Origin of the sequence: Microbacterium sp. 2216-1, assembly GCF_046507855.1 — a bacterium.
In the GTDB taxonomy this organism is placed as follows: Bacteria; Actinomycetota; Actinomycetes; order Actinomycetales; family Microbacteriaceae; genus Microbacterium; species Microbacterium esteraromaticum_C.
Genome location: NZ_JBKFTM010000001.1, coordinates 55,705 through 286,390, shown reverse-complemented (window position 1 = coordinate 286,390; position 230,686 = coordinate 55,705). Strand labels below are relative to the sequence as shown.

Genomic DNA, 230,686 nt, shown 5'->3' with positions numbered 1-230,686 from the left:
GGTAGAAGTCGGCGGGCATGACGTAGATGGCCTCGTTCTCGATGGCGGGCACGGGTGCCAGCGCGGTCGACGAGGTGATCAGTTCGAGCGCCGGGGTGGACTCGCTGTCGGAGAACGCCGCCTCACGGTCGAGCACGAGCAGGAAGTCGGGGTTCGACTCGGCGATCGCCTCGATCGAGATGTCATCACCCTTGTCGTTGCTCGAGCCCTCGGATTCGAGCGCGGGGGTCAGGCCGACGAGGCTGAAGAAGATGCTCGAACCGCGGCCGTCGAGCGGGTTGGAGTAGCGGATCTCGTTGGCGCTGGTGACCAGGCCCATCACGGTGACCTCGGGGTCGTAGGCCTGCTGTGCCTCGTCGACCGCCGCGTGGAAGTCGTCGATCAGGTCCTTGGCCTCGTCCTGCTTGCCGAAGATCTCGCCGAGCAGGGTGACGCTCTCGACGAGGTACTCGTCGACGCTCAGCTCTTCGTTGGTCATGTCGACGAAGGCGGCGTCGGGCGCGGCCTTCTGCATGTCTTCGGCGTGGCCGCTGTAGCGGTAGCCGTTGACGATCAGGTCGGGGTCGACCTCGACGACCTTCTCGAAGTCGGGCTCGGCGTGCGTGCCGAGGTCGACGATGCCCTCGTCGGTGGCGAGCGGGTTCTCGCTGCTCATCAGGGCGCGCGGGGCTGCGGAGAGCTCAATGCCCCAGTCGGCGACGAGGCGGAACAGGCGGTTGTCGGTGACGATGACGCTGTCGGCGCTCTCGATCGTGACCTCGTTGCCGGCCATGTCGGTGACGGTCACCGGGAATTGCTGCCCCTCGGCGGCTGCCGGTGCTTTCGCGTCGCCTTCCTCGGCTGCGCCGACGGTGCTGCAGCCGGTCAGTGCGAGAAGGGCGACGGCGCCGAGCGCGGCGGTCGTGGTGATTCTGGACACGGACATGGAGGGACTCCTGTTCTGCGGGGGCGATGCGGCGGTGCTCTGCAGGGATACTGCGAACCTGCGCCGCGAAGTGAGGTTAGGACAACCTTGCCTGACGTGATTAGGTTAGCCTTACTTTATGACCGATGTGAAATCCGCGTTCTCGATCGAACGCCAGGGACTCGACCTGCGCTTCCGCTCTGTGACCCTCGAGAGCCGGGAATGGCTGGCGCCGAACTATGTGCGAGTACGGCTGACCGGTCAGGATCTGGCGGGCTTCGACTCGCCCGGCGCCGACGATCACATGCGCCTGTTCTTCGCCTCCGCCCCGACCGCCTCGGTCGAGGAGATGCGTGCGGCACCCAGCCGCGAGTACACGCCGCTCGCGTGGGGCGACGGCTGGCTGGACGTCGAGTTCGCGATCCATGGCGATGCGGGCGTCGCGGCCCCCTGGGCCGCCTCGGCACCGCTGGGATCGTTCGTCGGTGTCGGCGGTCCGCGCGGTTCGGCGGTCATCACCGGCACGCCGGGGTCGTGGCTGCTGGTAGGTGACGAGACCGCGATCCCTGCGATCCGCCGTTTCGCCGCGATGATCCCCGCAGACACCCCCGCGCGCATCGTCATCGAGGTCGTCTCGGCCGCCGACGAAGTCGAGATCGACGCACCCGCGACGGTCGAGTGGCTGCACCGCGGCGAGGCACCGGCGGGTGCGGCACTGATCGCCTTCCTCGACGGTCTGGGACCGGCGGATACTGTCGGCGATGACCCGTTCTGCTTCATCGCTGCAGAGCAGTCCATCGTCAAGTCCGGCCGTGCGCTGCTCGAACGCTGGGGCGTCGACACGTCCAAGGCCGTCGTGAAGGGTTACTGGAAGCGCGGCGAGGACGAGTACCACGCGCCGCACTGAGCCGGCATCAACCAACCGCACCGCGCCCATCACCGCGCCATCGTAGGTTGGTGGGGTGAGCTACATCAGCACTTCCGACCGACACGATGCGGTTCCGACTGCGCCGGTCGGGACGGCTGTGCTGCTTCTGGCCGGTTCAAGCGGGCGGATCGAGACCGAACGGGCTGATCTGCTCGCGGCCCATGGGGCGCGAGTGCGAGCCATCCGATGGTTCGGCGGACGCGACCAGCGTCCGGCACCGCACGAGGTGCCGGTCGAGGTCTTCCTCGGCCAACTCGCCGAGCTGCGGCACGACAGCGACCGCGTCGCGGTGTTCGGCACGTCCTTCGGAGCTGAAGCCGCACTGGTCACGGCATCTCTGACGCCCGTCGATGCTGTGATCGCCGCCGCGCCCACTCCGGTGATCTGGTCCGGGTGGCATGACGGCGTCTGGTCATCGCACTGGACGCGCCACGGCCTCGCCCTGCCTGCTGTTCCCTTCGACGCGGGCTGGACCCCGACGACCGATCCGCCCGAGTACCGGGGGTTGTACGCCTCCAGCCTCGACCGGCACCCCGCCGAGGCAGCAGCGGCGCGCATCCCCGTGGAGCACATCGCCGGCGAGGTCGTGCTGATTGCCGGCGGCGACGACCGCGTCTGGCCAAGCAAGGCGTTCGCCGCGCGCATCCGCTCGGCCCGTGATGCTGCGGCTCTGCGCACCACGACGGTGCACCATCCCGATGCGGGCCATCGAATGGTGCTCCCCGGCGAGACCGCCACCGTCGGGGGTGTGCGCATGGCGCGAGGCGGCTCACCCGCCGCGGATGCTGCCTTGGGCGCTATGGCGTGGCCCGAGATCCGGCGAGTGCTGTCCCTGCACGAAGCCGCTGCTACACGATAGGCGACCGCGGTCTTGACGGACGATCAGCGCTGCCATACTGTCGAGAGGCTGCGCCAACCGGCCCAGCCATCAGCCGAGGAGACGACGGAATGACCGCTATGCGGACCCTTCCCACGGTCCTTGCCTTCCTCAAGGAAAGCAATGACCGCAAGCAGTCGTACCCTCCGGCGCGAGCCGTGTGACAGCACCCGCTGCACGCAGGCCCCGCACCGTCAGGTTCGGGGCCTTTTTGTTCTTCCCGACCTGTGGCTGACACCGCATGAAGGAAAGGAACCATGGAGAGGCTCTCCGCACGGCTGGTGTCGTGGGCGTCGCTGATCGACGAGAAGACGTTGGATCAGGCGCACACCACGGCACGTCTGCCGTTCATTCACCCCCACCTGGCGCTGATGCCGGATGCGCACCTGGGCAAGGGCGCGACCGTCGGATCGGTCATCCCCACGCTCGGAGCGATCATCCCCGCGGCCGTCGGCGTCGACATCGGTTGCGGCATGATCGCCGTACGCACCCAGTTCACGGCTGCCGACCTCGCCGGGCGCGCGCTGGCACCGCTGCGCGAGGCGATCGAACGCGCCATCCCACTCTCGGCCGGGCACTACAACCGCAAGGTTGTCGCGACCGCCGAGCCGCGGATCGCTGAGTTGGAGGAGCTCGCACAGAAGAAGCGTTTCGACCCCGAGACGTACGCCGGCAACTGGCGGCTTCAGCTCGGATCGCTCGGTTCGGGAAACCACTTCATCGAGGTGTCGCTGGACGAGTCCGCCCGGGTCTGGCTCTTCTTGCACTCCGGTTCGCGCGGCGTGGGCAACAAGATCGCGACACACCACATCGCCGTCGCGCAGCGTCTGGCGCGGCAGTGGTGGATCGACCTGCCCGACCCCGACCTCGCCTATCTCGCCGAAGGCACCGAGCAGTTCACGCAGTACATCCGAGAGCTGCGCTGGGCCCAGCACTTCGCCCTGCTGAACAGGGAGGAGATGATGGATCGCGTCTCGCGGCAGGTGTCAGAGTTCGTCGGCACGGCAGTGCAGGAGCAGGAGCGGATCAACTGCCATCACAACTTCACCGAATCGGAGCGTCATTTCGGCAAACAGGTGTGGGTGTCGCGCAAGGGGGCGATCGCTGCCGATGCGGGGCGCCTCGGGCTGATCCCCGGATCTATGGGCACCGCCTCGTACATCGTCGAAGGACTCGGCAACCCGGTATCGCTGAACTCGTCCCCTCATGGCGCGGGGCGGGAGTACTCACGGTCAGCAGCTCGGCGGGCTTTCACCCGCGAGCAGTTGCGCGACGCGATGGCCGGCATCGAGTACCGCGACACCGACGCCTTCATCGACGAGATCCCGCAGGCGTACAAGCCAATCGATCAGGTGATGGCGGATGCCGCCGATCTGGTCAGAGTGCGCCACACTCTGCGACAGATCGTGAATGTGAAGGGCGACTGACGGCATACGCCGGCCCGAGGTGCGCACAGCCGTTCACCTCGGGCTGGTATTGCTGCTGGCATGACGTCTCTGCGCATCCTGCATCTCACCGACACCCATCTCTTCGGCGATAACAGCCGCCACTACGACCGTGTCGACACGCGCGAGCATCTGACGCGGGCGCTCGGGCATGTCGGCCACCTGCGCTTCGACCTGGTGGCCTGCTCGGGGGACGTCAGCGAAGACGGCACCGCCGAGTCGTACCGGTGGCTGCGCGAGATGCTGGGCACCTGGGCTCGTGAGCGCGGTGCACGCGTCGTCTATGCGATGGGCAACCACGACCGCCGCGAGACGTTCCGCGAGGTACTCGGTGGGGGCCAGCCGGATGCCCGCGAACAGGTGATGGCGGGTACCGACGAGGCCCGCCCCGTGGCATCCGCCGCCATCGTCGACGGCTGGCGCACGATCGTTCTCGACAGCTCGATCCCCCAGCGAGGATACGGATCGATCGAACCCGAGCAGCTCGAGTTCCTGCGCTCCCAGCTGGCCGCCCCCGCACCGAACGGCACGGTGCTCGTGATCCACCACCCGCCGATCGACGCGCAGACCGAGCTGCTGCAGGCGCTCGCGCTCGATGCGGACGACACCCACGAGCTGCTCGACGTACTGCGCGGCTCGGACGTGCGCGTGGTGCTCAGTGGGCACTACCACCTCCCGCTGGTCGAGACCGTCGCCGGGGTCCCGGTCGTCGTCGCTCCGGGGGTCGCCAACATCGCGCGCTCCTTCGACGACCCGCGCGAGGAGTCCGCGATCGACGGTTTCGGCGGCGCGGTCGTCGACATCCGCGGCGAGCGCGTGCGAGTGGCGCCGTTCGTCGAGCGGATGTCGGATGACACCGAGGTGTTCCGCTTCCCCGCCGACATCGTGGCGCGGATCATCGATGCCGCGGGTCAGCCGTCGACGCGCGCCGATTCGGTGTCGTAACGCAGTACGAACTTCGCGTCATCGCCCCGAAGGCGGCGACGGACGTAGAACACGGGGTGTCCGCTCTCATCGGCGGATACCCCGTCTCGCACGAGCAGCGCGGTGCCCGTGGGCACACCGAGGGTCTCGGCGTCGTCGAAGTCGGCCCCGACCGCACTGAACGCCCGCCACAGGTAGCCGAGCTGCAGGCCGAACCCATCGGCGAAGGCCCGCACGACGAGCGCATGGGCGTCGACCAGCTCGTCGACACCGGCCCATCGCTCATCGAACCAGTAGCTGTTGGCGATCCAATGCCGCCCGTCGCGCACCATCACGGTGTCCAGGCGGTGCAGGCGCTCGACGGGCAGGTCGAGATGCGCGGCGGCTTCATCGGCGAACGGGCCGGTAGCCGCCCCGGCCTGCAGAATGCGCTCGTCGACCATCCGCACCGGGCGGGCTGATCGGCGCAGCGCATGCTCGTCGAGCGCGTCAGCGGTGGCATCCGATTCCTGGCGCAGTGACGGAACGCTCGCGACGATCTCGACCAGGTCGGGCGGTGACATCACGAACGTGCCCACGCCCCGTCGGATCTCGACGGCACCCAGTCGCTGCAGTTCGATCACGGCCTGGCGAAGCGTCAGTCGGGTCACGCCGAAGCGCGCCGCGAGGTCAGCCTCGTTCGGCAGCCGCTCGCCCGGGGCGAGCTCGCCCGACTGGATCTGCTCCCACAACGCAGTGGCGATGCGCCGGTACGCGGGCGTGCCCGTGCTCGGTCGGACACGCTCACTTCGCCGATCGTTCACCTGGCACTCCTCTTCTCGACACCGTCGATCCGTAGACATATAGACGTCTCGATCACAGCCGCGGGGAAACCCCGCAACAGAAAGGTAAGCCATGCGCAGAACGTTTGCGTCCACAGCACTCATCCTCGGCGGCGTGCTGCTCGCCGGTTGCGCCTCCTCGCCCGCCACGGGCACGGACGCCCCCGAGTCCTCCGAATCCGCGATCATCGACATCCGCGTCGGGCTCGAGCCGACCAGCCTCGATGTGACCACCACCTCGGGCGCCGGCCTCGTGCAGGTCATGCGCGGCAACGTCTACGAGGGCCTGGTCGGCCTGAGCGAGGACCTCGAGATCCTCCCGGCGTTGGCCTCCGACTGGGAGATCTCCGACGACGGACTGACCTACACCTTCACGGTCCGCGAGGGCGTGACCTTCCACGATGGCACCCCGATGACCGTCGCCGATGTCGCCGCCTCGCTGCAGGCGTCCAGCGCAGAGGGATCGACGAACCCCGACGCGAAGCGCATGGGGTCGGTCGCCTCGGTCGAGGCCACCGACGACACCACGGTCGTGGTCACCCTGTCAGAGCGCGACATCAACTTTCTCGAGTCGCTGACCACCTCGGCAGGCTATGTCGTCCCGGTCGAGTCGTCGGTCGACCTGGCCTCGGCCACCAACGGCACCGGCCCCTACACGCTCGGCCAGTGGAACCGCGGCGCGACCCTGTCGTTGGAGCCGTTCGCCGACTACTGGGGCGAAGCGCCGCTCAACGGCGGCGTCGTGTACCACTACATCGCCGACGAGACCACGGCGGCGAGCGCACTGCGCAGCGGCGAGGTCGACATCCTCGCCGGCGTCAGCGCCGAGACGGCCGAGCTGCTCGGCGGAGACGCTGAGTTCCAGGTGGTCGAGGGTGACTCGACCAGCTGGATGACCCTGGGCTTCAACAACGCCGTCGCGCCGTTCGACGACCAGCGCGTGCGTCAGGCCCTGCGCCAGGCGATCGACAAGCAGGAGCTCATCGAAGTCATCGGCGGGCAGGCCCTCGAGGTCGGCACGATCACGGTGCCCACCGACGCCTGGCACGTCGACGCCACCGGCTCGGCACCGTACGACCAGGCCGCCGCGAAGGAACTGCTCGCCGAAGCCGGCCAGGAGGACCTGAGCCTGACCCTCACCGTCGCGAACACCTACGACACGATCATCACCGAGTTCATCGCAGCCGAACTGGCCGAGGTGGGCGTGGACGTCACGATCGACACGGTCGAGTTCGCCACCTGGCTCGAGGACGTCTACACGAACAAGGACTACGAGCTCACCATGGTGCTGCACGTGGACCCCGCCACGATCACGTACTACGGCAACCCCGCCTACTACTGGAACTACGACAATGCCGAGGCGCAGACACTCGTGACCGAGGCTCGGCAGTCGGCCACGCCCGAGGAGCGCGACGAGAAGCTGCGTGCGGTCGCCGAGCTGGTCGCGGCCGACTCGGCAAGCGACTGGCTGTACTCGCCGCAGACCGTCATCGTCGCAGGTGAGGACGTGGCGGGCTTCCCCGTCGACCGCATCTCGAACAACTTCCGGGTGAGCGGCATCACCGCCGCGGAGTGACATGAGCACGACTGCACCTGCGCAGGTGCGGATGCCCGCCGGACACGCTTCACACCGTGTCCGGCGGGTCGCCGCAGAACTGCTCAACGAGGCCGCCGTGCTGGTGGTGTCGCTGATCGCCGCGAGCATGGTGATCTTCGGCCTGCTGGCGGTGTTGCCCGGCGACCCCGCGGCGGTAATCGGCGGAATGGATGCCACCCCCGAGCAGCTCGAGGCGCTGCGCGCGCAGATGGGTCTGGATCGTCCCCTGTGGGCGCGCTATCTCGACTGGATGGGCGGCGTGCTGACGGGTGACCTGGGCACCTCGGCACTGGATTCGCGTCCGGTGGCGGCCGAGCTCGGTGAGAAGCTGCAGGTGACGGTTCCGCTCGGCCTGCTCGCCCTGGTGCTGAGCGTGCTCATCGCCGTGCCGGTCGGTGTCGTCGCCGCCGTGTACCGCGAGTCGGCCTTCGGCCGTGCGATCGCGGCCCTGAGTCAGCTCGCCGCCGCCGTGCCGACCTTCGTGCTCGGCCTCGCCCTCATGGTGTTCGTCGCTCTTCCCACCCGCCTCTTCCCGGTGCAGGGCTTCCCGGCCGACCGGTGGGCAGAGCCCGGCGAGGCGCTTCGCGCGCTCATCCTTCCGGCCACCGCCATCGCGATCGGCCAGGCGGCCGTGCTCGTGCGTTTCGTGCGCAGCGCCACGATCGATGTGCTGATGAAGGAGTGGGTGCGCACGGGGCTCGCGCAGGGATGGCCGCTGCGTGCGGTGCTGGTGCGTCAGGGCATGCGCAATGCGGCCCTTCCGCTTCTGGGGGTGCTCGGCCTGGAGATCGCCGGAGTTCTGATGGGCTCGGTGATCGTCGAGCAGCTGTTCGCGTTGCCCGGCGTCGGCGGCATGCTGCTCGCCGATGTGGGCAACCGCGACATCGTGTCGATTCAGAGCGCCCTGTTCGTGCTCACCGCTCTGGTGATGATCTCGACGGTCACGCTCACCGCGCTCTCGCGTGTTCTCGATCCGCGCATCCGGAGGACCTCATGATCGCTCGCTTCCTGCGCCATCCGCTCGGAATCACCGGGCTCGTGCTCGTCGGCATCCCGACGTGTGCCGCGCTGATCTCGTTGCTGTGGGTTCCGTACGACCCGACGGTCTTCTCGCCCGCCGACCGCTGGCTGCCGCCGTCGTCCGCCCATCTGCTCGGCACGGACAACGGGGGCCGCGACCTGTTCAGCATCCTGCTCGTCGGCGCCCAGTCGACGATGCTCGCCACCGTGCTCGCGACGCTGATCGCCGTCGCCGTCGGGCTCCCCCTCGCACTGGGAGCCGCACTCGCCTCACGCCGACTCGGTCTTCTGCTCGAACGCGGCATCGACATCGCGATCGCCTTCCCCACGCTCGTGCTGGCGATCATCCTGGTCACCTCGTACGGCGCCAGCATCTGGGTCTCGTCGCTCGCGATCGGGCTCGGTGGCGCGGTCGTCGTGGCCCGCACCATGGTTCCCGAACTGCGCGGCGCCCTCGCGAGCCCCTACGTCACGCTGGCAACGGCCGGCGGGGTGAGCATTGGCGGCATCGTGTGGCGTCATGTGCTGCCCAATACGGCGCCGACGCTGCTGATCCGCGCCACCCAGCTGCTCTCGGTCGCGGCACTGGCCGAGGCCGGCCTGTCGTACCTCGGCTTCGGCACGCCACCCCCGACCCCGTCGTGGGGACGCACGCTCGCCGATCTGCAATCGCAGGTGCTCGTGCGCCCCGAAGTGCTGATCGCCCCGAGCCTGGCCATCACGACGCTGGTGATCGGCTTCGCCCTGCTGGGCGATGCGCTGCGCGACGCACTCGAACCCGACCAGGTGCGCGCAGCATCCGCCCGCCCCTCCCCCAAAACCGCCCGCCGTTCCACAAAGAAGGTGCCCGCATGACGCTCCTCGACATCCACAACCTCACGATCCGCATCGACGGACGCACCGTCGTCGACGATGTCTCACTGCATGTCGATGCCGGCGAGCGCGTGGGACTCATCGGCGAGTCGGGTTCCGGCAAGTCGCTCACCAGCATGGCCGTGCTCGGGCTGCGCCCGCCGCGCGGAGAGCTGTCGGGCAGCGTTCGTGTGGAGGGGGTCGAGACGATCGACGCGGATGCCGCGACGCTGCGCGCCCTGCGCGGCAAGACCGTCGGCTGCGTCTTTCAGGAACCGCAGAGCGCGCTGGATCCGCTGCTCCCGATCCACCGGCACCTGGTGGCGCCCCTGCGCGCCCACGGGATGCTGCCCCGTGGCGCCGCACGTGAGACGGCGATCCGCCTGGCCGAGAGCGTGGGTCTGCCCGATGCCGCGCAACTGGTGCGGCGCTATCCGCATGAGCTCTCGGGCGGGCAGCGCCAGCGGGTGATGATCGCGATGGCGATGTCGACGTCGCCGCGGCTGCTGCTCGCCGATGAACCGACCACCGCCCTGGACGTGACCGTCCAGGCACGCGTACTGCGCCTGATGTCAGACCTGGTCAACCGCAGCGGCGCGGGCAGCCTGCTCGTCACCCACGATATGGCGGTCGCCGCCTCGCAGTGCGACCGCATCATCGTGATGCAGTCGGGGCGGATCGTCGAAGAGGGCCGTCCGGCCGACCTGATCCACCAACCGCGCACCGCCTACACGGCCGAGCTGATCGATGCCGCGTACGCCACCGGCTGGCAGCCGCGCCGTGTGCGGGAGGCTGTGCCCGCATGAGCACCGAGCTGTTCCATGCCGACGGCATCGGCGTCACCTACCCGGGAATGGACCGCGCGGCGCTGCGGGACATCGATCTGCGCATCGACGCCGGCCGTCACCTCGGGATCATCGGCGAGTCGGGCTCGGGAAAGTCGACGCTGACCCGCGTCCTGCTCGGGTTGCAGCGCCCCACGACGGGCACCGTCACCTACCGCGGTGAGCGGGTTCCCGCCGGCCGCGGGCGTGCCGCCCGCGACTTCCGCCGTCGCGTGCAGGTGGTGCTGCAGGATCCGTTCGCGTCGCTGAGCCCGCGGATGCCGGTGGGGCGCATCATCGCCGAACCCGTGCGCGCCCTCCGCCCGGAATGGGATGCGGATGCCCGCGCGACCGAGATGCTCGCCGCCGTCGAGCTGCCCGCCGACGCGGCACAGCGGCTGCCCCGCGAACTGTCTGGCGGGCAGCGACAGCGCGTCGCGATCGCCCGCGCCCTCGCCGTGCGCCCCGAGGTCGTGATCGCCGACGAACCGGTCAGCGCGCTCGACGTGTCGGTGCGCGCGCAGGTTCTGCGCCTGCTGCGCCGCCTGGCGGCGCACGAGGAGCTGACGATCATGGCCGTCTCGCACGACCTGGGCATCATCGACGGACTCTGCACCGATGCGCTGGTGATGACCGAAGGAGGCATCGTCGAACGCGGTCCGGTCATCGACGTACTGGAGAACGCCACTCACCCCTACACCCGGGAGCTGATCGAGAGCGTGCCTCTGCTTCCGCCCCGCCCCGCCGACGCCCCCAGGAGCACCCCATGATGAGTGGTCAGCTGATCACCCCGACCCCGCTGCACAACCTCCGCCCGGTCGGCGGACTCCCGACCGCGGACGGTGATGTCGTTCGGGCGGATCTCGTCTGGCGCTCGGCCGCACCGTTATCGCAGCGGCAGCCGGCAAGCGAAGCCGTTGTCGGTCTCGGCGTCGCCACGATCCTCGACCTGCGCGACGCGCGTGAGCGCGCCTCGACACCCGGCGCCTGGCAGCATCCGTCGCTCAGCGCACGCGCGATGCCGGTGTTCGAGGATCGGTTGCACGAGATCCGCTTCGCCGATCTCGCCGAACTCTACGCGGTGATGATCGATGACAGTGGCGCCGCACTCGCCCGCGCGTTCAGCGCCATCGCGGCGGGTGCCGAGCGGGGCGTGCTGATCCACTGCACGGCCGGCAAGGACCGCACCGGCGTGCTCAGCGCGCTCGTGCTGGACGTGCTCGGGGTCGAGCGCCCCCTGGTGCTCGACGACTTCGCACAGTCCCAGCAGCGCCTCGGCGCCGAGTACCTCGCCGATCTCTTCGCCGATGTCGACGCCGAGAACCTGCCGGGCATGGCCGCACATCGGGCCACCGCCTCACCTCCCGAGCTGCTGCAGGGAGCTTTCGATCGCATCGAACGCACCTGGGGCGGCAGCGCCGAGTACCTGGGAGCGCACGGAGTCGATGACGACGCGCTCACGCAGCTGCGCAAGGCGATGCTCGTCCCCACCAGTCGCTGACGGCGCTCCGCGTTCCGGTCGCAGTTTCTCCCGCATCCGCGACGGCGCCCCGCGTTCCGGTCGCAGTTTCTCCCGCATCCGCGGGCGGGAAGCGGGAGAAACTGCGACGGGAGTACGAACGCGCGGGCGCGTTTGCTCAGCGGGCCTCGTCGACGACGGCGGCGATGGCCTCGATCTCGACGAGCTGGTCGTCGTACCCGAGCACGGTAACGCCCAGCAGCGTGCTCGGCACGTCGTGGTCGCCGAACCCGTCGCGCACGACCTCCCACGCCGTGACGAGGTCGGCCTGCTGCGTGGAGGCCACGAGCACCCGGGTACTGATGATGTCGGTCAGCTCGGCACCGGCGGCGGCGAGCGCACCGTGCAGTGTCTCCAGGCATTTCGCTGCCTGGCCGGCATAATCGCCGACGGCGGCGGTCGTTCCGTCGGTGTTCAGCGGGCAGGCGCCCGCGAGGAAGATGAGCCGGGCATCGCTGGGGGCGGTGGCGGCATAGGCGTACTGGGCGGCATCAGAGAGGGCATCGGCACGGATCAGGGAAACAGCGGTCATCCTTCTAGTCTGCCGTGCCCGAGCACCGCACGACCCCAGCGACGGGCGGGCTTTCAGTCGGTCAGCGTCCAGGCCCGGTCGTTGGAGCGGCCCGGTTCTGAGCCGCGGTTCTTGCGCGTCGCCGTGTAGGTCTGCCCCTCGTGCAGGACCACGTCGCCGCGCTGGAACTCTCCTGTCGGAGTCCAGATCGACGTATCCCCGATCGCCCGGATCTGCTGCCACGGACCGCGCGGCTTCTCGCCCGGTTCATCGGCGCTCGTCGGCCGTATCGCCTCGAACAGGCTTCCTTCGAAGCCGACTCGATCACCAGCGCGGTACGAGGCTGATGCGTCCCACGCATTGGCCGCCGACACCGGCTCGAAGGCGGCGAGGTCACTGGCATCCGCGACGAACCCGTCGATGGCGATGACGGTTCCGATCACCTCCACCCTGGGCAGGTCCGCGCCTGTACCGAACGCCCCGACGATGTCAAAGTCGGCGGTCTTCCCGGCGCGCTCGATCCGCAGCACTCCATCGGCGTACGTGATCTCGGCACCATCGGCATCAAGCAGCGTGAGCTGCATCCAGGCGTCACCATTGCGCAGGACGATCTGGCGCGCACCGTCGACCGAATCGGCGATCTCAGCCGTCACCCCGGCTTGCGGCGCCAGCTGCCACGTCCAACGACGGGCCTCGTCGTCGGAGAGCGAGTCCGAGAGCACCATGATGGTGTCGGCCGTCGCGCGGGGCGTCATGTCGACAGCGGCCTCACGCGTCGCCGTCGCGACCCCGAGGTTGCCTGCACCGTCGAACAGCACGTAGCCGCCACCCTGGGCGTTGTACGAACGGGATGCCTCGGTACGACCGTGCCCGACCTCCTGTGCGATCTCATTGTCGACGAACACCCGCGAGTACTTGGCCGCATCGGCCGCGCTCTTGCCGGGTTGCCCCGCCCACAGCGTGTCACCGCCGATGATCGAGAGCCCGAAGGTGTCGAGGCCGCTCCAGCCGAGGTGGTCGTGGTTGCGGTTGTGCAGCCCAATGAGCACATCATCGGCATCCTGGATCCGGTTGCGGAACATCGCGACGCCGGACTCGGCGTCGTACAGCGCGGGAAGCACCTCATCGCTCCGAAGACTCGGCGGGCTCTCCTCCGGCCAGTAGGCGAAGGTGTAGAGCCCGAACCCCGGCGAGTACCAGCCGTTCTCGGCGAGATGCCCCTGCGTGCGCTCGAACATCGCGGCGACGCGGTCGAGCTCACCATCTTCGGCCGCGCGGTCGAAGTACAGCGGCCATGCCGGCTGGCCGCCGGTTCCCACGCCCCACTGCAGAGATGATCCCGTCCCCTGCCGGAGCGATGCGGCATGCAGCAGCAGACTCGCGGTCTGCGGCTCGTACCATGCCTCCTTGATGGCATCGATACCCACATCGAACGACCCAAGTACGCCAGTGGTGGCGATCATGTTGTCGTAGTCGAGGTAGTCGAGCCCCTCTTGATACCACCCGGACTCTGAGTACCCCTGTTCCGCGTGACGCGAGAGCTGGTCGAGCAGACGCGCGATCCGCGCATCACGCATGCCATAGTCACCGTCACCGCGCACGGCGAGATGCTGCGCAAGTTCTGCGCCGCGCGTGACGCCGACCCAGTTGCTCGCCTTGTCGTCCCACACCATGTTGGGGTGATCGGCGAGTTCGAGCAGTACCGCAGCGCGTTCGAAGTACTCCTGTGCGAACGTCCGCTGGGTGTTGGTCCAACCGTTGTACGCCCAGTCGTAGGCGAGCGCCAGCTGCGAAGCGGGGTTCGCGGTATCCAGTGGCTGACTGGCGCCGAATGGCGTCTCATCCGCGGCGATCTCAAACGCCTCGAACGTCAGGTCCGCGTACCGTTGCTGACCCGTCACCTGGTACAGGAAGGCGGCCTCGCGGGCGTAGCGATGTGCCGAAGTTCCCGAGGTCCCGACACCTCCGTCGACCCGCGCGGTGATCACCTCGAGCTGTTCCTGTGGGGTGCCGGGAACCGATGTGATGCGCGTGATCTTGTCGCGCACCTCATCGGTGAACATGATGCGTGGATGCGACTGCACGCCCCGTGCCGCGGTGGCTATGACCTCGCCGTCTGCGACGAGCGCGAAGTACCGCGCCGGTGTCTGGGCTCGGGCCGATCCCACCGCCTCCATGCCGGTGGCGACCGTCGTCGCGTCAGAGAGATCTCCACCCGCGAGGGATTCGTCAGACGCCACGAGCGACAGCGGTCCCTCGACATCGCGCGCAGCGGCCCAACTGAGATGCACATCTGCCTCAGCCTCGATTGCGGCCAGCGAGCTGGTCAGGATGTTGCTCTCGCCCGGCGCGGTGATCGTCGCCTCCGTCGTGCGGAACACCTCCGCCCCACCGCTGTCGCGCGCGATCACCGTGTACACGTAGCTCTCGCCGGGGTTCCAGTCCTGGTCGGTCGCTTCGGTGAGAACGGCCGGCACCCGGCGCACCAGCCGTGCCTCCGCTTCGGACCCCACCGTCTCGCGCATGATCTCGTAGTGGTCGGCGCCTCGCGCATCCGTCACATCCCAATCGAGCCCGATGTCGCCGGATGCCGTGATCGATGCGAGGACGAAGTCGTCGGCATCCGCCCTGGAGAAGCGCACGTCGTCGACCGTCATCGTGCCCCTCACCATGTCGTTGAACAGGTGCACGCGCGCGCTGGTCGACCCCGCGGGCACCCGCACCCATGCGGAAGCGGGCGTCCAGCCGTCAGTGTCGGTGTTTCCGCCGATGAACGGAGCCGACGTCGCCCCCGCGACGTTGATGCGGATGCCCGCGGTGCCGTTGCCCGACATGCCCGTACGCTTCACCTGGAAGTCCAATCGGTACAGCCCGGCGGTCACCGGCACGTCCTGCACCAACGCCAGGCGCGACGAAGTCGTGTTGGTCGTTATCTGGACGGCGTTCTGCCCGGCGATGCCAGGAACCCGTGTCACCTCCCCCGTTCCGGCTGCGTTCCAGCGCCCCCAGCTGTCGGGGTTCGCCCCCGTGAATTGTTCGAACGAGCCGTTCGCGACGGCGTCCTCACCAACCTCGACGGCGGCCGCCGAGATCGGTGAGACCAGGAGTGCGGCGACGATCGCCGCACTGGCCCAGCGGGTCCTGTGTTTTCTCATGCTCTTCACCTCGTTGTGTAGATCGATGGAGTGTTCTGCTTCAGTCGGCGAGCGTCAACTCGATGACCGGAAGCAGGTCCTTGGGACGGACGACCGGCAAGGAGAGCACGAGCGTGCCCGGTTCCGGCGCGGCCGGGTGCAGACTCGCGCCGACGTGATCGAGGTCGGTGACGATCGGGTACGTGTTGATGACCGCGCCGTCGGATAGCAGGCGAGTGAACGTCACCCGGTCGGCCAGCCCCGGCAGGTACAGCGTCTTGAACGGCCAGTCGAAGATGTGCGCGAACAGCTTGTTGCCGTTCTGCGTGTAGACGACGCCCGAGGGCGATTCGAACTCCGAAGGGCCGGCGCCGTAGATCGCACCGCCGTTGCGGCGCAACCACCGCCCGACTTCGAGCAAGATGTCGTCGTGCCCCTCGGGTACCTCACCGCGCGCGGTCGGCCCCACGTTGAGCAGCAGGTTTCCGCCGAGCGAGACGGTCTGCGCCAGCATTCGCGCAAGCAGCTCGGGACTTTTGTCATCGGTGTTCTCGCGGTCGTAACCCCAGGCACCGTTGATGGTGTGGCACGCTTCCCACAGCACCTTCTCGCCGTTGACCTCGATCGGCTTGACCGGCTGGTACTGCTCGGGGGTGGCCAGGTCGCCGGGGATGCCGAACCGATCGTTGATGATCATCTCGGGTTGCAGCTCGCGGCACATTGCCATGAGCCCCTCGGCGTCCCAGTCCTCGGGCGTCTTGCCGAGAACACCGTCGACAGGGCCGGGCTGCGTGAAGTCGACGAACAGGTAGTCGATCGTGCCGTAGTCGGTCAGCAGCTCGCGCAGCTGCTCACGCATGTAGGCCCGGAAACGGTCCATATCGCGGTTCGCGTTGAGCTCATCGATGTCGTCGCGGTTGCCGAGCGGATGCGACCAGTCGACCGTGTAGTCGGGGTGGTGCCAGTCCAGCAACGAGAAGTACAGCCCGACGCGCAGACCCTCGGCACGCAACGCGTCGACGTACTCGCGCACGAGGTCGCGCCCCCGCGTCGTGCCGATCGAGTAGTCAGTGGTCGCCGTGTCCCACAGGCAGAAGCCCTCGTGGTGCTTCGCTGTCAGCACGGCGTACCTCTGGCCGGCCGCCTTGGCCAGCCGGGCGATCTCACCGGCGTCGAACAGGTCGGGGTCGAAATGGTCGGCGAGCCGGACGTACTCGTCATCGGGGACGCGGTCGAAACGCTTCACCCACTCCTGCCGCCCCAGCACCGAATAGGTGCCGTAGTGGATGAACATGCCGAAGTGATCGTGGCGGAACCACGCGGTGCGATCGGCGGTGTCAGTCATGGAAAACGTACTCCTTCGTCGTATTCGAGACGTACTACTGCGGCGTCGTCGGCGTCACTTGAGCGCGCCGAGAGAGATGCCGCCCTGCAGCTGCCGGTGGAAGGCGAGGTAGGCGGCCAGCACCGGCAGCATCGCGATGACCAGACCGGCGAACAGTGCGCCATAGTCGGCGGCGTAGCCCTGAGTGATGGCAAGGGATGCGAGTCCCTGCGAGAGCACGTACTTCTCGGGGTCCGGGTTGAGCACGAGCGGGATCAGGTAGTTGTTCCACAGGTTGAGGAAGTTGAAGATCCCGACGCTCACCAGCCCCGGCTTGGCCATCGGCAGCATGATCCGGAAGAAGGTCTCGGCATGCCCGCATCCGTCAAGCAGGGCTGCCTCGGCCACCGACTCGGGCAGCGTCGCGAAGAACCCGACCAGGAAGAACACGGTGAACGGCAGCCCGTAGGCCGACAGAACCAGAATCAGCCCGAGATGCGTGCCCAGCAGGCCGAGGTCGTTGACGACGAAGAACAACGGCACGATCGCCAGGAAGATCGGGAACATCATGCCGACCATGAACAGGTAGAAGATCGGGCGGTTCAGACGGAATTGAAAGCGTGCCAGCACGTACGCGACCATCGCGCCGAGCACCATGGTGACGATCAGCGATCCGCCGACCACGACGATGGTGTTCCAGAAGTACCGGCCGATATCGGCCTCGTTCCAGGCGCGCACGTAGTTGTCCCACTGCAGCACCTCGGGCATCGCCCAGGGCGAGGCGAAGATCTCGTCATTCGCCTTGAGCGAGCTGAACACACCCCACAGGATCGGGAACAGCGCGATGACCGCCCACGCGATCAGGAACACATGCGCGACGCCCTTGCCGAGCGACTCGGTAAGCCACGAATAGGGGTTGGTGCGGCGCTTGCGCGGAAGCGCCGCACCGGGAGCCGGAGCGGATGCCGGCGACGAGGCGCCCTTCGACGGAGCCTCGGGACGGGTCATGATCGGAGCGGTCACGTCGACTCCTAGTACTCGACGCGCTCGCGGCGCGTCACACGGAAGGTGATGAAGGCGAACAGCAGCGTGAGCACCGTGAGCACGACGCCGATGGTCGCGCTGTAGCCGAAGCGACCGCCGCTGAACGCGAGCCGCTGCATGTATGTCGCGATGACGTCCGTCGAGCCGGAGGGCCCACCGTCGGGTGTGAGAATCGCGACGGTGACGAACATGTCGAGCGCGAACATCCCGATGTAGATCCACGCGACCTGAACGGTCTGCAGCATCATCGGCAGCGTGATCGTGAAGAACATGCGGAACCGGCCGACTCCGTCGAGCTGGGCGGCTTCGAAGTACTCGCGCGGGATGCCCTGGATCGATGCCGAGAACAGCACGTAGTAGAAGCCGATCTGGCCCCACACCAGCACACTCAGCACCGCCCACGGCGCGGTGTTCGGGTCGCCGAGCCAGGCGTGCGCCCAGGCCCCGAGTCCGACCGCTTCGAGAAAACCGTTGAGCAGGCCGATACGAGGGTTGAACACGAACTGCCAGAGCACCAGGCTCATCACGATGGGCAGGATGTTCGGGAAGAAGTAGATCGCCCGGTACCAGCCGGACCCGGCGATCGGGCCGACCCGTCCGCCCTTCCCGCCCGCCACGCTGGTGAGCGCGGCGAAGACCAGCGCGATACCGAGCGTGACGGGTGGGAGGACGAGCAGGAACATCGCGTTGTGCGACAGGGCCGCCCAGAATCGATCATCGCCGGCCAGCTCGATGTAGTTCGCGAAGCCGATGAACTCCCGGTCGCGCGAGTAGCCGCTCCAGTCCGTGAACGAGATGATCACGCCTTGGACGTACGGGTAGAGGACGAACACCCCGTACAGGACCAGCGGAGCTGCGAGAAAGAGGGTGATGAATCTGGTGCGGCCGTGCTTCATGGCGCGCTCAGTCCCTCGTGTACTTCGTGATGCTGTCGTCAGCGGCGATCTCGTCGGCCGCCTGCTGCATCGTCTGCGAGGCCTCTTCGGGACTCACCCGGCCCGCGAGCACGTCACCGAGAGTCGTGAACCACTGGGTGCGCAGCGGCTCGTACCAGCCACGGAACGACACGCGCAGCTCGGCGTTGCCGCCGACCTCGATCGCGTCGGTCACCGTCTGCAGTGCCGGCGTGACGTCGACGCCTTCCAGCGAACCCTTGACGACGGTGGGTGCGCCCGTCAGGCGCGAGAACTCCGACGCGGCCTCCTTCGAGAGCATGGCCCGCAGGTACTCCATCGCCCCCTTGGGGTTCTTCGCCTCGGTGGGGATGATGAACGGCTCACCCGGAGCGACCTGCAACTGCTCGAACCCGAGCGCAGCGGTGGCCTCGTCGAGCAGCGGGATCGGCGTGATCGCCATGTCGAAGCCCTCGGGCGTGACGCCCTTCATCTCGTTCTCGAGCCACGAGCCCGCCGGGTAGAACAGTGCTTCACCCCGGACGAACTCGGTCTGCGCCTCGGTGTGCGTCAGCGCCTCGGAGCCCTTCAGGATCAGGTCCTTGTCGTGCAGCTCGGCGAGGGCTCCGAACGCGTCGACGACGACATCCGACTCCCAGGCGCCGTTCTCGAGGTTGTCGAGCGAGCGCAGCGCGTCGATGCCCGCCTGCTTGCCGATCAGAGTGATGAACACGTCGGCGGGGTAGCTGATGACCTGTCCGGGGTAGGCGAACAGGGCGATGCCCTCGTTCTTCGCCTGCTCACCGAGCTCGACGAAGGCGTCCCAGGTGGTGGGGATCTCCCAGCCGTGCTCCTCGAACAGCGACTGCGAGTACCACAGGCCCTTGGCGGTGTTCACGTAGCGCAGCTCGAGCAGCTTTCCGTCGTACGTGCCGGTCTCGACGACACCGGGGGTCAGGGTCTCACCGACGGTCACGTCAGGGTCATCCCACGAGGGCGCCTCGAGCAGCTCGCCCAGATCGAGAAGCTGGCCGCTGTCGGCGAGCGTCGTGGTCTCGATCGGCTTGCCCGAGTTGTCGATCAGGTCCGGCGGGTTGCCGCCGACGAAGCGCGGCTGCAGCTGCGTCGAGATCTCCTGCACTGACTTGAGGTCGACCTCGCTGTCGGGCAGTTGCTCGTTGTAGACCTTGATCACAGCGTCGGTGTACTCGGTGCCGTATCCGCCGTCGAACGCGTAGACCTCGATCGACTGCGCCGAGGGAGCGCCGAACGGGCCGACCGGCTCGCCGGCATCCGCGGGTGCCGCGTCGGTGGACGCGCAGCTGGTGAGCAGCAGGGTTGCGCTCAGCACGAGCGCCCCTGCGGTGGCGGTGGCCCGCCGACGGGTGGTGGGGGTGATCTGCACAGGAACTCCTTCGGTCCGGGGCGAGCCGTGGGAAAGGGCTCTCCGTCGACGCGATGCTATGACCGATCGATTGGACGACTCAAACCATAACGATCAAACGATCAGAAGCTGGTCGTTACGCGTCCTGCGCACGCCGCAGCGCGAACGCGGGCGGCACCGTCACATGCCGCGGCACCACGTCTTCCGCGCTCTGCCCCGCCCGCTCCAGCGCGGTCATCAGCGCAAGCCGCCCGACCTCGTGCTTGCGCGGCGCGACAGCATCCATGGGCGGGTCGGCAAGCGCCGCGATCTCGTCGTCGTACGCGATGACCGTGACATCTATACCGCGCTCGCGGGCGCGCTGCGCGAGCGCGACGGCGGCGAGGTCGGAGTGCACCAGCGCGCCGGTCGTGCCGAGCTGTGCGAAGCGGTCCAGCACAGTGTCGAGACTCTCCTGCAGTTCCGGGGCGTACTCCGGAGCCGAGGGGATCGCCATCCGCTCGGTCGCACCATCGAACAGTCCGCGCTTCGCCTCGAATCCGGCGCGCAGCCAGCCGGCCGTGGGCGTGCGCTCGGCCGACACCAGCGCCACCGACCGGTGCCCGTCGTCTGCGAGCTGCTGAAACGCCAGCCTGGCTCCGAACTCGTGGTCGGAGCGCACCGAGTCGAGCATGGCGAAGTCATCGCCGCCGTCCCGCTCCAGCAGCACGACCGGACTACCGACCTCCCGCAGGGCCTCGTAGGTGCGCGGGTCGCGTTCGGGGATGACGGCGGGTGTGGCGATGAGAGACGTCACTCCGCGATCGACGAGCCGCTTGATCTGGGCCAGCTCCTGCTCCTGTGAGTACCCCGAGACGAGCAGCGCCACGCGCACGCGCGCCTCGACCGCCGCGGCTTTCACGCCTTCCAGAACCCCGGCGTAGTAATAGTGCGATGAGGGCACCACCAGGCCGATGATCCCGCCCTCGCTGCGGGCGGGCGGCGGGCGTCGCACGATCTGCGGGCCGCTTGCGGAGGGCATCCGCGCGGCGATCGCCCCGCCATGCACCCGGCGTGCGATCCCCTTCTCGACGAGGTCGTTGAGGTCGCGTCGGATGCTGATCGGCGAGACGCTGAGCTGTCTGGCCAGCACCGCGACGTCGACGCGTCCGGTCAGGTTCAGCTCACGTTCGATCGCCGAGCGTCGCTCTGCCGCTCGCATGACTTCTCCTTCTCAACCTGCGGTTCCGTCGCGTCAGGCCAGCAGCGCGAACTGCGACTCCGACACGTCATGGCGGAACGCCTCGCCCCGCGTGAACCTCTGCAGCTCGTCAAAGGCCGCGTCTCCGAGTCGCCGCAGCTCAGACCCCTGCGAGCCTGCGATGTGCGGCGTGAGGGTGAGGTTGGGCGCCGAGAACAGCGGATGCCCGGCGGGCAGCACATCGGGTTCGGTGACGTCGATCACGGCGTGGATCCGTCTGCCGTTCAGCTCGCGCACGAGAGCGTCCTGGTCGATCAGCGCGCCGCGTGCGGTGTTGATCAGCGTGGCGCCGTCCGACAGCAGGGCCAGCTCGCGCTCTCCCAGCATTCCCCGGGTCTCGGGTAGCGAGGGTGCGTGCAGGCTCACCACGTCCGACGTGGACAGCAGTTCGTCGAGCCCGACCCGGGTCACGCCGTCGATGTCATGCTGCAGGGTCGGGTCCCACACGAGCACCTCGACGTCGAACGGCGCGAGCAACTCGATCACCCGCCGACCGATGCGCGAGGCGCCGATGATGCCGACCCGCGTGCCGAAGTTGCCCCATCGCTCGTGCGCGGTGCTCGCCGGCCGGTACTGCTGCGTGCGCCGGTACTCCTCGTCGATGGCGAAAGCGCGCTTGCCGGCGAGCAGGATCGCGGCCAACGTGAACTCCGCCACCGGCACCGCGTTCGCGTCGGCTCCCGAGCTGATCCGCACTCCGCGTTCGTAGGCCTCGGACGTCATGATGCCGCGCACCGAACCCGCCGCGTAGACCATGCCGCGCAGCCGGGGCATGCGCGCCAGCAGGCCGGCATCCAGTTCGGGCGCGCCCCAGCATCCGATCAGCACTTCGATCTGTTCCCACTGCTCCGGGGCGACGTCTTCGAGAGGCCCGAGCAGCTCCACCGCCGGCGCGAAGCGCTCGGCGTAGTCCGCACCGAACAGCGGTTCGGGCAGATCGGGGGTCATGGACAGTGCCGCGCGCGGTCGGCGCAGGCTCACCGGTTCGCCCCACGCGACGTTGCGGCGGACGAGGTCAAAATCATCACAGTGCTCCTGCGGTCGGAAGAAGATCACTCCACTATCACGGAGAGTGACTGTTCGGTCAACCAGAATTCGATCAAACGATCACTTTGTGGTAGCTCCGCGGTCGCGACGTCCGTCGCGCGCTCAGTGCGTCGACGCGACCTCGGCAGCGCGGTCGGTGAACGCCTGCTTGGGCACGAAGGCGAGAAGCACCGCGGATGCCAGTGCCGTGGCGCCGCACACGATCCACACCGTCATGTAGCCCGCGAGAGATCCCGCGGTGCCCTCGGTCGCACCGGCTGCCCCGGCGACACCGCCAAGCAGTGCGATACCGAAGATGCACGACGCGATCGCGCCGCCGACGGTCTTCACCGAGTTCGTCAGGCCCGTGGCGACGCCGGTCTGGGTGGCCGGTGCCGCAGACGCCGCGGCGGCCGGCAACGCCGCCACCAGTGCGCCCGATCCAAGCCCCGCGAACACCATGTTCGTGACGACCTGCAGGTACGTGTCGTGGAACGGCAGGAAGAGCAGAAAGCCGATCCCGACCAGTAGCGAGGCGCCGATCAGGGTGATCCGCGGAGTGGTGACCCGGGCGATCAACGGGAACAGCAGCGCACCGGTGATCATCGCGATCAGGTAGATGCCGATGATCAGTGACGTCGCGAAACCCGTCGTGCCCAGGCCGTAGCCGTACACCGACGGATCGGTGCGGGCGAAGGTCGACAACGGCGCCTGTGCTCCGAGCACGCTCACGCCGAAGAGCCCGGCGGTGAGGAAGACCGGGCCGAGCGCGGGCGAGCGGAACATGCGCACGTCGATCAGCGGGTCGTCGTGCCGCAGTTCCCACAGCACGAACGGCACGATCAGCAACAGACCGAGCAGCACCACGCCCCACGACCAGAAGCTCGTCAGCCCGCCGGGCAGGCGCAGCAGGCTGAGTCCGCCGGTGAAGGCGATCAGGGCGAACGAGATCAGCACCAGGCCGGTGGTGTCGAGGCGGCCGCCGGTCATCTCCGGCGACTCCTTCACCCCGAACAGGATCACGAAGAAGCACACCACGACCAGCAGCGCGGGGATCAGCAGCACGACGGTCAGCGGCAGCGCATCGATCAGCGCCCCGCCGGCCAGCGCACCGATGATCGCGCCGGCTTCGAGCGCGGCCACGAGCAGGCCCGCGGCCCGGGCGGTGATGATCGAGCGCGAGGCCATCGACCGCGAGCGCGACCAGATCAGCGCGATCTCCAGCGGCAGCCACACCACGTAGAAGCCCATCAGGGCCCAGCCGATCAGGAACACCGTGAACGAGTCGGTGAACGGCAGCACGAGCGCGGCGGCCGCCGTCAGCGCGGTCGACACCAGCAGCATCCGCTTGTGCCCGATCATGTCGCCGAGCTTGGCGAAGGCCGGCACGACGAGCGCCGACAGCATCAGCTGAGCGCCCTCAAGCCAGTTGACATCGGCGTCATGGATGCCGAGATGCCGGGCGATGTCGGTGAGCATCGGCGTGTAATAGCCCTGCAGCACACCGCTGGTGAACTCGACGAAGGCGAGGAATCCGACGACGCTGGCGAGCGCGCCGAGGGTGACGGAGCGCGTCATCGCGCCCCCTTTCTGAAGACAGAACAGTCGGGTGGGATCACTGTAGCCGTTGCAGCAGCTCGCGATGGAATCGCTCGCCGCGTTCGAGCGCGGCGATCTCGACGTTCTCGTCGACGCCGTGGATCGCCGCGCGCTGCGCGTTCGACATCTCCAGCGGCGCGAACCGATACACGGCGGGCGTGAAGCGGTGAAAATGCCGCGAGTCGGTGGCCGCCATCATGACGTACGGCACGGCGGGGGCGTCGGGATGCGAGACGTCGAGCGCCTCGGCGATCAGCGCGAACTGTGCGTTGTCGGTGGCCGACTCGGGCGAGGGCTCGCTGCCCTCGAGTACCTCGATCGCCACGAGGGGGTCGCCGATGCGGTCGCGCACGCGCAGCACCGTGGCATCCACCGTCTCACCGAGGGCGATCCGCAGGTTGATCGTGGCGGATGCCTGCGACGGAAGCACATTGGCGGCGGTGCCGCCGGACTGCATCGTGGGCGCGACGGTGGTGCGCACCAGCGCCGCCGGCTCTCCACCGAGCGCCGCGAACAGGCGCGCGGTCAGCGGCGGCACCGCACCGAGCAGACGCAGCAGGTGGCGGGCCGGGCCCGGCGTCTGTGCGGCCAGCTGCGACAGCATCCGAGAGATCGCGCGCGGTGCGCGCGCGGGGAAGGTTCCCGGGCCGAGCCGGTCGACCGCGCGGGCGATCCGCCGCACGGCGGTGAGCGTCGGCGGCGCCGAGGCGTGCCCTCCGTCGCCGCGCGCAGTGAGGCGGATGCTGAGAACACCCTTCTCTCCCACGCCGACCATCGCCGAACGGCCGGGCACGAAGGGCAACGGCGCGTCGACCACGGCACCGCCCTCGTCGATGACGATCCACGGGGTGATGCCGCGCTGCTGGAATGCCGCGCTGATGGCCTGAGCGGCGACCCCGAACGTCTCCTCGTTGCCGCCGAACGACAGGTAGACATCGCGGGCGGGCACAAAACCGTCGGCCAGCAGGTTCTCGACGGCTTCAAGAATGACGATGAGCGGGCCCTTGTCGTCGAGCGTTCCGCGCCCGTACACGCGCCCGTCGGCGATGCGGCCCTCGAACGGCGGGTACGTCCAGGCATCCGACTCGTCGACGGGCACCACGTCGTAGTGCGCCATCAGCACCGCAGGCGCGGCGTCGGGCTGCGCCCCCTTCCAGTGGAACAGCAGCCCGTACTCGGTGTGCTTCTCGAGCGCGAGGTGCTCATGCACGAGCGGGTACTGCTCGGCGATGAGACGCTCGAATGCGGCGAACGGCTCATGCCCGCGCTGCGCGAGCTCGGCCGACACGGTCGGCAGCTGGATCATCTGCGACAGGCGCTCGGCGATGCCGGGGCGGACGGTGCTCATCCGCTCACCCTAGCCGCCCGCGGTGACGCAGTGCGGTCTCAGCGCAGCGCGTGCTCGGCCACGAAGGCGCGCAGCGCCTGCTCGTCGTCGGCCATCTCGGTGACATGCTGCGGGGCGGCCATCATCTGCTGCAGCTCGGGCGAGAGGTCGAGGGTGACGCCGATGGCCTCGGTGATCGTCTCGGCGAACTTCTCGGGCTTTGCCGTCTCGAGCACGAGCATCGGCACGTCCTGCTCGACGTGCTCGCGGGCCACCTTGACGCCGTCGGCGGTGTGCGGGTCGATGACCTCGCCGCACTCGTCGTACACGGCCCGGATGGTCGCCAGCCGGTCGGCGTGCGTGGAGGTTCCGCTGACGATGCCGAACTTGCTCTCGAAGCGGGGCTGCTCTGCCGAGAAGTCGAAGAAGCCCTCGCGGTCGAGCGCCTGCCACGCCTCGACGACACCCGAGGCGTCACGCCCGACGAGGTCGAAGATGAAGCGCTCGAGGTTGGAGGCCTTCGAGATGTCCATCGACGGGCTCGACGTGGCGTGCGTGTCGGCGGCCGAGCGGGGGCGGTACACGCCCGTGCGGAAGAACTCGTCGAGCACGTTGTTCTCGTTCGCGGCCAGCACCAGACGGCGCACCGGCAGTCCCATGCTCTTGGCGAAGAAGCCCGAGAGGATGTTGCCGAAGTTGCCCGACGGCACGGTGAACGACACCTCGAACCCGTTGCGGAACTCGGGCTCAACACCGTCGGTCACTCGCAGCCAGGCCCAGAAGTAGTACACGACCTGGGCGGCGATGCGGCCGAGGTTGATCGAGTTGACCGCGCCGAGGTTCTGGGCCCTCTTGAAGTCGATGTCGCCGGCGAGCTGCTTGACCAGGTTCTGGCAGTCGTCGAACACGCCGGCCACGGCGATGTTGTGCACGTTGGTGTCGTAGAGCGAGTACATCTGCGCGCGCTGGAAGGGGCTCATGCGCCCCTGCGGCGACAGCATGAACACCGACACACGCTCTTTGCCGCGCAGCGCGTGCTCCGCCGCCGAGCCCGTGTCGCCCGAGGTGGCGCCGACGATGTTCAGCACGCGGTCCTGCTTCTCGAGCACGTACTCGAGCACCTGTCCGAGAAACTGCATCGCCATGTCTTTGAAGGCCAGCGTCGGCCCCTCTGACAGTCCCACCAGCGTGATGCCGCCGCCGATCGACCGCAGCGGCACGACCTCGTCGGGGAAGTCCGCGTACGCCGCGGCCGTCATGCGGGCGAGGTCCTCACGCGGAATGTCGGTGGCGAACAGGCCGAGCACCTCGGTGGCAAGCTCGGGGTACGTCAAACCCCGCCACGAGGCGAGCGTCTCGGCATCCACCTGCGGCATCCGCTCGGGAACCGCGAGACCGCCGTCGGGCGCGAGCCCCTCGAGAAGCGTCTCGCTGAACGGCTGCGGCTGCATGCCGCCGCGGGTGGAGATGTACAACACGTGGCGCTCCTCGGGTCGACTGCTCGGGCTTACATTCTCGCAGGACGACGCCCGTGCGCAGTCCGGATGACGCCGCCCGCGCCCCACCCACCCCGTGAGAAACCATCTGCCGTGTGAGAAACCACGCCACACGTGGTTTCTCACACGAGAAGTGGTTTCTCAGCGGGCGACGGGCGCGGCGCGCGGGCGCGCGGGAGCGGGCGCGGGAGCGGGCGCGGGAGCGCGGCGGGCAGCCAGGGGTGTCACACTTCGGGGCGGCGATCCGACATACAGATGAGGGCGGCACACAGGCCGCCCCGACGACCTGAGAAAGGGCGATCATGACCAGGATCGACATGGCACGCACGAACAAGCTCGGCTACGCGGCCGTACTGGGAATGGAGGCGTACTCGAGCAAGGCGGTCGACAAGCGCCTGTACGAGCTGATCAAGCTGCGCGCGTCGATCCTGAACGGCTGCGGCTTCTGCGTCGACATGCACGCGACGGTCGGGGCGAAGCACGGCATCCCGCAGCGAACCTTGCACGCGGTCGGGGCCTGGCAGCACGCCCACAACCTGTTCGAGCCGCGCGAGCTGGCCGCCCTCGCCCTCACCGATGCGGTCACGCAGCTCGGCCCCGACACGGTCACCGACGAGATCTGGGATGCCGCGGCCGAGCACTTCAGCGAAAGCGAGCTCGGCGGCCTCGTGATGGCGATCTGCACGATCAACATCTGGAACCGCATCGCCATCGCCACGCAGATGCTGCCGCCGGTCGATGCGAAGCATCCGATCGTGTGAACGGCGGTAGCGTGGCGTGCATGAGCGCCGCCACCGCTGCCACCCGCGCCTGGGACGCCGAGCGCGGTCGCCTGATCGGGATCGCCTATCGGATGCTGGGAGACCTCGGCCATGCCGAGGACGTCGTCTCGGAGGTCGCGGTCGATGCGCTGACGGCCGAGCGGGCGGATGCCGGCGCCGTGCGCTCGTGGCCGGCATGGCTGACCACGACGTGCGTGCGCCGCTCGATCGACCGGGTGCGGATGCTGTCGGCCGTGCGCGAGGACTACGTGGGCCATTGGCTGCCTGAGCCGGTGACCACAGACCGGCTGCCCGAAGACGCCGTCGCCGACCGCGAGATGCTGTCGTTGGCGTTGCTGCATGTGGCCGAGCAGCTGACGCCCGAGGCGCGGGCTGCCGTCGTGCTTCATCGGGCGTACGCGATGACCGCCGTCGAGATCGGGGGCATTCTGCAGAAGTCCCCCGCCGCGGTGCGCCAGTTGATCTCACGCGGTGAGCGGCGGCTCGGTCTCGATGCGGATGCTCCCACGCCGAAGCCCGCCGATCCCGTCGCCCTGTCGGCACTGGTGGATGCTCTGCGCGGCGGCGATCTGTCGACGCTGTTCGATCTGCTCACCGACGATGCGATCCTGTGGTCGGACGGCGGTGGGGTCGTCGGTGCCGCACTCAACCCGATCTTCGGCGCCGAGAAGGTGCGCCGGTTCTACCTGGGCGTGCTGCAGAAGGCCGCGGCCTACGATGCGGCGACGCCGTTCACCCTCGATGTGATCGAGGTCAACGGCGAGCCGGCGTTGGCTCTGGCTCACTCGGGTCGGGTCGATGTGCTGACGCTGGAGTTCGACGGCGATGGCCGCGTCTGCGGCATCCGCCAGGTCTGCAACCCGCACAAGCTGCATCACGCCTTCGCGGCGGCCTAGTCGAGCAGGTGTCTCAAGTACCGTTTCGGGTCGTCGAGGAATGAGCACCAGTGCTGCACGATCTCGAGGTCTTCCCACGCGCAGCACCTGCGCGACCGCCGGGATGCCCAGCGGCCAGCGGCCGCTCGGTTCGGGCGGACCCGCGCTGATCGCGACGTCGCCTCAGACCAGTTCGGCGATGAGCTGCTCGATGCGGTGACGGATGTCGTCACGGATGGGGCGCACCGCGTCGAGGCCCTGCCCGGCGGGGTCGTCGAGCTTCCAGTCTTCGTAGCGCTTGCCGGGGAAGAACGGGCAGGCGTCGCCGCATCCCATGGTGATGACGACGTCCGAGGCCTGCACGGCCTCGGTGGTGAGCACCTTGGGCTGTTCGGCGGTGATGTCGATGCCGAGTTCGGCCATCGCCTGCACGGCGACCGGGTTGATCTGCTCGGCGGGCATGGATCCGGCCGAACGCACCTCGATGCGGTCGCCGGCGAGGTGGCGCAGAAAGCCGGCGGCCATCTGCGAGCGTCCGGCGTTGTGGACGCAGACGAAGAGGACGGAGGGCGTGGTCATCAGGACTCCTGTGCGTGGGTGAGGGTATCGACGAGGGTGCGGACGCGGGCGGCGATGTCGTCGCGGATCGCCGCGACGCCTTCATCGGATGCCAGCGCGGGATCGCCCACCGCCCAGTCTTCGTAGCGGATGCCGGGAATCACCGGGCACACGTCGCCGCAGCCCATGGTGATGACGACGTCGGCGGCCCGCACGGCGTCGTCGGTGAGGGGTTTCGGGAAGCGCGTGTCGGAAGCGTCTGGCTCGATCTCGGCGAGCAGCGAACGCACCTGGGGGTGGATGCTGTCGGCCGGGCGCGAGCCGGCGGAGCGTGCGATCACCTTTCCGTCGGCGATCTGGTTGACCAGTGCCGCGGCGAGCTGCGAGCGCCCGGCGTTGGCGACGCACACGAACAGCACCTGCGGCGGATCGACCGCGCGGTCGCGCATCAGGTCGGCGAGGCGCTGGCGGGCGAACCGCTCGGTGAGCGGGATCAGCGCCGAGGTCACGCGGGCGGTGCGGGCGAGGGCGGTGTACGACTCGCGCACGGTGCTGAAGACGACGTCCGCGGCGAGCGCGGGCGTCTCTGCGGCCAGTTGCTCGGCGAGGTGGGTGACGCGCGCATCGAAGTCGGGGCGCGGTGCGTCGTCGGCAGCAGGCGCGTCGGATGCCGGAGCAACCGCGGCGGGTGCGAACGAGTCGAGCAGCGCGGTGACGGCGGCACGCCGCCCGGGAGTGATGCGGTACCAGACCCAGGTGCCGCGGCGTTCCGAGCGGAGCACGTCGACGTCTTTGAGCACCTTGAGGTGGTGCGAGATCGTCGGCTGCGAGACATCGGCGAGCTCGGCCAGGTCGCAGACGCACGACTCTCCGCGCGGGTCGGCGGCGATGGCCGAGAGCATCCGCAGCCGCAGCGGGTCGGCCAGCGCCTTCAGGGTGGCGGCGACACCGGCGGCGGCGTCCTGCCCGATGGCGTGCGTCGCGACGGGGGTGCAGGCGTCAAGGTCCTTGGGGTAGATCTTCACGAGGGTGTCCTCTCGGTGTGCGTGCGCGTGTCCGTGGCAGCGGGAGTGGCGATGTCGGTGCGGGGGTCGGTGCCGAACCAATGGCGTGCCGCCCACAGTGAGACGTAGACGAGGCCGACGAGCACGGGAACCTCGATCAGCGGGCCGACCACTCCGGCGAGTGCCTGACCCGAGGCGGCTCCGAACGTGCCGATGGCGACGGCGATGGCGAGCTCAAAATTGTTGCCCGCGGCGGTGAACGCCAGGGTCGTCGAGCGGGCGTAGCCCAGGCCGATCGCCTTGCCGGTGAGCAACCCCACGAACCACATGATCCCGAAGTAGGCCAGCAGCGGAACGGCGATGCGGGCGACATCCCACGGCTGCGAGGTGATGCGCTCGCCCTGCAGGGCGAACAGCAGCACGATGGTGAACAGCAGGCCGTACAGGGCCCACGGGCCGACGCGCGGCAAGAAGCGCTGCTCGTACCAGTCGCGCCCGCGGCGGCGTTCGCCGATGTACCGCGAGGCGAAGCCGGCGACGAGGGGAACCCCCAAGAAGATCAGCACGTTGAGGGCGATCTGGCCGATCGAGACATCGAGCCCCTGGGTGTCGAGTCCCAGCCAGCCCGGGAGCACGGTGAGGTAGAACCAGCCGAGCAGAGCGAAGGCCACGACCTGGAATGCCGAGTTGATGGCCACGAGCACGGCCGCCGCTTCGCGGTCGCCGCAGGCGAGGTCGTTCCAGATGATGACCATGGCTATGCAGCGCGCCAGGCCCACGATGATCAGGCCGGTGCGGTACTCGGGCAGATCGGGCAGGAAGGTCCATGCCAGCACGAACATCAGTGCGGGGCCGATCAGCCAGTTCAGCACGAGCGAGGAGATCAGCAGACGCTTGTCACCCGTGACCGCGGCGACCCGGTCGTAGCGCACCTTGGCCAGCACGGGGTACATCATCACCAGCAGGCCGAGGGCGATCGGGATCGAGATGCCGCCGACCTCGAGGCGTGCGAGCAGGTCGGAGACGCCCGGGACGAGGCGGCCCAGCAGCAGCCCACCGATCATGGCGAGCGCGATCCACAGGGGCAGCCAGCGATCGAGCGTCGAGAGGCGGGACACCGCCCGGCCCGACGGGGTGACTACGGCTTGATTCGACATGTTTCTATATTGATGCATGTCGAATCAGGCCGCAAACTCAGGCGAGGATGTTCACCGAATGGTCACGTGGGCATAGCGACGCGCCCCGGCCGCATGGGCCGGGGCGCGTCTCGCGTCAGATCAACGCGTCAGTTCTGTTCGTCGGCGAGGGCCATCTTGCGGTAGCGACGGTTGCGCGATCCGAGCAGGATGGAGGCCACCGTCGCGGCCAGCACGGATGCCGCGAGGATCGCGACCTTCGCGTGGTCGTACGCCGGGCTGCCCGGTGCGAAGCTGAGCTCGGCCACCAGCAGCGAGACGGTGAAGCCGATACCGGCGAGCAGACCGACGCCGGTGATGTCGATCCAGCGCAGCGACGGATCGAGATCAATGCGGCGGATGCGAGTGATCGCCCACGTGGCGAGGGTGATGCCGATCGGCTTGCCGACGACGAGCGCGACGATGATGCCGATGACGATCGGGTCGGCGAACGCCGAGGCGATGCCCTCCGCACCGCCGAGTGCGACGCCCGCCGAGAAGAACGCGAAGATCGGCACGGCGAAACCGGTCGAGAGCGGACGGAAACGGTGCTCAAAGATCTCGGCCAGCCCGGGACCGGCGTCTGGTCCGCGCAGGCCGCGCTTGTGCAGCACCGGAATCGTGAAGCCCAGCAGCACACCCGCGATCGTGGCGTGGATGCCCGAGGCGTGGATGAACGCCCAGGCGATGACGCCGATCGGCAGCAGGATGAGCCATGCCGCCGACGGGCGCAGGTGGAAGAAGTCGCGGTAGCGCTGGGCGATCACGCCGTAGATCACGATCACGACGAGAGCGGCGACCAGCGGCAGCAGGTCGATCGTCTCGGTGTAGAAGATCGCGATGATGCCGATGGCGATCAGGTCGTCGACCACCGCGAGGGTCAGTAGAAACACACGCAGCGCGCTGGGCAGGTGCGAGCCGATCAGGGCGAGCACGGCGACGGCGAAGGCGATGTCAGTAGCGGTGGGAATGGCCCAGCCCCGTGCGGCATCCGGCGAGCTTGCGGCGATCGCCAGGTAGATGCCAGCGGGAACGATCACACCGCCGATGGCGGCGACGATCGGCACCACAGCGGTGCTGAACTGGCGCAGGTCACCCGAGACGAACTCGCGCTTGAGCTCGAGACCGACGAGGAAGAAGAAGATCGCCAGCAGTCCGTCGGCCGCCCACGCACCGAGGCTCAGCTTGAGGTGCCATGGCTCGTACCCGATCTCGAAGTCGCGCAGGCTGAAATAGGCATCAGACCACGGTGAGTTGGCGAGCACCAGGGCGATCGCGGCGAGGGCCACGAGCAGGATGCCGCCGACAGCTTCCTTGCGCAGGATCTCTCCGACGCGCAGGGACTCTGCGCGCGACGTGGTGGGGAAGATGTTGCGCACTCGCGCGAACCGGGAGGGCTTCTTGGCCATAGTGAAGACGTCCTTCGGGTGGGGGTAACGGACTTCGTCGACCAGACTTCCCGACACGCCGCGTTCTATCGTACGGGGTCGAGCGGCAGCATCCGACCTCGGCCGGCCATCCCACGGAGGCCGACCGAGGTGATCGTCAGGAGCTGCCGACGGTGGAGTCGAGCTTGGCCATCACCTGATTGATCGTGAACGACGCCGACTTCTGCCGCGGCGGGAACTCGACGAGCGTCTGCAGCATGTGCGCCACATAGGCCTGCGCGGGCACGAACAGGAAGACGTGATCGAGCACCCAGTCCCAGTAGGTGTTCGAGGTGATGTCGGCCCGTTCGTAAGGGTCGGTGCGCAGGTTGAACAGCTTCGGAAAGCGCAGTTCGATGTACGGTTCCTGCCAGATGCTCAACGTGCCGACGGCGCGCTGCTCGAGGAACACCAGCTTCCAGTTCTCGAAGCGCAGCGCCGTGAGGTCGCCGTCATCCGAGACGTAGAAGAAGTGCCGACGCGGGCTGTGGTCGGCGGCGCCGGTGATGTAGTCGAGCTGATTGAGCCCGTCGAGGTGCACTTTGAAGTCGGTGCCGTGCAGTTCGGTTCCGGCCTTGAGCCGGTCGGCGATGTCGTCGTCGCCGATGGCCGCGAGCAGGGTGACGAACCAGTCGTTGTGGCTCACGATCCCGTTCAACGTCGTGCCGGCCGGGATGTGTCCGGGCCAGCGCACCATGGCGGGCACCCGGTACGCGCCCTCCCAGTTGGAGTTCTTCTCATTGCGGAACGGTGTCATGCCAGCGTCCGGCCAACTGTTCATGTGCGGGCCGTTGTCGGTGGAGTACATCACGATGGTGTTCTCGGCGAGCCCGAGTTCATCGAGAAGGTCGAGCAGGCTGCCCACGAGGTCGTCGTGATCGAGCATGGTGTCGTGGTAGTTGGAGTGCCATCGCCCGGCGCGTCCCTTGCTCTCGGGTTTGGTGTGCGTGCGGAAGTGCATGTGCGTCGAGTTGAACCACACGAAGAACGGGTTGTCATCGTCGGCCTGCCGACGGATGAAGTCGGCGGCGGCGTCGCGGAACTCCTCATCGACCGTCTCCATGCGTTTCTTGGTCAGAGGTCCGGTGTCTTCGATGCGCTGGGTGCCGTCGGCGTTCGCCCAGGAGCGCAGCACGCCGCGCGGGCGGAACCGCTCGGTGAACCCCGGGAACTCCTCGTCGGTCGGATAGTCCGGGTGCTCGGGCTCCTCTTCGGCGTTGAGGTGGTACAGGTTGCCGAAGAACTCGTCGAAGCCGTGCGCGGTGGGCAGGTGCTCGTCGCGGTCGCCGAGGTGGTTCTTGCCGAACTGTCCGGTGGCGTAGCCGTGATGTTTGAAGGCGTCGGCGAGCGTCGGGTCCTCGGGCTGAAGGCCGAGCTTCGCCCCCGGCATCCCCACCTTGGTGAGCCCCGTGCGGTACGGGTTCTGGCCGGTGAGGAACGCGGCACGGCCCGCCGTGCAACTCTGCTCGCCGTAGTAGTCGGTGAACTTCACACCCTCGTCGGCGATGCGGTCGATGTTGGGCGTGCGATAACCCATCAAGCCATCCGAATAGGTGCTGAGGTTCGAGATCCCGATGTCATCACCCCAGATGATGAGAACGTTGGGTTTGTCGGCCATGGTCACTCCTCGCGTCGGTGCGTGCGGTGTCATAGGGTCCTTCGAGCGCAAGTAAAGCAGGGCGGCGCTCCGTTGACCAGACTGGTATCGGCGCAAGAGGCGAGCGGAGGCGGCGATGAGGGTTCGACAGATGACGTCGGTGTGGATACACCGCGGCGATGAGGTGCTGCTGCTGTTGCGTCGGGGCTCGCGCGTCATCCCCGACTCGTACGTCGGGATCGGCGGGCACCTCGACGACGGCGAGACCACCGACCCTGCACAGGGCGCTCTTCGAGAGCTTCGCGAAGAGGTCGGTCTCACCGAAGAAGACCTCGTGGATTTCGGTCTGCGGTGCGTCGCGGTGCGCGAGATGGGCGACGAGGTGCGCATCAACTACTACTTCGCCGGGCGGCTACGCGACGACCGCGAGGCACCGATCACCTGCACCGAGGGCGAGCTGCGCTGGTTCCCGCTCGACGCGGCGTTCGACGACCTGCCCATGCCGCCCACCGGCCGCGCCGCGCTGGTCGATTGGATCGACCACGGCCGCCCGACGGACGGCATCCGATTCGTCGCGGTCGACAAAGCGGATGCCGTCGTCGTGCAGCACGGCGGCGGTGCGGGTGACCTTCGGAGCGCCGTACAGGCGGCGGCGGACCGGGCTCGCGCGCTGAACGATGCTGTCGATCTCGCCGAGGCGGCGTTCGCCCGGCGACGGGCGCACGGCGCGACCGCCGACGAGATCGCGGTCGAGCTCGGTGTCACGCACGACGTAGCCACTCGGCTGGTCGCGGGGAATCTACCGCTGGGCGCGCTGATCCGTTCTGCCGAGTACAGTGCGGACGACGCGCACGCCGTTGCGCTACGCCGGGCGGCGTTCCGCGACGCCGTGGTTGACGAGAACGCCGCCGCGGGCGGGTGACCGTTCAGCCCATGGACTGACCGTGTGTGCTGTCAGTCGCCGCGGGTGGCCTCGGCCGCGCCGCGCCCGATGCGACGACGCCGCGACCGTGCCATCAGCGCCCCTGTCGACCAGACTGCCGCTCCGAACACCAGCAGGCCCGCACCGGCCACCCACATCCACTCCATGCGGGCCACGGTATGCCTCGTTGTCAACGACGGCAAACCCAGCGGCGTCCGCGGGCGGGTGATCGGTCAGCCCATGAGGCGAGAGCTGCCGCGACCCCGGCTCAGGGGATGAGGAGCGTGCGCAAGACGCCGCCCGCCGCGAGATCGTCCAGCGCCTCGGCTGCTTCCGAGAGAGGCCTGCGGCCCGAGATCAGCGGGTCGAGTTGGAGCTGGCCATCCATGTACCGGTCGACGAGCGCGGGAATGTCGACCGACGGGCGCACCGAGCCGTAGTTCGACCCGATGATGCGCTGATCTGCCTCGGCGAGCACGAGCGGTTCGAACGATGCGCGGGCGCCGGCGGGCGGCAGCCCGACGATCACCGCGGCGCCGCCCAGACCGAGCATGTGGATCGCCTGCTCGGTCGTGACCGTGCGACCGATCGCGTCGAAGGCGTAGTCCACGCCGTCGGGGATGAGCGCGAAGAGCTGCTGCACCGCGCCACCCTGCGAGGCATCGATGCGATCCGTCGCGCCGAACTGCATCGCCGCCTCGGTCTTCTCGGGTACGACATCGATCGCGACGATCCGCTCAGCGCCCGCGAGCTTGGCACCCTGCACCACGTTGAGGCCCACTCCCCCGCATCCGATGACCGCGACGGTCGATCCCGGCTCGACCCCCGCCGTGTTGGTGACCGCGCCCACACCGGTCGCGACCGCGCAGCCGACCACCGCGATGACGTCGAGCGGTGCGTCGTCGCGCACTTTGATGGCCCCGGATGCCGGAACGATCACCTCTTCTGCGAACGAAGAGACGCCGAGGTAGTGGTGCAGGGGCTCATCGTCACCATCGCTGTGGCGGATGCTGAGCCGCGACGTGCCGTCGAACAGCACGCCCTGGGGAGCGACAACCGTTGCAACCTTCTGGCAGCGCGCTTCGCGCCCTTGCAGGCAGTAGCGGCACTCGCCGCAGGGCGGCACCCAACACAGCACGACGTGATCGCCGACCGCGAGCGACGTGACTCCGTCACCGACCTCGACGACGACGCCGGATCCCTCATGACCCATCACCATCGGCGCGGGCGCCGGCCATTCTCCCCGGCGCACGTGCAGATCGGAATGGCAGACCCCGGCGGCCGCGATCTTGACCCGCACCTCACCGGCCTTCGGCGTTGCGAGCTCGACGTCGGTGAGGGATACGCGGTTGTCCGGGTCACGGAACACGACGGCCTTCATGGGCTTCTTCTCCTTCGAATGCGGTTCGGGATTCATGACGCGACCTTCGCGTTCTGCAGGGCCGAAGCGGAATCGGCCCGCGCATTGTGCGCGTGCACCGCCTTATAGCCGAAGTAGTAGACGAACCCCTGCGTACCCCACGTCGCCAGCGCAGCGGTGTAGAAGTACGTGCGGTAGGCGTCATCGAACGGCCACGGGAAGAAGTCGTAACTGGCCGCGATCACCATCGCCACCAGCGTGATCGCCGTGGTCGCCACGGCCCACCCCTTCGCGCCCGCACGCCAGACCCGCGTCGCGAAGAAGAACACGAAGACCGATGCGATCAGGTTCGTGACGACCAAGAACGTCGCCGGACCGCCCTCGTACATGCCCTCCTGATGGAGCGTCACCAGGTAGGCACCGCCCGCGATCGAGAGGGCGAAGGCGCCGATCTCGTGCCAGAGCGCCGGCTTGTAGCGCTGCGTCACCATCATCAGCCCGAGGATCAGGACGAGTGTGAATCCGAACGACCGGGAGAACGCGTCGAGAAAGTACGCGAGGGTGTACATGGGGTTCTTCGGGTCGCCGCCGAGCACCGACCAGAGCAGAAAGTTCATCGCCGAGGTTCCGACGATGATCCACTCGATGCCCAGAAGGTAGTTGCGATACCCGCGGATGAACTTCACCCCGAAGACGAGGCCGACGAAGGCCAACCACAGGGCTGCGATGATGAACAGCGTTTCGATCATTGGCCTGTTCCTTTCCGATGTGCCGAGGGAACCGCCTGGCGGACACGGTCAACGTGTTGCCCGATGTACCCGGTGATCGTCTCGACCAGGGACTCGGGCATGTGGTGCCCCATCCCGGGGATCACGATGTGCCGCGCCCCGCGGATCACCCTGACGGTGGCCGCGCCGCCGGTCTCGGCGACCAGCAGATCGCGGTCTCCGTTGATGACGAGCGTGGGTGCGGTGATGCCGCGCAGCTGCGCAGTGCGGTCACCCGATAGCTGAATGGCTTGGATCTGCCGCGCCCCTCCGGCCCCCAGGTCGCCCGCGGCCCGATCCCAGATGCGGGCGGCGATGGCGGCCTCAACCGCGTCGTCGATCGGAAAGTCCTTCCCGGCGATATGTCTCGTGAGCCGCAGGTGAGCGCGCACCGCATCCGTCCTGTTTCGCGGATCGGGCCCCATCAGCATCCGAAGGCTCGATCGCGCGGGCTGACCGACCCTGCGCGCCCCCGTCGTCGAGTAGATCGACGTCAGCGACGCCACACGATCTGGCAGCGTCGCCGCGATCGTCTGCGCGATCATGCCGCCCATCGACCTGCCGACGAGGTGCACGCGCTCGATGCCGAGATGATCCAGTACGCCCACCGCGTCCTGAGCCATGTCCGCCAGCGTGTAGCCGTCGGCTCGCGGACGCGCGAGCACTTGACGCCACACTCCGGGTGGCGGCGTTGTCGCGAAGGTGGACTGCCCGACGTCACGGTTGTCGATGGAGATCACTCGCAAGCCCTGCTCGACCAGTGCGGTCACGACCGATTCGGTCCACGACGTGAGGTCTTCGCCGAGTCCGGCGATGAGCATGATCGCCGGATCGTCTTTGTCACCCGCATCGCGGAAGCAGATCCGCGTTCCGGAGGGCGCCGTGGCGAACCGGTCGACGCTCGCCGCAGAGAGCTCACACATGAGCGACTCGTTCTTCGATGATCGGGCTGGGCCCGGTCCTGGTCCCGAACCTGAGGTGTTCGTCGACGACCGGACCGCGCAGCGCCTTGGCATCCTGCGGGTACGACATCATCGTGCGCCACGGCTTCGCCCTGCCCTGCCGTGGCAGCATCCTCTCGCCGCGCTTGGCGTACCCCGACTGGAGATCCATGAGCGGCTTGGTCTCCATGCCCGGGGTCGCCACGGGCACGACCGTGTCGAACCCGCGCGCGTCCATGTGCTTCACGAGATCGATGACGTAGCGGCAGAGCAAGCCCACCTTGAGAGTCCAGGAAGAGGTGGTGTAGCCGATCGCCATCGAGAAGTTCGGGATGCCACTGAGCAGCGTTCCGCGATACGCGACCGTGTCGACGACGTCGATCTGACGCCCGTCGACGACGATCGGCATGCCGTCGAAGAGCTGAAGGTTGAGGCCGGTCGCGGTCACGATGATGTCGGCCTCGAGCTCTTCGCCCGAGTTCAACACCACCCCGCGCTCGCTGAACCGGGCGATGCCACCCGTGACGATCGAGGCGTCACCCGCTTTGAGCGTCTGGAAGAAGTCGCCGTCGGGCGCTGCGCACAACCGCTGGTCCCAGGGGTCGTAGGGCGGGTTGAAGTGCGTGTCGACATCGAAGTCGTTGCCGAGGCTCTTGATGTTCTTGCGGCGTATCAGGGCGCGTCCGGCGCGGGGGAACCGACGGAGAGCCTCGATCATGAAGTGCTCTTGCCAGATGTTCTTGAACCTCGTCGCCGCATACCCGCGCTTCTCGCCGAGCACCTTCGTGAGGGCGAGCGCGAGGCGGTCGACACGCGGCAGCGGCATGACGTAGGTGGGGGTGCGCTGCAGCATCGTGACGTGCGCGGCGGCTCCGGACCCCTTCATCATGGCCGGCACCACAGTCACGGCGGTGGCGCCGCTGCCGATCACGATGACCTTCTTGCCGCTGTAGTCGAGGTCTTCCGGCCAGTGCTGCGGATGCACGATGGTGCCCTCGAAGTCGTCGCTCCCGGCGAAGGTCGGGGCGTACCCCTCGTCGTAGCGGTAGTAGCCGGTCGCGGCGAACACCCACCCCGCCCGGATCGTCTTCGTCACGGTCGCCCCGGTGGTGGCATCCGTCGTCGCGACGGTGAGTGTCCACCTCGCGTCCGCCGAGGACCACTCCGCGCTCCGCACGCGGTGCCCCGTTCGGATCAAAGGTGAGAGCGCGTTCTCGTCGACCGTCTCGTGAAGGTAGTCCAGGATCAACGGTGCGTCGGCGATCGCATTCTCGTGACGCCACGGCTTGAACTCGTAGCCGAAGGTGTGCAGATCCGAGTCCGAGCGGATGCCCGGGTAGCGGAACAGATCCCACGTTCCGCCGATGTTCTCCCGGCTCTCGAGTACGACCAGCGACTTTCCGGGGAGCTCTCGGCTGAAGTACGTCGCCGCGCCGATTCCCGATATCCCCGCCCCGATGACGACGATGTCGAACTCCTCGACCACGTCAGAACTCCTGTCGGTCATCCTTGACTCCTTGTACCTCGACGACTGCTTTCCAAAGTCTGATCGGCGACCTGTTCCGGTCGCCACGTCAGGACGCACCTGCTTCTGGCGATGCAGGTGCAACATGCACACGCCTTGGCCGAATGAATGCGAGGACCGGCGACAAACGCCGGGGTGCGAGGGCAGACTGCTGGGATGGAAGAGTTGTGGACCCTGCCCAGCCCCGCGGCAGCTGCGATGCTTCGTTCGATCTGCGAGCATCTCCTGGCCGACGCGGACAGCTTCGCGGATGCCTTCGCCGAATCGACCGCGATGGCCCAAGCGCACGGCAATGCGGCGCTGCTCGCGGATGCGTCGCTCCTGGCCGAGGATCGTGAACTCCTGCGCGCCGACACCGTGCACTGGCTCACGTCGAACATCCAGCATCCGGGGCGTCGTGTGGACCCCTATGTCGGGCCGAGGTCGGAGGCGTACATCGCGGATCTCGTCTCACGGGGCATCACCCCCGACTACGTCGCGGGGTGGCGGGCAGCGATGTCGATCGCATGGCGACGATGGCTGGAGGTCTGCGTGGCGCGCTGTTCCGATCCTGCTCTGCTCGTCGAGGTGCTGGACGTGTCGGCGCACTCGCTGATGCAGTACGCGCTCGACTCGGTGGCGGTGCTGCGCGAGGTCAACCTTGCGGCGTCGATGGGCAATGCAGACGCCCAGACGCTCGCCATGCTGCAGCTGATCGTCGGCGGTGCGCCGATGACGCAGAGCGTCGCTGAGGAACGACTGGGCTACCGACTAGGGCGCCGGCACGTCGCCGTCATCCTGTGGACGGATGCCCCGGATCACGACGGCGCCCTCGACAGGGCGGTGGCCGCGCTACGCACCGTCGCGCGCGCGGGCGCCATGCTCGTGGCACGTGCCAGCGTGGCCTCACGCTGGGTCTGGCTGTCCGGCCCCGACGCACCCGACCGGCACCAGATCGAGAAGGCGGCATCGGGGGCGGGAGTCGTCCGCGCTGCTCTCGGCAAACCGGGCGAAGGCCTCGAGGCGTTCCGTTCCAGCCATCAGGACGCTCTTGCCACCCACGTGATGCTCACACGACTCGAGTCGAATCGCCGATTCACCGTGTACAGCGACGTCGAGCTCATCGACAGCCTCACGAAGGATCGCGCCGGTGCCCAGCGGTTCGTGACCAAGGCCCTCGGCCCGCTGGCGACGGCGGACGCGACCCTGCGAGAAGCGATGCTCACCTACGTGCAGTGCGGCTTCAACACCACACGCGCCGCAGCGCAGCTGTACCTGCACAGGAACACCGTGGAGCGTCGGGTATCACGGGCCAACGAACTGTCGATCATCAAGGTCGAAGACAATCCGACCCACGTCGCCGCCGCGTTGCTGGTGTTGGATCTCGCCCCGGGCCTCGTTGATGCGGCACAGACACACCTCAGATTTCCGTGACCAAACCGTTGCACTCGTTACCTCGCCGTTATAGAGTGATCGCACGGTGAATGTTTGCTGTGGCATCCACCGCATGTGATTGCAGGACACTCTTGGTGCAAGGGACAAGGGCCGGCCGGACGCCTCTCCGGCCGGCCCTCATGCATCCGCCGGCCGCGCTTCGCGCCGCACTACGCTTGTCGACATGACAGACCGCGAACTGGCGCTCCGCGCGTGGGAAAGCCTGTTCCGCGCGCAACACGAGCTCTTCACCGCCATGAGCTCCGACTTCAACGACGCACCGATCACCCAGGCCGAGTACGACGTGCTGCTCACCGTCGTACGCGCGCCGCAGATGACCGTGCGCCTGCGCGACGTCACCACGAACATGCTGATCAGCCAGCCCAGCGTGTCACGCCTCGTCGACCGGATGGTCGACCGCGGCCTGGTCACGAAGAGCGCCGACCCCGACGACGGCCGCGGCTCAGTGCTCACCGCGACGGATGCCGGCGCGCGCGCGTTCCGGCAGGTCGCCACCACGCACGGGCGTTCGATCGCCGAGACGATGGCAGCGCTCGACGACGACGAACTGCGCAGCCTGCTGGAGCTCACATCGAAACTCCGCGATAGTCGAAGATAGTAGCGAATATGTGCACGTATGGTTCGAACGTTGGATGCCGGAATCTCGGCACACTTCCGAGAAGACTCGAACAAATGTTTGACTACACATCCGAATCGCCGTAGCCTGGTCTCATGACCAACCACCTGACCCCGCTGAGTGAGGCGATCGAACGCCTGCACGCAGCCTGGTCAGGTGCGCACGACGCGACCGACCTCACCCGCGCGCAGCTGATCGATGCGAACGACGCGCTCGGCGCTGTGCGCCGTCTCACCGATGCGCTGCAGACCGAGATCGCGGCGGGCATCGCGTCCGAATCTCGGACGAGCCTGGGGCCCGACTCGCTGGCGAAGCAGCAGGGATTCCGCAACGCGACGCAGATGATCGCCACCACGACGGGCATCTCGACGGCCGAGGCCTCTCGACAGGTCCGCGTCGGAGAAGCGACCGCGCCGCGCACAGACCTGGTGGGCGACCGACTCCCCGCCAAGTACCCTGCAGTGCAGTCCGCACTGTGGGCGGGCGCCCTGGGCGCCAGCACATCGGGTTTGATCATCGCGCTGCTCGACAAGGTCCGCTTCAAGGTCACGCCCGAGCACCTCGCCGCCGCTGAGGAACAGTTGGTCGAGAAGGCCTCCGGTCTTTCGGTAGACGACGTGCGCAAGCTGCTGGCCCGCGCCGAGGCCTGGCTCGATCCCGACGGTGTAGCCCCGCGCGAGGACGAGATCCGCGCGCAGCGTTCGGTGACCATGTTCGAACGCGACGGCGCATTCCATCTCAACGGTGTCTTCGATCTCGAGGCGGCGGCTCCCCTGCGCGCCGCGATCAACGGATACGTCTCCGCGCAGTTCGCCGCCCGCAAAGACGCCATCGATCCCGACGCCCCCGACGCCGATCACCGCACCGTCCCGCAGTTGCAGGCCGACGCACTCACCACGCTCTGCGCGCACGTCATCGGGTGCGACAACGACGCCCCGGCCCTGGCCGGCGCAACGGTGATCGTGCGCGTCGACCTCAGCGATCTGACCGACGGCACCGGCTACGGCACCCTCGACGGCTCAGACACCGCCGTCAGCATCGGCGCCGTGCGCCGCATGGCAGCATCCGGCGGTGTCATCCCCTGCGTGCTCGGATCCGACAGCGAACCGCTCGACTGGGGACTCAAACGTCGCTTCTTCACCTCCGCACAGCGTCTGGCACTGGCAGAACGCGACGGCGGATGCGCGATGTGCGGCTTGCCGCCCGAAATGACACGCGCCCACCACATCACATGGTGGCAACGAGATGCCGGACCGACCGATCTCGACAACGGCGTCCTGCTCTGCGAGACCTGTCATCACCGCATCCACGACAACGGGTGGGACATCCGCATCGACGGCACCGGCGCATCGGCCGCAGTGTGGCTCATCCCACCGCCCAGCGTGGACCCGTCGCGAACACCCCGGCGGGGCGGTCTGGCGCGCTACAGCCTCGCGGCGTAGCTCGCGCCAGGGAACGCGCGGCAGTGCGACGGAGTGCGCACCAGTTACGCGTGACAACTTTTGGGGGTCGAGTACTGCGCCCGGCTCTGGCAAGGTGTGTGGGGGTTGCCTTCGAGGGGAACGCAACCATTAGGGAGAAACCATGGAGATCGCCGGAATCGTCGGCATCCTATTGATCATCGGCATCGCCGTCGTCGCCGCCATCGTCGTCCTACTGATCATGCTGCTGTTCGCACGCAGCTGGATCAAGGTGGCGCGGGCCGACGAGGCGCTCGTCATCTCGGGTCGCAAACAGAAGGTGCAGCGCGCCCTCATCAACCCGGACGGCTCGACCAGTTCAGAACTCGCCGAATCGCCGGTCACCGTGATCGTCAACGGCAAGTCGCTGGTCAACCCGATCACGCAGCGCCACGAGATCATCTCGCTGCGCTCACGCCAGGTGTCACTCAACGCCGAGGCGCAGTCGCTCGACAGCGTCACGCTCAACGTCGACGGCGTCGCCATCGTCAAGATCGGCTCCGACCCGCTGTACGTGCGCCGCGCCGCCGAGCGCTTCGCATCGCAGGACAAAGCGATCGAGCAGTTCACCACCGAACAGCTCGAAGGTGCCCTGCGCGGCATCGTCGCCACCCTGTCGGTCGTCGAGCTCATGCGCGAGCGCAAGAAGTTCTCCGACCAGATCGCCTCCGACGTCTCGCACGAGCTCGCCGAGCAGGGACTCATCCTCGACTCGTTCCAGATCAAGGGCATCACCGACGCCGTCGGCTACATCCAGTCACTCGGTGCCCCCGAGATCCAGGCCAAGCGTCAGGCCGCCGAGATCTCGCAGACCAACGCCGACCGCGCGATCAACCAGAAGCACATCGCCAACGAAGAGGCGAACCTGATCGAGCAGACCGCGCTCGACACCAACACGGCAAACGCCAACGCCGGCATCGGCCGCGCCCGCGCCGAAGCCGAGCAGGCCGAGCACCTCGCCCGCGCCCAGGCCGAGCAGGCCGTCCTGCAGCAGCAGGCCGAGAACCGACAGGCCCAGCTCGACGCCGACGTCAAGCGCGTCGCCGACGCGCAGCGCTACGAGGCCGAGACCCGCGCGCAGGCCGACCTGTTCACCCGTGAGAAGTCTGCCGAGGCCGCCGCGATCGAACAGATCAAGCAGGCCGAGGCCCGCACCCGCATCGCCGAGCAGCAGGCAGAAGCCGACCGCGCCCGCGCGGCCGGTGAAGCCGCCGCTGCCGAAGCGAAGGCCGCCGGTGACGCCAACGCGCTGCGCGCACAGGCGGAAGCCGAAGCCGAGGCCCGCCGCCTGCGCTCCCACGCCGAAGCAGAAGCCATCCGTGCCGAGGGTGAGGCCCGCGCGGCCGCCGTCGAGGCAGAGGCGAACGCGATCGCCTCCAACCAGGAGGCCTTCCTGTCGCAGCGCGTGCTCGACGTGCTCCCGGCCATCATGTCGGAGTTCGCCAAGGGCTACTCCGCGATCGGCAACGTGTCGATCATCGGCGGCAGCGGCGACGACGGGGCATCCGACGTCATCGGCGGCGACAACGCCAAGGCGATGCGCGCCGTGTTCGACAGCGTCAACGCCGCCACCGGTCTCGACCTGGCCGCCATCATCCAGGGCCAGGCCGTCGGCCGCGGCATCGGCTCGGGCATGGCGCAGCCTGCCCCGACCGACCCCGCCGGGCAGCCCGCGAAGCAGCCGGCAAAGCAGCGCACCGCAGCATCCGCCACGACCAACGCCACGGCGGATAACGCAGAGCACACCGACGCCGACTGACGCGTCCACACACACAGAACCGGCGGAGGGGCACAGCCCCCTCCGCCGGTTCCTGCTTCGTCAGCCGAGTGAAGCCGCTCAGCCGCGCGAAGCCCCTCAGCCGATGGCGAGCGCGATCTCGTTGGGGGTGTGCCCCAACGTGACCGTAGCGATCACGTCACCAGAGGTGAGGTCGACTGCGTGCACCGCATCAGCGGCCGGCTCGGTGACGTACGCGATGTCACCGTGCACCTTGATCGCCGGGTGGGCCTCCTGCCACTGCGCGGGGCTCTCCCACGGCGCGACCACGGGGTACGCGGCAGTCAGCTCACCCGACTCCGGGTCGAGCACGTGGATCTGCCCATCGGCAGAGAGGATGTAGGCAAGGTCACCCGGACCACGCGCGATATCGCGGAACGTGTACCGCACCTCGTCGGGCAGCTCGACAACGTCAAGCGTGCGCGCGGCGGTGTCGATCAGCGTCACCGCATCGAGCAGGTAACCCTCGGCATCCGGATCATTCTTGTAGTCTCCGACGGCGATCGGGCTGGTCTCTGAGACGAACATGTTTCCCACGCGTCCGAACTCATCAGGAGAGTCGAGCTTCACGAACTCCTCATCGACGAACAACAGCGCGCCGCTCTCGCACCCGAACACGACGGCTTCGTCCTGTGCCGTGCCCTCACCGTGGATGCCCGGGCACTGGTCGCTCGTCGCCTCGTCGTGCCAGTGGTCATCGTGCGGATGCAGCGCGACCGCTCCGCTGCGCGACGTCTCATCGCCGACCGTGGTCAGCAGCAGGCCGTCTTCGAGCACGATCGAGACGCCGTGGTGCGCGTCATCGGCGACGTACGTCGAGGTTTCGGGCTGCACGTCGTAGCCGTCCGCGAACGCATCCGTGTCGAGGATCGTCGTCGTGCCGGTGCCGTCGTCGTACAGCGCCGTGCGCCCCTCGTGCGGCACCACGTGTCCGGGCGCGGTCGCCGGGAAGACGAAGTCGGTCAGCTGGGGGGTCGCCGTGTCGAGCAGCTGGAACCCCTCCGATGTGGTGACGGCGACGGTGCGGCCGTCGCCGAACGGGTTCAGCCGGATGAACTCCTCGGTCTCGAACTCCTCGATCACCTCGAGCGTCTCGGCGTCGAGCACGGCGACGCCGCCCTCGAACGCCACCGCCACCCGACCGTCGGAGTGCTCGTGTCCGGCGGAGTCGGATGCCGGTGCCGCCGCGTCACCGGCATCCGCGGGGCTCGCGCAGGCGGCGACGAGCAGCGAGACGCCGGCGAGCGCCGCGACGGCCGCTCCCGTTCTGGTGTACTTCTTCATGTGTTCCTCTCGGTGCATGCCCCGGGACGGGGCGGGACAGGGGCGGGCGTCAGCCCAGCCCGTGGGCGATGCGCGTGGTGTTGGCGCGCATCATGGTCAGATAGGTGCCGGCCTCGCCGTCGGGCTCGGTCAGCGACTCGGTGAACAGTTCGACGACCGCCACCTCGACGCCCGCCTCGGCCGCGAGCACCTGAACGAGGCGGTCGGGTTGCGAGGACTCGGCGAAGATCGTGGGAACGCCCGCTTCGTCGATGGCGGATGCCAGTTCGCGCAGGTCTGCGGCGCTGGGCGCGGCGAGCGTGCTGCCGCCGGGGATCACCGCACCGACGACGCGGAAGTCGAAGCGCTCGGCAAGGTATCCGAAGACGTGATGGTTGGTGACCAGCGCGCGTCGCTCGACGGGGATCGCCGTGAACGCTTCGGTCATCTCGGCATCGAGAGCTTCCAGCTCGTCGCGGTACGCCTCGCCGTTGGCGGTGATCTGCGACGCATCGACGCCGTCGATGCCGATCAGCGCCACCTCGATGGCATCGACGACGTCGAGCATGCGCGCGGGGTCTGTCCAGAAGTGCGGGTCGGGCGCGCCTCCGGCATCCGTGTCGGTGTAGTCGAGCACCGAGATGTGCTCCCCCGCGACGACCTGGGTCACGCCGCTCTCGGCGACGCGGTCGAGGTGTTGCTGCAGGCCTTCTTCGAGGCCGAGCCCGTTGGAGATCACCAGGTCGGCGGCGTCGAGCTGCGCGCCCTGCTGCACCGAGATCTCGAAGGAGTGCGGGTCGGCGTTCGGCCTCATCAGCGTCGTCACCTGCGCTTCGTCACCGACGAGGTTCTCGACGACATCGCCGAGGATATTCGTGGTGACGATGACCTGCGGGCGGTCGGACCCGGCCGTGGCGGGAGCGCATCCGACCAGACCACCGCCGACAAGAGCAACCAGAGCAACCGCGGCGACCAGTGCGGGCCGTCGCATCCGCTTCATCGCCCCACCTCCGCCATCAGCCAGGGGTGAGTCGGCGTCGACAGCACGCGCGCAACGCGCCCCGCGTCGGCGAAGTCGATCTCGATCACGACACCCTCTTCGGGATCGTTGAGGTAAGCCCGCCGCGCGTCGACCGTCAACGAGCCGACCGCGCCGGTCACCACCGGATCGGTCACGACGACGCCTTCCGCGCTGTGTACGTGCACCCGACCGTCCCGATCGACGCCGACGACGTGTTCGGCCTCGTCGTCGACGGCGCTGACGTGCACGAGCGCGGCGTCGGTGGCAACGAACTCCCAGGCGCGTTCGCGCGCATCGAGCAGCCAGAAGCCGTCGTCTCCGGCCGCGCCCGCGACGGCGGTGCGCCCCTTGCGTCCGTCGAGAGTCGTCGCCCGCTCGGCGGTCACGTCGCCCGGGTACGGAATGCGCTCGAACGATGCCTGCGCGTCGTCGACGGTGGCCAGCACGGCACCGTCGGCGCAGCCGACGACCAGGCCGACGGTCGTGGTGACCGCGCCCGACGCGGCGACGCACGGCTCCGACGAGCCGGCCGTCGCGCCGGATGCGTCGAGGATGTCGATGCGGTCGTCGGCCGCCACCGCGGCGCCCGACCCGAGGGGCGCGACCACCCCGTCGTTCGCACCGGTGTCGATGCGGAAGAGTTCGACGATCTCGCCGTCGGCCAGCGCCTCGTTATCGAGCAGCACGGCCTCGCCGGATCCGGCGAAGAACACCCCCGTCGTGCCCGCGGTCGACAGCGGGCCCGTGCTGACGGTCGCCGGCCCCTCTCCCGGCACGTCGCCGATGATGCGCGGTTCAGCCAGGTAGAAGTGGAAGTGATCTCCGTGATGCCAGCTCCATCGCCCGCTGTCGATGATCTGCAGTCCATCGCCGGTGCTGACGAAGCCGTAGCGCCCGTCGCTGGCCAGCGCGGTCGGCGCCGCACCGCCCGCCAGCGGGATGCGCCCCAGGTCGACGCTCTCGTCAGAGGCGAGATCAAGCATCCCCACACCGCCGTCCCGGTCGACCGACAGCAGCGCCAGCGGCGCCTCGGCGACCTCGGCGGCGCCGGCGATCTCACCGTGTCCGGCCGAGTTCCCGGCATCCGGAGCGGTCGTGTCGGAGGCGGCGCCGGTCGTCGGCGACGCGCACGCGGTCACGATCGTGACAGCGAGCAGCGCCGGCAGGGCGGCGACGGGTCTGCGGATCTTCATGCGGTCCTTTGCGGAGTCGGGAGGGCGTGACGAGTCGAGACGGTGTGACGGTTCGGGAGGGCGTGACGGGTAGGACGGCTCACGAGCGATCGGATGCCCGATGACAGTGCCGCGAGCACGATCGCCGCTCCCGCGATCGAGGCGCCCGCGGATGTACCGAAGTACCAGGACGCGAGTAGCCCGAGCACCACGGCGACGGTGCCCGCAACGGCGGCGAGCGCCATGGTGGCGGGGATGCGGGTCGTCCACGCGCGCGCGGCGACAGCGGGTGCGAGCAGCAGCGCGACGACGAGCAGCGTGCCGACGGCCTGGTACGAGGCGACGACGGCGAGCGTGATCAGTCCGACCAGGGCGACGTGGGCGAACTGCGGCCGCAACCCCAGGCTGGCGGCGATGCGCGGATCGAAGGCCGTCGCGACGAAGGAACGGTGCAGCACGACAGCGACCGTGACGGTGATGACCAGGGCGATCGCGAGTCCGGTGATGTCGGCGGTGCCGATCGCCAGGATGTCGCCGAACAGCAACGCGGTGGCGTCGGTGGCGAAGCTGCGCGAGTGCGACACGATGATGACGCCGAGCGACAGCATGGCCACGAACAGCAGTCCGATGCTGGTGTCGTACGACAGGCGCCCGCGGCGCTGCAGCAGACCGATCGCGGCGCTCATCGCGACGGCGCTGACCGCTGCACCCAGCAGGACGGGCAGACCGAGCACGGTCGCCAGCGCCACTCCGGGCAGCATGCCGTGGCCGATCGCCTCGCCGAGAAACGCCATGCCCCGAATGACCACCCAGGTGCCGACCACGCCGCAGATCACGGCCACAAGGGCCCCGCCGATGAGGGCGCGCACCAGAAAGGCAGAGCTGAGCGGGTCGGTGAGGATGAGCACGCGTCACACCGTACATGAGAATGAGAATGATTATCAATTGCTACAGTGAGCGTCATGGCCCCGACCGACACCGCCCTCGCCGCGCACTCGATCTGCTTCGCCTACGACCGCGAAGACGTGCTGCACGACGTCTCGGTGCAGCTCTTCCACGGTGAGGTGGTGGCGATCGCCGGAGCCAACGGGGCCGGCAAATCGACGCTGCTCGAGATCCTCGCCGGCACGCGCACGCCGAGCAGCGGACGGGTGATCCGCCACGGCGATCTCGCCCTCGCCGTGCAGCGCCCCACAGCGCCCCCGTCGCTCCCTCTCACCGCCGCCGATACCGTGGCCATCGGCACCTGGAAGCGCGGTACACGCATGAGCGCGTCCACCCGGCGCGCGGCGATTTCCGACGCCCTCGGCCGCGTCGGCATGGCCGACCATGCCTCGCGCCCGCTCACCGCGCTGTCGGGCGGGCAGCGCCAACGCGTGTTCCTCGCCCAGGGCATCGTGCGCCGCCCTGACATCCTGCTGCTCGACGAGCCCGCCGCGGGCCTCGACCGCGAGAGCATCGACCGCACGCAGCAGATCCTCGCCGAAGAGGCCGCCCGCGGCGCAGCCGTCGCCTGCGTGACCCACCACGACGCGGCCATCGCCTCCGCCGATCGGGTGATCCTGCTCGATCGCGGCACACTCGTGCCCGAACAGGCCACACTTGATGGGTGGTGAACGCGACATTCGACCTGGCCCGCATCGGCGACGGCCTCTCCTTCGCCGCCGCACTCGCTGACGTCGAAGCCGCGCTGGCGCGCTCCACGGCGGTGGTCATCACCGCCCCGCCCGGCACGGGCAAGACGACGCTGGTGCCTCCGCTGCTGGCATCCCGCTCCCCCGGCCGCATCATCGTCACGCAGCCGCGCCGCGTGGCCGCCCGCGCTGCGGCGCGGCGCCTCGCCCGCCTCGACGGGTCGCCGCTCGGCGAGCGCGTGGGGTTCACCGTCCGCGGCGAGCGCGCGGTCGGCCCGTCCACGCGCATCGAGTTCGTCACCGCCGGAGTGCTGCTGCGGCGGATGCTGGATGACCCGGGCCTCGACGGCGTCGATGCGGTCGTGCTCGACGAGGTGCACGAGCGGGCTCTGGAGACTGATCTGCTCGTCGGCCTGTTGGGTGAGGTTCGCGAGCTGCGCGACGACCTCGTCGTGATCGCCATGTCGGCGACGCTCGATGCCGATCGGCTCGCCACCGTGCTGGGTACCGATCAGGCACCGGCGCCCGTGGTGGAGCACACGGTGCCGGCCAACCCGTTGACCGAGCGCTGGGCGCCGAGTCCGTCACCGCGGCTCGATGAGCGCGGTGTCACCCGGGCGTTCCTCGACCATGTCGCCGGCACGGCGGCATCCGCGGTGCGAGAGCTGGACGATCCTGCCGCGGATGCCCTCGTCTTTCTGCCCGGCGCGTGGGAGGTCGGCGAGGTTGCGCGCTGCCTGCGACACGATGCTCCCCACATCGACGTGCGCGAGTTGCACGGGCAGATCCGTGCCGCCGAGCAGGACGCCGTGATCCGCGGACGCGCGGCGCACGAACCCCGGCGACTCATCGTGACGACATCGCTGGCCGAATCCTCGCTCACGGTTCCCGGCGTGCGGCTCGTGATCGACAGCGGACTGGCCCGGCGCCCACAGCGCGATGCGGCACGCGGCATGACCGGCCTCGTGACGACGGCCGCGTCGCGCGCGGCGTCCGTGCAGCGTGCCGGCCGTGCGACCCGTCAGGGCGCGGGCACCGTCATCCGCTGCGTCGACGAGCGCACCTATGCTGCAGCGCCGCTGCGCGACGCCCCCGAGATCGCCGCGACCGACCTCGCCGATGCTGCCCTGCTGCTCGCCTGCTGGGGCTCGCCCGGCGGGGCCGGTCTGCGCCTGATCGATCCGCTGCCGGCCGATAGTCTGCGCGACGCGACGACCGTGCTGCACGGCCTCGGCGCGATCGACGAGGACGGCCGGGTCACCGAGACCGGACGCGCTCTCGCGCGCGTGCCCGCCGACCCGCGCCTGGCCAGGGCTCTGCATGAGGGCAGCGCCCTGACGGGCGCGCGGCTGGCGGCCGAAGTAGTCGCGCTGCTCGGGGGAGACACTCGAATGCCCGATGCCGACATCGCCGCCGCGATCGTCGGCCTGCGCCGCGGCGGCCCCGATGCCCGGCGCTGGTCGCAGGAAGTGGAGCGGATGCTGCGCCACGCCCCGCACACCGAGCACACCGGCCGCACCGACGACATCGGGCTGGTCGTCGCGCTCGCCTTTCCCGATCGCATCGCCCGACGGGTGGACCGATCGGCCGACGGTGCGACGTTCCTGCTGGCGTCGGGCACGCGGGCCGGGGTGCGGGGGTCGCTGGCGCACGCCGAGTGGCTCGCGGTCGCCGAAGTGACCCGCGCTACGGGCCGCACCGCCGCGGGGTCGGGCGCCGTCATCCGTACCGCCGCGGTGCTCACCGAGCAGCAGGTGGAGCGGGCCGCCGATCACCTGCTGACCGACCGCGTCGAGGCGCAGTTCGTCGAGGGGCGTCTGACGGCGCGGCGCGAACGGCGCGTCGGCGCCATCGTGCGCGCGTCGGTGCCGGTGCGTCCGTCTCTGGTCGAGGCGCGCGAGGCCATCGCGCGGGCGCTGAAAGCACAGGGACTGGGGCTGTTCCGTTGGTCGGAGGCGGCCGACGGCCTGCGCCGTCGCCTCGCGCTGCTGCACCGCACGCTGGGCGCGCCCTGGCCCGCCATGACCGACGACGCCCTCGTCGCGGGCCTCGACGACTGGCTCGGGCCCGAGCTCGATGCTCTCGCCACCGGCACTCCCGCCGGCCGGATCGATCTCGCACCGGCCGTGCGCCGTCTACTGCCGTGGCCGGCCGCCACCGCCTTCGACGACCTCGTGCCCGAACGCCTGACGGTGCCCAGCGGGTCGCGCATCCGCATCGATTACCCGGCCGTCGACGACATCGACGCTCCTCCCGTGGTGGCGGTGAAGCTGCAGGAATGCTTCGGCTGGGCCGAGACCCCGCGCCTGATCGACGGCCGCGTGCCGGTACTGTTTCACTTGCTGTCACCGGCCGGACGGCCGCTCGCCGTCACCGCCGACCTGGCGTCGTTCTGGTCGGGCCCCTACACGCAGGTGCGCGCCGAGATGCGCGGGCGGTATCCGAAGCATCCGTGGCCCGAGGACCCCTGGGCCGCGACCGCCACCCGGCACACGAAAGCGCGCGCCGCGCGCGAACAGAACTAAGAGCCAACAGAACCAAGGAAGCAGGACAACGATGACGTCGCGCTCCACGCAGACGAGAACCCGCCACTGGTGGGCGCTCGACCCCGCCGGATCCCTCGTGGGGCTCGCGTTCGCCGTACTGTCGATCACCCCGTCGCTGCTGCCGCGCCCCGCCGTGCTGCAGGGCGCGCTGGCCGGCATCTCGTTCGCCGTTGGCTACCTGCTCGGGGCCGTGGTCTGGGCGCTCGTGCGCCGGTTGCTGTGGCGCGGCGGCACGGTGCCGCCGTTCCGTCCGGTGTGGTGGTTCGTGTACGCCGCGATCTGGGTCGCCGCGATCCTCGGCCTCTCGGGCCTTGCCCTCGACTGGCAGAACGACGTACGCGGCCTGGTCGCGATGCCACCACTCGACGGGGTCAACATCACCGGATTCCTGCTCTCGTTCCTACTGCTGGCGGTGCTGCTGCTCGCCGCGGGCAAGGCGACCGCGAGCATGTTCGGTCACCTGCGGCGGCGCATCGGTGCCGTGCTCGCCGCCGCCGCGTCTGCGATCGTCGTCGTCGCTGTGGTCGGCGGTCTCGTCTTCGCCGCAGTGGTGGGCGTCGATCGCATCTACCTCGCACGAAACGCCCTGCCCGATGCCGAGGTCGCCGAGCCCACCTCCGACTTCCACTCGGCAGGCGAGGCCTCGCCGATCGCGTGGGAGTCGCTCGGCCGGCACGGCGCGAACTTCGTCGGCGGCGGTCCGACCGCCGCCGAGATCACCCAGCTCACCGGAGCACCCGCTCTCGAGCCCATCCGCGTCTATGCGGGGCTCGAGTCCGCGCCGTCCATCGAGGAGCGCGCCGACCTGGTCGTCGCCGAGCTCGAACGCACGGGTGCCTTCGAGCGGTCGGTGCTCGTGGTCGCGACGGCCACCGGTTCGGGTTGGCTGGAACCGCAGACCGTCGACGCGCTGGAGTACCTGCACGGCGGCGACACCGCGATCGCGGCCATGCAGTACGCCTACACTCCCAGCTGGGTCTCGTTCGTCTTCGACCCGGATGCCCCCGTCGGGGCCGCCCGGGCGCTGTTCGAGGCCGTCGAGCAGCGGTGGCTGCAGCTGCCGGCCGATGAGCGCCCGCTGCTGGTCTCGTACGGCCTGAGCCTCGGCGCGCACGGCAGCCAGGCGGTCTTCGCCGACCTCGACGACGTGCGCGCGCGCACCGACGCCGCGATGTTCGTCGGCAGCCCGAATGGCTCATCGCTGTGGCGTTCGCTGCAGGCCGCGCGCGATGCCGACAGCCCGACCTGGCAGCCGGTGCTCGATGCCGGCCGTGAGGTGCGCTGGATGTCGCGTGCCGGCGACGAGGATCTGCTGACGGGCCCGTGGGAGCAGCCTCGGGTGCTCTACCTGCAGCATGCGAACGATCCGGTGACCTGGCTCTCGCCCGAGCTGCTGTTCCGTTCACCGGAATGGCTCGAGTCCGCTCAGCGCAGCTCGGATGTGAGCGCATCGATGCGGTGGATCCCGGTCGTGACCGGCCTGCAGGTGACCGTGGACATGCTGGGCGGCGAGGCCGTACCGGCCCAGCACGGCCACAACTACGGCGATGTGGTCGTCACAGGATGGCGTCAGGTCACCGGCGATGCCACGCTGTCGCCCGAGGCGATCGAGCGCATCCAGGCAGAGATCGAGACATACGCGCCGATCTCGTCGTACACCGAATAGCGGTCGTCAGTCGGTGCGCCGCCGCAGCGTGAACGGCGCGAGAACGAGGAACGCGACGGTGAACGCGACGACGATCAGCAACGGCCCGCCCACGTCCCATCCCTCATCACCGCGGGTGACCGCGCCCATCGCGTCGATCGCGTGGCTCAGGGGCAGCCAGTCCGAGATCGCATACAGCACGTCGGGCATCTCATCGCGCGGCATGAACAGCCCGCCGAGGATGATCTGCGGAAACACCAGAAGCGGCATGAACTGCACCGCCTGGAACTCGGTCTGCGCGAACGCACTGGCCAGCAGCCCCAACGAGGTGCCGAGAACCGCGTCGACCACCGCGACGGCGCCGAGCTGCCACAGCGGACCATTCACCTCGAGACCGCACACGTAGACGGCGAACAGCACCGTGATCGTCGCCTGCAGCACCGCCATCAACCCGAACGCCAGCGCGTATCCGATGATGAAGTCGCCCTTGCCCAGCGGCGTCGTCATAAGCCGTTCAAGCGTGCCCGACCGCCGCTCGCGCAGCGTCGTCACCGAGGTGACGAGGAACATCACGGTGAACGGGAACAGCGCCAGGATCGCCCCGCCGAAGACATCGAAGACGCCGGTCTGATCGACGAAGAGCCAGGCGAAAAGGCCCACCAGCAGGCTCGGCGCGACGAGCATGAGAGCGATGGATCGCGGGTCGTGCCGCAGTTGGTTCAGGACCCGACCGGTGGTGGCGAGGGTGCGACGCGGGTTCATGCGTCCTCCTCACCCTGTTGACGCAGGCGCCGTTCGCGACGCGTCTCGGGATGCCCGTCGTCAGCCTGCCGCGCCGCGGCGAGGTCGCGTTCGATGATCGCCAGGAACGCAGCCTCGGGATCGGACTCGCCGGTCACGTCGCGCAGCTGCTGGGGCGTCGTATCGGCGATGATGCGCCCCTCTCGCATCAGCAGCAGACGATCGCAGCGCAACGCCTCATCCATCACGTGGCTCGAGACGAGCATGGTCGTGCCACCCGACGCAATCCGGCGGAACAGCTCCCAGAGCTCGACCCGAAGCACCGGGTCGAGTCCGACGGTCGGCTCGTCGAGTACGACGAGTTCGGGGGACCCCAGCAGCGCGATCCCCAACGAGACCCGGTTCACCTGTCCGCCGCTGAGGGCATCCACCGCGCGCCCCGCCTGTTCGGTCAGCCCCACCTCGTCGATCACCCGGTCGACATCGGCCGAGGGCACGCCGAGCACTGCGGCGAAGTAGCGCAGGTTCTCGCGCACCGTGAGGTCGCCGTACACCGCGGCATCCTGGGTGCCGTATGCGACCCGATGACGCAGGCCGACGGCACCGGCCGACTCACCGAGCACCCGCACTGTGCCGCCGCGCACACGCTGCACGCCGACGATCGATCGCATCAGGGTGGTCTTGCCACACCCCGAGGGTCCGAGCAGACCGATCACCTGGCCGGCCGGGATGTGCAGCGACAGGCCGTCGAGCACCATGCGACCGCCTCGGCGGACCTGCAGCCCGTCGATGATCACCGCATCGTGCGTGTCACCCGCCACGAGCAGAACTCTCCTCCCCCGCGGCGGGCACGTCAAGCGGTCATACGCACGGGTGCGGGCATCCGCCCACGAAGACCTCTGCTCAGTCGGCCACGAGCCACCCGCGGTAGATCACATCGCCGGGCAACGCGGCGCTTGCGCGCTCCCAGCACCGCCGCCACGTGTGGCGGGCATCCGCCGGCATCCACGCGTCTTGGCGCAGTTCGGGCGGTAGCAAGGGGTCGACGCGCATGGCCTGCTCCAGGGCCTCCGCGAGGAAGAGCTGCACAACGACGGCATCCTGTTCCGCACCGAGCGGATGCTGCTGCGCCCAGCGCAGCACCTCATCCATCGCCGCATATCCGGCGAGCACCGGCGCGGCCGGCCACAACAGCGCCGCGATCTCACGGGAGTCGGTGACCCCGTGCACATTCAGCTCGGTGGCCACCGCCAGCACGAGGTGCTCACGCAGGTCGGGGGTAACGAGATCAGCGAGGTCGTGCGCGCTGACGTAGAGACTGGTCGAGAGCGGTGCTGCCCCCAGCTCACGCAGAGAGCGACGCAGCCCGTCGCGCAGGGCCCGCCGGCTCTCGGGGACGGTCACCGAGATCAGGTGCCAGCGGCCATCCCAGGGCATCCGTCCGTCGTCCTGTGCGAAGGCGAGACCGAGGGCGAGCCGATCGCCCGCGAGACGCTGGCGTCCGCTCTCGGTCAGGTGGATCTCACCCTGCCGACCGCGACCGGTCTGGGTCACCTCTCCCGCGGCGATCAGTCGGCGCACGGCCAATCGCACGGGCTGGTCGTCGAGGCCCACGGCATTGGCGGTGTCGAGGATCTCGCGCATCGATGCGGCGCCCTGCTGCGGCAGGAACGCCTCGATGACCGTACGCGGGCTGATGTCCAGCGCGGGTGTGCTCATGCGAGTGCCCGGCGCATCGTGGAGTACCGGTCGAACCCGAACAGGTGACGCAGCGGGCCCAGCGAACCGTAGTCGGTGGTCTCGAACCCGGAGCGGCGGTACAGCGCTTCGGCACGCGGGTTCGTCGAGATCACCGATAGCTGCACGTGCGAATCGCCACGTTCGGCTGCGACCAGGGCAGCCGCCGACAGCAGGCCCGAACCGATGCCGAGTCCGCGCCGATCGGCGTTCACGCAGATGCCGTCGAGTACCAGCACGCCCGACTGCTCGCCGCGCGCCAGGATCGTCAGCACGATCGCCGCCCAAACCGAGCGGGTGCGCGAGAGCCGGGTGCGCAGGTGCGCCCAGCTCATGTCGACGGCCCCGCTGCCATCCTCATTGAAGCCGCAGACGCCGACGACGTCGCCGTCGGCCCGGGCCACCAGAACATGTTCGGGCTGCAGGCCCGCGGTGATCAGCGCCGAACCGGTCGCCTCGTCGGGAAAGGCCGCGATGAGCTTCGCACCGAAGGCCTCCCAGTACAGGCGCCCTACCTCGGCGCGCTCGTCGGGTGTGAAACCGCGTGAGATCTGCACGTCCATACTGAGAACATATCATGTACGCTACGAACGTGCGCAAGAAGATCAATAAACGAGCTCGCCTCCTCATCACCGCCGGCGTCACCGCAGTGGCACTCGTCGTCGGCGTCGCGATCACCGCGGTGATCGGCAACGACTACCGCCTGCGCCAAGAGCCGGTGCTGATCCCCACCGCACAGGGCGCGCTCGAGGGGGCGCTCACGCGCCCGGCATCCGGCGACACCCGCGGACTCGTCATCGTCATCCACGGCGATGGCCCGGTCGAGGCGACCCACGACGGGCTGTACCTGCCCTGGTTCGAGGCCGCCGCCGACGCGGGGTTCGCGACGCTGTCGTGGAGCAAACGCGGCGTCGGCACCTCAGAGGGTCAGTGGTTGCATCAGAGCATGGCCGATCGCGCCGCCGAGGCGTCCGAAGTGATCGACTGGGCGAACGCACAGCCCGACATCGACACCACGCGGATCGTGCTGTGGGGAGCCAGTCAGGCGGGGTGGGTCCTGCCCGATGTCGCCGCGACACGCGAGGACATCGACGCCGTTGTCGCTGTGGGGCCGGCGATCAACTGGCTGCGCCAGGGGCGCTACCACCTGCTGTCCGGCCTCGACGACACCGGCGCGACACCCGCCGAACGCGAGCGTGCGATCGCGCTCAGCGACAGCATCCGTTCCCTAATAGCCGCCGATGCCGACTACGACCGATACCTCGCCGAAAGCGGCGACCCCGACCCGATGAGCGAGGACCGCTGGCGGTTCGCGAAGCGGAACGCCGCGTCGGATGCCACCGAGAGCCTCGAAGGGCTCGCCCAGGCCAACGTGCCCGTGCTGCTCATGCTCGGTGACCGCGACCGCAACGTCGATGTCGACGAGACCGCGCGGACCTATCAGCAGTTGCTCGGCGACGCCGTGCGCGTCGAGCACTTCGATGCGACGCATCCGCTGGCGCGCCCCGTGATGGAAGACGCGCCCGCGATCGGCGCGATCACCGCCGTGATCTGGCCGCGCGCGCTGTTCGCGCCGTCCGTGCTCGACACGTACCGCGGGTACCTCGCCGGCCTGTGAGCCGAGACGAGAGCCGGGCCCTCAGCACTCGATGACGTTCACCGCGAGGCCGCCCTCGCTGGTCTCCTTGTACTTGGTCGACATGTCGACGCCGGTCTGCCGCATGGTCTCGACCACGGCATCCAGCGAGACGTAGTGGTGACCGTCGCCGCGCAGCGCAAGCCGCGCCGCGGTCACCGCGGTGGAGGCGGCGATCGCGTTGCGCTCGATGCACGGGATCTGCACGAGCCCCCCGATCGGGTCGCAGGTGAGCCCCAGGTGGTGCTCCATGGCGATCTCGGCGGCGTTCTCGATCTGCCGCACCGTGCCGCCCATGACGGCCGTGAGGCCACCGGCGGCCATGGCACAGGCCGAGCCGACTTCGGCCTGACATCCGCCCTCGGCTCCCGAGATCGATGCGTTGGCCTTGAACAGCGACCCAAGCGCGGTCGCGGTCAGCAGGAAGCGGCGGATGCCCCGGCGACGGTTCGCCTCGGCGACCGTTTCTTCTTCATCGTCCGAGATGGCGACCGGGTCGTCACCGGCCGCGTGGAAGCCGAGCAGCGCGCTGCCGACGAGTTCACCGTGCGGCGTGACGGCGTTGCCGACGCCCAGACCGGAATCGGCCATGAAGCGCCACCAGTACATCGCGACGGCGGGCAGAATGCCGGCGGCACCGTTGGTGGGTGCGGTCACCACCCGTCCGCCCGCGGCGTTCTCTTCGTTCACGGCGAGCGCGAACGCACCCAGCCACTCCCCCGGCAGTTCGCGGTGCCCATCCGCCTCTGAGGCCTCCAACTGCTCGCGGATGTCGGCGGCGCGGCGCTTGACCTTGAGGATGCCCGGAAGCGTGCCACCGGAGTGCAGCCCGGCGTCGACGCACGAGGACATCGCGTCCCAGATCGCATCCAGACCGGCTGCGACCTCTTCCTCACTGCGCAGCGCCGTCTCGTTGGCGCGGGCGATCTCGGCGATCGACATGCCGGTCTCATCGCACAGCGCCATCAGTTCTTCGGCGTCGCGGAACGGGTACGGCTGTTCGGCGGTAGTGACGCGCGGCTGCTCGCCATCGCGGCGGATGAACCCGCCGCCGACGGAGTAGTACGTCTGCTCGAGCACCGTCGCGCCCTCGGCGTCGAAGGCGTGCAGCGTCAGGGCATTCGGATGCCCGGGAAGCCGCGTACGCGGCAAGAAGACGATGTCATCCTTGGCGAAGGCGATCGCGTGCTCGCCGGCCAGCAGCAGCTCACGCCCCTCGGTCCAGTTGGTCCACAGCGCGCGTACGTCGTCGGGATCGCAGGTCTCGGGCAACAGCCCCTGCAGCCCTGCGAGCACGGCGTCCGGCGTACCGTGGCCGATGCCGGTCGCGCCCAGCGAACCGAACAGCTCGCACGAGACGCGTGCGACACGGTCGAGCATGTCGTCCGCGCGCAGGCGGGCGGCGAAATCCACACCGGCCCGCATCGGTCCGACCGTATGGGAGCTCGAAGGTCCCACACCGATGGAGAACAGGTCGAAAGCCGAGACGTACGCAGTCACCCTTCAAGCCTACGTCCCGCAGGCTCCTCGCGGGGTCGCCCGGAAAGGACGAAACCCCCGCCGCTTTCGCGACGGGGGTTTCAATACTGTCTCAACACAGTGCGCGCCCCGAGGGACTCGAACCCCCAACCTTCTGATCCGTAGTCAGATGCTCTATCCATTGAGCTAGGGGCGCACGGCCCGCTCAGCGGGCCGTTGAATAGACTACAACACGATCCGCGCATATGCGAAATCGAGCCCCTGAGGTCACCCGCCGACCGCGCGCGCGCCCCGTCGGCCGGCCCGCTCAGCGCGCGTCGTCGCCTTCACGGTGTCCTTCTCGGCGGCCTTTCGCGCGGCACTCTCACGCTTGTGGCGAGCCCGCTGCTCAGACGACAGCGCCTGCAGATCAACCAGCTTCAGCGCCTGCATGCGCGCCTCGCGCATGGTCTCGTACTCGGGGTCCTGCTCGGGTCGCATGCCCTCGACCTGCAACCGCCGATCGAGGTTGCTGCGCACATCGGCCCAGGCCGCCGCCCTGGCATCCTCAACCAGGGCGCGCAACGCCTCGGAGTCGTCGGCCATCTTGCGCAGGTTGTCGGCGACACCCAGCGACTGCCGGGCGCGCCGGCGCAGGTTGCGCACGTCGCGGTCACGGTAGTCGTGCGTGCCGTGCGGGTCGGAATGCCGTCCCCGCGCGCGCTTGCGCAGTCGCGTCAGCAACTCGGCCGCTTCTTCGGACTCGTGCGCCATGGCCAGCAGCGCCGTACGCGCCTCGGCCTTGTAATGATCGATGTCGAACGTTCCGTCGCGCGCGATCGTGCCGACCAGAATCTGGTTCTTCACAGCCAGGCGGGCGGCCGCCGTGGCGATGGCGACACCCTCGGCGATGGCATCCGCTGTTCGTCCCACGAGCACCTCCCAACTTGAGCGTACCGGCAGTCACCGACCTCGGCGCAGCCTGTCTTCAGCCACCGCGCGTCCGTGTTCGAGGTGCTCCGGGATCAAGACGCGCATGGCCTCGGCATCACCGGCACGCATCGCCTCAAGGATCACCCGGTGGGCGCTGGCCATCTGCCCCAGGTCTTCGTGCTGCCCGAACAGCCAGCGCAACCGGGTGACCAGAGACTCGGCCAACTCGATCAGCATCGCGTTGCCCGACAGGTGCACAGCGGTCATGTGAAAGGCGGCCGCCGCGTCGTAGGCGGCGTCCACATCGTTGGACATCGCCGAAGCCTCTTCGTGCACGACCAGGGCTTCGAGCTGCGCGATACCGTCACCGTCGATGCGCTCTGCCGCCAGCACGAAAGCCAGTGTCTCCATGGCCTCGCGCACCTCGGCGAAGTCTTTCAGGTCCTTCTCGGAGAACTCCCGCACGACCGCCCACGTGCGCGGCCTGGTCACCACGACGCCCTCGGCCACGAGCTGCCTGATCGCCTCGCGCACCGGCAGGCGCGACACCTGCAGCTCAGCAGCGATGTCACGTTCGATCAAACGGTCACCGGGAAGACGGCGGCCCAGCATGATGTCGTCACGCAGCGCCGTTGCCACGCGCACCGACTCGAGCTCGGTCGTCCGTTCGATCTCCATCTTCGGATTCAACCACCCGGACGCCGCGGCCCACCAGTGTCACGCAACAGTGCGCCGCGGCTCAGAGCTCGATCGGCGGCGCGGGCTCGTTCTCGGCCACCTCGGGGTGGCGCGCCAGATTCACGATCGCGGCGATCAGGCCTCCCCAGACGGTGGCCATCGCGACGACCATCATGACGACGGCTGTGGGGGTCATGCGCCTGCTCCCTTCTGTGTGGCATCCGGCAATCGAACGGTGCCGGTCTCGGAGTCGGGCGCGTAGCTCTCGACCTGCAGGAACTCGTCGTAGTCGGGGTCGTCCTTGGCGTGCGACCGGCTGCTCCACGGCAGCAGAGACAGCAGCACGGCCAGCACGATCAGCCCGATCACCATGCCCCAGCCGAACACCCACAGGAACCACACCGGGTAGCCACCGTACGGCTCGGCGGACTTGGCGATGATCTCGCTGACGAGCAGGTAGCCGAGCACCACCGGGGCGAGCACGCCGACCAGCAGCATCCACACCCGACCGACGCGGAAGCTGGAGCGGCGGTTGAGGTGCTCGCGCAGCACCGGCAGCTTGTACAGCACCCATGACACGACGATCACCGAGACGAAGGCGCCGGCCATGATGCCGAACGCATTGATGAACGCGTCGGCCGTGTCGAGCACCAGCAGCGCGGTGGTTGTCGAGAACAGTGCGATCGAGACGAGTCCGATCGGGATCGTCACAACCAGGGTCGTGCGCACGCGCCCCCAGCCGAGCTTGTCCTGCAGGGCAGAGACGACGACTTCGAGCACCGAGATCAACGACGTGATGCCGGCGAAGACCAGCGCACCGAAGAACAGCACTCCGATGATCGAACCACCGGTGGCCTGCGACACGATCGTGGGGAAGGCCACGAACGCCAGACCGATACCCGCACTGGCCTGATTCGAGACGTCAGTGCCGGCTGCCTGCGCCATGAAGCCGAGCGCCGCGAACACTCCGATGCCGGCGAGGATCTCGAAGCCCGAGTTGGCGAAGCCGACGACCAAGCCCGAGCCGGTGAGGTCGGTCTTTCGCTTGAGGTACGACGAATAGGTGACCATGATGCCGAAGGCCACCGACAGCGAGAAGAAGATGTGCCCATAGGCGGCCGCCCACACGGCGGGGTCGGCGAGGGCCGCCCAGTTCGGGGTGAAGAACGCGTTGAGTCCGTCGGCAGCACCCGGCAGGAACAACGCCTGCACGACGAGGATCACGAACATCGCCGTCAACAGGGGCATCAGCACCATGTTGGCCCGACCGATACCGCGCTTGACGCCGAGCGCCATGATCGCGATCACCACCAGCCAGACGGCGATCAGAGGCAGGCCCACCTGCGGAACGAAGCTGCCCGACAGGCCATCTGCACCGACGTCGCCGAGCTGCAGGAATTCAGTGAAGAAGAAGTTCTCTTCGTTACCCGCGCCCCAGCTGAGCCGCGCCGAGAACCAGGTGTACATCGCCGCCCAGGCGATGATCACGGCGTAGTAGGCGGCGATCACGACGCAGATGAGCACCTGCCACCAGCCCAGCGGCTCGGCGGCGCGGTGCATACGACGGAAGGCGAGCGGAGCCGAACCGCGGAAGCGGTGCCCGATCGCGTAGTCGAAGAACAGCAGCGGAATACCCGCGGTCAGCAGGGCGCACAGGTACGGGATGAGGAAGGCACCACCGCCGCCCTCGTAGGCGACGTACGGGAACCGCCAGATGTTCCCCAGCCCCACGGCCGAGCCGATGGCCGAGAGAATGAAGACGTTGCGAGAGCTGAACGCCTCGCGTCGTGGTGCCTGCGTCGTCGCGTTAGCCATGGCACGACACTACCTGAGCACCCCGGCGGGAGTGAGGGGGATCGCCGGGGCGCTCAGGTGTGTCGGATGCCCGTGACTCAGCCGTTCGCGGTCTGCTGCTCGGCCTGTTGGCGCGCGACCTCGGCGCGCACCTCGTCCATGTCGAGCCCGCGCACGGCGGTGACGACCTGGTCGAGCTGCGCCTCGTTGAGGGCGCCGGGCTGCGAGAAGACCAGGATGCCGCCGCGGAACACCATCAGCGTCGGGATGGAGCGGATCTGGAATCCCGCGGCGAGCTCTTGCTCGGCCTCGGTGTCGATCTTTCCGAACACGATGTCGGGATTGGCATCCGATGCCTTCTCGAACACCGGGGCGAAGGCGCGGCAGGGTCCGCACCATGCCGCCCAGAAGTCGAGCAGGACGATGTCGTTGTCGTCGATGGTGCTGCGCAGGTCGGCAGCGGTGATGGTCCGGGTGGTCATCGTCGGCTCAGCTCAGTGGCCGGCGCAGCGCTGCTCCGCGGGGACGCCCGCCAGGGCCTCCTCCACGTGCTGGCCGCAGCCGTCCCAGGTCGCCTTGCCGCAGATTCCACAGGTCACTCGTGCACACATAGTTCAATCCTTTCAGGGGTGGCTTGAGAATGAGTATACCCCCGGGGGTATCAGAGGTGTCAAATCGTTGCCGCACAACCCCTCACCTCGCCTGAGACCGAGTCTCAACTTCTGTGAGTCTCGCATTCATAACGAAAGGGCCACACGCCGCGGCCCGCTGCTAGGTTGACGCCATCACAGCGCCGCAGCGAAGGGGACGCTATGACACTTGGGGTACACAACATCGAGGTTGTCTACGAAGACGTGATGCTCGTGGTCAAGGGCGCGAGCCTGCACGTGCCCGCGGACGGCATCGTCGCCCTGCTCGGCGCGAACGGCGCCGGCAAGACGACGCTGTTGCGGGCCATGACGGGACTGCTCGATGTGCACCGCGGCCGGATCTCGCGCGGACACGTGTCGATCGACGGCGCCGAAATCGACACCCGCCGCGCCCCCGACGTCGTGCGCGCCGGGGTGAGCCAGGTGATGGAGGGGCGCCGAGTCTTCGGCGAGTTCACCGTCGAAGAGAACCTGCGCATCGGCGCCTACACGCGCAGCCGCTCCGGCGTCGCCGGCAAACTCGACCGCATCTACACGATGTTCCCGATCCTGCGCGACCGCCGCGGACAGCGCGCGGGCTACCTGTCGGGCGGTGAGCAGCAGATGCTCGCGATCGGTCGGGCGCTGATGGCCGAGCCGCGCTACATTCTGCTCGACGAGCCGAGCCTGGGACTTGCCCCGCAGATCGTCGAGCAGATCCGCGACCTGATCGTCACGATCCGCGACGACGGCACCGGCGTGCTGCTGGTCGAGCAGAACGCCGCGATGGCCCTGTCGATCGCCGACCACGGGTACGTGATGGAGAACGGCAAGATCGTGATGGATGCCCCCGCCCAGGCGTTGCGCGACGACGACGACATCCGCGAGTTCTACCTCGGCACCGGCGCCACGTCGGGCAGCCTGCGAGACGTCAAACACTACAAGCGACGGAAGCGGTGGCTGTCATGACCGCTCTGCTCGACGTTCGCGACCTGACCCTGCGCTTCGGCGGCGCGACCACGCTCGACGGCGTCTCATTCGATGTCGCCGAGGGCGAGCTGTTCGCCGTGATCGGCCCCAACGGCGCCGGCAAGACCTCGACGTTCAACTGCATCTCGGGGGTGTACCGCCCGCAGGCCGGGTCGATCCTGCTCGACGGCGAGCCCCTGCTGGGCAGCGCCCCCGACGAGGTCGCGCGCCGCGGCGTCGCCCGGAGTTTTCAGAACGTCGAGCTGTTCGACAACCTGACCGTGCTCGACAACCTGCTGCTCGGGCGCCACATCAGCGCCGGCTACTCGTGGCCCGAGGCGATGGTCTGGTTCGGACGCGCCCGCAGACAAGAGCTCATCTCACGCCGACGCATCGAAGACCTGATCGAGTTCCTCGACCTGGCCGGCGTGCGTAACATGCCGGTGGGCATCCTGCCCTACGGCATCCGCAAACGGGTCGAGCTCGGACGCGCTCTGGCGATGGAGCCGCGCCTGCTGCTGCTCGACGAACCCGTCGCCGGGATGAACACCGAAGAGACCGAGGACATGGCCCGGTTCATCCTCGACATCCGCAGCGAACTGGGCACCTCGATGATCATGGTCGAACACGACATGCGCCTGGTGATGGACCTCGCCGACCGGGTGATGGTCATCGACTTCGGCAAGCGCATCGCCCTGGGCACGCCGGACGAGGTGCAACGCGACCCCGCGGTCATCGCCGCCTACCTGGGCGGCGCCACCGCCGAGATGGCCGAGCAGGTTCACGACGAGCTCGACGGACCCGCAGCATCCGATCGGGAGGACGCACGATGACCGATCCCGCGCCCCTCACCGTCGACGGAGGCCCCGACGTCTCGTCCGAGACGTCGTACCTGCCGCGCCTGCTCCGCGCAGCGGCCGCAGCGATGCCCGACCGCACGGCGCTGCGGGTCAAGCAGACCGGCGTCTGGCGCGACATCACCTGGGCCGACTACCAACGGCATGTCGAACGTTTGGCGTACGGCTTCGCCGCGCTCGGTGTCGGCGCCGGCGACCGGGTGGCCATTCAGTCCGAGAACCGACCGGAATGGCTCTTCTCCGACGTCGCGGCCGCGTCGCTGCGGGCCGCGATCGTCGGCCTGTACCCGACGAACCCCCTCGCCGAGGTCACCTACCTGCTTCAGGACAGCGGTGCACGCGTGCTCGTCGCCGAGGACCAGGAACAGGTCGACAAGGCGCTCGGCGCCGTCGACGACTGTCCGGGTCTGGAGTGGATCGTCTACCTCGACGGCCGAGGGCTGGCCGGCTACGAGCATCCGAAGCTCCTCTCGGTCGACGAGGTGATCGCCCGCGGCGAGCGCCACCGCGCCGGGCATCCGCTGCTCCTGGACGAGATCGACGCGACGCGCTCCCCCGACGACCTGGCCACGCTCATCTACACATCCGGTACCACGGGCCCTCCCAAGGGCGCGATGCTGACGGCACGCAACGTGTCATTCGCCTCGACGATCCTCGCTCTGCCCGGCGGCCTGCTCGGCGCGAGCATCGGCCCCGACGACGCCCTGCTGTCGTACCTTCCGCTCTCGCACGTCGTCGAACGCGGAATCTCGACCTGGGCGAATCTGCGCACGCACACCGTCGTGCACTTCGCCGAGTCGATCGACACCGTCTCGGCGGACTTGGCCGAGGTGCAGCCGACGGTGCTGTTCGGTGTGCCCCGCATCTGGGAGAAGATCCAGGCGGGTGTGGCGATCAAGATGACCGGCGCGACGCGCCTCAAGCGCGGTGTCTACGCGATCGGCAGGCGGTGGAGCGAGGTGATCGCGGCCGACCGGATCGCGCACGGGGGCACCTTCACGCCCCGGGCGCGGATGCTGTACGCGCTCGGCTACTGGCCGCTCTACCGCCCGCTGCGCAAACGGCTGGGACTGCTGCACGTGCGCCACGCCATCTCGGGCGCCGCACCGATCGCCCCCGATGTGCTGTCGTTCTTCCTGGGCCTGGGCATCCCGCTGTACGAGGCCTACGGCATGACCGAGAACTCCGCGATCGCGACATCGAACTTCGCCGGGCGCATGATCGTCGGAACCGTCGGCGAGCCGCATCCGCACACCGAACTTCGACTCGATGAGACGACCGGCGAGGTGCTCACGCGGCATCCGGGCACCTTCGCCGGGTACTGGGGGCGCCCCGAGGCGACCGCCGAGACCGTCGATGCGGACGGCTGGCTGCACACCGGCGACGTCGGCGAATGGGTCGAGGGCACGCACGTGCGGATCGTCGACCGGATCAAGGACATCATCGTCACCGCCGGCGGCAAGAACATCTCGCCCAGCGAGGTCGAGAACTCGTTCAAGGCGTCGCCGTACGTCAAGGAGGCCGTGGTGATCGGTGACCGCCGCCCCTACCTGACCGCCCTGATCGGCATCGAGTACGACACCGTCGCCGACTGGGCCGCCCGGCGCAAGATCGAGTTCACCACCTACCGCGACCTCTCCAGCAAGCCCGAGGTGGTCGAGTTGATCGCCGGGATCATCCGCGAGGCGAACGAACGGTTCGCGCGCGTGGAGTCGGTGCGCAAGTTCCGGATGCTGACGAAAGAGCTCGATCATGAGGACGGCGAGCTCACCGCGACGCAGAAGCTCAAACGCGTCGCCTTCGCGGCGACCGTGCCGCACCTGATCGACGACATGTACGCCGACATGTACGCCGACTCGACGGCGTACCCGGGCGCCGACCTGGGGAGGAACGGATGAACACCCTGCTGTCATCATTGGCGACCGGGCTCGGCCAGGGCGCGGTGTACGCGCTGATCGCCGTGAGCTTCGTGATCATCTACCGCGCGACGGGCGTGCTCAACTTCGCACAGCCGGCGCTGCTGATCCTGGGCACCTTCGTCACCAGCGTCGCGGCCACCCAGATGGGGTTGCCGTTCGCGGTGTCGGCACTGCTGGCCATGATCGTGGTCGGCCTGCTGTCGGTGGGCATCGAGCGCGTCGCGATCCGGCCGATGATCGGACGCCCGCCGTTCTCGGCCGCGCTGGTGACCGTCGGGCTCTTCATCGCGCTGCTGGTGGTCGCGTTCCGCCTGTTCGACTCGAAGCCGCGCACGGTCGGCGACCCCTGGCAACTGGCATCCGTCTGCCTCGGCGGCGAGACGACAGAGTCGTTCGGCGTCACCGGCTGCTCGGGCGGCGTGCAGATCTACGAGAACGCGATCGCCCGGTTCGTCATCTCGCTGGTCGTGATCGGCCTGCTGGGCTGGTGGCTGACCCGCTCGAAGATCGGCCTGGCGATGCGGGCGACGTCTCTGGATCAGGAGACGGCGCTGGCCCAGGGCGTCTCGGTGGGCCGAATGTTCTCGATCTCATGGGCGATCGGGGGGTCGCTGGCGGCACTGGCGGGCGCGCTGCTCGGAGCCAACGGCTCGGTGGTGCAGGCCACCGATGCGCTGTTCGCCCTCGTCGCGCTGCCGGCGATCATCATCGGCGGGCTCGACTCGCTCAAGGGCGCCGTGCTGGGCGGCCTGATCGTGGGTATCGCGATGGCGCTGACCAAGACGTACCAACCGCAGTTCGCCCCCTGGCTGGGCACGAACTTCGACAACGTCGTGCCGTACCTGCTGATGATCGTCGTGCTGCTGGTACGCCCCTACGGCATCTACGGCACCAGGGAGGTGCAGCGGGTATGAACCAGTCATCGCGCGGCCAGTCACAGCTCAGCACCGTGTCGCACAGACTCACCGGCTCGGCGCAGGAGTACGACTTCGCCGGCGGCAGCGGTCGCGTCTCGCGCGCCGTGCGGCGCGGGCGCCCGTCGCTGTACACCAGTTACACGGCCGATCAGGCGCTGCTGAACACCCCGGTCAAACGCTTCTGGTTCGTCGTGCTGCTGGTGATCGCGGTCGCCGCGCCGTTCCTGATCGCCGCCGACCTCACCTACCTGCTGACCATGGCCGTCGTGTACGCCATCGGCGGCATCGGCCTGAACCTGCTCACCGGCTACGCCGGGCAGGTCTCGCTCGGTCACGCGTTCTTTCTGGGGCTCGGCGCGTACACCGCAGCGGTACTGGGCGGCGCCCCGGGCAACACCACGTGGGGGCTGGGGCTCGACCTGGCGATCGTGCTGCCGGCGGCCGCGGTGATCCCCGGCGTGATCGGCCTGATCGTGGCGCCACTGGCAACACGCGTGCGCGGGCTGTACCTGGCCGTGCTCACCCTGGGACTGCTGATCCTCGGCGAGCACCTGTTCAAGATCATGACGCCGATCACCGGTGGGCAGGGCGTCGGCCGCGGCGTGGCGCAGCGCACGCTGTTCGGCGCCGACCTGTCGGCCACCTACGCGATCGGTCCCGTGATCGTCACGCCCGCGGCATCCCTCTATCTGCTCTGCCTGGTCTTGCTGGTGGCTCTGGGCTTCGCGGCACGCAACCTGATGCGCGGCCGGTACGGGCGCGCCTTCGCGGCCGTGCGCGATCGCGACATCGCCGCCGAGGTGATGGGAGTGAACCTGCTGCGCACCAAGACGCTCGCCTTCGCCCTGTCGTCGGCGTACGCGGGTGTTGCCGGTGCCCTGTTCTCGATGCTGATCGGACGCATCGCCCCCGAGCAGTGGAACCTGTTCCTGTCGATCGATTTCCTCGCCGTGATCGTCATCGGCGGCATCGCGACCATCTCGGGCACGCTGATCGGCGCCTGCTTCGTCGTACTCGTGCCGCGGCTGCTCGAAGAGCTCACCACCGTCATCCCGTGGATCACCGTCTCGAGCGGCGGCGTGCTGAACGTCTTCCAGCTGCAGACGATCGTGTTCGGTGTGCTGATCATCCTGTTCATCACCCTCGAACCCCGCGGCCTGTTCGGGCTGTGGGTGCGCGTACGCAACTACTTCAAGGCCTGGCCATTCTCGTACTGACCCGGCACCCACAACTGAACACCACACACAATCGAAGGAGCACAGCATGACCATGCGTCGAAGAGGCCGCGCGGCAGTGGCCCTCACCGCGGCAGGGCTTCTCGTCCTGACCGCCTGCACCCAGGTGTCGCCGGACGGCGACACCTCTGACGGCGGCGACACCGCAGACGGCGAGATCACCGTCGGCGCCGGCGTCACGGCCGAACCGTGTCCGGATGCGGTCAACGCCGACAACGGATGCATCTATCTCGGCGTCCTGTCGGATCTCACCGAGGGTCCGTTCGCCGCCCTCGCCGTACCGATCACCGACGCTCAGCGGGCGTTCTGGCAGAAGGTCAACGAGGACGGTGGCATCTCGGGGTACGACATCGATATCGACACTTACACGCGCGACACGAAGTACCAGGCGGCCGAGCACGCGGCCCAGTACCAGCAGATCGCCGGCAACATCGCCGGTATCGCGCAGTCGCTCGGTACGGTCAACACCGAGTCGGTACTGCCCGACATGATCGAGCGCAGTCTGGTGACGGTGCCGACGTCGTGGTGGTCGGGCTACGCGTTCGATGACAACGACGGCGGTCTGCTTCTGGAGACCGGCTACTCGTACTGCACCGAGGCACTGGTGGGCCTGGACTGGTTCAGCGAGAACCACGACGCGCCCGCGACCGTGCAGGCCGTCGGCTACCCCGGCGACTACGGCGGCGACTCGGCTGAGGGCGTCAAGCGCTGGGCCGAGGTGAACGGCGCGACCGCGCTCGAGGCGATCGGCACCGGCCCGAACCAGGTGGTCGGAAACCAGGATGCCGTCGTGTCGGCCGTGCTGGCCGGTTCACCCGACGTCGTCGTGCTCGCCATCGGACCGGCCGAGACGGCCGAGATCGTCGGCAAGCTTGCCGCGGGCGGATTCTCGGGGCGCTTCCTCGGGGCACTGCCCACGTGGAACCCGGCGCTGCTGGACTCGGCGGCGGCCCCCGCGCTGATCGGACTGTTCAACCACATGTCGCCCTACGAGAACTGGGACGGCACGAGCGCTGCGATGGACGAGATCCGCGAGTCGCTCGGTGGCGAGCTGCCCACCAACGGCGGGTACATCATCGGCTGGGGAATCGGGTATCCGCTGAAGGCGGCGCTCGAGGCCGCGGCTGAGGCCGGCGACCTGACGCCCGAGGGCATCGCGGCCGTCGTCGAGGGCCTGACCGTGGACTTCTCGGGCCTGCTGCCCGAGCACACCTACGGCGGTGACCCGCAGGCCAACGCCAACCAGGCCGTGAACATCGGCACGCCCGATCCCGAGGTCGATCTCGGCATCCGCACGGTCGACAGCTTCTACACCGGCACGTCGTTCGACCAGACCGACTACTCGGCCGCCTGCGTCGCGACCGGCTGAGCGCGTCGCACCGAGGGGAGGCGGATGACCGGCATCCGCCTCCCCTTTCCTGTGTCTTCGCGGTATCCGGCCCCGGGGTGCTGCGCACCCCGCAGAATGTTGCTCATGACCGACAACGCCAACGCTCCCACGCAGCTGCGCCTGATCATCGAGACCGACGACTTCGATACCGCCCTGCGGTTCTACCGCGATGTGCTGGGGATGCCCGAGCAGCTCGCGTTCGCGACCGAGGGCGACGATCGCGTCGCGATCCTGCACGCCGGCATCGCCACGATCGAGCTCGCCACCTCGGCACACGCGCGCAACATCGATGCCGTCGAGGGTGCGCCGCACTCCCCCGGCACCCTGCGTCTCGCTCTCGAAGTGGCCGACACCGAACAAGCGGTGGCGGATGCTCGCGACGGTGGCGCCGAGGTGATCGCCGAGCCCGTGCGCACGCCGTTCCAGAGTCTCAACGCGCGCGTGCAGGGTCCTGCCGGCTGGCAGGTGACGTTCTTCCAAGAGCTGGAGACGCTGCAGCAGCGGTCGGAGCGAGAGGGCTTCGTCACCGACGACGAGCGGCCGCGATAGGTTGTCGCTCATGACAGACTCTTCTCCCGATCGACGCAGCTCAGGACCGGATCTGATCGTGACCGGTCGCATCCGCACGATGGATGCCGACCGCCCAGAAGCCGAGGCCATCGCGGTGACCGGCGGCAGGATCACGGCGATCGGGACGACCGACACCATCCGCGCGCTCGCCGCCGCCGACACCGAGGTGCTGACCGTCACCGACGGCGTCGTCTACCCCGGGTTCGTCGAACCGCACATGCACTACTGGGCGTCGGCGATGCAGCTCGACTGGGTCGACTGCAGCACGCGCGACGGCGCCACGTTCGACGACGTGCTGGCTCGTCTGCGTGAGGCGCAGCCGGCGCAGGGCGACTGGGTGCTCGGCCGGTTGTATGATCCCGCGCTCGTCGACGGCGAGCGCGAGCTCACGCGCGACGTGCTCGACGAGGTCAGCACCGACCGCCCGATCATGGTGATGAACGCGTCGCTGCACTTCGCGTACGTGAACTCGGCGGCACTGGCCGCGGCGGGCATCTCTGAAGACGTCGAGGATCCCGAGGGCGGCACGTTCGGCCGCGACGACAGCGGGCGCCTGAACGGCAGCCTGGGCGAGATCCCCGCCATGATGGCGATGATGCGGGTCGTGCCCCCGCTGAGCCAGGAGCAGCTGCTCGACAACATCGTGCGCATCAATCAGCATGCGGCCGAACGCGGCTACACGCGCACGCACGACGCCGGCACGGGCCTGGCCATCGGCCCGCAAGAGGTCGACCTGCTGCTGCAGCTCGCGCCTCGCTTGGCGGGGCGTGTCACCTTCGCGGTGCACGACTACGCCATGGACGCCGCGATCGCCAACGGCCTGACGCCGTTCACCGGTAACAACATGTGCCGCGCGATCGCCTGGAAGATCATCAGCGACGGATCGAACCAGGGGCGCAGCGGTTTCCAGCGCGAGAACTACCAGGGACGCGACTTCCGCGGCGCACCGAACTACGACCACGCGGCGCTGGTCGACCGCATCCGCACCGCGCACGCGCACGGCTGGCAGGTGATGGTGCACGCCAATGGCGACGCCGCGATCGACGAGACGATCGACGCCTACGAGCAAGCGCTGGACGGGCGCAGCGGCATGGACCATCGCGATCGCATCGAGCACTGCTCGTTCGCGCACGCCGAGCACCTCGACCGGATGGCGGCGCTCGGGCTCAGCCCGAGCTTTCTGATCGGCCACCTGTACTACTGGGGTGATGCGTTCGAGGAGCGCATCGTCGGCGCCGAGAAGGCACAGCTGCTCGATCCGGTCGCGGGCGCGCGACGCCGGGGGCTGCGCGTGAGCACCCACAGCGACTACACGGTGACCGACTTCGAGCCGCTGCGCGAGGTGCAGACGCAGGTCACCCGCATCCGCCGTGGCAGCGGGCTGCCGCTCAACGCGGCCGAAGCCGTCGACGTGCACACAGCGCTGAAGGCGAAGACGGTCGACGCGGCCTGGCAGGTGCACGCCGACGACACGACCGGCACCATCGAGGTCGGCAAGTTCGCCGACCTGGTGGTGCTCGACACCGACCCCGCCGCGGTCGACCCGAGCACCATCGCCGACATCACCGTGCAGCGCACGATCGTCGGCGGGCGCACCGTCTATCAGGCGTAGGAAGAGAGGGGCGGGCCCGGTGGGACTTCCGCCGGGGCACCGTTGGCTTTAGTGTGTGGCGATGGACACGCGCGCCGATGACCGCCCGCTCTCCGAGCAATCCGACGCGGACTCCTCCCTCGCACGGGTCGTCCGGTGGGAGGACCTCACGGCGTGGCCGCTGTTCGCCGCTGCGGTGGTGATGCTCGGCGCCTCGACCTGGGTCGTGGCGGTGCAGGACTCGTCGGTGCTGGCGCGTGCGGCCGCCGCACTGGTCGCGGTCCTGCTGTGGCTGGGCTTCATCGCCGACTACCTGGTGCGGCTCGCGATCGCGGGCGCTGCCCGACGGGAGTTCGTACGTTCCCGTGTCTTCGAGCTGGTGACGCTCGTACTGCCGTTCATCCGCCCCCTGCTGATCGTCGTCTACGTGTGGCGACTGCCGGTGTTCCGCTACGGCAGCCCCGCCAAGCAGCGCATCCGCTACATGGTCACGCTCACACTGTTCACCCTGATGTTCGTCTACCTCGCCTCGTGGGCCGTGTGGCTGGTCGAACGCAACGCCGCCGGCGCGACCATCCTGAGCTTCGACGATGCTCTCTTCTGGGGGTTCACCACCATCACCACCGTCGGATACGGCAACCTCGTGCCGATCACCGCACTCGGCCGCATCATCGCCGTCGGGCTGATGCTCGGTGGCCTCGTCGTGATCGGCGTGACGAGCGCGACGGTCGTCTCGGCACTCACCGATCGCATCCGCCAGGCCGCATCGCACGAGCCACCCGCGCGGCCCACGCGGCGGGATCGCAGCGACCGCTCCGAGTAGTGCACCCCCGTAGGGATGAACTTCTCAAACGTGACCGACGTTCCTCAGCGTTCGCCCTCTGATCATCGAGCCGCGGAACTGCCGTCGTGTCGGCTCGTGCCGCCCGCCGATGCGCGCCATGATCTCTTCGGCCGCCGCGCGCCCCATGGCCTCGACCGGTTGCATCCACGTCGTCACGCCAATCACCGGGCGAGCAAGATCACCAAGACCGTCGTATCCGGTGAGCGAGATGTCCTCCGGCACATCGAGACCCCAGGAGTGCAACAGCTCCCAGGTGCGCACCATGATCGGATCGCTGGGGCAGACCACGACCGTGGCGTCACTCGCGACTGTTCGGAGTGCCCGGGGGTCCGGTCCATCGCCGTCGGCTTCCGCAGGGATGATCAGGGGGTCGATACCGTGCGACCGGACAGCCCTGATGAACGCATCCGATCGCGCCCCGAGGGTCGCCGAGCGCGATCGGGGGAAATCGATCACTCCGATCTGTTGGTGCCCCTCAGCCACCACGAGATCGATCAGGGCCTCGACGCCGGACCCGTCATCGGAGATCGCGCTCAGCCGTGGGGGAACCGCGTCAGGCCCGACCACCACGACCGGCACGTCGGAGAGATCGGCGAAGTCGTCGAGACCGACCCGCCCCGATGCGATGATCACGCCCTCCGGCCTCAGGCTCATCACGGCGTCGAGCGGCCGATCGTCGCGCGGGTCGGCCATCGTGACAGCGAGACGGAAGCCCCGCGTGGAGAGAGTCTCCTGCACCGTGCGGATCAGTTCGCCGTAGTACGACAGCTGCACGGCACGGACGAGGATGGCGACGGTGTCGCTGCGCCCCGATTTGAGCGACTGCGCACGCAGGTCTTTGACATACCCCAGCCGACGAGCCGTCTCGAGCACATGCTCTTTCGTGCGTTCGGAAACGCCGGGCTGCCCGAGCAGAGCTCTGCTCGCGGTCGATTTCGACACACCGGCGACGGCCGCCACGTCGATGATCGAGGCGTGGCCGCTGTCACTATGCGCCGACGCGCTCAGTCGTTGATCCACACGTGCCCCCTCTCGATCGTCGTGCACCAGAACGTAGTGTCCCACTTCGTGCCGCCACCGGCAGACGAATCCACTCGTGTCAGTCGATCCGGTACTCGACGACGATCCCGAGGTGGTCGCTGGGGAAGCTCTCCCCCGGATCGACATCTCCCACGATCCAGGCGTGCCCGACGTCGATCGCGCCACGCGAGAACTGGTAGTCGAGGGTGTAGTCAAGATCACCGCCGGCACCCGGCATGGTGCCGTCGCGAAGATCGCGGTACACGCCGCGGCCGTCACCGATGAGATCGTTGCGCTCGACGATCGTCGCTCCCGACCCCAGCCGCGGTGCGGCGCGCCAGGCATCATTCAAGCCCCACGAAACGATCTCACCGTACTCGGTGCCATCGGGCACGAAATTGAGATCGCCGGTCAGCACCTCCGCGTCGACGGCGTCCTGTTCCCGCAGACGGCGGATCTCGGCGAGCTGCGCCAGACGCATGGAGACGCTCTCGCGGATGGAATCCGAGGCGATCGCAGCGGCGTCCGCGCCACGCGCGACCGCGCGGTAGCCAGACTCGACGCCCATGCGCCCCGCCTGATGGGTGTGTCGCAGGTGTGTTGTGCCGACCCTCAGGAGCGTGCTTCCGACCTGCCAGTCAGCAGTCAGATAGGTGCAGCGAGCCCCCGCATCGATCGTGTGCGAGGCCGCACGCACCGGAGGCTCCGCGGCAAGGATGGCGTTGATCGTGGGGGCGGTGGGGTGGGTGCGTTCTCCCTCGGCGACGAGATGCATGCCCGTCGCCGAGGCGAGTGCGCGGGCATGCGCAGCTGTGGTCTCCTGCACGAGGAAGACATCGGGGCGGATCGCCTCGACCCGTGGCACCAGCAGAGGCAGTCGGGCATCGACGTCGCGGTAGAGGACGTTCCAGGTCAGGATGCGAAGGTTCTCGTTCACGGAAGGCTGCTTTCGTCGGAATCGGTTTCGGGACGGTATGAGGTCAGGCGCACGTAGCTGCGATCGTCAGCGGACCAGGCGCCGGGGAGCAATGGCTTGGCCATTGCGGCGAGTGCGCCGAGCGCTGCGGGGTCGGTGTCGAGCGCGTGCCGCAGATGGTCTTCCGCCTTGCGAAGACTGCGATCGGGCGCGAGATAGCCGTCGCTGGCGAGCACCACCTCGTCGTTCTCCCCCACGTCGAACACCTCGATGAACCGGCTCGGTACACGCGTCCCGTCGAACACGCCGTAGCCGAGTGGAGAGCGCGCATTCCCCAGCGCCGGCTGCACTTCGAGAAGCGGAAACGCAGCGCGCAACCCAGGGTCGGTCTGGATGATCTCGGCGACGGAGGCACCGCCCGCGATGAGGGCGAGGTTGTAGGCGGCGCGGAAAGCGGCGAGCGCATCGTCGATGCCCTTCTGCGCGGGGAATGCGTGCCGCCCTACCCGCACATGCACGTCGCCGATGCGCCACACCTGGTGGCGTCGCACCGAGTAGATCGCGGCGACCGCGCCCGCCGGTCCGGCGTGTGCCGCCGTGATGCGCCCGACCGCCGCAGTGAGCAGATCCACGCACTCACGCGCGTCGAGGTCGCCCGGCAACGCGGTGAGCGCCGTGCCGATGGCGCGAGCGAACTCGCGTCCACTCGCGGGCCTGCCGGCGCCCCGCAGCGGGCTGGACATCCCATCGATCACGGCGACGTAGTCGTCCGAGACGGCCACGATGTCCTCCGAACGACGCGCCGGTCCTTTGGCGCGGACGAACAGCTCCGAGAGGTTGCTCGGCCATCCACCGGCGATGATCAGGGAGTCGACGTCATACCCGTCGGCGGCGGGGAACACCGGCGTCATCGTGCAGCTCCCATTGCGCCGACCACGCGGCGGGACTGCCAGGCGGCCATCCGGTCGGCGAAGAGCACCACGCCCAGCGCGATGACCGTGTTCAGCACGACGTACGCGGTGGCGACACCCACCAGTTCTGGATCAGGCGTCGCCGCCAGCGCGCCCATCGCTACGCCGAGCGGACGGTTGTTGACGTTGTAGAGCATCACCGACACGGTGTACTCGTCGAATGTCGCGTTGAAAGAGAGCGCGGCGACCTGCACCAACACGGGTACCAGCATCGGCAGAGTGATCAGAGCGAAGCGGCGCGGCGAACGTGCGCCGAGCGCCCGCGCTGCCTCGTCGAGCGCGGGATCCACTCCGGCGAGGGCGGCGCGAACGAATCGGACCACGGTCGGCAGAAGGATGACCACGTAGGCCAGCGGCAGGATCCAGAACGATCCGACAAGCACGTGTCCGCCGGTCAGAACGTGCGGCGCACCGAAGACGATCAAGAATCCCAGGGCGATGAGGACTCCTGGCAAGAAGTAGGGCAGGAAGAAGGTCATCTGCAGCGCATCGGTGGCTGCGCCGCGGTGTCGATCGACGAAGTGCGACAGTGCCGTGCCGATAGTCAGGGCGACGGGGATCGCAATGACGCACAGCAGCAAGGAGTTGACCAGCGGCGCAACAGCGCCGCTGTCTCCGAAGACCGTTGCGAAGTTGTCGAGCGTGAGTCCACCCCACAGCTGCCCGTTGCGGATCGCCTCCACGGGCGAGAACGCCATAAGCACGGTGACGAGAACCGGCAGCATGTTAACCAGGGCGAGGGCGTACGCCACTGCGTACAAGGTCGCTCGGCCGATGGGATTGCCCACGCGGATCGGCTGGAACGGACGTGTGCTCTTCGCCGCCGAGAAGAGGCTCGCGCGACGTTCTGCGCGGAGCGCCCAAGCCAGTAGGCCGACCGTCGCCAGTGCCAGCAGTACGCCCAGAAGCGCTGCCATGTCGGGGCGTCCGAGCGAGGTGAGGGTGCGGATGAGCGGACCCACCATGGTGAAGCTCCCCCCACCGAGGATGTTGGGGGCGGCGAACGACCCGAGCGATCCGATCAGCACCATGAGCAGCGAGGCCACGATCATGGGCCGCAGCACGGGCAGCACGACACGGACAAAGGCGGGGACCGGACTCATCCCCAGCGAGCGAGCGGCCTCGACCATGGAGAAGTCGATACGACGGATCGCGGGGCGCAGGAAGAGGAAGTGGTATCCGGTCATCGTGAAGGTGTGTACGAGGATGACGGCGGGAATGCCCGAGAACCAATCGTCGGGTAATCCGGGGAGGAGTCGCTGCAGGCCGATGGTGATGGGGCCGCCGGCTCCGTACACCATCACGTATCCCGTGACGGCGGCTACGGATCCGAACACGAGGGGAATCGCGTAGGCCACGGTGAGGAACCCCTTGCCGCGGATGCAGAACGCCTCCAAGATGAACGCCTGCGTGATCCCGACCGCGCTGACTGTCACCAACGAGACTGCGGTCACGATGAGCGTGTCGCGGATGGCTGCGAGCACACGCGCTGATGAGAACAGTTCGACCGCGGTCGCGAGCGGGTCTCCTGACGAGGGAAAGATGACTTCTCGCAGCACACCGATGTTGGGAACGTACAGGAATGTCACGACGAACCACGCGCAGCTGAGGAACATACCCCACGCGATCAGACGCCAGGCGGCGGAGCCCACGAAACGCACCATCGCACGTCCGCCGCGGATGCTACCGCGTCCAACGACCGCGCTCACGAGGCGATCCTGATGAGATCCGCCTCGTCGAAGCCGACGTACACCTCATCGCCGACGGCGTGATCGTCGTCCTGTCGGGACGGGAGCACCGCGACGACTTCATGCCCGTCGACGTCGATGACGTACTGGGTCGCGGATCCGAGGAAGGTGAGCAGACGCACTTGGCCACGGGTGACGGTGCGCGGTGTCGGCACGACGGACAGTCTCATGTTCTCGGGGCGGACGAAGACGGCCGTCGCCCCATGCGGCTCGATCAGAGCGCGCAGTGCGCCGCCGAGCTCATTCACCTCTCCGACGAACCGGCACACATACTCGGTCGTCGGCCGCTGGTAGACCTCCCGGGGCGGTGCGATCTGGTCGAATGCGCCGTCTCGCATGACGGCGACGCGGTCGGACAGGGACAACGCTTCTTCCTGGTCATGGGTGACGTACAGCGTCGTGATGCCGAGCTCGCGATGCAGACGCTGGATCTCGGCCCTGAGCCGCACCCGGAGAGTCGCATCAAGGTTCGACAGCGGTTCGTCCATCAGCAGAACGGACGGGCGCGTGACCAGTACGCGGGCGATCGCTACTCGCTGCTGCTGACCGCCGGAGAGCTGCGCGGGCATCGCCCGTGCGTGCGCGGTCAGCCCCGTGGCCGTGAGCGCTTGGTCGATGCGTTCGCGACGCTCACGACCACGGATGCCTCTCACCCCCAGCCCGAACGCGACGTTGTCCTCCACCGAGAGATGCGGGAACAGGGCGTAGCTCTGGAACACGAATCCGACACCGCGCGCCTCCGGATCGAACCGCGTCACGTCACGACCGCCGATCTCGATCGCTCCGGCACGCGTCGACACGAATCCAGCGATCGCGCGCAACAGCGTGGACTTGCCACACCCGGATGGGCCGAGGAGCGTGACGAACTCTCCGGCATCGACCGTGAGGTCGATCCCCTGCAGTACGTCCCTGCCCGCGTAGGCGACAGCGAGGTCGCGGATCGTGATCATGATGGCTCCTGTTCGTACGGTTCGGATCAGCCGAGGATCTCGAGCTGGACCTTCTGCATCCACTCGGTCAGGTGCGGGGTGACGACGGACCAGTCGATGTCCTGCTTGGTGAGCGAGTCCAGAGCGGCAGCGGCTTCGGGAAGCCGCGCGACGGCGTCGGAGTTGAGCGGGGTGTCGTTGTGGGTTGCCTCGACGTAGGCGACCTGGAAGTCCGCCGAGCCGAACCAGTCGAGGAACCGCTGTGCTTGTTCTGCACGATCCGTTCCGTTGACGATCGCAACGCCGGTAGAGACGAACGGTGTTCCTCCGTCGGTGTCGACGACGGCGATGTCCAGGTCGTTGTCGTCAGCGCCGATCTGCACACCGCCGAGCCAGTTGACGACCACAGGCAGTTCGCCGGAAGCGACCCAATCCCAGTCGAACTGCTGACCATCCGAGAGCTGCTTCGCGTTCTGCAGGATTGCAGCCAGCGCGTCCCAACCTTCGGGCGAGACCTCACCCGTCTCGGGGTCGGCATAGCGCCAGAGGATGCCGACGATGGCGGCCTGACCCGTCTGACCTGTCGTTGCGGGAAAGACGAACTTCTCGGCGTACTCTGGCGCGGCAAGGTCCAGCCATGCGTCGGGCGCCTCAGCGTTGCCGAGGTGAGCAGTGTCGTAGCCGATGACGATCGGCGTCTGCGTGAACAGCGAGAAGCCGGCATCGTCGTCGCGGAACTGCTCAGGGATCAGTTCTGCCCATGCGGGCGTGTAGTGGTCGAACATGTCCTGCGCGTCCAGCCGGTTCAGCAAGGATTCGCCGAGTCCGACGACCACGTCGGCCTGCGCGTTGTTCTTCTCGGCTTCCAGACGGGTCGCCAGATCGCCTCCACCGCCGCCGACGATCGTCAGTTCGATGCCGAGGTCTTCCTTGGCCTGCTCTGTCACGAAGTCGATTCGGGCGTCGTCCATGGGGGCATAGACGACGAGCGATCCGCCGTCTTCCCCGCCGGCGGGCAGCGCCGAGGGGGACGCCGCGGAACAGCCGGCGAGGGTGAATGCCGCCGCTGCTGCAGCGGCGATCAGGGTGGTGCGTCGTGCATGCATAGAAGTGCTCCTTCAGATCAAGGGATCACGCGTTCGGGAACGTTCCCGAGGCGGGAACGTTCCCGAACGTACGACCCCAACACGTCGCGCACGTAGCTCGAAGATGAACAGAAAAGGAACGCGACGGCGGGCTCGTGCGACGCCACCCCGCAAAGGCGGGGGCGAGCATGTGGAGTTCAGCCACCCACCAGTCGACCGCCATCGCTATCGTGTTGTGCATGCGCGACGCAGAGAAGCCCACGCAGCCGAGCACCAGCCCCTTCCTGAGCGTGCTCCGCCGGCTACCGGCAACCATCGCGTTCGTCGCGATCCTGCTGGCCTGCGGCATCGTCTCGCAGGGGCTCTGGCGACCGTTCGAAGACAGCGCGGCATTCGAAGCCGTGGCCTATGGCCTACCCGCGTTGGAGGCGGGGCGCTGGTGGACGCCACTCACCGGAACCTTCTTCGTCGTGCAACCACTGGTGTACATTCCCACGCTCCTCATCCTGTGGGGCTTCGCGGTGCTCGAGTACCTGCGCGGGTGGAAGGTCGCCGTGGCGTACTTCGCGATCGGCCAGCTCTTCGCCATCTTCGCCTCCGCCCTGCTGCTGTGGCTGTTCGCACTCATTCCGAACTGGGCGTGGGCGGCAGAGCAGGCGGCGACCCTGGATGTGGGCCCCAGCGGCGGAGCGTTCGCCTGCATGGCCGCTGCCGCCGCGCTGTTCGCGTCGCCCTGGCGGGTGCGGGTGCTTCTGCTGCTGATCGCCGTGGCCACGATCGGACTGCTGTTCCTGGGCACCGTCGCCGACCTCGAGCACGCGGTCGCGCTCGCCCTGGTCCTGCTGGTCGACCGCTCGCTGCACGTGCAGCGTGCGACCGTACGCGAGCAACGGTTCATCGCCTTCATCGGAGTGCTCGCGTTCGCGGCGATTCAGGTGATCTTCGCCTTCGTACCCACCGATGGCCCCTTCGGCACCTCCGCACCGTTGGCCGGCCCGTGGTGGACGACAGCGGTCGAGACGCTGATCGTCGTGCTCATCGCCGACGGGCTGCGCAGGGCGCGTCGCTGGGCGTGGGTCGTCTCGCTTGTACTGCTGGGCATCAACGCCCTGCTCGGCGTGCTGTTGCTTGCGTTGCTCGCAGCCGCTGACCAGGCCGATGTCCACGCGGCGTTCGACGGTGGCGTGGCGCTGACGATTGCCACGGCGGGCGTCGCTCTCGCCGTGTTCATCTACCTGGTGTGGGTCCGCGCAGCCTTCCCGCCGCGCCACAGGCGCACACTGTCTCCCGGGCATCCCACCGACCACGACGAGACGAAGAAGCTGCTGCGCGCCCATGGTGGCGGCACGCTGTCGTGGATGACGACGTGGGAGGGGATGTCGACGACCCATACCGAGCACGGGTCCGTCGCGTATCAACAGCGCGCCGGTGTCGCGCTGGCCCTCGCCGACCCTCTCGGCCCAGAAGAAGGTCGCTCCGCGTCGGTCGCGGAGTTCATCGACGACGCCGAGCGTGCCGGCCTCGCACCCTGCTTCTTCAGCGCCGGGGAGGCCACCCGCGCTGCCGTTCCTGCGACGTGGCGCAGTCTCGTCGTGGCCGACGACACCATCGTCGACCTGCCCGGCCTGGAGTACACGGGCAAGCGATGGGCATCCATCCGCACCTCGATGAACCGGGCCGGACGCGAAGAGATGACGTTCCGCATGTCGACGCTGCGCGACGAATCGTGGGGCGTGCGCGCGCAGCTGCATGCGATCTCGGAGATATGGGTCGGCGACAAGGGGCTTCCCGAGATGGGCTTCACCCTCGGTTCGCTGGAACAGGCCGAAGACCCCGAGGTGCGGATCGCCCTCGCGCTCGCTCCCAACGGCGACGTCGACGGATTCCTGTCGTGGCTGCCGGTCTACGGCGAGGGTCGGGTGCGCGGGTGGACGCTGGATCTGATGCGGCGCCGCGACGGAGGGTTCCCCCCGGTCATGGAGTACCTCATCGGCATGTCGGCCGCTCACTTCCGCGACGAGGGGGCCGAGATTCTGTCACTGTCGGGTGCGCCGCTGGCGCACGAGTACCCGCCGGATGCCCGAGTGATCGCCGATCTCAGCGACAAGCTCGCCGACATGCTCGAGCCGGTGTACGGGTTCCGTTCGCTGCATCGCTTCAAAGAGAAGTTCCATCCCCGCTACGAGACGCTCTACCTGCTCTACCGCGACGAGGGCGATCTGCCGCGGATCGGACTCGCGCTCACGCGCGCATTCCTTCCGGATGCCACCGCACGCCAGTTCGCCAGCGCCGGCCTCGAACTCGTTCAGCGCGGAGGCGAGCAGGAATAGCGCCGACGCCTACGTGGCGGTGGAAGAGTCGAACACCGGCACCGTCGCTGAACGTGTGCGGGTGGAGAGGGCTACTGCCAGGACTCCGAGCCCGAAGGTGATCGGCAGGTAGCCGAGGGTGCCGAGAAGAGGAAGGACGTCCCCCATCGCCATGAAGGTGTTCGGGGAGGCGACGGCGACCAGCGCCGGGATGAGCGACGTGACCGTTCGGATGCCGAGGGCCCACAGCGGCGCCCAGTTCCATGGGGCGGGGACGACCCCGGCCCGGGCGACCTGCATGGCTGCGATCAGCCCGAACATCAGCGGGACCACCCAGGAGAGATAGCTCCAGATCGGCCAGAACGCCGCGTCTGGCCCCAGCTGAGAGCCTGTGGCGAGGCTGACCAGGGTGTCGGTTGCCGGCCACAGTGCGACGACGGCGGCGGCCGCTATGCCCAGCGGCTTGCGTGCGATGACGCTGTCTTCACCGACCAGCCCGATGGCGAGGAGCAGGATTGCGGCGGCCCATGACAGGTCGCTCAGCAGCAAGATGACGGTGCTCGCCCCCGGAACTCCCGACAGGGCACTCGTCGACATTCCGAAGACACCGCTGCCGATCAGTCCGATCCCGCCCGCCAACCATGTGAGCCGTCGTCCACGCATGCGCCCAGGCTACCGAAGGTGCGCGATCCGACTCGCTGACCCAAGAGACGCGGAGAGATCGTCTCGCAGGTACGCGACCTAGTCGCTGGCGCGCGACGTCCGAGAAGAGCAAGGTCAAGCGCACCCACAAAACGGGTTCCGACCAGGGGAAAATGGCGGAGACGGAGGGATTTGAACCCTCGGTCCCCTTGCGAGGACTCCACCTTAGCAGGGTGGTGCACTAGGCCTGACTATGCGACGTCTCCGTGCGTCCGTTCCGAAGAGTGGACGCGCCTAGCCATCATAACGGTTCGCCGGGCCAGTCACGAATCGAGCACCGCGGCGCTCGACGAACGAGCGATCAGCTCCGGCCGAAAGCGCACACTGCCAGCGCTACCCGGAGCTTCGAGCTCCTTCAGCAGCAGGTCAACAGCGGTCCATCCGATCAGACGGGCAGGCTGACGCACCGAGCTCAGGGGCACGACGGCAGCCGCGGCGAAGTCGATGTCGTCGTATCCCACCAGGGCGATGTCGTCAGGCACCCGCACCTGCGACCCGAAGCTCAGAGCCTGCAGCAATCCGACCGCGAGCAGGTCATTCGCCGCGAACACGGCATCCGGCCGATCCGCAGCATCCCGCGCCACGAGCGCCTCTCCGGCAGCGCGCCCCTGCAGCACCGTCAGCGACGGGCGCTCGATCACCTCCAGAACTGCATCGTCGACCTCGGCCACGGCGTCACGCACTCCCTGCAGCCGGTCGGCGACCTGCCGCACCGACGATGGTCCGCCGACGAACGCGAGGCGCCGACGGCCGGCGGCGAGCAGATGCGCCGCAGCAAGTCGACCACCCTCGACGTCGTCGACCGACACCGACGGAAATGCGCCACCACGATCCTCACGGTCGACGAGCACGGCCGCCATACCCCCGGCATCGAGGCGGTGCAGCACGGCGAGATCGTCGGATGCCGGCGTCAGCAGCACTCCGTTGACGCGCTGCTCGAGGAACAGGTCGAGGTAGGCGCCCTGTCGCTGATCGCTCTCGTCGCTGTTGCCCAGCAGCACGGTCATCCCTGCTTCGGCGGCGCGGTCCTCGGCCCCGCGGGCGACCTCGGCGAAGAACGGGTTGCCGATGTCGGGCACGACGAGGCCAATGCTGCGACTGCGCCCCGCGCGCAACTGGCGGGCCGCGTCATTGCGGACGAACCCGAGCTCATCGATGACCCGCTGCACGCGCTCAGCCGTGCGAGGCGAGACCAGCTCGGGCCGATTGAGCACGTTCGAGACGGTTCCCACCGAGACGCCGGCCGCAACGGCAACATCCTTCACGCCCACTGCCATCCGTCTTCCCCCTCCACCGCGGCCTCCCCACACGCTACTCGACCGGCTTTCCACCCGCCGCGCACAACGGTTTTGACTTCCCCGATACGGGCACCTAGAGTGCTCTGAAACGATTCATATACGTCGGACTCAACGAGGAGATTCACCCATGCCCCGCGTCGCCTTCCAACTGCAGGTGCGCCCTGAACTGCTCGACGAGTACCTCGAGCGTCATTCGCCGGTCTGGCCCGAGATGCTCGCCGAGATCGCCGCATCCGGCCGCCGCAACTACTCGCTCTTCCTCGGCGACGGCGGCCGCCTCTTCGGCTACTACGAGACCGACGACGACGAAGCCGCACAGGCCTACCTCGCCGAATCCCCCATCGCGACGCGCTGGGAGGCCGAGATGAGCCGGTTCTTCATCGGGCTCGACGGCCGTCCCGACCAGGCCGCGACGCGCCTGCCCGAAGTCTTCAATCTGGACGCCCAGCTCGCCTCGGCATCCGACGTTCCCGCATCCACCCCCGACAACGAAAGCAGTCCATCGTGAGCATCCTCACACCCGACATCCGCTCTCAGCTCGAGCGGCAGTCGATCGAACTCCCCTCGTGGGCGTTCGGCAACTCCGGCACCCGCTTCAAGGTGTTCGGCACGCCCGGCACCCCGCGCGACCCCTTCGAGAAGATCGCGGATGCCGCACAGGTGCACAAGCACACCGCGCTCGCCCCGGTCGTCGCACTGCACATCCCGTGGGACATGTGCGACTTCGACGCCCTGCGCACGCACGCCGAAGACCACGGCGTCGCACTCGGAACCGTCAACTCGAACACCTTCCAGGACGACGACTACAAGTTCGGTGCGCTGACGCACGAAGACGCGACGATCCGCCAGAAGGCGATCGACCACCACCTCGCGTGCATCGACGTGATGGATGCCACCGGCAGTCGCGACCTGAAGATCTGGCTCGCCGACGGGTCGAACTACCCCGGCCAGGCAGACATGCGCGGCCGCCAGGATCGCCTGCAGGACTCCCTCGAGAAGATCTACGCCCGTCTCGGCGCCGAGCAGCGCATGGTTCTGGAGTACAAGTTCTTCGAACCGGCGTTCTATCACACCGATGTTCCCGACTGGGGCACCAGCTACGCGCAGGTCGCCTCTCTCGGCGACAAGGCCATGGTCTGCCTCGACACCGGCCACCACGCGCCCGGCACAAACATCGAGTTCATCGTCATGCAGCTGCTGCGCCTCGGCAAGCTCGGCTCGTTCGACTTCAACTCGCGCTTCTACGCCGACGACGACCTGATCGTGGGCGCGGCCGACCCGTTCCAGCTGTTCCGCATCCTGTTCGAGGTGGTGCGCGGCGGCGGGCTGAACAACCCCGATGTGGCGTTCATGCTCGACCAGTGCCACAACGTCGAAGACAAGATCCCCGGTCAGATCCGCTCGGTGCTCAACGTGCAAGAGATGACCGCGCGCGCCCTGCTCGTCGACCGCGACGCGCTGAGCAGTGCCCAGAAGAGCGGCGATGTGCTCGCCGCCAACGCCGTCTTCATGGACGCGTTCTACACGGACGTCCGCCCGGCACTGGCCGAGTGGCGTGAGTCACGGGGACTGGCAGCCGACCCGATGGCCGCGTACGCCGCATCCGGATACCAGCAGAAGATCGCCGCCGATCGCGTCGGCGGAACCCAGGCAGGATGGGGAGCCTGACATGACCACCACCTCCATTCGCCGGCCGCTCACGGCCTGGAAGGCGACCATCGCCGTCGCCATGTCGAACTACATCGAAGCGGGCGCCATCATCGCTCTCGCCACCAGCCTCACGCTGTGGCAGGCCGAGTTCGGCTTCGACAACGCCGCCGTCGGTCTCGTCGCGGCCCTCAGCGCCAACGCGTTCGGCGCCGCGATCGGTGCCGCCATCGGCGGTCCGCTCTGCGACCGCCTCGGCCGCAAGTTCATCTACACGTACGACCTCATCCTGTTCATGGCCGGTGCACTGGTGGTGACGTTCTCGACGAACTTCACCATGCTGCTCATCGGCGTGATCATGATGGGCGTCTCGGTCGGTGCGGGCGTGCCCGCTTCGTGGACCTACATCGCCGAAGAGGCCCCCAGCGAGCAGCGCGCCGCACACGTCGGCACGGCCCAGCTGGCCTGGTCGATCGGCCCGGCCGTGGGCTTCCTGCTCGCCGTGATCGTCGGCCCGCTCGGCATCGTCGGCGCGCGTCTGATCTTCTTCCACCTCTTCGTCATCGCCGCGATCACGTGGTGGGTGCGTCGCGGACTCCCCGAGTCGCGCCGTTGGAAGGAGCAGCGCGAGGCCGAGCGCGCCAGCGGCCAGAAGGTGTCGCTGTTCTCGGGCATCGGCGGACTGCTGTCGAACAAGAAGAACCTCGGCGCGCTGGCCTTCTTGCTCGGCGTGTACGGCCTGTGGAACACCGTCGCCGGGCAGGCCGGTATCTTCCAGCCGCGCGTCTACGAGGCGGCGGGACTCGAGGATGCCACCCAGCAGAACCTGCTGCAGGTGCTCGTCTGGACGCTGACCGCCGCGGCGACGTACTTCGGATTCATGCGCTACGGCGACCGGGTCAGCCGCCGCTGGCTGTACTTCGGCGGCGCACTGCTGGGCGTCATCGCCTGGATCGTGCTGATCTACGCCCCTCCCGGAATGTTCTCGCTGCTGTTCTTCGCCACCGCGTGGGGCATCTCGGCCGGTGTCGGCGCGCAGGCGTTCTACGGCCTGTGGACGGCTGAACTGTTCGCGACGAAGTACCGCGCCAGCGCCCAGGGCATGCTCTTCATGCTCGCCCGCGTCATGGTCGGCCTGCTCAGCCTGGTCTTCCCCGTGCTGCTGGAGTCGATGGGCCTCGGCAAGCTCGGTCTGCTCATCATCGGGCTGCTGGTCGCCGCTCTGCTGATCGGCACGATCTGGGCGCCCAAGACCGAAGGCAAGTCGCTCGACGAGATCGAGCGCGAGCGCTACGGCGAGCCGGTGGCCAGCGCACGCTGACCACCACGAGGGGGCGGGCGCCACGCCGCCCCCTCGTCCTCATCCTTCTCACCATCGCATCCTCAAAGGACCCCGCATGACCACCCCCACCCCCGCCGCACTGATCGCACGGTCGAACCGCCTCGGTGCGGACCCGAAGAACACCAACTACGCCGGGGGAAACACCTCGGCCAAGGGCGTCGACACCGACCCGGTCACCGGACAGCCGGTCGAACTCATGTGGGTGAAGGGGTCGGGGGGCGACCTGGGCACGCTCACCGAACAGGGTCTGGCAGTACTGCGCCTCGACCGCATGCGCGCGCTCGTCGACGTCTACCCCGGCCTCGACCGCGAAGACGAGATGGTCGCCGCGTTCGACTTCTGCCTGCACGGCAAGGGCGGTGCAGCGCCGTCGATCGACACGGCCATGCACGGGCTGGTCGACGCCGCGCACGTCGATCACCTGCATCCCGACTCGGGCATCGCGATCGCGACCGCGGCCGACGGCGAAGCGCTGACCGCGAAGATCTTCGGCGACAAGGTCGTCTGGGTGCCGTGGCGACGCCCCGGCTTCCAGCTCGGCCTCGACATCGCCGAGATCAAGAAGCAGAACCCGCAGGCGATCGGCACGATCCTCGGCGGGCACGGCATCACCGCCTGGGGCGACACCTCGGACGAGGCCGAGGCGAACTCGTTGTGGATCATCGACACCGCCGCGGCCTACATCGCCGAGCACGGAAGCCCCGCCCCGTTCGGCGCAGCGCGCGCCGGTTTCACCGCGCTGCCCGACGCCGAACGCCGCGCCCGCGCCGCTGCCCTCGCCCCCACCATCCGCGGGATCGCCAGCCACGACAAGCCCATGGTCGGTCACTTCACCGACAGTGACGTGGTGCTCGACTTCCTGGCATCCGAGAAGGCCCCGGCGCTGGCAGCCCTCGGCACCAGCTGCCCCGATCACTTCCTGCGCACCAAGGTCAAGCCGCTGATCCTCGACCTGCCGGTGACCGCCACCGTCGATGAGCAGATCGCTCGGCTGCACGAGCTGCACGCCGAGTACCGCGCCGACTACCAGGCCTACTACGACGCGCACGCGACCGCTGACTCCCCTGCGATCCGCGGCGCCGACCCGCTGATCGTGCTGATCCCCGGTGTCGGAATGTTCTCATACGGCGCGAACAAGCAGACCGCTCGCGTCGCGGGCGAGTTCTACGTCAACGCCATCAATGTCATGCGCGGCGCCGAGGCGCTCTCGACGTACGCCCCGATCTCGGATGCTGAGAAGTTCCGCATCGAGTACTGGGCACTCGAAGAGGCCAAGCTGCAGCGGATGCCCAAGCCCAAGAGCCACCAGGGCCGGATCGCCTTCGTCACCGGCGCCGCCTCGGGCATCGGCAAGGCCATCGCCACGCGCCTGGCCGCCGAGGGCGCCTGCGTCGTGATCGCCGACCTCGACCTCGCCAAGGCGCAGGCCGCAGCCGCCGAACTCGGCGGCACGGATGTCGCGATCGGCGTCGCCGCGAACGTCGCCGATGCGGATGCCGTCCAGGCGGCTCTCGATGAGGCCGTGCTCGCGTTCGGTGGCGTGGACCTCGTGGTCAACAACGCCGGCCTGTCACTGTCGAAGCCGCTGCTGGAGACCACCGAGAAGGACTGGGATCTGCAGCACGATGTGATGGCCAAGGGCTCGTTCCTGGTCTCGAAGGCCGCGGCGAAAGCCCTGATCGCTCAGCAGCTCGGCGGCGACATCATCTACATCTCGTCGAAGAACTCCGTCTTCGCGGGCCCCAACAACATCGCCTACTCGGCGACCAAGGCCGACCAGGCGCACCAGGTGCGACTGCTCGCCGTCGAACTCGGCGAGCACGGCATCCGCGTCAACGGCATCAACCCCGACGGCGTCGTTCGCGGGTCGGGCATCTTCGCCTCCGGATGGGGCGCCAACCGCGCTGCCACCTACGGCGTCGCCGAAGAGGACCTCGGCCAGTTCTACGCCAACCGCACCATCCTCAAGCGCGAGGTCGTTCCCGAGAACGTCGCCGACGCCGTGTACGTGCTGACCGGCCCCGAGCTGAGCCGTACGACCGGTCTGCACATCCCCGTCGACTCGGGCGTCGCGGCGGCATTCCTGCGATGACGGCGTCAGCAGCCGTCCGCTCGTTCGCCGCCGTCGACCTCGGCGCGACGAGCGGACGGGTGATGATCGGGCGCGTCGGCACCGACGCGCTCGATCTCGAACTCGTGACGCGCTTTTCGAACGGTCCGGTGCAGCGGGCCGATGGCCTGCACTGGGACTTCGGCGCCCTGTACGAGCACGTGCTCGACGGACTCGCCGAGGCCGTGCGGCGTGAGCCCACGATCGAGAGCATCGGCATCGACTCGTGGGCGGTCGACTACGGTCTGCTGCACGATGGCGATCTGCTGGCCGAACCGTTCCACTACCGCGACGATCGCACCGCGCGCGGCGTCGAGGCGGTACACGCAGTCGTCCCCTTCGAAGAGCTCTACCGTCGCAACGGTCTGCAGTTCCTGCCGTTCAACACGCTCTACCAATACCGGGCGGATGCCCTGCTGAGCGACGCCGACACGGCGCTGCTCGTGCCCGACCTGCTCGCCTTCCTGCTCACGGGACGACGGGTCGCCGAGCGCACGAACGCCTCGACCACCGGGCTGCTGCGCGTCGACGATGCGCAGTGGGATCTCGAGCTGGCAGAACGCCTCGGCATTCCCGCCGGCGTCCTGCCGAGCCTGGTCGATCCGGGTGAGACGATCGGTCGCGTCCGCCCCGAGCTCGCGGCGCGGATCGGCCGCGACCTTCCTGTCGTCGCCGTCGCCTCGCACGACACCGCTTCGGCCGTCGCCGCGGCCCCCCTGTCGACGCCGCACGCGGCCTACATCTCGTGCGGCACGTGGGGCCTGGTCGGCCTGGAGCTCACCGAACCGGTCGTATCGGATGCCGCCCGCGCCGCGAACTTCACCAATGAGCTCGGCGTCGACGGGCGCATCCGCTTTCTGCACAACGTCACCGGCCTCTGGCTGCTCAGCGAGACGCTGCGCGAGTGGGAGGCATCCGACGGCGCCCCGATCGACCTGCCAACGCTGCTGGCAGAGGCCGCCGCGACCGCCGGCGCGGTGCCGCTGTTCGATGCGAACGACCCATCGCTCAGCGCTCCGGGCGACATGCCCGCGCGCATCGGCGCACTGCTCGGCGATGCCGCGCCGTCGTCGCGAGCGGCGTTCGTCCGCACCATCGTCGAATCGATTGCGCAGGCCTTTGCGGATGCCATCGCCGACGCCGCGACCCTGGCCGGTCGCCCGGTCGACAGCATCCATCTCGTCGGCGGCGGTTCCCTCAACCGACTGCTGTGCCAGGCGACGGCCGACAGATCAGGTGTTCCTGTCATCGCCGGCCCCGTCGAGGCGACGGCGCTCGGCAACGTGCTGGTGCAGGCGCGCGCAGCCGGTGCTGCTCCCGCCGACCTCGCCGGGCTCCGCGCGCTCGTCGCGGCAACGGCGGACGTGCACCGCTACGACCCACGCTGACCCGGGTACGCGAGGCGCGTCACTCGAGGATGCCGCCGAGCAGCGACACCGAGGTGGCCTGCGCCTCGCGGCCGCGTTCGCCACGGTAGGCGATGAACTGCTCGACGAGCTGTTCGAGCACGAGCATCATCGCCGCCCGCGACGTGTGGATGAGTTCGTCCTGGAAGGTGTCGTTGATCGGCGGCACCACCAGGGTCACATCGGCGATCTCGACGACGGCCGAGCGAGCGAACGATGTGATCGCGACGATGTTGGCGCCACTCGCGCGCGCGGCCCGCATGCCATCGAGCGTGGCCCGGTTCGCCCCGGAGCCCGAGACGACGACGCACAGCGAACCGGCGCCGAGCTGCCGCGCCGAGATCTGCTGCGACAGCGCGTCGGGCAGCATCTCGGCCGGACGCCCGGCCGAGTTCAAGCGCAGCACCAGGTCGATGCCGAGTGCGCCCGAGAGCCCGTTGGCGATCACGAGCACGCGCTGCGATCGGTCGAGAAGCTGAAGGAACCGCAGCATGTCGTCTTCGTTGAGCGCCGCAACCGTGTTGCTCAGTCTCGCGGCGAAGCGTCCCACCCCGGCGCGCACCGCGCCGACCATGGTGCCGTCGCCTTCTTCGAGCGGCATGCTCTCGGTCGCGAGCTCCTGAGCGAGCGCGACGCGCAGCTGCGGGTAGCCCTCGTAGCCGAGTGACTGCGCGGCCCGGATGACCGTGGTGCGGCCGACGCCGACAGCATCCGCCAGGTCCTGCGCCGTGCGCTCGACCGTGCTGTCGCGGTCGGCGAGGATCGCGTCGGCGACCTTTCGCTCCCCCCGTTGCAGCGACGGCAGCAGCGCGGCGATCCGCGCCGATGGTGAGGCGTCAGACGCTCCGTGCCAGCTCACTCGAACGGGCTCCCTCCATGATCCGACGACGCACTGCGCCGGAGATCGCATCGATGGTCATCGTGACAACGACGATGACGATCAGCAGCATGCCGACAGTGTCCCATTCGCGGAACTGCGTGTAGTTGGTGAGCATACTGCCGATGCCGCCGGCGCCGACCATTCCGAGGATCGCCGAGGTGCGGATGTTGATCTCGAACCGGTACAGCGCGAACGACATCAGCGCCGGCGAGACCGCCGGCCACAGCGCCCAGCGCGTCACCTCGGCGGTGGTGCCGCCGGCCGCGCGCACCGCCTCGGATGCCCCTTCCTCGGCTGATTCGATCGCCTCGTACACCCACTTCGCCTGCGTGCCGATGCCGGCGATCCCCAGCGCCAGCATGCCGGTGAACGGGGTGAGTCCGGTGACCGTGAGCAGGATCAGGGCGATGATCACCTCGGGCACGGCGCGGATGACCGCGAACACGCCGCGCAGCGACAGCCGCAGCCACGCGGGCCCCACACCGCGCGCGGCGAGGATGCCGAGCGGGATCGAGATCACGACGCACATGATGGCGCCCAACCAGGCCATCGAGATCGATCGCCACATCTCGATCAGGGCCCGCGGCAGCTTCTCCCAGTTGGGCGGACCGAACATCAATCCCAGGTACTTGGCGACGTTCTCGGGGATCTTCGGGATGTCCGACCACGAGATCGGCAGCCCTGCCGCGGCGATGAGAATCACGAGCCCCACGAGCACCGCGGCCACCGTCTGCCACAGGCGCGAGGGTCGGGCCGGAACGTTCAGCGCGGTCATGTCAGCTTCTTTCGCAGGAAGTTCGAGAGCAGCTCGATCAGCACGACGACGACGAGGATCTCGAGGATGATCACCGACACGTCACCGTAGGCGTAGAAGCCGCGTCGTTCGTCGAGGATGCGACCGATGCCGCCGGCACCCACGAATCCGAGGATCGCCGAGATGCGCACGTTGAGTTCGAGGGTGTAGAGCCACTGATTCGCGAACAGCGGCAGAGTCTGCGGCAGTGCCGTGACCCGGTTGATCTGGAACTGGGTACCACCGGCGGCTTTGCCGGCCTCCATGTAGTCATGGTCGGCCGAGTCGATGGCCTCCGAGACCAGCTTCACGATGATGCCGATATCGAACAGCACGAGCGTGATCATGCCGGGCAGCACTCCGACGCCCACCATCGCCACCAGCACCGATGCGTAGACGAGGTCGGGCACCGAGCGGATCACGTTGATCACGGTGCGCACCGCGGTGCGGCCGAACCGGTTGCCGTTGGTGGGCTTGGACGCCCACAGGGTCAGCGGCACCGAGATGCACGCCGCGATGACCGCACCGACGAGTGCCATCTGCAGCGTCTCGAGCATCGGCTCGATCGTGCGCGGCAGGAAGGCGAAGTTGGGCTGCATCAGCTGCGCGAGCTTGTTGGCGCCGTTCTGCCAGTGCTTGACGATCGATGACAGGTCGATCTCGACGCCGCCGATCGCCGGGATGCACGTGGCGACCGTGAACGCGACCAGCACGGTGACGATCAGCACCGTGCGCCGCACGTTGCGCGGGCGCGGGGGCAGCACCGGCGCGGCTTTCACCGCCGCGGGCGCCTCGGCCACGGGGGCGGGGGCGCTCATCCCGCGGCGCCCAACTGGTCACGCACCTGGATGGGCCGCCCGTAGATCTGCTCGAAGTCGGCGTCGGTCGCCTCGTGCGCCGGTCCGTCGTAGACGATCTCGCCGCCGCGCAGTCCGATCATGCGCGTGGTGTACTCGCGGGCGAGGTCCATCAGGTGGATGTTGACCATGACCGTCAGGCCGCGCTCCTGGTTGATGCGGCGCAGGTCACTCATCACCGCGTGCGCCGTGGGCGGGTCGAGCGAGGCGACGGGCTCGTCGGCGAGCATGATGCTCGGCTCCTGCGTGAGCGCCCGGGCGATCGCCACGCGCTGCTTCTGCCCGCCCGAGAGCGCACCGCCGCGGGCCCAGACCTTCTCGAGCATGCCCACCGAGTCGAGGGCGGTGAGAGCGAGTTCGCGGTCGTGTGCCGACGGCATCCCCAGCAGGTTGCGCCAGGCCGGCGAGTGCGCGAACCGCCCGACGAGCACGTTCTGGTAGACGCTGGTGCGCTCAGCCAGGTTGAATCCCTGGAAGATCATGCCAACGTGGCCGCGCAGTTCGCGCAGACCGCGTCCGCTGAGCGAGGTGACCTCGTGCGGGCCCACGGCGACAGAGCCGTCGGTGGCCCGCACGAGGCCGTTGATCGTGCGGATCAGGGTGGATTTTCCCGAGCCGGAGAGACCGACGATCGAGACCATCTCACCCGCGTCGATCCGCAAGGACACATCCTTGAGTGCCCGGGTGCCGTTCGGATACGTGACCGAGACACCGTCAAGGGCTACGTGCCAGGAGCTGTTCATGGATGTGTCCTCTGGGTGATCAGTTGGCGAACTTCTGCAGGATCTCGCCGTAGCGGTCGATCTCGTCCTGGTTGGTCTCGGCCGTCCAGTCGGTCAGGCTGACGAGGTCGCTCATGACCTGCTTGGCCTCCTCGGACGAGTCGACGTAACCGTCCATCAGCTCGGTGAGCTGGGCGACGAGGTCGTCGGGCAGCGAGCTGCTGACGGCGACGCCACCGTTGGGGATCATGTCGGTGTAGGCGAAGGCGACGACCTTCTCGGCCACGTCGGGGGCCTCCGAGAGCACGCTGGAACGAGCGTCCCAGTAGCCGAAGCTCACCTCGGCGTCACCGTTGTAAACGGCGAGCACGGCGTTGTTGTTGCCCTCGACGGGAACCTGGGTGATGTCCTTGTCGGTGTCGATACCGGCATCCTGCATCGCCACGATCGGGTACTGGTACCCGGCGGGCGAGGTGGCCGCCTGCAGGGCGACCTTGGTGCCCGCGTCGATGCTCTTCAGCGCGTCGAGGCCTGCGGCGCCGGTACCGGTCGCGGCAGCGTCCGCCTCTTCGATGCCGTTGCAGTAGCTCAGGGCGACGTCGTTGGCGGCGTACGTGGCCATCACCGGCTCGTCGTCGCAGTACTTGTCGGGGTTGTTCGTGAACGCGACCGAGGCGTACGAGCTGGCGCCGAAGCGCACGTCGCGCAGGATCAGCTTCGCGTCGTACTGGTTGATCGAGTGGTACAGCGAGCCGGCGTCGGTGATGATGACCTGCGCCTGGTCGGCACCGAGCGCCTCGACCGTGGCGGCGTAGTTGTCGGCGACGACACCGTTGACGGTGATGCCGAGCTCGTCGCTCAGGTAGCTGGTCAGCGGCTCGAGGGCCTCGGCGAGGTCGGCGTTCTCGGTCGAGGGCACCAGCGAGATCGTGATCTCTTCGGGCCACGCGGCGTCGCCGCTCGTGCTGTCGGCCGTGCTCTCCGCAGCACCGCAGCCGGTGAGTGCGAGGGTGGCGGCGGCGAGGACGCCGACCGCGGCGATGGACTTGCGCATGCGCAGATACCTTTCAGGAGGGGTGATGGGTGTGTACTGCGGGAGGGTCAAGCTGTGGGGGTGAGCACCGAGGTCGCCCAGGTGCGGATCGCGGGTGCGACGTCTTCGAGCGTCGTGCCGCGCATGGTCGGCGACTCGGGCGAGGTCTCGGCGGTCGCGCCGACGAGTGCCGTCGCTGCCCCGAGGGCCCGGGCGGGCGCGAGGTCGAAGGCGAAGATGTCGCCGATCGAGAGCACGGGCCCGTCGGCGAGCGCCGTGCGCAGGATCGGTTCGAGCCCGGCTGGCTTGCCGACCGTGAAGTGCAGCGCGGCGAACCGGTCGGCGATGCCCCAGGCGGCGAGAAGCTCGCGGATGCCCTGATCGGGTGCGTTGGTGGCGAGGATGATGCGGATGCCGGGGTCGAGCGCGGCGAGCAGGTCGAGCAGTCCGGGGGCCGGCGAGACGGGGGCATCCGCCGTTCCCAGCCGGGTGCGGCTGTGCGCGTAGGCGGCGTTCAGCGTCTGCTCGTCGACACCGTCGGTGCGGGCGAGGGTGCCGACGACGTCGTAGCCGTCGCGCAGCTCTGACGCGCCGGCGGCGTGCTTGTCGAGTTCGACCTGGACGCGCTCCAGGTAGTCATCAGCAGCAGCTTCGGCGGCATACCGCGCGTATGCGAGGACGGGGCCGTCACCGACGGCGAGGGTGCCGTCGAAGTCGAAGATGATGCTGGGGGTCACAGGCGCTCCTTTGTTTGGACAGTGCGTCCAGACTAGACCGCATTTGTGGACGCGCCGTCTACTAGGAGGTGAACATTCGGTTACGCACCCTCCGATGCGGCCGCGTTCCAGCGCAGACGCGGCTCCGCCACGAACTCCGCGACGACAGCATCCGCGTCGCCGGAGAACGGGAACGTCGTGATCAGGCGCCACGCCCCCTCGACGCGGATGCCATAGATCAGCGCGTGCACGGACGATGCGTCCGCACGCACGAGCACCACACGGGCGTCCAGGCCGCCAAGGCGCACATCACCACGCGCGACCACATCGTCGCCGGGCGCTTCGAGATACGGCAGCGCAGCCGCGGTGACCCGCTGCAGAGGCGTCGTCGCACCGACGTCGCTCAGGTGAAAAGCATCCGGCGCCTGACCGAGGGCGAGCGCCAGCTCGCCGTCCTGCCACCGGTCGCGCTTGCGCCCGTAAGGGGTCACCACCTCAGAGAACCAGTATCCGTACACGTGCAGCACACCCGCGTTGCCGACCGGGTAGTCCGCGTCGATGCCGGCCGCGGCGTGCAGCGCATCGAAAACGTCGACCTCGATGACGGGCCCGCCGGTGTTCTCGTCGATCACCGTCGACAGTCCCCAGTTGGCGAAGCGTCCGTGTCGCGCGTCGGCAGCGATGAAAGCGAGCGCCCGTGCGAGTTCAGGGCGCGACGAAGCAGGGTCCAGCACGGTGATGATCAGCCGCGCACGTTGCCGTTCGAGCAGGTCTGCACGGCCGCGGAGTTGCCCTTGATCGAGTCGGGCAGGGCGACGACGTCCGTCGGCTCGCCGCTCGGCGCCGGTGTCGGCGTCGCGCTGGCGTCACCGTCCTCGACGGGATCCTTCACCACGACACCGTCATTGGCCGTGTTCTCGTGAGTGATCTGCAGCTGCTTGTTGGCCGAGATGGCGTCCCACAGAGCCGTCGCCGCCGCGATATCGGGAACAACCTTGTTCGGGTCGCTCGGGTCGCCGACAGCGGGGTACTGCACGAACACGATGTCCTCGAACGGCACGCTCTTGACGGCCAGGGCGATCTGCACGATCTTCATCGGGTCTGCCAGCGACGTGGATGCCTCGACATTGCTGAGTGCCGTATCGGCCAGTCGAAGCATGACCGGCACATTGCCGAGCACCTCGCTGCTGATCATCTTGCGCGCCAGACTCGACATGTACTGCTGCTGGTTGCCGATGCGCCCCAGATCCGAGCCGTCGCCCACGCCCTTGCGGGTGCGCAGGAACTGCAGCGCCTCAAGCCCCTGCACGGTGTGCTCGCCCGCGGCGAGGTCCAGCCCCGTCGCGCCGTCCTTGATCGGGTTCGCGAGGCAGACATCGACACCGCCGATGGCATCCGTGATCTCGATCACACCGCCGAAGGTGACCTTCGCGGCGAACTCGATGTCCTCACCCGTCAGCGTGGAGATCGTCTTGGCGACGCAGTTCAGGCCGCCCTTCTCACCACCGTGCTCGTAGGCGACGTTCAGCGGCTGTTTGCTCATGGCAGATCGCGTGCTGCCGTTGGCATCGGTGCACTCGGGAATCGGCACCATCAGATCACGCGGAAAGCTGACCGCGGTGATCCTGCGCGGCTCTTCCGAGACGTGCACCAGCAGGTTCACGTCGTTGAGGGTCGCATCTCCCGTGCGATTCTCGCAACGCGAGCGGAGCAGGTGGGCGTACTCCTCTTCGCAGGTGTCGACACCGATGAGCAGGATGTCGAACCCGCCCTCGTACGCGGCGATGTCCGGCGGCAGCTCCTTCTGCCCGTCCAGCTCGACGGCATTGGCGCTGACCGACCCGGTCAGGCTCGTCGCGACGAAACCGAGCACGCCGACGCCACTGACGAGCACGACGACGACGGCGATGCCGACCAGCTTCAGCAGCTGGTTGACCGCCGATGGCGAGTTCAGCTGACCGTGGCGCGCGACCGGGCGCCGACGTGTGCTCGACTTGCTCACTCAATGCCTTTCACCGGAGGGCAGGGATATCCGCAATCTAGCGCGCCACCCTGAGAGAAACCCCGTGACGGCAACCAGGGCACCTCAGTCGACGAAGGGCGCCGGGTAGGGGTTGCGGCGGGGAAGGATGGCGCCGACGTCGAGCAACCAGGCATCGAGTCCCGCCGCGAGTTCGGCGACGGAGTCGGGTTCGGATGCCGCCAGGTCGGTCGTTTCGCCCGGGTCTGCGGCGATGTCGAAGAGGCGCTGCACTCCCGTCTCGAGGTCGCGCACAAGTTTGAGTGCGCCGTGCCTCACGGCGACGGTCGGCTTCCCACCCTGGTTGGCGTAGTGCGGGTAGTGCCAGTAGACGGGCGGCGCCACGTGCCCCGGTTCGTCACGCACCACACGCGCGAGGCTGGTGCCGTCGACGTGCTGCGCGGGTAGCGCGTCGAGACCGGCCAGCTCGAGCAGCGTGGGGTAGATATCGGGCGTCGAGGTGATGGCATCCGACGTGCGCCCGCTCCCCTCGACGCGCGGATCGACGACGATCAGGGGCACGCGCGTGCCGCCATCGTGGATCCACCCCTTGCCCTCGCGCAACGGCAGATTGCACGTCGGCGACCCCTCGGCGGTCGACAGACCGCCGTTGTCGCTCGTGAACACGATGATCGTGTCGTCGGCCTTGCCCGTGCGCCGCAGTGCGTCCATCAGCCGACCGATGTTGTCGTCGAGGTTCTCGATCATCGCCGCATACCCGGTGTCGCTCTGCGCGACGCGACGGCGCACCCGGCGCCCCCGCAGATGCCATGCGGTCATCTCTTCGCCCTCGACGATGTCACCCGCGACGTCGCGTCCGTTCAGCTTGGCCTCGTACTTGTCTACGAGGGCCGGCGGCGACTGGATCGGGGTGTGCACGGCGTAGTGCCACAGATTCAGGAAGAACGGTCGATCATCGGCCGATTCGATCAACGCGATGGCCTCGTCGGTGAGCCGATCGGTGAGGTACTCGCCCTCGGGGCCGTCGGCGAGCCCGCCCAGACCGTAGGGGCTGAAGTACGACGGCGGATGCCCCACGTGAGAGCCCCCGATGTTCAGGTCGAACCCGTGACGGGTGGGCGCACTGCGGCCGTCGCCCAAGTGCCACTTGCCGACGTGCCAGGTGCGGTAGCCGGCGTCGCGCAGCGCCCGTGCGACCGAGTACTCGTTCTCGGGCAGTGCGTGCAGGTAGGGCACGTCCGCGAGTGCGCCGACCCCGTGGCCGCCGATCCAGTCGGTGATCCCGACGCGGGTCGGATGCTTGCCGGTGAGCATGCTCGCCCGGCTCGGCGAGCACACCGACGACGCCGCATACGCATCGGTGAACCGCACGCCCTGCGCGGCGAGCGCGTCGATGTGCGGCGTCTCGTAGAAGTCGCTCCCCGTGCAACCGAGGTCACGCCACCCGAGGTCATCGATCAGGATCAGCACCAGATTCGGGGTGTTCACGCGGGACTCCTGTCGTCGTCGGCACGGGTGTTCAGGCGGTGTGGATGTTTGCGCCCCCAGAGTACATCTCCCCTGCGACACGCGATTCTCACATCCAGACTTGCAGTTGCATTTCGTGTGTGTTTATCGTTTAACTAATCACAAATGATCACCGTCGATCAGACTCCACATGCGGGAGCAACGTCGCCGGGCTCGACCGACATCAACGTAGAGAACAGGCGGCACCGTGACTCCCACGAGATCGAACGACGCCCCCGGCGTCGCCCCTCGCACGCCCCCGACGGACGATCCGCAGCAAGCGCTCGACGCCCCGGCACCGCAGAAGCGGCGCAAAGCGGGCGGCTTCCTGCGCAGGCGCGCGGGCTTTTACCTGGTCACGGCGTGGGTCGCGATCACGATCAACTTCTTCATCCCGCGCCTGATGCCCGGCGATCCCGCTCAAACACTGGCTTTGCAGATCACCCGCCAGACCGGGGCGAGCCTCACGCCCGAGATGATGGCATCGATCCGCAACCTGTACGGAGACCCGAACGCCAACCTGCTCCAGCAGTACATCGACTACCTGACGAGCATCTTCACACTCGACTTCGGCCTGTCGGTGTCGCGCTACCCCGTTCCGGTCCTCGACCTGATCGCCGAAGCGCTGCCCTGGACCCTCTTCCTCGTCGGCGTGTCCACGATCGCCGCGTGGATCATCGGCACCGCACTCGGCATTCTGGTCGGCTTCCGACCCGGTTCACGCCTCGACACCTGGCTCACCCCGGTGTCGCAGTTCTTCTCGTCGACACCATCGTTCTGGATCGCGCTGATTCTGCTCTGGGTGTTCGCGCTCACCCTCGGCTGGTTCCCCTCATCGGGCGGCTACGACCCCAATGTGCCGTTCCAGATCAACAACTTCTGGTTCGTGCTGTCGATCTTCGAGTACGCCGCCCTGCCGATCCTCACCGGGGTGTTCGTCGGATTCTCGGGGTGGATGTTCTCGATGCGCAACATGATGGTCACCACCACCAGCGAGGACTTCGTCACGCTGGCGCGCGGCAAGGGCCTGTCGAACAGCCGAGTGATCTTCCGCTATGCGGCTCGCAACGCGATGCTGCCGAACGTCACGGGCCTTGCCACCGCCATCGGCGGCATCATCGGCGGCGTCGTACTCACCGAGATCGTCTTCACGTACCCCGGCATGGGATACCTGCTCTACCAGGCGATCACCACCAAGGACTTCCCGCTGATGCAGGCGATCTTCCTGATCATCGTCCTTGCGGTGCTGGTGGCGAACTTCATCGCCGACTCGCTGTACGTGCTGCTCGACCCGCGAACCAAGGAGTCCTGAGATGCCTCGCATCATGCGCAATCCCAAGGTCGCCGTCGGCATCGGCATCCTGGGCTTCTTCGCCCTGCTGGCGGTGCTCGGTCCGTGGTTCGTCGAGAGTGTCCTGGGCATCAACCCCATCGCCGTCGACTACGAGGCCATCGCCTCGCCGCCCTCGTCCGACCACTGGCTCGGCACGAACATGACCGGCCAGGATGTGTTCGCCCAGCTCATCATCGGAGCCCGCGGCTCGGTGGTGGTCGGCGTACTCTCGGGCACCATCGCGACCGTGCTCGCCGTGCTCGTCGGCACCGCATCCGGGTACCTCGGCGGCAACACGGACCGCACCATCAATGCGATCGTCAACATCCTGATGACACTGCCCGGCTTCGCGCTGCTGTTCATCATCGCCGGCTACGTGCAGAACCCCGGATATGTGCTCGTCGCGATGGTCATCGGCCTGCTCGCCTGGCCCGGCGGCGCCCGCGTCATCCGCTCACAGACGCTCAGTCTGCGCAGCCGCGATTTCACCTCGGCGCTACGCACATCCGGCGAGTCGACCTGGCGCATCATCGTCGTCGAGGTGATCCCGCACCTCTACGGCATCATCTCGGCGATGTTCCTGACCGCGCTCGTCGGGGGCATCTTCGCCGAGGCCTCGTTGGCGTTCCTCGGGCTCGGCGACACGTCGGGGATCACCTGGGGAACGATGATCGCGCAGGCTCAGTCCTCCGGGGCGATCCTCCGCGGCCAGTGGTGGTACTTCCTGCCGCCCGGGTTGTGCATCGCTCTGATCGGCTTCGCGACCGCGATGATCAACTTCGGTCTCGACGAAGTCACCAACCCTCGCCTGAACGCGACTCTCGCTGCACGCACCCGGGCCTACACCGCCCGCCAGCGGGCCGAGCGCCGCCGCAACAAGGAGGTCGCGGCATGACCGACGCACCCATCCCCCTGCTCAGCGTTCGCGACCTCGACGTCATGTACCTCGGGTTGACCGACGACCAGAACGTCAAAGCGTGTTCCGACATCACCCTCGACGTGCACCGCGGAGAGATTCTCGGAATCGCCGGCGAGTCCGCTTCGGGCAAGTCGACCCTGCTCACCGCGATCACCCGTCTGCAGAACCCACCCGCGGTCACGCCCAAGGGCGAAGTGATCCTGTACGACGAGAAGCACCCGAACGGCATCGACCTCGTGCAGGCCGGCGAGCGCGAGATGCGCGCGCTGCGCTGGTCGGACATCTCGATCGTCATGCAGTCGGCAATGGCCTGCCTGAACCCCGTCACGCGGCTCATCGCGCAGTTCGCCGACACACTTCGCGCCCATCAGCCGCGTATCAGCCGCGCGCAGATCCGCACCCGCACCGCCGAACTGCTGCAGATGGTGGGTATCGCGCCCACCGCGATGGACAAGTACGCCCACGAGCTCTCGGGCGGAATGCGCCAGCGCGCGCTCATCGCCCTGGCTCTCGCCTGCGAACCCGATCTGATCGTGATGGACGAGCCGACGACCGCGGTCGACGTCGTCATGCAGCGCCAGATTCTGACGCACATCCTGCGCCTGCAGGAAGAGCTGGGCTTCGCGGTGATCTTCGTGACGCACGACCTCTCGCTTCTGCTGGAGATGGCCGACCGCGTCGCGATCATGTACGCGGGACGGATCGTCGAACTCGCGCCCGCGCGAACGATCGCCGAGAACCCGCAGCACCCGTACACCCAGGGGCTGCGCAACTCGTTCCCATCGCTGCACGAGCCGCGTCAGGTGCGGCACGGCATCCCCGGCAGCCCGCCCGATCTGCGCGCGCTGCCGAGCGGCTGCCCGTTCCGCGCACGCTGCCGCGAAGCCGTCGAGCAGTGCGGCACAACGCGCCCGGAGCTCGTCGATCTCGGTGTCTCCCGCACGGCATGCCATGTGCGGCACGAGGAGTTCGTCGCCGGCACCGCACTCGCCTCGACAGGAGCCACCCGATGAACACCGCAGAGAGCCCCGTCGTGCTGGCGGCAGACGATGTGACGATCACTTTCGATGGCCGTGACGAACAGGGTCGCCGCACAACGGTCAAGGCCTGCGACGGCGTCAGCCTGGCGCTGCACGCGGGCGAGATCGTCGCCCTCGTCGGCGAGTCCGGTTCGGGCAAGACCACCATCGCCCGTGCGCTCGCGCGTATCCTCACTCCCAGCGACGGCGAGATCCGGCTGCACGGCGCGGCGATCACCAAGCGCACGAAACGCCTGGAGTACGCCAAGCAGGTGCAGTTGGTGTACCAGGACCCGTTCGCATCGCTGAACTCCCTCAAGACGCTCCGCCACATCCTGGGGCGCGTCATCCGCATCCACCACCCGCAGCTCTCGGGCCGTGACGTCGACGCCCGCATCCACGAGCTGCTCGCGCTGGTGGCGCTGACCCCGAGCAAGGACTACATCGACCGCTATCCGACCTCGCTCTCGGGCGGGCAGCGCCAGCGCGTGTCGATCGCGCGCGCACTGGCGGTCGAGCCGAGCGTGATCCTCGCCGACGAGCCGACATCGATGCTCGACGTCTCGATCCGCCTCGACGTGCTGAATCTGCTCGACCGCATCCGCCGCGAGCAGGGCGTCAGCATCCTCTACATCACGCACGACATCGCGAGCGCGCGCTACGTCTCGGATCGGATGTGCGTCATGTATCACGGCCGGATGGTCGAGACCGGCCCGACCGAGGAGCTGATCTCGAACCCGCAGCATCCATACACCCGGCTGCTGCTGGATGCCGCCCCCGATCCCTCGCGCGTGAAGCCGACGCGCGATCCGCAGTCCGTCTGACCCCACCACAACCAGGAGATTCAATGAAGAAGAACAGACTCATCGCGACCGCGGGCGTCGCGCTCGCGGCGTCGATCGCGCTGACCGGATGCTCGTTCGACGCCGGTGCCACGACCTCCGATTCCGATACGCCGACCGTGATCAACCAGATCGGCTGGGGCGGCACCACCTGGACGCAGAACTTCAACCTGTTCTCGCCCACCGGCGTGGCCGTGACTCCGGGAACCGCGTACGTGTACGAGCCGCTGATCCGCATGAACCGCGTGTCGGCCGGTGAGATCATGCCGCACCTCGCCACCGAATGGGGGTTCAACGAGGACGGCACCGAGCTGACCTTCACGCTGCGCGACGACGTCACCTGGGCCGACGGCGAGCCGTTCACCGCGGCCGACGTCGCGTTCACCTGGAACCTCGTCCTGGCCGGCGAGACCCCGCAGGCGTACCCCTTCACGAGCGTCGAGGCGACCGACGAGCACACCGTCACCGTCACGTACGACAAGCAGTCCTTCGCCGACCTGGCGTCGTTCGCCACCCGTCAGATCGTTCCCGAGCACATCTGGTCCGAGCAGAACGTCCGCGAGTGGACGAACCCCGAGCCGATCGGCACCGGGCCCGCCGTGCTCGACAAGTTCTCGCCGCAGCAGATCTCGTTCACGCTGCGCGACGACTACTGGGGTGGTGAGTCGGCAGGCGTCGAGACCCTGAACATGCACGCGGTGACCGGCGACGCGCGCATGAGCCAGCTGATCTCGGGCCAGATGGACTTCGGCACCTTCGGATGGTCGAACGCCGATGAGGAGTTCATCGCCAAGGACCCCGAGAACAACCTCTACGGTTTCTACCCGACCGGCACGTCGGACGGACTGATCTTCAACACCGAGGTCGCACCCTACGACGACCCGCACGTGCGTCGCGCGCTGCGCGCGGCGCTCGATCTGCAGATCGGTGCCGAGATCGCCGCCGTCGGCTACGACGTCCCGACCCAGGCGGGCGTCTCGGACGTCGTCTACGCCGACCAGCTCGCCGAGGGCACCGAGCAGAAGCAGGATGTCGACGCGGCACTCGCGGAGCTCGAAGACGGCGGCTGGAGCGTCGAGGACGGCAAGCTCGTCAAGGATGGCGAGAGCTTCGAGCTGCGCTACGACGTGTACCAGCCCTACGAGGAGTGGGTGCGCACCGGCACGATCATGGCCGACCAGTGGCGGGAGAACCTCGGACTCGACGTCGCGGTCAACCAGATGGCGGATGCCCCGTTCACCGAGGCGAGCAGCACCGGGCAGTTCGGGATGCTGTCGGGTTCGCCGATCTTCGGGTCGACTCCGTACGTGGCGTACAGCTCGATGACCGCTCTCGCCTACAAGCCGATCGGTGAGGCCGCGGTCTACAACCAGGGCCGCTGGCAGAACGCCGAGTTCGACGCCGTCGTCGCCGAGCTGGGTGCGATCGCCCCCGGCTCCGACGCGGCGCGCGCCGCAGAGCTGTCGGCTCAGGCCCAGCAGATCATGGCCGACGAGGCGCCGTTCATCGCCACGGCGACCGCGGGTTGGAAGGCTGTCGCGAACCAGACGCGGTGGACCGGTTTCCCGGTCCCCGGCGAGGACGACTACGCCCCGAATCCGACGCTGCCGGCCGACGCGATTCTCACCATCATGAATCTCGAACCGCGCGGCTGATGCCCGCACGGTCGATGGCGGGGCGGTCTCGACTGCCCCGCCATCGGCATACCCGCTCTGTTCTTCCCCGTCATTCCCCCTGAGAAAGGCCATCATGTTCACCACCTCCGGCACCCGCTTCCTGCGGGACGGCGAGCCGCACCTGATCGTGTCGGGAGCGTTCCACTACAGCCGCGTGCACCCCGATCAGTGGGCCGACCGGCTGCGCCGTCTGCGCGCGATGGGCGCGAACGCTGTCGAGACGTACGTGCCGTGGAACTTCCACGCGCCCGCTCCTGGCGTGTACGACTTCTCGGGGGCGGCCGATCTGGAGCGCTTCCTCGACACCGCTGCCGCCGAGGATCTCGACATCCTGGTGCGCCCCGGCCCGTACGCCTGCGGTGAGTGGGAGAACGGCGGCTTCCCGGGGTGGCTGCTCGCCGACCCGGGCATGCGCCTGCGCACGAGCAACCCGGCGTACCTCGCCGAGGTCGACCGCTGGTTCGACGAGGTGATCCCGCTGATCGCCGCCCGCCAGTATCCGGAGGGCGGACGCGTCATCCTCGTGCAGATCGAGAACGAGTACGGCTCGTTCGGCGACGACCTGCAGTATCTCGAGCACCTGCGCGACGGATTGCTGGCCCGGGGCATCACCGTGCCGCTGGTGACCAGCGACGGCCCCCGGATGAGCTGGTTGCTCGCCGGCACTGTCGAGGGTGCTCTGCCGACGATGAACTTCGGGTCGCGCACCGCCGAGCACCTCGAGACCTTCGCCGCGGAGTTCCCCGACACTCCTCCGATGTGCATGGAGTACTGGCACGGCTGGTTCGATCACTGGGGCGAGCAGCACCACACGCGCGCCCCTGAAGAGGCTGCCCATGAGCTGCGCACGATGCTCGCCGGCAACATGAGCACGAACTTCTACATGGCCGTCGGCGGCACCAACTACGGGCTGTGGAACGGATCGAACCACGACGGTGTGATCCAGCCGACCATCACCTCGTACGACTACGACGCACCGATCGGCGAGGACGGCTCGCTGTCGCCGAAGTTCCACGCGTTCCGCAGCATCATCGCCGAGTACCTTCCGGTGCCCGAGATGCCCGCCGATCTCGCCGTCGCACCGCCGGCGCTGACGCCGCGAGACCTCCCGCTGACGACGTCGGGCGTGCTGACGTGCGACGACCTGCAGGAGCTCTCGCTGGCCACGGCACCGCAGGTGCCAGGGCTGCGCACCGTCACCGAGCCCGTGCCCGAACCACCCACGTTCGAACAGCTCGGGTTGGAGCGCGGGATGCTGCTGCTGCGCTCCGAGGTCGCCCACTCGGGCGGCACGGTTCCGGTGCGCCTGCACGGCCTGCACGACCGCGCGCACGTGTTCATCGACGGGCGACTGGTGGGCATCGTCAATCGCGATGAGGGCACTCCCGAGACGCTTGAGATCACCGCCGAGCGGGGTGTGCTGCGTATCGACGTGCTCGTCGAGTCTCAGGGACGCATCAACTTCGGGCCGCTTCTGGGCGACCGCAAGGGGATTCTCACCGGCGTGTGGTGGGGCAACCGCTTCATCAACGGCTGGCGCGCGTACCCGCTCGCCCTGGATGTCGTCGGCGCAGCCGTCTCCGCGCTGTGCACGCAGGACCGCCCGGCGCCGCAGGCCGACGGCCTGACCTATCGACAGTATGAGCTGGCGGTAGGTGCCGACGAAGCGGGCACGGATGCCAACATCTCGACGGCGCAGCGCGGTCGTGGGTTCCTGTGGATCGACGACAGCATGCTCGGGCGGTTCTGGCACATCGGCCCGCAGCAGAGCCTGTACTGCCCCGGCCCGCTGCTGGCATCCGCCGGTTCCCACACCGTCACGGTCCTCGAAACCGACCCCTCACCGACGATCACGGACGGCGGCATGAGCCTGCTGGCGCGCCCCGACCTCGGCGAACCGGCTCAGCCATGACCGGCGGCCGGCGCCCGAACGTCGTCCTGATCGTCGCGGACCAATGGCGCGGCGACGCGCTCTCTGCGGCAGGGCACCCGGTCGTGCGCACCCCCGTGCTGGACGAGCTCGCCGCACGGGGCGTACGGTTCGACCGGGCGTACTCCGCGACCCCGACATGCGTCCCGGCCCGTGCCGCGCTGCTGACCGGGCAGTCGCAGGAGCGACACGGTCTGGTCGGCTACGTCGAGGGCGTCGACTGCACGCTCGCCCAGCCCGTCACCCTGCCCGGCGTCTTCCGCGATGCGGGCTATCAGACTCAGGCGATCGGCAAGATGCATGTCTGGCCGCAACGCGCGCGTCTGGGCTTCGACGATGTGCAGCTGCACGACGGGTTCCTCCACCACGCCCGTCGGGAGCACGGCGGTCACCTGGAGCCGATCGACGACTACGTGCACTGGCTGCGCCGACAGCCGGGGGTGAGCGCCGACGAGGAGTACTTCGACCACGGCGCCGGATGCAACTCGGTGGTGACCCGCCCCTGGGACAAGGCCGAGCACCTGCATCCGACGAACTGGGTGACCTCGACGGCGGGGCGCTTCCTCGAGCGACGCGACCCCACGCAGCCGTTCTTCCTGTACCTGTCGTATCACCGCCCGCACCCTCCCTACGACCCGCCGGCATGGGCTCTGGAGCAGTACCTGGCGGCCGAACCGCACGCCCCGGTGCGCGGCGACTGGAACGGGGTGTGGGACGCCCATCGCAACGATGGCGGGCATCAGACATCGCTGGGCGACATGCCCGACGACGTCATCCGACGGGCCCGGGCGGGCTACTACGGGGCGATGGCGCACGTCGATCTGCAGATCGGCCGGTTCCTCGAACTGCTGGCGCAGGCGGGCGAGGCCGAGAACACCGTGGTGCTGTTCACCAGCGACCACGGCGAGATGCTCGGCGACCACGACATCTACCGCAAGGCGGTTCCCTATGAGGGTTCGGCCCGCGTCCCGCTGATCGTCGCGGATGCTCCCGCGCGCGCCGGCGGCGCGGCGACCAAACGAGTCAGCTCGGCGTTGGGCGAGCTGCGCGACGTCATGCCCACCCTGCTGGAGCTCGCGGGCATCGAGGTACCCGACACCGTCGACGGAGCCTCGCTCGCCAGCATTGTGACGGGCACCGCGGATGACACCGCGCACCGCGACTGGCTCCACGGCGAGCACGTCTACTGGGGCCAGTCGCTGCAATGGGTCACCGACGGGCGCTACAAGTATGTGTGGGCATCCGGTGACGGCGTCGAGCAGCTGTTCGATCTCGTCGAGGACCCCGATGAGACGACGGATCTGTCGCACGACGAGAGCGCACGCGACGCGCTGCTCCGGTGCCGTGCGCAGTTGATCGCGGCGCTTCAGGGCCGTCCCGAGGGCTTTGTGCGCGACGGGATGCTGCAGACGGGCGTCGCCGTCTCCGCAGTGCTGCCGCATCTGCGCGAGGTGCTCGACGCGGGATGACCGCCTCGCACCGCACCGCCCGATGAACGAGTGAAGCGCCGCCCGGTGGGGCGGCGCTTCACTTGTCTTCTGCGGAGGGTGTGGGATTCGAACCCACGGGACATCTCTGCCCACTGGTTTTCAAGACCAGCTCCATCGGCCGCTCGGACAACCCTCCATCGCCCGATTCGCATCGGGCGATCAAGGGTCGAGTCTATCCGTTTCCCGGCGATGCCGATGCCAGGCGGTTCAGAGCAACGTGCGCAGGGCGACGGCCAGTCCGCCGTCCTCGACCATGCCGGTCAGCTCTCCCGCGGCGTTCTGCACCTCGTCGACGGCCTGCCCCATCGCAACGGCTCGTCCGCCTCCGGCGAGCGCCCACGAGAACATCCCCAGATCGTTGCGACCGTCACCGGCCACGAGCACGCGGTCGCGGGGCGCCTGAAGCTGTGCGCACACGCGCTCGAGCGCCGTGCCCTTGTCGACGCCCTGCGGGGCGATGTCGAGCCACGAGGTCCAGCCGATGGCGTACGAGACCTCGTTGAGGCCGGCGGCAGCGACGACGCGTTCGAAGTCGGCCTCGTCATGTTGCGGCGAGACCACGACGACGCGCGAGACCGGCTGGGTGCCGAGCTCGTCGAACCCGACCTGGCGGCCGCTGTCGGGCGACCACTCGTCGATGCGCCCGGTGTAGAGCCGCTCGCCCGACGCGAGCTCGACCATGTAGTTCGCCTCGGGCAGGTGCGAGCCGAGCAGCTCGAGAACTGTATTGGGGTCGAACACCTCGACCCGCCAGCGCTGCCACTCACCGTCGACCCGACGCATGATGACGGCACCGTTCGAGCACACCACGTATTCGCTGGTCAGTCCCAGCATCTCGTGCACGTGCCGGGTACCCGACCAGCTGCGACCGGTCGCGAGCATCACCTCGTAGCCGGCTGCACGCACCTCGGCGACGGCGTCGAGCACACCGGGGCTGGGGGTCTCGTCCTGCAGCAGAATGGTGCCGTCGATGTCGAGGCCGACCAGGCCCCGCGGCGTCACGCCTCGCCCTCGTCGGCCGGGGGCGTCCACCCGAGCGGGCGCAGCACGTCGATGCCGCCCAGGTACGGGCGCAGCACCTCGGGTACGGTCACCGAGCCGTCGGCCTGCTGGTGCGTCTCCAGCAACGCCACGATCCACCGGGTGGTGGCGAGCGTGCCGTTCAGGGTGGCGACGTTCGTCGTCTTGACCGTCTCGCCCGCGGCATCCGATGCCGGACGGTAGCGCACGTCGAGGCGACGCGCCTGGTACGTCGTGCAGTTCGAGGTCGACGTGAGCTCGCGGAACGCACCCTGGGTGGGCACCCACGCCTCGATGTCGAACTTGCGGGCCGCGCTCGAGCCGAGGTCGCCCGCGGCGACGTCGATCACGCGGTAGGCCAGCCCGAGTGCGGTGAGCATCTCTTCTTGCAGAGCGACCAGGCGATCGTGCTCGGCCTCGGCGTCACCCGGCGTCGTGTAGACGAACATCTCGAGTTTGTTGAACTGATGCACGCGGATGATGCCGCGGGTGTCCTTGCCGTGCGAGCCCGCCTCGCTGCGGTAGCAGGTCGACCAGCCGGCATAGCGCAGGGCGCCGTCGCCGAGGTCGAGGATCTCGTCCTTGTGGTAGCCGGCGAGCGGCACCTCGCTGGTGCCGACGAGGTACAGGTCGTCCTTGTCGAGGTGGTAGACCTCGTCGGCGTGCTCACCGAGGAAGCCGGTGCCCTGCATGATCTCGGGGCGCACCAGCGTGGGCACGATCATCGGCGTGAAGCCGTTCTGCAGCGCCTTGTCGAGCGCGAGGTTCATCAGCGCGATCTCGAGGCGCGCACCGATGCCCTTGAGGAAGTAGAAGCGGGCACCAGAGACCTTTGCCCCGCGCTCCATGTCGATCGCCCCGAGCAGTTCACCCAGCTCGAGGTGATCGCGGGGCTCGAAGTCGAACGCGGGCACGTCGCCGACGCGGCGCAGCTCGACGAAGTCCGCCTCGCCGCCGGCCGGGACACCGTCGATGATCACGTTCTCGATGCGGTCGAGAGCGGATGCCGCGGCCTCGGCGGCCGCACCGGCTGCCTGCTGCGCCTGCTTGACGCGATCAGCGAGCTGCTTGGCCTGAGCGACCAGCGCCGCCTTCTCGTCTTTGGGGGCCTTGGCGACGGTCTTGCCGAAGGCGTTCTGCTCGGCGCGCAGCTCTTCGAACGCGCTGAGCGCGCTACGGCGCGATCGGTCCGCCTCCAGTGCCGCATCGACCGTCTCAGGCGCGTTTCCGCGGGCGATCTGTGAACGACGGACGAGCTCGGGCTCGTCACGGAGAAGGGCGAGATCGATCATTGTGCAAGTCTAGCGAGCGCGTCCGACGGGTGTTCCGCCGTAGAGTGGCCGCATGACGGCATCCGGGAGCGAGCAGCGGCACGCGGCTCTCGTGCTCAACCCCATCAAGGTCGACGTCCTCCGCCTGCGCACCTCTCTCGAATCGCGTTCTGCGCTACACGGCTGGGAGCCGCCGCGGTTCTACGAGACGACCGTCGATGACCCCGGCACCGAAGCTGCCCGCCGCGCCCTGGCCGAGGGCGCATCGGCCGTCCTCGTCGCCGGCGGCGACGGCACGGTGCGGGCCGTCGCCGAGGCGATGGCGGGCAGCGACGTGCCGTTCGCGGTGCTGCCCGGAGGAACCGGCAACCTGTTCGCACGCAACATGTCTCTGCCGCTCACCCAGCCCGAGTCGATGATGAATGCCGTCTTCACCGGCTTCACGCATCCGGTCGACATGGGGTGGGCGATGCTCACCCGCGACGATGGCTCCGAAGACGAGCACGGCTTCGTCGTTCTCGCGGGCATGGGGCGGGACGCCGACATGATCGCCAAGACCAACCCCGACTTGAAGAAGTCGGTCGGCTGGGTGGCCTATCTCGACGGCGCCGCGCGGTCGTTGCCGGGAGCGAAGCCGTTCCGGATCGTCTTTCAGGTCGACGACGGCAAACTGCATTCGGCGAAGGTGCAGAGCATGCTGTTCGCGAACTGTGGCGCGCTGCCGGCGGGGATCGCACTGATGCCCGACGCCTCGCTGGACGACGGACAGCTCGACATCGCGGTGATCCAACCCAGTGGCCCGCTCGGCTGGCTGGGCCTGTGGCGCAAGATCTGGTGGGACAACTCGGTGCTGCGCCGCAGCCGCGCCGGCCGACTCGTACTGCAGCGTCGCGGTCGCGACGCCTCGATCCGCTATCTCACCGGAGGCACCGCCGAAGCGGCGATGGTGTCACCGACCTCGATCGAACTCGACGGCGACGAGTTCGGTGCGGCGGTGCGAATGCGCTGCCGAGTGCAGCCCGGCGCACTGAAGATCGTGCTGCCCAGCGGGCACGACACGTCGGGCTTCTGACGGGCGCGACTCTCGCGAGGGCTGGGGTCGGATGCCCATGATCAGTCCTGCACGGGCACCGTGGCGTCGAGGTTGTCACCGACGAGCGTCAGCTCGAACGGGCCGTCGTCATGCTCCATCGGCAACGTGATCGTCGTCAGGCGCGGCACGAAGTCCATCGTGCACGGGCGGTCGATGGTCTGGAAGGTCACGGTCGCTCCAGCATCCGACTGCTCGATGTCCTCGATGATCGGCCGGCAGGTCGACGATCCCCATGTCAGCAGCACGATGCCGTCGTCGGCGAACCATCCCGCCGATGGCCCGTTCTCGCTCATACCGTCTGGGGCTTCGGCGAGGCCGTCGAGGTCGGCGTCTTCGGTACCGGTGCCGTAGGCGATCGCGATCTCAACGTCCTGGGTGACATCCACGCCCTCGGGCACGGCGACGAACGTCGCGCGGGGCACGAGGTCGCTGGTGCACGGCTGGTTCTCATCGCCGTCGCTGAGCGCGACCGAGATCATCTGACCGTCCGCCGAGACGTCATCGACGATCGGAACGCAGCTGGACGATCCCCAGGTGACGACGCCGATCGCTCGTCCGCCGTCGAGCCAGGCGGCCTCGACATCGTCGCCGATGACGTCGTCATCGGGCGCCGTGGTGGCCGCACCGCCGTCGGTGCTGGTGGGAGCGGGCGACTCGGGCGTTGCGGAGCACCCCGCGACGAGCAGCGTCGCCCCGGCGAGGGCCAGAGCCGACAGGACGATTCGCATTCGAGAGGCGGTCATGCGCTCAGAGTACCCGACCGGTTGCGCGCCGCACTCAACGGGTCATTGCAGTGCGGAGGTCAGCCGGGCGAGGTTGTCGAGCACCGTCGAGCGCAACGGCTGCTGCATCCACTCGTCGAGCGTCAGCTCGCGGCTGAGCGTACGGTACTCGTCCTCGACGACGCGCATCTCATCGACGAACTCCTCGCCGCGCACGAGCATCGACACCTCCAGATTGAGGCCGAACGAGCGCATGTCCATGTTGCTCGACCCGATCACGGCGACCTGGTCGTCGATCGTGAGGCTCTTGGTGTGCAGGATGTAGGGCTTGGGGTAGAGCCAGATGCGCACACCGGCGCGCAGCAGGGCCTCATAGTAGCTGCGCTGCGCGTGATAGACCATCGCCTGGTCGCCCTGTTCCGAGACGAACAGTTCGACCTTCACCCCGCGGTCGACGGCCGCGGTGACCGCCAGCAGTAGTGCCTCATCGGGCACGAAATAGGGGCTGACGATCATGATCTTGTCGTTCGCCGCATACAGCAGTGCGAGGAACAGTCGCAGGTTGTTCTCGGCCTCGAACCCTGGGCCGGACGGCACGATCTGACAGTCGAGGTCACCGGTGCCCGGCTCGACCCGGCTGATGTGGATGCCCTCGGGCACCCGATCGGTCTCGGCGTAGTAGTCGCTCAAGAAGACGGCGTTCAGGCTCGAGACGACGGGGCCGTCGACGCGCACCATCAAGTCGATCCAGTGCAGCCCCTGGCGGATGTTCTTGGGCAGGTTGTACGACGAGTCGGTGACGTTCTGCGATCCGAGAAAACCCGACCGTCCGTCGATGACCAGGAGCTTGCGGTGATTGCGCAGGTCAGGGCGCTGAATGTGGCGGCGCAGCGGTTGTACGGGCAGCATCAGGTGCCAGTCGGCACCCATCGCCTCGAGACGCCGCAGGGTCTCTCGATAGCGTGGCTTCCAGCGGTTCGCCCAGTAGTCGAGCAGCACCCGCACGGGGATCCCGCGGGCAGCCACCTCTTCCAATGCACGGAAGAAGTTGTCGGTGGACTCGTCGCTCTGCAGGATGTAGAACTCGACGTGCACGTAGTCCTGCGCCGTGCGGATCTCGGCGGCCATCGCGTCCAGCGACTCCTGATAGTCACTGATCAGGTGCACGCCGTTGTCGCCCGACAGCGGCAGGGCACCGAGGTGCTTGTTCATCGCCACCAGCGGCGGGAACCAGTCGGGCGCATCGGGCCGCAAGGTGCCGAAGTTCAGAAAGCTCGCCGCCTCGGCGATGTACGCGTTGATGCGCTCCTGCTTACGGCGACGGGCACGGGGCAGCTTGGGGTTTCCGATCAGCAGGAACAGCAGGACGCCGATGACCGGAATGAAGAAGATCGCCAGCAGCCAGGCCATCGCCGACGTCGGCTTGCGGTTGCGGGGGACGACGATCACGGCGACGACGCGCACGGTGAGGTCGATAACGAGGTAGATGATGGTGAGCCACAACGGCCAGGCGCTAGTGTTCACCGACCCTCCCCCGTCGCTCCGCTAGCCATCAGAGTAGCGGGCGCGGAGAGAATACGAGCCAACGCCGCGTCAGCTGCGCGGCGGAAGTCCGCGCGCCGCGCGCTCCTGCGCCTCGATCTCGGCGTGGACGCGACGCTCGGTGCGGTCGAAACGGAGGATGCCACGGAGCACGATCACGAAGACGATGCTCACGCCGATGGTCGGCAGCAGCGACCAGGCGGCAGCGATCCAGAAGTTGTCCATACCCTCCATCGTACGCGTGGTCACTGATCACTTGCCCTACACAGCCAAGCGAATCCGATGCGTTGTACTCAGCCTCTGGGATTCGCGGGACCTCCACCGCCCGGCGACGCTCACACTCGCTTCATGACCACGATCATCCACGCGACACATCCCGCCGAGTTCCTCGGTCTCGTCCCGGCCCTGGCCGGCTTCACTCCACGGCAGAGCCTGGTGCTATTGCCGTTCCAGGGCTCGCGCACGCGCGGCGCGATGCGCATCGATCTGCCCGTCGACGGTGCAGACGCCGATGACTTCGCGCACGCCGCGCTGCAGGCGCTGCTGCAGGTGCAGAACGTCGACGCGACAGCCCTGGTCGCCTACACAGACTCCCCGGCCCAGTCGGTGCCCGACGGGATGCTGCTGCCGCACCTGGCCACCGTCGAGGCTGTGCTCGACATCGCCACGCAGGCCGGGCTGCGCATCGTCGAGGCGCTGTGCGTGACACCCGACGGATGGAGCGACTACCTCGCCGAGGACCCGGCGCTGCACCCGCTCGACAGCATCCCCCGCCCCGACGGCGTTCCGGGCGTCGGCGATGTCAGCGGCGACCAGACCGCCGGCGCCGATCTGCCGCCCAGCAACCTGGTCGAACGGGAGCAGGTCGGCCGCGCGCTGCGCGAACTCGACCACATCCTGGAGCAGAACCGGTTGGGTCAGGGCCAGACACTCGGCACGCAGAACCCGCTGGCGCTGATCACCGCCGAAGGCGTGCTCGATGACCTGCCCGCGTTCGCCGAAGAGCTGCTGGAGATGCCTTCCGATGACGACGCCTACGGGTGCGCGGCGCTGCTGTGGTGCCTGAACCGACCCGTGCTTCGCGACGCCGTACTGGTGCAGTGGGCCACAGATCTGGCCATGGGCGAGTACGCGCTCGATTCGCAGCTGCAGTTCGCCGCCGGCTCGGGCTCGGTCCCCGACGCCGTCGGGCAGGTCTTTCTCGGCAAAGGGCCGCGCCCCGATGCCGACCGGCTGGGCTGTGCTCTGCAGGTCGTGCGCTCGGCGGCCGCCCGTGCGCCACGCGGGGCCAAGGTCGGCGCGCTCACCGCGGCCGCCTGGCTGGCGTGGGCATTGGGCCGGTCGTCGCATGCCGGCGCATACGTCGACCAGGCCCTGGCCATCGACCCCGAACACAGCATGGCGTCGTTGATCTCGACCATGCTGTCGTCGGGGATGCTGCCCGAATGGGCCCTGAAGCCTGCTACTTGACCAGCGGGAACAGGATCGTCTCGCGGATGCCGAGGCCGGTGATGGCCATCAGCAGGCGGTCGATGCCCATTCCCATTCCGCCCGACGGCGGCATGCCGTGCTCGAGGGCGCGCAGGAACTCCTCGTCGACCGGCATCGCCTCGACGTCACCGCGCGCAGCCAGCTTGGCCTGCTCGACGAAGCGCTCGCGTTGGATGACCGGGTCGACCAGCTCGGAGTAGCCGGTGGCCAGCTCGAAGCCGCGGATGTAGAGGTCCCACTTCTCGACGACGCCGGCGATCGAGCGGTGCTCGCGCACCAGCGGCGACGTGTCGACCGGGAAGTCCATCACGAAGGTCGGACGCACCAGGTCGACCTTCACGAAGTGCTCCCACAGCTCTTCGACGAGCTTGCCGTGCGTGGGGTGCGGCGGGATGTCGACGCCGTTGGCCTCGGCGAAGGCGATGAGGTCCTCGACCGAGTCCTGCGGGGTGACGGTACGGCCCGACGCCTCGGAGAGCGAGTCGTACATCGACACGCGGTCCCATTCGCCGCCGAGGTCATACTCGGTGCCGTCGGCCCAGGTGACCGTGGTCGAACCGGCCACGGCGATCGCGGCGTTCTGCACAAGCTCCTGCGTGAGGGCTGCCATCTGGTTGTAGTCGCCGTAGGCCTGGTAGGCCTCGAGCATCGCGAACTCAGGGCTGTGGGTCGAGTCGGCACCCTCGTTGCGGAAGTTGCGGTTGATCTCGTACACCCGCTCGATGCCACCGACGACGGCGCGCTTGAGGTACAGCTCGGGCGCGATGCGCAGGAACAGCTCGGTGTCGAACGCGTTCGAGTGCGTGATGAACGGACGAGCGGACGCCCCACCGTGCTGCACCTGCAGCATGGGCGTCTCGACCTCGAGGTAGTCGTGCCCGGTGAATGTCGCCCGCAGGCTGGCGTTCACGGCCGCACGAGCGCGGACGGTGCTGCGAGCACGGTCGCGCACGATCAGGTCGAGGAAGCGGCTGCGCACACGCGTCTCCTCGTTCAGCTCGCCGTACACGTTCGGCAGCGGCAGGATCGCCTTCGACGCGATCTGCCACTGGTCGACCATGATCGACAGCTCGCCGCGACGGCTCGAGATCACCTCGCCGTGCACGAAGACGTGGTCGCCGAGGTCGACGAGTTCCTTCCATGCCGCCAGCGACTCGTCGCCGACGTTCGCCAGCGACACCATCGCCTGGATGCGTGAGCCGTCACCGGCCTGCAGCGTGGCGAAGCAGAGCTTGCCGGTGTTGCGGCTGAACACCACGCGCCCCGCGACGCCGACCATCAGACCGGTCTGCGTGTCGGGCTCGAGATCACCGTACTCGGCGCGCAGCGCCGGGATGCCGTGCGTGACGGGTACACCCACCGGGAACGCCCCGCCACCGGCATCCGCACGGTTCTCGATCAGCTTCTCGCGCTTGGCCAGCCGCACCGCCTTCTGTTCGAAGACGTCGTCTTCGAGAGCGGGTGCGGGGGTCGGCGCGGGCGCGTCAGTCATGGGTGGGGCTCCTTGATGAAAAGTCAGCCCCAAGTCTACCGACCCCGCTGTCGCACGCCGGAGTCGGATCGGCCGCGCAGGCTAGCCTCGTTGCATGCGTCGTCTCACCGCCCTGATCGCCGTCGTGCTCGGACTGCTGACCGTGGCGTTGCTGCCCTCATCCGCCGTCGCGGACGTCGACGACTTCTCGTACTCGTCGTGGGATGTGCGCTTCGACGTGTCTCTCGACGACGAGGGTCGCGCGGTCGCCCACGTCACCGAGACTCTGGTGGCGGCGTTCCCCGATTTCGATCAGAACAGGGGGATCGTGCGCGGGTATCCGCAGCGGTACGAGGGCGCGGGCGTGAGCCTCGATATCGTCTCGGTGACGGATGCCGCGGGCCAAGACGTGCCGTACGAGACCGAGATCGATTCCGACAACGAAGTGCTGTACGTGCTCACCGGAACGGATGACTACGTCCGCGGCGAGCAGACCTACGTCATCGAGTACACGATGCGCGACGTCATGGTCACCGGTGAGGAATCCGGCAACGACGAGTTCCACTGGGACATGCTGGCCCTCACGAGCACCCAGGCCGTGAACCGCTTCCACGCCGAGATCGCCTTCTCGGCCGACCTCGCAGCACAGCTCACCGGCGATACGGCCTGCTACGAGGGCTTCGAGCACGACAGGGCACGCTGCACGCTCTCGGGCCCTGTCGCGCAGGACGGCGCCCAGGTGTTCTCGGTGTCATCGGGCGCCCGTGCCGCCGGCGACGGCGTGACAATCGCGATCGGCTTCGCCCCTGGCACGGTGACCCAGCCCGCTTCGCGCCAACCGAGCCCGCTCGCCGACTACGGCACCGCCGCTGTCGGGGGCCTCTCAGCTCTGGCAGCCGCGGGCGCGTGGGTGTCGGTGGCCCGGCTCGCACGACGGCGGCGCACAGCGACGGGAATCATCATCGCCCAGTTCGATGTTCCCGCGGACCTGCCGCCGCTCACGGCCGCCGCGCTGCTGCCGGGATCACAGAACCCCGTTCCGGCACAGCTGGTGCACCTCGCAGTGCACGGCGCCATCCGCCTCGAGGGCGAAGCGGACGATGACCGCCCCGCGGTGCGACTGATCGACCGCGACCTGGCTCCGACGGCGCTGGATCGGGCGGCAATCGACGCGGTGTTCGAGGGCGAGCACGCACCGGGAGCGTTGCGCTTCATCCCGCGCAAGAGCACCGAGTTCGCCAAGCGCATGACGAAACTCACGAAGAAGGGCACCGCCCAGGCGGCCGCGCGCGACTTGACGACGAAGGAACGCAGCCGCGCCGCCGTCGTGTTCGGGTGGATCTCGGTGGGGCTGTTCGCCGCGGCGCTCGGCCTGTTCATCTGGTCGACGACGCTCGACCGCGAACTGCTGATCCTGGGAATTCTCGCGATGATCGTCACGTCGGCGATCGCGTTGGTCTCCGCTTTCGTGGCGTTCTCGAAGCACACGGTGCTCACCCCGGCAGGAGCCGAGATGTACGAGTACCTGCTCGGCGTGAAGGAGTTCATCCGCGTCGCCGAGACCGATCGGCTGCGTATGCTGCAGTCGTATCGGGGCGCAGAGCGTCGCAGCGACGGCAGCGTCGACGTCGTGCACCTGTACGAGAAGCTGTTGCCGTACGCGATGCTGCTCGGCGAGGAGAAGACCTGGGGCAAGGTGCTCGACACCGCGTACGAGAACGATGACCGCAGCCCGGGTTGGATCGGCCTCTCGACAGGGGTGTCGATCAACTCGCGACTGTCGGACTACTCGTCTTCGGTTCACTCGGCGTCGACCTACACGCCTTCGTCGAGCTCGGCAGGTGGCTCGACGGGAGGCGGGTACTCGGGCAGCGGCGGTGGCGGCGGGTTCTCGGGCGGGCGCTGACGCACCGTTTCAGAGAAGAAGTCGTGCTCGGGCTCGCGTCGTCAGGGCTCGGGCGGCGTGCCCAGCGGGTCGGACTCATCGCGCAGCGCGCGCTCGACCGCCGACGACACCAGCGCCGACAGGTAACCCCCGGGATTGTCTACGCCGATACTGCGCAGCAGGCCCGTCGCCTGCTGCACGATCGAGCGCGAGAACTCGGATGCTGTCGCGATCGCTTCGGCGTAGGCGGCGCGGTCGTGTTCGGCGATGATCACCGGCTCGCACCCCATCTCGACGGCGAGCGCCTGCGCGATCGGCAGAACGGCAGCGGGGGCTGTGACACCCGCGAAGGATGCCTGCAGCTGACGCAGGTCGACCGATGTGCCGTTGAACGTGATGGCGGGGTGCACGGCCAGCGGGATCGCGCCGCGCTCGGCAGCGGGGCCGAGCACATCGGTGCCGTAGGCGGGGTCGGTGTGCAGCACGAGCTGACCGACCTGCCAACCTCCGACGTCGGCGATGCCCTGCACGAGCCCCGGTAGCTCGGCGTGCGGCACGGCGATCACGACGAGCTCGCTGCGGCGCACGATCTCGACCGCGTCGAGCACCGGGACGCCGGGCAGCACCGCGGCGGCACGGTCGTCATCCGATCCGCTGGTGATGCCGGTGATCGCGTGACCGACCCCCGCGAGCGCGGCCCCGATGACGGGCCCGACACGGCCCGCGCCGATGATGCCTACGCCGAGGCGTCCCGGTGCCGCCATCTCAGTTCTGCTCCGGTGCCGGCGACGTCACCGGCGGGTAGGGCGCGACCGGCGGTGGCGGTGTGACCGGCTGCTGCGGTGCGCTCCCCGCCGTATTCTGCTCGCCCCAGCGGTGACTGTGGTCGCTGGTGACAGCATCCACCGCCGCGCGGGCGACCTCGTCGATCAGTGCCTGCGCGTCGTCGCGTTCCAAGGCCGACAGCGTCGCCGAGACGGGGCCGGTCACCGTGTGGGCCTGCATCGAGGCCACGTTCTGCGCGCGCGAGATCGGTCCCTGTGCCACTGAGATGCCCTGCATGCGGGCGAGGGGGAAGATCGCCAGCTGGCGCCACATCCAGCCCTTGCGCAGCAGCAGCGCGCCGGGAACGACGGCCCAGCCGTGACGCTTCCAGCTGAACGGGTGCCGCCAGGCGGCACGTCGCGGAACGGTGCGGAACGCATCGTCGGATGCTGCGCCGATGACCCCGTGCTCCCACAGGTGCGCGAGTTGCTCAGCAGTGATGTCGGGGAAGATCAGTTCGAGCACCCGCTCGACATCGGCGCGCTTGCCGACCGGCAGCACGACGTTGAACTGTTGGGCGCTGCTCGTCTGCGCCTGCGACGCCGACTTGCCGGTCATGCGGTTGATGCGCACGGTCCACCAGCCGAACGGACGCCACAGCAGTGACTGCGACACCGAGACGGCGAAGATGCGCCCCGGGGGCAGGGTCTCGGTGATCGTCGTGAGCAGACCGAACGTCAGGCGGATGCCATTGCTGGTCGGCGCGATCGAATAGCGCAGCGAGCGCGAGATCTGCGCCCAGGTGATACCGACCACGGCGATGACCAGCGGGATACCCATGCCGAGGGCGATGCCGACCATCGCGATGACGATCTCGACTCCGGTCTCACCATCGGCGGTCATGCCGAAGTAGGCCGCGGCGAGTGTGACGACGAAGATCCCGCCGAAGAAGAGCACCCACAGTGCGGCCGAGATCAGTTGGGATCCGACCAGTCGTCCGGTGGGGATCTTCACGACGCTCTCGGGTGCGACATCGGCCAGGTCGACGCCCTCGATCATGCCGGCGACGCCGGCGTTCATCGAGCCCACGAGCTGTTCGCGCACGCCGCCGTGACCCGCTGACGCGGGCGCCGCGGGGCCTCCGGCGGCCGCCAGGCGTGCCGAGCGGGCGCCGGAGGCGAGACGCAGAATGTCAGCCCGCACGGATTCGGCCTTGGCCGTCGCGAGGTATTCCAGGTCGACGTTCGAGTCGGCCCCGGCGCCGACAACCTCGACCTTGGCGAGTCCGATCAGGCGCGCGGGGAACGGGCGGGTGAGGTTGACACCCTGCACGCGGTCGAGCGGCGCGCGGCGCTGCGAACGGAACAGCATGCCTTTGCGCACCTCGACGTGCGAGCCGGTGATGCGGAACTGGTGAAAGCGCCACACCACCCAGAAGCCGATGATGAAGGCGACCACAACACCGACGACGATGAGCAGGGCGAGCAGCACGAGGTTGTTCGCCAGCACCCAGTCGACGGGGTCGCCCGGGTAGTCGGTGTAGTCCACTTCGTCGGGCGCGAACCGCTGCACGAAGAAGTTGATGATGCGGTCGCGCATGTTCGAGATCACGATGCCGGCGACGACGATCAGCACCAGCCCGCCCTTGAACAGGGGCGTCAGCGGATGCATGCGGTGCCAGGCACCGTCGGCGAGGCTGGAGTCGCCGCCCTCGGGCAGCACGGTGGCAGGTGCCGGCGATGCCTCGGGGCCGGGAGCGGAGGGAGTGCTCACAGGCCGGTCCGCCTCGTCTCGGCGACCTCGATCAGCGTGTCGCGCAGCGTCTCGGCAGCGGTCTGGGTGAGTCCGGGGATCTGCACGCCGGTGGTGGCTGCGGCCGTCACCATCTTCAGCTGCGAGACGCCGAAGGCGCGGTCGAGCGGGCCGTGTGTGATGTCGACCAGCTGCAGGCGGCCGTAGGGCACGGCGACCATACGCTGCCAGATGATGCCCCGACGGAAGACGATGTCATCGGCGCGCAGCATGTAGCCAACGGCCTTGGCCTGACGCGGCAGGATGACCATGGTGATCAGCGTGATGAGAATCACGATGCCGGCGGGGATCCACGCCCAGGTCTGATGGAACACGAGCACCAGCACGAGCGCGGCGGCTGCGATGCCCACCACGAGCAGCGCGTTCTGCAGCAGCTGCGAGACGACGTAGCGCGGCGAGATCTGGTGCCAGGTGCCGTCCAGCGCGAGCGCCGACGCACTGCGCGGCGTGCGCAGCTCGGAGTAGGTGCCGTCGTCGAGACCGGCCGGCGCGGCAGGCGCGGCGGGGACGACAGGGGGTGCAGGTGCGGCGGGGGCGGGTGCCGGTGCCGAGACCTCTGGTGCCGCGGGCGCGGGCGGAACCGTGGGCGCAGCCGGCGGAACCGGTGGTGCGCCGAACGGGTTCGGGTCACTCGGCGTGGGCGTCTGGCTCTCGGTCATCAGGGTCCTTCGGCAGCGTGCAGAACTGTTCCGCGACGAGCGCGACCCCGACCAGCACCAGCGCGCCGACGACGAGGGCGATCATCGCCACCACCGACCCTACCGGCGCGGGGATCGGTCGGGTGAGCAGGAACGTCAGCAGGCCGGTACCGAATCCGGCCAGAAGTGCGCCGAGCAGGCTCGACGCCCGCGCCAGCGTGGCCGCGCGCACGGCACGGAACGGATCGATACGCGTGCCCCCGCGGGTGCTGCGGCGCACGGGCCAGGCCAGGGCCAGCACGGCTGCGGCGATCAGCACGAGCAGCACCGGCAGGAACGGCGAGGGCGTGAACGTGGCACGGCCGGTGATCGTCAGCAGGTGGTCGAAGCCGAACCCGGCGCCCGCGCCGAGCAGGGCGAGCACCGCCAGGACTGCGGCGGACGTGCGCTTCACTGGCCGCCGTCCTTGAGGCGCCTGACCAGTTCGTCGACCCGACCGGCCCCGGGCAGCACGGCCTCGGGGTCGAGGCTGAGCCAGGGTTCGAGCACGAAGAGCCGCTCGGCGGCACGCGGATGCGGCACCATCAGGTGCGCGGCGGTGCTGATGAAGTCGCCGTAGGCGATCAGATCGAGGTCAAGGGTGCGATCGCCCCAGCGCTGCCTGCGCACGCGACCCTGTTCCTCTTCAACGGCGTGCAGCATGCCCAGCAGCACGGATGGCGCGAGCCTCGTCGTCATCAGCGCCGCAGCGTTCAAGTACGGGGGCGCGTCGGGGTCGGGGCCGTCGGGGCGGATGGCGACGGTCTCGATCGGCTCCGACATGCGCAACGCGTCGACCAGGGGCAGGCGCCGCAGACGCTCGGCGGCGCTGCGCAGCATCTCGCCGCGATCACCCTCGTTCGAGCCGAGGGCGATGACCGCGACCTCGGGCTCCCTGCCCGGGCGCGGATCGGGCATCCCCTCCAGGTGGGTGAGGCGACGATCCATCAGGCCCTCCCCCGACGCACGGTCACCGAGACGTCGGTGAACGTCTGGGCGATCGGGGCATGCGGCTTGTGCACAGTGACGGTGACATGCTCGACGCGCGCGTCTTCGAGCGCGGCGTCGGCGATGCGCTGCGCGAGCGTCTCGATGAGGTTCACGGGTTCGCCGGCGACGATCGCGGCGACCCGATCGGCGAGTTCGCCGTAGTGCACGGTGTCGGTGACGTCGTCGGATGCCGCGGCGCCGGCCAACGGCACCCGCAGGGTCAGATCGATCGTGAAGTCCTGACCATCGCGCCGTTCGTGCTCGAACACCCCGTGCCGACCGAACACGGTCAGTCCGGTGAGCGTGATCTCATCGGCGGTCATGCGTGTCTCCCTCCCAGGCGCGGGCGACGGCGAGCGCATCGCGGGTCGCGGCGACGTCGTGTACGCGCACGGCCCAGGCCCCGGCGCGGGCAGCCAGTGCGCTGGTCACCGCGGTCGCGAGGTCTCGGCGCTGCTCATCGGCGTCCGCGCCGAGCACCTCACCGAGGAATCGCTTGCGCGAGGTGCCGATCAGCACCCGGTGTCCGAGTGCGGCGATCTCGTCGAGATCGCGCAGCAGCTCCCAGTTCTGCGGGCCCGACTTCGCGAAGCCGACGCCCGGATCGACGATCACTCGGGATGGCGCGATGCCCGCCGCTGCGGCGGCGGTGACGCGCTCGTGCAGTTCGGATGCCACCTCTCGGGCCACCCGGCTGTACTGGGCCCGTGCGTACATGTCGGCCGACGGCCCGCGCCAGTGACCGAGGGCGACGTCGGCATCGAGGTCGGCGATGGCCGACAGCATCCGATCGTCGGCGAGGCCGCCGGAGACGTCGTTGACGATGCGCGCGCCCGCGCGCACGGCGGCGACGGCGGTGTCGGCGTTGAGCGTGTCGATCGAGGTCGGCACGCCGGCGTCGGTGAGCGCCTCGATGACCGGCAGCACGCGCGCCTGCTCGACGGCGACCGGCACGCGTTCGGCGCCGGGCCTGGTCGATTCGCCGCCGACGTCGATCACTGCCGCGCCCTGCTCGCGCAGACGGAGAGCATGGGTGACGGCGGCGTCGAGGTCGACGTAGCGTCCGCCGTCGCTGAACGAGTCGGGGGTGGTGTTGAGGATGCCCCAGATGATGGTCACGACGACACCCCGTGGGCGCCGCCCGACCCGATCAGGGCGATCAGCTCGGCCCGGGCGATCGGCTCGGTGTAGGCGCCGCGTGCGGCGATCGTGACGGTGGATGCCACGGGCTGGCGTCCCCCGCGCATGGTCACGCACCCGTGTGAGGCGTCGAGCACGACGAGCACGCCACGGGTGTCGAGGTGCTCGTCGATGGCATCCGCGATCTGCTCACCCAGGCGCTCCTGCACCTGCGGACGGGTCGCGAGGGTCTCGACGACCTTGACCAGCGCGCCCAGGCCGACGACCTGTTCACCGGGCAGGTAGGCGAGGTGCGCCACACCCGCGAACGGCAGCAGGTGGTGCTCGCACACCGAGCGGAAGCGGATGTCGCGCAGCAGCACGGCACCCGACGGCAGCGTGTCGGGCGCCGGGCCCCGCGAGATGCTGATGGTGCGTTCGAGATGCGCGGCGGGGTCTTCACTGACGCCGGCGAAGAACTCGGCGTACAGCTCGGCCATGCGTCCGGGGGTCTGCTTGAGTCCTGGCCGGTCGGGGTCCTCACCGATCGCTTCGAGCAGTTCGCGGGTGAGTCGCTCGATGCGGGGCTTGTCGACGGTCACGTCACGCCGTCGCGGGTCGCGCCTGCCCGCCACCGGCGGGCGCCTCGGATGCGCGCGGGGCGTCGTTGCCGGCGGGGGTCTGCGCGGCGATGCCCTGCTCGGAACGGCGGGGAACCTCGATCGGCGGCACGGTCGACACCGGGCGCTCCTCGCTCGAGAGCCACAGTGGGCGCTCGGGCAGCTTGCGCACCTCGGTGAAGATCTCGGCGATGCGGTTGTGGTCAAGGGTCTCCTCTTCGAGCAGCGCGAGGGCGAGGCGATCGAGGATGTCGCGGTTGGCGCTGATCACCTGGTAGGCCTCGTTGTGCGCCTGCTCGATGAGGGCGCGCACCTGCGCGTCGACGCGCTCGGCGATCGTCTCGGAGTACTCGCGTCCGCGGCCCATGTCGCGGCCGGCGAACGGCTCGCCACCCTCGGAGCCGAGCTTGACCGGGCCGAGCTCGGTGGTCATGCCGTACTCGATGACCATCTTGCGGGCGATGCTGGTGGCCTTCTCGATGTCGTTGGAGGCCCCTGTTGTGGGGTCGTGGAAGACGAGCTCTTCGGCGACGCGGCCGCCCATCGCGTAGGTGAGCTGGTCCTGCAGCTCGTTGCGGGTGACCGAGTACTTGTCGTCCAGCGGCATGACCATCGTGTAGCCGAGTGCCTTGCCGCGGGGCAGGATGGTGATCTTGGTGACCGGGTCGGTGTAGTTCATCGCGGCCGCCGCGAGCGCGTGTCCGCCCTCGTGGTACGCGGTGATGAGCTTCTCTTTGTCCTTCATCACGCGGGTGCGGCGCTGAGGACCGGCGATCACACGGTCGATGGCCTCGTCGAGGGCACGGTTGTCGATCAGCTGCGCGTTCGAGCGCGCGGTCAGCAGCGCGGCCTCGTTGAGCACGTTGGCCAGGTCGGCACCGGTGAAGCCGGGGGTCTTGCGGGCGACGACCTCGAGGTCGACCGACTGCGAGAGCGGCTTGCCCTTGGAGTGCACCTCGAGGATCTGCTGGCGGCCCTTGAGGTCGGGGGCGTCGACGCCGATCTGGCGGTCGAAGCGGCCCGGGCGCAGCAGCGCGGGGTCGAGGATGTCGGGGCGGTTGGTCGCCGCGATGACGATCACGTTGGCGTTGGGGTCGAAGCCGTCCATCTCGACGAGCATCTGGTTCAGGGTCTGCTCGCGCTCATCGTTGCCGCCGCCCATGCCGGCGCCGCGGTGACGACCGACGGCGTCGATCTCATCGATGAAGATGATCGCGGGGGCGTTCTCCTTGGCCTGCGTGAACAGGTCGCGCACACGGGAGGCACCGACGCCGACGAACATCTCGACGAAGTCCGAACCCGAGATCGAGTAGAAGGGGGCGCCGGCTTCGCCGGCCACGGCGCGGGCCAGCAGGGTCTTTCCGGTGCCGGGAGGGCCGTACAGCAGCACGCCCTTGGGGATGCGCGCACCGATCGCCTGGAACTTGGCGGGATCCTGCAGGAACTCCTTGATCTCGTGCAGTTCCTCGATGGCCTCGTCAGACCCGGCGACGTCGGCGAAGGTGACGGTCGGCGTCTCTTTGCTGACGAGCTTGGCCTTCGACTTGCCGAACTGCATGACCTTGCTGCCGCCGCCCTGCATCGACGAGAGCAGCCACCAGAACAGCAGACCGAGCAGCACCAGGGGCAGCAGCAGTGACAGGAAGCCGTCGAACCAGGTGGCGCGGGGCACGACGTCGTTGGTGTCGGCGGCCTCGATACCGGCCGCGTCGATCGCCTCGACGACCTGATCGGCGCGGGCCTGCACGTAGTAGAACTGGACGTTCGTCGCGCCCTCGAACTCCTTCGACAGGGTCAGGTCGACACGCTGGTCGCCGTCGGTGTTGACGACCTGCGTCACCGTCTTGCCGCCGAGCAGCTCGAGGCCCTGCTGCACCGTGATCTGCTTCGGCGCGGACAGGTTCGAGATCAGCAGGAAGCCGGCGAACAGCAGAACGCCGATCAACGCGATGTAGATCAGCGGATTCTTGGAGACCTTCTTGACACCCATGATGGGTTCAGCGTACCGCCCGCGCCATTGGGGGCCGCTGTGCGTTCACCGACGGCGTAGCGGTCAGGAGTACACGTGCGGTGCCAGCACGGCGACGTCGCGCAGGTTGCGGTAGCGCTCGGCGTAGTCCAGGCCGTAGCCGACGACGAACTCGACCGGGATGTCGAAGCCGACGTACTTGCAGTCGATCTCGACCTTGGCCGCCTCGGGCTTGCGCAGCAGGGCGAGCACCTCGATCGACTCGGCGCCACGCGACTGGAAGTTCTCGAGCAGCCAGCTCAGCGTCAGGCCCGAATCGATGATGTCCTCGACGATGAGCACGTGCTTGCCGTTGAGGTCGGTGTCGAGGTCTTTGCGGATCTGCACGACACCGCTCGACTTGGTGCTCGCGCCGTAGCTCGACACGGCCATCCAGTCCATCGGAGCGTGGCAGGGCAGGGCGCGGGCGAAATCGGCCATCACCATGACGGCGCCCTTGAGAACACCGACGAGCAACAGGTCCTTACCCGCATAGTCGGCGGCGACCTGCTCGGCCAGCTCGGCCAGCTTCGCCTGGATCTGCTCCTCGGTGACGAGGATCTGGGTGAGGTCGTCCTGAATATCGGCGGCGCGCATGCCTCGAGTCTAAATCGGATGCGCGCCGATTCCTGTCGTCTTCCGCATGCGGGCGGCTACTGTGAGCACGACAGGAGCGGGCGTGCGCCCGTGGGGAAGGTGGAACACATGAACCTCGACGACATCCTCAAGCAGGTGCCGGTCGATGACATCGCCGAGCGGTTCGGCGTGAGCCCCGACGTCGCCCGCCGGGCGGCGGAGGAAGGTGGTGCGGCTCTGCTGGGCGGCCTCGCCAAGAACGCCGAGACCGCCGAGGGCTCTTCGGCGATCGAGAAGGCGCTGAGCCGCCACGAGGGGTTCACCGGGGCATCCTCGGTCGACGACGTCGACGCGGCCGACGGTGAGAAGATCATCGGTCACGTGTTCGGTGGCGACGAGAAGCAGGTCGTCGAGGGTCTGACGGCCTCCGAGAAGACGGCCGGCGGCATCGACTTCGGCAAGCTGCTGCCCGTTCTCGCTCCCATCGTGATGGGGCTGATCGCGAACGCGAACAAGGACAAGTCCGGCGGCGGGGGCATCGGCGATCTGATCGGCGGTCTGCTCGGTGGCGGTCAGAACGGCGGCGGTCTGAACGACGGTGGACTGGCTGGCAGCATCGGCGACCTGCTGGGTGGGCTGCTCGGCGGACGCAAGTAGACGTCAGTTTCGTGCGGTGAACACGATGCGCCCGCCGTGGCGGCGCGCCGTGCAGGCGGGCAGGTCGATGGGGCCCTGCCCGCTCCAGTCGGTGGCCAGCCGGGCGACTTCCAGAGTCTGCACCCGGGTGAGGCTCACGCCGAACTCGCTGTCGACGACCAGGCGGATGATGCGGTTGCGCAGTGCGGCCGGGTTGGCGGCGAGGGCGGCAGCGCTGACCGAGATGCCTGCTTCGGCGTGCTCGACGATGTCTTCGATCGTCTCGTGGATCATGTCGTCGAAGGCGGCGGTGTCCTCGCGCAACTGCTCGGCGGTGCGGGCGAGCGCCTCGGCGATGCCTGGTCCGAGTTCGGCTTCGAGCACGGGCAGCACGCGCTGGCGCGCGCGCACCCGCGCGAAGCGTTCGTCGGTGTTGTGGGGGTCGTCCCAGACCGCGATGTCGGATGCTGCGCAGAACGCCCGTGTGGTGGTGCGGCGCACGCCCAGCAGCGGGCGCATCCAGGCCAGGCCGTCGTCGTCGACGCGCACCGGGGGCATGCCCTGCAGGCTGGTCGCGCCGGCACCGCGGGCGAGACCCAGCAGCACAGTTTCGGCCTGATCGTCGAGGGTGTGTCCCAGCAGCACGGCGGAGACGTTCTCGGCGCGCGCGATCCCGCCGATCGCGGCGTAGCGGGCGTCACGAGCGGCGGCTTCGAGGCCCGCCCCGGTCGCGGTGACCTCGACTTTGGTGCTTAGCGCGTTATCGACGCCCAGGTGTTCCGCGGCGACGGCGGCGCCGGTCGCGACCTCACCCGACGTCGGTTGCAGCTGGTGGTCGACGGTGAGGCTGAGCACGGTGATCTCGCGCGCCCTGGCCTCGAACACCGTGGCTGCGGTGAGTGCGAGCGAGTCGGCGCCCCCGGACAGCGCGACGATCACGGTCGACCGCTCGGGGAGTTCGGCGACGGCCGTGCGCACCGCACGGCGGATCTCGGCGACGGCGGGATTCAGCGAAGGCACCTTCCCACGCTAGCCGCCCGAACGAGCGCGGCGCTCATCGCGAAGTAGGCTGGTCACCGGCATCCACCGTCTTTTTTCATCGTCTTTCAAGGAGAGCACCCATGGGCGCACACGACGCCGTCATCGAGATCCCCCGCGGCAGCCGCGTGAAGTACGAGGTCGACCACGAGACGGGGCGCGTGCACCTCGATCGCGTGCTGTACACGACGTTCGGCTACCCGGCTGACTACGGCTACTTCGACAACACGCTCGGTGAGGACGGCGACCCGCTGGACGTGCTCGTGCTGCTCGACCACGCGATCTACCCCGGCGTGGTTGTGAACGTGCGCCCGGTGGCTGTGCTGAAGATGAGCGACGAGGCCGGTGGCGACGACAAGCTGGTCGCCGTGCTCTCGAAGGACCCGCGCTGGGAGCACATCCAGGACCTGGGCGACCTGGCCGAGTACACGAAGAAGGAGATCGAGCACTTCTTCGAGCACTACAAGGACCTCGAGCCCAACAAGTGGGTCAAGGTCGACGCGTGGGGCGATGCTGCTGAGGCCCAGCGCATCCTCGACGAGGCGATCGAGCGTTTCGGCGCCGAGGGCCACTGATCTTCGCGGGCCGCTGAGCCCGAACGGCGAAACCCCCGGCCGAGCGGCCGGGGGTTTCGTCGTTATCGCGGGTGGACGCGATCAGATCGCGCCGCGGGCCCTGAGGAAGTTGTAGGGGTTGGCGGTTCCGCCGCCCGTGTAGACCTCGAAGTGCAGGTGGCACCCCTGCGAGGCGCCCGTGTTGCCGGCGTAGCCGATGAGCTGCCCGGCTCTGACCTGCTGGCCGTAGCGCACAGCGAACCGGCTGAGGTGCGCGTAGCCGGTGGCGACGCCACCGCCGTGCTGGATGCGGATGTAGTTGCCGTAGCCACTGTTGTAGAACGCTGCATCGACGCGGCCGGAAGAAGCGGCGTAGATGCCTGCGCCGCATCCGTTCGCGAAGTCGGTTCCGCGGTGGAACGTCGAGCGGCAGACGCCGTTGACGCAGCGCGGGGGCCGCGGGCCGTAGTGCGACGAGATGTAGCCGCCGTGCGGGCGGCGCCAGGCGCCGGAGCCCGATCCGCCGGTGCCACCGCCACCTCCTCCGCCACCACTGGAGCTGCCGCCTCCACCGCTGGAACCGCCGCCGCCACCGTTGTTGTTGGCGGCCTCTTCCTGCTTGCGGCGCTCTTCCTCTTCGCGACGGCGGCGCTCTTCTTCTTCCCTGCGCCGGCGCTCTTCCTCTTCCTTGCGCTTGCGCTCACCCTCGCGGTACCCGGCGACCGTCGCGGTCGTGGTGTCCTTGAGAGCGGCCAGCTGCGCTTCGAGAGTGAGCAGGTTGTCCTGCTTCTGCTGCAGGGCTGCCTGTGCGGCATCCGCGGCCTGCTGCGCGGCGATCATCTTCTGCTCGGCAACCTTCTGCAGCCGATCGCGCTCGTCGCGCGCCTTGACGGCCTGGTCGGTGAGCGACTGCGCGGCGTCACGGGCTGCTGCCGCGCGATCAGCGACCGCACGGTTGTATTCGAGCAGCTTGTCCATGCTGCCCAGGCGGGCGAGCAGGTCGTCGGCGCCGTCACCCGAGTTCGACAGGAACATCTCGAGGGCCGCGTCATCGCCGCTGTTGCGGTAGATCTGGTTGGCGACCTGGCCGGCCTTCTGAGCGCTCTCGTCAGCGATGGCGGACTGCTCATCAGCCTGAGCCTGCAGGTCTTCGGCCTTGTCGGCCTGCTCGAAGTACGCCTGCTGGGCGGCGTAGAACTCCTCGCCGGCCTGGCGGGCAGCTTCTTCGGCGGCGGCGGCCTGCTGGGTGAGCTGCTCGATCAGACCCTGGATGCGAGTGATCTCGCCGGCTTTGGCGGACTCGTTCGCCTTCGCGCGCTGAACGTCGTCCCAGCTCGGGTAGTCGGCGGCGTGGGCGGTGGGGCTGCCTGCAGAGATCCCGAAGGCGGTGGCCGCGATGGCGCTGAGTGCACCGACGGTGATCGCGCCGCGGCGCGACACCTTGGCCGAGGGCCAGAGGGAGCGTCGCTCTGCGGATGTGGGCGCGCAGTCGCAGTCATCGGATGCTGCAGTCGCATCCTTCAGCACGTCATCGTTCACACGGCATCGTCCCCCGTTTCACAGTTGCCACACTAACAACATTCGTCACAACTGCAACAGGTCTCGTCAGGTCCCGCGCGTGCGCGCGAGGCACCTCCATCCTGCCTCGAAACGCCCGGGATACAAGCCGAACCGCCCTCGATTTCACTTTTGGAGGAAAAACCGCTTATGCTTGAGCGTCGGCAAGGGAACCCCCCGGGGATCTCATCCGGCCCCATCGTTTAGCGGCCTAGGACGCCGCCCTTTCACGGCGGTAGCACGGGTTCGAATCCCGTTGGGGTCACTCTTTCCGATACAATTTAACAAGTATGGCCCTGTAGCGCAGTTGGTTAGCGTGCCGCCCTGTCACGGCGGAGGTCGCGGGTTCAAGTCCCGTCAGGGTCGCTCCAAGCGACGGGCCTTCTTTCGAGAAGGCCTTTCGTATCGGACGCGGCAGTTCTACGAAGTGCCGCGCGGCTCTGTAGCTCAGTTGGTAGAGCGTTCGACTGAAAATCGAAAGGTCACCGGATCGATGCCGGTCGGAGCCACAAGGATCATCATTACAGTGATCCCAGAAACCCTCGCGTAGCTTCTACATCGCGGGGGTTTTGCTTTGCCCTCCCCCGGTCGTTGAGCGAGCGCAGCGAGACGAAACGCGCCGACGGAGAGGATCACGGACGCGCCAGGGCAGGGTCACCTCGCCGGTCGCGCTTCGGCGCGAGTGTCCCCACCCCCTCATACGATTGACAGTGCGCTGCCACCCGAGCAGCGCGTTGCACCCCGAGGCACGGGGTCAGTATCCGATCGTGCGCTCGGCGCACCTGATCGCCGGCCTTGCACGCGCGGTGCGCGTGCAGCGGTGCGCCGGCAGAGCGGTGAACATGATGGCAAGCGCGCGCACGGCATCGAAGAAGCTCCGCCGACGGGGCCGCAAGACGCTCGTCCTGGTGGCGCTCGGCGTGGCCGTCCTGCTCATCGGCAGCCTCGCCAACGTGGTGTTCGGCGACGATAACGGGCATCCGCCGTCTCTCGCCGCCACCCCGACGCCGACCGAAGTAACCACCGCACCGTCGCCAGACGCCCCCGAAGACACACCCGACGACCTCCAGAACGTCACCGCGCTGCAAACACTCGACACCCTGACCGTCAAAGGCCGTGCACCCAAGACCGGCTACTCCCGCGAACAGTTCGGCCCCCGCTGGCAAGACGTCGACCGCAACGGCTGCGACACCCGCAACGACATCCTCGCCCGCGACCTCACCGACATCACCCGCACAGGCAACTGCCGCGTCACCACGGGCACACTCGATGACCCCTTCACCGGGCAGACGATCGACTTCATCCGAGGTCAGGGCACCAGCGAACTCGTGCAGATCGACCACGTCGTCGCCCTGTCGGATGCCTGGCAGAAAGGCGCCCAACAGCTCAGCACCGACCAGCGCGCATCGTTCGCCAACGACCCCCTCAACCTGCTCGCCGTCGACGGCTCAGCCAACGCGCAGAAGGGCGACGGCGACGCCGCCACCTGGCTGCCCAAGAACCGCGCCTTCCGGTGCGACTACGTCGCACGCCAGGTCGCCGTGAAGGCCGCCTACAGCCTGTGGGTCACGCCCGCCGAACACGACGCGATCACACGAGTGCTCAACACCTGCCCCGACCAGCCGCTACCGGCATCGACGCTCTCGGTTCCGTCTTCCTGACCACGCACCACAGCAGCCGAACCAAACGCCGTGGGCACAGAAATCGGCCCGGACCCCGCCTCTCCGAGGGGAGGAGACGCAGGATCCGGGCCGATCGGACTCAGCCGCGATTCGGGTTACGCAGCGAGCCAGAGGGCTGCGCCCTCGCGCCACCCGAGGCCCGCAGGCCCGGCAGGCAGCAGAACTTCGTGACGCGGGGCCACGACACGCAGACGGCGCCCGGCCAGCTCGACGACGTACACGACATCCGCACCGCGGTACACCGAGGTGACGATCTCGACCGGCACCGGTGCGTCAGCATCCACCGCTGCACGCACGTGCAGGTCTTCCTGACGCAACATCACCTGGCCGTCTTCACCGTCGACCGTTGCGACGGGGGCGGAGCGCCCGATCGTCACCGCGACGTCACTGCCCTGCAGGTAGGCGGTGGCGCCGGAGCGCGTCGCGGGCAGCAGGTTCGCCGAGCCGATGAAGTCGGCCGCGAACGACGAACGCGGAGCGCCGTACAGATCGGTGGGCGCGCCCTCCTGCTCGATCACTCCCCCGTTCATCAGCACGACGCGGTCCGACAGGCTCATCGCCTCTTCCTGGTCGTGCGTGACGAAGATCGTGGTGAGGCCGAGCGTGCGGTGCAGCTCCTTCAGCTCGATCTGCATGTCCTCGCGCAGACGGGCATCCAGGTTCGACAGGGGCTCATCCAACAGCAGCACACGCGGCTCGAAAGCGATCGCCCGCGCCAGCGCCACGCGCTGCTGCTGTCCGCCCGAAAGCTGCGCCGGATGCCGGTCGGCGAGGTGCCCCATCTGCACGCGTTCCAGCGCACGATGCGACAGCTCGCGCTGCTCGACCTTCGGCTTGTCGCCCGCCATGCGCAGACCGAAGCGCACGTTCTCGACGACGGTCATGTGCGGAAAGAGCGCGTAGCTCTGGAACATCATGCCCAGGTGGCGCTTCTCCGGAGGCAGGCGCGTCACATCGGTGCCGCCGATCTCGATCGTTCCGCTCGTGGGAGATTCGAGGCCTGCGATACAACGCAGCAGCGTCGTCTTTCCGCATCCCGACGGCCCGAGCAGCGAGATGAACTCGCCGGACTCGACCGCCAGGTCGATGCCCTTGAGAACCTGCGTGCTCTTGAAGTCCTTCGTGAGCGAAGAGATGGTGAGCGTAGTCATCAGACGAACAACCTTCCCAGGCCGATGATGCGCTCCAGCACGATCATCAGGGCCACGGTGATGAGAACCATGAGGGTAGAGACGGCGGCGACCGTCGGCGAGGTGCTGAACTCCAGCTGCCCGTAGATCGCGATGGGCAGGGTCTCCAGCTGCGGGCTGCGCAGGAACAGGGCGATCACCGCGTCGTCGAACGAGATGTTGAAGGCGAAGAACGCCCCCGCCGCGATACCCGGTCGCGCAATGGGGAGCACGACGAGACGGTAGCGGTTCCATGCGTTGGCGCCGAGGGTGCGCGATGCCTCTTCGGTGAAGTGGTCGGCGCGGGCCATGACTCCGGTGACGGTGCGCATCACATACGGGATCGCGATCACGACGTGCACCACGATCAGCACACCCACGTTGGGGGCACCGATCGTCATCGACGTCAGCGACAGCGCACCGATCGCGAGGATGATCGTCGGCAGCGTCAACGGCGACATCAGGAACGCCTGGATCGCGCCGGCCCCGGGGATCGGGAACCGGGTGAGCGCAAGCGCCGCCGCGGTGCCGATCGTCGCGGCGAGGATCGCCACGACGACGCCGACCAGCAGGCTGAGACGGAACGGCTCAAGATACGTGTCGGATGTCAGCGCGTCGACGTACCACTCCAGAGTGAATCCCTTCGGGGGGAACGTCAGGAAGCGGCTCTCGCTGATGGAGGCACCGGCCACCACGAGCAGCGGCACGAGCATGTAGAGGGTGATGAAGATCCCCAGCAGGATCGCGAGGATCTTGCCGACGATCGGCACTGAGCGGATCATGCGCGCACCGGTGCCTTTCCGATTCGGGCGGTGGCGGCGAGCACCAGCATGACCCCTGCGAACAGGAGCACGGCCTGGGCGGCAGCGAACGGCCAGTTCAGGTTGGTGGTGGCGTCGACGTAGATCGTCTGCGCGAACACAGGGATCTGCGGCCCACCGATGAAGCGGGGGGTGATGAACGAGCTCACCGAGAGCACGAACACCAGTGACGCTCCCGCGACGATCCCGGGGATCGACAGCGGCAGCACGACGTGCCACAGCGTGCGCCAGAAGCCCGCACCGAGAGTGCGTGAGGCCTCTTCGAGCTGCGGACGGATGCCCGAGATGACCCCGAGGATGCTGAGCACGGCGAACGGCAGCAGCACCTGGACCATCGCGATGACGACGCCCACCTCGGTGCCGAGGAAGCCCTGCGCACTCTGCGCGATCCACTCGGCACCCGGAATCTGCATGAGCAGGCCCATCGGGCCCATCAGCACGACCCAGCCGAACGTGCGCACCACGACGCTCGTCATGAGCGGAAGGATGATGACGATCAGCAGGAACGACCGCACCTTCGCGCCGGCCCTGGCCATGATGTACGACAGCGGCACGGCCAGCAGCAGGGTGACGAGCGTCTGGATGACCCCCAGGCGGAGTGAACGCCACGCCGCCTGGAGGTGGTACTCGCTGGTGAACAGACGAGTGAAGTTCTCCAGAGTGAACCCGCCTGCCGACGCCTGAACGCTCATGAGAAGCATGCCGGCAACCGGGGTGACGAAGCCGATCGTGAGCAGAGCCAGCGCCGGCAGGAGGAGCAGCCAGGGCTCCTTACGGGTTCGGATACTCATTGGGTGATCAGTGCGTTCCAGGAGTCGATCCACGCCTGACGCTCACCGGCGATGTCACCGGGGGCGTAGACGACGGCCGCGTCGAGGGCATCGCCGGTGAGCACCGACTCGGCAGCCTCTGCCGACAGCTCGGTGGCCGAGTTGACCGGCGAGTAGCGCATCTCTTCGGCGAACACCTTCTGCGCCTCGGGGCGCAGCTCGAAGTCGACGAACAGCTTTGCCAGCTCGGTGTTCTCACGGCCCGAGACCACGTTGGCGGTGATCAGCGAGGCAGTCACGCCCTCTTCGGGAACGATGAACTCGACCGGAAGACCCGCGTCCTGCAGGGTGCCGGCGTAGTCCATGGCGTACGGGGCGAGCCACGTGCCGCGCTGGGCGAATGCCGTCTGCAGGTCGGGCGAGGTGGGAACCACGATCGCGTCACCGGATGCCGCGAGTGCACCGAGGTCGGCGATGGCCTGCTCGGTGTCGTCGATGCCGCCGCCGAGCACGTCTGCGACGCGCAGCATCGACAGCACGCCGTACGAGTTGCTCAGGTCGGGCAGGGCGACGTGACCGGCGTAGGCCTCATCGAACAGGTCTTCCCACGAGGTCGGCGCGGGTGCACCGGACTCGGTGTTGTAGACCAGGCCGATCGGGGCCAGCTGGATCACGGGGCCTTCGCCGCGCTCCAGGCCGGCGGTTGCGACCGAGACGAGGTTGTCGTACTCCGACAGGTCGTCAGCGGCGATCGGGTCGATCAGCCCCTCCTGCGCGGCGGTGTACTCCTGGCCGCCCGAGAAGTGGACGACGTCGATCTGCGGGCTGGCCTTCTGCGCGGTGACCTGGGCGAGCGCGTCGGCGCTGTACAGCGTGACGAGTTCGACGTTGGCACCGGTCTCGGCCTCGAACGGGTCGACGACGGCGGTGACGAACGCCTTCTCCCAGTCGCCACCGAACGTGGTGACGACGATGGTCTCGCCGGCGTAGGGCTTGTCGGCGTCGCCGTCGGCGCTCGGGGTGTCAGCGGCGCCGCTGCAACCTGTGAGCGCGAGCGCTCCGATGGTCGCCAGGGCACCGAGGGTCATGAACTTTCGGGTTTTCATGCATACTCCTTCGTATCAATCATCGGGGACGGAGAGGTCCTCGGGTCGCGTGCTGTCAGGCGACGCGGCCGATGGTGAGGTTCTTGGCACCGTCGATGCGGATCGCGGCGCTCTCGGTGGCGAATTCTTCAAGGCCCTCGGTCACGCGGGCCCAGATGTTGACCGGGGTCCAACCGAGCGGGCCGAAGACGCGTGCGCCACCGGCGTAGAAGACACCGATCTCGTACCACTCGAAGGGCAGGCCGCCCATCTGCATGGGACGCTGCCAGTACCACATGAGGTCTCCGGGGGCCGGAACGACCTGCTGGTTCTCGTGCGGGATCGCCTCGGGGTCGAAGCCCTGTGCCTCTTCGGGCAGGCCCACCATGACCTCGGGGCCGGCGTACATGGCGTGCATCGCCTGCATCGTCACCGGCTTCTCGAGTGCGCCCCACAGCGCGGCGCAGGTCTCGGGCGCCAGGTCCTCAAGGAGCGTGGCGATGGCGCGCGTGCCGTTTTCGTACTCGAGGAAGATCTGCTTGGTCATGCTGTTCCTTTCTTTGCGGCGCACGCGCCGGCTGCTCGTTCCTGTGCTGCGGCGATCAGCGCCGCGTACAGGGGGGTCTCTTCGGCGCTTTCCGCGCCGGCAAGCTTCTCGGGGTGCCACTGCACGCCCCAGTAGGCCCAGTCGTCGTCGGGCTCGATCGCCTCGACGATGCCGTCGGGCGCCCAGGCGACCGCCCGGAACCCCTCGGCGAGGCGGTCGACCGCCTGATGATGGATCGTGTTGACGGTGCGTTCGGTCACCCCGTAGGCACGGCTCAGACGACTGCCGACGTCGATGCGCACCGGGTGACGCTCATCGAGCTGCGCCGCACCGGTGGTGGGGCGGTGGGTGGTCGTCGCATCGATGTCGACGATCAGACTGCCACCGAAGGCCACATTGGTCACCTGCATGCCGCGGCAGATGGCCAGAACCGGGATGCCGCGTTCGCGCGCACCGCGCACAAGGGCGATCTCGTACTCGTCGCGGGCGGGGTCGTAGGTCTTGCCGGCTTCGGGGGCCGCACCGTAGCGCGACGGGTCGAGATCCTGCCCACCCGAGATCACCAGTCCGTCGATGCGGTCGAGCACCGTATCGACAGCGGCGGTCGGGGGCAGCAGCACCACGGCACCACCGGCCGCTTCGACCGGCGCAGCGTACTCGGCCCCCAGCGTGTGCATGGGGCGAGCGTCGCCGAGCTCGGTGTCGAAGGTGCGGTGCCAGGTGCTGATGCCGATGAGCGGGGCGGTCACGACAGCTCGATCCACGTCGACTTGAGGTCGGTGAACTTCTCGAGAGCGTGCAGGCTCTTGTCGCGCCCGTAGCCGGAGCCCTTGACTCCGCCGAACGGCATGGTCATGTCGCCCTCTTCGAAGCAGTTCACCCACACGACGCCGGCCTTGATGCGACGCGAGACCCGGTGCACGGCGTTGAGGTCGTTGCTCCAGAGCGCCGCGGCCAGACCGTACTCCGTGCCGTTGGCGATCGCCAGCGCGTCATCGAGGTCGTCGTAGGCGATGACCGAGAGCACCGGGCCGAACACCTCGCGGCGTGCAACCTCGTTCTCGGGAGTCACACCGACAACGACGGGAGCGAAGTAGCTGCCGCCCGCGACGGCGTCGAAGCGCTCAGCGCCACCGGCGGCGATCTCGGCGCCTTCAGCATCCGCACGCTCGACGAAACCGGCGATGCTGCGCAGCTGGTTCTCGCTCACGATCGCTCCCATCGAGGTGGTCACCTCGAACGGGTCGGCGGGCAGCGTGGTGCGCGCCACCTCGGCGGCGATCTCGAGAGCACGATCGCGGTCGGCGCGGGGCACGAGCAGCCGCGACGAGGCCGTGCACATCTGGCCCTGGTTGTAGAAGCACCCATCGGCGGTGGCGCGCACGGCGCGCTCGAGATCGGCATCGGGCAGCACGAGGCTGGCGGTCTTGCCGCCGAGCTCGGGCCAGACGCGCTTTCCGTTGGAGAGACCCGAGTAGGTGAGGAACTTGCGTCCCACCTCGGGCGAGCCGGTGAAGGTGATGACGTCGACGTCGTTGTGCTCGCCGAGCGCGCGGCCGGCCTCGTGGCCCCGGCCCGGGGTGACGTTGAGCACGCCGGCGGGGATGCCCGCTTCGAGGGCGAGTTCGGCCAGACGCAGCGCCGAGAAGCTGGAGTTCTCGGCGGGCTTGAGCACGACGCTGTTGCCGACGGCGAGCGCGGGGGCGAGCTTCCACGCGGTCATCGTGAGGGGGAAGTTCCAGGGAACGACGGCGGCGACGACACCGGCGGGTTCGCGGGTGACCAGAGCGAGGCTGTTGGGCGAGGTGACCGGAAGCTCGTCGAGCACCTTGTCGACGGCTTCGCCGTACCAGCGGAAGCAGTTGACGACGGCGCGCATCTCGGTCTGCAGCGCTTCGCGGATCGGCTTGCCCATCTCGAGCGAGATCAGCAGGGCCAGTTCTTCGGCGTTGTCGTGGATCTTCTGCGCGAAGGCGATCAGCGCCTGTCCGCGCTCGCGGGGCGCGCGCTGCGACCAGCTTCCGCTGTCGAAGGCGGCGCGTGCCGAGCGCACGGCGCGGTCGACGTCGGCATCGGATGCCGCCGAGATCGCGGGCAGTGCACGTCCGTCGCGCGGGCTGATCGGGGTGAGCGGCTCCGCCGATCCCTGCACCCACTCGCCGTCGATGAGCAAGCCCGTCCGGAGGTGAAGTGCCGCTGCGCGCTGTTCCCAGTCGCTACCCGTTGCCGTGAACACGATGATCCTTTCATCTGTGGAAGTCCCACAGATGATGATAATCGCCGGTTTTCGCCAGAAATGCAACCGTAGATGAACTATCTCGCCACTAGGGCGGGATTTGTGAGCGATCTCGCTATATTCGGATGGCCCCCGTAAGCGGCTCCTCATCGGCGTCGATCAGGGTGTCGACCATCAGCGAACCGCGCAGAACCGGCGCGATCACCACGAGCGAATCGACAACCTCCAGACCCTCGTGCTGAGCGATCGTCGGACCGGTCAGGAACTCGTAGAACTCAGCTTCGTCCCGCACGAGCACGTTCAACAGCAACTGCGAGGTTCCGGTGGTCGCCACGATGAACTTCACCTCGGGCGCCGTGGCGAGCGCCGACCCCACGGCCTCCATGTCTGCCATCGGCACACGGAACCAGACCAGCGCCTCCAGGCCCAGACCGAACAGTGACGGCAGCACCTCGGTTCGCGGATGCATGAGCCCGCGCCGCTGCAACGACTCCATGCGGCGACGCGTCGTGGTGACATTCAGGCCCACGTCGCGCGCGAGCTGCGCCACCGGCATCCGCCCGTCGCGCAGCAGCAGCTCGATGAGCGCATGCTCATCGGGAGACAAAGAATCACCCGGGTCCAAGGGGCCGGACGGGCCCGGGTCGAGCATCCGCACCTGCTCGTCGCTGAGAATGTCGACCCGCCAGTCATGCCCGGAACGGAAGAACTTCAGCACCGTGGTGACGTGAATCGACTCCACTCCGCGCAGTTCGCGGAAGTCGGTGAACAGCAGTTCGCGGATCGCCGCATCATCACGCGGCAGCAGCATCCCCGTCACGTCACTGCTGCCTTCGAGCACCGACACCGACGACGCATCGGGCCGCCGCGCCAACGAACGAGCCACACTCCACAGCGCCCGCGGCTGGGTGGTGATGCGGAACAACACGGCGCGCGCATGCAGGACGCGCGCCGGATCGACATAGGTCGACACCCGCACGAGGCCGCTGTCGAGCAGGCGCTGACCGCGCCGGGCGACGGTGCGCTCAGGCAGATCCAGCGCCCGCCCGATCTCGCCCCACGAGGCTCGGCCGTTCACTTGAAGGGCGGCGGCGATCAGTCGGTCGGAGTCATCGGCCTTAAGGTCGTTCACAGTTGAAGGCTACCGAAACGTTACCTAGGCGCCTTCATGACCGGTGGCTCTGCGCACTTCACACGCGGTCTCGACCCGCCACGGACCGCTGACCTGCACCTCACGAGGCCTGACGAGGACGAGCAGGGGCCTGGTCAGCGGGGTCATGAAATCTCAAGACGTTGCCTGCCCACCTGGCCGCGCTCGTCACCCCGCGGCGCCGACCCGGAACACAGGCGCAGCCGTGGCATCCGCCGTGCCACACTGACTGCATGCCCCAGCATCCGAACGATCCCCGGCAGGCGCGGCGTCTTCCCGAGACGCTGAACGAGTTCCAGCGGGCCGAAGGGCATCCGCAGTTCCGGGTCGATGTCGAACGCATCCGCTTCTCGCCCTTCTACTCACGCCTCTCGGCCGTCACGCAGGTGATTTCGCAGGCGGGCGCGGGGCTCGCCGTACACAACCGGCTCACCCACTCGATCAAGGTCGCAGCCGTCGCACGCGCCATCGCCACGCACCTATCGACACGCGACGACGAGGCAGGGCACATCGTCGCCGAGCTCGGCGGCGCGCACCCCGTCGTCGTCCAGGCAGCGGCCGCGGCGCACGACCTCGGGCATCCGCCCTTCGGCCACCTCGGCGAGCAAACCCTCGACCACCTCGCCCGCACCCGCTTCGGGCTGAGCGAAGGCTTCGAGGGCAACGCGCAGACCTACCGCATCCTCACCCGCCTCGACGAACACGACCGCCCCGGCGTCGGCCTCAACCTCACCGCAGCCGTACGCGCCGCCGTCCTGAAGTACCCCTGGCGCCGCGGCGACGGCGGACGCCGACGCGGTGGGGCGAGCAAGTTCAACTACTATGCGATCGACGAGCAGGACGCCCGCGCGGCGCTGTCGGCGTACCCGCTCATCGCGCCCGGTCAGCAGACCGTCGAATGCTCGATCATGGACATCTCCGACGACATCGCCTACTCGCTGCACGACCTCGACGACTTCTACCGCGCCGGACTGCTGAACCCCGCGACGCTGTCGGCCGAATTCCACTCCTGGCACCGCGACCTCGCCCGGCTACGGGCATCCGATCGCGACGCGCTCGAAGCCGACACCCGCACACCCGGCCACTCGCTCGAGCTGCTCTGGCGCCGCCTGCAGAGCAAAGACGCCTGGATCGCCGATGCGGATGCCTTCAGCGAAGCCGTCGCAAAGGTCTCGGCCGAGGTCATCGACGGTCTCGTCGCCGAACCGTTCGACGGCTCGCTGGCCAGCGAACGCGGCCTGGCGCGCTTCACGACCGCATGGATCGCGCGCCTGCAATCGTCGATCGAAGTGCACCGGCATCCCGATGAACGCTGCGGCCATGTGAGTCTCAACCGCCAGGCGTGGCATGAGGTCGCCGTGCTGAAGTTCTTGCACGAGCGCTTCATCCTCGAACGCCCCGACCTGACCGTTTACCAGCGCGGGCAGGCGAACATCCTCGTGCGGCTTGTCGACGGCTTCACCGCCTGGCTCGACGACCCGGGCGACGCACGTCGCGCTCCCCGCAGACTCATCGACCTGGTCGAACTCGCCACCGACGACTACCGTCGCCTGCGGCACGACGCCCCCGACCTGGTCGGGGCGCGCACTGACGACGACCTCGACCGGCTCGCCCGCGGACGCGGGATCATCGACTACGTCGCCTCGCTCACCGACGCGCAGGCCTCATCGCTCGATGCCCTGCTGGCCGGTCAGACCGAACGTCTCTGGGACGCCGGCCAGGGCCTGTAACTCGTTTCTCGCCCGTCTCTCTCACCGTCTCGCGCCGTCTCGCTCGCCGGCGAGAAACCACTTCCCGTTTGAGACACCACGTGCGGAGGTGTTTCTCGAACGGGAAGTGGTTTCTCAGCGGGCGCTGCCGACCGGCGGAGTCAGATGACGTCGTCGGGGCCGGGGGAACGGGTCGAGCGGCGCGTCTGCTGCGTGCCGTCGGGGGCCGTCTCAGTGCGGGTGACGACGTCGGTGCGACGACGGCGTGCCATCAGCACGATGCCGATGAGGAACACGACGACTCCGGCACCCATCAGGATGTACCCGATCAGGTCGAGGTCGAGCCACGCGACGTCGACGTTCACCGCAAAGGTCAGGATGGCGCCGATGACGACGAGGGCGATTCCGGTTCCGATGCTCATGGCAGGGCTCCTTTCGCGCCGCGGGGTCCACCGCGACAGCCCCCAGGCTCTCGAATCCCAACCGGCGGATGCAAGGGGTTGACAGCACCCCCTGCGATCCGCAACGCCACCCCGCCCTGTGCCCACCTGCTGGCGTACTGGCCCGCCGCTGAGAAACCACTTCCCGTATGAGACACCACGTGCGGAGGTGTTTCTCGAACGGGAAGTGGTTTCTCAGCGGAGGGCGCGGCACGCGATGGGCGACGCGACGACGCGACAGCAGCAGCAGCGGCAGCGGGTCAGAGCTCGCCGGGGCGCATGGCCTCGGCGTCGATCGCCCGCAGCACGCGCATCGCCGCGGTGTCGACGGCCGGCTCGGCGACAGCATCCGCCGTCTTGCGCTTGCGCGGCGCGTAGACGACCAGCGCGTGGAACAGGAACCGGGCGAAGAAGGCGACGACCAACGAGATCGCCGTGGCGAGAACACTCGAGATATGCCAGCTCTCGACCATCCATGCCATTACCGGAATACGCAGCGCGGCCTCGATGCCGTTGAACGACACCGAGGCGGCAAAACGCACCCACAGCCGTGACGCATCGTGGCGCTCTGCCCGGAAAACGAACAGCTCCTGCAGGACGAAGTTGCCGATGATCGTCGCGGCAGAGCCGATCACCGCGGCGATCAGGTAGTCCATCCCGGCCTGGGTGAGCACCCACATGATGCCGATGTTCGCGACGGCGCCGATGCCACCGATCAGGGCGAACAGGCCCATCTTGCCGAATCGCAACCGGGCCAGATGCGCGAGGAATGTCGCCCCCTGACGCAGCGTGGCCTTCGAGTTGCCATGCTGACGGGCACCAAAGGCCATCGGCACCTCGGCGATCCGCAGGTCGTGACGTTCGCCCGCCCGCACCAGGATCTCGAGCAGGATCTTGAATCCCTGCGGGCGCAGCACATCGACGTCGACCCGGGCGCGGTCGACGAGAAAGAAGCCCGTCATCGGGTCGGTGCTGCGCCACAGCCGGCGCAGGAACATCGCCTTCGTGACGGCGGTCGCCGCTTTCGAGACACCCAAACGCAGTGTGGTCCCGAGCCCTGCGGAGTCACCGCCACCGATGTAGCGCGACGCGGCGACGACGTCGGCGTCGCCCCGCGCGTAACGTGCGAGCATGGCCGGCAGAAGCTCGGGCGGATGCTGCAGATCACCGTCCATGACGATGCATACGTCGTACGCCGCCTGCTGCAGCCCCAGCACAACCGCACCGCCGAGACCGCCGCTGTTGCTCTCACGATGGATGACTCGTACGGGAAGAGGCGCGGATACCGCGACCCTGGCCACCTCGTCGGCGGTGCCGTCGGAACTGTCGTCGACGAAGAGGATCTCAGCGCGGTACCCGCCAAGCGCCGCGCCGATGCGCCGCACGAGTTCGGCCACGTTCTCGCGCTCGTTGTAGGTCGGCACGATCACGGTGACCGGTGCGACTGCGACGGGCTGCTGGGCGGTGGCGCTCACGTGATCCCTCCCCCGATCTGCGATCGGCCGTGCGTTGACGCGTGCGTTCAATCGTGCCATCTTTCGCTTGGCGCCGGGTGTCCGTGGCCGTCGTAGGCTGGAGGCATGAGCACCCCTGCATCCGACTCCCTCACTATGTTCGGCGCCGACTGGTGCGGTGACTGCCGCCGCACCAAGAAGCAGCTCGACGACCTCGGCATCGAGTACACCTACATCGACCTGGTAGCCGACCCGGCCGCCGCCGACGTCGCCAAGGAGATCTCGGGCCGCATGAACATCCCGGTGGTCGTGTACCCCGACTCGAGCCACCACGTCGAGCCGTCGAACGCCGACGTCGAGGCCAAGCTGCGCGAGCTCGCCCTCATCTGACCCACCGCTTCCCGGCGATACGCTGGGGCGACGCTGAAGGAGACGACGATGACTTCCACGACCGCGCCCGCCCCGGCATCCGCCCTCGACGACGCCGAGCGCGCCGAACTCGACGCGCACATCACCGTGCTGCGCAAGGGCGCGGCCACATGGTCGAGCCTGACGCTGTCGCAGCGGGAAACCCTGTTGCGCGCGCTGCGCGACTCGGTGTCGGCGACGATCGAGGACTGGGCTGACACAGCCGCCGATTCCAAGGGGCTGCCTTCGGGGCATCCGCTGCGCGGTGAGGAATGGCTCAGCGGTCCGTACTCGACGCTGGGCGCACTGGATGCCTACGCTGACACCCTCACGAAGCTCGCCGGCGGTCGCAGCACGCTCGACGGGCTCACGATCGGCCGCGCCCCCGGTGGGCGCACCCGTGTAGACGCATTCCCGTTGACCCGCAGCGACCAGATCCTGTTGGCGGGATTCAGTGGTGAGGTGTGGCTGAAGCCCGGCACCACCCCGGCATCCGCGCGACGAAAAGCCGGCCTGGCCCAGCTCACCCCGGATGCCCCCGGCGGCGTCGGCCTGGTGCTCGGCGCCGGCAACATCACCTCGATCCCGGTGCTCGATGTGTTCTACGAGCTGCTCGCGCACAACCGCGTCGTTCTGCTGAAGGTCAATCCCACCCAGGACGCCCTGGTGCCCGTGTATGAGCGGGCGCTGGCCCCGCTGATCGCGCCCGGATTCCTGCGGATCGTGCGCGGTGGCGCCGCCGTGGGCTCCTACCTGACCGGTCATCCCGACCTCGACCATGTGCACATCACCGGTGCCGCGGCGACCTTCGATGCGATCGTGTGGGGCCCGTCGAACGGCACCGGAGCGCAGAAGGCGGCGACCACCCGGCGGCGGCGTGAGAACCGACCGTTGCTGAAGAAGCCGATCACCGCCGAGCTCGGCGGGGTCTCACCGATCATCGTCGTCCCCGGTGAGTGGACCGATGCCGACATCACCTTCCACGCCGAGCACGTCGCGACGATGCGACTGCAGAACAGCGGGCACAACTGCATCGCCGGGCAAGTCGTGATCATGTCCCGCGACTGGGCGCAGGCCGACCAGTTCCGCGCCGCGCTGCGGCGCGCCTACGCCAGCGCTCCCGAACGTCCGATCTGGTACCCCGGGTCGCCGAAGCGCATGGGTGCGGCCGCCGAGGACTATCCGGATGCCCTGGTGCTCGCCGATCGTCTGCTCGTCGAGATCGATGAGAACTCGGATGCCACCGCTCTGCAGTCCACCGAGTACTTCGCCCCGGTGCTGGGCGTGGTCGAGCTCGACGGCACTGGCCAGGCGTTCCTCGACGCGGCTGTGACGTACGCGAATGATGAACTCGTCGGCACTCTCGGCGGCAACATCATCATCGATCCGGCGACCGAGAAGGCGATGGGTGCCGGATTCGAGCGGGCGATCGCCGAGTTCCGCTATGGGTCGATCGCGATCAACACCTGGACGGCGCTCGGTTTCATCGTGCCGACAATGACGTGGGGGGCGTTCCCCGGCAACACCATCGACGACGTGGGCAGCGGTATCGGCGTCGTGCACAACGCGCTGCTGCTCGATGACGTGGAGCGCTCGGTGGTGCGCGGGCCGTTCCGTCCCTTCCCGCGGTCGTTGCCTGTAGTCAACGGCGGCGGGCGCTTCAGCATCCTGCCGAAACCGCCGTGGTTCGTCTCGGCACGCACGGGCACAGAGGTGTCGGCGGGCCTGACGCGTTTCCGCGCCCGCGGCGGCGCACTCGGCCTGGTGCGCACGCTGCTGGCGGCGCTGCGCGCCTGACCTCGCTCTGCGCGCCTGGCCTCACTCGCCGGCACCCCCATCTCGCGTCCACACCCCCACGTGTGGGCGCCCGCAGGTGGGGGTCTCGGCGGCAGGTGGGGGTCTCGGCGGAAACGACGCGTGGGTCAGAGCCGGTCGCCGGGAACCGCGAAGGTGTCGCAGACGCCGAGACCGTTGGTGTAGCCGTTCGCGAACCAGTACTTGCGCTGCTCGCTCGAGCCGTGCGTGAAGCTCTCGGGGCTGACGAAGCCACCGGACTGCTGCTGAATGTGGTCATCGCCCACGACGTAGGCGGCGTTGACCGCATCGCGCAACTGGGTCTCGGTGGGCGGCTGCAGGTACGGCACCCCGTTGTCGTCTTCGAGCGTGGTGACATCACCGAGCCACGCACCGGCGTAGCAGTCGGCCTGCAGCTCCATGCGCACACCGTTGCTGTCGGGGCCCGTGCCGTTGTTCGGGTACTCGCGCATCACCCCGGTGATGTTCTGGATGTGGTGACCCCACTCGTGGCCGGCGATGTACAACTGGGCGAGCTCGCCCGCTGAGGCGCCGAACTGCTGGCGCATGATGGCGAAGAAGTCGGGGTCGATGTACACGCCCATCTCGGGCGGGCAATAGAACGGACCCACTGCGTTCGACGCGGTGCCGCACTGGGTGGGCGTCTGCCCCTCGACCACGGTCATCGTCGGCGCGACGTAGCCGTCGACATGCGCCTCCCAGTAGTCGTTGAGCACGACCTCGGCTCCCGCCATGCGGCAGTCGTCGTTCTCGTTGGCATCCGCCCCGGTCTCGCACTCGGTGAGCGTCCCCTCGATGCTGTTGCCACTGCCCGACGGCACCGTGCCGCCACCGACCAGGCCCGACAGGTCGACCCCGAGCATCGGCCCGATCAGCAGCGCGAGGATGCCGATCACCCCGACACCGATGCCACCGCCGATGGCGGCATTGCGGCCGCGCCTGCGGGTGGTGTTGCCCGAGATGTCGGCGTTCGGGTTGAAGGTCATGTCCCAAAAATACCGCTGATGACGTCGGCGCACCGCAATAGGCTGTGAGACATGGCGACGACGATCACGATCACGGGGGCCGGCGGACAGATCGGCTACGCGCTGCTGTTCCGCATCGCGGCGGGCGACATGCTGGGGCCGGATGAGAAGGTTCGGCTGCGGCTGCTGGAGATCCCGCAGGGAATGGGCGCGGCCGAGGGCGCCGCACTCGAACTTCAGGACGGCGCCTTCGAACTGCTCGAACACGTCGAGGTCACCGACGATCCGGCTGTGGCCTTCGACGGCGCGAACGCCGCTCTGCTGGTCGGCGCGCGCCCCCGCGGCCCCGGCATGGAGCGGGCAGATCTACTGGCCGCCAACGCCGGAATCTTCGGGCCGCAGGGCACGGCGATCGGTGCGAACGCGGCCGATGATGTGCGCGTGGTCGTGGTGGGCAACCCGGCCAACACCAACGCCCTGATCGCTGCCTCGGCTGCCGACGGTGTTCCCGCTGAGCGGTTCACCGCACTCACCCGGCTCGATGAGAACAGGGCGCGCGCGCAGCTGGCTCAGACCCTCGGTGCGCCGGTGGGCGGCATCCGCCGTGTACCGATCTGGGGCAACCACTCGGCGACCCAGTTTCCCGATATCTCGCATGCGACGATCGACGGCCGCCCGGTCGTCGACGCTCTGAGCACGCAGGTGGGCGACGTTCGCGCGTGGCAGGAGCAGACGTTCATCCCGCGGGTCGCGAAGCGCGGCGCCGAGATCATCCAGGTGCGGGGATCGTCGTCCGTGGCGTCGGCAGCCAACGCCACGATTGAGCACATGCGCGACTGGATGCTCGGTACCGACGACTGGACCAGCGCGGGCGTCGTCTCGCACGGTGAGTACGGCGTGCCCGAGGGGCTGGTCTGCTCGTTCCCGGTGCGATCGATCGACGGGGCCTGGCAGATCGTCGAAGGACTCGAGCTCGACGAGTGGGCACGGACGCGCATCGATGCTTCCGTCGCCGAACTCGCCGACGAACGCGACGCGGTGCGCGCGCTCGGGGTGCTTTGAAGCGCCGCCGCTCGGGCAGAATGGATGCGGGAGGTATGACGATGAACGACGGGATGAGTGCGCCGAACGCTCACGCGGATGCTGCGCTGACCAGTCCGCTGACGCTGCCGCACGCGGCCGCGTCATGCCCGAAGTGCCTGGCCCACGATGACCACGGCTGGTGGTCCATGCGCCCCGAGAGCGCCCGACTGGTCGGCCTGGTCGTCTCGCGCGAGGGGATGCCCTCGGTCACCCAGCAGCGTGAGGACCTCACCCGCTTCGGTGTGCCGATCGAGGGCTTCCGTCATCCCGCACCCGAGATCCTGGAGAGCTGGGGCGACCGCCTGGCGCGATTGATCGAGACGCTGCAGCGCGGTGACGTGCTGGTGGTCGCGAACGTGCATGCGCTGGGCCGCGACCGTGACGAGGAGTCGCGCACGGTCGCCGAGCTGCGTCGGCACGGAATCATGGTCAAGATCCTCGGACACCAGTCCCGCCACCTGGTCGACGTCGAGGCCTGAGCGCCGCTACCGCGCGGTGACAGATGATGAGCCCATCAGCTCGTCGCGCAGAGATCCGGAGCTGACAAAGCGGGCGGCGGCTACGAATTCGTCGAACAGTGACAGCATGAGGTTCTCGAGGTCACCGAGCGGTGTCGAGAACCTCGCCATCAGCAGGCGCTTGGATGCGGGCACGGGCACCCAGTAGTCGGCGATCAACCGCGTGATCCCCTGCGATTCGCTGCCGTCGTCGATCGTCTCAACGCGATGCGTGCGCAGTGCCGGAGTGCCCGGCCCCCGCACCTCGGCCAGCGATGCGTGCGCGGCGGGATCGATCTGCTTCAGTCCTTCTGCCATGACGCCGAGCACCGCCTGCGGCGCCGTACCGATCGCCGGGCTCATCCGCAGATCGGCCGGTTCGAAGACCAGCAGCGTCACCGGCAGTGGCGTGCCGGGCGCGATCTCGGTGGAGAACATGATGGCGCGGGTCTCTCCCCGCGCGCCCGCCGACACCGCTTCCTGCAACTGGGCGCGCACCCGCGCACGTTCTGCGGCACGATCATCGGCGACGCCGATGGCTTTCTTCGCGATCGCCTGGATGGATGCCCGTGTGGCATCGTCTCCGGAGAGATCCACCGAGAACCAGCGTCCCGGCAGACGAAACCGCAGCTCGGGACCGGTCACTCCGGCCCCGTCCACGCACCGTAGCGGACATCCATATCGGTCAGGCTGACTCCGCCCTGACCGGCGTTGGTCACGCCGAGCGGGCTGAGCTCGGCCGCCGCCGCTCGGAGATCGACCGGTTCCTCCCCCTCGGCTGCGCTCGTGCCCGCGACCACCTTGATCGTGTTCGGTTCCCAGGGAAGCGCGCGCCACACTGCCTCGAGGAGCGCATCGAGCTCATCGCTGGTGAACGGCTCGGGCGAATCGGTGACCACGCCGATGCTGAGTCGATGCCCGAAGCCATTGCGCGATCGTTCCAAGCCGTCAACGGCGACCACGCGTGGCACGCCCGCCACCACAGCACTCGAGACGTCACCGTAATCCACAGTCTGCTCCTCTGTCTGTCCGCCGCTCGGGGGCAGCACCCCACACCCCGCCACGCTGCCGGAGAGCAACGCTCCTGCCACAGCCGCAGCGAGCAATCGCCGTCCCCGCACGCTTCGATGCTGCATTGTCATTCGCTCCAGTGGTAGTACGAGACGTCGGTGTAGCCATCATCGTTGAAGAAGTCCGCCAGCCCAGGATGCCTTGCCTGCACCTGGTCGAGGTGAGCCTGGTAGGTCTGGGAGTACTTGTCGGCGTTGTGCGCGCCGACGTCGACGCCGAGAACAGCGTGCGGGTTCGGCGGGTCGACTCGGATCGATGTCCAGTTTGACCCGTGCTCAATGCTGTCGAAGTCGCCGGCAATGGCATCCAACCTCGGCACCGGGTCGCCGTTGTGCTGCACCGAGACGACGTCGATGTCGCCGGGAATCGGCATGTGATCGATGGGAGCCCCGGCTGCGACAACGGCCTGCCAGTTGTAGTCGGAGTTGTACGCCGCGAGATGCCCGGCCATGATCCCGCCCTGGCTGAAGCCGACGAGCATGACCGGATCGTCGGGGCCGACTCCCGCATGGCGCATCGCATCGAGCACAGCGCGCTCGTACTGCGTCTGCAGCGCTGGTGTCAGCATGAGCGCGAGGTTGCTGTCGAGGTCGTTGACCGCTCCCTTGTCGCCGAATCGCGAGAGCCACTCCTGCGTGCTCGGCAAGGTGACCGTGTAGTGCCAGCCGTCCGGGCCCAGCACCTTCGAGATCTTCACCACGCTCTCGTCTTCCAGGCCGAGGGCATCGACCTCACCGGCGCCATCGAGCACGTTGGCGAGGCTCGGGTCGTCGGGTATCTCCTTCTTGCTGGCACCCGCGTAGCGGTTCTTGCCCGCCACAGCGGGCGTGTCGCGCGCGACGTCCGACAGCACGCTCCAGATCAAGAAGGCGGCGAGTGCGATCGCGATCACCGCGCCGATGACGAGCCCGACCGTGCCGAACAACGCCCCGACGGCGACGATCAGCACGAGCACGACCAGCACACCCAGAATCGCCACCAGTGTGTCGGCGATCGCCTTCAGCAGGTTCACGACGTCTTGCAGGAAGTCGCCTATCCACTCACCGATCCCCGAGAGGAAGTCCCCGACCCCGGCGAAGAAATCTCCCACGCCGTCCCAGAACCCCTCGTTGGACGGGTCGATGGCGGCGTCGATCCGGTTCATCGCGGTCTCGGCGGCAGCATCCATGTCATCCCGCGCCGCGCGGATGCGCGAGAGTGCGTCGCCCATGGCCGCCACGGCGGCGTCGACGGCCCGCTGGGCCCCGGGCATCTGATCGGTGAGCTCCGGCGACGGATCGTCTGCGGCGCTCACACGCACGGTCAGATCTCTCAGTGCCGAGCTGGCGCTGCTATGCGAGTCGAGCGCATCGTCCAGGTCTGCCTGGGCGCTCTCTGCGCGAGCATGGGCGTCGGTGAGCACCACGGCGTACTCGGTGATCGCATCGGCCGTGCCGCGGTAGCGCGGATGAATGCGCTCCAGATCAGCCGAGATCTGCTCGTTCTGTTCGTAGAGCGCGTGAACGGCCTTACCTTCGTCGTCGGCGACGATGCCCCGGAGCGCACCGATGACCTCGAGGATGACGTCGGCCGAGGCAACGAGGGTCGTCGCGCGAGCACTCAGTTCTTCGGGATGCCCCGGAAGCACCGTCATGTTCTACTCCCCCTGAGCCATCTTCGCGTCGAGGTCACGGAACGTGTCGACGATCGCCTGCATGAATTCGGCTTGAGAGCGCAGGCTCTCACTCAGGTCTTCCCTGGCGATGTCCCATTTGCCGCCGAAGTCGTCGACCTTGGCGCTCAGCCCGCTGTGCCCTGTGAGCGATCCCACATCGGCAGCGAACGATTCCGCTCCATCGAAGGTCGTGGCGAGTCCCTTGGCGGCCTGGGCGGTCGACTCGAGCTGGGCAAGATCCATCCGGACGTCGCTCATGCCTGGTCCTGTCCTGTTTCGGATGCCGGTGCCTCCGCCGGCATGGTGTGAGCGCGTCGCCGGTCGGCAGCACGCAGTGCGGCGCCGAGAGCGGCGTCCGCTGCGCGCACCTCTGCGCGCAGCTGCGCGGCATCCTCGTCCGATCGGGGAATCCGCACGTACAGTCCCGCCAGCGCACGCTGGAGCGCATCATCGTCGATCGTCATGCGGTATCTCTCCTCGCCCCGCGGCGGCGGGCTCCGTCAGACGCAGAGAGGGCCGACCGAAATGGTCGGCCCTTTCTGGAAAAGACTCGGTGGGTGTTCAGCCGCCGGCGAGCTGCTGATCCAGATCCTGGATCGCGCGCATCATGCCCAGCAGCGACTCCGACATGTCATTGATGCCATCCACCGCCGACTTCAGACCAGTAGTGAGTTCGCCGTAGCCCTCACCGAACTTGCCCGACGCGTGCTGCGTCTTGAAGTCCTCACCCAGCAGAGTGTCCACCTGACCCTTCAGGGTGTCCAGCTGACCCTGAATGTCATCACGAGCCTGCGACAGCGACGACGCCACCTGCTCCATCTCCGCATAAGACGCACCGAAATCGGCCATCAACAACACCTCCGAAAGTTACCCGAACCGGACCACCCCGGCCCGACAACACCCACCCTACGGGCCCCCGACAGAACCCGTCGATGGGGAGAACTCCCCACCCCCCGGCGGAGTCAGACCAGCCGCGACTCAGTCGGTGTCGGTGTCGGCGTGCGACTCTCCGCCGACAAGGGAGATGACGTCGTCGAGGATGAGCCCGAGCACGGCGGGTTCGTCGAGAATGTCAGCGATCAGGGTACGTGTGCCGTCGGCCCGTTGCGCTCGCAAGGCCATCGCCATGCGAACGCCTTCTCTCGGCGCCACCAGCGACAGCATCGCACGGCCGCCGCCGAACTGCCACTCTCTCTGCGGGATGCTGAGCTTGAAGGGCGAATCGGGTACAGAGGCTGTGTTCTCCGCAACACTCAGGTCGACGACGGCGCCGGTCGCGTCCGGTCCGAGGACATGCCAGACCCGACCGACCGTTATCGAGGTCACCGGCGCTCGAGTGATCACGGTGGCCACGGCATCATGCGCCTCGGCTCCGTCGATGAAACCCGGGAAGGATTCGGCGGCGATCCGGCAAAGATCCACCGCGAACTGCGCGGCATCGGCTTCATTCACGGCAAACGGCGTCGGCAACCAACCCTCGGGGAGCGCATCGGTCACGCGAATCTCCACACCAAAGTCGATGCGACGGCATCCGCAAGCGTCGTGAAGCCGTCGAGTGCGGGCCCCGCCTGATCGACACCCGGATGCACGATCGATGCCATCACCAGAATGCCCTTGCGCGGACTGGCACCGGGGAAGGGACGGACGTAGCAGACCTCGCGCGAGAGGACGCCCTCGGTCTCGGCTCGCCCTTCGCGATCGTGCTCCCAGCGGTAGACCACAGAGCCATCGCCGGCATCCAGCGTCTCGACCTCCGCGTCGTCCGCACGGCGAACCACGTCCTCGACGAACTCCCCCTGGGCGAGCCACGGGACGGTCACGATGCTCATCGGCGTGCCGCCCTCGACAGGCGCGATGATCGGCATGTAGATCTCGATCGCTCCTCGCTGCCGAAGAAGCTCCCACTGGCGGTGCACGGCGGCGCGCGCCTGCCCAAAGAGATCGGGCCGGTGCACCTCGAGGAATCGCGACCTCATCAGCTCGGTGAGCTGTTCACGTCCCGCGTTGTCGGCGACGAAGCGACCCCAATCAGGCGGGACGAGGAGGGAGTATCCGATCGGCCTGGGTGCCGCGGTTCCGAGGAGTTCATCCCGGAGTGACATGCTGCGCTCTCCTTCGTCGGCGCTCCGCACGCAGACGCTTCATCCGTGCCGCAGAAACGAGCGTCGCGGCCAAGAGCAGCAGAACGAACGGGGCGACCACCCAGTGCCATCCGATCGGGTAACCGTCCGGCCCCGGCGTCCAGATCACGCCGGTGGGATCCATCTCGAATGCCGCGATGAAGATGGCGAAGACTCCCGCCAAAGACGGCGCGAAGAACATGAAAGACACGTCGGACGAGATCTCGAGACCGCCGAGCAAGAGATAGGCGCAGGCGCATCCGATCGCGAGCAGCCCAGTGGTGATCGTCAGCCACGCGGGGACGCTCAGCACGGGCCACGGCAGCAACGAGTCGTACAGCTTCGACGGCTCGTTGGAGTAGTAGATCCGCCCGCCGTTGAAGATGCCCCTCGCAACCACCGGGATGATCCACTGCGCGATGGTCGCCAGTGTGGAGAGCACGGCGACGAGTCTCAGAACACCGAGCCGAAGCGGCAGCTCCTTCCGGTTGAGACCGAAGTTGGGCAGTGTCGAGAAAGGCACGGCGCCAGTTTACGGGCGCCCGAACGAGAAGCCGAACGGGTTCTGCCTGTCGCTGAAGAGGCCGCCAAGCACGCCGCTCCACCATGCGCCTTGCGCGGTGATTCCGGCTCCGCCGATTCTCGGCACACTCTGCACGACGACGTCTGCCCATGCATCCGCGATCGTCACACTGCGCGGCCCCGACTTCGCCGTCCAGTCGGCGAGAGCAGTACCCCACTTGCTCAGCGCAGCCCACTCACTGCCTCGGGCGAGCGTGGAGAACGGGTTCACGAAACCGCCGAGTTGAGGCATCGAAGCGGTGCGGACACCGCTCGCGAAAACCGGCAGCTTGGATGCGCTCTGCGAAGCGGCCAACAGCCCCTTCCCGCCCTCGGCGATTGGCTTGAGAGCGCGTGCGGCGAGGCCACCGACTCCGGCCGTGACAAGACCGAAGGCGCTCCACAATACATCCGAGAGGTTGGTCTTGCCGTTCGCGTAGAGATAGATGGTACCTATCAGGTGGACGGCGGAGAGGGCGAGCGTGGCCGCCAGCAGGATGCTCGACCACGGGCTGGAGACCACGAACAGCGCGACAACCGCGAGCACGATGATCGCACGCCCGATCCAGGTCAGCGCTTCGGAGATTGCTTCCCAGAAGCCGTCGTCGTTGTCTGCAGCATCCATGGCATCGGCGACGCCGTCGGCAGCCCTGTCGAAGGCCTCTTCCCAGGCCGAGTACGCGCTGTCATAAGCCCGCCACAGCGGATCACGAGCATCGTCGGCCGCGTCGACGGCGTTCGCCGCATCGTTCACGTTCTGCGCCTGCTCATCCGCGTCGCCCGTCGGCATCAAGATCGTGTCCTGCTGGCTGCTCAGGGCGGATTTGTAGGCGCGCTCGGCGGCTTCGAGTGCCTCGTGATTCTGCGTGTACCAGCCGCGCGCCGTCTCCAGCGCGGTCGCGTAGGGCGCGAGCGCCTTGCCGGTGCCCTCGTACCGGATGCCGGCGCTGCGGAGATCGGATTCGATGCTCTCGGCATCTTCTTTCAGCCTGTCAGTACCCATGCTGACCTGCGAGGAAGCGATGTCACGCAGAGTGTCAGCGGTGCGCTTCATCGCGGAGCCAAGCTCCTTGTACTGCGTGGCCGTGGCTGCGATCGTGTCGGGCGTGCCCTCAAACTGACGGAGCACGTTCCCCGTGAATGGTGACTGGCTCATGGGCTGCCTTCCTCGCTTTCGAGCGAGGCGGATGCCTCCGCCTCCCAGTCGTCCCAGCCGTTGATGATCCCGTCGAGACGCTTGTACACGTTCTCGATCGCCTGCGTGAGGTCGTGTCGGTTTCCCGACCAGTTCGCCTCGAACCAACCGACTCGGTCGCGCAGCTGGGACTTGCCCTGCGGGTTGCCGATAGCTTCCTCAAGTCGGTCGTTGATCGAGGCCGCCTCGTCGAAGTCGGCTTTCGCGGACTTCAGCGTGTCACGTGCATCGCGGAGGCGGGCGCGGTCGAGCAGTACATCCATCTCTGGTCCTTCTGGTCAGAAGACTCGGCTATGGGCGAGAGAAGGGGCCGGCGGCTCCGTCGACCCCTTCTCGTGCAGAGCGGGTTCAGCCGCCGGCGAGCTGCTGATCCAGATCCTGGATCGCGCGCATCATGCCCAGCAGCGACTCCGACATGTCATTGATGCCGTCAACAGCACTCTTCAGACCCGTCGTCAGCTCGCCATAGCCCTCACCGAACTTGCCCGACGCGTGCTGCGTCTTGAAGTCCTCACCCAGCAGGGTGTCCACCTGACCCTTCAGCGTGTCCAACTGCCCCTGAATGTCATCACGAGCCTGCGACAGCGAGGACGCCACCTGCTCCATCTCCGCATAAGACGCACCGAAATCGGCCATCAACAACACCTCCGAGAATCACCCGAACCGGACCACCCCGGCCCGACAACAACCACACTACGGGCCGACCAGAGAACCCGTCGATGGGGAGAACTCCCCATCGAGGCGTACGGGCGGATCCTCGACTTCCTGTCCCTGATCGACCGACGTCAGTGCTGGTCGTCATCCTCCATCCCTGTCCACTTGGGCAGTCCGGCGCGCTCACGTGCACGGTCGGAACGGACGGAGAGAACAAGAGAGAGAACCATCAGCACGATGGCGACCCCACCGTCCGTCCAGGCCGCCGTCCACCGCAGGGCGAGTTCGCCAGCGCTTTCCGCGGGAAGCACCGCCGCGAACATGAAGGACGCCACCGCCGCGGCGCCTGTCGCCGCGAACGCGCCGCCGATCCGCCCCGCGTCACTCACCCTCGCCAAGACGAGCACGGGGATCACGAGCAGCACACCGAGCACGGACACGCCGACCATCAACCAGCCCGGAACGGAGAAGAGTGGAAAGTACAGCACCTCACCCCACATCGGCCCCTGCCCCTGCTTGAACTGTCCACCCGTCAGCAGAAGTGAGCCGACGAGATACACGATCAAAGTCGCGGCCTGAGCCAGCCTCAACAGCAGGTAGGTGGTCGTCGCTCTGCGTTGCCACCGGGCATCCGAGGGGGGAAGAGCCATCACTCAACCGTAGCCAATCACCATGTCGCGGCGTTGGCCGCTGCGTCGAGGGCGCGTCGCGCGTGATCAGCTTCGTTTGTTCTCGACCGCGACCAGCACGCCGTCAGCGAAGCAGCAGGGAGACATCCAAGTCGCCGTCGTACACCGTCCAGACCAGCCAGGCCACGGGCCCGATTTCTGCGGCCTGGTCCGCGGCCTCGGTGCGCGCGCCGCGCTGCCGCAACACATGCGCCCACTGCTGTCGGAGTTCATCCCGCGCTGCGGCGGTGGCTGGCGTCAGCTTCGCCGCTCGTCGCGCGGACTCCCGCACGCGACGAGCGTCGGCCTGCGCCTCGCGATTGCCCTTCGGGATGCCTCCTTCGGCAAACACATCGCTCCGGCGAAGGTGGTCGAGCCGCCAGGTCAGGGCGATCAGGACCACGAGCAGGATGCCCGCGCCAGCGAGCCAGGGGCCGAGCTGCTCGGCCGTGAAGCCTCTGTCCCCTCCGCCACCGACCAGGCGGAACAGGAAAACGGCGGCAAGCAGAATGGTGACGATGGACGAGAGCACGGTCGCGACTGCGGCGCGTCCTCGTGCGGGGCGCAAGATCAGGGCACCGACCCCGGCGATCGCGGCGATGATCAGCGCCGGCATGGCGATCTGCACCGCGGCCTCAGGGGAGACCCACTTCGTGCGCGGACCCAGCGGAGAGAGCATCGCAACGGCGACGACTGCGGCCACCAGGCTCACCGCGAACAGGATGGTCCACACGATTCCGCGCCCCCGGGCATCGACCTCTGCCGACGGCGTCTGCAACTGCGGATGCGGAGTTGTGATCTCGCGCCGGGCGGCGTGCAGCGCGCTGAGCTGGGGCATCAGCTCACGCTGCAGGTCGCGGTGGTAGGCGACGGTCCGCTTTGCCGCGACGGCGATCGCGACCACCTCTTCTTCTTCGCCCTTCAGACGCACGATTTCCGCCGTAGCCATACCGATCATGCCTCCTGGTCGACCCAGACCATGGCCAGGACGATTGCATCATACAAGGACTGCGCCGTTCCCGTTGGGCAGCGCCGATGGGGAGGGCTCCCCCCGCGAGCTCACGCCTGGGGAGGAGCGCCGGCGGGCGCGTCAGGCAGATGCCTTGCCAGTTCGGACGCCATCGTCAGACCAAGCTCACCCAGCGGCGCGGCATTCGCCCGCGCGGCGGCCCCAGCGTCGATGAGGTCGCGTGAACGCAGCAGCTCGATCGCGGAACGGCGCCGATCTTGGATTTCATCGAGGACGTGCTGCGGCGTCTCGGTGAGGCCCTGCCTGATGTTGCCGACTTCATTCTGCGGACCACCTGGTCGCACCGGACCGCGCACCAGGAGTACGACGTGTAAGAGCGCATCTGCCGCGATGACGACGATCCACAGCACGTCAGGCCCGGCCAGCTGGCTCCGGCCCGCAGTTGCGGCGATGAGAAGTGACACGGCCGCCGGGATGATGTGCAGCAGCGCAAGCGTACGCAGACTGCCTGCCGTGACCGCCCGCGGGTGCCTGTGTCCCTGGAGCTGGCCGTAGACACCGACGATGAGAGCGAGGGCTGTGAGGATACCGGCCGTGACCAAAGGCAGGTCGAAGTTGTCGCCGCTGGTCCACGCCCACCGGATCATCATCGCCGCGCCGACGAGCGGGCCGACGATCGCGTACAGGTAACTGAGCGAGCGCAGGCAGCTGGCACCCGTGATCTTCGTGTACTCAGCCTGCACGGCCTCCTGCGGCGCGATGATCGACAGGTCGCGGACAACGGCAGGCGCCACGATGAAAGACCTGATCTCGAGCTTCCACCAGTCCAGCGGTGTCCATTCCTCGGCCTCTTCGATCAGGGGAGCGAGCGGCCGACTCTCTGCATCATGCCCTCCTGGAGAGCTCGCCTTCGCCATCAATGCGGGCGCGAGCGTAACGCCCAGCAGGCCGAGCGGCGCTTCCCGCGCACGATCGGCGGTTTCCCGGTCAATGAGGTCGCGTTCGAGAAGGACATCGATCGCGCCGGCGAGCTCTGCGCGCACCTTCTTTTCGTCCGCCGCAACCAGCGTCGCCATCGCGTTGCGCCAGAGCGCACGCGCACGCTCGACCCGCGCTGCAGCGCGATCCTTCGGCCGCGGGGTGAGCACGAGGTAGAGAACACCAACGATGGCGTCAAGCGCGAACACGACGACCATCCACGGCTGCGCATCGGCCGAGCGGCCGGTAGCCAGCGCCTGAACGACGAAGACCAGCAGAATCAGCGACGGAACGAGGTGGGCCCAGCCGATCATGATCGCGGTGCGCGGTTCGACCTCATCGCGATGACGCACATTGCCGATCAGGCTGATCGTTCCGAGCAGCACCGCGATCGCGATGAGGATCACAGCCGGCAGAAAACTCGCACCGTCCGGACGCGGAAGGTGACGGGAGGCGAGCACGACGAGCGCGACCGCCGGCAGCACCGGTGCGACGAGGTGCATGAGCGCAATGATCGGTTGCAGAGGATCGATCCTGCCCTTGGCGAAGTACCATCGGGCCGCAGCCGGCGACATCGTGCTGAGTGCGCTGCGGATCTTCGGATGATCGCGGAAGAGCCCGGCCTCGAGCTCCCACCAGTTCAGCCCGCCCCAGCGTTCGGCGTTCTCAACGATCTCCCGACTCACGTCCGCACTCACAGCGCCCACTCCTCCTGCGCATCACGCGTCTCGGCGATGAGCGCCTCCGGTTCGAAAACAGCGGAGCGGCCCAGTCGTCCGCCTTCGACGCTGAGCGCGCCGAGGAGATCCTCAGCGGTGATGCCCATCGACATCGTCGCAACAGTCGCCACCGGCGCGAGCGTCGCCGCCAGGGTCATCCCGGTGGCGACGAAGAGCCACCGGATCTCGGCCGTCCCGGGACGCGTGGTCAGGAGCGTCGACGAGCAGCCGACGCCGAACGCTGTTTCCGACGTGAGTCGAAGCTCAGGTGGCCGCGGCGCTGTCGGCAGCAGGAAGTTCCGCTGCGCTGTGGGTGCCAGCTCGCCTTCGGAGATGACCACGTGAAACGGCGCGACGAGCTTGCTGAGCGGATCGAAGAGCAGGAAGAACTGGCCGCGCCCCCTAGCCGCCAGCCGGTGCGCCACCACGAGCGCAGCCACGATCACTGAGATCCGCTGTTCGTCCAGACCGTGCACGGAGCGCAGCGGCTCGGCCCTGTCCCGCGCCCAGGACTCCACATCGGCGTCGATGGTCGCGGGCACCGGGATCATCGGTCGCCCCCTCTGCACAGTTGTTGAAGTGGTCAGCTGCCGGCGAGCTGCTGATCCAGATCCTGGATCGCGCGCATCATGCCCAGCAGCGACTCCGACATGTCATTGATGCCGTCAACAGCACTCTTCAGACCGGTAGTGAGCTCGCCATAGCGCTCACCGAACTTGCTCGACGCGTGCTGCGTCTTGAAGTCCTCACCCAGCAGGGTGGCCACCTGACTCTTCAGCGTGTCCAGCTGACCCTGAATGTCATCACGAGCCTGCGACAACGACGACGCCACCTGCTCCATCTCCGCATAAGACGCACCGAAATCGGCCATCGTCAACACCGCCGCCAAATCGATTGGACCGGACCAGCCGGCCCGACAACCACAACCCTACGGAACAATCACGACGGCCGTCGATGGGGACAACTCCCCGTTCGACTGCCGATTGTCTGGACCGGGGTGCGACGTCCGACGAAGACCGGGTCTGTCAGGCCGCCGGGACGACGAGGGTCGAGCCGAGGCGACCGAGCGGTGCAGAGCGCGCGATGGCGGCCTCCTCGTCGCCGATCACGCCACGCTGCTGAAGCTGAGCGATCGCGGCCTCGAGGTCTGCCCGCACCGCGTCCCGCTGTGGGGGCGTGATACCGGCGACTACGGCGTCGACCGCCGAGAAGTCCGGCGTCTCGGGTGCCGTCGCCCGTGCCGGGCGTCCCTGTACGATGAGCACCACGCCGACGAGAACATCAAGCACCACCGCCCAGGTCCACCACGCGTCGGGCCCCAGCCGCCCGGTTGCGGCGCAGAAGGCGATCAGTCCGAGCAGCGCCAGCGACGGGATCAGGTGGGCAAGCCCCAGGGCATGCGAGCCGGAAGCGACTCGTGCACGCGTGACGTTGCGGAACAGCACCAGATCGGCGGCCAGCACGAGAGCGGCCAGCAGGATTGCGATACCCAGTGGTGCCAGCACCAGCGGGTCGACGCGGTCGCGCACGACAGCACGGTAGGCGATGAAGGCTGCGGCGGCGGGGGTGACGGCAGCCGCAAGGCTGAGTGCGACGTAGAGCATCGCCCAGATGGGCGGCCGACCGGGCGCGAACGTGGGCCGCACCGCGGACGGAGCCACCGCGCGCAGCGCATCCAACACTTCGCGGTGCCCGTTCCATGCGCCCGCTTCGATACGCCACCACTCCAGCGGATGCCATGTGGTCATCTGCTCGACCTGTGCGACAGCGCTGGCTTCTCGTTTCACCTGTCCCATCCGGCATCCTCGTCTGTGGCGGGCACAAGAGCCACGGGCTCCTGCTGGGCGAAGGGCACGCCGTCGGCTTCCAGCCCCTGCACGGCGGCCATGTCGAGCACGGATCGCGCGGACGGGGTGAGGGCGCCGATCACGCGTGCGGGCACGGGTCCCAGGACGGCCAGCACCGAGCCCGTCGGCCGGCAGAAGAGCCAGCGCGCGGAGCCGAGCTGCGTGCTTCCGCCCGCGATCGCCACGGCTTCGATCCCTTCGCCGAGGTTTCGGGAGCGGAACGGGCGGTTGTGCACGAGGAGTGCACCATCGGCCTGCAGCGCCGCCCGCTGATCCGCCTCCGACAGAGGGAAGGGCACCAAGGAGATCCGCAGGATCTCCAGGAGTGCTCCCGTCGGATCGGTGATCGCGATCGATGCGGTTGCGCCGGGCGCCTGATCGGCCTGCGCGTGTTCGGCGACGGCCGTGCACGACTCGAGGAGGTTCATCGGCCGTATGGCGCCACCGACTGTGCTGTCGCCGTCGGTGCAGGCGCAAGGGAGTCGCCCTCCACCAGCGGCATCTGCACCGTCACCTGGCGGCCGGCCTGCACGAAGATGCCTCGACCTTCGGGGAAGTCGGTGCGCTTAACCTTCGGGAACGGCACCTTGAACACCGAGTCACCGTCGAAGGCGTCGGGCTTGAGGATGATGCCCTTGCGGCCGGACTTGAAGTCACCGATGAAACCGAACCCACTGGTGACCTGCGTGACGTCCGCATCGCCGACGAGGAAGTGATCGCTGCGGCCTATCGCCTGGAACATGGCCTTCATGTCGCGCTCGGCGGGGCTGTCGGCGAACTGCGGCACATCCTCGATGACGATCATCAGCCGCATGGGGAGCGCCTCGTCGGCGACCAATTCGGCGATCTCTTTCGCCAGCTCCTTGGCGGCATCGGGGGTGACGGCGCTGCGCGTCCAGTCGGCCCAGTCCTTCAGCTGCGCGCGCCGCCCGCCGAAGTGGAAGAGTCGCACCTCGGGGTCGAAGCGGCGCATCGAGGTGATCAGCGCCTTCAACGCGTTGGTCTTGCCCGACAGCGGAGGGCCCGCCACCACGAACGTTCCCACCGGGTCGAAGTCCCGCGCGGCCAGGGTGTCCTCGGCCACACCGAGCACCGGGAACTCCCCGACGCGGTCCGGCAGCTCGCGCGCCGAGAGCCTGGTCGGCAGTGCGCCGATCTCGGCTACCTCGCGGGCGCCGGCCGTCCGCAGGTCGGCGGCGAGCTTCTCGAGCAGCTTGGTCTGCTCCGCCACGTTCGGCGTTCCCCCCAGCGTGGCGATCTGCGTCTCGAGGCCGTCGACGATCGCCCGTCCGGGAGCGGAGCGCTCATCGAGCACATCCTTCGGCACGTTGAGCATGCCGTACGCCGACTCCTCGGCAAGACGCAGCACGACGCGTCGCGAGACGTTCGCGCTGACGGCCGTCGGCACCGACCCGGAACGATCGGCGGTGGCGACCACGTGCACGCCGAGCGGTCGCCCCTCGCCGAGGATCCGCATGAACGTCTGATAGAACGGCATCCGCGCCGTCGTCGACTCCCACTCGGAACGGAACTGCGCGAACCCGTCGATGAGCAGCAGGATGCGCGACTCGTCGCGCCCGGTCAGCTCACGGTACTCGGTGAGGTTGGCAGCATTCGCCGCGCTGAAGCGCTTGCCGCGCTCGTCGAGCACGCGCGCAAGCGAGCGCAGGACGCGCTGCACACGCTCCGCGTCGTCACCGGCGATGATCGAGCCGACGTGCGGCAGCACTTCGAGCGCGCGCAGCGCCCCCGAACCGAAGTCGAGCCCGTACACCTCGACGTGCGACGCCGGGTCGTGACCGGCCGCGATCGCCATCGTGCGCAGCACGGTCGACTTTCCCGATCCGCTGGTGCCGTAGATCAGCAACGAGCCGTCCCTATCGGGCACGAAGTACGTCGGCTCCTGCAGCTGCCGCGCCGGGACGTCCGTCTTGCCGAGCACGATCTCACCGTCGCCGCGCAACGGCAGATCACGCAGGTCGACGGCGTGCTCGAGGTCGTCCAGCCAGGGGCGCCGGGGCGCCGGGATGCCGGCCTGCGATGCAGCCGTCACGAGCGACGCGACGATGCGCTTCTGATCGGTGGGTCCGAGATCCTCATCGTGCGAGTCGGACTCCGGCTCCTGCTCGGCCTCCCACAACTGGGTGGATCCGAAGCGCAGCTCGGCCACCTTCACCTCGGCGACCTGTTCCTCGTCGGTGGTCCAGCCGCCGGCGTACGCCGACTGGAACGGCACCAGCCGACCCGGCCCGGTCTTCGCGATGCCACGCCCGGGGATCGACGGGGGGAACGACGCGGCGATCGGGTCGTCGACGACGTCCTTCGAATCCGATTCGTCGGCCATGCGCAGTGCGACGCGCAGGTTGGTGTTGGCGCGCAGGTTGTCTTTGATGACGCCGGCGGGCCGTTGCGTGGCCATGATCAGGTGGATGCCGAGAGACCGGCCGCGCTGGGCGATGTCGACGACCCCATCGACGAACTCCGGCACCTCGCCGGCGAGCGCGGCGAACTCGTCGATGACGAGCACCAGCGCGGGCGGGGTCTCGGGGTCGCGGCGCTTCTCAAGTTCGAGCAAGTCCTTGGCCTTCTTGCGGTTGAACAGATGCTCGCGGTGGTGCAGCTCGGCGCGCAGGCTGGTGAGTGCCCGGCGCACGAGATGCGGGCTCAGGTCGGTGACCAGGCCCACTGTGTGCGGCAGGTCGACGCAGTCGGCGAAGGCCGAACCACCCTTGTAGTCCACGAACAGGAACGTGACCCGGTCGGGGCTGTGCGCCGCGGCCATGCCGAGCACCCACGCCTGCAGGAACTCGCTCTTTCCCGCACCCGTGGTACCGCCGACCAGGGCGTGCGGACCCTGGGTGCGCAGATCCAGCGTCATGGCGTCGGTCTGCGACTGCCCGATGATCGCGCGCAGGGTGCCGGCCTTCTTCAGGCGCGGCTGAGGGGTGCCCGAGCGGTCGATGATCGTGTTGTTCTGTCGCCAGCGGTCGATGACCGCGGCGGGGTCGGATGCCACCTCCGAGCCGACCAGCGAGAGGAACATCACCGACCCCGGGATATCTGAGGAGTCTTCGATGACCGTGCTGGAATCGACCACGGGCGCGAGCCGCTTGGCGAGCATCGTCATGTACGCGTGCGAGACGCCCTCGACCTGCACGCGCTGATAGTCGACGCCGTTGCGCACCGTGCCGACGGTGGCATCCGCGAGTCCGCCGGTGACGTCGATGAAGCTCCGGCACGCCGCGGGGAGCGCCTCGACGACCGGCGCGACGAACAGCGCGTACACGCCCACGTCGGCCCCGCGCTCAAGGATCTGCGTGAGGCGGGCGCGGTCGACGGGGGCGTCGCCTGTGACGATGACGAGCACGGCCGTCTGCCCGGGAAAGCTCGCCTCTTCGGCCGCGCGCTTGACGTCGGTGCCGAAGTACGTCGGATCCCAGTCGTCGCCGTAGGGCGGGCGGGGCGAGCTCGCTGCCTTGGCTCGGCGCATGATCAGCTCTTCGAGCCCGCTCAGCAGGGCTGTGCCGGTTGACGCCGAATCGGCCAGCGGCACGTCCTTGAACGGGTTGCGTTCGCTGGAGGTGTGCGGAAGCCACTTGAGCCAGTCGAGTTCCTGAGCCCAGCCGGGTTCGGTGAGGGCGACCGCGACGAGTTCATTGGGCGAGTGCATACCGAACAGCTGCACGGCCAGTCCGCGCAGGGCATCGCTCGCCACGGACGTGGGTCCGGCGACGCCGATCGACCCCACGCTCTGCAGCGATTCGAGGATCGGCACGTCACCGATCATCTTGTAGCGCTCTTCGAGGCGGTCGACGCGCTCGACGTACTCCACCAGCGCCTCGGGCGTCTCCGCCCGCTTGATGCGCGTCCGTGCGAGGTCCTCGCTCACCCCGAGACGCACCGCGAGGAAGTTCCAGTGCTCGGGCCGTCGGGTCCACAGCAGGGGTCCCAGACGCATGGCCTCGTCGAACACGACGGCGACGGCGGGCACTTCGTTCTGCCGCACCTCACGCTCGTGAGGATGCGCGTGGTACAGCTTCTCTTCGAGCCGCTCGAACTGCTCTTCGAACGATTCGACCTCTTTGCGCAGTCGCTGGCCGATGTGCGTGCGCTGCGAGATGAAGTTACCGAACATCATCATCGGCGACATCACCATGATCAGCAGCGAGCGCGGGTTGTCGAAGATGAAGAACATCGCCGCGCCCAGCAGGATCGGCGCGATGAGCATCGGCCAGGGGAACAGCCGCTGCACCTGGTCTTTCGGATAGCGCGGCTCGGGCAGGTCGTCGCCCACGTAGCGCTCCTCGACACGGGGGCTGCGGTTGAACAGCAGCGCGCCACCGCGCTCGAGCACCGGGTCGGTCTCGGCCGAGCCGTCGAAGTCGCCGACGAGACGCACGACCAGCTCACAGTCGCCGATTGTGAAGCTCTGCCCGGGGATCACACGCAGTCGCTGCACGAGCCCACCGTCGACGAGGATGCCGTTGGCGGAGTTCAGGTCGACGAGTTCGACGAAGGTCGACGCGACCTCGATGCGGGCGTGGCGCTTCGAGACGAGCGGGTCGTTGAGGGTGACGTCGCTGGCCGCATCGCGCCCGATGAAGAAGTGCCCCACCGGCAGCGGGAACTCCTGCCCCGCCGCCGGCCCGGACAACACCGTGAGCAGCGCGGCGGGTCGGTTGCTCGTCGGGGCGGTTGCCGCGCGATTCGGCCCGAGGTTGACGATCTCGGCGAGAAAGCCCGAGCCGACCGGGGCATCGCCGATCAGCAGATCGGGGTTCAGCGTCACCAGATCATCGCTCGTCGGCGGTGCGACGGCGAGGCTCAGCACATCGCCGTCGCGGCTGGCGATGGTGCGCTGGGGGTCAGCGGTGGCGATCTGCCCCGCGACGTCGGCGACCGTCGCGGTCGAATCGGCCATGATGACGATGTCCGTCAGCGGTGCGCCGGGCCGGCGCAGGGTGAGCTTGACCCTCATCGGTTCTCCTGGATCTTCACGATTGTCATGCGCGCTCGACGTTCAGCGAGCGATCGCCGAAGCGCACGACGTCGCCGGTCTGCAGTGGTGTCGGGTCTCCGGGTGTCAGCGGGATCTCGCCGCCGGCGCGCAGCAGGCTGCTGCCGTTGGTGGATCCCCGGTCGACGACGAGCACTCCCCGCCGTGCTGGCAGGAACGCCAGGTGGGTCTTTGAGACCGAGAGCGTGTCATCGGGCACCGGCACGAGTTGCACCGGCCCCTCGCCCGCGACCGGTGCGGGGCCGCGACCGAGCAGTGTCGCACCGCGCACCTCGACGCGTACGCCGGTGTCGAGAACGAGCACGGCGCGAGCGGCGCTGACCGCGCCGCTCGGGGTGGGGTCGGATGCTGCAGACGCGGCCTCGGCAGGACTGGCCACGGCGGGTGCCGGCGCCGGGGGGGGTGCCGGCACCGGGGCGGGTGGCGCAGCGGCAGGCATTGCCGGTGCCGGTGCCGGTGCCGGTGCCCGTGCATCGGATGCCCGCGAGGCGAACGAGTCCAGAAGCTGCCCCGATGCGAGCGGCGGGGGTACAGCATCCACCATCCCCGACGGTGCGGCGGGTGCGAAGCCCGCCCCAGAATCCGACAAGACCGGGGCCGCGGAAACAGCGTCCGCGGATACAGGGGCCGGCGCGCCCGGCGGGATCGCACCGGCCTCACCCGTCCGCGGGGCGGAGGCGGTGCGGTGCGCGCCGATCACACCGCCCGAGAACCGCCCCGAGGGGATGTACTCGGACGGCGCATCGCGGTCCACCGGTGTCGCCAGCGACGGCAGCGCGGGCTTCTGACTGTGCTCCGGGGTCCTCAGCGTCTTGCGGGCGATGCGCATGCGCTTGACGTCGTAGGGGTTCAGCCCGTGCCGGGTGTCGACCAGCCAGGTCGCCGCCGCCTGGTCGAGCCAGCCGCGACCGCGGCGCTCACTGTCGAACAGCGGCGAGAACGCTACGACGAGCAGAGGTCCGAGCAGCGGGATCAGGAACGACGCGCTCAGCACCAGGTACCGCACGACGGCGCCGCGCCAGAACCCGGGGCGCTCCAGCGTGCGCACGTTCACCGTGCGGATGCCGCAGAGAGCCTTGCCGACCGTGACCCCCTTACGGCCGTGCAGCAACAGCTGCACCACGACGAAGATCGTCACCAGGGCGTTCGAGATGATCATCGCCGTGATCGGCCATGCGAACTCGCCCCGCGCCAGCATCCGCTCCAGGTCGGCTTCACCTGCCGCCACCCGCACCACGACCGGTGTCATCGCCAACACACCGGGCAGTGCCAGCACCAGCAGAATGCCCACCTCGATCAGTGCGGCCAGGGCACGGCGCCCGCCCGGCGCGGCGCGCAGCCCCAGCGCGGCGGCGTAGGCGGGGTCGGCGCGGCCGTGCGCGTCAAGCCCCTCGATGGCCTTCACGCCGTCGTCGATCTCCCAGATCACTCCAGTTCTCCTTCGGGGTCGGCCTGGGGCGCATCGAGCATCGTCAGATCGGCGCGGGTCACCAGCCGCGTGGCCACGGCGTGCTCGACCAGTCGAGCCCTGCGGTTGGTGGCGAAACTGCGCTGGCCGCCCCGCATTCCGGGCACCCCGACGCGGTCGAGCTTCTGGCACACGTTGTCGAGCTTGCGGTTGAACCGCGTGACGGTCCAGCCCAGACGCTCCGCGGCCTTGGCCGTCGTCGGGATCTCGCTCATGCCGGTGCCGTCCCGACGCAGTTGCGGTTCGGCGAGCGCCAGGATGAGCAGCTTCTGACTCTCGGTCAGCGGCACCTCACCGATGGTCGACACGCCGTCGCCGTCTGAGGCTCGACGCGTCGCCCGGAACGCGGGCTCGGCCGCGTGCACGGTCAGCTCGTACGTGGTCGGCCCGGCTGCGAAGACCACCGTGGTGCGTTCGAAGACGAGAGGCAGGCGCGCCCCGGGCGCGAGCCAGGCCTGCACCCCGCCCTGGGAGTCGGTCACCGTCGCGGTGAGCCGGCTGCCGACGTTCGCCAGCCACCACAGGTCGCCGTTGTGCACGATCTCGAGGAAGTTCCGGTGCAGATAGAGGTTCTCATCCAGGGCGAGATCGCCCTCGCGCCCCACGGTGAATGACGAGTCCGCCTCGACCGTGAAGTACTCCCCCGCGAACTCGATCGTCACAGTACTCAATCGACGCACCCCCGGACCGGCTGCGATGCCCTGGCATCGCTGCGCACCAGCGTGACCTCAATGCACGTGCGCGCGGGATGCGCGCCGTCGAGCGTCACCGTCGTCGTCTCGGTGCTCATCGGCGTCTCACCGCCGTCGAGCGTGACCTGCTGCCAGATGTAGGTGTCACCGTCCTGCGGTTCGGCGTTCACCCATGAGAACGTCACCTCGTCGCCCGACCGCGTGCCCTGCACATCGTCGACCGGTGGGACGATCTTCGACACGACGTCCTGCGGCTGCGGTTCGGCGGATGCCACGGGCTGCGGTGCGGGGATCAGCGCGCTGGTGATGGCATCGCTGAACACCAGGAAGACGCCGAGTATCACGACCGCCACAGCCGCGGCGGTCCAGCCGATCCAGCCGCGCCGCCGTCGTCGTGCCGGCTCTGCCGCCGCGGGAGCCCCGTCGGCGGCGTGGGCCGCGGGCCGTTCGGCAGACGCCGCTGGCGCGGCCGGGCCCGTCGGAGACACCACGGCCGGCGCACGCAACTGCGTACGATCGTCGGCGTCGGGCGCCACGGGGGCGGGTGCGCGCACCTGCGTCTGCTCGAGGTGCACCGCCGCGGGCGGACTGTCAAAGCGCGGTGCGTCGGAGACGGGCTGATAGCGGGGTTCGGTGGCTGCCGAGGGGCGCGTCTCGCCGGGGGCGCTCGGCTGGATCGACGTGACCTCACGTACGCGCGTGAGTCCGTCGTCGTCATCCTCGTGGTCGTCACCGGAGTGGTGCTCGTCGACGATGTCGATCGGCGTGACCGAGTGGGCGAGCTCGATCTGCACCTTCTGCAGGGCGCGGGCGAAGGCGACGGCGCTGGGATAGCGGTCATCTGCGTTCTTCGCCATGGCGCGCTCGAGAACGGCCTGCAGGCTGGCCGGGGAATCGGGGCGTCCGAGTGGCGGCACCGCCATCCGCTCGATGCGCTCGATCAGGTCGGCACTGGTGTTGCGCTCCCCCGGCCGCTCGAACGGCGAGCGCCCGGCCAGCAGCGTGTAGACCGTGGCGCCGAGCGCGTACACGTCGGTGCGGGGTCCACTGCGCGGCGGCTCGGCGAACGACTCGGGCGGCGACCATGGAATGGACATCCCGGCCGCCTCGGTCACGGCCCCGGCGGTCGAGGCGATGCCGAAGTCGGTGAGCGCGGGCCGGTTGTACTCGGTGACCAGGATGTTCGCCGGCTTGATGTCGCGGTGCAGCACGCCGGCGCGGTGCGCGGTCTCGACCGCACCTGCTACTTGGATGCCGACGCGCAGCGCCTCGGCCACCGAGAACGGCTCCTTGCGTGCTCGCGCCTGCAGGTTCGGACGCGGGCAGTACTCCATCACCAGGTACGGGCGTCCGTCGCCGGCGACGCCCGCCTGGTAGATGGTGACGATCGCGGGGTGCGTCGACAGCATCGCCATCACGTTCGCCTCGTCGGTGAACTCCTGCGCGGCGCCGGTGGTGATGCGGTCGGCGAGCAGCACCTTGACCGCGACGCGACGGCGCGGCATCTGCTGCTCGTACAGGAACACATCGGCGAAGCCGCCGGCCCCCAGCGGTTGGACGAACGTGAACCCCGGCAGTTGGGGCGGGACGGACGGCGGCCTGCTCATGCAAGCCCCTCGAAGGTGACCGTGACGCCGTCGCCGAGGTCGACGACGTCGCCGCCGAGCACCAGGGTGGGCTCACCCGGGTGCAGGCGCACCGGGTCGGTTCCGGGCCGGATCAGTGTGGACCCGTTGGTCGTGCGCAGGTCGATCACGACGACCGAGTCGCCCTCGGGGCGGATCTCGAGGTGGCTGCGCGAGATGTCCTGCTGCGGCGAGTCGACCGCGACGAGGTGCGGCATCGACTCGCCGCTGGCACGCGTCGTGCGTGGACGGCGCCCGATGATCACGGTGCGATCGAGTTCGACGACCTGGCCGGTGGACAGCCGCGCCGTCCCGTGTGCGGCCGTGGGTTCGTCAGCTGTCGGGATCATCTCGGTCGGCGCTTCGGGGTCGGCGGGCGCAACAGTCCCCTCGGCGCGCAGCCGACGCGCCTCGGCGAGCGAGATCGTCGCCCCGTCGTGGTCGCCGAGACCGACCGGCGCGGGCGGCACCGGCGGCAGGGGCGGGGCGATGGTCGGGAACGGAGCGGATGCCGCAGGCGCGGGCGGGGCGAGAAGCGGAGCGACAGGGGGCGCCGGAGGCGGCGAAGCGACACCGGGCGCCGGAGGCGTCGAATCGACAACGTGCGCCGGAGGCGGCGGGGGCGTCGGTGCCTTGTGGATCGTCTGCTCGAGCGCCGAATCCGACAGGGGCTCCGGCACGGGAGCCGCATCGATCGCCGGCGCGAGCGGCGCTTCCTCGGTGGCGGGCTCATCAGCGGCGGGTTCGTCTGCGGCATCCGCCCCGAGAAGCGCTTCGGTCTCCGAGCCGAAGGTGTACTCCGCCGGGATCAGGGTGTGCTGCGCGTGCGCGCCGTCTGCGGCGACCGGCGCCGGGGGGAAGGCCACAACGTCGGGTGCCGGCGCGGATGTTGCGCCCGTGGCATCCGCTGTGGCAACGACGGATTCTGCGGGGGCGTCCTGCCCCGTCGTGATGGACGCGGCGAGCACCACTCCGGAGCGGATCGGCAGCGCCGTGTGACCGCGCGCCTCTTCCAGCGTCAGAGCGAACCCCTTCGGGTCGACGACGAAACGCTCGCTCCAGGTGCTGACATCCGCACCCGAGACACTCTCGGTGCCCGTCTCTGCCTCGATGCTCACCGAAACAGGGCCGCGCACGGCGAACCGCACGGAACCTCCCGGTGTGAGCGCGATGGCGAACGATCCCAGCGAGGCGATGGAGCCGGCAGCCAGCACATCGATGACGTCGGTCAGCGCCGGGGTGCCCTGCTGCAGCATCCGCGTCAGGCGCACGACGCGATCGATCGCGACGTCGCCCGGGACGGCGACCACGCCGCCGTCCTCCACGACGACCTGCCAGCTACCGGATCGATATGAGAAGTGAGTCATCGAGCCCCTCCGTTCAGAACTTCACGCGGACGAGTGGCTTCATCCACCTCATCCGACAGCACGACCGCCCCCGGTCGTGCGGCCACCGCCGTCGCGTCGACGACGATAACCGTGATGTTGTCGCGTCCGCCCGCCTCGACCGCCTCGGCCGTGAGCACGGCCGCCGCACGCTGCGGGTTGCGCTCCTGCGCGAGCACCTCGCGGATGCGTGCATCGGGCACCTCGGCGGTGAGACCGTCCGAGCACACCAGCATCCGATCACCCGCATCGGCCGGGAACAGCCAGAAGTCGGCGTCTCCGCTGCTACCGCCCCCGATCGCGCGGGTGATGACGTTGCGCCGGGTGTCGTGCATGGCGGTCTCGGCCGTGAGCTCGCCGGCATCGATGAGCTCTTGGATCACCGAGTGATCGACCGTGATCTGCTCCAGCTCGCCACCCGCGAACCGGTACGTGCGCGAATCACCGATGTTCAACGCCAACCAGTAGCCGAGACCGTCGACCGACGAGATCACCACACCGCTGAGCGTCGTGCCCGCCCGGGCGGTCGTCGTCGTGACGAGGGCATCGACCGCCTCGCGGGCACGCGCGAGCGCCTGACGTACGTCGTCGAGACCTAGCGACTCGCGCCCGATCAGCGCAGCGAACGCTGTCGTGACCGCGGCGCTGGCGCGCTCACCCGCCTCGTGCCCGCCCATGCCGTCGGCGACGACGAAGACCGGCGCGCACGCCAGAGAGGAGTCCTCGTTGAGCGCTCGACGTCGGCCGGTATGCGTGGATGAACCGGCGACCACCGTCAGCGGTGCGGTCATGCGAAACCGCCGATGGTGACGATGCGGTCACCGATCTCGATCGCATCCCCGAGCCGTACCGGGATCCGCTGCCCGGGAGGGCATGCGATGCGCACCCCGTCGCGCACGACGGTGGTGCCGTTGGTCGATTCACGGTCCATGATCCAGCCGCCGGTCGGTTCGGCTCCGGCCTCGAAGTGCGTCTTCGACAGCGAGAGCGTCTCGTCGCGCACGGCAACGACCGCCGCGCCGGATTCGGCCTCGGGGTTGCGTCCGAACAGCGTGCGGCCCGAGACCGTCGCGCGCTGGCCGTCATCCCAGGTGAACACCAGCCGGTGCCCGGGGATGCTGATACGGGTCGAGTCAAGCTCTCCCTCGGCGTGGAACGGCGCCGGCTCCGCAGCGGATGCCACGGGCTGCTCGGGCGCCGGGTCGGAACCGGGCGCGGCATCGGAAACGGGCGCGGCAGGGACCGGCGGAGTGGTCGGAGCTGCGGGCGCCGGCATAGCTGGGGCCGCTGTGGGCGTCGGCGCTGCTGGGGTTACCTCGGGCCCCACGGGCGCAGGCGGTTGCTGTGTCACGCCGGGCACGAACGAGATGAGCGGGTCACCGGGCAACGCCTCGCTACGGTGCGGAGCAACGACGGTCTCTTCCGGAACGCCGGGTGCTGCCGCATCCGACGCCGCGGGACGCGCGAACGACTCCGGCGCGATCGGCGCGATCGGCTGGCCGACCGAGGCTGTCGGCAGCGGCGGAGCGGGCATCGGCGGCATCGGCGGGGTCGCGAACCCGGCACCGGGCCGGGGCAGCGGGGCGCCGGTCTCGGGAACGGGCATCGCCATCGTGCTCAGGGACGCCTCCGGCACCGCCGCGCGGGCGTTCAGCATCACGGCATCCGCCGCCTTGTCGTGCCACCCCTGATACCGCCCCGAACCATCGAACAGCGGCGAGAAGTACCCGACCACGATCGAGCCCGCCAGGGCGAACACGATGTTGCGCAGCAGCGCGCGCCAGAAGCCGATCGGTTCGCCGTCCCGCGCCGAGGCGAGCCGTAGCCCCTGGGCGCGCATGCCGATCGACCCCGATCCCGCCTGCATCAGCGTGTAGACGATGAGCCAGGCCAACTGCGCCAGCCCGATGATCGGCATGACGACGAATGTCGCCGCGAGCACCCCTGCCGTCGGGTCGTCTGAAGTGGCCGCCGTAGTCAGCATGCCGACGACGATGATCGTGCCCACAACCGGGATGACACCCGCGATCAGAGCGTCGAGGATGTACGCGATGACGCGTCGCTGAATGGGTGCGACCTCGCCGAAGGGAAGCATCGTCATCGGGTCTCACTCTCGGAGCTCGGGCGGTTCGTATCGATGTTGCCAGGTTCGCGACGCATGCGCGCGGCAGCAGCCGCGCGCAGATCCTGCACGCGCTCGACCAGACGGGTGCCGCCCGCGAGGGAGCGGATGCTGAGGCGCGCCTTCACCTGCGCCCAGAATCCGACGCCGGCGCGCATGCCGCCGACCGCCTCGTCCACTTCGCGCCAGAAGAGGTCGACCTCTTCAGCGGTCGGCTCGCCCGGACCGAAGACCTGTCGGTCTGCCCGGTCGGCGAGCGCCGTGGCCGCGGGTACCGTGACGGCCGAGGCGACGACGGCCGCCTCCTCGCCCCGCGTCGCCCCCGGCGTGAGCCGGGCGCCGTGGTCGATGGCACGGTCGGTGAGCTCGTCCCATCCGCCGCTGATGCGATCCGTGGGCGTCCCCGCGGTGCGGCGAGCGCGGCGGCGCGCCGCCTTCCACGCCCCGATCACGATGAACGGCGACAGCAGCAGCAACAGTGCGCCCAGCGAGAGTCCGGCGATGGCCAGGATCATCCCGAGGATGCCAAGGATGTTGTTCTTCTCGTCCTGGGGCTCGCGCTCGTCGGGCACCGTCGGCGGCAGATCGACCGGCTCCTGCGGCGGAGGCGGCGGCTGCAGTACCTGCGGCTTCGGATCGACCCGGGGCTTGGTGTTCTGGTTCCTGGGAACCTGGTCCTCGGGCGGCGTCGGGTCGAACGCCACCCAGCCGATGCCCTCGAAGGGCACCTCGACCCAGGCGTGCACGTCGTCGCCGGTCGCCTCGAACACATCCTTGCCCGCACGGTCATCGCCCGGGTAGTAGCCCATCACCACGCGGGCCGGGATCCCGACCTCGCCCGCCGCAAGCGCCATGGCCACGGCGTACTGCTCGTCGTCGCCGACCAGCTGATCGCCCCCGAGCAGCGTGCTGATGCGCTCAGCCGTGTGGCCGGCCCGCGACAGCACCTCTCCTTCAAGACCGTGACTGAAGAAGCCCTCCTTCGAGAAGTGCACCTCCAGCGCACGCACCTGCTCGATCGGTGTCTCGGCGTCGGCGACAGCATCCGCCGCGATCTTCGCGAGGTCCTCGGGGGCGTACGCGGGCGTGTGCGGCTTGACGTTCGCGAACGCCGCATCCTTCAGCTCCGCATCGGTCGGCGTCACGGGCACGATCGCCTCGATCGTGTACGTGTCGCCCTTCTCGAGGCCGGCGGTCGCGACCGCCGTGTCGGTGGTGGTGTTGACGTAGCTGCTGCGGCGCAGCTGCTCGCCCCGCGACCCGGTGTAGGTGATCTCGTCGATCGCCGGTGCACCGGGAACCCAGACCCCGGCGTACTGATCAATCGTGAAACGCAGCGTGGTGGGAACGCCCTGCGCCTCGGGCGCCATGTCCGAGCGCAGTGGGGTGAAGGCGCTGGACGAGCCCGGGCCACCATCGGTGACGTTGTACACCATGCCGTCCCAGTGGTCCATCGCGCCGATACGGACGCGTGCGCCCTTGGGCAGGCCCTCGACGGCGAACAGCGTCTCGGTCTTCTGGTCGCGCACGTTCTTGCGGAACGACTGCAGGGGGCTGGCGTAGTCGCGGATGTCGAACGGCGGGATGATCGCGTCGCGGAACACGTGGCGCGGCTGCGACGGCTCGGTCACGGCGCTGATGCCGATACCGGCGCCGGCGGCCACCGCGATCACGGCGACACCGCTGATCAGGCGGCGCGTACGCATCTGCCGGGTACGGCTCGGGTCGGCTTCGGCGACGTCGACAGCCGACGCCTGCGGAGCCCACCAGGCGCGCAGCGAGAGCCAGACGACGGCGACCGCCGCCATGACGATGCCCTGCACGATCGGGAACGCCGGCTGCGGAACGCCGAGGGCGATCACCAGCACGATGGCACCGACGACGGGAATCAGCGCCCAGACGGCGCGCTGCAACCGCAGTGCGAGCGATGCTGCCGTGACCGCACACACGAGACCGACCAGGAACGGCACGAGCAGATGCCCGTCGTGCGCCGAGACCGGGGCGACCGTCGTCAACAACTGCTTCCACGAGGTGATCGCGCCCAGCGCGAGACCGCTGAGGGTGTCCCACGTCGGCACGACGCCGGCGATCGTCGTGTGCGGCAGAGCCAGCGCACCACCGAAGACGAAGTACACGACGATCGTCAGGCCCGAAACGATCAGGATGCCCCACCGCCGCCACGCGCACACCGCCGCGACGCCGAGCCCCAGCAGCACTCCGCCGATCGCGGCGATGAGGAAGGACGGACCGGCGAACGTCGGCCAGAAGCCGACCAGGGCGACCAGCAGCAGCACGCCGACGCTGACGAGGTCGAGTACCAGGCGGCGCACCGGCAACGCGGGCGTGACGGGGGCGGTCATGCGAGAACCTTCTGAAGTGCGAGGGGCAACTGGTCGAGGGCACCGATCGTGACGACGTCGGCCTCGCCGATACGGCGCAGCGCGGGCTGCTCACGCCCCGACTCGACGACGACCGCGAGTGCTCTGGCTCCGAAGGGCATCCGGGCACACGCCTGCCGCAGATCCTCGGCGCGCACGCTCGAACCACACACCAGCACGACGATGCTCGCCAACGGCATCGTGGCGGCCAGCACACCGGCGAGGTCGGCGATACCGCCCTCGCGGGGCTTCGACTGCTCGACCAGCGCGAGCGAGTCGAGCAGGCGCTTGCCGGTGCTCGCCGGAAGCTCCCTGCCCTGCACGCGCACGTCCACCCGCTGCGAGTCGCGCAGGGCGCGCAACCCGATCGAGCCGGCAGCCGAGATCGCGAGTTCGAACTCGTCGTCGGTGCGGTAGTCGGCCCGCGAGCGCGAGAGACCGATCACGAAGTGTGAACGCCTGGTCTCTTCGAACTGCCGCACCATCATCACGCCCGTGCGTGCAGTGGAGCGCCAGTGCACATGCCGCAAGTCGTCACCGGGCTGGTACTCCAGCAGCGCGTGGAACGACACGTCATCACGCGACAGATCGGCGGCCGGAAGCCCTTCGAGGTCGCGCAAGAAGCCGAGTGACTGACCGCCGAACAGCACCGTCTTGGGATGCACGTACAGATCCACCGGCTCATCACGACGATGCGCCCGCTCGAACACGCCCAGCGGGTCGCCGCGCACGATGCTGACCGGACCCACCTGCACCACACCGCGACGCTGCGTGGGGATCGTGAACAGCTCTTCGGTCTCTTCGCCCGCCGCGAGTCGCTGGATCGAGAAGTCGCCGCGCCCCGCGCCGACCGGCAGCACCACGCGCGAGGGCAGAATCGCCCGAGTGCTGCGGTTCGCCAGCGTCAGTGCGCCGATCGCCCGCTCCCCGACCACCACCCGCGTGCGCGCCAGATCGAGCGTCACGTCATAGGTGGTGCGACCGATCAGGAACACCGCGCAGATCAGCAGCACGATGCCCAGCATCCACGCCGCGACGATCAGCTCACGCCAGCCCCACACGGCGCCGACGGCCCAGAACAGCACCGTCAGGCCGATCAGCGTCCATCCCAGAGGGCGTACGGCCGAAGCGATGAGTTGCAGCCGGCGCAGCGCACGCGCACCGAGCAGGGCGGCGACATCGCGCCACCCCGCCTGCTGCTCCCCCACCGGGGCCGCCGTCGCCTGCGCCATCAGGCTGCGGTGCGCGCCTGCGGAGCCGCGACGCCCTCCAGCACCCGGGCGATGACGGTCTCGGCCGTCGTGCCCGCGAACTCCGCCTCGGGGTCAAGCAGCAGTCGGTGCTGCCAGACCGGACGCGCGAGCATCTTGATGTCATCCGGGAGCACGTAGTGGCGCCCCTGCGCCGCCGCCCACACCTTCGCGATGCGGACCATCGCGATGGCACCGCGCACCGAGACACCCAGTCGGATCGCCGAGTCGTTGCGGGTCGCCTCGGCAAGCTCCGCGGCGTAGCGCAGTACAGCGCCCTCCACGTGAACGGTCGCGGCGAGGTCAGCCATGTCGGCGACCGCCCCCGTCGTGATCACCGCAGACAGCGCCGCCGAGGGGTTGCGCTGCGATGCCCCCGCGAGGATACGTTCGGCGACGGCCAGATCGGGGTAGCCGATCGACGTCTTGATCAGGAAGCGATCGAGCTGCGCCTCGGGCAGCTTGTACGTGCCCGCCTGCTCAACGGGGTTCTGCGTCGCGATCACCAGGAACGGGCGCCCCGTCTCGTGAGTGACACCGTCGACCGTGACCCGCGACTCCTCCATGACCTCCAGCAGCGCCGACTGGGTCTTCGGCGAGGCACGGTTGATCTCATCGGCCAGCACGATCGACGCGAAGATCGGCCCCTTGTGGAACTCGAACCGGTGGGCCTGCTGGTCGTAGATCGTCACTCCGGTGACGTCGGAGGGCAGCAGGTCGGGCGTGAATTGGATGCGAGAACTGGTGCCCTGCACGGTGGCGGCGAGCGCCTTGGCGAGGCTGGTCTTGCCCGTCCCCGGGGCGTCTTCGAGCAACACGTGCCCCTCGGCCAGCATGGCCGAAACCACCAGCCCCACCACGTCGCGCTTGCCCTGCAGCGCCTTGTCGACGTTGTCGACAAGGCGGGTGAAGGTGCCCTGGAACCAGGCGGCCTGTTCGGGGGTCATGCTCATGTGTCCAGTCATTCCGTTCGTCATCGGTGAATCGTTGTCAGTACCAGGTCATCGAGGTGGCGTTGCCCCACCCGGCGATGCGGACCCAGACGGTCGTGCCGCGGCCGCCGTAGAAGCAGGTGAGATTGACAGTGCCGTTGGCAGGCACATCCACCTCTCTGCCGCCCCACTCCCCACCGTCGTTGCAGTAGAGCCGGTACCTACCCGCTGGGAAGTTCTTCACGGTGATCGCCATGTACGCGCACGATGCCGACGTACACGATCCTTCGCCGCCCCAGCCGGGAGGCCAGTAGCCTGGTGTGCCCTTGACAGTCTGCGCGCTCGGTTGGGGTTTCGGATCGGTTCTGGCAGAGGCCGTGTTCGACTCGGGCGATGTTCCACCGGGGTTGGCAACCGCCCGCGCCTTGATCGCGAAGGTCTGGTCATACCCGTTGCCGCGTGAGGTCGAGCCACTGTTGTCGACGTTCTGCCAGCCGCCCCAGGAGCCGCTGTTGTTCCGGATGTTGATCTGCACCTGCACAGGTCGACCGTTGTCGGAGTTGCTGCCGTTCCAGCTGAGGGTCACCGACTGACCGTTGTTCCGTGCTGAGACCGTGGGCGCCCGCGGGGTGCCGTAGGGTTTCGCACTCGCCGACGCGGATGCGCCGCTGGCGTAGGTCGACCCGTCGACCGTCGCAACGGCACGCAGTCGGACGGTGTAGTTCGTGCCGTTGGCCAGGCCGCCGATCGTGGTCCCGTCCCAATTGCTCTTCCAGCCACCGCCGATGTCGTACTGGATGCTGATCTCGGTGGCCTTGGCACCGTTGCGTGCACCCTGGGTGTACCCGACCTTGATCGCGCGGTCCTCTGCCGTCGCTGTCACCGCGGTGGGCGGTTCCGGCGCGACGACGCCGCGACGTGCGGCCGACGGGGCACTCCAGTCGCCCCATCCGGCCTTGTTCTCGGCACGCACCTTATAGGTGTATCCGGTCTCGCTGGTGTTCACGACGATGGCCTGCGCCCGCGCGTCAGCACTCGCGGAAACCGTCTCGACGAGCGTTCCGCCGCGCAGGACCTGAATCTGGTAGCCGCGGATCGCATCGCCGTTCGTGTTCGGCTGCTGCCAGTTGACCTCCATCTGCGCCTGCTTGCCGACCGGCGAGAGTTCCTTGGTGGTCGGCTGCGCGGGCGCCAACGGCGGTCCTGCCGGGATCTCGGCGACCGACCACGGGCTGAAGCTCGACGGGTCCGGGGCGCGGTTGTGCGCCTGGACGCGAACGGTGTAGTTGGTGCCGTTCTCGAGGCCCTCCCACACCAGCGAGGTTCCCGTCACCCCGGTCTTCTCGGCGGAGCCGGTCGGCGGCGCGGGCGAGATCTGCAGCGTGTACGACTCCACCGGCGAACCGTTCGAGTTCGGCGCCGTCCACGAGACGTCGAGCGACCGGTCGCCGAAGACGAGCTTGGGTGCCACAGGGGTGTCGGGTCGTACGTCGGGGCGTGCCGGCGGATTCGAGGCAGGTGAGGCCGGCCCTTCGCCGACGCGGTTGGTCGCCGTCACCTGGAACGTGTACTCGACATTGTTCGTCAACCCGTCGAGCGTGCAGGTCGTCGACGTGCACGTCCGCGTGTACGGGTTGCCACCGACCGAAGAGACCGTGTACTCGGTGATCTCGGCACCGTTGTTGGCCGGGGGCGACCACGACAGCACGACCGTGCGGTCCTGGATGCTCGACACGGTCGGCTGGCCAGGGGCATCCGGAATGCCCTGCACCATGACCGTGACACGGCCGTCGACCTCGCGGTCGGGGTCCTCGGTGGCGTCCTGGATGCGGTAACGCACGACCATCACTCCGACGAAATCGGCCCGCGGTGTGATCTCGACCTCGTCGCCGGCGAGCTCGGCGGTTCCCTGCCCGCTCTCGACAGAGGCGGTGACGAGCTCCAGCGGCGTCTCGGGGAACGGATTGATGTCGTTGGCGAGCACCGGCACTCGGATGGTCTCGCCCTGATCGGCCTCGTCGACGGTATCGGGGCTGGCCACGGGCAGGCTCCGCGTCGATGCGGTGACGACGACCGTGACGCGACCGCGCACCGGGTCGGTGGTGCCGTCATCGATACGCAACTCGACGGTCGTCGCGGTCCCCTTGCGGGCGTTCGACGCGGCCTCGGCGAGCAGCGCCGTTCCCTCGATGCGAGCCGAGACACCGCTATCGGGTTGCCCCGTGATCGTGTACGCGATCTTGTCGGCGTCCTCGGGATCGGGGTCGGTCGTCAGCGCTGCAAGATCGAGCGAGGTGGCGTCCTCACCGGGAGCGACCTGCATCTGTCCGTCGACGAACTGCGGCTGCTGGTTCTCGGGCGGCAGCACCTCGATGGGAATGGTCAACGTCGCCTTGCGCCCGTTGGGGTCGTCGGGGCCGTCGCCGTCGGTGACCTCGAAGGTCAGGGCGTCAGGGCCGAAGTAGCGGTCTTCCGAGGTGTACACCAGGGTGTGCGGGTCCTTGATGAGCTCGGACCCGTCCGAGTGGATCGCGCTGACCTTCGCCGCCTCGGTGATCCGGGCGGTACCTCCGCCGGCCACCGTGACGTACTCCGATAGGGGCAGTTCCTTGGTCTCACCGCTCTTGACCGTTACGGGCTTGGTGCTGCTGGACGTCGGGCTGAGTTCCCTCAGCGCCGGTACGAAGATGAACGCCGACGACGACAGATCGTCCTGGTCTGTGACCGTGTAACGGATCAGCTGCCGCTTCTCGCCGATCGTGACCCTGACCTTGCCGTCGGGCAACGCGGTGGCGCCGGCTTCGATATCGATCGCCAGCCCCTCCGTGGTGCCATCCGGGTCCTCATCGTTGGCGATGATGTCGAGGTCGACGCTGAGCGTGTCCGTGACGTCCGACACCATTACCCGGTCATCGCGGGCGATCGGCGCCAGCAGCGGCACGTCCTCGTCAACGGTCACCAGCAACGGTGCCGTCGCCTCAGCACCGCGAGCATCACGGATCGTGTACTGCAGCGAGGTCTCCAGTTCACGGTCGGGCACCTCGACGATGACCCGGTCACCCGAGACGTCGGCGCTGAGCCCATCCACATCGGCCAGCTCCAGGCCCCCGTCGACCAGGGCGATCTTGTCGCCGTCCGGATCGGAGTCGTTCGCGAGCACCGGGACGGCGACGGAGCGGTTGGGCCGGACGACGACGGCGTCCTTCACCGCGTAGGGCGCCTGGTTGACCGTCTCGGGCGGGGCGATTCCCACGCGGATGCTGGCGATGCCCTCTTTGCCGAGCCGGTCGCGCACCTTGTAGGTGAAGGTGTCGAGGCCGGTGGCGTCATCGAATGCCTCGTAGACGAGATGATCCTGCGCGACCTCGACGACGCGCCCCTTGGACGGTGCCGTCGCCAGCCCCAGCAGTTCGACCGAGTCACCGTCCTGATCGATGCCGTGCAGCGGGACGATGATGTTCGCCGTCGTGCCCGAGACGGTTCGCGCGGTCAGATCGCGCGGGTTGGGCGCGGCATTGCGGTCGTCGTCGATCGGCAGGATCTGCACGGTCACGTAACCGGCGTCCTTCTGGCCCAGCGAATCGACGGCCTCGTACGTGATGTAGGCGGTACCGGGTTCCGAGCCGGCACGGAAACGCACGACGTCCTGTGAGACGAACGCCTCGCCGACCTCGGGATCCACGAGCGGCTCGATGAGGTCGGGCGCGACGTGCATGGCGTCGTCGTTCGGGTGGGTGTCGTTGTCGAGCACGGGGATCGTCACCACGTCGCCCACGCGCACGAAGGCCTCATCATCATTCGCCACCGGGGGCAGCAGCTTCGATGGCGCGGGGATCGGGACGACGATCACGTCTCCCTCGGCCGTGTGCGTGCCGTTCGAGATGCGATAGCGGATGCGCACCTGCTCGTCCAGGGCGCCCTGATCGGTGATGCGCAGCGTCTCGTGGTTGAGCACCGACACCGAGATCCCGCTGCTGGGCGGCACGGTGACCGACTGCACCACCAGCACACCACCGCCGGGATCGGAGTCATTGGCGAGTACGCCGATCAGCGCTTCCTTGCCGCTGGGCAGCAGCGCGACGTCGCGCACGGCGACCGGCGGCTGCTCGCTCTCATTCTCGTCGAGCACGTCGACGCGGACGATGCCGATGGCGCTCTTCGCGCCGGCGGATGCCAGGTACTGCACGTAGTACACACCGGCCGTCGGTGCCTTGAAGGTGAACTGCTTGTTCGGATAGTCGGGGGTCATCTCGGCGCCCTCGACGGCGTCGACATTGGTCAATCTCAGCGTTTCCCGCCCAGCGCTGGAGTCATTCGCCAGCGGCGACACGGTGACCGACTCACCGACCCGGGTGACGACATGGTCGGCGTTGGTGCGCGGGTCCATCGAGCCCTGCGGCTTGACGGTGATGTAGATCGAGTTGGTGGAGACCTCGCCGAACGAATCCGAGACCACGACCTCGACCTTCTTGCGCCCCTGCAGGCTGGCCACGGCACGATAGGTGATCTGCCCATCGGTGGTGAAGTCGACCTCGTCGCCAGACGCCGGGGTCACCGAGCGCAGGTAGATGTCGTCCCCGTCGGGGTCGATCCAATCGGGCAGGATGTTGTACGACACCGTGCCGCCCGACTCGACGGCGAGCTTGGTCACGCGTCGCGGTTCGGGCGCCCCGTTCGTGTCCCAGTCGTGCACATCGACGGTCACGTTCGCGGTGTCGGTTCCGCCACGGCCGTCATCGACCTGGTATCGGAATGTGGCCGAGCCCGTGGCATCCTCGTCCGTCATGATCTGCAGGGCGCCGCCGCCCAGGATCGGTTGTACGTCGCCGACCTTCGGCTGGCTGTCGGCCAGCGAGGCGACCAGGACGTCGCCGTCGGGGTCGTTGTCGTTGTCGACGGCGGGCAGCATTGTCGTGCCGCCTGGGCGCACACCGAATCGGTCATCGGTGGCCGTCGGCGGGGTGTTCTTCTCGCTGCGCTCGGGAAGGGTCGTCTCCACCGTCTCTTCGGTGGTCTTCTCTTCGTCCTCTTCGTTGCCCTCCGGCGGCGTCAGGACGCTCCAGTCATCAACCTGCTTGAGGCTCTCGTCGGCAAGCCACGCCGCACCGGTCAACACATCGTTGAGCACAATGACATCGCGGTTGACCCGGAACACCAACTGCTCAGCCTTGTCGGCGCCCGGAATCGTCTCGGACAGGTCGGCGGAGTCGCCGACGCAGTCGCGCACGAAGCGGGCCGACCCCGCCCAGGCGCCGTAGGCGCAGCCGCGCAACGAGACGGGAGCTGCGGGATTGCCCTGAGCATTGGTCGAGATCGCGCGCACGTCGCCGCCGTCGAGCGGCACATGCACGAGGTGCGACGTCGTCGCGAGTGTGACGGCATCCGCCGCGGCGGACGGATGCTGCAGAATCGCCGATTCGGCGCCATCGACCTCGGTACGGAACCCGCCGGGAGTCTGCACCACACCACTCGTCGCATCGAGCACCACCGGGGTAGTGCCCACTGCGGTGATCGTCGGCACGGCCCCCTTGCCGAGCTCCTGAAGTCCGCTCTCGGTCGTGCTGATCTCGCCCTGCGGGTCGATCGTGGCGCTGAAGACGATGCTGTCCTCGGCCGAGACGGCGTAGACCGTGCCGTCGCGGCCGACCGTGGCATCCGCGTTCTTTCCGAGCTTCGCGACCGGGTCGGCGACCTTCAGGTCGAAGCCCGACAGCTCATCGACGGGGGTGACCCAGAGAAAGCCGGAGGTGCGGTCGAGGATCGCCGTGGTCGTGCCGCCCAGCGTGACCTTCGCGTTCCCGGGGATCGGAGCCGAGTCCGACAACGAGACGGTCGCCGGGTCGACCGCCGTGACGGTGGCGTTGCCCGAGTCGACGACGAGCACGTGCTGCTCGTCCTGCACGATGTCGAACTCGTCACCGCTGGTGCGGAGGCCGCCGTCGATCACCGTCGAGGCGTTGTTGAAGTGTCCCACGAGCAGGCTCGACGACTTGGTGAGCCACACGCCCGCGTCGTTCAGGTCGACCTTCGTGGTCGGCAGGCCGTCGTAGGCCACTGCCATGCCGGTCAAAGCGACGGCGCCGATCATGACGCCTGCGGTTGACGCGAGAGTCTTGGGGTGCGTGCGCATCCACGTCAGGGCTCTCATCGCGGTCTCCTCCGGCTGTCATCGTCAGCATGATGGCGGCGAGCGCGCACGGGTAGCCCCGAGACCTCGACGGTCCTACTAGCAAGTTCCCCCCGCTATGCATGCACGACGCGCCGGGGCAATACTACCCGCGTAGAAGTTCGCGGCTGCATCGTCAGGATGGGGAGAACTCCCCATCCTCGATCCGGTTACCCGCCGGCGCGCCAGCAGCCCACCACGTGGTCATCGACCATGCCGGTCGACTGCATGAGCGCGTACATCGTTGTCGGTCCGACGAAGCGGAACCCGCGCGCGCGGAGCGCCTTGCTCATCGCCGTCGACTCGGCCGTGACCGCGGGCACATCTCCGAGTTCGCGCGGACGCGCCCGCGCTGCGCCAGGCGCGAACGACCACATCAAGGAGTCGAGCTCACCGTCGGCCATGTCGCGCACGAGTGCCGCGTTCGAGATCGTTGCGACGATCTTCGCCCGATTGCGGATGATGCCGGCATCTGCCATCAGACGCTCCACATCGTCGGCACCGAACTGCGCCACCGCCTGCGGGTCGAACCCCGCGAACACCTCACGGAACCGCGGACGCTTGCGCAGCACCGTGATCCACGACAGCCCCGCCTGGAAGCCCTCCAGCGCCATCTTCTCGAACAGCGCGCGGTCGCCGTGCAACGGCTGACCCCACTCGTCGTCGTGGTAGCGACGGTACTCTTCGTCGTCACCGACCCAGCCGCAGCGCAATCGATCATCGGGGCCGGCGTGCAATGAGCTCATCTCCTCACGCTATCGCCGGCCGCCGACAGCGGCGCACTCAGCGCTTGTTCTTGGCCTTGAGATCCTTCTCCGAGATCGGCGCGCGACCGGATGCCTCCAACTCGGCGTAGTACGCACGCGCCTCATCCTGACGCTGCTGCTCGGCACCGCTCGCGATGGGTGCGCGGATGTGCTCGGGCTCCCACCCGAACGCGTCGACGAGGTCGAGCGCGTGCGGGCGCAGCCGCCGGCACAGCCGGTCGATGTAGCGCGAGACGGATGCCGCCCGCTGTGCCGACAGGCGACCGTTGATCAGGTACCACGCGAGGTGCTTCTCGATCAGCTGCAGGCCGAACAGGTCACGCAGCCAGGTCAGTACCTGCTTCGTGTCCTCGTCGTCGACGTCGTTGACGGCGTCGGTGAACGCCTCCCACTGCAGCAGCTCGCCGTGCGCGCGGGCGGCTTCGATGAGCTCGGCCTGGTTCTCGTTGAACAGCTTCTCGCCGAGCACCTTGTCTTTGCCGGCGGGGCGCAGGCGCCCGGCGATGTCGGCGACCATCTGCTGCACGCGATCGGCGAGCAGCTCGTGCTGCTGCTCCTCGCGCAGCCCGTACTCGACCGAACGCGCCGTCGAACCGAGGTCGGCCACGGCCTGACCGAACTGGCGCAGTCCGGCACCGTGGAACACCCTGCCCGCCGTCTGCTCAACCGCGTAGCGGGCCAGAGAGGCGGCGTCCTTGTCTTTGAACTGGGCCGCGAAGTCGGTGAGCAGACGCTTGCCGACCAGCTGAAGGAGGATGTTGTTGTCGCCCTCGAAGGTGACGTAGATGTCGAGGTCGGCGCGCAGACCGACCAGGCGATTCTCGAACATGAAGCCCGACCCGCCACAGGCCTCACGCGCCTCCTGCAGGGTGTCCAGGGCGTGCCACGTCGACAGCGGCTTGAGCGCCGCGGCAAGGGTCTCGAGGTCTTCGCGGTCATCCGGGGTGTCAGAGCGACCCGAGAAAACGGCGTCGAACTTCTGCAGGAACTCGTCGTGCGCGAACAACTGGGCGTAGGTCGTGGCCAACCGCGGCAGCAGCCGCCGCTGGTGCTTGCCGTAGTCGAGCAGCACGGTCTCATGCCCGTCGGCGCCGTCGAACTGCCGACGCTGCGTCGCGTAGGTGATGGCGATCTTCAGCCCGAGCGCCGACGCCCATGAAGCAGCCCCATCGAGCGAGACGCGGCCCTGCACGAGTGTGCCGAGCATGGTGAAGAAGCGGCGGCCGGGGCTGTCGATCGGGCTGGTGTAGGTGCCCGAGGCGTCGACGTCGCCGTACTTGTTGAGCAGGTTGGTGCGCGGAACGCGCACCTGGTCGAACGAGAGACGCCCGTTGTCGATGCCGTTCAGGCCACCCTTGTGCCCGTCATCCTCGCGGGTGATGCCCGGCAGGTCGTCGCCGTTCTCATCGCGCAGCGGTACGTAAAAGCAGTGCACGCCGTGGCTGACGCCGTTGGTGATCAGCTGCGCGAACACCGTCGCGGCGATGCCGTGCAGCGCGGCGTTGCCGAGGTACTCCTTCGTCGCACCGCGGAACGGCGTGTGGATGACGAACTCGTCGGTCTCGGGGTCGTACGTGGCCGTCGTGCCCAGCGACGCCACATCCGACCCGTGCCCGATCTCGGTCATCGCGAAGGCACCGGGGATGTCGAGGTTCATGATGCCCGGCAGCCACTTCTCGTGGTGTTCGGCCGTGCCCAGCTGCAGCACCGCCGACCCGAACAGCCCCCACTGCACGCCCGCCTTGATCTGCAGGCTGGGATCGGCGACCACCAGCTCTTCGAAGCCGGCGATGTTCGCCCCGTTGTCCTCTTCGCCGCCGAAGGCCCTGGGGAATGCGCGGTGCACGGCGCTGTTCTGCACCAGCAGGTGCAGCTGCGAGAGCACGCGCTCGCGGTGCGCGTCCATGCCGAGGCTGTCGTCGCGCCAGAACGCCGAGTCCTTGATCATCTCGCGGGACGTGCGGCGCGTGTGCGCCCACGTGCCCATCAGCAGATCATTGACCCGCTGCACGTCGATCGCGGGCTCGGCGTCGGTGTGCTCGGCGGCGTTCGAGGTGGATTCGCTGCGGACGGCTGCGTCGACCATGACGGGTCCTCTCGGTTGGGGGTGGGACACCCAACGGTAGAACTCCGACAACAACTGCGGAAGTCGCATGTGCAGCATCCACAATCGGATGCCGTCGCGACGGCATCCGACGTTGTCACCTCACCACAGATGCGGGCGCGCGTTCGCACTCAGTGTTCGGCGATCACGGCGATCACGGCATCGCCGTACGCCTCTTTCTTCTTGGCACCGATACCGCTGATGCCGTCGAGTTGCCCGGTCGTTGCCGGCCGGTGCTCGGCAAGCGCGCGCAGCGTCGCATCACCGAACACAATGTAGGCGGGTACCCCCTGCTCGCGGGCCGTCTCGGCACGCCACGCGCGCAGCGCCTCGAACAGCCCCCGGTCGCCCTCGGCGAGCGCGTCAGCGGCCGACGCCTTGCGCTGACGGGTCGCGGTGGTGCGCCCGATCGTGTCGCGGCGCAGCGGCACGGGAGTCTCACCGCGCAGCACTCCCCCGGCCGCCTCGCCCGGCGCGAGCGTGCCGTAGTCTCCCTGGGCGAGCAGGATGCCACGGGCCAGCAGCTGCCTCACGATGCTGCGCCAGTCCTGATCAGACAGGTCGGCCCCGATCCCGTAGGTCGCCAGTTGATCGTGGCGCATCTTGCGGATGCGATCGGTCGAGGCCCCGCGCAGAATGTCGATCAGCTGCCCGGCGCCGAACGCCTGGTTGCGCTCACGCTTCAACCGCACGATCGTCGAGAGCAGCTTCTGCGCCGGCACGAGCCCGTCAAAGGTGTCGGGCGGCTGCAGGCACGTGTCGCAGTTGCCGCAGGCCCCGCTGTCCTGCCCGAAGTAACCCAGCAGATTCTGCCGGCGGCACGTGACCGTCTCGCACAGCGCCAGCATGGCGTCGAGGTGCTGCCCCATGCGCATCTTGAACGTGCGGTCGCCGGGACTCTGCTCGATCAGCCGGCGCTGCTGCACGACGTCGCCGAGCCCGTAGGCCATCCATGCGACCGACGCCTCACCGTCGCGGCCGGCGCGACCGGTCTCTTGGTAGTAGCCCTCGACCGACTTGGGCAGGTCGATGTGGGCGACGAAGCGCACATCGGGTTTGTCGATGCCCATTCCGAACGCGATGGTCGCCACCATGACGATGCCGTCCTCGCGCAGGAAGCGCGCCTGATTGGCCGCACGCACCTCGGCGGGGAGTCCGGCGTGGTACGGCAGCGCCTCAATGCCGCGGGATGCCAGATACTCGGCGGTCTGCTCGACCGACTTGCGGCTGAGGGCGTAGACGATGCCCGCCGCGCCGGCGGGCTGCGCCTGGATGAACTCGACCAGCTGCTTGCGCGGATCGACCTTGGGCACGATGCGGTACTGGATGTTCGGACGGTCGAAGCTCGCCACGAAGTGCTCAGCGCGCTCGAGGTGCAGGCGCTCGGTGAGCTCACGGTGCGTGGCGCGGGTGGCGGTGGCGGTCAGCGCCATGCGCGGCACACCGGGGAACCGCTCTGCCAGATCGCCCAGCGCCAGGTAGTCGGGGCGGAAGTCGTGCCCCCACTGCGACACACAGTGCGCCTCGTCGATGGCGATCACGCTGAGCACGCCGCGCTGCAGCAGCTGCGTGGTCTGCGGCGACGACAGGCGCTCGGGGGCGACGTAGATGAGGTCGAGTTCGCCAGACACGTAGGCGCGTTCGACCTCGCGGCGCTCGTCGATCGACTGCGTCGAGTTGAGGTAGGCGGCGCGCACGCCGTTGGCGCGCAGCGCATCGACCTGATCGTGCATGAGCGCGATGAGCGGGCTGATGACCAGCCCCGTGCCCTCGCGCACCAGCGCCGGCACCTGGTAGGTGATCGACTTGCCGCCACCCGTGGGCATCAGTACGACCGCATCGCCACCGGCGATGACGTGCTCGACGACGGCCGCCTGGTCGCCGCGGAACGCGTCGTAACCGAACACGGTGCGCAGCGCATCGATTGCCGTCGGATGCTGAGCCGGCGTCGCCACCGTCGCCGGCGGCGCCGCCGGGGTCATCGGCGCGGTTCCCCAGTCGAGCGGTGGCTCCCAGCCGTCGGCCGGCGGTTCCCAGTCCATCGGCTCGGAGGGATCGCCGGGCTCGGTGTCCCACGGCTCGTCCGGGTACGGCAGCCCCTCATAGGGGTCACGAGGGGTCTGCGGCATGCTTCCAGCGTAGCCAGCGCGACAGACACCGCGGATGCCCTCCACAGCCCATCCACCCCGGATCCGGCATAGGTTGGGTGGGACATCGAAGGAGGAGCCATGCCCGAACTGACCGTCACCCGCAACGATGACGCCTCACGCTACGAGATCCACTCCGACACCGTCCTCGCCGGCTTCGCCGAGTTCGAACGGCGCCCCGGCGAGATCCGCTTCACGCACACCGAGATCGACCATGCCTTCCAGGGCCGCGGCTTCGCCGGCCGGCTCGCCGGCGAAGCCCTCACCGACGCCGCGGCGTCCGGCGACACGATCGTGCCGTACTGCCCCTACATCGCCCGATACCTCAAGAAGAACGACGTTCCCGGCGCGCAGGTGCGCTGGCCCAACACTTGACGGGTACGCGCCCCTCGTGCCGGTAGCCTGAGAGGGTGGCATCCCGACCCGCTCTGAGCACGCGCACACTCCTCGTCTGCGCCGCCATCGGCGTCGCCACGGGCATTCTCGGCGGCATCGCCGGGGCCGTCACGCTGGGCGTGCTCGCCGTCGCTCCGTACCTGTACGGGCTGGTGCTGGGGTCGCACGTGCTGCCGGGCATCATCGCGCAGGAGGTACTGCGACGCCCGCTGGTCGCCCTGATCACGCACGTGTTCGCCGCGCTGATCGCCAGCGCGTTCAACCCGGTCTGGGCGCTGCGCTTCATCGGTACCGCGCTGCTGTTCGGCGCGATCCAGGAGGGCGTCGCAGCGCTCACCCGCTACAAGGCCTGGGGGCGCTGGCGCTTCTTCGTCTCGGCGTTCGTGATCGGCGTATTCGTCGCCGTCGTGGTGTGGTTCGCCGCGCACATGGACGCCCTCGACCCCTGGGCGAAGGTGATGTACCTCACGGTGTCGGTGCTGGGACCGGTGGTGTGGACCGCGATCGGCATCGCGGTGGGCAACGCCCTGCGTCGCGCCGGCGTCGCCCCGAAGTAATCCTCCTCAGCCGAGGTCGCTGGTCGAACGCAGCACCAGACTCGCCCGCCGGTGACCGGCCAGAAGACGCTCGGATGCCGGAGCACCGGCCAGCAGCGCGGCCAGGTAACCGGCGGCGAAGGCATCCCCAGCACCGACCACCTCGACGACCTCGGTCGGGATCGCCGGGACGAACACCTCACCGGCATCCGAGAACTCCGTCGCGCCGACGTCGCCGTCCTTGATGACGAGCGTCGGCACACCGGGCAGGTGCGCCCTGACATCCGCCGCCGTCGCACCCCCCCACAGCGTCTCGGCCTCGTCGCGTCCGACGAAGACGAGGTCGGCGCGCTCGGCGAGCCGCCGCAGAACAGGGGCCGCCTCGGCGGCCGACCACAGCGCGGCACGATGGTTCACATCGAAACTGACGATGCCCGGTGCGGCAGCCATGCGGTCGAGCACCGCCTCGACGAGTTCGGCGCACGACGCCGACAGCACAGGCGTGATGCCCGAGATGTGCACGATCTCGGCCTGCTCAAGCGGCACGCCATCGAGCGAGGCAGGGCGCATCCGCGACGCCGCCGACCCGGCCCGGTAATACTGCACACCGCGGCCGGGATCCTTGAAGTACACCCCGGTGGGCGCCGTCGCATCGGTCGCCACCCAGCGCGTGTCGACGCCGAAGCCGTCGATCGCCGCGCGCACGCGCTCGCCGAGCACATCGTCACCGAGAGCACTCACCCACGCCGTCGGATGCCCGAGCGCGGCGACATGCACCGCGACGTTCGACTCGGCGCCGCCGATCCCCAGGCGGAAGTCCTGGGCGGTGAGCAACGGCTCGGCAGCCGTCGGGGCGACGAGCGCCATGGTCTCGCCGATCGTGATCAGGCGCGGTGCGGGGGGCTGTGCAGTCATCCGGACGATCCTCTCATCCCACGGGTCTTGGAAAGGTAAGGCCCGACTAAGTTAGAAGGTGACCCGACGCCGAGAAAGGCCCGCCGTGCCGGCATCCGACCCTCTCCTCCGCGTGCGCGACCTGAGCGTCACGCACGCGGGCAGCGCGCATCCCTCGCCGCGGAACGTCTCGTTCGACGTTCATCCGGGTGAGGTCGTACTCGTGCTCGGACCGAGCGGCTCCGGCAAGTCCACCCTGACTCTGACCTTGAACGGGCTCATCCCGCAGTCGGTGACCGCCGAGGTCGCCGGTCGCGTCGAGACGGCGGGGATGGATGCCCGCGTGACCCCGGTCGCCGAACTGAGCCGGCACATCTCGATGGTGTTCCAGGATCCGGACTCGCAGCTGGTGACCGGCACCGTGCTCGACGAGGTCGCCTTCGGTCTGGAGAACCTGCTGCTGCCGGTCGATGAGGTGCTCACCCGCAGCGAGCAGGCGCTGCGACGCATGGGCCTGTGGCACAAGCGCTCATGGAACCCCGACCTGCTCTCGGGCGGCGGGCGCCAGCGCCTGGCCATCGCGTGCGCCCTGGCGATGCGTTCGCGCGTGATCGTGCTCGACGAGCCCACCGCGAACCTCGACCCGCAGGGAATCGACGACGTCTACGACGCCCTCGGCGAGCTGGCGCACGACGCCGACCGCGCCATCGTGCTGGTCGAGCACAACCTCGACGCCGCCATGCGCTTCGCCACCCGGGCGGTCGTCCTCGACCACGACGGCCGGGTCGTGCTCGACGGCCCGGCACGAGACACGATCCGCAACAACGCCGACGCGCTGCTCGAGCTCGGCGTGTGGCTGCCGTCCAGCACGCTGGCAGCGCTGCGCCTGCGCGCCGCGGGCGCCGACATCCCGGTGCTGCCGGTCACGCCCGACGAGTTCGCGCACCTGCCCGATGGCCTCTTTCCCGCCCCTGCGCAGATGCCGCGCGCCGATGCTCCGAGCGCGATCACGGTGCGCGATATGACCGTTCTCAAGCGTCGCGAACCCGTGCTGATGGTGCCGCAGCTGCAGATCCCCGAGGGCTCGTTCACTGCCATCGTCGGGGCGAACGGCGCGGGCAAGACGACCCTGCTGCAAGCGCTCGCGGGCGTCGTGCCCGCCCCGCGCCGCACCGTGATGATCGGCGACCTCGACGCCGGTCGGGCTGCTCCCCGCCAGCTCGCGTCGCGCGTCGGATTCGTCTTCCAGAACCCCGAGCACCAGTTCATCGCCGAAACCGTGCGGGAGGAACTCGCGCACGGCCTGCGCATGCAACGGCTGCCCGCGACCGAGATCGACGAACGCGTCGACGGGATGCTGGCCCGCTTCGGGCTGATGCACAAGGCCGACGTGCACCCGTTTCTGCTCTCCGGCGGCGAGAAGCGGCGCCTGTCGGTGGGAACGGCCTTGATCGCACGCCCCGGCGTACTGGCCCTCGACGAGCCCACCTTCGGACAGGATCGCGCACGGGCGACCGAACTGCTGACCCTGCTGAAAGAGCTGCAGGCCGAAGGCACCACGGTGCTGATCGTCACGCACGACCTGCAATTGGTCGCCGAGTACAGCACGCACACCGTGATGCTGCGCGACGGCGCCCTGCACGCCGCCGGACGCACAGCCGGCCTGTTCGCCGACCCGACCGTGTTCGCCGCCGCCGGACTGCGGCTGCCACCCATGCTGCGGGTGCTCGCTGAGGGGAGGGCGGCATGACCGGTATGCCCGTCTCGGTCGCCACCGCCCCGACCCCGGTCGATCCGTTCGCGACCCCGGTGGCCGCGCCGTCGCACTTTCTGCACCATCTCAACCCACTGACGAAGATCGCCGCCGTCGTACCGGCCATGGTGCTGCTCGCGTTCACCCGCGACCTCGACACCCCGTTGGCGTTCATCGCCCTGTCGTATCTGCTGCTGCTCACCGGCGCTCGCCTGAGCCGTGGAGTCGTGGCGCTGCTGTTCCTGGCCGTGCCCGCCGGTGTCGCCCTGCTCACCTTCGGCTTCTCGATCTGGATCGACGACACCCTGGTGTCAGACACCCCCGCCGTGCTGCGCATCGGCGACTGGGTGCTCTACGAAGGCGCCCTGGCGATCGGCCTGGCCACTGCGCTGCGCCTGTGCGCGATCCTCGCGCTCGCCCTGATCGGCGGACTCACGACGAACGGCCCCGACCTGGTGCGCGCCGCTGTGCAGCAGCTGCATGTTCCGTACCGCGTCGGCTACACGGCGCTGGCCGCCTACCGGTTCGTGCCCCGGTTCGGGTACGAGCTGTCGGTCATCCGAGCGGCGCACCGTGTGCGCGGCGCCGGCGGACGGTGGGGCGGGCGCGGACCGATCGCCCGCCTGATGCGCGGATGGGGGTACATCGTGCCGCTGCTCGCCTCGGGCATCCGCCACGCCGAACGCGTCGCACTGTCGATGGATGCCCGCGCCTTCGGCGCCCACCCCACGCGCACCGAGCGGCACCTGGTGCCGTGGCGCGCACGCGACACGGTGTTCCTGGTGGCTCTGCTGGCAGCATCCGCCGCCCTCTTCACCCTCACCTGGCCCTGGCTCGCCGCCTGATCCCGCCCGCAGCGGCCGCTGAGAAACCACTTCCCGTTCGAGAAATCACGCCGCAGGTGGTTTCTCGTACGACAAGTGGTTTCTCAACGGGGGGCGAGGGTGCGCCGGGCGCGCAGCGCGCGGCGTGAGCGCGCGGGCGCGGGCGCGGGCGCGGGCGCGGAAAGGGCCGCTCGTTTCCGAGCGGCCCTTTGTCAGCGGGAGGTCAGCGCTTGCCGGCGATCTGGCGGCCGACGAGATCGCGCATGATCTCGTTCGTGCCGCCGTAGATGCGGTGCACGCGAGCGTCGGTGAACGCCCGGGCGATGGGGTACTCCATGATGTAGCCGTAACCACCGTGCAGCTGCACGCCGATGTCGAGCAGCTCCCACTCGCGCTCGGTCGCCCAGTACTTGACCTTGGCAGCATCCTCGGCGGTGAGCTTGCCATCCTTGTACGCCAGCAGCGCACGGTCGATGTAGGCCCACATCACCTCGGTGGTGGTGACCATGTCGGCCAGCTGGAAGCGGGTGTTCTGGAAGTCGGCGATGCGCTCACCGAACGCCTCGCGCTCCTTGGTGTAGGTGATCGTCCAGTCGGTCGCGGCCTGCGCGGCGGCCGCCGCGGCGACACCGATCGACAGGCGCTCAAGCGGCAGGTTCATCATCAGCTGGATGAAGCCCTGACCCTCCTTGCCGCTGATCAGGTTCTCGTCGGGCACGAACACGTCGGTGAAGCTGAGCTCAGCGGTGTCCCACCCGTGGAAGCCCATCTTGCTGAGCTTCTTGCCCTGGTCGAAGCCTTCCATGCCCTTCTCAAGGATGAGCAGGCTGAACGCGTCGGGGCGGTTACCCTCACCGGTCTTGACGAACGTGACGACCATGTCGGCCGTGGTGCCCGATGAGATGAACGTCTTGGCGCCATTGACGATGTAGCCACCGTCGACCTTCTTGGCGTTGGTCTTGATGCCGCGCAGGTCGGAACCCGCGCCGGGGTCGGTCATGGCGAGCGCACCGAGCACCTCACCGGTGGCCATGCGCGGCAGCCACTTCTCCTTCTGCTCCTGCGTGCCCATGTGCACCAGGTAGGGAACCGCGAGGTCGTCCTGGATGCCGAACGCACCCGCGAGCGAACCGGCACCGGCCGCGATGACCTCTTCCATGACGATCGTGCGGAAGCGGTAGTCCTGCAGCATGCCCGCGCCGCCGAACTCCTCGGGCACCGACAGTCCGATCAGACCCGCTTCACCTGCGGCGAGCATGGTGGCGCGGTCGATCTCGCCCGCAGCATCCCACTTCTCGATCGACTCGTTCGAGACATGACGCTTGACGAAGTCCTTGACCAGGTCGCGGAAGGCCTCGTGGTCTTCTTCGTAGGTGTCGCGTTCCATTTCGTCCTCCTGAACGTCGTGGGGGTAGGTGCGTCTTCGCACCGCGAGTCTACGGCGAGACACCGACGCGGAACAGTCCATTGTGGGAATGCGTCTCACCAAACGTGACACTGCGTTCCGCATTTGTGGGATGCCGCAACAGCGCCGTCAGTGCGCGTAGTCGGGCGCCGCCGGCAAGCCGAAGAACTCCTCCAACGTGCGGAACCCGCCGTGATGATATGCCGCCGCGAGCTCGGGTCCGATGTAGCGGATGTGCCACGGCTCAGGCAGATAACCCGTCGTTCCGGTCTCACCCTGCACGTAGCGCACGATGAATCCGAACCGCCACGCGTTCGCGGCCACCCACTCCCCCTGCGAGGTCCCGCCAAACTCCTCATGCATGCCACACTCGGCCGTGCACGCGATCAGATCGAACGCGAGCCCGCTCTGGTGCTCCGAGTATCCAGGGCGCGCAGAGACAGCATCCGCCCCCGGCTGCCCACGGGCGATCACGTGCGACTCATAGGTGCGGGTCTGCACGTCGTACGAGCGGTAGCCGTTGTTGATACCGAGGGCCCCGGCACCCTCGGCGGCTGAGGCCGCCGCCATGCGCTCGAGCGCGACCGCCACCTCGGGCCGGAGTTCGTCCGCGAGTGAGGTCGTGGGCAGCTCTGTGCCCGTGAGGGATGCCGGAGCAAAGCCGTCCGGTTGCAGCGGACGCTGCTTGTTCACGACGACCCAGATGCGGTTCGGGTCGTCGAGCGAGACACACGGTGCGCTACCCGCGGCGACGGCGGCGCGGAACTCGGCACCACCCCCGAACGCGCGGACAGCGGCATCGTCATCATCCGCGGCGAGCGCGGCGATCACCACCTCGTCGGCGCACGGATCGACCGCCTCGGCCGCCAGCACATCGACGGCGGGCAGGCGCAACACGGCAGCCGGAGTCGGAGGCTGTTGCGCCGCCGCGGGTTCGATCTCGATGCCGCCGAGAATCGTCGACAACGACGCCAGCGCGGTGAACAGCACGCCAAACGGAACAGCGATCCGGACGGCGAGCGATTCACGCGCCGCATGGCGGGGCTGCACGGCACTCACCGCTCCATTGTGGCCCACGTTCACGACTGAGGGGTGACGAAAGCCTGTTCGATTCAGGATTGACAGAGCCTCGATTATTTGTTCGAATGAATGCATGCGATGGCAGGGACAGACGCTCGACGACGCGGATGCCGCCGCGCTGCCCGGACTGGAGAACCGCAGCGGCATCGTGCGCTCGGTCACGACGCCCGAGTTCGCGGGGATGACCTTTCACGAGGTGCTGGCGAAGTCGGCACTGAACAGTGTTCCCGGGCCATCGAAGATGCCGTTCCGGTGGACGATCAACCCCTATCGCGGATGCAGCCATGCCTGCGTGTACTGCTTAGATCCGGCAACCCTGATCCTCTGTGCGGATGGCCGACAGCGCGCACTCGGTGCGCTTGAAGTCGGCGACGAGGTTATCGGCACCGTGAAGCAGGGCTCCTACCGTCGCTACCAGAAGACGCGTATCGAAGCGAAGTGGCAGACAACGAAACCGGCTTTCAAGGTGACACTCGCGGACGGAACGACGCTGACCGCCAGCGGTGATCATCGGTTTCTGACGGATCGCGGATGGAAGCATGTCACGGACGCTGAGGTCGGTCAACGCCCGCACCTCACGGTGAACAACAGGCTGATGGGCTTCGGCGTCGGCCCGTCATCGGAGAACGCGACGCTTGGCCGAGATTATCGCCGCGGCTACCTTGCTGGGATCATCCGAGGCGACGCTGCCATCTTCCACGGCGAGTACCGTGTCGGCAAGCAGACCAGAAAGATCAACTCGTTCCGGCTGGCGTTGATCGATGACGAAGCACTCACACGAGCGCGTGAGTACCTCGAACTGGAAGGAGTGAAGACGCATGCGCGGCAGTTCGCGCCGGCGACTGCCAAGCGTAGGGCGTTGAACGCGATTCACACCGCGGCTGCAATGAACGTTGCAGCGATCGAGGCACTCGTGCTGACCCCGGCCTCGCCGTCTCTCGAATGGCACCGAGGTTTCCTGGGAGGCATCTTTGACGCTGAAGGGAGTTGTTCACGCGGGATCCTTCGCATCAGCAACAAGGACCCCGAACTGCTTGACCTGATCGGCTCCAGTTGCGACCTTCTCGGGGTGACACACACTCGGGAGCGTGCGAGTACGAACGGAGTCACCGACATACGGGTCACGGGAGGGCTACCGATGCGACAGCGATTCTTTCTTGTCGCCAATCCAGCCATCACGCGAAAGCTCGACGTGGTGGGGAGCGCTGTCAAGACCACGGCAGACCTGAGGGTTGTATCCATCGAACCGCTCGACGGCGATCGCGAACTCATCGACATCACCACCGGAACAGGTGACTTCATCGCGAACGGAGTAATCAGTCACAACTGCTTCGCCCGCGGCACACATGAGTACCTCGATCTGGATGGCGGCGCCGACTTCGACACCCAGGTCGTCGTGAAGACGAACGTGGTCGACGTACTGCGGCGCGAGCTGCGCCGCGGGTCATGGCAGCACGAGACTGTCGCCCTGGGCACGAACACAGACCCCTACCAGCGCGCCGAGGGCCGCTATCGACTGATGCCCGGCATCATCGCGGCTCTCGCCGAGTCGGGCACACCGATATCGATCCTCACCAAGGGGACGCTGATCCGCCGCGACATCCCCGTGCTGACCGAAGCAGCCCGGCGTGTGCCGATCGATGTGCAGATGTCGATCGCGATGTACGACGATGAGCTGCAGCGCTCGATCGAACCGGGCACCCCATCGACACAGGCACGGCTCGACACCGTGCGCGCGCTGACCGACGCGGGCTTTCGGGTCGGCGTCTTTCTGATGCCGGTACTGCCGCACCTCACCGACTCGATCGCAGCCATCGATGAAGCGCTGCGGCGCATCAAAGAGAGCGGCGCCGACCATGTCGTCTATGGCGCGCTGCATTTGCGCGCCGGAGTGAAGCCCTGGTTCTTCCGGTGGCTTGAGCGCGAGCATCCGGAACTGCTGTCGTCGTACCGCGGACTGTACCCGGGCAGCTCGGCCGAAGCACCGAAGGCGTACCGGCAGTGGCTCGGCCGGCGGATGCGCCCGTTGATCCGTGTGCACGGGCTCGAGGTGCAATCCGAACCCGAGCATGACCGGATACGCGGCATGCGTCGGGTGCACGTCCGGGCTACGGCCGCCACGGTGGTGAGACCGGCGGCGCCGATGCTGTTCTGATGGTCGCGTAGGCTCAATCACCATGGCAATCGGTTCGACGATCATCACCTTCGAGGTGCAGCTGGCCGACACCGATCGGGGTGCGTACGAGGACTACTCGCTGCGGGTGGCGCAGCATCCGTCCGAGACAGATGCGTACATGCTCACGCGTGTGCTCGCTCACGCACTCGAGCATGCCGAGGGCATCGACTTCGGCGGCGGCATCTCGCAGGCCGAAGAACCCGCAGTACTCGTGCGCGACCTCACCGGCAGCGTGACCACATGGATCGAAGTGGGCGCACCCGACGCCGAGCGCCTTCACCGCGGCAGCAGACTCGCCGAGCGCACCGTCGTCTACACCCACCGCGACCCGGCGAAGGTCATCGCGGCGTGGGCGGGCAAGCGCATCCACCGCTCCGACGAGATCAGGGTGTTCAGTTTTGACCCGGGCTTCATCGAGCAGGCGACGCCCCAGCTCGAGAGGCGTAACACCTGCTCGATCACCGTGACCGAGCGGATGCTCTACCTCGACCTCAACGGCACGATGCTCACATCCGCCGTGCACGAGCACTCGCTGGGCTGAGCACTCGCCCGGGCCTGTGTTGGCCCGGCCCTGTGCACGCAACTCCGGAGATTCTTCGGGATATCGGCTGATTCTGGCAGCTGCGCCCAGATTCCCGTGGTTCTTCCGGAGTTACGCGCACGCCCACTCAAGCACCTTTGCCCCACCACCCGACGAGGGGTCACAAAGCGTCGTGTCGCGAGGCCCGAACGCGACGTTTTCTGACCCCTCGTGAAGCGAGTGGGCGGACGTGATGCGTTTGGTCTGACCTAGGCGCGTTCGTCTCTGCGTAGCGGCTCCGTCCAGATCGCCAGAAACAGCAACGCCAACGGCCCGAACACCAAAGTGATGAAGAACCACCACAGTTTGCTGCGCCCCTGCAACCCAGCCACCACGGCCGCCAGCAATGCGATCGACAGCCAGGCGGCCGACATAAACGACTGCAGTTCCATGCGCACAGCCTAGATGCCGCGCTCCCCCAGGCCCGCGCCGCGCACACGCACGAGGGGTCAGAATCCGTCGTGTCGGAAGGCTCCGACGCGACGTTTTCTGACCCCTCGTGGGTGGGGTGGGTTGAGATCGACGTCAGCTGGTGAGTTCGGCGGCGGTGGGCACGCGGCCGGTGATCTCTTCGATGACCTCATCGCCCGGCTCGACGGTCTCGAACGGCGCGTCGATCTCGGCGCGCGAAAGCAGGTCCTCCATGCGCCGACGACGGTGACGGGTGATCAGCGTGACGACACGACCCGAACGACCGGCACGACCGGTGCGGCCCGAACGGTGCAGGTACGTCTTGTACTCATCAGGAGCGTCAGCCTGCACGACCAGGTCGATGTCATCGACGTGGATGCCACGGGCTGCGACATCCGTCGCGACGAGCACCTTCACCTTGCCCGAGGTGAGCTTCTGCAGGTTGCGGGTGCGCTTGCCCTGGTTCAGGTCACCGTGCAGCGAGACCGCGGCGATACCGGCATCCTCGAACTGCTCTGCCAGCATCTCGGCGTACGCGCGGGTGCGCGCGAAGACAAGGGTCTGGCCGTCGCGGTCGACGAGCGAGGTCAGCGTCTCGGCCTTGTCGCGGTGCTCGATCACGAGCACGCGGTGCTCGATCGTGCCCGAGTTCTGGTCTTCACCGGCGACCTCGTAGACGGCCGGGTCAACGAGGAACTCATCGACGAGCGACGCGACCTCGCGGTCAAGCGTGGCCGAGAACAGCAGCTTCTGGCTGCCTTCTGCTGTCTTGCGCAGAATGCGCTGCACCGGCTCGACGAAGCCCAGCTCGCACATGTGGTCGGCCTCGTCGAGTACGGCGATGCGCACCTCCGACAGGTCGAGCTTGCCCTGTTCGATCAGGTCCTCGATGCGGCCCGGGGTGCCGATGATGATGTCGACACCCTTCTTCAGCGCACCCACCTGGCGGGCCTGCGGCACGCCGCCGTAGATCTGGGTCGTGAACAGTCCGACGCTGCGCGCGATCGGCTGCACGGTGCGGTCGATCTGCAGCGCGAGCTCACGCGTGGGCGCGAGAATGATCGCGCGCGGCTTGCGCCCGATCTCGCGGCGCTTGCCGGCCTGCGACTTCAGGATGCTCTCCACCAGCGGTGCCCCGAAGGCGATGGTCTTTCCCGAGCCGGTACGACCGCGGCCGAGCACGTCGCGTCCACCCAGGATCGAGGGGATGGTCGCCGCCTGAATCGGGAACGGCGTCTGAGCGCCCATGTTTCCGAGCGTCTCGGTGATGTTCGAGCCCAGGCCGAGGTCGGCGAAGGTCACATCGGCGACCTCGGTGGCCTGCACGGCCTGCGCCTCAAGGCGCTCGTGCACGACGTCGACGTGCTCCTCGTGCTTCTTGACCGTCTCGGTGCGGTTCCAGTCGCTACGGCTCGGACGGTCCTCGCGAGCGGGTCGCGCGGGCCGGTCACTGCGGTCGAAGCGTGGCTTCTCGTCGCGGTTCGGGCGAGAGAAATCACGGTCGTCGCGGCGCGGGCGCTCATCGCGGCGCTCGAAGCCCCGGTCGTCACGGCGCGGACGGTCGCTACGCGGCGCGCGGTCATCCCGGTCGAAGCGCGGACGCTCGTCGCGCCCGTAACGCGGACGGTCGCCACCGCGGTCGAAGCGCGAACCGCCGTCGCGCGAGAACGAGCGGTCATCGCGCGAAGGACGGTCGTTGCGGTCGTACCCGCCACGGCCTCCTGCACGCTCGTCACGACGCGGACGCTCATCGAAGCGGCGGTCGCCGCGGTCATCCCGACGCGCGCGGTCGTCCCGGTCGTAGCGCGGACGCTCGTCGCGCCCGAAACGGGCGCGGTCGCCGCCACGGTCGTTGCGGTCAAAGCGCGAACCGCCGTCGCGCGAGAACGAGCGGTCATCGGGCGAAGGACGGTCGTTGCGGTCATAGCCGCCACGCCCACCGGCGCGCTCATCCCGGCGCGGACGATCGTCGAAGCGACGCTCGCCCCGGTCGTCACGGCGCGGACGGTCGTCGAACCGCCGCCCCGCATCGGGGCGCTGCCCGCCGTCGAAGCGGCGTCCGCCGAAACCGCGATCACGGTCGTCGCGGTGGTGCGGCGCCTCACGGCGTCCCGACTCGGCGCGATTGCGGATGCTACGGGCCTCGTCGCGTCCGGCACGCTCGGAATCCGTCCACCGGCGCTTGGGCGCAGCCGCGCCCTCTTCAGCCGGACGGTATCCGCGGTGCTTGGGGCTACGGCTGCCGGGGCGGTTGCTCTGACGGGCATCCGCGTAGCGCCGGTCACCGGCATCCGACCGCTCGTCGCGACCGCCGTCGCGCACGGGGCGACCGCCGTCACGTCCGCCGGCGTGGCGGTCGTGGAACGAGGTCTTCTTCGCGTAGCGCGGCTCGAAGTTGCGGGACGGACGTCCGCCCTTGGGCTTGCCATTCTTGGGCATGGTGTTTCCTGACTGTCTCTGACACGAGAACAGCGTCCGCGACGGCGCACAGAGATCAGCGCACGGCGGACATACCCGGGCAATCGTCGGCCGGGGCCATTCATGTGATGGTTATGAACCATCGGCCCCTGGGCTCACACTCGTCACACGCCCGCGTTCCGCACAGGAACCGCGGCTGCCCGAAGCCGACCCCGCCATGTTACCGGGCCCACCTGGGAGAGCCCCCAGTCGTACGATGTGCAGATGAGTTCCCCCACCGGCGTCCAGATCCACCTCCGCCGCGGCGCGGTCACCGCGCAGATCGCCCAGGTCGGTGCATCGCTTCGCCACCTCGTCGTGGCCGGCACCGAGATCGTGCCGCCGTACCCCGAGGATGCGGCGACGCCGTCGTGCTCAGGCGTCGTGCTCGCGCCCTGGCCCAACCGCATCCGCGACGGCATCTGGCAGGACGGCCCCACCACCCGCGCGCTCGCGGTGACCGAACCCCAGCTGCGCAATGCCAGCCACGGCCTGCTGCGCTTCACCGCCTACGAGATCGCGTCGCAGTCCGACGAGAGCGTCACCCTGCGCGCGTCGATCGTGCCGCAGACCGGGTACCCGTACCTCGTCGAGACGAGCGCGACCTACACCCTGACCGACACGGGCATAGACGTGGCGCACACGCTGACCAACGAGTCGACGGCATCCGCTCCCGTCGCCCTCGGAACGCACCCGTTCCTGACCATCGGCGGCGTCGACCCACGCGATCTCGTGCTGCGACTGCCGGCCGAGACTTACTTCGAGACGGATGATCGGATGCTGCCGATCGGCGAATCGCCCGTGTCGGCCGCCACGGATCTGCGCGACGGACGCCGCCTGGGCGACGTCGAGCTCGACACCGGCTTCGCGAACCTGCACCGTGACGCCGACGGGCAGGTGCGTACGACGCTGTCGGCGCCGGACGGCCGCACGGTCACGCTGTATCAGGGCGAGGGGTTCGACTACATCCAGGCGTATACGACGACCGGGTATCCGGGGCAGTCGCTGACCGTGGCGGTCGAGCCGATGACGGCACCTGCCGAGGCGTTCAACTCGGGCCGCGGCGTGCGCCGCCTCAGCGCCGGCGAGTCGTGGACGCTGACCTGGGGCATCCGCTTCGCCTGAGCGGTCGCGTTCGCGCACGCACCCCACGCGCCCCACGCACCCCACCACGAGGGGTCAAGATCTGTCGCCTTATCGCGCGGGAAAGCGCATTCTCTGACCCCTCGTGAGGTGGGACGTCGCACCCTCACCACGAGGGGTCAAAATGTGTCGCCTTCTCGCGCGGGAAAGCGTTCTTTTTGACCCCTCGTGGGAGGGGAGGCGCCAAGTACACCAAGCGCCAGGCGCCAAGTACGCCAAGCGCCCGCACGAACGATCAGTCGACGTGGTTCGCTGACGGCAGGCCGCGGGAGCGCAGCTCGCGGCGGGTGGGGTGGTACTCGCTTTCCTCCGCCGCAACCGACGCCACCACCGACGCCGCAGCAGCAGCGGCCGACGCAGCGGCAGCCGCCGCCGACGCCGCCGCGGCGGCCGCCATCATCGGATGCCCGCTGCGCGCGCTCTGGGGAACCACGACCGCCGTCTCCGTCGTGCGCGGGGCGACGACACCGGCCGTCTCCTCTTCCGCAGCATCCGACGCAGCATCCGACGCCGGCGCCGCCGGAGCAGCCGACACGGCCGGCTCGTCCGCACCGTCACCAGCATCCGCAACCGGCGGCTGCGCGAGCGCAGCACCACCGGGTGTGACACCCGAACCATCACCCGAGTCACCAGCGCCGCCAGAGCCACCCGAGCCACCCGAGTCACCGGAGCCATCAGACGCGTCACGAGCAGCCCGACGTGCCGCACGGCGTTCGCGCGCCCCCTCGACGAGGTTGTACAGCGTCGGCAGCACGATCAGCGTGAGCACCGTCGACGACACCAGGCCACCGATCACGACGATCGCCAGCGGCTGCGAGATGAACCCGCCGTGCCCGGTGATGCCCAGCGCCATGGGGGTCAGCGCGAAGATCGTCGCGAGCGCGGTCATCAGGATCGGGCGCAGACGCTTCTCACCACCGGCCATGACGGCGTCGTGCGTCGTCAGCCCCTTCTCGCGGTATTGGTTGACGAGGTCGACGAGCACGATCGCGTTGGTGACGACGATGCCGATCAGCATCAGCACACCGATCAGCGACGGCACCCCGAGTGGCACACCGGTGATGATCTGCAGCAGGATCGCGCCGGTTGCCGCGAACGGCACCGAGATCAGCAGCAGCAGCGGCTGACGCAGCGACTTGAACGTCGCGACCATGACGACGTAGACGATCAGGATCGCCGCGAGCATCGCGAGTCCGAGCTGCGAGAACGACTCGGCCTGCTGCTCGGCGACGCCGCCGATCTCGACGTCGGCGCCGGCCGGAAGGTCGACCGTCTCCATGGCGGCGGTGACCGAGGCGGTCGCGACGGCGAGGTCGTCGGATGCCGGTGGCACGGTCACCGTGGCGGTGCGCACCCCCTGCTGGGTGGTGATCGTCGTGGGGCCCTCGCGCTCCTCGATCGTGGCGACGTCCTGCAGCTCGGTCGGTCCGAGCGGTGTGAGGATCGTCAGTTCGCGCAACGCGGCGACGGTCGTCGGGGGTTCCTCGGATGCGAGGTAGACGGTCAATGCGGTGTCGTCGATCTCGACCGAGCCGATCTGCTGGGGACGCATGGCGTCCGAGACCATCGAGCCGACCGCGACTTCTGAAAGCCCGCGCTGAGCGGCGGCCTCACGGTCGACGACGACGGCGATGTAGGGCAGCGACGCGGCGAGGTTGTCGGTGACCTGTCCCACACCGTCGCGACCTTCGAGCTCTGCGACCAGGGCGTCGGTGGCCGTCTGCAGGTCTTCGCCGTTCGAGGCGGTGACCGTGACGGTGATGTCGGACGAGCCGAACCCTGACGAACCGGCGACGCTGATCTCTCCCACGTCGTCGAGCTCGTTCACGGCGTCCTGCACATCGGCGCGCAGCTGCTCCTGATCGACGTCGGAATCGGTCAGGATCGAGTAAGTCACGCCGGCCCCACCTGAGAACGCGTCCATCAGCGCCGAACCGCTCGAACCGACCGACACCTGCACGTGCTCGATGCCGTCGACGTCGTCGAGTGCCTCTTCGACGCGCAGCGCGGCGTCGGACTTCGCCTGCAGGCTGGCCGTGGGGCCGAGATCCTGGGTGACGGTCATGGTGTTCTGGCCGGAATCGCTGAGGAAGTTCACCTTCATCAGCGGTGCCATCGCGAGCGTGCCGACGAGCACGACCACAGCCAGGGCGACGGTGGTGAGCGAGTGCTTCAGCGTCCAGCTCAGGATCGGCCGGTACATCCGCTGCAGCGGCGTCGGTGGGGCGGCGGGGTCCTCGGGGTCGATGCGCACGCCGTTGTCGTCGACGAGCGGCTTGCCCGGGCGCAGGAACCAGTAGGCCAGCACGGGCACGATCGTCAGCGCCACCAGCAGCGAGGCGGCCATGGCGATGCTGACGGTCATCGCGAACGGACGGAACAGCTCGCCGACCATGTCGCCGACGAACACGATCGGCAGGAACACCGCAACGGTCGTCAGGGTCGATGCGGTGATGGCGGATGCCACCTCGCGCACGGCCAGTCGGATCGCGTCGCCCTTGTCGGCGCCTTCGACGTAGTGCCGTTTGATGTTCTCGATGACGACGATCGAGTCGTCGACGACGCGTCCGATGGCGATCGTCAAGGCGCCCAGCGTGAGCACGTTCAGCGAGTAGCCGAACGCCTGCAGACCGATGAAGGTGACCAGCACCGAGGTGGGGATCGAGATCGCGGTGACCAGCGTCGAGCGGATCGACATCAGGAACACCAGGATCACCACGACAGCGAAGACCAGGCCCAGCAGGCCTTCGACGGCGAGGGTGTCGATCGACTGCTGAATGAACGGCGCCTGGTCGAACACGACCGTGAACTCGGCGTCGGGGAAGGTCTTGCGCAGGTCGTCGATGGCGGCGAGCACACCGGTCGAGACTTCGACGGTGTTGGCGGCCGGCAGCTTGGTGACGGCGATCGAGAGGGCATCCTCGCCATCGACACGCGAGATCGAGGTGACGGGGTCGGTCTCCTGAGCCACGGTCGCGACGTCGCCGATCGTGACGTCGGTGCCCACCAGCGGCAACTCGGCGATCTCGTCGGCCGACGTGAGCTTGGCGCCGGTCTGCACCGTGAGGGTCTCGTCGCCCTCGGTGATGGAGCCGCCGGGGAACAGCGCACCGTTCTGCTGCATGGCCTGGGTGATCTGCTGCGTGGTGGCCTGGTGCTCGGCGAGTTTCGCGTCGTCGGGGGTGACGGTGATGCGCTGCCCGGAGCCGCCGACGACCTCGGCGGCGTTGACCCCGTCGACGTCCTCGATGTTCGGGATGACGACGTTCTCGAGGTCGGCCTGCGCGGTGTCGACGTCATCGAATCCGGTCACGGCGATCTGGATCACCGGGAAGTCGTCGATCGACACCGACAGCACCTGCGGGCTGACCTCTTCGGGCAGCTGCTGCGCGATGCGGTTAATCGCCTGCTGCATCTTCTGCTCGGCGGTGGCCAGGTTGGTGCCATAGGTGAACATCGCCTGCACGATCGAGGCGTTGGTCGTGCTGGTGGCGGTGGTCGATTCCAGCCCTGGCACCCCCTGCACGGCCTGCTCGATGGGGGTCGAGACGTCGTTCTCGACGACCTCGGGGGACGCACCGGGATAGCTGGTCATGATTACCAGCGCAGGCAGCTCGAGCGAGGGGATGAGCTCCTGCTTGAGGTTGGTGAGCGCGAGGCCCCCGAAGACGGCGGACACGATCGTGATGAGAGCGATGAGCGCGCGGTTCCGCAGGCTCAGGACGGCGAGTTTCGACATGTGCGTTCTCTGGGTCGGTGTGCGTGGACGGTGGTGTCGGCGGGCGGGGTGGGCGGATCAGTCGGTGGGCACGCCGAGGATGTCGGCGAGGGAGCTCTGCAGGAAGTCGCGTGTGAGCGGTTCATCGCTGATGCGCGCCTGCCAGAGCACGCCGTCGATGAAGATCGCGGCGGCGGTGGCTCGGTCACGGCCGTAGTCGTCGACGAGGAAGTCGCGCATGCGCTGTGACCAGCGGCGGGCGAGTTCCCGCAGCGGCGGGTCGTTGACGGCGGCGGTGACGACGGCACGGTCGGCTTCGAGCGCGCGGGCGTCGTCGAGTCCGCGCTCGATGAGTTCGGCGAGAACCGCCGGGGTGGCGCCGTGCTCGGCGAGGACGGTGCGGATGCCATCGACGCGGTCATCCACTTCGGATGCCAGGAATCGCAGCGCTTCGGCACGGAGGTCATCGAGGGTGGCGAAGTACTGCGTGGTGGCACCGAGCGGCACATCGGCGCGGGCCGCGATGAGGCGATGGGTGACGGCGCCGACGCCGATCTCGACGATCAGTTCGGCCGTCGCGGTGACGATGGCGCGACGTCTGCTCTCTGGGTCGCGCCGTCGGCGCGGTGCGGTCTCGGGCATCCCCACCCCCCCTTCTGTACATTTGTACATTTGCAGAGCTTGGAGGTCGCTGGGAACACGAGCCGCTGCGCGTCAGTTCACAGCGCCCGGCCGATGAGCAGTCCGCCGCCTGCCGCGAGGATGGCCAGAACCAGCATCCCGACCGCGTTGAGAGCGGATGCCCGTCGCGCGCCGTCGCGCCACAGTGCGACGGTGTCGACCATGGCGGTGCTGAAGGTCGTGTATCCGCCGAGGAATCCGGCGCCGATGACGAACGCGGATTCCGGCAGCGCACCGACCACGACCCCGAGGGCGAGCGATCCGGTGACGTTGATCAGCATCACGCCCCAGGGGAATCGGGTGCCCGCGTACCGCGCGACCATCGTGTCGACGAGATAGCGCACGCCGGCTCCAAGACCACCGCACACAGCCGCGAGCACGAACAGCAACGGAGTCATGCCGCACTCCCCCGCCCCGGCCGACGCCCGAGCCGCAGCCCGAGGGCGGCCGCCGCGAGACCGAGCGCAATGCTCACGACGACGTAGCCGACGGCGAGCGCCGGGGCGGTCTCCCACAGCGCGACGGTGTCGACGGCGAACGCACTGTAGGTGGTGAACCCGCCGAGCATGCCTGTGCCGACGAAGATCCGCAGATCCGAGGACGGCAGGCGTGCGACGAGTACCCCCAGCAGCAGCGAGCCCAGCACATTAGCCACGAGCACGCCGATGGCCGCCCCGTGCGCCAGAGCCCCCGGCACCAGCATCCCGACTCCCAGCCGCGCGGCGGTGCCGATCGCACCGCCCGCCGCGGCGAGCGCGGCCCGGCGCACGACGGTGCGCGGGGGCGTGGGGTTCGTCACCTGCGCCACTCTAGCCGCGGCGGGTGACGGCCAGGGCCCGGGCGTCGGTTCCGTAGACTCGGGAGACGCCCGCGCGGACGAGCGACAGCGTCAGGAGGACGACGACCGAGTGCTGACGAGACGGATCTTCGGGTGGTCGCGACTGCTCGCCGCGGTCGTGTGCGTCGTCGCGCTCGTGCATCGGATGCTGTGGGGCATGGGCGCCCAGACGGTCGCCGGCGACAACTTCTTCGCCTATCTGACGATCCAGTCCAACACCGCCTTCGCGGCGCTCGCCCTGGTCGCCGGCGTCATCGCTCTGCGCACGGATGAGGATCCGGCCTGGTTGACCACGGCACGCGCGCTGGTGCTGAGTTGGACCATCACCGCCGGCCTCGCCTTCGCCCTGATCGTCTGGCAGGCGGGTGTGCGCGGCATTCCGATTACCGTCCCGTGGTCGGATGTCGTGCTGCACTTCGTGCTGCCCGCCTGGTCGGTCGCGGCCTGGGTGCTCGGACCAGGACGGCGCGGTGCGCCGTGGCGCGTGGTGCCGTTCGTGTTGCTGTACCCGCTGCTGTGGGGTGTGTTCACGATCTGGCGCGGCAGCGTGATCGGCTGGTACCCGTACTACTTCCTCGACCCGCGGCAGGTGTCGGGCATCGTCGAGATGGTGCTCAGCAGCCTGGTCGCGCTGTCGATCTTCGCGTTCGTGGCGACCGCCCTGGTGCTGCTGAGCCGGTTGCGTCCGACCGCGGGCGACGGGGCGGTCACTGCTCTTGCACGTCCGGAACCGGCGCGAAGAACGCCAGTGACGCCCGTGCGGCGTCCTTCGCATCCTGGTCACTGAGGCCGGCGAACTCCTGTGCGGGGGCACCGCCGACCAACCCGACGAGCACCGGCTCGCCCGTGACCGGCAGCAGGTTGAGCCAGGTGCGGATCATGCCGTCACCGCCGATGACGTGCCAGATCGTCTGCTCGGCATCCCAGAACGGCTCATCGAACCGCATCCACACGGTCTCGATGTAGCCGGCCGCGAGGTCGGCGATCGCGCCGCGGTGCGCGAACGGCAGTGCGGGCGCGAACTCGATGGCCTGCTGCTGCAGCACGCCGAGCGGAACGGTGACGATGACGCGGTCGAACGACAGCGATTCGCCCGTGCCCATGCGCAGACTGACGCCGCGTTCGTCGTAGGCGGCCCGCACGACCGGAGAGGCGAGCGTGACGGCGATGCCGGTGAGACTGTCGTCGATGAAGGCGCTGAGGTCGCCGGTCACGCCGGTGAGCGCATCGGGCGCCATATCGGGCGCGTACCAGCTGGACGCCCGTTCCGGGTCGGCGCCGGTGGTGGCAGACAGCCACGCCAGCGCCGCGGCGAGCGCGGGATCGGTCGGGTCGGCGCCGCTGAGAGTGACGGCCTCGGCGACGGGGACGTCGGTCGGCAGCTCGCCCGCCTGCTCGACGGCCCGAACGACCGGCTCGACATCGAGCGTGTCGGTCGGCCCGTCGGCGGTCCACCCGGTGGCGCTGTCGAACGCGATCCGCCCCTCGCCGACGGTGATCAGTCGCGCTTCCAGAGCCGCGACGTCCTCGTCGCTGAGCAACCAGGCGCCGAGCTGCACGGGAAACGGCCAACCGTCGTCGTCCCCGCGGGTGAGCAACCGCCCTCCGGTGCGCTCGCGGGCTTCGAAGATCGTGACGGTGTGGCCGGCGTCGGCGACGGTGCGCGCCGCGGCGACCCCGGCTGCGCCGGCGCCGATGACGGCGACGCGTTCGGTATCGGATGCCCGTGTCAGCACCTCCTGGCCCGCGCGGCGCCCCGAGTCGACGGCCCCCAGCACGGTTCCCGGGTGCGCGGTGTCGGTGGCCTCGCCGGCGAAGAAGAGCCGGTCCATGACGGGAGCGGCAAGGGTCTCGCGACGCTGTGGATCGGAGCCGGCGGGCAGGTAGCTGACCGCCCCGAGGGAGTACGGGTCGGTGGACCAGGCGGATCGCGCCCATGCCGCGGGTGCGGGGACGCCGACCGGCGGCGAGGGCTTCGGCCCCGGCGTGCTGGTGCGGGTCGGTGTCGGCGCGGGTTCGGGCGTGCAGGCGGCGAGGAGCACCGCGACGGCACCGGTACCGGCGCCGGCGAGCAGGGTGCGGCGAGTGATGCTCATCGTCCTGACAGACTACCCGCGGCCCTCACCGACGGCCGGAACGTTGCCTATCCGAGACGCGGTTGCCTAGAATTGAAGGTAAGCGCTTTCCAACTATCGAGAGGCCGCCATGCCCGTCGTTCTTTCCCCCTGGACCGATCGCCGCCGCGACGAAGCGGACGCACGGCCGGTGCAGTACGGTCCGCTTGTGACCCGCCGGGACGACGAGGCAATGCGCCGGTTCCGCACGTACGGGCTGGGCCAGTTCATCCACTTCGGCCTGTACTCGATCCCCGGCAACCAGTGGAACGGCAAGACCTCGACCTCGCCGGCCCCCGAGTGGATCCGTTCCTGGCGCGGACCGGACGCCCCCGAGAACTGGACCGAGACGTACGACCGTCTCAACGAGGTGTTCGACCCGACCGAGCTCGACGCCCGCGCGTGGGCGCGGCAGGCGAAGCAGATGGGCGCCCGGTACGTGATCTTCACGACCAAGCACCACGACGGGTTCGCACTGTGGCCGTCGGCGTACTCCGAGTACACCGTCGCCTCGTCGCCGTGCGACCGCGACCTGGTCGGCGAGATCGTTGACGCGTACACGGCCGAGGGCATCGACGTCTTCCTGTACTTCTCGGTACTCGACTGGTCGCATCCCGGATACACCCGCACCGTGCCCGCCTGCGACGACAGCCGGGCCGGGTGGCAGGACTTCCTGGACTACACCCGCGCACAGCTGCTCGAACTGCTCGATCGGTACCCCGCCGCGCGGGGCCTCTGGTTCGATGGCACGTGGGATGAGTCGTGGATCGCCTCGCACGAGTTCACCCACCGCCTCGAGCAAGAGCTGCGCGAGCGCCGCCCCGGGCTGATCATCGGATCGCGGCTGCGCAACGACGAGCACGGTGCCCGCCACTTCGATTCGACCGGGGCGCTCCTCGGCGACTACGAGCAGGGCTGGGAGCGCAAGCTTCCGCGAAACCGAGAGATGCTCGACGGCAACGACTGGGACTGCGCTATGACGATCGGTCCGAACGCCTGGGGGTACATGCACGACACCTCCGGGCACTACCAGAAGACCGCCGACGACCTCGTCGATCTGCTGATGCGGTGCCGATCGATGAGCGGCAACCTGGTCGTCAACTTCGGTCCCGATGGCTCGGGTCGCATGACGGCGCACGAGACCCGGGTTGCCGAGCAGCTCGGCGACTGGGTGGCGCAGAACGCTGCGGCCGTCTACGACGCCTCGCACGTCGATCTCGAGCCCACCGGCATGGGGCACCTCACCGGCAACGACGACAGCGTGTACGTCACCGTGACCCACCGACCGGTCACGGGCGTCGCGCGCCTGCGCTTCCCCGCCGACGCGGCCCTGGTGCCCGTCGCCGCGCGCCTACTCGCAACCGGCGCCGCGCTCGAGCTGCACCGCCGCGACATCGGGTACGACCTCGACTCCGCGATCCACTACGACGTGCTCATCCCGGCGGACTTCGCCACAGGCCGCGCCTTCGTGATCGAGCTCACCCTCGGGCAGCCGACCGCGCAGAACGCCGACCGCGCCGACGCCTTCATGTGACACTCCTGTCACGACGATGCCCGGATCGGCCGGATCGGCCGATGCGGGCATCGTCAGGAGAGGCGGATGTCAGACCCGGGCGCCACCGATGCGGCCGGGCTGGCCGTCCCACGGCACCAGCGTGGACAGATCGAGATCCACGCGGATGCCGTCGTCGGGCCACTGCACGCAGATGCGCGTTCCGTCGACGGACACCTGCAGATCCCGGCGCGCGGCGACCGGATCCTCGTCGGCGTCGAGCAGCTGATGCAGCGCGACGTGCACGGTCTGCGCCGATGAGCGCGTCGCCCACAGGGTCGGAATGGCCGAGTACTCGCCCATGGCGTTGACGCCGCGGTGTTCGACGACGGCCGGCTCCTCCCAGCCGTGCAGCCCGGTGAGCACGACGCGATGCGCGTCGCCCACGGCTTCGGCGGTGAGCGCGCGGGCATCCGACGACATCGCCGGCGGCGCGCCCGCGGCGAGCGCGAACGCGCCCTCACGCAGCCGGTCGTGGGCGAGCGGCGCGGTGACCAGGTGCGCGCGCACCTCCATGCCGCGGTTCACGACCGAGGCGGTGACGATATGGGCGCCGGGGATCAGTGCTCCGTCGATCTGCGGCAGATGCACCGAGGCACTCATCGCGCCTTCGACCGCCGTGCCGCGGATCTTCACCCGTCGGCTTGGGCGACCGTGAGAGTCGAACAGCGCGATGTGCCCGTCGACGGCCTGCAGCCACCCTGCACCGACCTCGGGGGCGGTGTGCGTCGAGTACGCGAACGACGCGTAGTGCGGGTCGTCGCCGTCGGGGATGCCGTGGTTCTGCACCGGCAGGTCGGCGTGGTCCGAGCCGTGGTTGATCAGCACGACCGGGGCGTCGCCGCCCGCCGTGGTGATGCTGAGTCCGGTGTCGTCGAACGTGCGGGTGAGCGGCGGGGCCGCGACCGGTTCGGCAGGTGCGTTCCACACCGGATGCCCGTCGCCGAGGCTCAGTCCGAGAAAGCCGATACCGGCGAGATAGGGCGAGCCGAACCCGCTGTAGTCCTGCATGCTGTCGAGGCACTCGTCGTACCAGCCCAGGCTGAGCTGACCGTCGGCGCCGACGCCGTGGCCGACGAAACCGTCGAGTACCGAGGTCGCGAGCCGCCGGGTATGCCCAGGAGAGAGCGGGCTCACACCCGAGATCTCGGCGCACCAGAGCGGCGCGAGCGCGGCGGTGCGGTACGTGAGCGAGCGGCCGAAATGCACCAGAGCGCCGTCGGTGGCGATGAACGTCGACAGTCCATCGACGAACTGTGTCAGCCGTTCGAGATGCCGCTGCCCGTCGGGCGTCTGAGTGCGGTCGGTCATACGGTACCAGGCCCACAGATACGGGTGGATCGCCCACGCGTTGTAGTAGTCGATCGCATGGCCCGGGCCGTCGGTGTACCACCCGTCGCCGAGGTACCACCCCTCGACCCGCGCGACGTTGCGCTCGTTGCGCAGCCCGCGGGTGTCTCCGCCGCGGTGCCGGATAAACGCCTCGGCCATGGCAGGGAAGAGCTGCCAGTTGTTCTGCCACACCTCACGCTGGGCGTGATGGCGCAGCCACCCGAGCACCTGCTGCTGCTCGGCCTCGCTGAAGCGCTGCCAGAAGCGGTCACCGGCCGTGTAGAGACCGAAGGCCAGGTTGGCCGCCTCGACGATCGAGTTCGTGATCCCCGTCAGCGGAGGCCTGCACGTGACGCCGAGCGGCCAGCGCGAGGGGTGGTCCGTGCTGGTGCCGTCGACGATGGCCTGGGCGTAGAACTCGATCAGGGCGTCGGCGGTAGCATCCGACGGCTCTGCTCCCGCGATGCGGGAGGACGCGAGCAGAAAGCTGCGGCCGATCGTCTCCATCGATTCCCGGCGCACACCGTCGGCCGTGACCCGGCCGGGGAGGATCACCCCGGCCGGGTTGTGAGCGCCACGCTGCAGCACGGCGCTCAGCCAGAGGTCGGCGATGCCGTTCCAGTGTGCGCGCGCGGACGCGCCGTCTGCCGCGTGGCCCATGATCAGGCGCCCAGCGCCTTCTCGTACTCGCTGCGGGCCTTGTCTCCGCCGCCGGTGCGCCACGACTCGACCGAGGCCTTGACGTCGTCGAACGACTTGCGGCCGGCGATGTAGCTGATCGCGGTGTCCATGATGCCCTGACGCATGGTGCTGCCCTTCTTGGCGAAGGTCGGGCTGAACAGGGTGGCGGTCGGGTTCTCGACGCCCGTCGGGATCAGCGCGGAGTACGCCTCGTGGGTCGTGCGGATCACCTGCTCCTGCTGCGGCAGGTACAGCACCGGGCTGGGCGCGGCGATGTACTTCCACGGCACGGTCGTGTTGGCCAGCGCATCGGCGGTGGCCAACGGGTTGCCGTTGCCGTCGAGCGTATAGTCGGTGCCCTCGACGCCATAGTTGATCAGCAGGTACTCCTCGCTGCCGAACGGAGCGGCCAGCAGGTTGGCGACGCCCAGCAGCTTCTTGATCGACGCCTCGTCGTTCTTCTTGAACATGGTGCGGCCGAACACGACATTGTCCAGCCACGCGGTGGGCTTGCCACCGGCCGCGGCGAACGGCACGAACGGCGCCGAGCCGGGAACGGTGACGCCGTAGCCGTCGGACTTGAAGTACGCGGGCAACCCGTCGTAGATCTGAGCCACCTGGCCGTTGGTGAACGCGTTGACCATCTGCGACTTCGTCCACGCCTCGCTGCCGGGCACGATGTAGCCGGCAGCGGCAGCCTTCTGCACGAACTGGATCGCCTCGAGGAACTCGTCGGTCTCGGCGAAGTAGGTGAGCTTGCCGTTCTCTTCGCGCCACACGTTCGGCACGCCGAACAGCTGCTGGAACACGCTCAGTCCGAAACCGCTCGACCCGAACGCCCAACGGTTCGCCTTGGCGTTGGTGAGCTCCTTCATGACCGACAGGTACTCGTCGGCGTTCTTGATCTTCGAGGTGTCACTGACACCGACCTCGGCGAAGCGGTTGCCGTTGTAGAAGCCGAGGCCACCCGCGCCGCCGCGCGGGATGGGCAGGAAGTAGATCTTGCCGTCGCGCACGGTCTGTCGCCAGTACAGCTCGGGGATCGCGGCGAGGTTCGGGTAGTCCTTGATCGCGTCGCCCGACAGGAACGGCGTCAGATCCTGGCACTTCGCCTGCAGAAAGCCGATGATGTCGGGAATCGATGCGCCGTCATCGAGCATCATGTCGGGCACGTCATTGCCGGCGATGGTGGTGTTGATCTTCGCCGTGAAGTCGTCCGACGAGACCGCCGAGATGTCGAGCTTGCCGCCCAGGCGGCTCTCGATCTGCTGCCAGGCCGGGTTCTTGTCGCGCCCGTTCGGGGGCGGTCCGAAGATGTTGGTGATCGCCGAGAAGGTCTCACCCTTGAGCGGCGGGGTGCTGACGGTGCGCACCGGGTTCTTCGGGTAGTTGAAGAACGCGGCGGGCACGCCCTCGGCGGTGCCGGCCAGGTCGGCGGCCAGCCCCTCCGCCTTCACGAACGCGGGCAGCTTCACGGAGTCGGCGCTCGAGACGACGAGCTCCTGCCGCGTTCCGCAGCCGACCAACGACCCCGCGGCAGCGGCGCCGAGGATGCCGAGGCCCGCGACCTTGAAGAAGGTGCGCCGGTCGGCGGTGAAATCACTGATTGACATGTTCAGTCCTCTCTGACGAATGGGTGTTCAGCCCTTGATGGCTCCGGTGAGCACACCCTTGGTGAAGTACTTCTGCAGGAACGGGTAGACGCACAGGATCGGCACGATGCTGATGACGATGACGGCCATCTGGATCGCTTGACTGGGTGCGGCGATCTCGGCCGCGGCGCTCTGGTCGATCGATGAGCCCAGCAGCACGTACTGCCGCAGCACCATGGCCAGCGGCCACTTGTCGCTGTCGACGTAGAGCATCGCGTTGAAGAAGGCGTTCCAGTAGCCGACGGCGTAGAACAGACCGACCACCGCGATCACGGCCTTCGACAGCGGCAGCACGACGTGCCACAGGATGCGCAGGTCGCCCGCCCCGTCGAGACGTGCCGCCTCGGTGAGCTCGCTGGGGATGCCCATCATGAACGAGCGCACGATGACGAGATTGAAGGCCGAGAGCGCCGTTGGCAGGATCAGTGCCGCATAGGTGTCGAGCATGCCGAGTTCCTTGACCACCAGGAACGTGGGGATGATGCCGGGCGTGAACAGCATGGTCAGCAGGGCGGTCATCAGGAAGAATCCGCCGCCGAGCAGGCCACGGCGTGAGAGCCCGTAGGCCATCAGCACGGTCAGTGTCACCGACAGCGCAGTGCCGACGAGCGTGATGCCAACGCTGCGCAGCAGCGCCTCGGTGACGATACCGCCGGCGAAGATCGTCTGATATGCCGCGAGGGTCGGCTCGGCCGGAAACAGCACGAAGCCGTTGTTGCGGGCGATCTCCTCCTGCGTCGACAGGCTGGTGCCGATCACGATCATGAACGGATAGATCACGGCGATGCAGATCAGCAGCAGCACCAGGCCCTTGACCCCCTGCGTGGCGGCGGAGGGCTTCTCCATCCACACCGGTCGCCGGCTGGAGGTGAGCTTGCGGGCCTTCTTCTCGCCGAGGTTCACGACGGTCGTCGGTGCGTCAACGGTCACGGGAGTACACCCCATCCTGTCCGAACATGTGAGCGAGCTTGTTGGCGCCGAGCACCAGGAACAGTCCGACGACGCCCTTCACGAGTCCGACCGCGGCGGCTGTGCCCCATTGGCCGTCGACGATGCCGTGGAAGTAGACGTAGGTGTCGAGCACTTCACCGGCCTCGGCGCCGACGTTGTTGCGCTGCAGGATGATCTGCTCGAAGCCGACCGACAGGGCCGTGCCGAGGTTGAGGATCAGCAGCAGGATGACGATGGGCATGATGCCGGGGATGGTGATCGCCCACATGCGCCGCCACGGGCCCGCGCCGTCGACAGCGGCGGCCTCGTAGAGCTCCTCGTCGATGCTGGCGAGGGCGGCGAGGAACATGATGGTGCCCCAGCCGGCGTCCTTCCAGATCGTCTGCAGGGTCACCAGCAGCGGAAAGGTCTCGGGGTTGGTCATCGGGCTGATGCGCGGCAGCCCCATCGAGTCGAGCAGGTTCGGGATCGCCCCTGTGGGCCCCAGGATCTGCGTGAAGATCGAGATGATGATCACCCAGCCGAGGAAGTGCGGCAGGTAGATCACGCTCTGCACGAACTTCTTCAGTCCGGGCGACATGATGCTGTTCAGCAGCAGCGCCAGCATGATCGGCACCGGGAAGAAGAGCACCAGCTGCATGAGGGTGATCACCAGCGTGTTGCGCAGCGCGTACCAGAACGCCGGATCCGTGAACGCGATGGCGAAGTTGTCGAGGCCGACCCAGACGCTGTCGAAGAAGCCGAGGTAGGGCTGATAGTCCTCGAAGGCGATGATGTTGCCGGGGATGGGCAGCCAGTGGAACACCACGAAGTACAGGAATCCGGGCAGCACCATCAGCAGCATCATCCGGTCGCGCCGCAGGTGCGCGCGGAAGCTCAGCTTGGTGTCGGCCCTGCGGCCGCGCCGCGGTCGTCTCGGGGCGCCGGGCGGCGGGGTGTTCTGCGGCAAATCAGGCGCAGACGGTGCAGGTCTGCTCGCGACGGGTGCTGATGTCACCGCGATCCTCCGAACGTCGTCGTGGGGTGGTACCGAATAGTAAGCGATTTCTATGCAACGTAGCCCAGATCCTCACAGTGTGTCAAAGCCGGCGATCATATGCGCGTTTGGAACCCGTTTCCAGCGGCGCGGTTTGCCCCGGCGCTCGAAACCCTGATAGAAAACGGTTACTATTTTTGATCGATGGAGATGTACATGAACCCGCCGCCCCGCGTCGCTTTCGCGATGGACCCGGCAGCGCACGCCGCGGCTTTCCTGCCCGACACGCTCGAGCGCCTCGCTCGCATCGCAACCGTCGTCGACCCCGCGCCGCTCGGCGACCTGCGCTCCGACCGCGCGAGAGCGGCTCTCGCGCAGACCGATCTGTTGATCACCGGCTGGGGGGCACCGTCGATCGACCTGACGACCCTCGACGACGCCCCCGCGCTGCGCGCGATCGTCCACGCCGCGGGCACTGTGCGCCTGTTCCTCGACCCGCTCGTGCTCGAACGCGGCATCCGCGTCAGCAGCTGCGCCAGCGCCAACGCCGTACCCGTCGCCGAGTTCGCATTCGCCTGCACGATCCTCGGACTCAAGCGCACCAACCGCTTCGTCGCCCAACTGCACGCCACCAAGGGCACGCGAGACACCCGGCGGATGCCACCGATCGGCGCCTACGGAGTGACCGTCGGCGTGGTCGGCGCGTCCCGCGTCGGCAGGGAGATGCTGCGGATGCTGCGCAGCATCGACGCCCACGTACTGCTCAGCGATCCCTACATCTCGACCGAAGAGGCACAGGCACTCGGCGCAGAGCTGGTCAGCCTCGACGAGCTCTGCCGGCGCAGCGCTGTCATCAGCATCCACGCCCCTCTGACCGACACCACCGCAGGGATGATCGGCGCACGGGAACTGGCGCTGATGCGCGACGGTGCCGTACTGATCAACACCGCCCGCGGCGGGCTGATCGACACCGCCGCCCTGACCCGCGAGGCGGTCGCCGGGCGCATCGACGCCTACCTCGATGTCGTCGCCCCCGAACCGCTGCCGGCGGACTCGCCGCTGTACACGCTGCCGAACGTCACCATCACGCCGCACATCGCCGGCGCGCTCGGCAACGAGGTCTCGCGGCTGGGCGAGCTCGCCGTGGCAGAGGTGGCCCGCTTCGCCGCCGATGATAGATTCGACCACGAAGTGCGCCCCGCAGACTTCGCGATCATGGCGTAGCCGCTTCGTCTCGAGGGAACGTGTCATCACCAGCTGACCCCGCACAGCGCACCGCGCACCGACGCGCAGCCACGATCAGCGACGTGGCCGAACTGGCGTCGGTGTCGACGGCGACGGTCTCGCGCGTTCTCAACGGCAACTACCCCGTTGCCGCCGCCACCCGCGACCGGGTGATGCGGGCCGTCGCGAAACTTGGCTACGCGGCCAACGCCAATGCCCGGGCGCTCACCAGGGCCGGCACCGAGATCATCGGCGTCGTCGTGCCCGAGATCGTCGACCCGTTCTTCGGCTACCTGATCCATGGTCTCGAGCAGGCAGCCGCAGAGGCCGGGCGCCTGCTGATCGTCGCGACCACCAGCGGCGAGCCGGAGCGCGAGATGGCGCTGATCGACCGCATGCGCGAGCAGCGCGTCGACGCCGTCATCGTCGTCAGCGGCGCCCGCGACGAGCCCTCGTACCACCGCCTGCTGGCGCAGCGCGCCGAGTCGCTGGAGGGCATGGGCAGCCGTCTCGTGCTCTGCGCGCATCCGCCACTGCCCCAGCCGAGCCCCAGTCGCACCGTCGCCTACGACAACGAGGGTGGCGCGTTCGCGATCACCGAGCACCTGATCGGGGTCGGGCACCGCCGGATCGCCCTGGTGGGCGGACGGCGCACGCTTCCCGCCATGCGCAGCCGCCTCGACGGCTATCTGCGCGCACTGACGGCGCGGGGCATCGAGATCGACGAGACGCTGATCCGCATGGACGGATTCGGTCGGCACTCCGGCCGCACTTCCACGGCGGCCCTGCTGGGCGAGAGCACCGGCGCCACGGCGATCCTCGCGGTAAACGAGACCATCGCCGCGGGCGTCTACGAAGCCCTCGCCGAGGCCGGCCTGCGGATTCCCGACGACATGTCCGTCGCCGCATACGATGACACTCCCCTGGCCACCGATCTCACGCCGAAGCTGACCACCGTGCACGTGCCGCTCGAACAGCTCGGCCGCGAAGCGCTGCGCGCGGCTCTCGCCGACCGCGACGCCTTCTCGCGCGACCCCGACGAGGTCGTGACGCTGGGCACCTACCTGGTGCACCGCGACTCGGTGGCTGCCCCGGCGCACTGACGCCGTCGCCCACCGCACTGTCTCCGCCTCAGACCGCACCGTTCCCGCCGAGGAATGCAGAACGGCCCCGCCTCCGTCTGCACGGGGCGGGGCCGTTCGCGGCTCAGGCCTCGACCTGGCCGCGGGCGAAGTAGGCGACGAGATCCTCGTCGAGCGCCGGCACATCGATCGCGGAGCCGTCGGCACGCAGCGACTGCGTCGCGAGGATGCCCGCGGCGACCGATTCGCGCGCGGCGACCGGCGACGTCTCAGTGAGACCACCGTCACGCACGAAGCGCAGGAACTCGGCCACGAGCAGACCGTCAGCGCCGTCGTGTCCGGCATCCGGGGCCGACTCGATCGGGAACGTCTCGTCGGCTTCGGCGTAGCCGCGGTGACGACGGTTCCACAGCCGCACCTCGCCACCCGACGAGTCGCCGATGTTCTCGATGCGCCCCTCGGTGCCGATCACGGTGTAGTTGCGCCAGTAGTCAGGGGTGAAGTGGCACTGCTGGTACGAGGCCATCACACCACCCGCGAGGCGCATGTTGACCATCGAGATGTCCTCGACGTCGACCGTGGGGTGCAGCCCGTCGAGCGAGGTCGGCGGCCAGTTGTCGAGGCTGAACCAGTCTGGCATCCGCTCGCCCGTGCGGTCACGGCGGTCGTCGATGCCGCCGTACACACTCAGCTCACCCATCGCGGCGACCTGCTCGGTGTACGCACCGGCGAGCCAGTGAATCACGTCGATGTCGTGCGCGCCCTTCTGCAGCAGCAGCCCCGTCGTGCGGGTGCGGTCGGCGTGCCAGTCCTTGAAGTAGTAGTCGCCGCCATGGCCGACGAAGTGACGGCACCACACGGCCTTCACCTCACCGATGCGTCCCTCTTGGATCAGTCGGCGCATGAGCGTCACAACGGGCATGTGGCGCATGTTGTGCCCGATGTACAGGCGGGTGCCGGTGCGGCGGGCGGTCTCGAGCATCGCGTCGGCGTCGGCGAGGTCGATCGCCAGCGGCTTCTCGCAGAACACCGGCACGCCCGCCTCGAGGGCGCGGATGCTGATCTCGGCGTGCGTGTGGTCGGGCGTGAGCACCATGACGGCGTCGACGCCGGATGCCAGCAGCTCGTCCAGTGAGTCGGTGATCAGCGCGTCGGGCAGTTCACGACGTGCGTCTTCACGGGCGCGTTCGGCGGGATCGCAGACCGCGGTCACGCGCGATCCCTCTTCGGGACGATGCACTTCTCTGCGCAGCGATGCGCGGGCACCGAATCCGATGATGCCGATCTTGAGGTCCAAGAGTTCTCCTTCTGATTTCTTCGTCACAGCCGCGTCGCGCCCGGGGCGTCGAGGTCGGTGGAGCCGCCGGGGAACAGCGACCACGGGAATTCATGCAGGCGCGTCGGGTCGGTGTCGTCGGCCAGGGCCCGATCGACGATCACCTTCGCCTGACGTGCGTAGAAGTCGGTGGGTCCGACAGTGGTGAGCGTGGGAGCGACGGATGCCGCATGGGGCGTGTTGCCCACACCCGTCACCGCGAGGTCGTGCGGCACGCGCAGGCCCAGCATGTGGGCGGCGTTGATCACCGCGATGGCCGCGAAGTCGGTCGTCGCGTACACCGCGGTCGGGCGCCGCGGCGACGACAGCAGCGCCACCGCGGCCTCGAACGCACTCGCGTGCGTCGTGGTGTAGCTCTGCACCCACGACGGGTCGACCGTCAACCCGTGAGCGGCCATCTTCTCCTGGTACACGCTGTACCGGGAGCGGTCATCGGTGGCCAGCATGCTCTCGGCGGCCAGGCAGCCGATCTCGACATGCCGCTCAAGCAGGTGATCCATCGCCAGTTCGCAGCCCGGCAGCGCCTCGGAGCGGATCACATCGAACCCGTTGGGCTCGAGCGTCTCCGAGAACACCACCAGGCGCTGACCGCGCTCGACCAGGTCTGCCAGGTGACGGCGACCGGGCTCAGTGTCGGGAGCCTGATCGAGATAGGCCACATCGCACTCGATGCGATCGAGTGCCGCGTGCCAGTCGCCGTCCGCGAGGATCAGCGTCGTCAGGTCGTGCTGCTTCGCCTCGGCGTTGACCGCGTCGGCGACCGCGAGCGCCCACGGATCGCTCAGCATGTGCAGGGCCAGCTGCACCGTCTCGGTGCGCCCGGTGCGCATGGCACGCGCCGAGCGGTTCGGCCGGTAGTTGAGCTGTTCGGCGGCTTCTCGCACGCGCCGGATGGTGTCCGGGGCCACACCGGCCCCGGACACCCCGTCACGGCCCGAGAAGACGTACGACACGGTCGCCGTCGACACCCCGGCCCGTTCGGCCACCATCCGCAGAGTCGGCCGTCGACGTGTCGTCGAGACTCCATCAGCGCTGAGAGAATCCGCCATGTTTACCCCTTCGATCCTGAGAAGGCGATGCCCTGAATGAACTGCTTCTGCAGGATCATGAAGGTCACGAGCATCGGCAGGGTCGCGAGCAGCGCTCCCGCCATCAGAACAGGGTAGTCAGTGCCGTGCAGTCCGACGAGCTGCGCCAGACCGACCGACAGGGGCATCTTCTCGGGATCGGTGGTGACAACCAGCGGCCAGAGCAGGTCGTTCCACGACCACAGCACGGTGAACACCGTCAAGGCGACGATGCCGGGCTTGGCCAACGGCACCATGATGCGCCAGAAGGTCTGCCACGGGTTTGCGCCGTCGATCCGCGCCGCCTCTTCGAGTTCCGCCGGCAGCGACATGAAGAACTGCCGCATCAGGAACGTGCCGAACGCGCTGAAGATGCCGGGCACGATCAGCGCCTGCAGGGTGTTCAGCCAGCCGAGCGACTGAATGATCTCGTACTGCGGCAGCAGGTACAGCTGCGAGGGCACCATCAGCACCGACAGGAACAGCACGAACACGACGTTGCGCCCGGGGAACGGGATGCGCGCGAACGCGTAGCCGGCCATGGTGCACAGCACGACCTGGCCGACCGTGCGGCCGATGGTCAGCAGCACCGAGTTGGTGAACATCTGCGCGAAGGGCATCGAGTCGAAGACCTCGCCGAAGTTGGTGAACACCCACGGGTCGGGGATGACCACCGGCGGCACCTGCACCGAGTCCTGGAACGTCTTGAAGGCGGTCAGGGTCTGCCAGATGAACGGGAACACCATCACCACGGCGCCGAGGATCAACACGATGTGCACGATCCAGACGCCGCGGTTCTTCGGCGAGCGCCCCGCCTGCTGCGAGACCCCGGAGGCGTCGACCACGGCGCGTGTGTCCAGCGAGATCTCACTCATAGTGCACCCACTTCTTCTGCAGACGGAACTGGACGACCGTCAGGACGAGGATGATCAGCAGCAACAGGAACGCGATCGCGGCCGCGTAGCCGCGCTCGTTGTCGATGAAGCCGGCTTCGTAGAACAGGTAGACGATCGTGCGGGTGTTCGGCATGGCCGGGTTGTTCACCCCGAGCATCATGTAGATCAGGTCGAAGACCTGCAGCGCGCCGATCACGCTGATCACCGAGACGAAGAAGATGCTCGGCGACAGCAGCGGGATGGTGATCGAGAAGAACTTGCGCACGGGGCCGGCGCCGTCGAGGTCGGCGGCCTCCATGATCGTGTCCGGGATGCCCTGAAGCCCAGCGAGGAAGATCACGACGTTCGTCCCGAGGCCCGCCCAGATGCCGACGACCGCGATGGCGACCAGCGCCGTACTCGGGTCGGTCAGCCAACTGCGCCCCTCGACGCCGAACCAGCCGAGCATCGTGTTGAGCACACCGAAGTCGCCGTTGTAGATCATGCGCCAGACCAGCGCGATCGCGGCGGGCATCGTGACGACGGGGATGAAGTACAGGGTGCGATAGACGCTGCGACCCTTGAGGCCCGCGGTGTTCAGCAGCGCGGCGATCGCCACGGCGACGGGGATGCCGATGAGCGCGATGCCCGTGTAGATGGCGGTGTTGCGCAGCGCCCCGATCAGTTCGGGGTCCTGGAACAGCCGCTCGTAGTTGGCCAGCCCCACCCATTCCGAGCCACCGAAGGGTCCGGACTCGGTGAACGACATGAACATGGTGCGCACGGTGGGCCACAGGTAGAACACCAGCAGGCCCAGTGCGGTGGGGCCGATGAAGACCAGTGCCCACCAGGGTGAGGCACCGGGATTGCGCCGACGGCGGCGGATGCCGGAGGTCTTCGCCTCCGGCATCCGCTCGGTCGACGTGTCGGCGCTGCGCGCGACGACGTCGGTCATGCTGTGTTCCTTACTCGGAGTCGAGGGCTGCCTGCATCTTCGATGCAAGCTCCTGCAGGCCATCTGCCGGGGTGACGTTGCCCGCCCAGACCTGGGAGAGGATCTCGCCCTCGACGCTGGTCCAGGCGGCGGTGTTCTGCGATGCCGGGTAGGCGACGGCCGTGTCGAGCGCGTCGATGTACGCCTGCAGGTTGTACTGCGGGAGCGCGTCGACCCAGACCTGCTGCTTGCCGTCGAATGCCGGGATCACGGTGCCCGAGTCGGCCATGATGTCGGCCGCGGCCTCGCTGCTGGCGAAGACGGCGAACTCGGTGGCCGCCTCGACGTGGTCGCCCTTGGCGTTGACGACGTTCGCCAGACCGTGGATGACGCTCTGGTTGCCCGCGGGGCCGGCGGCCAGCGGGGCGACGTCGACCTTGTCGGCGATGTCGGCGTTGTCGGCGTAGGTGTGCGCCGCCCACGAGCCGTTCTGGAACATGGCGACCTTGCCCGACAGGAAGAAGTCCTGCGCCGAGGTGTCGGTCATCTGCTGCGCGGTCGGCGACGATCCCGCCTCGATGAGGTCGGTCCACAGCTCGATACCGGCGAGCGCCTCGGGCGTGCCGTAGCCGCTGGTGGTGCCGTCGGCGCTGATGACCTCGCCGCCGGCCTGGGCGATCGAGTTGTAGTAGTTCTCCTGGCCCGCCTGCGCTGCGGCGATGCCGAACTGGCCCTTGGCGGGGTCGGTCAGCTTGGCCGCGGCGTCCTTCATGTCATCCCAGGTCCAACCGGCCGTGGGGTAGGCGACGCCCGCCTCGTCGAAGAGTTCCTTGTTATACCAGAGGCCGATGGTGTCGAAGTCCTTCGGCGCACCGTAGAGGGCGCCGTCGAAGGTGTACAGGTCGACGAGCCCCTCGGGGTAGTCGGCGGGGTCGAGGTCAGCGCCCTCGAGCGGTGCGATCACACCGTTGGATGCGTACAGCTGGAAGTTCGGGCCGTTCATCCAGAACACGTCGGGAGCCGCGCCGCCCGAGACCGAGGTCTGGAGCTTCGTGAAGTACTCCTTGTACGGAGTGGTCACGAGCTTGATCGACACGTTGGGGTTCTCGGCGGTGAACGCGTCGGCGATCGCCTGCATCGCCGGCTCCTGCTTCTGGTCCCAGATGCCGTATTCGAGAACGATCTTCCCGTCCGGATCGGCGCTACCGGCGTCGGCGCTGCTGCAGCCGGTGAGGGCGAGTGCTGCGGCTGCGGTCACCGCGAGTGCGGTGCCTCCCCGTCGGGTCAATGCTGTCGATCGCATGCGATCCTCCCTTGGATCTGTTGGGGTCGGGCTGTGATGCCGGGATACGTGTTAATCGTTTATCTAAACGATTAACAGCAGTGTAATCACAGCATCCCGACGATCACAACACTCGGCCGCGGCCTCAGCCGCGACCGACGCCGGCGAGATCCATCTGCGAACGCCAGGCAGCACGCGCAGCCTGGAGCCGTTCGACGATCTCGGGGTGCTCAGCGGCGACATCGCGCTGCTCGACAGCATCCGACCGCAGGTTCACCAACGAGAGTCCGGCACCGGGCTCGGTGTGCTCGGTCCTGCGGATCTCCTCGGCGTGCCCGGACGCGTCGTCGACGTACCGCAGCTTCCAGTCCCCCTGCCGCACGGCCCACTGCCAGCGGCAGTCCCAGTGCAGCTCGTCGCGCACAGCATCCGCCTCGCCGCGCAGGAAGGCGCGCAGATCGCGCCCATCGAGGCCCGAGTCGTCGGCGCCGGCGACGGCGACGGCGGTGCCCGCGATATCCATCGAGCTCACCAGCCCCCGCCGGTGCGCACCGGCGGGCAGCTGCCCCGACCAGCGCATCAGGAAGGGCACGCGGATGCCCCCTTCGAGCAGCGTGTACTTCGACCCGCTCAGCGGCGTGTTCACGCCGTAGTTGCAGTTCGAGCCGCCGTTGTCGGTGGTGTAGACGACGATGGTGTCCTCGGCGATGCCGAGATCGTCGAGCAGATCGAGCAGGCGGCCGATCTGGGCATCCATCAACTCGAGCTGCGCGAGGTAGTACTCGCGTCCGTTCGGCAGGTTCGGGCTGATCGCACCGTCGTACCAGTCGAGGTACTCGGCTGCGCCCGGGTACCAGTCCTCGAAGGCGGGCAGCCCGCGCGCCTCGAGCTCTTCGGGCGGCAGCTGCCAGCAGAAGTTGTGCACGGCGTTGAAGGCGACGGTTGCGAAGAAGGGGCGCTCGTCGTCATCGGCGATGAACGCCGCCGCACGATCGGCGATCTCATCGGTGAGAAAGCGCTCGACCTCGACCGGCTCGCCATTGGCCGACAGCGGTTGCACGGCCATCGCACGGGTCGCCTCACCGTACTCGGCGACCGCGGCGTCGGAATGGCGCAGGTAGTTCAGGCGCCCCATCGACTGACCGGCCAGGCCGTAGAACGAGTCCTCGAAGCCATGCTGGGGCGGGGTACCGCGGTCCCCCTCGCGTTCGCCCCCGTAGTGCACCTTGCCGTAGTACCCGGTGCGGTAGCCGGCATCGCGCAGGCGCTCGGCGACCGTCAGGTGGTCGGCTCCCGGCACGGCGGAGTCGTCGAACCAGTGCGCGCCCCAGCGCTGCTGATAGGCCCCGCCGATGAGTCCGGCCCGCGAGGGGGAGCACACCGGCGCAGTGACGTAGGCCTCGTCGCAGGTGACACCCTCGGCCGCCAGGCGGTCAAGTGACGGCGTGCGCACCGCCGGGTCGACGCCGAGCGCGGACCTGTCGGCATAGCCGTGGTCGTCCGAGACGATCACGAGAACATTGGGGCGGCGGGACTCGGGCATGGACATCGGACTCCTCATCGAACCTGAAACGTTTAGCAATCCGACGCTAGCCCCTGCCCCGCACGTTGCACAAACGCTCACGATCAGACGCGCACGACGGGGGTGCGGACGCCGCCCGCACCCCCGCGATGTGGACTACAGCGCCGCCGCGGCGTAGACACGCAGGGCGTCGCGCACGAACTCCGCACCGGCGGTGCCGCCGTCGCGGGTGGCGTAGTTGGCCGCGAAGCGCAAGTCTGCGACGTACATATCGGCGAGGCCGAGCACGTACGCCTTCGTGTCACCCTCACTGTCGGATGCCGGTGTGCCGGGCACGCTCATGAGCCATGCGACATGACGGCGCGCGAGGTCCTGCGCGGCATCGGATGCCGGATCGACCCCACCTTCGGCCGCGGCCACCCAATCGCCGGCCAGGTCGGCAACGCGCTGCTGCCACTCCCGCCGCTCATCGGCGCTCATGCCACGCCACCAGCGGTCACCCGCCGCGTAGGCGTTCTTGCCCCAGCGCTGCTCGACCTCTTCCTTGTAGCGGGTGTGGTCGAACCCGTCGAACATGTTCTCGGCCATGATCGGCCCTCCTTCTCTCAACGCGTGAATGGTGCTCTCGACCGAAGCGATCTGCCGCAGCATCCGCTCCTGTTCCTGGCGCAGCCAGGCCAGGTGCGCTTCGAGCGCACCCTCCTCGGATTCACCGCGGTCGAGCACGTCGGCGATCTGCGGCAGGCCGAGCCCGAGCTCGCGCAGCAGCAGGATGCGCTGCAGGCGCACGAGCGCCGTCCGGTCGTAGTGGCGGTAGCCGTTGCGCGCGACGCGCGACGGCGCGAGCAGTCCGATGTCGTCGTAGTGCCGCAACGTTCTGCTCGTGGTTCCGGCGAGTCGCGCGATCTCTTGGATCGACCAGTCCATGGCATCCCTTCCGTCATTGAGGACCACGCTAGAAGTTGACGCCGCGTCAAGGTCAATCCTTCTCGGCAAACCCCCAGGCGCAATCGAGATATATCGTGTTATTCTCGCTTCAACGCGATATATCTCGATATCGCCGAACTCAGGAGAGAACGACATGACCGAGAAGTGGCTCATCGCCCCCGGCGAGGAACGCGTCATCGACATCGCCTCGGCGTCCCGGCTCAAGGTCGGGCTCGTCGGCGGCCAGGTCGACGTCGTGGCGCACGACGAACCCGGCATCCGCATCGAGGTGCACGGGGTCACCATCAAAGACCTGCGCATCGAATCCGACGGCACCCAGGTCGAGATCGACCACCCCCAGATCGGGTGGGACAACTTCCTCGACGTCTTCCGCAACTTCGGCGCCGGTGGCCCCAAGGCCGAGATCAGCATCGCCGTTCCGCGCGGCATCGCCCTCACGCTCGGCGTGGTCAGTGCCGGAGCCCTGATCTCGGGCATCCGAAACGACGCGCGACTGAACACCGTCTCGGGCGACATAATCGCCGACAACATCTCAGGCGACCTGACGCTCAACAGCGTCTCGGGCGACGTGCAGGTGCGCGCCCTCACCGGCTCAATCAACGCCAACAGCGTCTCGGGCGACGTGGCCGTCACCGGCACCATGCACAAGGCAACCGTCGACACCGTCTCGGGCGACGTGCTCGTCGAGGCCATCGGCGACATGAACACCATCAACCTGAACACCGTCTCGGGCTCCACCCGGATCCGCCTCGACGAGACGCTGCCCGCCAACTACGTGCTGCGCAGCATGAGCGGCAAGCTCACCGTCGACGGCATCGAGCGCTCGGGCGGTGGCCCCGCCACCTACACCGGACAGAAGGGCGAGCTCGCCGGCAGCTTCGTCGACGTGCGCGCCAACTCGGTCTCAGGATCGATCGCGGTGCTGCGCCGCCCGCAGGTGTCGGTCGCCGACGACGCGGAGTGGGAATCATGACCCCCGCGGTCTTCTCGCACGGCGACCTGCGGCTGTACCTGCTGTCGCTGCTCGCCGAGTCTCCGCAGCACGGCTACGGCATCATCCAGGCGCTCACCGACCGCACCGGGGGCACCTATACCCCCAGCGCCGGCACCATCTACCCTCGACTCGCGAAGCTCGAAGAAGAGGGCCTGGTGTCGAAGACCGTCGACGGACGCACCACGATCTACGCGATCACCGACGCCGGCCGCGCCGAGCTCGCGGCCCGCGAGGGCGAGCTGGAGGGCATCGAAGAGGGACTGTCCGACTCGGTGCGCCTGATCGCCAGCGAGGTGCGACACAGCGTGCAAGAGGCGATGCGCAGCCTGCGCGCCGACCTCGCCACCGCCGCGCAGAAAGAGAAGCGGGATGCCAAGGAGCGCGCACACGCCGACTCGATGAGCGACGAGCGCACCACCAGCCGTGAGCAGCTGGGCCGGGCGGATGCTGCCCTCAACGCCTTCCGCGCTCAGGTGCGCACCGATCTGCGCACCCATGTGGCGCGGGGTGGCGCACTGCCGGCATCCGTCGTCGCAGACCTGGAGCAGGCGCTGGACGACGCGGCCCGCGCGGTGACCCGCGCCCTGGCCACTCCGCCCCAGGACTGACCCCCGCGGCTGGGCCGGCCCCGTGTCGCGCCCGGCACCTGTCACCGAGACCCCCACCTACCGTCGAGACCCCCACGTATGGACGTCCATACGTGGGGGTCTCGACGTGAACTGGGGGTGTCGGCGCGCGGCGCGAGTGGGCGCGGCGTGGCTACTCGGTCCAGACGTCTTCCTGGTCGTCGGGCACCGGCTCCTCCTGCGGCACGACGAGCACCGAGCGGTGCTGCC

General features: G+C 68.4%; 205 protein-coding genes and 6 tRNA genes (2 of these 211 running past the window's edge). 70 read left to right on the top strand and 141 right to left on the bottom strand.

What is annotated here, in order from left to right; genetic code table 11:
* Positions 1–925: the 5' portion of an ABC transporter substrate-binding protein gene (locus ACLD0U_RS01320; RefSeq protein WP_206550496.1), read on the bottom strand. The gene continues 68 nt to the left of window position 1, outside the view; the window shows 925 of its 993 coding nt (coding positions 1–925); its start codon is at positions 923–925; its stop codon lies off the left edge, out of view.
* A 118-nt stretch (positions 926–1,043) separates the two neighbouring features.
* Here ACLD0U_RS01320 and ACLD0U_RS01315 point away from each other — a divergent pair, with 118 nt between their 5' ends.
* From ACLD0U_RS01315 to ACLD0U_RS01300, 4 genes are all read left to right on the top strand, one after another.
* Positions 1,044–1,811, top strand: a complete 768-nt coding sequence (locus ACLD0U_RS01315; protein ID WP_410339601.1) for a siderophore-interacting protein — start codon at positions 1,044–1,046, stop codon at positions 1,809–1,811.
* A 55-nt stretch (positions 1,812–1,866) separates the two neighbouring features.
* Positions 1,867–2,691 (top strand): acyl-CoA thioester hydrolase/BAAT C-terminal domain-containing protein, encoded by an 825-nt coding sequence (locus ACLD0U_RS01310; RefSeq protein WP_410339600.1) that lies wholly within the window; start codon positions 1,867–1,869, stop codon positions 2,689–2,691.
* A 275-nt stretch (positions 2,692–2,966) separates the two neighbouring features.
* Positions 2,967–4,136 (top strand): RtcB family protein, encoded by a 1,170-nt coding sequence (locus tag ACLD0U_RS01305; RefSeq protein WP_410339599.1) that lies wholly within the window; start codon positions 2,967–2,969, stop codon positions 4,134–4,136.
* Between the two features lie 60 nt (positions 4,137–4,196).
* Positions 4,197–5,099 carry a metallophosphoesterase family protein gene (locus ACLD0U_RS01300; RefSeq protein WP_410339598.1) on the top strand — a complete coding sequence of 301 codons (903 nt, stop codon included), beginning with the start codon at positions 4,197–4,199 and terminating at the stop codon, positions 5,097–5,099.
* Here the strand turns inward: ACLD0U_RS01300 and ACLD0U_RS01295 are convergent.
* On the bottom strand, positions 5,066–5,881 hold the full coding sequence (locus ACLD0U_RS01295; protein ID WP_179409098.1) for a GntR family transcriptional regulator: 816 nt from the start codon (positions 5,879–5,881) through the stop codon (positions 5,066–5,068). The two genes, ACLD0U_RS01300 and ACLD0U_RS01295, sit on opposite strands and share 34 nt — an antisense overlap.
* Positions 5,882–5,972: 91 nt before the next feature.
* Here ACLD0U_RS01295 and ACLD0U_RS01290 point away from each other — a divergent pair, with 91 nt between their 5' ends.
* From ACLD0U_RS01290 to ACLD0U_RS01265, 6 genes are read left to right on the top strand one after another with little or no spacing between them, the layout of a single operon-like run.
* A complete protein-coding gene (locus ACLD0U_RS01290; RefSeq protein WP_410339597.1) occupies positions 5,973–7,475 on the top strand; it encodes an ABC transporter substrate-binding protein in 1,503 nt (500 codons plus the stop codon).
* A gap of 1 nt (position 7,476) precedes the next feature.
* The gene (locus ACLD0U_RS01285) at positions 7,477–8,493 is read left to right on the top strand and encodes an ABC transporter permease (RefSeq protein ID WP_410339596.1); all 1,017 of its coding nucleotides are present in this window, start codon (positions 7,477–7,479) and stop codon (positions 8,491–8,493) included.
* The gene (locus tag ACLD0U_RS01280) at positions 8,490–9,371 is read left to right on the top strand and encodes an ABC transporter permease (protein ID WP_206550503.1); all 882 of its coding nucleotides are present in this window, start codon (positions 8,490–8,492) and stop codon (positions 9,369–9,371) included. Before ACLD0U_RS01285 ends, ACLD0U_RS01280 begins: the two co-directional genes overlap by 4 nt.
* The gene (locus tag ACLD0U_RS01275; RefSeq protein WP_410339595.1) at positions 9,368–10,174 is read left to right on the top strand and encodes an ABC transporter ATP-binding protein; all 807 of its coding nucleotides are present in this window, start codon (positions 9,368–9,370) and stop codon (positions 10,172–10,174) included. Before ACLD0U_RS01280 ends, ACLD0U_RS01275 begins: the two co-directional genes overlap by 4 nt.
* A complete protein-coding gene (locus ACLD0U_RS01270) occupies positions 10,171–10,962 on the top strand; it encodes an ABC transporter ATP-binding protein (RefSeq protein WP_410339594.1) in 792 nt (263 codons plus the stop codon). Before ACLD0U_RS01275 ends, ACLD0U_RS01270 begins: the two co-directional genes overlap by 4 nt.
* Positions 10,959–11,693 carry a tyrosine-protein phosphatase gene (locus ACLD0U_RS01265; protein ID WP_410339593.1) on the top strand — a complete coding sequence of 245 codons (735 nt, stop codon included), beginning with the start codon at positions 10,959–10,961 and terminating at the stop codon, positions 11,691–11,693. The genes ACLD0U_RS01270 and ACLD0U_RS01265 overlap by 4 nt, the downstream gene beginning before the upstream one ends.
* A gap of 136 nt (positions 11,694–11,829) precedes the next feature.
* Here ACLD0U_RS01265 and ACLD0U_RS01260 read toward each other — a convergent pair whose 3' ends face one another.
* The 11 genes from ACLD0U_RS01260 to thrC form a co-directional block, all read right to left on the bottom strand.
* Positions 11,830–12,243 (bottom strand): RidA family protein, encoded by a 414-nt coding sequence (locus tag ACLD0U_RS01260; RefSeq protein WP_206822842.1) that lies wholly within the window; start codon positions 12,241–12,243, stop codon positions 11,830–11,832.
* 53 nt (positions 12,244–12,296) lie between these two features.
* The gene (locus ACLD0U_RS01255) at positions 12,297–15,377 is read right to left on the bottom strand and encodes a hypothetical protein (RefSeq protein ID WP_410339592.1); all 3,081 of its coding nucleotides are present in this window, start codon (positions 15,375–15,377) and stop codon (positions 12,297–12,299) included.
* Positions 15,378–15,417: 40 nt separating this feature from the next.
* A complete protein-coding gene (locus tag ACLD0U_RS01250; RefSeq protein ID WP_410339591.1) occupies positions 15,418–16,701 on the bottom strand; it encodes an alpha-L-fucosidase in 1,284 nt (427 codons plus the stop codon).
* A 54-nt stretch (positions 16,702–16,755) separates the two neighbouring features.
* Entirely contained in the window at positions 16,756–17,703 is a 948-nt protein-coding gene (locus ACLD0U_RS01245; RefSeq protein WP_410339590.1) for a carbohydrate ABC transporter permease, read from the bottom strand.
* 8 nt (positions 17,704–17,711) lie between these two features.
* Entirely contained in the window at positions 17,712–18,620 is a 909-nt protein-coding gene (locus ACLD0U_RS01240) for a carbohydrate ABC transporter permease (protein WP_179409107.1), read from the bottom strand.
* Positions 18,621–18,627: 7 nt separating this feature from the next.
* On the bottom strand, positions 18,628–20,022 hold the full coding sequence (gene ngcE / locus ACLD0U_RS01235; RefSeq protein WP_206821018.1) for an N-acetylglucosamine/diacetylchitobiose ABC transporter substrate-binding protein: 1,395 nt from the start codon (positions 20,020–20,022) through the stop codon (positions 18,628–18,630).
* A 115-nt stretch (positions 20,023–20,137) separates the two neighbouring features.
* Complete coding sequence (locus tag ACLD0U_RS01230) at positions 20,138–21,202, bottom strand: substrate-binding domain-containing protein (protein ID WP_410339589.1); 1,065 nt, start codon at positions 21,200–21,202, stop codon at positions 20,138–20,140.
* 33 nt (positions 21,203–21,235) lie between these two features.
* On the bottom strand, positions 21,236–22,189 hold the full coding sequence (locus tag ACLD0U_RS01225) for a hydroxyacid dehydrogenase (protein ID WP_410339588.1): 954 nt from the start codon (positions 22,187–22,189) through the stop codon (positions 21,236–21,238).
* Between the two features lie 201 nt (positions 22,190–22,390).
* Positions 22,391–23,845, bottom strand: coding sequence for an MFS transporter (locus ACLD0U_RS01220; protein WP_206821020.1), 1,455 nt, complete (start codon positions 23,843–23,845; stop codon positions 22,391–22,393).
* Between the two features lie 37 nt (positions 23,846–23,882).
* A complete protein-coding gene (locus tag ACLD0U_RS01215; RefSeq protein ID WP_410339587.1) occupies positions 23,883–25,214 on the bottom strand; it encodes a M20/M25/M40 family metallo-hydrolase in 1,332 nt (443 codons plus the stop codon).
* A 38-nt stretch (positions 25,215–25,252) separates the two neighbouring features.
* Positions 25,253–26,671 (bottom strand): threonine synthase, encoded by a 1,419-nt coding sequence (gene thrC, locus ACLD0U_RS01210; RefSeq protein WP_410339586.1) that lies wholly within the window; start codon positions 26,669–26,671, stop codon positions 25,253–25,255.
* A 320-nt stretch (positions 26,672–26,991) separates the two neighbouring features.
* Between thrC and ACLD0U_RS01205 the strand changes: the two genes are divergently transcribed.
* Both ACLD0U_RS01205 and ACLD0U_RS01200 read left to right on the top strand, forming a co-directional pair.
* Positions 26,992–27,450: a carboxymuconolactone decarboxylase family protein gene (locus tag ACLD0U_RS01205; RefSeq protein ID WP_179409113.1), complete on the top strand. Its 459-nt coding sequence runs from the start codon at positions 26,992–26,994 to the stop codon at positions 27,448–27,450.
* Positions 27,451–27,470: 20 nt separating this feature from the next.
* On the top strand, positions 27,471–28,367 hold the full coding sequence (locus tag ACLD0U_RS01200; protein WP_206550519.1) for a sigma factor: 897 nt from the start codon (positions 27,471–27,473) through the stop codon (positions 28,365–28,367).
* A gap of 162 nt (positions 28,368–28,529) precedes the next feature.
* Here ACLD0U_RS01200 and ACLD0U_RS01195 read toward each other — a convergent pair whose 3' ends face one another.
* The 5 genes from ACLD0U_RS01195 to ACLD0U_RS01175 form a co-directional block, all read right to left on the bottom strand.
* Positions 28,530–28,925, bottom strand: a complete 396-nt coding sequence (locus ACLD0U_RS01195) for an arsenate reductase ArsC (RefSeq protein ID WP_206550520.1) — start codon at positions 28,923–28,925, stop codon at positions 28,530–28,532.
* Positions 28,925–29,929, bottom strand: coding sequence for a metalloregulator ArsR/SmtB family transcription factor (locus ACLD0U_RS01190; RefSeq protein WP_410339585.1), 1,005 nt, complete (start codon positions 29,927–29,929; stop codon positions 28,925–28,927). The genes ACLD0U_RS01195 and ACLD0U_RS01190 overlap by 1 nt, the downstream gene beginning before the upstream one ends.
* Complete coding sequence (gene arsB / locus ACLD0U_RS01185) at positions 29,926–31,065, bottom strand: ACR3 family arsenite efflux transporter (RefSeq protein WP_224817235.1); 1,140 nt, start codon at positions 31,063–31,065, stop codon at positions 29,926–29,928. Before arsB ends, ACLD0U_RS01190 begins: the two co-directional genes overlap by 4 nt.
* Before the next feature lie 128 nt (positions 31,066–31,193).
* Complete coding sequence (gene nhaA / locus ACLD0U_RS01180) at positions 31,194–32,492, bottom strand: Na+/H+ antiporter NhaA (RefSeq protein WP_410340257.1); 1,299 nt, start codon at positions 32,490–32,492, stop codon at positions 31,194–31,196.
* A 136-nt stretch (positions 32,493–32,628) separates the two neighbouring features.
* Positions 32,629–34,128 carry an arylsulfatase gene (locus ACLD0U_RS01175; RefSeq protein ID WP_410339584.1) on the bottom strand — a complete coding sequence of 500 codons (1,500 nt, stop codon included), beginning with the start codon at positions 34,126–34,128 and terminating at the stop codon, positions 32,629–32,631.
* A gap of 130 nt (positions 34,129–34,258) precedes the next feature.
* On the opposite strand from ACLD0U_RS01175, the gene ACLD0U_RS01170 reads away from it, so the two are divergent.
* On the top strand, positions 34,259–35,029 hold the full coding sequence (locus ACLD0U_RS01170) for an NUDIX domain-containing protein (protein WP_410339583.1): 771 nt from the start codon (positions 34,259–34,261) through the stop codon (positions 35,027–35,029).
* Between the two features lie 32 nt (positions 35,030–35,061).
* On the opposite strand, the gene ACLD0U_RS01165 is transcribed toward ACLD0U_RS01170, so the two are convergent.
* The 5 genes from ACLD0U_RS01165 to ACLD0U_RS01145 form a co-directional block, all read right to left on the bottom strand.
* A complete protein-coding gene (locus ACLD0U_RS01165) occupies positions 35,062–35,196 on the bottom strand; it encodes a hypothetical protein (RefSeq protein ID WP_410339582.1) in 135 nt (44 codons plus the stop codon).
* A gap of 101 nt (positions 35,197–35,297) precedes the next feature.
* Positions 35,298–36,410: an alcohol dehydrogenase catalytic domain-containing protein gene (locus ACLD0U_RS01160; protein WP_410339581.1), complete on the bottom strand. Its 1,113-nt coding sequence runs from the start codon at positions 36,408–36,410 to the stop codon at positions 35,298–35,300.
* A gap of 32 nt (positions 36,411–36,442) precedes the next feature.
* A complete protein-coding gene (locus ACLD0U_RS01155) occupies positions 36,443–37,138 on the bottom strand; it encodes a hypothetical protein (protein WP_410339580.1) in 696 nt (231 codons plus the stop codon).
* Positions 37,135–38,079, bottom strand: coding sequence for an alpha/beta fold hydrolase (locus tag ACLD0U_RS01150; RefSeq protein WP_410339579.1), 945 nt, complete (start codon positions 38,077–38,079; stop codon positions 37,135–37,137). Before ACLD0U_RS01150 ends, ACLD0U_RS01155 begins: the two co-directional genes overlap by 4 nt.
* On the bottom strand, positions 38,072–39,604 hold the full coding sequence (locus ACLD0U_RS01145; protein WP_410339578.1) for a flavin-containing monooxygenase: 1,533 nt from the start codon (positions 39,602–39,604) through the stop codon (positions 38,072–38,074). Before ACLD0U_RS01145 ends, ACLD0U_RS01150 begins: the two co-directional genes overlap by 8 nt.
* A 174-nt stretch (positions 39,605–39,778) precedes the next feature.
* On the opposite strand from ACLD0U_RS01145, the gene ACLD0U_RS01140 reads away from it, so the two are divergent.
* The 4 genes from ACLD0U_RS01140 (at position 39,779) to ACLD0U_RS01125 (ending at position 44,891) form a co-directional block, all read left to right on the top strand.
* Positions 39,779–41,035 (top strand): PucR family transcriptional regulator, encoded by a 1,257-nt coding sequence (locus ACLD0U_RS01140; protein WP_410339577.1) that lies wholly within the window; start codon positions 39,779–39,781, stop codon positions 41,033–41,035.
* Between the two features lie 184 nt (positions 41,036–41,219).
* Entirely contained in the window at positions 41,220–41,654 is a 435-nt protein-coding gene (locus tag ACLD0U_RS01135; protein ID WP_410339576.1) for a MarR family winged helix-turn-helix transcriptional regulator, read from the top strand.
* Positions 41,655–41,767: 113 nt separating this feature from the next.
* Positions 41,768–43,114, top strand: coding sequence for a DUF222 domain-containing protein (locus ACLD0U_RS01130; protein ID WP_410339575.1), 1,347 nt, complete (start codon positions 41,768–41,770; stop codon positions 43,112–43,114).
* A gap of 142 nt (positions 43,115–43,256) precedes the next feature.
* On the top strand, positions 43,257–44,891 hold the full coding sequence (locus ACLD0U_RS01125; protein WP_410339574.1) for an SPFH domain-containing protein: 1,635 nt from the start codon (positions 43,257–43,259) through the stop codon (positions 44,889–44,891).
* Positions 44,892–44,987: 96 nt separating this feature from the next.
* Here ACLD0U_RS01125 and aztD read toward each other — a convergent pair whose 3' ends face one another.
* The 4 genes from aztD to aztB are packed head-to-tail and all read right to left on the bottom strand — an operon-like array spanning position 44,988 to position 49,273.
* A complete protein-coding gene (aztD, locus tag ACLD0U_RS01120; protein ID WP_410339573.1) occupies positions 44,988–46,193 on the bottom strand; it encodes a zinc metallochaperone AztD in 1,206 nt (401 codons plus the stop codon).
* A gap of 49 nt (positions 46,194–46,242) precedes the next feature.
* The gene (aztC, locus tag ACLD0U_RS01115; protein WP_410340256.1) at positions 46,243–47,163 is read right to left on the bottom strand and encodes a zinc ABC transporter substrate-binding protein AztC; all 921 of its coding nucleotides are present in this window, start codon (positions 47,161–47,163) and stop codon (positions 46,243–46,245) included.
* 5 nt (positions 47,164–47,168) lie between these two features.
* Positions 47,169–48,386 carry an ABC transporter gene (locus tag ACLD0U_RS01110; RefSeq protein WP_410339572.1) on the bottom strand — a complete coding sequence of 406 codons (1,218 nt, stop codon included), beginning with the start codon at positions 48,384–48,386 and terminating at the stop codon, positions 47,169–47,171.
* Positions 48,383–49,273: a zinc ABC transporter permease AztB gene (gene aztB / locus ACLD0U_RS01105; protein WP_179409132.1), complete on the bottom strand. Its 891-nt coding sequence runs from the start codon at positions 49,271–49,273 to the stop codon at positions 48,383–48,385. The genes ACLD0U_RS01110 and aztB overlap by 4 nt, the downstream gene beginning before the upstream one ends.
* Before the next feature lie 54 nt (positions 49,274–49,327).
* Here aztB and ACLD0U_RS01100 point away from each other — a divergent pair, with 54 nt between their 5' ends.
* Genes ACLD0U_RS01100 through ACLD0U_RS01090 form a run of 3 tightly spaced genes read left to right on the top strand, consistent with a single transcriptional unit; the run spans position 49,328 to position 54,211 of the window.
* The gene (locus ACLD0U_RS01100) at positions 49,328–49,981 is read left to right on the top strand and encodes a metal ABC transporter ATP-binding protein (RefSeq protein ID WP_410339571.1); all 654 of its coding nucleotides are present in this window, start codon (positions 49,328–49,330) and stop codon (positions 49,979–49,981) included.
* On the top strand, positions 49,975–52,524 hold the full coding sequence (gene hrpB, locus ACLD0U_RS01095; RefSeq protein ID WP_410339570.1) for an ATP-dependent helicase HrpB: 2,550 nt from the start codon (positions 49,975–49,977) through the stop codon (positions 52,522–52,524). Before ACLD0U_RS01100 ends, hrpB begins: the two co-directional genes overlap by 7 nt.
* 31 nt (positions 52,525–52,555) lie before the next feature.
* The gene (locus ACLD0U_RS01090; RefSeq protein ID WP_410339569.1) at positions 52,556–54,211 is read left to right on the top strand and encodes an alpha/beta hydrolase; all 1,656 of its coding nucleotides are present in this window, start codon (positions 52,556–52,558) and stop codon (positions 54,209–54,211) included.
* Between the two features lie 6 nt (positions 54,212–54,217).
* Here the strand turns inward: ACLD0U_RS01090 and ACLD0U_RS01085 are convergent, their stop codons facing one another.
* The 4 genes from ACLD0U_RS01085 to ACLD0U_RS01070 form a co-directional block, all read right to left on the bottom strand.
* Positions 54,218–54,952, bottom strand: coding sequence for an ABC transporter permease (locus tag ACLD0U_RS01085; RefSeq protein ID WP_410339568.1), 735 nt, complete (start codon positions 54,950–54,952; stop codon positions 54,218–54,220).
* The gene (locus ACLD0U_RS01080; protein ID WP_206551284.1) at positions 54,949–55,689 is read right to left on the bottom strand and encodes an ABC transporter ATP-binding protein; all 741 of its coding nucleotides are present in this window, start codon (positions 55,687–55,689) and stop codon (positions 54,949–54,951) included. Before ACLD0U_RS01080 ends, ACLD0U_RS01085 begins: the two co-directional genes overlap by 4 nt.
* A gap of 145 nt (positions 55,690–55,834) precedes the next feature.
* Positions 55,835–56,650, bottom strand: a complete 816-nt coding sequence (locus ACLD0U_RS01075; RefSeq protein WP_410339567.1) for a PaaX family transcriptional regulator — start codon at positions 56,648–56,650, stop codon at positions 55,835–55,837.
* Positions 56,647–57,231 (bottom strand): GNAT family N-acetyltransferase, encoded by a 585-nt coding sequence (locus ACLD0U_RS01070; protein ID WP_206550541.1) that lies wholly within the window; start codon positions 57,229–57,231, stop codon positions 56,647–56,649. Before ACLD0U_RS01070 ends, ACLD0U_RS01075 begins: the two co-directional genes overlap by 4 nt.
* 29 nt (positions 57,232–57,260) lie before the next feature.
* Between ACLD0U_RS01070 and ACLD0U_RS01065 the strand changes: the two genes are divergently transcribed.
* Positions 57,261–58,286 (top strand): alpha/beta hydrolase family protein, encoded by a 1,026-nt coding sequence (locus ACLD0U_RS01065; protein WP_410339566.1) that lies wholly within the window; start codon positions 57,261–57,263, stop codon positions 58,284–58,286.
* A gap of 21 nt (positions 58,287–58,307) precedes the next feature.
* Here the strand turns inward: ACLD0U_RS01065 and ACLD0U_RS01060 are convergent, their stop codons facing one another.
* From ACLD0U_RS01060 to trxA, 7 genes are all read right to left on the bottom strand, one after another.
* Entirely contained in the window at positions 58,308–59,804 is a 1,497-nt protein-coding gene (locus ACLD0U_RS01060) for an L-serine ammonia-lyase (protein WP_179409137.1), read from the bottom strand.
* Between the two features lie 102 nt (positions 59,805–59,906).
* A tRNA-Arg gene (locus ACLD0U_RS01055) sits at positions 59,907–59,979 on the bottom strand.
* Positions 59,980–60,050: 71 nt separating this feature from the next.
* The gene (locus tag ACLD0U_RS01050) at positions 60,051–60,695 is read right to left on the bottom strand and encodes an asparagine synthase (RefSeq protein WP_224817215.1); all 645 of its coding nucleotides are present in this window, start codon (positions 60,693–60,695) and stop codon (positions 60,051–60,053) included.
* Between the two features lie 30 nt (positions 60,696–60,725).
* Entirely contained in the window at positions 60,726–61,373 is a 648-nt protein-coding gene (locus ACLD0U_RS01045) for a GntR family transcriptional regulator (RefSeq protein WP_206550544.1), read from the bottom strand.
* Positions 61,374–61,434: 61 nt separating this feature from the next.
* The gene (locus ACLD0U_RS01040) at positions 61,435–61,569 is read right to left on the bottom strand and encodes a methionine/alanine import family NSS transporter small subunit (RefSeq protein WP_179409139.1); all 135 of its coding nucleotides are present in this window, start codon (positions 61,567–61,569) and stop codon (positions 61,435–61,437) included.
* Complete coding sequence (locus ACLD0U_RS01035; RefSeq protein WP_179409140.1) at positions 61,566–63,188, bottom strand: sodium-dependent transporter; 1,623 nt, start codon at positions 63,186–63,188, stop codon at positions 61,566–61,568. Before ACLD0U_RS01035 ends, ACLD0U_RS01040 begins: the two co-directional genes overlap by 4 nt.
* A gap of 77 nt (positions 63,189–63,265) precedes the next feature.
* Positions 63,266–63,649 (bottom strand): thioredoxin, encoded by a 384-nt coding sequence (gene trxA, locus ACLD0U_RS01030; protein ID WP_206550546.1) that lies wholly within the window; start codon positions 63,647–63,649, stop codon positions 63,266–63,268.
* Between the two features lie 330 nt (positions 63,650–63,979).
* On the opposite strand from trxA, the gene ACLD0U_RS01025 reads away from it, so the two are divergent.
* The 9 genes from ACLD0U_RS01025 (at position 63,980) to ACLD0U_RS00985 (ending at position 74,067) form a co-directional block, all read left to right on the top strand.
* Positions 63,980–64,765, top strand: a complete 786-nt coding sequence (locus ACLD0U_RS01025) for an ABC transporter ATP-binding protein (protein ID WP_179409142.1) — start codon at positions 63,980–63,982, stop codon at positions 64,763–64,765.
* A complete protein-coding gene (locus ACLD0U_RS01020) occupies positions 64,762–65,598 on the top strand; it encodes an ABC transporter ATP-binding protein (protein WP_206550550.1) in 837 nt (278 codons plus the stop codon). The genes ACLD0U_RS01025 and ACLD0U_RS01020 overlap by 4 nt, the downstream gene beginning before the upstream one ends.
* A complete protein-coding gene (locus ACLD0U_RS01015; protein WP_410339565.1) occupies positions 65,595–67,520 on the top strand; it encodes an AMP-dependent synthetase/ligase in 1,926 nt (641 codons plus the stop codon). Before ACLD0U_RS01020 ends, ACLD0U_RS01015 begins: the two co-directional genes overlap by 4 nt.
* Positions 67,517–68,455, top strand: a complete 939-nt coding sequence (locus tag ACLD0U_RS01010; protein WP_410339564.1) for a branched-chain amino acid ABC transporter permease — start codon at positions 67,517–67,519, stop codon at positions 68,453–68,455. The genes ACLD0U_RS01015 and ACLD0U_RS01010 overlap by 4 nt, the downstream gene beginning before the upstream one ends.
* Positions 68,452–69,675, top strand: a complete 1,224-nt coding sequence (locus tag ACLD0U_RS01005) for a branched-chain amino acid ABC transporter permease (protein ID WP_410339563.1) — start codon at positions 68,452–68,454, stop codon at positions 69,673–69,675. Before ACLD0U_RS01010 ends, ACLD0U_RS01005 begins: the two co-directional genes overlap by 4 nt.
* A 46-nt stretch (positions 69,676–69,721) precedes the next feature.
* Positions 69,722–71,062: an ABC transporter substrate-binding protein gene (locus ACLD0U_RS01000; protein WP_206550554.1), complete on the top strand. Its 1,341-nt coding sequence runs from the start codon at positions 69,722–69,724 to the stop codon at positions 71,060–71,062.
* Positions 71,063–71,167: 105 nt separating this feature from the next.
* Positions 71,168–71,632: a VOC family protein gene (locus ACLD0U_RS00995; RefSeq protein ID WP_274368304.1), complete on the top strand. Its 465-nt coding sequence runs from the start codon at positions 71,168–71,170 to the stop codon at positions 71,630–71,632.
* A gap of 10 nt (positions 71,633–71,642) precedes the next feature.
* Positions 71,643–73,265, top strand: a complete 1,623-nt coding sequence (locus ACLD0U_RS00990; RefSeq protein ID WP_410339562.1) for an amidohydrolase — start codon at positions 71,643–71,645, stop codon at positions 73,263–73,265.
* Positions 73,266–73,326: 61 nt separating this feature from the next.
* Positions 73,327–74,067 carry a potassium channel family protein gene (locus ACLD0U_RS00985; RefSeq protein WP_206821050.1) on the top strand — a complete coding sequence of 247 codons (741 nt, stop codon included), beginning with the start codon at positions 73,327–73,329 and terminating at the stop codon, positions 74,065–74,067.
* Positions 74,068–74,091: 24 nt separating this feature from the next.
* On the opposite strand, the gene ACLD0U_RS00980 is transcribed toward ACLD0U_RS00985, so the two are convergent.
* The 6 genes from ACLD0U_RS00980 to ACLD0U_RS00955 all read right to left on the bottom strand — a co-directional run bounded on the left by ACLD0U_RS00980 (position 74,092) and on the right by ACLD0U_RS00955 (position 80,778).
* Positions 74,092–75,108 (bottom strand): LacI family DNA-binding transcriptional regulator, encoded by a 1,017-nt coding sequence (locus tag ACLD0U_RS00980; protein ID WP_410339561.1) that lies wholly within the window; start codon positions 75,106–75,108, stop codon positions 74,092–74,094.
* A 79-nt stretch (positions 75,109–75,187) separates the two neighbouring features.
* A complete protein-coding gene (locus ACLD0U_RS00975; protein WP_410339560.1) occupies positions 75,188–76,045 on the bottom strand; it encodes an endonuclease/exonuclease/phosphatase family protein in 858 nt (285 codons plus the stop codon).
* Complete coding sequence (locus ACLD0U_RS00970; protein WP_410339559.1) at positions 76,042–76,935, bottom strand: hypothetical protein; 894 nt, start codon at positions 76,933–76,935, stop codon at positions 76,042–76,044. Before ACLD0U_RS00970 ends, ACLD0U_RS00975 begins: the two co-directional genes overlap by 4 nt.
* Positions 76,932–78,704: an ABC transporter permease gene (locus ACLD0U_RS00965; protein ID WP_410339558.1), complete on the bottom strand. Its 1,773-nt coding sequence runs from the start codon at positions 78,702–78,704 to the stop codon at positions 76,932–76,934. Before ACLD0U_RS00965 ends, ACLD0U_RS00970 begins: the two co-directional genes overlap by 4 nt.
* Positions 78,701–79,693: an ABC transporter ATP-binding protein gene (locus ACLD0U_RS00960; RefSeq protein WP_206821054.1), complete on the bottom strand. Its 993-nt coding sequence runs from the start codon at positions 79,691–79,693 to the stop codon at positions 78,701–78,703. Before ACLD0U_RS00960 ends, ACLD0U_RS00965 begins: the two co-directional genes overlap by 4 nt.
* 26 nt (positions 79,694–79,719) lie before the next feature.
* Positions 79,720–80,778, bottom strand: a complete 1,059-nt coding sequence (locus ACLD0U_RS00955) for an extracellular solute-binding protein (protein ID WP_410339557.1) — start codon at positions 80,776–80,778, stop codon at positions 79,720–79,722.
* A 218-nt stretch (positions 80,779–80,996) separates the two neighbouring features.
* On the opposite strand from ACLD0U_RS00955, the gene ACLD0U_RS00950 reads away from it, so the two are divergent.
* A complete protein-coding gene (locus ACLD0U_RS00950; RefSeq protein ID WP_410339556.1) occupies positions 80,997–83,087 on the top strand; it encodes a bifunctional lysylphosphatidylglycerol flippase/synthetase MprF in 2,091 nt (696 codons plus the stop codon).
* A 9-nt stretch (positions 83,088–83,096) separates the two neighbouring features.
* On the opposite strand, the gene ACLD0U_RS00945 is transcribed toward ACLD0U_RS00950, so the two are convergent.
* From ACLD0U_RS00945 to ACLD0U_RS00935, 3 genes are all read right to left on the bottom strand, one after another.
* On the bottom strand, positions 83,097–83,729 hold the full coding sequence (locus ACLD0U_RS00945; RefSeq protein WP_410339555.1) for a hypothetical protein: 633 nt from the start codon (positions 83,727–83,729) through the stop codon (positions 83,097–83,099).
* 153 nt (positions 83,730–83,882) lie between these two features.
* Positions 83,883–83,974, bottom strand: a tRNA-Ser gene (locus ACLD0U_RS00940).
* 57 nt (positions 83,975–84,031) lie between these two features.
* Positions 84,032–85,045, bottom strand: a complete 1,014-nt coding sequence (locus ACLD0U_RS00935) for a LacI family DNA-binding transcriptional regulator (protein WP_410339554.1) — start codon at positions 85,043–85,045, stop codon at positions 84,032–84,034.
* A gap of 148 nt (positions 85,046–85,193) precedes the next feature.
* On the opposite strand from ACLD0U_RS00935, the gene ACLD0U_RS00930 reads away from it, so the two are divergent.
* From ACLD0U_RS00930 to ACLD0U_RS00910, 5 genes are all read left to right on the top strand, one after another.
* On the top strand, positions 85,194–85,574 hold the full coding sequence (locus ACLD0U_RS00930) for an L-rhamnose mutarotase (protein WP_206821127.1): 381 nt from the start codon (positions 85,194–85,196) through the stop codon (positions 85,572–85,574).
* Complete coding sequence (gene rhaI, locus ACLD0U_RS00925) at positions 85,571–86,734, top strand: L-rhamnose isomerase (protein WP_410339553.1); 1,164 nt, start codon at positions 85,571–85,573, stop codon at positions 86,732–86,734. The genes ACLD0U_RS00930 and rhaI overlap by 4 nt, the downstream gene beginning before the upstream one ends.
* A gap of 1 nt (position 86,735) precedes the next feature.
* Positions 86,736–88,034, top strand: a complete 1,299-nt coding sequence (locus ACLD0U_RS00920; protein ID WP_410339552.1) for an MFS transporter — start codon at positions 86,736–86,738, stop codon at positions 88,032–88,034.
* A 76-nt stretch (positions 88,035–88,110) separates the two neighbouring features.
* Positions 88,111–90,147 (top strand): bifunctional aldolase/short-chain dehydrogenase, encoded by a 2,037-nt coding sequence (locus tag ACLD0U_RS00915; RefSeq protein WP_410339551.1) that lies wholly within the window; start codon positions 88,111–88,113, stop codon positions 90,145–90,147.
* Positions 90,144–91,553 (top strand): rhamnulokinase, encoded by a 1,410-nt coding sequence (locus ACLD0U_RS00910; protein WP_410339550.1) that lies wholly within the window; start codon positions 90,144–90,146, stop codon positions 91,551–91,553. The genes ACLD0U_RS00915 and ACLD0U_RS00910 overlap by 4 nt, the downstream gene beginning before the upstream one ends.
* Positions 91,554–91,572: 19 nt before the next feature.
* Here the strand turns inward: ACLD0U_RS00910 and ACLD0U_RS00905 are convergent, their stop codons facing one another.
* The 9 genes from ACLD0U_RS00905 to ACLD0U_RS00865 form a co-directional block, all read right to left on the bottom strand.
* Positions 91,573–92,430, bottom strand: coding sequence for a MurR/RpiR family transcriptional regulator (locus tag ACLD0U_RS00905; RefSeq protein ID WP_410339549.1), 858 nt, complete (start codon positions 92,428–92,430; stop codon positions 91,573–91,575).
* Positions 92,408–93,226, bottom strand: coding sequence for a phosphonate ABC transporter, permease protein PhnE (phnE, locus tag ACLD0U_RS00900; protein WP_410339548.1), 819 nt, complete (start codon positions 93,224–93,226; stop codon positions 92,408–92,410). The genes ACLD0U_RS00905 and phnE (ACLD0U_RS00900) overlap by 23 nt, the downstream gene beginning before the upstream one ends.
* Entirely contained in the window at positions 93,223–94,062 is an 840-nt protein-coding gene (phnE, locus tag ACLD0U_RS00895) for a phosphonate ABC transporter, permease protein PhnE (protein WP_206550567.1), read from the bottom strand. Before phnE (ACLD0U_RS00895) ends, phnE (ACLD0U_RS00900) begins: the two co-directional genes overlap by 4 nt.
* Entirely contained in the window at positions 94,059–94,844 is a 786-nt protein-coding gene (phnC, locus tag ACLD0U_RS00890; RefSeq protein WP_179409161.1) for a phosphonate ABC transporter ATP-binding protein, read from the bottom strand. Before phnC ends, phnE (ACLD0U_RS00895) begins: the two co-directional genes overlap by 4 nt.
* Positions 94,845–94,863: 19 nt before the next feature.
* Positions 94,864–95,877 carry a phosphate/phosphite/phosphonate ABC transporter substrate-binding protein gene (phnD, locus tag ACLD0U_RS00885; RefSeq protein ID WP_206550568.1) on the bottom strand — a complete coding sequence of 338 codons (1,014 nt, stop codon included), beginning with the start codon at positions 95,875–95,877 and terminating at the stop codon, positions 94,864–94,866.
* A 47-nt stretch (positions 95,878–95,924) separates the two neighbouring features.
* Positions 95,925–96,593, bottom strand: a complete 669-nt coding sequence (locus ACLD0U_RS00880) for a haloacid dehalogenase-like hydrolase (RefSeq protein ID WP_410339547.1) — start codon at positions 96,591–96,593, stop codon at positions 95,925–95,927.
* An 80-nt stretch (positions 96,594–96,673) separates the two neighbouring features.
* Positions 96,674–97,306: an amino acid deaminase gene (locus ACLD0U_RS00875; protein ID WP_410339546.1), complete on the bottom strand. Its 633-nt coding sequence runs from the start codon at positions 97,304–97,306 to the stop codon at positions 96,674–96,676.
* 8 nt (positions 97,307–97,314) lie between these two features.
* Positions 97,315–98,574 (bottom strand): LCP family protein, encoded by a 1,260-nt coding sequence (locus tag ACLD0U_RS00870; protein WP_224817194.1) that lies wholly within the window; start codon positions 98,572–98,574, stop codon positions 97,315–97,317.
* Positions 98,575–98,658: 84 nt separating this feature from the next.
* On the bottom strand, positions 98,659–100,041 hold the full coding sequence (locus ACLD0U_RS00865; RefSeq protein WP_410339545.1) for a sulfatase: 1,383 nt from the start codon (positions 100,039–100,041) through the stop codon (positions 98,659–98,661).
* Positions 100,042–100,267: 226 nt separating this feature from the next.
* On the opposite strand from ACLD0U_RS00865, the gene ACLD0U_RS00860 reads away from it, so the two are divergent.
* From ACLD0U_RS00860 to ACLD0U_RS00830, 7 genes are all read left to right on the top strand, one after another.
* On the top strand, positions 100,268–101,371 hold the full coding sequence (locus ACLD0U_RS00860; protein ID WP_224817192.1) for an ABC transporter permease: 1,104 nt from the start codon (positions 100,268–100,270) through the stop codon (positions 101,369–101,371).
* Between the two features lies 1 nt (position 101,372).
* On the top strand, positions 101,373–102,287 hold the full coding sequence (locus ACLD0U_RS00855; RefSeq protein ID WP_206550572.1) for an ABC transporter permease: 915 nt from the start codon (positions 101,373–101,375) through the stop codon (positions 102,285–102,287).
* A complete protein-coding gene (locus tag ACLD0U_RS00850; RefSeq protein WP_206550573.1) occupies positions 102,284–103,324 on the top strand; it encodes an ABC transporter ATP-binding protein in 1,041 nt (346 codons plus the stop codon). Before ACLD0U_RS00855 ends, ACLD0U_RS00850 begins: the two co-directional genes overlap by 4 nt.
* Positions 103,321–104,154: an ABC transporter ATP-binding protein gene (locus ACLD0U_RS00845; protein ID WP_410339544.1), complete on the top strand. Its 834-nt coding sequence runs from the start codon at positions 103,321–103,323 to the stop codon at positions 104,152–104,154. Before ACLD0U_RS00850 ends, ACLD0U_RS00845 begins: the two co-directional genes overlap by 4 nt.
* Positions 104,155–104,177: 23 nt before the next feature.
* Entirely contained in the window at positions 104,178–105,827 is a 1,650-nt protein-coding gene (locus ACLD0U_RS00840; protein ID WP_206550575.1) for an ABC transporter substrate-binding protein, read from the top strand.
* Positions 105,828–105,921: 94 nt separating this feature from the next.
* Complete coding sequence (locus ACLD0U_RS00835; RefSeq protein WP_410339543.1) at positions 105,922–107,760, top strand: beta-galactosidase; 1,839 nt, start codon at positions 105,922–105,924, stop codon at positions 107,758–107,760.
* Positions 107,757–109,247 (top strand): arylsulfatase, encoded by a 1,491-nt coding sequence (locus ACLD0U_RS00830; RefSeq protein WP_410339542.1) that lies wholly within the window; start codon positions 107,757–107,759, stop codon positions 109,245–109,247. The genes ACLD0U_RS00835 and ACLD0U_RS00830 overlap by 4 nt, the downstream gene beginning before the upstream one ends.
* A gap of 72 nt (positions 109,248–109,319) precedes the next feature.
* Here the strand turns inward: ACLD0U_RS00830 and ACLD0U_RS00825 are convergent.
* The 3 genes from ACLD0U_RS00825 to serS all read right to left on the bottom strand — a co-directional run bounded on the left by ACLD0U_RS00825 (position 109,320) and on the right by serS (position 111,580).
* Positions 109,320–109,404, bottom strand: a tRNA-Ser gene (locus tag ACLD0U_RS00825).
* A 71-nt stretch (positions 109,405–109,475) separates the two neighbouring features.
* A complete protein-coding gene (locus ACLD0U_RS00820) occupies positions 109,476–110,270 on the bottom strand; it encodes an HAD family hydrolase (RefSeq protein ID WP_410339541.1) in 795 nt (264 codons plus the stop codon).
* Positions 110,267–111,580 carry a serine--tRNA ligase gene (gene serS, locus ACLD0U_RS00815; protein WP_179409173.1) on the bottom strand — a complete coding sequence of 438 codons (1,314 nt, stop codon included), beginning with the start codon at positions 111,578–111,580 and terminating at the stop codon, positions 110,267–110,269. The genes ACLD0U_RS00820 and serS overlap by 4 nt, the downstream gene beginning before the upstream one ends.
* Before the next feature lie 52 nt (positions 111,581–111,632).
* Between serS and ACLD0U_RS00810 the strand changes: the two genes are divergently transcribed.
* Positions 111,633–112,631 (top strand): diacylglycerol/lipid kinase family protein, encoded by a 999-nt coding sequence (locus tag ACLD0U_RS00810; RefSeq protein ID WP_224818378.1) that lies wholly within the window; start codon positions 111,633–111,635, stop codon positions 112,629–112,631.
* Positions 112,632–112,672: 41 nt separating this feature from the next.
* Here the strand turns inward: ACLD0U_RS00810 and ACLD0U_RS00805 are convergent, their stop codons facing one another.
* From ACLD0U_RS00805 to ACLD0U_RS00795, 3 genes are all read right to left on the bottom strand, one after another.
* Complete coding sequence (locus tag ACLD0U_RS00805) at positions 112,673–113,395, bottom strand: hypothetical protein (RefSeq protein ID WP_410339540.1); 723 nt, start codon at positions 113,393–113,395, stop codon at positions 112,673–112,675.
* 42 nt (positions 113,396–113,437) lie between these two features.
* Positions 113,438–114,898 carry a cardiolipin synthase gene (cls, locus tag ACLD0U_RS00800; protein ID WP_410339539.1) on the bottom strand — a complete coding sequence of 487 codons (1,461 nt, stop codon included), beginning with the start codon at positions 114,896–114,898 and terminating at the stop codon, positions 113,438–113,440.
* Between the two features lie 69 nt (positions 114,899–114,967).
* Complete coding sequence (locus ACLD0U_RS00795; protein WP_179409177.1) at positions 114,968–115,141, bottom strand: hypothetical protein; 174 nt, start codon at positions 115,139–115,141, stop codon at positions 114,968–114,970.
* A 123-nt stretch (positions 115,142–115,264) separates the two neighbouring features.
* Between ACLD0U_RS00795 and ACLD0U_RS00790 the strand changes: the two genes are divergently transcribed.
* On the top strand, positions 115,265–116,386 hold the full coding sequence (locus tag ACLD0U_RS00790) for a DUF4192 family protein (RefSeq protein ID WP_410339538.1): 1,122 nt from the start codon (positions 115,265–115,267) through the stop codon (positions 116,384–116,386).
* Here the strand turns inward: ACLD0U_RS00790 and lysS are convergent.
* The gene (gene lysS / locus ACLD0U_RS00785) at positions 116,379–117,899 is read right to left on the bottom strand and encodes a lysine--tRNA ligase (RefSeq protein WP_179409179.1); all 1,521 of its coding nucleotides are present in this window, start codon (positions 117,897–117,899) and stop codon (positions 116,379–116,381) included. The genes ACLD0U_RS00790 and lysS overlap by 8 nt on opposite strands.
* 94 nt (positions 117,900–117,993) lie before the next feature.
* Between lysS and ACLD0U_RS00780 the strand changes: the two genes are divergently transcribed.
* On the top strand, positions 117,994–119,784 hold the full coding sequence (locus tag ACLD0U_RS00780; protein ID WP_410339537.1) for a DUF2207 domain-containing protein: 1,791 nt from the start codon (positions 117,994–117,996) through the stop codon (positions 119,782–119,784).
* Positions 119,785–119,825: 41 nt separating this feature from the next.
* Here the strand turns inward: ACLD0U_RS00780 and ACLD0U_RS00775 are convergent, their stop codons facing one another.
* The 10 genes from ACLD0U_RS00775 to hpt all read right to left on the bottom strand — a co-directional run bounded on the left by ACLD0U_RS00775 (position 119,826) and on the right by hpt (position 128,351).
* On the bottom strand, positions 119,826–120,527 hold the full coding sequence (locus ACLD0U_RS00775) for a DUF2520 domain-containing protein (protein WP_410339536.1): 702 nt from the start codon (positions 120,525–120,527) through the stop codon (positions 119,826–119,828).
* 1 nt (position 120,528) lies between these two features.
* A complete protein-coding gene (locus ACLD0U_RS00770) occupies positions 120,529–122,301 on the bottom strand; it encodes a PH domain-containing protein (protein ID WP_410339535.1) in 1,773 nt (590 codons plus the stop codon).
* On the bottom strand, positions 122,298–122,795 hold the full coding sequence (locus tag ACLD0U_RS00765) for a PH domain-containing protein (protein ID WP_410340255.1): 498 nt from the start codon (positions 122,793–122,795) through the stop codon (positions 122,298–122,300). Before ACLD0U_RS00765 ends, ACLD0U_RS00770 begins: the two co-directional genes overlap by 4 nt.
* A 172-nt stretch (positions 122,796–122,967) precedes the next feature.
* Positions 122,968–123,432: a DUF3180 family protein gene (locus ACLD0U_RS00760; RefSeq protein ID WP_179409183.1), complete on the bottom strand. Its 465-nt coding sequence runs from the start codon at positions 123,430–123,432 to the stop codon at positions 122,968–122,970.
* Positions 123,429–123,965 (bottom strand): 2-amino-4-hydroxy-6-hydroxymethyldihydropteridine diphosphokinase, encoded by a 537-nt coding sequence (gene folK, locus ACLD0U_RS00755; protein WP_410339534.1) that lies wholly within the window; start codon positions 123,963–123,965, stop codon positions 123,429–123,431. The genes ACLD0U_RS00760 and folK overlap by 4 nt, the downstream gene beginning before the upstream one ends.
* Positions 123,965–124,330, bottom strand: coding sequence for a dihydroneopterin aldolase (folB, locus tag ACLD0U_RS00750; protein ID WP_179409185.1), 366 nt, complete (start codon positions 124,328–124,330; stop codon positions 123,965–123,967). The genes folK and folB overlap by 1 nt, the downstream gene beginning before the upstream one ends.
* Complete coding sequence (folP, locus tag ACLD0U_RS00745) at positions 124,317–125,126, bottom strand: dihydropteroate synthase (RefSeq protein ID WP_410339533.1); 810 nt, start codon at positions 125,124–125,126, stop codon at positions 124,317–124,319. The genes folB and folP overlap by 14 nt, the downstream gene beginning before the upstream one ends.
* Positions 125,123–125,728 (bottom strand): GTP cyclohydrolase I, encoded by a 606-nt coding sequence (folE, locus tag ACLD0U_RS00740; RefSeq protein ID WP_206550589.1) that lies wholly within the window; start codon positions 125,726–125,728, stop codon positions 125,123–125,125. The genes folP and folE overlap by 4 nt, the downstream gene beginning before the upstream one ends.
* Before the next feature lies 1 nt (position 125,729).
* Positions 125,730–127,736, bottom strand: a complete 2,007-nt coding sequence (gene ftsH / locus ACLD0U_RS00735; RefSeq protein ID WP_206550590.1) for an ATP-dependent zinc metalloprotease FtsH — start codon at positions 127,734–127,736, stop codon at positions 125,730–125,732.
* Between the two features lie 63 nt (positions 127,737–127,799).
* On the bottom strand, positions 127,800–128,351 hold the full coding sequence (gene hpt, locus ACLD0U_RS00730) for a hypoxanthine phosphoribosyltransferase (protein ID WP_179409189.1): 552 nt from the start codon (positions 128,349–128,351) through the stop codon (positions 127,800–127,802).
* 108 nt (positions 128,352–128,459) lie between these two features.
* Between hpt and ACLD0U_RS00725 the strand changes: the two genes are divergently transcribed.
* A complete protein-coding gene (locus ACLD0U_RS00725; RefSeq protein WP_410339532.1) occupies positions 128,460–128,987 on the top strand; it encodes a DUF937 domain-containing protein in 528 nt (175 codons plus the stop codon).
* 3 nt (positions 128,988–128,990) lie between these two features.
* Here the strand turns inward: ACLD0U_RS00725 and tilS are convergent, their stop codons facing one another.
* On the bottom strand, positions 128,991–129,986 hold the full coding sequence (gene tilS, locus ACLD0U_RS00720) for a tRNA lysidine(34) synthetase TilS (RefSeq protein ID WP_410339531.1): 996 nt from the start codon (positions 129,984–129,986) through the stop codon (positions 128,991–128,993).
* 101 nt (positions 129,987–130,087) lie between these two features.
* Between tilS and ppa the strand changes: the two genes are divergently transcribed.
* Positions 130,088–130,579 carry an inorganic diphosphatase gene (ppa, locus tag ACLD0U_RS00715; protein ID WP_410339530.1) on the top strand — a complete coding sequence of 164 codons (492 nt, stop codon included), beginning with the start codon at positions 130,088–130,090 and terminating at the stop codon, positions 130,577–130,579.
* 81 nt (positions 130,580–130,660) lie between these two features.
* Here ppa and ACLD0U_RS00710 read toward each other — a convergent pair whose 3' ends face one another.
* Positions 130,661–132,097 (bottom strand): M23 family metallopeptidase, encoded by a 1,437-nt coding sequence (locus ACLD0U_RS00710; RefSeq protein ID WP_410339529.1) that lies wholly within the window; start codon positions 132,095–132,097, stop codon positions 130,661–130,663.
* Between the two features lie 210 nt (positions 132,098–132,307).
* Here ACLD0U_RS00710 and ACLD0U_RS00705 point away from each other — a divergent pair.
* The 4 genes from ACLD0U_RS00705 (at position 132,308) to ACLD0U_RS00690 (ending at position 133,776) form a co-directional block, all read left to right on the top strand.
* A tRNA-Glu gene (locus ACLD0U_RS00705) sits at positions 132,308–132,380 on the top strand.
* A 27-nt stretch (positions 132,381–132,407) separates the two neighbouring features.
* Positions 132,408–132,481: transfer RNA gene (locus tag ACLD0U_RS00700), tRNA-Asp, on the top strand.
* Between the two features lie 70 nt (positions 132,482–132,551).
* A tRNA-Phe gene (locus tag ACLD0U_RS00695) sits at positions 132,552–132,624 on the top strand.
* A gap of 258 nt (positions 132,625–132,882) precedes the next feature.
* Positions 132,883–133,776, top strand: a complete 894-nt coding sequence (locus ACLD0U_RS00690) for an HNH endonuclease family protein (protein ID WP_410339528.1) — start codon at positions 132,883–132,885, stop codon at positions 133,774–133,776.
* Positions 133,777–133,892: 116 nt separating this feature from the next.
* Here the strand turns inward: ACLD0U_RS00690 and ACLD0U_RS00685 are convergent, their stop codons facing one another.
* The 8 genes from ACLD0U_RS00685 to ACLD0U_RS00650 form a co-directional block, all read right to left on the bottom strand.
* Entirely contained in the window at positions 133,893–134,948 is a 1,056-nt protein-coding gene (locus ACLD0U_RS00685) for an ABC transporter ATP-binding protein (protein WP_410339527.1), read from the bottom strand.
* Positions 134,948–135,748 carry an ABC transporter permease gene (locus ACLD0U_RS00680; RefSeq protein WP_179409195.1) on the bottom strand — a complete coding sequence of 267 codons (801 nt, stop codon included), beginning with the start codon at positions 135,746–135,748 and terminating at the stop codon, positions 134,948–134,950. The genes ACLD0U_RS00685 and ACLD0U_RS00680 overlap by 1 nt, the downstream gene beginning before the upstream one ends.
* Positions 135,745–136,578, bottom strand: a complete 834-nt coding sequence (locus ACLD0U_RS00675; protein WP_179409196.1) for an ABC transporter permease — start codon at positions 136,576–136,578, stop codon at positions 135,745–135,747. Before ACLD0U_RS00675 ends, ACLD0U_RS00680 begins: the two co-directional genes overlap by 4 nt.
* A complete protein-coding gene (locus ACLD0U_RS00670) occupies positions 136,575–137,663 on the bottom strand; it encodes an extracellular solute-binding protein (protein ID WP_206822790.1) in 1,089 nt (362 codons plus the stop codon). Before ACLD0U_RS00670 ends, ACLD0U_RS00675 begins: the two co-directional genes overlap by 4 nt.
* A gap of 55 nt (positions 137,664–137,718) precedes the next feature.
* Positions 137,719–138,189 (bottom strand): DUF3830 family protein, encoded by a 471-nt coding sequence (locus tag ACLD0U_RS00665; RefSeq protein WP_179409198.1) that lies wholly within the window; start codon positions 138,187–138,189, stop codon positions 137,719–137,721.
* Entirely contained in the window at positions 138,186–138,938 is a 753-nt protein-coding gene (locus ACLD0U_RS00660) for a gamma-glutamyl-gamma-aminobutyrate hydrolase family protein (RefSeq protein ID WP_410339526.1), read from the bottom strand. The genes ACLD0U_RS00665 and ACLD0U_RS00660 overlap by 4 nt, the downstream gene beginning before the upstream one ends.
* Entirely contained in the window at positions 138,935–140,425 is a 1,491-nt protein-coding gene (locus tag ACLD0U_RS00655; RefSeq protein WP_222445140.1) for an aldehyde dehydrogenase family protein, read from the bottom strand. Before ACLD0U_RS00655 ends, ACLD0U_RS00660 begins: the two co-directional genes overlap by 4 nt.
* 115 nt (positions 140,426–140,540) lie before the next feature.
* On the bottom strand, positions 140,541–141,557 hold the full coding sequence (locus tag ACLD0U_RS00650) for an Lrp/AsnC family transcriptional regulator (RefSeq protein WP_206550600.1): 1,017 nt from the start codon (positions 141,555–141,557) through the stop codon (positions 140,541–140,543).
* Positions 141,558–141,808: 251 nt separating this feature from the next.
* Between ACLD0U_RS00650 and ACLD0U_RS00645 the strand changes: the two genes are divergently transcribed.
* Positions 141,809–143,305 (top strand): deoxyguanosinetriphosphate triphosphohydrolase family protein, encoded by a 1,497-nt coding sequence (locus ACLD0U_RS00645; RefSeq protein WP_410339525.1) that lies wholly within the window; start codon positions 141,809–141,811, stop codon positions 143,303–143,305.
* A 140-nt stretch (positions 143,306–143,445) separates the two neighbouring features.
* On the opposite strand, the gene ACLD0U_RS00640 is transcribed toward ACLD0U_RS00645, so the two are convergent.
* Together ACLD0U_RS00640 and ACLD0U_RS00635 are read right to left on the bottom strand one after the other, a co-directional pair.
* Positions 143,446–143,706, bottom strand: a complete 261-nt coding sequence (locus ACLD0U_RS00640) for a DUF6458 family protein (protein ID WP_179409203.1) — start codon at positions 143,704–143,706, stop codon at positions 143,446–143,448.
* A 278-nt stretch (positions 143,707–143,984) separates the two neighbouring features.
* Complete coding sequence (locus ACLD0U_RS00635; protein WP_315900756.1) at positions 143,985–145,199, bottom strand: glycosyltransferase family 2 protein; 1,215 nt, start codon at positions 145,197–145,199, stop codon at positions 143,985–143,987.
* Positions 145,200–145,304: 105 nt separating this feature from the next.
* Between ACLD0U_RS00635 and ACLD0U_RS00630 the strand changes: the two genes are divergently transcribed.
* Complete coding sequence (locus tag ACLD0U_RS00630; RefSeq protein WP_206821157.1) at positions 145,305–145,568, top strand: glutaredoxin domain-containing protein; 264 nt, start codon at positions 145,305–145,307, stop codon at positions 145,566–145,568.
* 48 nt (positions 145,569–145,616) lie between these two features.
* A complete protein-coding gene (locus ACLD0U_RS00625; RefSeq protein ID WP_410339524.1) occupies positions 145,617–147,383 on the top strand; it encodes an aldehyde dehydrogenase family protein in 1,767 nt (588 codons plus the stop codon).
* 125 nt (positions 147,384–147,508) lie between these two features.
* On the opposite strand, the gene ACLD0U_RS00620 is transcribed toward ACLD0U_RS00625, so the two are convergent.
* Entirely contained in the window at positions 147,509–148,387 is an 879-nt protein-coding gene (locus tag ACLD0U_RS00620; protein WP_410339523.1) for a neutral zinc metallopeptidase, read from the bottom strand.
* Between the two features lie 51 nt (positions 148,388–148,438).
* Here ACLD0U_RS00620 and ACLD0U_RS00615 point away from each other — a divergent pair, with 51 nt between their 5' ends.
* Together ACLD0U_RS00615 and ACLD0U_RS00610 are read left to right on the top strand one after the other, a co-directional pair.
* Entirely contained in the window at positions 148,439–149,428 is a 990-nt protein-coding gene (locus ACLD0U_RS00615) for a malate dehydrogenase (RefSeq protein WP_410339522.1), read from the top strand.
* A gap of 35 nt (positions 149,429–149,463) precedes the next feature.
* Complete coding sequence (locus ACLD0U_RS00610; RefSeq protein WP_410339521.1) at positions 149,464–149,928, top strand: recombinase family protein; 465 nt, start codon at positions 149,464–149,466, stop codon at positions 149,926–149,928.
* A 6-nt stretch (positions 149,929–149,934) separates the two neighbouring features.
* On the opposite strand, the gene ACLD0U_RS00605 is transcribed toward ACLD0U_RS00610, so the two are convergent.
* From ACLD0U_RS00605 to recQ, 33 genes are all read right to left on the bottom strand, one after another.
* Complete coding sequence (locus ACLD0U_RS00605; protein WP_206821161.1) at positions 149,935–150,591, bottom strand: hypothetical protein; 657 nt, start codon at positions 150,589–150,591, stop codon at positions 149,935–149,937.
* Positions 150,588–150,956 (bottom strand): hypothetical protein, encoded by a 369-nt coding sequence (locus ACLD0U_RS00600; protein ID WP_179409210.1) that lies wholly within the window; start codon positions 150,954–150,956, stop codon positions 150,588–150,590. The genes ACLD0U_RS00605 and ACLD0U_RS00600 overlap by 4 nt, the downstream gene beginning before the upstream one ends.
* A 128-nt stretch (positions 150,957–151,084) precedes the next feature.
* Positions 151,085–152,650, bottom strand: coding sequence for a hypothetical protein (locus ACLD0U_RS00595; protein ID WP_410339520.1), 1,566 nt, complete (start codon positions 152,648–152,650; stop codon positions 151,085–151,087).
* Between the two features lie 3 nt (positions 152,651–152,653).
* A complete protein-coding gene (locus ACLD0U_RS00590; RefSeq protein ID WP_179409212.1) occupies positions 152,654–152,929 on the bottom strand; it encodes a hypothetical protein in 276 nt (91 codons plus the stop codon).
* Positions 152,926–153,135, bottom strand: coding sequence for a hypothetical protein (locus ACLD0U_RS00585; RefSeq protein WP_410339519.1), 210 nt, complete (start codon positions 153,133–153,135; stop codon positions 152,926–152,928). Before ACLD0U_RS00585 ends, ACLD0U_RS00590 begins: the two co-directional genes overlap by 4 nt.
* A gap of 97 nt (positions 153,136–153,232) precedes the next feature.
* On the bottom strand, positions 153,233–153,520 hold the full coding sequence (locus ACLD0U_RS00580) for a WXG100 family type VII secretion target (RefSeq protein WP_179409214.1): 288 nt from the start codon (positions 153,518–153,520) through the stop codon (positions 153,233–153,235).
* 129 nt (positions 153,521–153,649) lie between these two features.
* Complete coding sequence (locus ACLD0U_RS00575; RefSeq protein WP_179409215.1) at positions 153,650–154,168, bottom strand: hypothetical protein; 519 nt, start codon at positions 154,166–154,168, stop codon at positions 153,650–153,652.
* Positions 154,165–154,773, bottom strand: a complete 609-nt coding sequence (locus ACLD0U_RS00570; protein ID WP_206550612.1) for a hypothetical protein — start codon at positions 154,771–154,773, stop codon at positions 154,165–154,167. Before ACLD0U_RS00570 ends, ACLD0U_RS00575 begins: the two co-directional genes overlap by 4 nt.
* Positions 154,757–155,314: a hypothetical protein gene (locus tag ACLD0U_RS00565; RefSeq protein WP_179409217.1), complete on the bottom strand. Its 558-nt coding sequence runs from the start codon at positions 155,312–155,314 to the stop codon at positions 154,757–154,759. The genes ACLD0U_RS00570 and ACLD0U_RS00565 overlap by 17 nt, the downstream gene beginning before the upstream one ends.
* A gap of 9 nt (positions 155,315–155,323) precedes the next feature.
* Positions 155,324–156,508: a hypothetical protein gene (locus ACLD0U_RS00560; protein ID WP_410339518.1), complete on the bottom strand. Its 1,185-nt coding sequence runs from the start codon at positions 156,506–156,508 to the stop codon at positions 155,324–155,326.
* Positions 156,505–156,810, bottom strand: coding sequence for a hypothetical protein (locus ACLD0U_RS00555; protein WP_224818358.1), 306 nt, complete (start codon positions 156,808–156,810; stop codon positions 156,505–156,507). Before ACLD0U_RS00555 ends, ACLD0U_RS00560 begins: the two co-directional genes overlap by 4 nt.
* An 85-nt stretch (positions 156,811–156,895) precedes the next feature.
* The gene (locus tag ACLD0U_RS00550; RefSeq protein WP_179409214.1) at positions 156,896–157,183 is read right to left on the bottom strand and encodes a WXG100 family type VII secretion target; all 288 of its coding nucleotides are present in this window, start codon (positions 157,181–157,183) and stop codon (positions 156,896–156,898) included.
* A 149-nt stretch (positions 157,184–157,332) separates the two neighbouring features.
* On the bottom strand, positions 157,333–157,851 hold the full coding sequence (locus ACLD0U_RS00545; RefSeq protein WP_224818357.1) for a hypothetical protein: 519 nt from the start codon (positions 157,849–157,851) through the stop codon (positions 157,333–157,335).
* A gap of 103 nt (positions 157,852–157,954) precedes the next feature.
* Positions 157,955–158,818, bottom strand: coding sequence for a hypothetical protein (locus ACLD0U_RS00540; RefSeq protein ID WP_179409221.1), 864 nt, complete (start codon positions 158,816–158,818; stop codon positions 157,955–157,957).
* A 110-nt stretch (positions 158,819–158,928) separates the two neighbouring features.
* Positions 158,929–160,224 carry a hypothetical protein gene (locus ACLD0U_RS00535; protein WP_410339517.1) on the bottom strand — a complete coding sequence of 432 codons (1,296 nt, stop codon included), beginning with the start codon at positions 160,222–160,224 and terminating at the stop codon, positions 158,929–158,931.
* Positions 160,225–160,511: 287 nt separating this feature from the next.
* On the bottom strand, positions 160,512–161,087 hold the full coding sequence (locus ACLD0U_RS00530; protein WP_179409223.1) for a hypothetical protein: 576 nt from the start codon (positions 161,085–161,087) through the stop codon (positions 160,512–160,514).
* Positions 161,088–161,119: 32 nt separating this feature from the next.
* Positions 161,120–161,407 carry a WXG100 family type VII secretion target gene (locus tag ACLD0U_RS00525; protein ID WP_224818354.1) on the bottom strand — a complete coding sequence of 96 codons (288 nt, stop codon included), beginning with the start codon at positions 161,405–161,407 and terminating at the stop codon, positions 161,120–161,122.
* Between the two features lie 154 nt (positions 161,408–161,561).
* The gene (locus ACLD0U_RS00520; protein ID WP_179409225.1) at positions 161,562–162,332 is read right to left on the bottom strand and encodes a hypothetical protein; all 771 of its coding nucleotides are present in this window, start codon (positions 162,330–162,332) and stop codon (positions 161,562–161,564) included.
* The gene (locus ACLD0U_RS00515; protein WP_224818353.1) at positions 162,320–162,811 is read right to left on the bottom strand and encodes a hypothetical protein; all 492 of its coding nucleotides are present in this window, start codon (positions 162,809–162,811) and stop codon (positions 162,320–162,322) included. Before ACLD0U_RS00515 ends, ACLD0U_RS00520 begins: the two co-directional genes overlap by 13 nt.
* On the bottom strand, positions 162,808–167,361 hold the full coding sequence (locus ACLD0U_RS00510) for an FtsK/SpoIIIE domain-containing protein (RefSeq protein WP_410339516.1): 4,554 nt from the start codon (positions 167,359–167,361) through the stop codon (positions 162,808–162,810). Before ACLD0U_RS00510 ends, ACLD0U_RS00515 begins: the two co-directional genes overlap by 4 nt.
* Positions 167,362–167,386: 25 nt before the next feature.
* Positions 167,387–168,829, bottom strand: a complete 1,443-nt coding sequence (locus ACLD0U_RS00505; protein ID WP_410339515.1) for an RDD family protein — start codon at positions 168,827–168,829, stop codon at positions 167,387–167,389.
* Positions 168,826–169,539, bottom strand: a complete 714-nt coding sequence (locus ACLD0U_RS00500) for a hypothetical protein (RefSeq protein WP_179409229.1) — start codon at positions 169,537–169,539, stop codon at positions 168,826–168,828. Before ACLD0U_RS00500 ends, ACLD0U_RS00505 begins: the two co-directional genes overlap by 4 nt.
* Entirely contained in the window at positions 169,536–171,167 is a 1,632-nt protein-coding gene (locus ACLD0U_RS00495; RefSeq protein ID WP_410339514.1) for a serine/threonine-protein kinase, read from the bottom strand. Before ACLD0U_RS00495 ends, ACLD0U_RS00500 begins: the two co-directional genes overlap by 4 nt.
* Positions 171,164–172,552 carry an FHA domain-containing protein gene (locus ACLD0U_RS00490; protein ID WP_410339513.1) on the bottom strand — a complete coding sequence of 463 codons (1,389 nt, stop codon included), beginning with the start codon at positions 172,550–172,552 and terminating at the stop codon, positions 171,164–171,166. Before ACLD0U_RS00490 ends, ACLD0U_RS00495 begins: the two co-directional genes overlap by 4 nt.
* Positions 172,549–173,361: a PP2C family protein-serine/threonine phosphatase gene (locus ACLD0U_RS00485; protein WP_224818347.1), complete on the bottom strand. Its 813-nt coding sequence runs from the start codon at positions 173,359–173,361 to the stop codon at positions 172,549–172,551. The genes ACLD0U_RS00490 and ACLD0U_RS00485 overlap by 4 nt, the downstream gene beginning before the upstream one ends.
* Positions 173,358–174,671, bottom strand: coding sequence for an RDD family protein (locus tag ACLD0U_RS00480; protein ID WP_410339512.1), 1,314 nt, complete (start codon positions 174,669–174,671; stop codon positions 173,358–173,360). The genes ACLD0U_RS00485 and ACLD0U_RS00480 overlap by 4 nt, the downstream gene beginning before the upstream one ends.
* A complete protein-coding gene (locus ACLD0U_RS00475) occupies positions 174,668–177,052 on the bottom strand; it encodes a transglutaminaseTgpA domain-containing protein (protein ID WP_410339511.1) in 2,385 nt (794 codons plus the stop codon). The genes ACLD0U_RS00480 and ACLD0U_RS00475 overlap by 4 nt, the downstream gene beginning before the upstream one ends.
* Complete coding sequence (locus ACLD0U_RS00470) at positions 177,049–178,302, bottom strand: DUF58 domain-containing protein (RefSeq protein ID WP_410339510.1); 1,254 nt, start codon at positions 178,300–178,302, stop codon at positions 177,049–177,051. The genes ACLD0U_RS00475 and ACLD0U_RS00470 overlap by 4 nt, the downstream gene beginning before the upstream one ends.
* The gene (locus ACLD0U_RS00465) at positions 178,302–179,273 is read right to left on the bottom strand and encodes an AAA family ATPase (protein WP_206550624.1); all 972 of its coding nucleotides are present in this window, start codon (positions 179,271–179,273) and stop codon (positions 178,302–178,304) included. Before ACLD0U_RS00465 ends, ACLD0U_RS00470 begins: the two co-directional genes overlap by 1 nt.
* A 37-nt stretch (positions 179,274–179,310) precedes the next feature.
* Positions 179,311–185,400 carry an Ig-like domain-containing protein gene (locus ACLD0U_RS00460; RefSeq protein ID WP_410339509.1) on the bottom strand — a complete coding sequence of 2,030 codons (6,090 nt, stop codon included), beginning with the start codon at positions 185,398–185,400 and terminating at the stop codon, positions 179,311–179,313.
* A gap of 188 nt (positions 185,401–185,588) precedes the next feature.
* Positions 185,589–186,164: a DNA-3-methyladenine glycosylase I gene (locus tag ACLD0U_RS00455; RefSeq protein ID WP_206822766.1), complete on the bottom strand. Its 576-nt coding sequence runs from the start codon at positions 186,162–186,164 to the stop codon at positions 185,589–185,591.
* 37 nt (positions 186,165–186,201) lie between these two features.
* Positions 186,202–188,271 carry an acyl-CoA dehydrogenase gene (locus tag ACLD0U_RS00450; protein ID WP_410339508.1) on the bottom strand — a complete coding sequence of 690 codons (2,070 nt, stop codon included), beginning with the start codon at positions 188,269–188,271 and terminating at the stop codon, positions 186,202–186,204.
* Positions 188,272–188,420: 149 nt separating this feature from the next.
* Positions 188,421–190,418, bottom strand: a complete 1,998-nt coding sequence (gene recQ, locus ACLD0U_RS00445) for a DNA helicase RecQ (protein WP_410339507.1) — start codon at positions 190,416–190,418, stop codon at positions 188,421–188,423.
* A gap of 99 nt (positions 190,419–190,517) precedes the next feature.
* Between recQ and ACLD0U_RS00440 the strand changes: the two genes are divergently transcribed.
* Positions 190,518–190,811 (top strand): GNAT family N-acetyltransferase, encoded by a 294-nt coding sequence (locus ACLD0U_RS00440; protein ID WP_179409241.1) that lies wholly within the window; start codon positions 190,518–190,520, stop codon positions 190,809–190,811.
* 35 nt (positions 190,812–190,846) lie between these two features.
* Complete coding sequence (locus ACLD0U_RS00435) at positions 190,847–191,389, top strand: ECF transporter S component (protein WP_410339506.1); 543 nt, start codon at positions 190,847–190,849, stop codon at positions 191,387–191,389.
* 6 nt (positions 191,390–191,395) lie between these two features.
* Here ACLD0U_RS00435 and ACLD0U_RS00430 read toward each other — a convergent pair whose 3' ends face one another.
* Positions 191,396–192,283: a sugar kinase gene (locus ACLD0U_RS00430; protein ID WP_410339505.1), complete on the bottom strand. Its 888-nt coding sequence runs from the start codon at positions 192,281–192,283 to the stop codon at positions 191,396–191,398.
* 58 nt (positions 192,284–192,341) lie between these two features.
* Here ACLD0U_RS00430 and ACLD0U_RS00425 point away from each other — a divergent pair, with 58 nt between their 5' ends.
* On the top strand, positions 192,342–194,012 hold the full coding sequence (locus tag ACLD0U_RS00425; protein ID WP_410339504.1) for an ABC transporter ATP-binding protein: 1,671 nt from the start codon (positions 192,342–192,344) through the stop codon (positions 194,010–194,012).
* A complete protein-coding gene (locus tag ACLD0U_RS00420; RefSeq protein ID WP_179409244.1) occupies positions 194,009–194,860 on the top strand; it encodes a CbiQ family ECF transporter T component in 852 nt (283 codons plus the stop codon). Before ACLD0U_RS00425 ends, ACLD0U_RS00420 begins: the two co-directional genes overlap by 4 nt.
* Before the next feature lie 202 nt (positions 194,861–195,062).
* Here the strand turns inward: ACLD0U_RS00420 and ACLD0U_RS00415 are convergent, their stop codons facing one another.
* Positions 195,063–196,226 carry an acyl-CoA dehydrogenase family protein gene (locus ACLD0U_RS00415; RefSeq protein ID WP_410339503.1) on the bottom strand — a complete coding sequence of 388 codons (1,164 nt, stop codon included), beginning with the start codon at positions 196,224–196,226 and terminating at the stop codon, positions 195,063–195,065.
* 147 nt (positions 196,227–196,373) lie between these two features.
* Positions 196,374–197,303, bottom strand: coding sequence for a M15 family metallopeptidase (locus ACLD0U_RS00410; protein ID WP_410339502.1), 930 nt, complete (start codon positions 197,301–197,303; stop codon positions 196,374–196,376).
* Positions 197,304–197,397: 94 nt separating this feature from the next.
* Here ACLD0U_RS00410 and ACLD0U_RS00405 point away from each other — a divergent pair, with 94 nt between their 5' ends.
* On the top strand, positions 197,398–199,479 hold the full coding sequence (locus tag ACLD0U_RS00405) for an intein-containing Rv2578c family radical SAM protein (protein ID WP_410339501.1): 2,082 nt from the start codon (positions 197,398–197,400) through the stop codon (positions 199,477–199,479).
* Between the two features lie 22 nt (positions 199,480–199,501).
* Complete coding sequence (locus ACLD0U_RS00400; protein ID WP_410339500.1) at positions 199,502–200,041, top strand: YaeQ family protein; 540 nt, start codon at positions 199,502–199,504, stop codon at positions 200,039–200,041.
* A gap of 248 nt (positions 200,042–200,289) precedes the next feature.
* On the opposite strand, the gene ACLD0U_RS00395 is transcribed toward ACLD0U_RS00400, so the two are convergent.
* Together ACLD0U_RS00395 and ACLD0U_RS00390 are read right to left on the bottom strand one after the other, a co-directional pair.
* The gene (locus ACLD0U_RS00395) at positions 200,290–200,472 is read right to left on the bottom strand and encodes a hypothetical protein (protein WP_410339499.1); all 183 of its coding nucleotides are present in this window, start codon (positions 200,470–200,472) and stop codon (positions 200,290–200,292) included.
* A gap of 133 nt (positions 200,473–200,605) precedes the next feature.
* Positions 200,606–202,930 carry a DEAD/DEAH box helicase gene (locus ACLD0U_RS00390; protein WP_410339498.1) on the bottom strand — a complete coding sequence of 775 codons (2,325 nt, stop codon included), beginning with the start codon at positions 202,928–202,930 and terminating at the stop codon, positions 200,606–200,608.
* A gap of 243 nt (positions 202,931–203,173) precedes the next feature.
* Here ACLD0U_RS00390 and ACLD0U_RS00385 point away from each other — a divergent pair, with 243 nt between their 5' ends.
* A complete protein-coding gene (locus ACLD0U_RS00385; protein WP_410339497.1) occupies positions 203,174–204,073 on the top strand; it encodes an aldose 1-epimerase family protein in 900 nt (299 codons plus the stop codon).
* 253 nt (positions 204,074–204,326) lie between these two features.
* Here the strand turns inward: ACLD0U_RS00385 and ACLD0U_RS00380 are convergent, their stop codons facing one another.
* The 4 genes from ACLD0U_RS00380 to ACLD0U_RS00365 form a co-directional block, all read right to left on the bottom strand.
* Positions 204,327–207,830, bottom strand: a complete 3,504-nt coding sequence (locus tag ACLD0U_RS00380) for an efflux RND transporter permease subunit (RefSeq protein ID WP_410339496.1) — start codon at positions 207,828–207,830, stop codon at positions 204,327–204,329.
* Positions 207,831–207,887: 57 nt separating this feature from the next.
* Positions 207,888–208,451 (bottom strand): TetR/AcrR family transcriptional regulator, encoded by a 564-nt coding sequence (locus tag ACLD0U_RS00375; RefSeq protein ID WP_206821196.1) that lies wholly within the window; start codon positions 208,449–208,451, stop codon positions 207,888–207,890.
* Between the two features lie 77 nt (positions 208,452–208,528).
* Positions 208,529–208,888: a fluoride efflux transporter FluC gene (locus ACLD0U_RS00370; protein ID WP_206550638.1), complete on the bottom strand. Its 360-nt coding sequence runs from the start codon at positions 208,886–208,888 to the stop codon at positions 208,529–208,531.
* Entirely contained in the window at positions 208,885–209,289 is a 405-nt protein-coding gene (locus ACLD0U_RS00365; protein ID WP_410339495.1) for a fluoride efflux transporter FluC, read from the bottom strand. The genes ACLD0U_RS00370 and ACLD0U_RS00365 overlap by 4 nt, the downstream gene beginning before the upstream one ends.
* A gap of 109 nt (positions 209,290–209,398) precedes the next feature.
* Here ACLD0U_RS00365 and ACLD0U_RS00360 point away from each other — a divergent pair, with 109 nt between their 5' ends.
* A complete protein-coding gene (locus tag ACLD0U_RS00360; RefSeq protein WP_410339494.1) occupies positions 209,399–210,115 on the top strand; it encodes a Pr6Pr family membrane protein in 717 nt (238 codons plus the stop codon).
* Here ACLD0U_RS00360 and ACLD0U_RS00355 read toward each other — a convergent pair.
* A complete protein-coding gene (locus ACLD0U_RS00355; RefSeq protein ID WP_410339493.1) occupies positions 210,036–211,424 on the bottom strand; it encodes an FAD-dependent oxidoreductase in 1,389 nt (462 codons plus the stop codon). The genes ACLD0U_RS00360 and ACLD0U_RS00355 overlap by 80 nt on opposite strands.
* Before the next feature lie 109 nt (positions 211,425–211,533).
* On the opposite strand from ACLD0U_RS00355, the gene ACLD0U_RS00350 reads away from it, so the two are divergent.
* Positions 211,534–212,976, top strand: coding sequence for an alpha-L-fucosidase (locus ACLD0U_RS00350; protein ID WP_410339492.1), 1,443 nt, complete (start codon positions 211,534–211,536; stop codon positions 212,974–212,976).
* 69 nt (positions 212,977–213,045) lie between these two features.
* Here ACLD0U_RS00350 and ACLD0U_RS00345 read toward each other — a convergent pair whose 3' ends face one another.
* The 4 genes from ACLD0U_RS00345 to ACLD0U_RS00330 are packed head-to-tail and all read right to left on the bottom strand — an operon-like array spanning position 213,046 to position 218,613.
* Complete coding sequence (locus ACLD0U_RS00345; protein ID WP_410339491.1) at positions 213,046–214,986, bottom strand: DUF2264 domain-containing protein; 1,941 nt, start codon at positions 214,984–214,986, stop codon at positions 213,046–213,048.
* Between the two features lie 2 nt (positions 214,987–214,988).
* Positions 214,989–216,620 (bottom strand): extracellular solute-binding protein, encoded by a 1,632-nt coding sequence (locus tag ACLD0U_RS00340; RefSeq protein WP_410339490.1) that lies wholly within the window; start codon positions 216,618–216,620, stop codon positions 214,989–214,991.
* A gap of 27 nt (positions 216,621–216,647) precedes the next feature.
* Positions 216,648–217,589: a carbohydrate ABC transporter permease gene (locus ACLD0U_RS00335; RefSeq protein ID WP_224818326.1), complete on the bottom strand. Its 942-nt coding sequence runs from the start codon at positions 217,587–217,589 to the stop codon at positions 216,648–216,650.
* Entirely contained in the window at positions 217,579–218,613 is a 1,035-nt protein-coding gene (locus tag ACLD0U_RS00330) for an ABC transporter permease (protein ID WP_410340254.1), read from the bottom strand. The genes ACLD0U_RS00335 and ACLD0U_RS00330 overlap by 11 nt, the downstream gene beginning before the upstream one ends.
* A gap of 189 nt (positions 218,614–218,802) precedes the next feature.
* On the opposite strand from ACLD0U_RS00330, the gene ACLD0U_RS00325 reads away from it, so the two are divergent.
* Together ACLD0U_RS00325 and ACLD0U_RS00320 are read left to right on the top strand one after the other, a co-directional pair.
* On the top strand, positions 218,803–219,810 hold the full coding sequence (locus ACLD0U_RS00325) for a hydroxyacid dehydrogenase (protein WP_410339489.1): 1,008 nt from the start codon (positions 218,803–218,805) through the stop codon (positions 219,808–219,810).
* 20 nt (positions 219,811–219,830) lie between these two features.
* On the top strand, positions 219,831–220,913 hold the full coding sequence (locus ACLD0U_RS00320; protein ID WP_206822751.1) for a substrate-binding domain-containing protein: 1,083 nt from the start codon (positions 219,831–219,833) through the stop codon (positions 220,911–220,913).
* A gap of 103 nt (positions 220,914–221,016) precedes the next feature.
* Here ACLD0U_RS00320 and ACLD0U_RS00315 read toward each other — a convergent pair whose 3' ends face one another.
* The 7 genes from ACLD0U_RS00315 to ACLD0U_RS00285 form a co-directional block, all read right to left on the bottom strand.
* Positions 221,017–222,189 (bottom strand): Gfo/Idh/MocA family protein, encoded by a 1,173-nt coding sequence (locus tag ACLD0U_RS00315; protein WP_410339488.1) that lies wholly within the window; start codon positions 222,187–222,189, stop codon positions 221,017–221,019.
* Positions 222,190–222,212: 23 nt separating this feature from the next.
* Positions 222,213–223,277: a LacI family DNA-binding transcriptional regulator gene (locus ACLD0U_RS00310; RefSeq protein ID WP_179409260.1), complete on the bottom strand. Its 1,065-nt coding sequence runs from the start codon at positions 223,275–223,277 to the stop codon at positions 222,213–222,215.
* Positions 223,278–223,279: 2 nt separating this feature from the next.
* The gene (locus tag ACLD0U_RS00305) at positions 223,280–224,170 is read right to left on the bottom strand and encodes a carbohydrate ABC transporter permease (RefSeq protein WP_179409261.1); all 891 of its coding nucleotides are present in this window, start codon (positions 224,168–224,170) and stop codon (positions 223,280–223,282) included.
* Complete coding sequence (locus tag ACLD0U_RS00300) at positions 224,163–225,125, bottom strand: carbohydrate ABC transporter permease (protein ID WP_179409262.1); 963 nt, start codon at positions 225,123–225,125, stop codon at positions 224,163–224,165. Before ACLD0U_RS00300 ends, ACLD0U_RS00305 begins: the two co-directional genes overlap by 8 nt.
* A 10-nt stretch (positions 225,126–225,135) precedes the next feature.
* Entirely contained in the window at positions 225,136–226,407 is a 1,272-nt protein-coding gene (locus tag ACLD0U_RS00295; RefSeq protein ID WP_410339487.1) for an ABC transporter substrate-binding protein, read from the bottom strand.
* Between the two features lie 124 nt (positions 226,408–226,531).
* Entirely contained in the window at positions 226,532–227,929 is a 1,398-nt protein-coding gene (locus ACLD0U_RS00290) for a sulfatase (protein WP_242519389.1), read from the bottom strand.
* Positions 227,930–228,064: 135 nt separating this feature from the next.
* Positions 228,065–228,835 (bottom strand): MerR family transcriptional regulator, encoded by a 771-nt coding sequence (locus ACLD0U_RS00285; protein ID WP_410340253.1) that lies wholly within the window; start codon positions 228,833–228,835, stop codon positions 228,065–228,067.
* 154 nt (positions 228,836–228,989) lie between these two features.
* Between ACLD0U_RS00285 and ACLD0U_RS00280 the strand changes: the two genes are divergently transcribed.
* Both ACLD0U_RS00280 and ACLD0U_RS00275 read left to right on the top strand, forming a co-directional pair.
* The gene (locus ACLD0U_RS00280; RefSeq protein WP_410339486.1) at positions 228,990–229,829 is read left to right on the top strand and encodes a DUF4097 family beta strand repeat-containing protein; all 840 of its coding nucleotides are present in this window, start codon (positions 228,990–228,992) and stop codon (positions 229,827–229,829) included.
* Complete coding sequence (locus ACLD0U_RS00275; RefSeq protein ID WP_410339485.1) at positions 229,826–230,458, top strand: PadR family transcriptional regulator; 633 nt, start codon at positions 229,826–229,828, stop codon at positions 230,456–230,458. Before ACLD0U_RS00280 ends, ACLD0U_RS00275 begins: the two co-directional genes overlap by 4 nt.
* Positions 230,459–230,609: 151 nt before the next feature.
* Here ACLD0U_RS00275 and ACLD0U_RS00270 read toward each other — a convergent pair whose 3' ends face one another.
* Positions 230,610–230,686, bottom strand: the final stretch of a protein-coding gene (locus tag ACLD0U_RS00270; protein WP_206550650.1) for a universal stress protein. It continues 466 nt past the right edge of the window; only the last 77 of its 543 coding nucleotides appear in the window; its start codon lies beyond the right edge, outside the window; its stop codon occupies positions 230,610–230,612.

Bases quoted from the DNA above. Each gene is read 5' to 3' on its own strand.
- ACLD0U_RS01005 (WP_410339563.1), top strand. From the start codon at position 68,452: ATGAACCAGTCATCGCGCGGCCAGTCACAGCTCAGCACCGTGTCGCAC.
- ACLD0U_RS00725 (WP_410339532.1), top strand. From the start codon at position 128,460: ATGAACCTCGACGACATCCTCAAGCAGGTGCCGGTCGATGACATCGCC.
- ACLD0U_RS00470 (WP_410339510.1), bottom strand. From the start codon at position 178,302: ATGGCGCAGGCGACGGCGGCCCCGGTGGGGGAGCAGCAGGCGGGGTGG.
- ACLD0U_RS00915 (WP_410339551.1), top strand. From the start codon at position 88,111: ATGACCACCCCCACCCCCGCCGCACTGATCGCACGGTCGAACCGCCTC.
- ACLD0U_RS01020 (WP_206550550.1), top strand. From the start codon at position 64,762: ATGACCGCTCTGCTCGACGTTCGCGACCTGACCCTGCGCTTCGGCGGC.
- ACLD0U_RS00920 (WP_410339552.1), top strand. From the start codon at position 86,736: ATGACCACCACCTCCATTCGCCGGCCGCTCACGGCCTGGAAGGCGACC.
- folB (WP_179409185.1), bottom strand. From the start codon at position 124,330: ATGACCGCCGATGAGATCACGCTCACCGGACTGACCGTGTTCGGTCGG.
- ACLD0U_RS00345 (WP_410339491.1), bottom strand. From the start codon at position 214,986: ATGGGCCACGCGGCAGACGGCGCGTCCGCGCGCGCACACTGGAACGGC.
- ACLD0U_RS00625 (WP_410339524.1), top strand. From the start codon at position 145,617: ATGACTTCCACGACCGCGCCCGCCCCGGCATCCGCCCTCGACGACGCC.
- ACLD0U_RS01225 (WP_410339588.1), bottom strand. From the start codon at position 22,189: ATGACCCCCGATCTGCCCGAACCGCTGTTCGGTGCGGACTACGCCGAG.
- ACLD0U_RS00380 (WP_410339496.1), bottom strand. From the start codon at position 207,830: ATGTCGAAACTCGCCGTCCTGAGCCTGCGGAACCGCGCGCTCATCGCT.
- ACLD0U_RS00305 (WP_179409261.1), bottom strand. From the start codon at position 224,170: ATGAGTGAGATCTCGCTGGACACACGCGCCGTGGTCGACGCCTCCGGG.
- arsB (WP_224817235.1), bottom strand. From the start codon at position 31,065: ATGTCGAATCAAGCCGTAGTCACCCCGTCGGGCCGGGCGGTGTCCCGC.
- ACLD0U_RS00525 (WP_224818354.1), bottom strand. From the start codon at position 161,407: ATGGCCGATTTCGGTGCGTCTTATGCGGAGATGGAGCAGGTGGCGTCG.
- ACLD0U_RS00590 (WP_179409212.1), bottom strand. From the start codon at position 152,929: ATGAGCGACGTCCGGATGGATCTTGCCCAGCTCGAGTCGACCGCCCAG.
- ACLD0U_RS00595 (WP_410339520.1), bottom strand. From the start codon at position 152,650: ATGACGGTGCTTCCGGGGCATCCCGAAGAACTGAGTGCTCGCGCGACG.
- ACLD0U_RS00355 (WP_410339493.1), bottom strand. From the start codon at position 211,424: ATGAGCATCACTCGCCGCACCCTGCTCGCCGGCGCCGGTACCGGTGCC.
- ACLD0U_RS00395 (WP_410339499.1), bottom strand. From the start codon at position 200,472: ATGGAACTGCAGTCGTTTATGTCGGCCGCCTGGCTGTCGATCGCATTG.
- ACLD0U_RS00450 (WP_410339508.1), bottom strand. From the start codon at position 188,271: ATGGTCGACGCAGCCGTCCGCAGCGAATCCACCTCGAACGCCGCCGAG.
- ACLD0U_RS01125 (WP_410339574.1), top strand. From the start codon at position 43,257: ATGGAGATCGCCGGAATCGTCGGCATCCTATTGATCATCGGCATCGCC.
- ACLD0U_RS00545 (WP_224818357.1), bottom strand. From the start codon at position 157,851: ATGGCTCTTCCCCCCTCGGATGCCCGGTGGCAACGCAGAGCGACGACC.
- ACLD0U_RS01075 (WP_410339567.1), bottom strand. From the start codon at position 56,650: ATGAGCACACCCGCGCTGGACATCAGCCCGCGTACGGTCATCGAGGCG.
- ACLD0U_RS00510 (WP_410339516.1), bottom strand. From the start codon at position 167,361: ATGAGGGTCAAGCTCACCCTGCGCCGGCCCGGCGCACCGCTGACGGAC.
- ACLD0U_RS01315 (WP_410339601.1), top strand. From the start codon at position 1,044: ATGACCGATGTGAAATCCGCGTTCTCGATCGAACGCCAGGGACTCGAC.
- ACLD0U_RS00280 (WP_410339486.1), top strand. From the start codon at position 228,990: ATGACCGAGAAGTGGCTCATCGCCCCCGGCGAGGAACGCGTCATCGAC.
- ACLD0U_RS01270 (WP_410339594.1), top strand. From the start codon at position 10,171: ATGAGCACCGAGCTGTTCCATGCCGACGGCATCGGCGTCACCTACCCG.
- ACLD0U_RS00485 (WP_224818347.1), bottom strand. From the start codon at position 173,361: ATGACCGCACCGCTGACGGTGGTCGCCGGTTCATCCACGCATACCGGC.
- ACLD0U_RS01280 (WP_206550503.1), top strand. From the start codon at position 8,490: ATGATCGCTCGCTTCCTGCGCCATCCGCTCGGAATCACCGGGCTCGTG.
- ACLD0U_RS01250 (WP_410339591.1), bottom strand. From the start codon at position 16,701: ATGACTGACACCGCCGATCGCACCGCGTGGTTCCGCCACGATCACTTC.
- ACLD0U_RS00580 (WP_179409214.1), bottom strand. From the start codon at position 153,520: ATGGCCGATTTCGGTGCGTCTTATGCGGAGATGGAGCAGGTGGCGTCG.
- ACLD0U_RS00465 (WP_206550624.1), bottom strand. From the start codon at position 179,273: ATGAGCATGACCCCCGAACAGGCCGCCTGGTTCCAGGGCACCTTCACC.
- trxA (WP_206550546.1), bottom strand. From the start codon at position 63,649: ATGACCACCCGGACCATCACCGCTGCCGACCTGCGCAGCACCATCGAC.
- ACLD0U_RS00615 (WP_410339522.1), top strand. From the start codon at position 148,439: ATGGCGACGACGATCACGATCACGGGGGCCGGCGGACAGATCGGCTAC.
- ACLD0U_RS00375 (WP_206821196.1), bottom strand. From the start codon at position 208,451: ATGCCCGAGACCGCACCGCGCCGACGGCGCGACCCAGAGAGCAGACGT.
- ACLD0U_RS01155 (WP_410339580.1), bottom strand. From the start codon at position 37,138: ATGATCGAAACGCTGTTCATCATCGCAGCCCTGTGGTTGGCCTTCGTC.
- ACLD0U_RS00480 (WP_410339512.1), bottom strand. From the start codon at position 174,671: ATGACGATGCTTCCCTTCGGCGAGGTCGCACCCATTCAGCGACGCGTC.
- ACLD0U_RS00850 (WP_206550573.1), top strand. From the start codon at position 102,284: ATGACCGACGCACCCATCCCCCTGCTCAGCGTTCGCGACCTCGACGTC.
- ACLD0U_RS00370 (WP_206550638.1), bottom strand. From the start codon at position 208,888: ATGACTCCGTTGCTGTTCGTGCTCGCGGCTGTGTGCGGTGGTCTTGGA.
- ACLD0U_RS01135 (WP_410339576.1), top strand. From the start codon at position 41,220: ATGACAGACCGCGAACTGGCGCTCCGCGCGTGGGAAAGCCTGTTCCGC.
- nhaA (WP_410340257.1), bottom strand. From the start codon at position 32,492: ATGGCCAAGAAGCCCTCCCGGTTCGCGCGAGTGCGCAACATCTTCCCC.
- ACLD0U_RS01140 (WP_410339577.1), top strand. From the start codon at position 39,779: ATGGAAGAGTTGTGGACCCTGCCCAGCCCCGCGGCAGCTGCGATGCTT.
- aztD (WP_410339573.1), bottom strand. From the start codon at position 46,193: ATGAAGAAGTACACCAGAACGGGAGCGGCCGTCGCGGCGCTCGCCGGC.
- ACLD0U_RS00455 (WP_206822766.1), bottom strand. From the start codon at position 186,164: ATGAGCTCATTGCACGCCGGCCCCGATGATCGATTGCGCTGCGGCTGG.
- ACLD0U_RS00515 (WP_224818353.1), bottom strand. From the start codon at position 162,811: ATGAACCTCCTCGAGTCGTGCACGGCCGTCGCCGAACACGCGCAGGCC.
- ACLD0U_RS01215 (WP_410339587.1), bottom strand. From the start codon at position 25,214: ATGAGCACCGTCCGCCCCGGCATCGCCGAGCGCCTGTCGCAGATGATC.
- ACLD0U_RS00540 (WP_179409221.1), bottom strand. From the start codon at position 158,818: ATGGCTACGGCGGAAATCGTGCGTCTGAAGGGCGAAGAAGAAGAGGTG.
- ACLD0U_RS00845 (WP_410339544.1), top strand. From the start codon at position 103,321: ATGAACACCGCAGAGAGCCCCGTCGTGCTGGCGGCAGACGATGTGACG.
- ACLD0U_RS00945 (WP_410339555.1), bottom strand. From the start codon at position 83,729: ATGCGTGGACGACGGCTCACATGGTTGGCGGGCGGGATCGGACTGATC.
- ACLD0U_RS00340 (WP_410339490.1), bottom strand. From the start codon at position 216,620: ATGTCAATCAGTGATTTCACCGCCGACCGGCGCACCTTCTTCAAGGTC.
- ACLD0U_RS00950 (WP_410339556.1), top strand. From the start codon at position 80,997: ATGCGCGACGCAGAGAAGCCCACGCAGCCGAGCACCAGCCCCTTCCTG.
- aztC (WP_410340256.1), bottom strand. From the start codon at position 47,163: ATGCGACGGCCCGCACTGGTCGCCGCGGTTGCTCTGGTTGCTCTTGTC.
- ACLD0U_RS00430 (WP_410339505.1), bottom strand. From the start codon at position 192,283: ATGACTGCACAGCCCCCCGCACCGCGCCTGATCACGATCGGCGAGACC.
- ACLD0U_RS00560 (WP_410339518.1), bottom strand. From the start codon at position 156,508: ATGAGCCAGTCACCATTCACGGGGAACGTGCTCCGTCAGTTTGAGGGC.
- ACLD0U_RS01150 (WP_410339579.1), bottom strand. From the start codon at position 38,079: ATGTGTGAGCTCTCTGCGGCGAGCGTCGACCGGTTCGCCACGGCGCCC.
- ACLD0U_RS00790 (WP_410339538.1), top strand. From the start codon at position 115,265: ATGACCACGATCATCCACGCGACACATCCCGCCGAGTTCCTCGGTCTC.
- ACLD0U_RS01175 (WP_410339584.1), bottom strand. From the start codon at position 34,128: ATGGCCGACAAACCCAACGTTCTCATCATCTGGGGTGATGACATCGGG.
- ACLD0U_RS01240 (WP_179409107.1), bottom strand. From the start codon at position 18,620: ATGAAGCACGGCCGCACCAGATTCATCACCCTCTTTCTCGCAGCTCCG.
- ACLD0U_RS00550 (WP_179409214.1), bottom strand. From the start codon at position 157,183: ATGGCCGATTTCGGTGCGTCTTATGCGGAGATGGAGCAGGTGGCGTCC.
- ACLD0U_RS00935 (WP_410339554.1), bottom strand. From the start codon at position 85,045: ATGGCAGTGGGCGTGAAGGATGTTGCCGTTGCGGCCGGCGTCTCGGTG.
- ACLD0U_RS00295 (WP_410339487.1), bottom strand. From the start codon at position 226,407: ATGCGATCGACAGCATTGACCCGACGGGGAGGCACCGCACTCGCGGTG.
- lysS (WP_179409179.1), bottom strand. From the start codon at position 117,899: ATGACTGACGCGCCCGCGCCGACCCCCGCACCCGCTCTCGAAGACGAC.
- ACLD0U_RS00490 (WP_410339513.1), bottom strand. From the start codon at position 172,552: ATGACTCACTTCTCATATCGATCCGGTAGCTGGCAGGTCGTCGTGGAG.
- ACLD0U_RS00685 (WP_410339527.1), bottom strand. From the start codon at position 134,948: ATGACTACGCTCACCATCTCTTCGCTCACGAAGGACTTCAAGAGCACG.
- ACLD0U_RS00300 (WP_179409262.1), bottom strand. From the start codon at position 225,125: ATGACCGACGTCGTCGCGCGCAGCGCCGACACGTCGACCGAGCGGATG.
- ACLD0U_RS01035 (WP_179409140.1), bottom strand. From the start codon at position 63,188: ATGGCTAACGCGACGACGCAGGCACCACGACGCGAGGCGTTCAGCTCT.
- ACLD0U_RS01205 (WP_179409113.1), top strand. From the start codon at position 26,992: ATGACCAGGATCGACATGGCACGCACGAACAAGCTCGGCTACGCGGCC.
- ACLD0U_RS00630 (WP_206821157.1), top strand. From the start codon at position 145,305: ATGAGCACCCCTGCATCCGACTCCCTCACTATGTTCGGCGCCGACTGG.
- ACLD0U_RS01040 (WP_179409139.1), bottom strand. From the start codon at position 61,569: ATGACCCCCACAGCCGTCGTCATGATGGTCGTCGCGATGGCCACCGTC.
- ACLD0U_RS01255 (WP_410339592.1), bottom strand. From the start codon at position 15,377: ATGAGAAAACACAGGACCCGCTGGGCCAGTGCGGCGATCGTCGCCGCA.
- ppa (WP_410339530.1), top strand. From the start codon at position 130,088: ATGGGCGCACACGACGCCGTCATCGAGATCCCCCGCGGCAGCCGCGTG.
- ACLD0U_RS00385 (WP_410339497.1), top strand. From the start codon at position 203,174: ATGAGTTCCCCCACCGGCGTCCAGATCCACCTCCGCCGCGGCGCGGTC.
- ACLD0U_RS00290 (WP_242519389.1), bottom strand. From the start codon at position 227,929: ATGCCCGAGTCCCGCCGCCCCAATGTTCTCGTGATCGTCTCGGACGAC.
- serS (WP_179409173.1), bottom strand. From the start codon at position 111,580: ATGATCGATCTCGCCCTTCTCCGTGACGAGCCCGAGCTCGTCCGTCGT.
- ACLD0U_RS00285 (WP_410340253.1), bottom strand. From the start codon at position 228,835: ATGGACTGGTCGATCCAAGAGATCGCGCGACTCGCCGGAACCACGAGC.
- ACLD0U_RS01165 (WP_410339582.1), bottom strand. From the start codon at position 35,196: ATGGAGTGGATGTGGGTGGCCGGTGCGGGCCTGCTGGTGTTCGGAGCG.
- ACLD0U_RS00400 (WP_410339500.1), top strand. From the start codon at position 199,502: ATGGCAATCGGTTCGACGATCATCACCTTCGAGGTGCAGCTGGCCGAC.
- ACLD0U_RS00805 (WP_410339540.1), bottom strand. From the start codon at position 113,395: ATGACCGCCTCTCGAATGCGAATCGTCCTGTCGGCTCTGGCCCTCGCC.
- ACLD0U_RS01285 (WP_410339596.1), top strand. From the start codon at position 7,477: ATGAGCACGACTGCACCTGCGCAGGTGCGGATGCCCGCCGGACACGCT.
- ACLD0U_RS00835 (WP_410339543.1), top strand. From the start codon at position 105,922: ATGTTCACCACCTCCGGCACCCGCTTCCTGCGGGACGGCGAGCCGCAC.
- ACLD0U_RS00405 (WP_410339501.1), top strand. From the start codon at position 197,398: ATGCGATGGCAGGGACAGACGCTCGACGACGCGGATGCCGCCGCGCTG.
- ACLD0U_RS00555 (WP_224818358.1), bottom strand. From the start codon at position 156,810: ATGGATGTACTGCTCGACCGCGCCCGCCTCCGCGATGCACGTGACACG.
- ACLD0U_RS01110 (WP_410339572.1), bottom strand. From the start codon at position 48,386: ATGAAGATCCGCAGACCCGTCGCCGCCCTGCCGGCGCTGCTCGCTGTC.
- ACLD0U_RS01300 (WP_410339598.1), top strand. From the start codon at position 4,197: ATGACGTCTCTGCGCATCCTGCATCTCACCGACACCCATCTCTTCGGC.
- phnE (WP_410339548.1), bottom strand. From the start codon at position 93,226: ATGACCGCGCTGAACGTTCCGGCCCGACCCTCGCGCCTGTGGCAGACG.
- ACLD0U_RS01230 (WP_410339589.1), bottom strand. From the start codon at position 21,202: ATGCGAGCGGCAGAGCGACGCTCGGCGATCGAACGTGAGCTGAACCTG.
- ACLD0U_RS00795 (WP_179409177.1), bottom strand. From the start codon at position 115,141: ATGGACAACTTCTGGATCGCTGCCGCCTGGTCGCTGCTGCCGACCATC.
- phnC (WP_179409161.1), bottom strand. From the start codon at position 94,844: ATGAACAGCTCCTGGCACGTAGCCCTTGACGGTGTCTCGGTCACGTAT.
- ACLD0U_RS00955 (WP_410339557.1), bottom strand. From the start codon at position 80,778: ATGCATGCACGACGCACCACCCTGATCGCCGCTGCAGCAGCGGCGGCA.
- ACLD0U_RS01170 (WP_410339583.1), top strand. From the start codon at position 34,259: ATGACGTCGGTGTGGATACACCGCGGCGATGAGGTGCTGCTGCTGTTG.
- ACLD0U_RS01045 (WP_206550544.1), bottom strand. From the start codon at position 61,373: ATGGAGATCGAACGGACGACCGAGCTCGAGTCGGTGCGCGTGGCAACG.
- ACLD0U_RS01160 (WP_410339581.1), bottom strand. From the start codon at position 36,410: ATGAAGGCCGTCGTGTTCCGTGACCCGGACAACCGCGTATCCCTCACC.
- ACLD0U_RS00310 (WP_179409260.1), bottom strand. From the start codon at position 223,277: ATGGCGGATTCTCTCAGCGCTGATGGAGTCTCGACGACACGTCGACGG.
- ACLD0U_RS00420 (WP_179409244.1), top strand. From the start codon at position 194,009: ATGACCGGTATGCCCGTCTCGGTCGCCACCGCCCCGACCCCGGTCGAT.
- ACLD0U_RS01145 (WP_410339578.1), bottom strand. From the start codon at position 39,604: ATGACCGACAGGAGTTCTGACGTGGTCGAGGAGTTCGACATCGTCGTC.
- ACLD0U_RS00640 (WP_179409203.1), bottom strand. From the start codon at position 143,706: ATGAGCATCGGAACCGGAATCGCCCTCGTCGTCATCGGCGCCATCCTG.
- ACLD0U_RS01100 (WP_410339571.1), top strand. From the start codon at position 49,328: ATGGCCCCGACCGACACCGCCCTCGCCGCGCACTCGATCTGCTTCGCC.
- ACLD0U_RS01305 (WP_410339599.1), top strand. From the start codon at position 2,967: ATGGAGAGGCTCTCCGCACGGCTGGTGTCGTGGGCGTCGCTGATCGAC.
- ACLD0U_RS01025 (WP_179409142.1), top strand. From the start codon at position 63,980: ATGACACTTGGGGTACACAACATCGAGGTTGTCTACGAAGACGTGATG.
- ACLD0U_RS00680 (WP_179409195.1), bottom strand. From the start codon at position 135,748: ATGATCCGCTCAGTGCCGATCGTCGGCAAGATCCTCGCGATCCTGCTG.
- ACLD0U_RS00855 (WP_206550572.1), top strand. From the start codon at position 101,373: ATGCCTCGCATCATGCGCAATCCCAAGGTCGCCGTCGGCATCGGCATC.
- ACLD0U_RS00495 (WP_410339514.1), bottom strand. From the start codon at position 171,167: ATGAGCAGGCCGCCGTCCGTCCCGCCCCAACTGCCGGGGTTCACGTTC.
- ACLD0U_RS00775 (WP_410339536.1), bottom strand. From the start codon at position 120,527: ATGGCGGCACCGGGACGCCTCGGCGTAGGCATCATCGGCGCGGGCCGT.
- ACLD0U_RS01275 (WP_410339595.1), top strand. From the start codon at position 9,368: ATGACGCTCCTCGACATCCACAACCTCACGATCCGCATCGACGGACGC.
- ACLD0U_RS00325 (WP_410339489.1), top strand. From the start codon at position 218,803: ATGAACCCGCCGCCCCGCGTCGCTTTCGCGATGGACCCGGCAGCGCAC.
- ACLD0U_RS00670 (WP_206822790.1), bottom strand. From the start codon at position 137,663: ATGAAAACCCGAAAGTTCATGACCCTCGGTGCCCTGGCGACCATCGGA.
- folK (WP_410339534.1), bottom strand. From the start codon at position 123,965: ATGGATCGTCGCCTCACCCACCTGGAGGGGATGCCCGATCCGCGCCCG.
- ACLD0U_RS00520 (WP_179409225.1), bottom strand. From the start codon at position 162,332: ATGGGACAGGTGAAACGAGAAGCCAGCGCTGTCGCACAGGTCGAGCAG.
- ACLD0U_RS01000 (WP_206550554.1), top strand. From the start codon at position 69,722: ATGACCATGCGTCGAAGAGGCCGCGCGGCAGTGGCCCTCACCGCGGCA.
- ACLD0U_RS00570 (WP_206550612.1), bottom strand. From the start codon at position 154,773: ATGTCACTCCGGGATGAACTCCTCGGAACCGCGGCACCCAGGCCGATC.
- ACLD0U_RS01290 (WP_410339597.1), top strand. From the start codon at position 5,973: ATGCGCAGAACGTTTGCGTCCACAGCACTCATCCTCGGCGGCGTGCTG.
- ACLD0U_RS00475 (WP_410339511.1), bottom strand. From the start codon at position 177,052: ATGACCGCCCCCGTCACGCCCGCGTTGCCGGTGCGCCGCCTGGTACTC.
- ACLD0U_RS00930 (WP_206821127.1), top strand. From the start codon at position 85,194: ATGCCCCGCGTCGCCTTCCAACTGCAGGTGCGCCCTGAACTGCTCGAC.
- ACLD0U_RS01130 (WP_410339575.1), top strand. From the start codon at position 41,768: ATGACCAACCACCTGACCCCGCTGAGTGAGGCGATCGAACGCCTGCAC.
- ACLD0U_RS00460 (WP_410339509.1), bottom strand. From the start codon at position 185,400: ATGAGAGCCCTGACGTGGATGCGCACGCACCCCAAGACTCTCGCGTCA.
- ACLD0U_RS00610 (WP_410339521.1), top strand. From the start codon at position 149,464: ATGACGATGAACGACGGGATGAGTGCGCCGAACGCTCACGCGGATGCT.
- ACLD0U_RS01015 (WP_410339565.1), top strand. From the start codon at position 65,595: ATGACCGATCCCGCGCCCCTCACCGTCGACGGAGGCCCCGACGTCTCG.
- ACLD0U_RS01090 (WP_410339569.1), top strand. From the start codon at position 52,556: ATGACGTCGCGCTCCACGCAGACGAGAACCCGCCACTGGTGGGCGCTC.
- ACLD0U_RS00585 (WP_410339519.1), bottom strand. From the start codon at position 153,135: ATGACGATCGACGATGATGCGCTCCAGCGTGCGCTGGCGGGACTGTAC.
- ACLD0U_RS00390 (WP_410339498.1), bottom strand. From the start codon at position 202,930: ATGCCCAAGAATGGCAAGCCCAAGGGCGGACGTCCGTCCCGCAACTTC.
- ACLD0U_RS01085 (WP_410339568.1), bottom strand. From the start codon at position 54,952: ATGAACCCGCGTCGCACCCTCGCCACCACCGGTCGGGTCCTGAACCAA.
- ACLD0U_RS00675 (WP_179409196.1), bottom strand. From the start codon at position 136,578: ATGAGTATCCGAACCCGTAAGGAGCCCTGGCTGCTCCTCCTGCCGGCG.
- ACLD0U_RS00840 (WP_206550575.1), top strand. From the start codon at position 104,178: ATGAAGAAGAACAGACTCATCGCGACCGCGGGCGTCGCGCTCGCGGCG.
- ACLD0U_RS01010 (WP_410339564.1), top strand. From the start codon at position 67,517: ATGAACACCCTGCTGTCATCATTGGCGACCGGGCTCGGCCAGGGCGCG.
- ACLD0U_RS00665 (WP_179409198.1), bottom strand. From the start codon at position 138,189: ATGACCAAGCAGATCTTCCTCGAGTACGAAAACGGCACGCGCGCCATC.
- ACLD0U_RS01220 (WP_206821020.1), bottom strand. From the start codon at position 23,845: ATGACGCGCTCCGTCACCCTCGGCGCGCTCGCCAGCGTCGTCGGATTC.
- ACLD0U_RS00995 (WP_274368304.1), top strand. From the start codon at position 71,168: ATGACCGACAACGCCAACGCTCCCACGCAGCTGCGCCTGATCATCGAG.
- ACLD0U_RS00440 (WP_179409241.1), top strand. From the start codon at position 190,518: ATGCCCGAACTGACCGTCACCCGCAACGATGACGCCTCACGCTACGAG.
- ACLD0U_RS00910 (WP_410339550.1), top strand. From the start codon at position 90,144: ATGACGGCGTCAGCAGCCGTCCGCTCGTTCGCCGCCGTCGACCTCGGC.
- ACLD0U_RS00985 (WP_206821050.1), top strand. From the start codon at position 73,327: ATGGACACGCGCGCCGATGACCGCCCGCTCTCCGAGCAATCCGACGCG.
- ACLD0U_RS00530 (WP_179409223.1), bottom strand. From the start codon at position 161,087: ATGATCCCGGTGCCCGCGACCATCGACGCCGATGTGGAGTCCTGGGCG.
- ACLD0U_RS01260 (WP_206822842.1), bottom strand. From the start codon at position 12,243: ATGACCGCTGTTTCCCTGATCCGTGCCGATGCCCTCTCTGATGCCGCC.
- phnD (WP_206550568.1), bottom strand. From the start codon at position 95,877: ATGCGCAAGTCCATCGCCGCGGTCGGCGTCCTCGCCGCCGCCACCCTC.
- recQ (WP_410339507.1), bottom strand. From the start codon at position 190,418: ATGCCGCAGACCCCTCGTGACCCCTATGAGGGGCTGCCGTACCCGGAC.
- ACLD0U_RS00275 (WP_410339485.1), top strand. From the start codon at position 229,826: ATGACCCCCGCGGTCTTCTCGCACGGCGACCTGCGGCTGTACCTGCTG.
- ACLD0U_RS00970 (WP_410339559.1), bottom strand. From the start codon at position 76,935: ATGACGCCGGTGTTCCCCGCCGCCGACGGGTATGACGTCGACTCCCTG.
- phnE (WP_206550567.1), bottom strand. From the start codon at position 94,062: ATGAGCGCCCCCGCCCCCGTGGCCGAGGCGCCCGCGGCGGTGAAAGCC.
- ACLD0U_RS01070 (WP_206550541.1), bottom strand. From the start codon at position 57,231: ATGGACGTGCAGATCTCACGCGGTTTCACACCCGACGAGCGCGCCGAG.
- ACLD0U_RS00415 (WP_410339503.1), bottom strand. From the start codon at position 196,226: ATGGAACGCGACACCTACGAAGAAGACCACGAGGCCTTCCGCGACCTG.
- ACLD0U_RS00780 (WP_410339537.1), top strand. From the start codon at position 117,994: ATGCGTCGTCTCACCGCCCTGATCGCCGTCGTGCTCGGACTGCTGACC.
- ACLD0U_RS00960 (WP_206821054.1), bottom strand. From the start codon at position 79,693: ATGATCACGATCCGCGACCTCGCTGTCGCCTACGCGGGCAGGGACGTA.
- ACLD0U_RS01195 (WP_206550520.1), bottom strand. From the start codon at position 28,925: ATGACCACGCCCTCCGTCCTCTTCGTCTGCGTCCACAACGCCGGACGC.
- ACLD0U_RS01080 (WP_206551284.1), bottom strand. From the start codon at position 55,689: ATGGTGCTCGACGGCCTGTCGCTGCACATCCCGGCCGGCCAGGTGATC.
- ACLD0U_RS00645 (WP_410339525.1), top strand. From the start codon at position 141,809: ATGCCCCAGCATCCGAACGATCCCCGGCAGGCGCGGCGTCTTCCCGAG.
- ACLD0U_RS00350 (WP_410339492.1), top strand. From the start codon at position 211,534: ATGCCCGTCGTTCTTTCCCCCTGGACCGATCGCCGCCGCGACGAAGCG.
- ftsH (WP_206550590.1), bottom strand. From the start codon at position 127,736: ATGGGTGTCAAGAAGGTCTCCAAGAATCCGCTGATCTACATCGCGTTG.
- hpt (WP_179409189.1), bottom strand. From the start codon at position 128,351: ATGCGCGCCGCCGATATTCAGGACGACCTCACCCAGATCCTCGTCACC.
- ACLD0U_RS00620 (WP_410339523.1), bottom strand. From the start codon at position 148,387: ATGACCTTCAACCCGAACGCCGACATCTCGGGCAACACCACCCGCAGG.
- ACLD0U_RS01265 (WP_410339593.1), top strand. From the start codon at position 10,959: ATGATGAGTGGTCAGCTGATCACCCCGACCCCGCTGCACAACCTCCGC.
- ACLD0U_RS00830 (WP_410339542.1), top strand. From the start codon at position 107,757: ATGACCGGCGGCCGGCGCCCGAACGTCGTCCTGATCGTCGCGGACCAA.
- ACLD0U_RS00990 (WP_410339562.1), top strand. From the start codon at position 71,643: ATGACAGACTCTTCTCCCGATCGACGCAGCTCAGGACCGGATCTGATC.
- ACLD0U_RS00810 (WP_224818378.1), top strand. From the start codon at position 111,633: ATGACGGCATCCGGGAGCGAGCAGCGGCACGCGGCTCTCGTGCTCAAC.
- ACLD0U_RS01200 (WP_206550519.1), top strand. From the start codon at position 27,471: ATGAGCGCCGCCACCGCTGCCACCCGCGCCTGGGACGCCGAGCGCGGT.